Genomic DNA, 230,686 nt, shown 5'->3' with positions numbered 1-230,686 from the left:
CAGACCCACCCCGTGCGCGTCTCGTTCAAGATCACGGCGTGGTCGGTCGCGACGAAGACCGGCCGTCGCTGGTCGGGCATGGTCGCCCCGCCGTAGTCGAGGTCGGTCTCACCCTGGTCGGAGCGCCACAGCGTGCCGCGGGCATCCCCCGGCAGGAGCCACGCGGCGTACGCGACGCCCTGGTGCGACAAGGGGCGGGCCGGCTGGCCGAGGACATTGCCGCCGCCGCCGACCTCGCGCCGGGGCTCGGAGCCGTCTGCCGGGATGCTCCACAGCGACTGGTCGTCCGCGACGTACACCGCGCGTGCGTCGGCGTCCGCATCGGCGACCACGAGCTGATCGGCCGCATCGATGGTGACGGGGTCCGCGCCGCGCACCCACACCCGCCCGGCGTCCGCGTCGACGAGGACCCAGGTGTCCCCGGCCGCCGAGAGGACGGGAGCCGCGACCTCGGCCTTAAGCGCGTCGCGGCCGCGCAGCTCGTCGGCGTCGATGTCGTACCGGATGACCGAGCCGTCGGCGGACGAGTAGGCGAAGAGCATGCCGCGGGCGTCGAGGGCGATGGCATCCGCGGTGTAGGACGGCGCGTTCTCGTCCTGTGAGGTGTCGAAGGGGTCGAGCTCGGTGGGCTTCTGCCCCGCCTGGCTCAAGCGGCTCGCGAAGAGCGTGCCGGTGTCGGTGCGATACACCGCGTAGTCGCCCGCCGTGACCACCGATGTCGTACCGGGCGGGGTGTCGGGGGCGGCCTCGAGCTGATCGTCGGACAGGTCGACGGGCTGGGCCTCGTTGATCCGGGTGAGCTTGCTGAAGCTGTCGGTGAAGAGGTAGGCACCGTCACCGCTCTGCACCACCTGGCTGGGGTTGCCTGCCGTGCGCACGGTGTCGAGTTCGCCGACGGTGGTGTTCACGCGCGCGTAGCGCTGGCCGTCACCGGTCTGCAGCGCCCACACCGACGTGTCGACCTCGGGGGTCTGCTGGGCGTCCAGACCGGGCCACACGATGCTCGCCGTGATGACGAGGGCGGCGGCGGCGAGGGTCGAGGCCAACCCTGCGATCGTCGAGCGCTTCACCGGAGGACTCCCGTGGCGAACAAGGCGGCGACGACAACGGCCCCCGCGGTCACGAGCGTCGCCGAGGCGAGGATCCACGGCAGCGCCTTGGAGCCGGTCGAGGCCGGCGCGGCGATGTCGGTGTCTTCGTCGCGGACGTAGCCCGCCATACCGGAGGTGCCGCGGAGCTTGCGCCCGCCCTCGCGCTCGATGCGCGACCGCGCCGGGCCGCGCAACGTCCCGTCGGCGAAATCGACCGCCCGCGCGGCGGGCGCCCACTCGGCGGCGGGGACCTCGAGCGGCGTCGAGGGCAGGCCGCTCTCGACCTGGACGGCCTGGATCGCCTCGCCGAACTCACGCGCGCTGGCGTACCGGTCGGCGGGGTTGCGGGACATCGACTTCGCGAGCACCGCCTGCAGCGAGGCGGGGACGTCGCTGCGGGTGATGTCGGTGTAGGTCGCTCGAGCGATGCGGCGTCGCAACTGCTCGCGGGAGTTCTGCCCCTTCTCGCGTCGTTCGAACGGGCTCTGTCCCGCCAGCAGCGAGTAGATCGTGGCGCCGAGGCTCCACACCTCGCTCGACACGGTTCCGGCCGTCTGCTCGGCGACGACCTCGGGAGCGCTCCACGGCACCGACATCGCCAGCATCTCGTCCGCCCCCTGGCGCACGAGGGACGAGGAGATACCGAAGTCGGCGAGGACGGGGGCTCCGAACGTCGTCACGAGGATGTTGCTCGGCTTCACGTCGCGGTGGATGAGTCCCGCATGGTGCGCCGATTCGAGGGCCCCCGACATGCGGACGCCGATCGAGAGGACCTCGGGCACGGGCATGCGCTCGACGCGGTAACGCTGAGCGAGCGAGCCCGGGCAGAACTCCATGACGATGTACGGCCGGCCGTCGGCCGAGATCCCCGCCTGGTAGACCGTGACGATCGAGGGGTGGGCCGAGAGATGGGCGAGGACGTCGGCCTCGGCATTAAACATGCGCAGCAGATCGGTGTCGCGCACATCGCTCGGAAGCACCTTGACCGCGACGTCGCGGCGCGGCATGTCCTGTCCGTAGAGGAAGACGTCGGCGAATCCTCCGGACCCCAGCGGTCGGATGTACGCGAGCCCGGGCAAGATGGGCGGCGAAGACGGCAGGCGCTGCGGCATCGAGCCCCCTCCCCCTGAGACGCGTCCGCGACTCGATAAGCGGACAACCCGTTGATGCTAACAAAAGCGCGGCCTCCCGCCGTGCCCTTGTGAACAGAGCTTCAGGATGCCGGAGGCTCCACGTCGCGCGGATCGAACGGCGCATCGAGCGAGCGGGTGAGGTCGTCCAGCAGCGCGGCGATCTGCGGCTCGACGAATTCCGCCACCGCCGCCTGGATCCGGAGGCGGTGATGGAGCAGGATCGTGCACACTTCGCGGCCGATCATGTTGGCGTAATCGTCGGCGAGGCCCACCTCTTGTCGCAGCGCCGCCTTCGCGGCATCCGACAGCGGGGGAAGAGCGGGGATGGCCGCATCCTCTTCGGCCGCGAGGCCCGACAGGGTGAAGAGGAAGGGCGATCCGGGCTCGGGGTCGGGGTCGAGCGGCATCCCGTCGAACTCGGGTTCGAGTCCCTCGGCCGGGCGGTAGGAACGTCGTCGGTTGCGTTCGGCCTGCTGGTCGAGCTCGGCCTGCAGCATCGGGAGGTTGCGGGACGTGTACTCGGCGACCGCATGATCGACGATCGCCTTCACCCGCGTCGACAGGCCATGCTGTACCCCGTGCGGGACATCGGACCCGAGGCCTGCGGCCGACAGGACCGGCGAGCCGAAGCACCGACGGCACGGAGCGACACGTCCGCGGTGGTTCGCGGGCTCCCACCGGGGCAGCCAACGGAGCCAGGCGTCCACCGCCTGACCGACCTGGCTCTCGAGCGACCGCTCCACGCCCCTACGCTAGCCCGACACGCCCGGGAACACGCGGATGCGGGCGGACCCGCGCGTCACGGGTCGCATCACGGGCTCTCGTCCTCGTCTTCCCAGCGCCAGCGCGGGCCCGTCGTGCGAGCCCGCACGAGCAGGATGCCGAAGAGTCCCGCGAGCACAGCCGCACCGGCCACCACCGGACCGGGGAATCCCAGCGCGACGCTTTGCGCCGCGGCGACGCCGCGAACCGGATCGGCCCCGCTGACGAGAGCGCCGAGCACGACCCCGAGCACTTCGCCCAGATAGGCCGCGATCGCGCACGGGACGGCGGTCAACCAGCCGGGCGGATCGGCCCGAAGGCCCCACCACAGCGTCGCCGCGAATCCCGCGAGGGCCAGCACCTGACCGATGATGCCGGGGATCGCGCCGAGACCGCGGACGGGGATGACATCGGCATCGACGACGAGGCTCGTCACCCCGAGGCCGCCGATCGAGAGGGCGATGAAGACGACGGACGCGAAGACGACAGCGACCGGCGGGGAAACCCCCGCCGGTCGCTGTTCGTTGGTCATCGGCTCCGGCTCAGCGCTGCGAGAGCTGCGGACCGGCCTCGAGGGTGCGCTCGTACTCGCGCTGGGCTTCGGCGTTGATCTCGGTCACGCGGCGACCGCGTGCCGACACCCACGAGCCGAACCAGATGGTGAGTTCGCGACCGAGGACGAAGGCGACGATCGCGAGCGGGGCGAGGACGTTGTTCTGGAGCAGTTCGACCGACTGGCGGGGGGTGATCTCCCAGAACGGCGCGGCGAAGAGGGCGCCGAGCAGGTGCCCGGCCCAGGCCACGACACCGACGACGAGACCCCAGACCACCCAGTGACCCCAGCGCCCGCGGTTGATCAGGGCGCCGAGGAACCAGAACCCGAAGTAGAACGCCACGGTGGGCACCCACAGGTCCCACGTGGTCAGGGCCGAGAGGGCCGCCTGACCGAGGTCGGCGGTGGCGGTGCGGCCGGTCAGCAGCCCCAGGCCGAGAGTCGCGGCGAGATACAGCACCGCGAAGACCAGAGCGGCGAGAAGGCCGATGGCACCGGCCGCACCCCGGTTGTTGCGGGGACGAGGGGCTTCGGGCGCCTGCACGAAGATCGGCTGCGCCCCGCCCACCGTGCGGGTGGGCTCTTCGGCGACGGGAGCGGCGGCGGCGGCACCGGCGGCGGGGTACGCCGTCGTGCTCACGTCGTCGTAGCGCGACGTCGCGGTCGTGTCGTCGTGACGGACGTCGTCGCGGCGGACGTCGTCGCGCGCCGGCTCCGCGGAGGCGGCGTAAGCGGCCCAGCGAGCGTCTTCGTCCTCGAGGTCGACCGACCCGGAGGACGCCGTGGACCCCTGCGGGGCCACCGGCGACGCATCGTGCACGACGGGAGCCGCGTGCTCGCTGCGGGGCGTCGTCGGAGCGGAGGCGGCGTGCTCGTGCGCCTCACGATCGTCCCACGCGGCTTCGGCCGCCGCGGGGTCGACCGCGTCGCGGCGGGCGGCCTCGGCATCGGCGAGACCCTCGTGGGCTCGGCCGACGACATCCTGCGCTTCGTCCTTCGGCTCGACGACGGGGTCGCCGTACGAAGCCTTCGGTTCAGCGACGGGGTCGCCGCCCGACGTGTTGTCGCTCATGGGGTCTCCTCACGCGGTGCTTGCGGCGCAAGGCTAACCCGGGTATCCCGCGGCGCCGTGCAGGCGTGCCGTGGGATGTCCTTCTCGACCGTGTCGGTAGGGCGGCTTAGGGTGTTCCCATGTCCCGTCGCCTGCTCCGTCCGGCCGTCGCAGCGGCTCTCGCCGGCGCCACCCTCCTCGCGCTGAGCGCGTGCGCCCCCGCCGCAGACGACGCCGCGCCTACCCCCGCGGCACCGGTCGTGTCGTCCAGCCCGACCCCCATCCCGACGATCACCCAGACGGCATCGGCCGTCCGCATCCCGGCCGACTGCCGCTCGATGCTCTCGGCCGACGTCCTGGCTCAGCTCGGCCAAACTCCGTTGAACGACCCCGCGCTCGGGCCCTCGGGCGTGCAGTCCGACGGCTCGCTGATCTGCATCTGGCGCGATCCGGCGGCGGACACCACAGGCCTCGTCACGCACATCTCGCGCATGGACCGCGGCCCCGCGCTCGACATGCTGAACGGTCTCGTCGACACCCAGGGCTTCAGCTGCTACACCCCCGACGCGGGGACGCGCTGCGAGAAGACCTGGATCAACCCGACCTACCCCGTCAACGACGGTCGTACGCTCTACTGGCGCGACGGCGTGTTGATCGACACGCAGTACTCGAACCTCGCCCCCACGGGATACACCGGCAGCATCATCGCCTCCGTCTTCGCCGGCTGACCCCGCGAGGGGGCTGCACCGTCACTCGCCGAAGAAGGCGTGGGATGCCACGATCGCGGCGTACCCGTCGGGCACCCACCCGGAGAGCGTCGACGACACCCACCGGTCGGCACGCAGATCGTGGACCTCGAGGAGCTCGCCCGAGGCGCGTTCGCAGTGGGTGGTGTCGGCCGCGACCGAGCACGCGAAACCCTGTGCGGCGAGCGTGGTCGAGACGGTTGCGGCCCCCTCGGGCGTCACCGTCGAGACGGTCGTCTCGATCGAACGCCCGGCTTCGCCCCGCCAGTGGCAGGTGATCACGACCGTCGGAGCGGCGGCGGCGACCGCCTCGGGCGTCGACGCCGGCGCGGTACGCCGCTGGGAGAGCAACGCCTGCGGAGACCACACGAGGGAGGACCACAGCGGTTGCGAGTACAGGTGCCGGCAGTCCGAAGCCGGCGCGGGAGGGGCGGCCTCGACCGCCGCGTGCCGCCCCGTGGCGGCCCTCAGCGTGTCGCCCACGAATCCCACGGCCATCGGCACGCCGGGGGTGGCGATGACCACCAGAGCGGCGACGGCGGCCGCGCACAGCAGACCCGCCGGCCATGCCAGCCACAAGCTGCGTCCCCCGATGCGGGCCATGCGTTCCTCCACCACAACGGTAGGCGCACCGAGGTGCCTCCCCCGCGCCTCGACACGCCGCGAGCACGACGAAGGCCCCCGGCGTGAGCCGGGGGCCTTCGGGGATCAGGATGCCGCGCCGGGGCGTGGCATCCCTCCCGTCGAGTTCGGGAGGACGGGCGACCCGCCCTCCCGAGCCTCGATCAGTTGTATGTGCCGGGCGTGAAGTCGTCCGTCGAGAAGCTGTCGAAGTCGACGTAGCTCAGGTCGGCGTCGCTGTACGCCCCGTCCGAAGCGAAGATGCGGTTGGGGTACCGCTCGCTCTTCGCCTCTTCCGTCGCCTCGACCGTGACGTTGCGGTACTTCGCAAGTCCGGTTCCGGCGGGGATGAGCTTTCCGATGATGACGTTCTCCTTGAGGCCGACGAGCGGGTCGCTCTTGCCCTCCATGGCCGCCTGCGTCAGGACGCGGGTGGTCTCCTGGAACGATGCCGCCGACAGCCACGACTCGGTCGCGAGCGACGCCTTCGTGATACCCATCAGCTCGGGACGACCCGACGCGGGACGCTTGCCCTCGCCGACCGCCTCGCGGTTGATGGTCTGGTAGCGCTTGAAGTCCACCAGCTCACCGGGCAGCAGATCGGTGTCGGCGTGATCGACGACGGTGACCTTGCGGAGCATCTGTCGGACGATGACCTCGATGTGCTTGTCGTGGATCGGCACACCCTGCGAGCGGTACACGCCCTGGACGCCGTTGACGAGGTACTTCTGCACCTCGCGGGCACCCTGCACGCGCATGACCTCCTTGGGGTCGAGCGTTCCGACCTGGAGGGGCTCGCCGACCGAGACGTGCTGGCCGTCCTCGACCAAGAGCGTCGCGCGCTTCAGGACGGGGTAGACCACCGGCTCGTCGCCGTTGTCGGGCGTCAGGATGACCTTCTTGGCCTTGTCGGTCTCGTCGATCGTGATGCGGCCGTCGGCCTCGGCGATCGGCGACGCACCCTTGGGGGTACGGGCCTCGAAGAGCTCCTGCACACGGGGAAGACCCTGCGTGATGTCGTCCGCCGAGGCGGAACCACCGGTGTGGAAGGTACGCATCGTCAGCTGGGTACCGGGCTCACCGATCGACTGGGCCGCGATGATGCCGACGGCCTCGCCGATGTCGACGATCTTGCCGGTGGCGAGCGAACGGCCGTAGCACTTCGCGCAGACACCGACCGCCGAGTCGCAGGTCAGGACGGAGCGGACCTTGATGGTCTCGACACCACCCGCAACCAGCTTGTCGATGAGCACGTCGCCCACGTCGTCGCCGGCCTCGGCCAGCACGGTGCCCTGCGCGTCGACGACCGCCGTGGCGAGCGTACGAGCGAACACCGAGTTCTCGACGTTGGCATCCTTGACCAGCGAACCGGTCGAGTCGGCCGCGGCGATCGGGAGCTCGAGGCCCTTCGACGTGCCGCAGTCCTCCTCGCGGATGATGACATCCTGCGAGACGTCGACCAGACGACGGGTGAGGTACCCCGAGTCGGCCGTACGGAGGGCCGTGTCGGCCAGACCCTTACGGGCACCGTGCGTCGCGATGAAGTACTCGGCGACCGACAGACCCTCGCGGTACGAGGAGATGATCGGACGCGGGATGATCTCACCCTTGGGGTTGTTCACCAGGCCTCGCATACCCGCGATGTTGCGGATCTGCAGCCAGTTACCACGGGCGCCCGACGAGACCATGCGGTTGATGGTGTTGTCGGCGGGGAAGTTGTCCCGCATCGCCTTCTGGACCTCGTCGGTGGCCTCGGTCCAGATCTTGATGAGCTCCTGACGACGCTCGGCGTCGGTGGTGAGACCCTTCTCGTACTGGCCCTGGACCTTCGCGGCCTGCTTCTCGTAGCCCGCGACGATCTCGGCCTTGTTCGGCGGGGTGAGGATGTCGCTCAGCGCCACCGTGACACCCGAACGGGTGGCCCAGTAGAAGCCGGCGTCCTTGATCCGGTCGAGCGATGCTGCGACCTCGACCTTGGGGTACTCCTCCGCCAGCTTGTTGACGATCTGCGACAGCTTGCCCTTGTCGGCCTGCTCGCGAACGAACGGGTAGCCCTTGGGGAGCGTGTCGTTGAAGATCGCCTGTCCGAGCGAGGCGTCGACGAGACCGTGCACGTCGTAACCCTCGGGCGCCTGGCCCTCGAGGAACGTCAGGCCGGGGATGCGGATGCGCGCCTTGGCCTGCAGGTCGAGGGTGCCCTCGTCCTTGGCCAGGATCGCCTCGCCCACGGAACCGAACGCGCGGCCTTCGCCCTTCGCACCCTCCTTGAGGGTGGTGAGGTGGTGCAGACCGATGATCATGTCCTGCGAGGGCAGGGTCACCGGGCGACCGTCCGACGGCTTCAGGATGTTGTTCGAGGCGAGCATCAGCACGCGCGCCTCGGCCTGGGCCTCGACCGACAGGGGCAGGTGGACGGCCATCTGGTCACCGTCGAAGTCGGCGTTGAACGCCGCGCACACGAGCGGGTGCAGCTGGATCGCCTTGCCCTCGACGAGCTGGGGCTCGAACGCCTGGATGCCGAGACGGTGCAGGGTGGGTGCACGGTTCAGCAGCACGGGGCGCTCGCGGATGATCTCCTCGAGCACGTCCCAGACCTCGGGACGGTAGCGCTCGACGGCGCGCTTGGCGGCCTTGATGTTCTGCGAGTGACCGAGGTCGATCAGGCGCTTGATGACGAACGGCTTGAACAGCTCGAGCGCCATCTGCTTGGGCAGACCGCACTGGTGGAGCTTGAGCTGGGGTCCGACGATGATGACGGAACGGCCCGAGTAGTCCACGCGCTTTCCGAGCAGGTTCTGGCGGAAGCGACCCTGCTTTCCCTTGAGCATGTCGCTCAGGGACTTCAGGGCGCGGTTGCCGGTACCGGTGACGGGGCGACCACGGCGGCCGTTGTCGAACAGCGCGTCAACGGCCTCCTGCAGCATGCGCTTCTCGTTGTTGACGATGATCTCGGGGGCACCGAGGTCGATCAGGCGACGGAGGCGGTTGTTGCGGTTGATCACGCGACGGTAGAGGTCGTTCAGGTCGGAGGTCGCGAAGCGGCCACCGTCGAGCTGGACCATGGGACGAAGCTCCGGCGGGATCACCGGGACGACATCCAGCACCATCGAGGCCGGGCTCATGCCGGTCTGCAGGAACGAGTTGACGACCTTGAGGCGCTTGATCGCGCGGATTTTGCGCTGGCCCTTGCCCTCGGAGATCTGCAGGTGGAGGCTGTCGGCCTCGGCCTGCAGGTCGAAGGCCTCGAGGCGACGCTTGATCGACTCCGCGCCCATGTGGGCCTCGAAGTACTGACCGAAGCGGTCCTGCAGCTCGTGGAACACGTCGTCCTCGGGCTTCAGGGCGCCCACCTCGAGCGTGCGGAAGTCCTCCCACACGCGCTCGAGCTTGGCGATCTGCTCGTCGGCGTTCTTGCGGGCCGCCGTCATGTCCTTCTCGGCGGCGTCCTTGACCTTCTTCTTCTGGTCGGCCTTGGCGCCCTCCGCCTCGAGGGCGGCGAGCTCCTCCTCGAGCTTGGCGAGGCGGGCCGCGACGCGGGCGTCGCGACGGTCGCCGAGCGTCTTCAGCTCGAGGCGGATGTTGTTCTCCTGCGTGGCCAGGTCACGGTGACGAGCATCCTCGTCGACCGAGATCACCATGTAGGCGGCGAAGTAGATGACCTTCTCGAGGTCCTTCGGCGCCATGTCGAGCAGGTAGCCGAGGCGCGAGGGCACGCCCTTGAAGTACCAGATGTGCGTGACGGGCGCGGCGAGCTCGATGTGGCCCATGCGCTCGCGACGGACCGAGGACTTGGTGACCTCGACGCCGCAGCGTTCGCAGACGATGCCCTTGAAGCGCACGCGCTTGTACTTGCCGCAGGCGCACTCCCAGTCGCGGGAGGGTCCGAAGATCTGCTCGCCGAAGAGTCCGTCCTTCTCGGGCTTCAGCGTGCGGTAGTTGATCGTCTCGGGCTTCTTGACCTCACCGAAGGACCAACGACGGATGTCGTCGGCGGTGGCCAGACCGATACGGATCTGATCGAAAGTGGTTGATTCGAGCACTGGTTCTCCTGTGTCGGAATTCTCTGAAATCTGAGCTGGGTCGCTGAGCTGGAAGCTCAGATCTCGTCGATCGACGAGGACTCGAAGCGGCTGGAGATGTTGATGCCGAGTTCTTCCGCAGCGCGGAAGGCGTCGTCATCCGTGTCGCGCAGGTTCACCGCGGTGCCGTCGGCCGAGAGAACCTCGACGTTCAGGCAGAGCGACTGCATCTCCTTCATGAGCACCTTGAAGGACTCGGGGATGCCGGGCTCCTGGATGTTCTCGCCCTTGACGATGGCCTCGTACACCTTGACGCGGCCGAGGATGTCGTCGGACTTGATCGTGAGGAGCTCCTGCAGCGCGTAAGCGGCACCGTAGGCCTCGAGCGCCCACACTTCCATCTCACCGAAGCGCTGACCACCGAACTGCGCCTTACCACCGAGCGGCTGCTGGGTGATCATCGAGTACGGGCCCGTCGAACGCGCGTGGATCTTGTCGTCGACGAGGTGGTGCAGCTTCAGGATGTACATGTAGCCGACCGAGATGGGCGCCGGGAACGGCTCGCCGGAGCGACCGTCGAACAGCAGCGTCTTACCCGTGGAGTCGACCATGCGGTCGCCGTCGCGGTTGGGGATCGTCGAGTCGAGCAGACCCGCGATCTCGGCCTCGAAGGCGCCGTCGAACACCGGGGTGGCGACCTTCGTGCCGGGGGCGGCCTCGCGAGCCGACTCGGGCAGCTGGGCGGCCCACTCGGGGGTGCCCTCGACCTTCCAACCCTGCTGGGCGATCCAGCCGAGGTGGAGCTCGAGGACCTGACCGAAGTTCATTCGACCGGGGATGCCGAGCGGGTTGAGGATGATGTCGACCGGCGTGCCGTCGGGCAGGAAGGGCATGTCCTCGATCGGGAGGATCTTGGCGATGACGCCCTTGTTGCCGTGGCGACCGGCGAGCTTGTCGCCCTCGGTGATCTTGCGCTTCTGGGCGATGTAGACCACGACGCGGCGGTTGACGCCCGAGCCGAGCTCGTCGTCTCCGTCTTCGGCGTTGAACTCCTTGACGGCGATGATCGTGCCCTGCTCGCCGTGGGGCACCTTCAGCGAGGTGTCACGGACTTCGCGGCTCTTCTCGTTGAAGATCGCGCGGAGCAGACGCTCCTCGGCGCTCAGCTCGGTCTCGCCCTTGGGCGTGACCTTGCCGACGAGGATGTCACCGGGGCGGACCTCGGCGCCGATGCGGATGATGCCGCGGTCGTCGAGGTCCTTCAGCAGATCGGGGCTGACGTTGGGGAGGTCACGGGTGATCTCCTCCTTGCCGAGCTTCGTGTCGCGCGCGTCGACCTCGTACTCCTCGATGTGGATCGACGACAGCGTGTCGTCCTTCACGAGGTCCTGGCTGAGGATGATCGCGTCCTCGAAGTTGTGACCTTCCCAGGTCATGAACGCCACGAGGAGGTTCTTGCCGAGCGCGAGCTCGCCGTTCTCGGTCGCGGGACCGTCGGCGATGACCTCGCCGGCCTCGATGCGCTCGCCGGCCGAGACGACCACGCGCTGGTTGTAGGACGTGCCCTGGTTGGAGCGGTCGAACTTGCGCAGGAAGTAGTCCTGCGTGCCGCCCTCGTCGAGCTGGATGGTCACGACGTCGGCCGAGACCTCCAGGACGACGCCCGACTTCTCAGCCGTCACGACGTCACCGGCGTCGATGGCCGCGAAGCCCTCCATACCGGTACCGACGACGGGCGACTCGCTGCGCACGAGCGGCACGGCCTGGCGCTGCATGTTCGCACCCATGAGGGCGCGGTTGGCGTCGTCGTGCTCGAGGAACGGGATGAGCGAGGTCGCCACCGACACCATCTGGCGCGGCGAGACGTCCATGTAGCCGATCTCGTCGTTCGGGAAGAGGTCGACCTCGCCACCCTGGCCACGACGGGCGAGGATGCGATCCTCGACGAAGTGTCCGTCTGCCTGGAGGGCGACACCGGCCTGAGCGACGATGTGGTCGCTCTCTTCGCTGGCGGTGAGGTAGTCGATCTGGTCGGTCACCCGGCCGTCGACGACGCGACGGTACGGGGTCTCGATGAAACCGAAGGCGTTGATACGGGCGAACGAGGCCAGCGAGCCGATCAGACCGATGTTGGGGCCTTCAGGCGTCTCGATGGGGCACATGCGGCCGTAGTGCGAGGGGTGGACGTCGCGGACCTCGACGCCGGCACGCTCACGCGAGAGACCGCCGGGACCCAGAGCCGACAGGCGGCGCTTGTGGGTCAGACCCGCGAGCGGGTTGTTCTGGTCCATGAACTGCGACAGCTGCGAGGTTCCGAAGAACTCCTTGATCGCCGCGACGACGGGGCGCACGTTGATCAGGGTCTGCGGCGTGATCGCCTCGATGTCCTGGGTGGTCATGCGCTCGCGGACGACGCGCTCCATGCGCGACAGACCGGTGCGGACCTGGTTCTGGATGAGCTCGCCGACGGCGCGGATACGACGGTTGCCGAAGTTGTCGATGTCGTCGGTGTCGAGGCGGATCTCGGCGGGCTGGCCACCACGGACGCCGTCGAACGTGACGTCACCGCGGTGCAGGCGGACGAGGTACTTGATCGTGGCGACGATGTCGTCGACGGTCAGGACCGAGTCGCTCAGCGGCTTGTCGAGACCGAGCTTCTGGTTGATCTTGTAGCGACCCACCTTCGCGAGGTCGTAGCGCTTCGAGTTGAAGTAGAAGTTGTCCAGCAGCGCGCGCGCAGCCTCGGCGGCGACCTGCTCGCCCGGACGGAGCTTGCGGTAGATGTCGCGGAGGGCGTCTTCCTTCGTGAGGATCGTGTCCTTGGACAGCGTCTCTTCGATGGAGTCGAACCCGGAGAACTCGGCGAGGATGTCCTCGCTGGTCAGGCCGAGGGCCTTGAGGAAGACAGTGACCGACTGCTTGCGCTTGCGGTCGATGCGCACGCCGACCTGGTCGCGCTTGTCGATCTCGAACTCGAGCCAGGCACCACGCGAGGGAATGACGCGCGCCGACACGATGTCCTTGTCGGAGGTCTTGTCGGGCGTCTTGTCGAAGTAGACACCGGGCGAACGCACGAGCTGCGACACGACGACACGCTCGGTGCCGTTGATGATGAACGTGCCCTTGTTGGTCTGGAGCGGGAAGTCGCCCATGAAGACCGTCTGGGTCTTGATCTCACCGGTCTGGTGGTTCATGAACTCGGCCTCGACGTACAGCGGGGCGGCGTAGGTCTTGCCGCGCTCCTTGCATTCCTCGATCGAGTACTTCTCCGGCTCGAGGTAGGGGTTCGTGAACGAGAGCTGCATGGTCTCGCTCAGGTCCTCGATCGGCGAGATCTCCTCGAAGATCTCCTCGAAGATCTCCTCGAGTCCGCTGATCTCGGGGACGTCGGTGCGACCGGCGGCCTGAGCCTCGGCGACGCGCGCCTTCCATGCTTCGTTACCGACGAGCCAGTCGAACGACTCGGTCTGCAGCGCGAGCAGATCGGGAACGGTCAGCTTGTCGGAGATCTTCGCGAACGAGAGGCGAGATGCGCCGCGTCCGCTCTTCGGGGTGGTGGTGGTGGATGCGTTGCTCGCAGCAGCCAAGGGAATAACCTCCAGAAGCCCGGGCGAGGGGCTCGTGATTCCTTGTCGTCAGGTGGAGTGCGTTCCTGCCCCGATAACCTGCACGTCGCACACCGCGGTGAAGCGGGGACGGGCAGGCTCAGCCGACCACCATATGAGGGCAGGGGGAATCGAGGAGCGCAAAGTCCAAGCATACGCGGGAGGACTCGCCGTGTCCAGTCCAATTCTTGACGCGTTCTCGGACCTGCGGTATAACCGCGTGCGCTCGCCCGGCATTCCTCGCTCCCGCCCCGTCAGGCCCGGCGAAACCGCACCCGGTCACCCGGCCGCACCTGTGCGAGAGCGTCGAGGGCGGCATCCGGGATCACCCCTATCACGGGATAGCCCCCGGTCACAGGACCGTCGGCGAGCAGGATCACCGGGCGCCCGTGCGGAGGAACCTGCAGCGCTCCCGGACGCATGCCCTCGCTGGGGAGCTCGTCGTGCCGGGTGCGCTCGAGGACCGGACCGTCGAGACGGACGCCGATGCGGTCGATGTCGGTCGACACGGTCCAGGACGCATCGGTCAGCGCATCGACGGAGGCGGGGGTGAACCAGTCCGCCCGCGGCCCCGGCCGGAGCCCCACCTCGAGCACGGCTGTGGGAATCGACCAGGGGAACCCGTCCACCGCGGGCACCTCCCCGGTCGCGAATCCCGCGTGCACGAGGTCGCCGGCACGGAGGGGTGGAGGGCCGAGTCGCGCGAGAACGTCGGTGGAGCGGGAGCCGAGCACGGACTCGGCGGCCACTCCCCCGCGGACGGCGAGGATCAGCCGCAGGCCCGCGCGTGCGGGGTCGATCGTCAGCTCCGCGCCCCTCGCGAGCCGGACCGGCGCGTAAGCGGGGACACCGCGCCCGTCGACGCGCACGTCGGCGAGGGCACCGGTCACCGCAATCCAGCAGTCGCTTTCGGCCCGCGCCGAGAAGGCGCCGAGCGTGATCTCGAGGGCCGCCGCGCTCTCGTCGTTTCCGACCAGACGGTTCGCGATGCGCAGGGCGCCGCGATCCAGGGCGCCCGAGCGGGCCACCCCCAGCGCCGCTCGGCCGGGTCGGCCGAGGTCCTGCACCGTGACCAGCGGACCGGGGGCGAGGATGCGGAGCACCGGGCCGGGCGCCGCCCCGGCGGTCGAGGAACGCGCCCCGCCGGGCGAGGAACCGGCGGGAAACGGCGGGGCCGCGGCATCCGGTCGTCCGCTCGTCGGCGTCGTGCTGTCGGGCTCCGGCGGCCCGACGATGTGCGCGCGCTCGCGAATCGGGACGAACCGCACGCGGCTGCCAGGCGCCAAGAGGACGGGGTCGACGGCCTCGGGGTCGAAGAGGACCGCATCCGTCGACCCGATGAGCCGCCAGCCGCCCGGGGTGTCACGGGGGTAGGCCCCGCTGAACGCCCCCGCGAGACCCACGGCTCCGGCGGGGACGCGAAGGCGGGGTCGGTCGAGTCGAGGGACGTCGAACGGCCAGTCCGCACTCACGAGATAGGCGAAACCCGGCGCGAAGCCGGTGAAGGCCACCATCCACTCCGCGGCGCGGTGGCGCGCGATGAGTTCGTCCGCTCGGATGCCGAGCAGCTCGGCCGTGTCGTCCAGGTCGGCGCCGTCGTACCGCGTCGCGATCTCGACGAGGGGGCCGGGTCGGGCGGCATCCGGATCCCCGGTCGCGGCCGCCCGGACCCACGCGGCGACCGCGGACGCCGAGGTGCGCAGCGGATCGAAGGCGATGAGCACGGTGCGCGCGGCGGGCACGAGATCGTCGACGCCGTCGAGCGGATCCGCGGCGAGCGCGGCGTGCAACCGCACGACCGCGGACAGATCGGCGACCTCGGCCAGCACGGCCCTCTCGCCCATCGCCCGCAGCGTCACCACGGAGCGCGCACCTCGACACCCGCGTCGTCCAGGGCCGCGCGCACGGCCCGCGCCATCGCCACGGCGGCGGGAGTGTCCCCGTGCAGGCACAGCGAAGCGGCCTCGACGGCGAGCCGCGTCCCGTCGACGGCCTCGACCTTTCGGTCGCGTACGAGGAGCACCGCCCGCTCGGCCACGAGGGCCGGGTCGTCGACGAGCGCGCCGGGAGACCCCCGGGGCACGAGCGTCGCCGTCGCCGTGTACCCGCGGTCGAGGAAGGCCTCGGGCACGAAGGGAAGACCCGCGGATGCCGCGGCCTGGGCGATCGCGCCGGGAAGGCCGAGGATCGGGAGCGCGCGTCCGAGCCGCGCGGAGTGGTCGGCCACCGCCGCGACGACCGCGTCGGCCTGCCGTCGGTCGACGGTGACCGCGTGATAGAGCGCGCCGTGCGGCTTGACGTACCGCAGGTCGGCACCGGCCGCGGCGAGCGCGGCGATCTGCCCGATCACACTCGCGCGGAGATCGGCGGAGCCGGGCGAGCGGGGCACGCGGCCGAAATTCTCGCGGTCCTCGTACGAGGGGTGTGCGCCGACGGCGACCCCGAAGCGCCCCGCCCTCTCGACGGAGGCGCGCATGGCGCCGGCATCCCCCGCGTGCCCGCCGCAGGCGATGCTGGCGCTGGAGATCACCGCGAACATGGCGTCGTCGTCGGCCGTCGGCACTCCGTCGACGGTCTCGCCCAGGTCGGCGTTGAGATCCACCCGCATGCGGCCACGGTACCGCCGCCCCGAGGGCCTAGCGTGGGTTCATGGCCCGCATGCGCATCGAACCCGACGACGCCCCGACCGCGCGGCTGTCCGACGGCGCCCTCGCCCGCGTCTCGCCCTCGGGGTTCGTGTCGGGATGGGAGCTCGTCGTCGACGGGACGCCCCAGTCGCACGTCGACCTCGACGACCCCACGCACCTGCACTTCGAGTACGTGGCGCGCATGGGCGCCGTGATCGATCGACTCCGGATGCCGGGACAGCCCCTCACCGCGGTCCACCTCGGCGCGGGCGCCCTCACGCTGCCGCGCTACGTGGAGGCGACCCGACCCGGCTCGCGCCAGCAGGTCATCGAGCTCGAGCCGGCGCTCTGGGACCTCGTGCGCGAGAACCTGCCCCTCCCCCGCGGCGCGTCGGTGCGCGTGCGCATCGGTGACGCGCGTGCCGGGCTGTCGAGACTGCCGGCGGGGCTCTCGGGTGCCGTCGACCTCCTCATCAGCGACGTGTACTCCGGCGCGCAGACCCCCGCCCACCTCACCACCGTGGAGTTCTACCGCGAGGCGGCGGCCCTGCTCGCCCCCGAGGGGGTGCTCCTGGTGAACGTGTCCGACGGACCCGGACTGGCCTTCGCCCGCCGCCAGGTCGCCACGATCCGCGAGGCCCTGCCCGAGGTCATCGTGCTCGCCGAGGTGCAGGTGCTCAAGGGACGCCGGTTCGGCAACCTCGTCGTCGCCGCCTCGGCAGCGCCCCTGCCGGTCGAGTGGCTCCCGCGGCTGATGGCGGCCGGCCCCCACCCCGCCAAGGTCGCTCAGGGCGCGGAGATCGACGAGTTCATGCGCGGGTCGCGACCGGCCACGGACGCCGATGCGACCGCGTCTCCGAAGCCCTCGGCATCCCTGTTCGAGAGATGATCCCGGCGTCTTCGCCGCCCGACCGCGTGGCGAGGCACCCCCGACGCCCGTGCGGCGCACACTGGAAGTCCTGCCGGAACGAGAGGAGCGATGGTGAGCTACATCCACGGGTACGACCCCGACACTTTGCGCGAGGTCACCGACTCCCGTGAGTGCGCGGAACGTCTCGAGGAGATCGGTTCCCAGCGCAGCCTCCACGCCCTCCTCGAGCGGGTGTGGCTGCTCAAGGTGCTCGACCGATTCGACGAGGCGCTCGCGATCTCGGAGCAGTCGGTCCGGGTCGCCCGCATGGCCGGCACCCGTCGCGACCTGCTGCGCGCGCGCATCCTCCACGCGACGATCATGCAGTGCCGGGGGGCGTACGCCGCCGCCGAGCAGGAACTCACCATGTGCGCCGAAGAGGCCGAGGGGCAGGGCTGGGCGAGCATCGCCGCCTTCGCGCTCCAGCACCGCGGCAAGGTGCACTACGACGAGGGTGATTTCGACGCCGCCCGCCGCGATTTCAAGCAGGCGCTGTTCCTGCGGCAGAACGCCGGCGCCACCGACGCGCAGCTCGAATCGACCCTGCTCGCGATCGACGCCGCGGAGCGTCGCCGCACGCGCGAGGTCGTCGCGAGCTGAGTGTCGTAGGTCCCTTCTAGGCTTCCGCTCATGTCCGATCTGCAGCGCGTCCGCATCTGGGCCGAGGCGTTGATCGCCCTCCACCTCGATCCGTCGTGGACGTTCGCCTTCGACAACGCCAAGCGGCGCGCGGGCCTGTGCGACTACGGCCGTCAGCGCATCAGCGTCTCGCGCTACCTCTCCGCGCGCTACGACGACGACACGAACCACCAGACCCTGCTGCACGAGGTCGCGCATGCCGTGGCGGGACCGGCCGCGGGGCACGGTCCGGTGTGGAAGCGGACGGCACGCGAGCTGGGTTACGTGGGCGGGACGACCCACGCCGGCGAGACCGCCAACGAACTCGCCCCGTGGGTCGGCACGTGCCCGGCGGGCCACGTCGCCTATCGGCACCGGCGCGCGACCCGGCCCACCTCGTGCGCGAAGTGCGCCCCGTCGTTCGACCCGCGGTTCGCTCTGTCGTGGGTGCACCGCGACATCAGCCGCGCGACGCGGCTCGCGGCCTCGACACCCCGCTAGGGCGAGGGCTCAGGCCGAGACGATCACCCCGTCGCGCAGGATCGGAACGACGGATGCCGCATCGCGCGCGGCCGAGGCGAGCACCGCCTCGCGTTGACCGTCGGCGGCGAGCGCGCGGCCGGTGCCGCTGGCCGTCAGCAGGTGCCGGACCGCTCCGCCGAGGGCGCGGAATCCTTCTCCCGCGACGGCGGCGTCGGGAGAGGCGTGGTCGATGCCGAGATCTCCGAGAGCGGCGATGACGGCGCCCGCGCCGAGCAGGTCGTCGACGGCGAAGCGGAGGCCGTCGTCGTCGGGGTAACCGGCGGCGACCACCGAGATGCTGGTGCGCTCACCCCGCGACCGCTGCACCTCGAGCACGTGGGCGGCGACGGCGGCCGCGTTGCGCAGTCCACCGACGACGACATGGGCGCCGTCACCCTCGGCTGCGAGAGCGAGTACCGCGGCCTCATCGCCCTCGAGGGGGAACGCCTCGCCGCCCTCGATCGCGTCCAGCGCGCGCATCGACAGCCCCAACGTCTGCACGACGATGACGACGTGAGCGGGGGCGAGACGCTTCAGCCCCGAGCGGCCCCAGTCCAGACGCACCTGGTAGTCGGACTGGGCGAGGGCGGGAGAAGACGGCATCCCTCGATCGTAAAACGCCCGGAGTGCACCCCTCGCGTCAAGCCGTGCCCACCGACGGCCGGGATCGGGCACGATCGAGGTCATGCGCATCCTGCTGAAGTTCGTCATCGACTGCGACCCGGACGCCGCGTGGCGCGCACTGCACTCACCCCGCGCCGTCGCGGAGCTGTACGGTCCGCTCCTCGACGTGGAGGCTCTGGGCGACATGCCGACCTCGTTCTCATCGGGCGACGACGTTCCCGTGCAGATGAGCGTCGCAGGGCTCATTCCGGTCGGTCGCCAGCTCATCTCGGTCGCCGACCGCGAGACGAGCGACGGACACGGGCGCGTCCGCGTCTTCCGCGACTGGGGCGTCCCCCTGACCGGGCCGCTGTCGGTGCTCGACGTATGGGATCACCAGATGGCGGTGTCGGCCGCCCCCGGAGAGCCCGGGCGCACCCTCTGGCGAGAGAGACTGACCATCGGCGGCGCCGCAGCTCCCGCCCTGTGGCCGGCGCTCTGGGCGACGTGGCAGTGGCGCGCGACGCGCATCAAGGCCCTGGCCCCCACGTGGGCGCACGACCCGGAGAACGACGACGCCTGAGGCGCCCGCCGCTCAGGCGAGGCCGTGTCTATAGGCGAAGACCACGAGCTGCACGCGATCGCGCAGGGCGAGCTTGGTGAGGATGCGGCTGATGTGCGTCTTCACCGTCGCCTCGGACAGGAACTCGCGCTCCGCGATCTCGGCGTTGCTGAGCCCCGCCGCGGCGAGGGCGAAGATCTCGCGCTCGCGATCGGTCAGCGCGCCGTAGGCCGCCGGAACCGGCTCGCCTCCCCCGCCGTCGGCGATGTGGGCGAAGAGCTCGCGCGTCGCTTCGGCGGCGATCACCGCCGAACCGGCGTGCACGGTGCGCACCGCCGACAGCAGGAACTCCGGCTCGGAATCCTTCAGCAGGAACCCGCTGGCCCCGCCCTGGATCGCGCGGGCGGCGGCCTCGTCGAGGTCGAACGTCGTCAGCACCACGACGCGCGGCGCGTCGGGCTCGCGAAGGATCTCGGCCGTCGCCGCCAGACCGTCCATGACCGGCATCCGCACGTCCATGAGCACGAGATCGGGACGCGTGGAACGCACGACCTCGATGCCCTCGCGGCCATCCGATGCCTCCCCCACCACCTCGAGGTCGGGCTGCGAGTCGATCACCATGCGGATTCCGGCGCGGAACAGAGCTTGATCGTCGACGAGGACGATGCGGACGGGGGCGGTCATGACGACGGCTCCTCTCGCGGGTCGGGGGTGGCTCGGCATCCACTCTGCCCTCTCGCTCGGGCGTTCACAGCGGGGAACCGATCGGGAGGGTGGCGCGCACGACGAACTCGCCGTACTCGGGCCCCGCGGTCAGGTGACCTCCGACGAGCTGCGCACGCTCGCGCATGCCGATCAGCCCGTGCCCGCCCGACGGAGGGCTAGCCGGAGCGGGGACGGATGCCGTGGCCCGGGCATTGCGCACCGAGGCGACGACCCGGTCGGGCCACCATCCCAGGTGCACGCGCACGCGCGGGTCGACTCCGTGCCGCAGGGCGTTGGTGAGCGCCTCCTGCATGATGCGGTAGACCGCGAGCTGGATGGCCGCGGGGGGCTCGCCCGGGGGCAACGGGTCGACCTCGACCTCGAGGGCCACGCCCGCCGCCCGCATCCGCTCGAAGAGGGTCTCGAGGTCGGCGAGAGTCGGCTGGGGCCCCTCGGCCTGCGAGTGCCGCAACTGGGTGAGGAGCAACCTCACGTCGGCGAGCGCGGCGCGCGCGGTCGACGAGATCGTCGTCAGCGCCTCGGCGCTCGCCCGCGGATCGGATGCCGCGGCGTACCGGGCACCGTCGGCCTGGGCGATGACCACCGCCAGGGAGTGCGCGACGACGTCGTGCATGTCGCGGGCGATGCGGACACGCTCCTGCTCGGCGATCGTCTCGGCCTCGGCCGCCCGCTGAGCACGGCTGTTCGCCGCGGCCCTCATCGCCGTGCGGACAAGTGCGCCCGAGACCCAGGCCAGCATGAGCGCGAAACCCGCCGCGAGGAAGAGTGCGATGACGGCGAACCAGTCGTTCCCGTTCGGCGGGGCCTGCAGCCCGCGACCCACGAGGTACAGCGGGACCACGGCCGCTCCGACGATCGCCGAGACGAACCCGAACCAGAACACGCGACGACTGCCGTACGCCGACGTCGTGTAGAGGACGGCGAAGATCGCGAGGTCGGACGGCGACGGCTGCCGGCCGAACCCCATCTGCGCGAGGGCGGCCGCCCACGCCACGCAGAGAGCGAGGCCCGGATGAAGCCGTCGCAGAGCCACCGCCCCCGCGAAGGCGAGCGCGATGAAGAATCCCGCGACGTTGTCGATCGGGGTGGCGCTTGCGACGAGCTCGATCGCGATGGCCACCAGGAAGAACACCACGGCGATACCGAGGTCGGTGACCAGCTGGTAGCGGGTGAGCGGGCGCAGAGCGAACATCATGGCCACGCTACGCGGGCCGGCGGGGGCGGGGCATCCGTCGCGGGATGTATCCCGCCGTCGGCCGTCGTGCGGATCGCCTCGGGACCGGGCCCCGTGGCCGGGGGGTCACGCCGGATAGTCGGCGGGCTCGATCGGTCGCGCCTCGAAGAACGTCTGGAGCACCACGGTCGTGCGCGTGTTCACCTGGGCCGCGGCGCGGATGTCGCGGATCAGCTCTTCGAGATCGCGGGGCGTCGGCACGCGGACGAACAGCATGTAGGCCGCCTCGCCCGCGATGGAGTGGCACGCCTCGATCGGGGTCAGGTGGGCCAGGAGCTCGGGGGCGTTGTCGGGCTGGGCGGGGTCGAGGGGGGTGATCTCGACGAACGCGGCGAGGGGTCGCCCGAGGGCCTCGGCATCGAGGATCGGACGGTAGCCCTTCACGATGCCGCGTGCCTCGAGCCGGCGCAGACGGGATTGCACCGCGGACACCGAGAGCCCCACGCGTTCCGACAAGTGCGAGAGCGTCGCCCGCGCGTCGAGGGAGATCTCTCGCACGATGGCCGCATCGACGGAGTCCTCGAGGCGAGGGGCGCGGGAAGAGGCCTCGGTCATGCGGTCGACAGTACCAGCGGCGCCACGGGCCACTCTGGCGAGGTCCGTAAGTTTTCCGTTAGTATCCACGTTCAGCAGGAATATTTACAGCACAGAATGGAGGATGCCATGACCATCGCCACGCCCACCCGTGCCGCCGACGATCTGATCGCCGACCACGGCGTCGACACGGTCGAGCAGACCCCCGCCTGGACCCAGCTGAAGAGCGCGGCCACCGCCCTGCAGGCGCTGCAGGCCACAGACGGCTCCATCGAGGACACCGCCGCGGCCGCACCCCTGCTCGACGACCTCATCATCGCCATCGAGGCACTCGCCCCCCTCTTCCCCCACGACCGGTCCTACCTCGCGGCCTCCGTCGCCGACTTCCGCCGGTGGCGCGACGACGGCCTCGACGTGCCCGACTTCCTCGATTCCCTGGTCGCCTTCCAGCCCCAGGAGCACCGAGTCGACGGCATCCGCCACCTCGTCGTGTTCCCGATGTACACGCAGAACGGCTCCAACGAACGGCACGTCGAGGCGGTGCTCGTCGAGGCGATCTGGCCCGAGTTCATCGCGCGACTCGAGACCGAGTACACCAACCGCCTGTTCGTCTCGCTGCGTCTGATCGACTTCACCTCGGGCTACGACACGAACTCGGCCGTGCTCTTCCCCGAGACCGTCGCCATGCGCGAGATCCCGACCTTCACCTGGGGCGCGATCTTCCAGGACCGCGAAGCGGCGCGGTACCGCCGCGTGACCCGCGCCGCTGCCGAGATCACCAAGCTCGACCTCCCCGAGGCCGCCGCCCGCATGCTCGACGACCAGGCGCTCACCGAGCAGACGTTCGTGATGTGGGATCTCATCCACGATCGCACGCACATGCGCGGCGACCTGCCGTTCGACCCGTTCATGATCAAGCAGCGGATGCCGTTCTTCCTCTACTCGCTCGAAGAGCTGCGCTGCGACCTCACCGCCTTCCGCGAGTGCGTCTCGCTGCAGGCCCGGCTGTCGGCGCGAGACGACCTGGACACCGCCGAGAAGGCGATGCTCGAGCACGCCGAGCTCGCGCAGTACGCCGTGATCTTCGATCGCATCTTCCGCTTCGCCATCACCGGCTCCCGGGTACGCAACTACGACGGCCTCGGCGGACAGCTGCTGTTCGCGTGGCTGCACCAGCACCGCGTGCTGCACTGGACCGACACCTCGCTCGCGTTCGATTGGGACGAGGTGCCCGCCGCGGTCATCGCCCTCGCCGACGCGATCGACGAGCTGTACTGGCGATCCATCGATCGCCCGAAGGTCGCCCATTGGCTCGCCGCCTATGACCTCGTGCGCGGCGTCGTCACGCCCCATCCCGCCTCGGTATGGGCGCGCGGGCTGCCCGACGAGGTGCTCGCGGGGCTGCCGAAGGGGTACACCGACGCGGTGCTCGACGACGAGTTCCCCCTGTCGATGTTCTTCGAAGCGCTCGAGAAGAAGATGCGCCCGGTCATCGCGTCGACCGCGGGCATCCGCGGGACGGACTGACGAAAGGGCCGACATGACCGATCGCGCCGACGAAGGAGTGAACGGGCGGCTCGTGCTGCTCGCCGGCGGAACGAGCGCCGTGGGCCGCGCGAGCGCCCGCGCGCTCGTCGACGCCGGGGCGCGGGTCGTCATCGTCGGCTCGGACGCCGAACGCGTGGCCGCCGCGGCGGCCGAGGCGCCGGGGGCGTTCGCCGAGGTGTGCGATCTGATGGATCCGGATGCCGTGGCCTCGCTGCGCGATCGCGTGCACTCCGCTCACGGCAGCGTCGACGGCCTGCTGCCTCTCGTCGGGGGGTGGCGAGGCGGGGGTGGACTGGCTCGGCAGAGCGACGACGACCTCGCCTTCTTGATGCGCTCGTTCACGACGCTGCGGAACGTCAGTCGCGCCTTCGATGCCGACCTGCGCTCGTCCACCGCCGGTCGCCTGGCGATCGTCTCGTCGACGGCGGTCGCGCGGCCCCTCGCCGGTGGCGCGAACTACGCGGCGGTCAAGGCGGCGAGCGAAGCGTGGGTGCGTGCTGTCGCACAGGGATACGCCAAGGCGGCGCGGGACGAGGCGCGCGAGGTGTCGTCGGCCGCGGTGATCATGCGGGTGCGGAGCCTCGACGGGCTCGAGGCCGCCGTCGCTTCGGCCGTCGTGGCGTTGTGGGACGACGCCGCCGACGCGTGGAACGACGTCGTGATCGAGATCGGCGCGGGCGGCTAGGACGCCGACCGGCCGGGTCTGAGTTGCTCGGCTGCGGCGGGTCGCTCGGGGTCGGCGGCATCCGTCCCGTCCGTTTCGGCCACGTCGGCATTGACCATCGCCTCGCTGTACTGTCGCGAGAGGATCCGGTACGAGCGGGTCAGGAACGCGAGCGCACCGACCACCACCATGACGAGGCCCGCGACGAGGAACACCAGGGCGATTCCCCGCGATTGCCCGTCGCCGAGCAGCCAGCCCCACGTCGCGCTTCCGTCGTCTGCGTCCATGTACGGGATGATCAGGAATTGCGCGATCGGCGCGATGAGGAACGACGTCACGGGCGCCGCAGCCGACTCGAACGCCGCGGCGAAACCGAAGGCGCGCCCCTGGGTCTCGAAGGGGACGACCTTCTGGATGACCGTCTGCTCCGCCGCCTCGACCGGCGGGATGAGGGCCATGTAGACCCAAATACCTATCGCGTACAGCCACCACCATTCGCGCAGGGTGAAGAGCGCCCCGAGGGCCCCCATCGCGATGACGATCCAGAGCATCGTGCGGATGGGGTTCTTTCCGAGGCCGAACTTCGCGACGAGACCACCGCCGACGATGAATCCGGTCGCGGTCACCCCGAGGACGATGCCCCAGATCTGCACGTCGAACATCTCGAGGCCGTACGGATCCATGAGCGCCATGTAGACGCCGCCGATGAGGTTGTTGAACGTCGAGAAGACGATGAGGGCGAACAGGCCCGGGGCGCGGCGCACGGCCCGGACCGCCCCGCGGAGATCGACGATGGGACCGGGAGCCGTGCCGGCGGCGGGGCGCTCCTCGGGGATGCGGATCGTCAACAGGTGGGCGAGCGCGAGGACGGTCAGCGCCAGCGCGATGGCGAGCGTCCATCCCATGCCGAGGAACCCGACCGACAGCCCGCTGAACACGCTCGTCACGACGAACGCGAGCCCCTGCACGGTGCCGACCAGGCCGTTCGCGTTGGCGTGACGCTCGACGGGGATGAGGAGCGTCACGGTCGTCGACAGAGCGATGTTGCGAAGGTTCTCGATCACGGCCCCGGCGAGGATGACGCCCGAGAAGAGCCAGAACCACGGTCCGCCCAGGTCGAGGAGCGCGGCCTCGGGAAACGCCAGCCAGAGCGCCCCTGCCAGAAGGAACGCCACGAGCGTCACGAACCCCGAGACCACCATGACCCGGTGCTTGCGATGGCGATCGACGAGCGATCCGAACACCATCGCGAACACCGCGAGGAGCAACATGTACGCACCGCCGACGATGCCGGTGGCGAGGACGGAGCGGGTCTCGAGATAGACCCAGAACGTGAGGGCGAACCAGAGGAAGCTCGTGGTCACGTTGGCGGCGGCGGTGTTGACGAGCACCGCGAGAAAGGTGCGGCGCCCGGACGACGCGACCGCGTCGACCGGGGCGACGGGGGCCGGACTCTCGGACATAGCGCCACGGTAGACCGGGGGTCCGACATTGACCAGGGCCCGGTCGAACGGCGGATCCGCGGGCTCAGTCGATGAGGCTGCGGATGTCCGCCGCCGTCAGGCGGGTGCCGCCACCGAACGTCTCGCCCTCACCGCCGTCGAGCACGCGGGAGAAGAGTTCGGCCTTCGTCTCGCGCAGGGTCACCACCTTCTGCTCGATGGTGTCGGCGGCCACGAGCCGGTACACGATCACGGGGCGGGTCTGCCCGATACGATGCGCGCGATCGATGGCCTGGTCTTCGACCGCGGGGTTCCACCACGGGTCGAGGAGTACCACGTAGTCCGCCTCCACGAGATTGAGGCCCACTCCGCCGGCTTTGAGGGAGATGAAGAACGCCGGGTCGTCGCCCTCGCGGAAGCGGTCGATCTCGACCTGTCGGTGCGTGGTGGCACCGTCGAGGTAGCCGGACGGAAGACCCGCCTCGGTGCATCTGTCTCGAGCTGCGCGAAGGAAGCGCGTGAACTGGCTGAGGACGAGGACACGGTGTCCCTCGGCAGCGGCCTCGGTCACGAGTTCGACCAGGGCGTCGAGTTTGGCGGACGGGGCCTCTCCCTCGTCGACCAACGCCGGATCGAGAGCGAGCTGGCGCAGCATCGTCAGCGAGCGGAAGATCGCGAAGCGATTGCCCTCGGCATCGTCGAGCAGGCCCAGGAGGCGTTGACGCTCGCGATGGAAGCGCCGGTCGTACAGCTTGCGATGCGTCGGGTGCAGGGTCACCTCGACCACGGTCTCCTGCTTGGAGGGGAGCTCGGACGCGACGAGTTCTTTCGTCCGTCGCAACAGGAACGGGCGGATCCGTCGACGGAGCAGGTCGAGGCGCGCGGAATCGGAGTGCTTCTCGATGGGCGTGCGGTACATCGCGGTGAAGGACTCGCGAGTGCCCAGAAGCCCCGGCGCCACGAGAGACATGAGGGCCCAGAGTTCGAGGAGGTTGTTCTCCATCGGCGTGCCCGTGATGACGAGCGTGAAAGGCGCCGAGAGAGAGCGCGCCGCGCGGTAGCCCCGCGAGGAGGGGTTCTTGATCTGCTGTGCCTCGTCGAGCACGAGTCCCGACCACTCGACCTCGGCGTACTGCTCCTGCTCGAGACGGAAGAGCGCATAACTCGTGACCACCACGTGCGCACCGGCGGCGACCTCGGAGATGGGGGTGGAGCGTCGCGCCTGCGTCGAGGCGATGGTCGCCACTCGCAGTCCCGGAGCGAATGCGGCGCACTCGCGAGCCCAGTTGCCCACGACACTGGTCGGCGCCACGATCAGGAACGGGGCCATCTCGGAGTCGGACTCGCGGGCGACCTCCATCATCGCGATCGCCTGCACGGTCTTGCCGAGGCCCATGTCGTCGGCGAGGACGCCCCCGAGCCCCTGCGTGCGGAGGAAGTGCAGCCAGTCCAGGCCCGAGCGTTGGTAGTCGCGCAGCGTGGCGCGCAGACCCGCGGGGGATGCGACAGGGGCGAGGGCGGCTTCGTCGGTGAGACCACGCACGCGCAGCCACCACTCCGCCTCTTGCGCCGCGAGGAGGCCCAGCTCGGACAGGTCGTCCCAGAGACCGACGTTGTAGCGGTTGAGCTTCAACCCGCCCTCCGGGCGATCGGCGAGTGTCCGCGCCTCGTCGATGACCGCGCGGAGGCGGTCGAAGGCGGGGGTGTCCAGTCGCACGTAGGACCCGTCGTCCAGGAAGAGAGCCCGGTCGCCCACGACCAGTGCGGTGTAGAGCGCGGAGAAGTCGACCTCGGTCTCGCCCACCGTGACGCGCGCGTGCAGGTCGAACCAGTCGCTGCCGTCGTCGTCACCGGTACGAAGCTCCACGGCAGCCGGCTCGGCCGCCGCGCGAGAGGGCGCGGCGCCGTCGGCGACGTTCACTCGGACGTGAGCCAGAGCCCGCAGTCGCGGCACGCCCTCGGCGACGAAGATCGCCGCGTCGGCGGGAGTCCACGCCCGAGGCGGGGTGGTACCCGAGGGGAAAGGTTGCGGAACGCCGACGCCGAGCTCGGTCGCGATGGCCGCCACGGCGTCCCACACCGCGGCCTCGTGCGCCTCGTCGCGACGACCGTTGGTTGACGACCGGTCCCACCGGACGGTGATGGACGCACGACCGCCTCGGTGGTCGAGGTCGAGCTCGAGGACCGGACGTGGCGGAGGCGGCAGGTCGACCGTGCCCCTCGGGGACACCACGGGGGCCTCGAGCTGCAAGCGCGGAAGGTAGTCGCGCAGGAAGACCTCGGAACCCCCGTCGACGGCGAGGGCGCCCGGTCGCGCCAACAGCCCGCGGACGGCACCGGTCACCGGCGTCGCCAGGCGCGCGAGGGTGAACCTCTCGTCGTCGCCGTCGCGATCCGCCACGAAAGCGACGGCGACGGCAGGGTCGCCCACCACCCACGACGGCAGCGACGCGACGTCGTCGTCGACGCCCTCGAGGATCCCCCTCACGTGCAGGGCCGAGCCGCGTCGGTCGACGGCGACCGCAGCCGTCACCTCGGGCTCGAGGATCCGCACCGGGTGATGCGCGCCCGAGGCCGCCACGAGTGGCACCCCGGCCGCGACGACGGCTTCGAGCTGCATCCAGAGGGAATGCGGGGGGACGGCGGAGAGCGGCATCCATTCGTCGGAGAGGAACGCGCCGTTCCCGGAGCGGCCGAGGCGGCCCAGGCTGTCGAGGGCGGCGCGCGCCCGCGGGTCGGCGGAGAGGAGCGGCAGCCCCGACCATCCGGCGCGCCCCTTGATCCAGGTACCGCGCGTCCCCCGCATGCCGGGGCGGGCGGTGAGCGTCAGCGCAGTGCTGCGTCCGTGGCCTCCACCGCGCCGGATGGCGAAAAAGAGACACAGGTCGACGGCCTGCTCGTCGTCGACCCGGGCGCCGACCGTGAGCAATTCGTCGAGGGTGCGCTGCCACTCGGGGCGCGGCGGCCGGCCGGCCGAGATCATCCGGTCGAAGAGCACCACCGCTGCGGCGCACGAATGCTCGCACTCGGGACCGCGGCCGCACGAGCACCAGCCGGACACGCGCGTGAAATCCGTGGGCACGCGCAGTTCGAGGTGTTCGTACCCGGCTGCCCCGAAGGACTGCGCGGAGACGACGAGAACGCCGTCGAATGCCTTCACGTCGCCGACTTCGACCGAGCCGTAGATGAGGAGCCGGTCGGCGCGCGACATCGCCGCCGGGGAGAAGATCTCGCCGGCGATGCTGAGCGCCTCGGGGTCCATGTGCACTCCGCCATTCTTCCGGGCCCCACCGACATCCCGGCGCCGCCGGGGACGCGAAAGGGGAGAACGCTCCGAGACGCATCCCTGGGGAGGAGGGGCTTGTCCCCCGGTCGTTACGCTGGAGGAGTGACCACCCTCCACGATTCCTCGGTGCGCGGTTTCGCCTCCGACAACTACTCCGGCATCCACCCCGATGTCCTCGCCGCGATCTCCGCCGCCAACGAAGGCCACCAGGTCGCCTACGGCGAAGACGTCTACACCTCCCGCCTCCAGGAGCTGTTCGTCTCGCTGCTCGGCGACGGCGTCGAGGCCTATCCGGTCTTCAACGGCACCGGCGCCAACGTGGTCGGCCTGCAGTCGATGCTCCCCCGCTGGGGCGCCGTGATCTCGGCATCCACCGCGCACATCAACGTGGACGAGGGCGGCGCTCCCGAGCGAGTCGGCGGCATCAAGCTGCTGACCGTCCCGACCGACGACGGCAAGCTGACCCCCGAGCTCGTCGACCGCGAGGCCTGGGGATGGGGAGACGAGCACCGCGCGCAGCCGCTGGTCGTCTCGATCACGCAGTCGACCGAACTCGGCACCCTCTACACGGTCGACGAGATCCGCGAGCTCGCCGCCCACGCCCACGGCCACGGCATGCGCCTGCACATGGACGGCGCGCGCATCTCAAACGCCGCCGCGGCCCTCGACGTTCCCTTGCGGTCCTTCACGCGCGACGCCGGCGTCGACGTGCTGAGCTTCGGGGGGACGAAGAACGGCGCGATGATCGGCGAGGCCATCGTCGTGCTCGACCCCGAGGCCTCGACCGGACTCACGTACCTGCGCAAGCTCGACATGCAGCTGTCGAGCAAGATGCGGTTCGTCTCGGCGCAGCTGGTCGCCCTGCTCGAGAACGACCTGTGGCTGAAGAACGCGCGTCACTCCAACGCGATGGCGCAGCGCCTGCGCGAGGGCATCGAGGCGGGTCTCGCCGACGGCTCGATCCAGGGCGTCGAGTTCACCCAGCCGACGCAGGCCAACGGCGTGTTCGCGATCCTGCCGGCCGGCGTCGCCGACCGCCTGCGTCAGAGCTTCCGCTTCTACGACTGGGACGAACTGCGCCGCGAGGTGCGGTGGATGTGCTCGTTCGACACGACCGAGGCCGACATCGACGCCTTCATCGCGGCGATCGCGCGCGAGACGACGGCCTGAGCTCGCGCCACCGCGAACTCACGTCGCACCCAGGGCCGCGGCATCCGGAAAGGGATGCCGCGGCCCTCGACGTTCACGCGCCGGCGAGCCAGTCCCGGTAGGCGTCGAAAGTGGACTCACGACCGAGGAACGCCTTCACGAGGTCGCGGGCGTCACGGGTGCCGCCCGGCTCGAGGATCTCGCGCCGGTAGCGCGTGGCGGTGTCGACGTCGAACAGGTCGTCGCCGAAAGCCGACAACAGGTCGCGGGCGATCACGAGGCTCCACTGGTACGTGTAGTAGCAGGCGCCGTAGCCGGTCAGGTGTCCGAACCCGGCGTACGAGTGCGAGCCGTCGAGCGGGGTGACGGGGCTCGCGGCGCGGTAGTAGCCGTCGACGGCTTCGGCGAGATCGGCGGGCCGGTCGACGTGCAGGCGGTACGAGGTCGTGGCGTGGCCGAGCTGACGCGTGACCTCCAGGGCCCGACCGAAGGCGTCGGCCGTGCGCATGCGCGCGACGAGGTCGGCCGGGATCGGCTCGCCCTCGTCGTTCACGGCGAAGGCGGCGAGCGCTTCGGCATCCCACGCCCACTCCTCGAGCAACTGGCTGGGCGCCTCGACGAAGTCCCACTCCGTCGCCACGCCCGTCCACCGCGCCCACTTCTGGTGGCCGCCGAGAATGTCGTGCACGAGGTGACCGAACTCGTGGAAGAACGTCACCACCTCGTCGTGCTCGAGCAGGCCGCACGAGAAGTTGCACAGCAGCACCGACTCGGGCAGCGACCGACCGGTGATGCCCGGGGCCAGACCGAAGCACGCGGCGTGGTTGTACTTGCCGTCGCGCGGGTGCAGGTCGAGGTGGATGCGCCCGAGGCGCTCCTCGCCGCGCACGACGTCGTAGGTGCGCACGTCGTCGTGCCAGGACGGCGCGTCGACGGGGACGTACTCCACATCGAGCAGGCGCGCGGTGGTCGCGAGGACCCCCTCGAGCACGCGGTCGAAGCGGAAGTACGAGCGCACGAGCTGCGAGTCGACGTCGTACTCCTCGCGCTTGAGGGCGCTGAGGACGTACCAGAAGTCGGCGATCGTGACGGCGTCGGCGGTGGGCTCGTCTCGGCGGAGACGCTCGAGCACGCGGTCGTACTCGACGGCGGCGGCGGGAGCCACGGCATCCGCCACCTTCTCGAGGAAGGTCTTCACCGCGGCCGACGAACCGATCATGCGGGTCTCGGTCTCGTAGTCGGCCCAGTCGCCGTACCCGAGCAGCGCCGCGCGCTCGGCACGGACGGCGAGCATCTCTGCGAGCACGGGCTCGTTCACGGGCCACGCGAGGTCGTTGTACGCGCCCATGAGCTCGTGGCGCACCGCGCGGTCTCGCGCGTACTCGCGCACCGGCATGAGGTCGGTGTATTCGGTGGTGAGCGTCACCATCCCGTCGGCATCGGCCGGGTGTTCTGCGAGGAAGTCGTCGGGGAGACCGTCGAGCGACGACGCGGGCACTCGGATCTCTCGGCGGCCCTCACGGATGTTGCGCGAGAAGGTCAGCGAGAGCTCGGTGTCGCGGTCGGTCAGCTCGCGCACGCGCTCGCGGTCGGCCTCGTCGAGGTCGACGCCGCCGCGACGGAAGTCGCGCTGGATCTGGGCGAGCAGGCGCTGCTCGTCGGCGTCGAGTCCGTCGGCGGTGGCGTCGGCGAAGACGGCCCACAGCGCGCGGTCCAGCAGCCGGCGCGACTGCACGGCGTCGACCGCCTGCGCCTGCTTCTCTGCGGCGTCCCGCACCTCGCCATCGGGATGCGATTCGCTCACCAGGTGGGAGGGCGCGGCGGCCTCGCTCAGGGCGATCTCGGCCTCGTTCCACAGCGCGAGACGCTCCGGCAGCGGGAGATCGGACTCGGCGGTGAGCCGGGCGTCGATCTCGGCCACGCGCGTGAGGCGCTCGGTCGGACGGTCTTCGGCGAATGCTCGCCACCCGTCGAGGTCGCGCGGAAGGGTCAGAGGTTCCAGGGGAGGATGCGGCATGCCTCGACCCTAGGCAGGGCCTCCGACACAGGCAATCATCCGAGCGCCGGAACCCCGTCCTCCCGGGTCAGCGCAGGGCGCCGACCGATGCGAGCGCCTGACGGATGAGGGTGCCGCGGCCGCCCTCCATCTCATCGGACAGGGCGTCGGATGCCGCCTCTTCGGGCGACAGCCACGTGACCTCGAGCGCGTCCTGGCGCGGTTCGCACGTACCCGTGACGGGGACGACGAAGGCGAGGGCCACAGCGTGCTGGCGGTCGTCGTGGAACGCGCTGACCCCGGGCAGGGGAAAGTACTCGGCGACCGTGAACGGCGTGGGCGAGGGCGGAAGCAGCGGGAAGGCCATCGGTCCGAGGTCGTTCTCGAGGTGCCGGAAGAGCGCGTCGCGCACCGTCTCGCCGTAGCGGACGCGGCCCGAGACGAGGGTGCGGGTCATCTCGCCGAGCGGGGTGGCACGCAGCAGGATGCCGACCTGGGTGACGGCGCCCATGCCATCGGTGCGCACCGGCAGGGCCTCGACGTAGAGCATCGGCAGGCGTCGCCGCGCCTCGGCGAGTTCGACCTCGCTCAGCCAGCCCGGGTTGGGGTTGGGACCCCCCTGAGCTCCTGAGAAGGACGCCGAGAGCGGCTCGCGCTCATCGCCGTTGTCGCCGGGTTCGGGATCGGGAGTGCGCACGGGCATGCTCCCTGTATATCAACGCTCCGCTCCGGATGCCGCGTGTCCGACCCCGCGGGGCGATGTCGGAGGCCTTTGCGACAATGGCCGCATGAGCACCACGCCCTCCCTCGATCCGTCCGTCGTGCGGTGGTCGGTGCCGCCCGCGGAACGCGGCGACCGACCGGTTCTCGTGCTGCTGCACGGCTACGGTTCCGACGAGAACGACCTGTTCGGTCTCGTGCCGTATCTCCCCGACGCCTTCGTCGTCGCGAGCGTTCGCGCTCCCCTTGCCCCGCCGTGGCCCATGCCCGGGGCCTCGTGGTACCCCATCGAGGGCCTCGACGGTCGAGACCCGGCCGCGGTCACCCGCGCGGCCGACGCGGTGCTGGCCTGGGTCCGCTCCGCCGTGGGCGAGACCCCTGTGGGACTGCTCGGGTTCTCGCAGGGTGGGGCGGTCGCTCTGCAGACCCTGCGGGTGAACCCGGATGCCGTGTCTTTCGCCGTCGTTCTGGCCGGGTACGCCGCGGGTGGCGAGCTGCCCGGCGACGCCGTTCTCGCGGAGCGGCGCCCTCCGGTGTTCTGGGGGCGCGGCGCGGCAGACGACGTGATCCCCCCGCTGCTGATCGACGCGACCTCGCAATGGCTGCCCCGCCACAGCGAGCTCCGAGGCCGGGTGTATCCGGGCCTCACCCACTCCGTCTCTCCGGACGAGCTCGACGACGTGCGGGCATTCCTCGACGAGCGCCTCGTCGAGCGGGCCGGCACCGGATCGCGGTGACCACCGGGGGCCTTATCTGCCACTAGCGGTCTCTCTCAGCGGTCGGATTCGCGACCGCTCAGGCTCGCGAAGAACCACTCATGGCGCCATCGTCAGCAGGCGCTTCCGCGGCGGGCGAACGTCAACCCCGACCCGATGTCGGAGGTCCGGGAGAGGATGTCGGCATGGCCGACGTGTTGGAGAGATTCGGTCCTGCGACGCAGGACTGGTTCCGTGGAGCGTTCTCGGCACCGACCAATGCGCAGAAGGGCGCGTGGGAATCCGTGTCGTCGGGCCGCAACGCGCTCGTGGTCGCGCCCACCGGTTCGGGAAAGACGCTGTCGGCCTTCCTCTTCGCGATCGACCGGGTGTTCCGCGAGAAGGGCCCCGAGGTTCCGGATGCCGTTCCCGCGCGCCGCGGCAAGAAGACCGCCCCGAAAGCACCGCCGACCACAACGCGCATCCTCTACATCTCGCCGCTGAAGGCCCTCGGCGTCGACGTCGAGCGCAACCTCCGCTCGCCGCTCGTCGGGATCGGGCAGTCCGCGCGCCGCCTCGGGATCGAGGTGCCCTCGGTGACCGTGGGCGTCCGCTCGGGCGACACGAGTTCGAGCGACCGTCGCAAGCTCGTGACCGCACCTCCCGACATCCTCATCACCACGCCCGAGTCGCTCTACCTCATGCTCACGAGCCAGGCGGCCGAGACGCTGCGCGGCGTGCACACGGTGATCATCGACGAGGTGCACGCGGTCGCGGCCACCAAGCGCGGCGCGCACCTGGCCGTGAGCCTCGAGCGGCTCGATGCCCTGCTCGACAAGCCGGCGCAGCGTATCGGGCTCTCGGCGACCGTGCGTCCCATCGACGAGGTCGCTCGCTTCCTCGGCGGGGCGCAGCCCGTCGACATCGTCGCCCCCAAGGCGACCAAAGCCTTCGACCTCTCGGTCGTGGTACCGATCGACGACATGCTCAACCCGCCGCCGCCCCCGGGGTCGCCAGCTCCCGACGAAGCCGGTGACGGCGAGTGGTTCTCCGAGCGTCCCGAGAGCACCGAGATGGCCGGCTCGGTCTGGCCGCACGTCGAAGAGGCCATCGTCGACCGCATCCTCCAGCGCCGCTCGACGATCGTGTTCGCGAACTCCCGGCGCCTCGCCGAACGACTGACCGGTCGGCTCAACGAGATCTACGCCGAGCGGCAGGGCATCGACGTGCCCGACCCGACGGTTCCGGCGGCCACGATGGCGCAGGCGGGCTCGTCCGCCGGGGTCGCCGCGATCCTCGCCAAGGCCCACCACGGTTCGGTGTCGAAAGAACAGCGCGCCCAGGTCGAAGACGAGCTCAAGTCGGGAGTGCTGCGCTGCGTCGTCGCGACCAGCAGCCTCGAGCTCGGTATCGACATGGGCTCGGTCGACCTCGTCATCCAGGTCGAATCACCGCCGAGCGCGGCATCCGGCCTCCAGCGTGTGGGACGCGCCGGCCACCAGGTCGGCGAGGTCAGCCGGGCGGCGCTCTTCCCCAAGCACCGCAGCGACGTGCTGCACACCGCCGTGGTCACCGAGCGCATGCTCGCCGGGCGCATCGAGGCGATCTCGGTCCCCCAGAACCCGCTCGACATCCTCGCGCAGCAGACGGTCGCGGCCTCGGCCCTGGGCGCGATCGACGTCGAGGAGTGGTTCGAGACGGTCAAGCGCAGCGCGCCGTTCCGCTCGCTCCCCCGCTCCGCGTACGAGGCCACCCTCGACCTCCTGGCCGGCCGCTACCCCTCCGACGAGTTCGCCGAGCTGCGTCCCCGCCTGGTCTGGGACCGCGACGCCGGCACTCTCACGGGCCGGCCCGGAGCGCAACGCGTCGCGGTCACCAGCGGCGGCACCATCCCCGACCGGGGCCTCTTCGGCGTCTTCGTCGCGGGCGAGTCGCAGAACGCCCGCGTCGGAGAGCTCGACGAAGAGATGGTCTACGAGTCGCGCGTCAACGACGTCTTCACCCTCGGCACCACGAGCTGGCGCATCGTCGAGATCACCCACGACCGCGTCAATGTGCTGCCCGCCTTCGGCCAGCCCGGCAAGCTCCCGTTCTGGCACGGGGACGGCATCGGTCGCCCGGCCGAACTCGGTGAGGCGCTGGGCAAGTTCTCACGCGACATCGCCGGGGCCGACCGGGCTAAGGCCGAGGAGCGCCTGCGCGAATCGGGCCTCGACGACAACGCCATCACCAACCTGCTGGCGTACTTGGCCGAGCAGCGCGAGGCCACCGGCAGCCTCCCCACCGACAAGACGCTGACCGTCGAACGCAGCCGCGACGAGGTCGGGGACTGGCGCATCATCCTGCATTCCCCGTACGGCATGCAGGTCCATTCCCCCTGGGCCCTCGCGGTGAACGCCCGCATCCGAGAGCGCCTCGGCGTCGAAGGCGCCGCCGTGGCGAGCGACGACGGCATCATCGCCCGGGTCCCGGATGCCGCGGCCGAGCCGCCCGGGGCCGACCTGTTCGTCTTCGAGGCCGACGAACTCGAGCAGATCGTCACCGACGAGGTGGGCGGATCCGCGCTGTTCGCCTCGCGCTTCCGGGAGTGCGCGGCCCGTGCGCTGCTCCTGCCGCGCTTGAACCCGAACCGCCGGTCACCGCTGTGGCAGCAGCGGCAGCGCTCCGCGCAGCTGCTCGAGGTGGCCAAGCGTCATCCGGCATTCCCGATCATCCTCGAGACGCTCCGCGAGGTGCTGCAGGACGTCTACGACTTGCCCGCCCTTCTGCGCCTGACCCGGCAGATCGGCGAGCGCAAGGTCCGCCTCGTCGAGATCACCACCTCGCAGCCGTCGCCCTATGCCCGAGATCTGCTCTTCGGCTACGTCGGCGCCTTCATGTACGAGGGCGACTCCCCGCTCGCCGAGCGTCGTGCCGCGGCCCTGTCGGTCGATCCGGCACTGCTGAGCGAGCTGCTCGGCAAGGTCGAGATGCGCGAGCTGCTCGACCCCGACGTCATCGCGCAGTTCGAGCGCGAGGCCCAGCGCCTCGATCCCGACCGTCGCGCCCGCGGCGTCGAAGGCGTGGCAGATCTGCTGCGCATCCTCGGTCCGCTCGATGTCACCGAAGTGGCCGCGAGGCTCGACACCGAGGGCGACGCGGTCGCCGAGGCCGAGCAGCACCTCGCCAGCCTCGTCGACGACCGGCGCGCCATCCGCGTGACGATCGCGGGCGTCTCCCGCACGGCCGGGATCGAAGACGCCGGGCGGCTCCGCGACGCTCTCGGCGCGGCGCTTCCGGTCGGCATCCCGAACGCGTTCCTCGAGCCGTTCCCCGACCCGCTCGGCGACCTCGTCGCGCGTTTCGCCCGCACGCACGCGCCGTTCACGACCGACGCCGTCGCCGAACGCCTCGGCGTCGGCGTGGCGGTCGCACGGCTGACCCTGCAGCGCCTCGAGTCGCAAGGGCGCCTGTCCAGCGGCTTCTTCCTGCCCGAAGCCTCGGGCGGAAACCGGGGCGACGAGACCGAGTGGTGCGACGTCGAGGTCCTCCGGCGACTGCGCATGCGCTCCCTCGCGGCCATCCGCGGCAGCGTCGAGCCCGTTCCCCCGGCCGCGTACGCGCGCTTCCTCCCCGTCTGGCAGCACCTCGGGCGCCCCCTCGAGGGCATCGACGGGGTGCTGGCGGTGATCGAGCAGCTCGCGGGTGTCCCGATCCCGGCCAGCGCTTGGGAATCCCTCATCCTGCCCTCGCGCGTCGCCGACTACTCCCCCGCCCTGCTCGACGAGCTCACCGCCACCGGTGAAGTGGTCTGGTCAGGCCACGGCACCCTTCCCGGTCGCGACGGGTGGATCGCCTTGCACCCGGCTGAGGCAGCACCGTTCACGCTGCAAGATCCCGAGGACGCCGACGACCCCGCACCCGATTCGCTCGAGGCGCGCATCCTCTCCGCACTCGAAGGCGGGGGCGCATACTTCGCCACCCAGCTGACGCAGCTCGCCGGAGCCCCGAACGAGCAATCCGTCAACGACGCCCTGTGGGCCCTCACGTGGGCCGGACGGGTGACGAACGACACGTTCGCCCCGGTCCGCACCCTCCTGAGCGGCGGGGGTCAGACGCACCGCGTCGCACGGCGTGCCCCCCGCGCGCGCATGTACCGGGGCGCCACCATGCCGCGCGCGACCTCCGCGCCGCGACCTCCGTCCCTCGGCGGTCGATGGTCCCTGCTGCCCGAACGCGAAGCCGATCCGGCGGCCCGAGCCACAGCGACCGCGAGCCTCCTCCTCGATCGCTACGGGGTGGTGACGCGCGGGGCGGTGCAGTCCGAGGGGGTTCCCGGCGGCTTCGCGCAGGTGTACCGCATCCTCGCCGGCTTCGAAGAGGCGGGCCACTGCCGACGCGGATACGTGATCGAGAAGCTCGGCGCGGCGCAGTTCGCCGCCTCCGCCACCGTCGATCGCCTGCGCGAGTTCGCAGCGGTCGCGGACCCGCCACCGCTGCGAACGGTGACGCTCGCCGCCACCGACCCCGCCAACCCGTACGGCGCCGCCCTCGGATGGCCCGCGATCGAAGGGGTCACCCACCGACCGGGCCGCAAGGCCGGAGGTCTCGTCGTGCTCGTCGACGGCGAGCTGACCCTCTACCTCGAGCGTGGGGGGCGCAGCGCCCTCGCCTTCACCGACGCGGAGCCCGTGCTGCAGGCGGCAGCACGTCACCTCGCCGAGACGGCGAAGAAGAGACGGCTCGAGACGCTCACCGTCGAGCAGGTGAACGGCGAGTTCGTCTACGGCACCGCGGTCGGCCGAGCGCTGCGCGAGGCGGGATTCGTCGAGTCCCCGAAGGGGCTGACCCTGCGCAAGCTCACCGCGGGCGACACCCTGCGCGAGGCGGCTCGTGCCTGAGGGCGACACCGTGTACCGCGCCGCGGCGAAGCTCTCCGCGGCGCTCACGGGCAAGGTGGTCACGCGGTTCGACATCCGCGTGCCCGGGAGCGCCACCGCGGATCTCCGCGGCGAGACGGTGCATGAGGTGGCGGCGCGGGGCAAGCATCTCCTCCACCGCATCGGCGGGTACACGCTGCACTCGCATCTGAAGATGGAGGGCCGGTGGGACGTCTATCGGCCGGGAGAGCGCTGGCGACGCCCCGCTTTCAAGGCTCGGGCGATCGTCGGTGTGACGGGCGCCGACGCCGTCGGCTTCGACCTGGCCATGGTCGAGGTTCTGCGCACGGCCGACGAGCAGACCGTGATCGGGCACCTCGGTCCCGATCTGCTCGCCGACGACTGGGACGAAGCCGAGGCCGTGCGACGCGTGTCCGCCGACGAGAGGGCCGCCCACGTCGCTCTCCTCGACCAACGGAACGTGGCGGGGTTCGGCAACGTCTATGCGAACGAGCTGCTGTTCGTCCGCGGTATCGCGCCGACCACCCCGGCCACCGAGATCGATGCCCAGGCGACCATCGCCCTCGGCGAGCGCATGATCCGCGCCAATCTTCCCCGTCCCGAGCGCACCTTCACCGGCGACAGCCGTCCCGGGCGCCGCTTCTGGGTGTACGGGCGCGAGGGGGCACCGTGCCGCCGCTGCGGCACTCCCATTCGGGCCACCTCACTCGGCGCCACCGCGACGAGCGAACGGAACGTGTACTGGTGCCCGACGTGCCAGCCAGGCTGAACGGGCGAGGGCGGGCGTGAGCAACTGATTCGACGGCGCATGTCAACCCGCCCGGCTCGCCTCGTCGAGCATGCGAAAACAGGGGGACAACTCCACGCCGCACCCCGACGTTTCCCTTTCCTCGACATCGAGGAAACCGATCACGGTACCGGCGACGAAGAAGCATTCGAGGGAATGAACGCCATTCCCGACCCGTTGTGATACATGTCGGCTCAACCCGATGGCCGACCGGAGGGGATCGTGGGAAAGAACTACATCGACATCGAAAACGACCACGGCGAGACGCTGCGTTACCGCAAGCACGTCAATGGTCGCGGACTCGTCGCGCACGGCGCGAAGGTCCACCCGTCGGCGCTGGTCGAGAACGGCGCGTACGTCGAACCCGGCGTGCAGATCGCCGCGGGTGTTCGTGTCGGCCGCGGTGCCTGGATCGAGTCAGACGCCGTGATCGGCCCGGAGGCCCACATCGAGCCGCACGCGCACATCTGCGCCGGAGCGGTGATCGGCGCGGGCGCCCACATCGGCGTCCGCACACAGGTCGGCCACAACGCTCGGATCGCGGTGGGCTCGCTCATCGGCGACGACGAGATCATCAACGACGGTGAGGCGGTCGCCACCGACCGGCGGGGCCTGCGCCTGGCCGCCTGACCATCGCCCGAAGGGCGCAACGACCCGCACGACTCCTCGGAGCGTGCGGGTTTTCGTTTGCGCCGGCGGTTCGTCCGCCTCAGGCGAAGATCGCCAGGATCAGACCGATGAGCGGCAGCGTCCCCTGGATGCTCGCGGGGCGGAGGTACTTCTTGCCCGAGGTGACGAGGACGAGCGCTGCGGCGAGCATCGACCCGAGCGAGAAGATGAGTAGCGTGCGTCCGGCGACGTCGCCGATGCCGTTGACCACCCAGAACACGATGCCGACCGCCGCGCCGACCGCGAGGAACAGGTTGTAGAAGCCCTGGTTGTACGCCATGGGCTTGGTGACGTCGGCGGCCTGCTGGTCGGCGATGCCGAAGACCTTCCACGTCTTCGGCTGCGTCCACCGGACGCTCTCGAGCACGAAGATGTAGACGTGGAGCAGGGCTGCGAGTCCCGCGAAGACGAGCGCCAGGATGCCGATCATGCATCCCACGTTAGTCCCGCGGCTAGCCTGGAGCCATGGCGAAAGGCAGCGGGTCCCGCGGACGAGGTGGCGCGCCTCGACGCACCGCCGGCGCGAAGTCTTCGGCGGCGGGACGGTCGCCCTCACCGAAACCGAAGCAGAAGGTCGAACGACCCGCTCCGCCGCCCCGCGAGGAGCCACGCGAATTCGTGCTGGGCGCGATCCCCGGCGCGACGCCCGGCAAGTGGATCGGGCTGTGGCGCGAGCGGATGCCGCACGTCTCCCTCGAACTCCGAGAGATCTCCGTCTCCACTCAACTCGAGGCGCTCACCGAGGTCGATGCGGCGCTCGTCCGCCTCCCCGTCGAGGAGTCCGACGATCTTCACGTCATCCCCCTCTACGAAGAGGAGCCCGTCGTCGTCATGTCGACCGACTCCGATCTGACCGCCGCCGACGAGCTCGACATCGCCGACCTGCGTGGTGAGGTCGTCATCGCGGCGGCGGACGACGTCTTGCACTTGTCGGTTCCGGATGCCGTCGCCCCGGCGTTCGCGCCCCCGAGCGACACCGCTGAGGCGATCGCGACGGTCGCCGCGGGGGTGGGGGTGGTGGTCGTGCCGATGTCGCTCGCTCGTGCGCACCAGCGACGTGACGTCGAGTACCGCGTGCTGCGCGATGGTCCGCGCTCCACCGTCGCCCTTGCGTGGCTTCGCGACCGCACGACCCCGGATGTGGAGACGTTCGTGGGCGTCGTGCGTGGTCGCACGGCGCGATCGTCCCGCTGACCCTGCGTCCGTGGGGGCCGCGCACCCACGTTTCGCCGCATGTCACCCCCCGATCCGACGCGAGAGCGCGCGCGTAGAATTCCGGGATGACCGGTTCTCTTCTCTATGTCTGCGTCCGCCCGCAGCGTGAGGCGGCCGTGGCCGAGTGGGCGTCTTTCCGCGACGGTCTCGGCGCGCGCGATGAGGACCTCGTACACCACGATCTCGTCCGCGCTCCGCTCCCCGAAGACCTGGACCGATACGCTGCGGTGGTTGTCGGGGGCAGCCCTTTCAACGTCACCGACCCCGACAAGACCGACGACCAGCGTCGTCTCGAGCGCGATCTGGAACGCCTCGCCGCGGTGGCGATCGAGGGCCGCACGAACGCACTGTTCACCTGCTTCGGCATCGGCGTCGTGACGCGCCTCCTCGGCGGTCGGGTGAGTCTCCTGCACCCCGAGGGAACGGGTCCCACCGACATCGCGCTCACCGCGGCCGGCCGAGACGACGAGCTGTTCGGCATCCTGGAACCTCGCTTCGAGGCGCTGACCGCGCACAAAGAGGGCACGGCGACCGTGCCGCCGAGCGCCGTCCTGCTCGCCGAGAACGACGCCTGCCCGGTGCAGGCGTATCGCGCGGGGGCCGGGCTGTGGGCCACGCAGTTCCATCCCGAGCCGACCACCGATGCCTTCGTGGAGCGGATGGTCGTCTACCGCGATGCGGGCTACTTCGATGCCGACGCGTTCGACGAGGTGTCCGCTCACGTGCGTACCGCCTCGGTCGAGCAGCCTACGCGCCTGCTGCGCTCGTTCGCCGCGCGTTCCGTCGCGGCCTGATGCGGCGCAGCCCCCGGTGGGGGCTCGAAACGAGGGGGATCGAGGGGCGGCGGCGCCGTCCGGGCCGATGTCAACCCCGAGAGCCACATTTACCTAGCTTTTCTAGTGTTCTAGGTATGAACGCAACAGCTCAGTGGCGGGGCTCGGACCTCGCTCGTCAGATCGTCGTCCTCTCCGCGGTGTCGTTTATGCTGATCGCGGCCGTGATCGGCGCGGGCGCCTTCGGCAACACCGCCGTGCAGGACCAGCAGGGCGGCGCGCTCAATACCGACGGTTCGTACCTCGCGCCCGCTGGCCCCGCGTTCTCGATCTGGTCGGTCATCTACCTCGGCCTGATCGTCTACTCGATCTGGCAGGCACTTCCCCGCCAGCGTACGAACCCGCGACAGCGCGCCCTCGGTTGGCTGATCGCCCTGACGATGACCCTGAACGGACTGTGGCTCGTGGCGGCGCGCTTCGGCACGCTCCTCCTCACCGTCGTCGTGATCGTGCTCCTGCTGGCCGCTCTCGGCTGGACCTTCCGAGTCGCCGTCGCCACGCGCGAGCCGCGCGGCGGTGTCGTCGACTCCGTGGTCATCGACGGCGTCACGGGCCTGCACCTCGGCTGGGTCACCCTGGCGACCGTCGCCAACACCGCCGCGTGGTTGACGACCATCGTGCCCGCCGAGTGGGAGAGCGCAGCGGATGCCATCGGCATCGCGGTCCTGATCGTGGTGGCCCTCATCGGGCTGGCGATCGCGTGGCGCAGCTCGTGGCGCGTGACGCCCGCCATCGCCCTCGCGTGGGGACTGAGCTGGCTCGCCGTGGAACGCTTCACCGGCGAGCCGCAGAGCGGCCCGATCGGTGCGACCGCGATCGTCGTGGCCGCGGTCGTGCTGCTGCCGCCGGCGATCGTCAGCGTGCTGCGTCTGATCCGGCCGAGCGTCGACTGACCCGGATCCGCCCGGCGGCGTCGCCGTCGACGGTTCTGCGCGCGATCGCAGCCCTCAGATGCCTCGACCGAGGTCGATCTGACGCTGGATCTCCTCACGGGCTCGGCCGAGCTCACTGTCGGGACGATGGCGTGACGCGCCTCGCGCTCCCCCCGATCGGTTGACCGCGGCGAGGATCACCACGGTCACGGCGATCACCACGAGACCACTTGTCGACAGGGCTGCGACGAGTCCGGCATCCATGTTCCGCTCCTTCGTGAGGTGACGGCCCACGCTTCCACCGCGGGCCGGAGAGGTCAACCCCGTGGGCCGTCCACGGTCGGCACCGGTGGGCTCCTCACCACCGCCGGCGACGGGGCTCAGCCGGCCGTCAGCTCCACCACCACCGCCTGCTGCGGATTCTGCACGGGCGGGCGGATGCCGGCCACGGCCAGCTGGCGGCCGGTGAGAACGGTGTCGTGGTGGGCCCAGGGCAGGGGCGACTGCGCGGGCTCCTGCACCAGGCCGCCCGGCGTCACGAGCCGTACGCGATACGACCGGTCGGGGTCGAGACCCGGCAGGCGCACGCGCCCCGCGGGAGAGGCGATGAGGGTCTGCGTCTGCGCGATCGTGAAGAAGGCGTGATCGCGATCGGCTGCGACCACCCCGCGCACGTCGAGCCCGGGGTCGGCGACGTCGACGTTCACCAGACGCCCCGTCGCCACGAGCGGGCGCACCCTCCGCGCGAGGGCGACCCACTCCCCCACGACGGCGCGGTCGCGCTCGTCGAGCGTGGTGAGGTCCCACTCGATGCCGAAGTGCCCGAACAGCGCGACGGCTCCGCTGAAAGCGAGCGAGACCGTGCGGCCGGTCGAGTGCACGTGCGGGGTTGTCAGGTGCATGCCCATCATCTCGGGCGGCACGACCAGCGCCGTGTAGCGCTGCGTCTCGAGCCGCTCGACCGGATCGAGGCAGTCACTCGTCCAGATCCGGTCGGTGCGGTCCAGGATGCCGAGGTCGACACGCGCCCCACCCGATGCGCAGCTCTCGATCTCCAGACCCGGGAAGGTCGCCTTGAGCTCGTCGATGAGCCGGTACACGGCGAGGGTGTGGGCGTGCACGGCCGAGCCGCCGCCGGGGCCGGTCGCGGCATCCACGAGATCCCGGTTGTGGTCCCACTTCACGTACGCGATCGGGGAGGCCCGCAGCACCTCGGTCATCCGCTCGAGGATGTAGGCGTAGGCGCCAGGGTGGGCGAGGTTCAGCACCTGCTGCTGGCGTGCCGACGGCGGGAGCTCGTCGCGTCCGCGCAGGATCCACTCGGGGTGCGCGCGGGCGACGTCGCTGTCGGGATTGAGCATCTCGGGCTCGAACCACAGCCCGAATTCCATGCCCAGGCCCGTGACGTGGTCGGCGAGCGGGCTCAGCCCCTCGGGCCAGACGCCCTCGTCGACGAACCAGTCGCCGAGACCCGCGGTGTCGTCGCGACGGCCGCGGAACCAGCCGTCGTCGAGCACGAACCGCTCCACGCCGACCTCGGCCGCCACATCTGCCAGCTGCAGCAGTTTCGGCAGGCGGTGGTCGAAGTACACCGCCTCCCACGTGTTGAGCGTGATCGGACGCGGGCGCTCGGGGTGCTGCGGCCGGGCGCGCCACGTGTCGTGGAAGCGCGCGGCGAGCTGGTCGAGGCCGTCGCCCCACGACCCGTAGACGAGCGGCGACGAGACCTCGGCGCCCGGTGCGAGCACGATCTCACCCCACGCGGCCATCTCGCCGCCCGCGAGCAGCGCCTCACCGAGCGGAAGCCGCTCGGCGGACACGCGCTGATTGCCACTCCAGGCGACGTGGATGCCGTGCACCAACCCCGCCTCGAACCCGAAGCCCGGGCGCCCGGCGGCGAGCAGCAGCGTCGCGTCCGCGCCGGGTCGACCGCGTCGGCTCTCGCGCAGGTGCGTGCCGAAGGTGAAGGCGTGGCGCTGCGACGAGCGCTCGCGCAGGTGGCGTCCGGTGGTGTCGAGGATCTCGGTGGCCTCCCACGGCAGCGGAAAGCTCGGCTGCAGCGTCGAGACGACGAGATCGTCGGCCCCGTCGTTGACCACGGTGAGCTTCTGCGAGAACAGGCCCGCGGCATCCACTCGCAGCTCCGCGCGCAGACGCAGACCGCGCTGCTCGTCGACGAGGTGCAGCGTCAGGGCATCGACGGCGGAGTGGATGGATGCCAGCGAGAACACCGTTCCCTGCACGACCCCGCCGCGCCCTCCTTCGTACCCGGGCGCGCCGGGCCAGCCGGCCGCGGCCGTCGGCACGATCGTGAGTCGGGGCGTCTGGTCGATGCCCCCCGAGACGCGTTGCGGACGCGCCGCAACGGCCATCGACGAAAGCGTCTCGTCATCGAGGGCGCCGAGGTCGGGCCCCCAGTGGATGATGGCGGGCGCGGGCTGCGCGGTGAGGTCGACGACGACGCTGGTGCCTCCGGCGCGGAGGTGCGCCGCCGAAGCGGTCTCGAGGGCGACGACGGTGTGCGACATGGCATTATTTCTACCACGGAACAAATGCCCGCCTGCCGCGGGAGAGCGGGAGGGGCGAGATGCTCACCGAGAGCGAGGCCGCCGTCGCCCGTGCCGTACTGATCCACGGCCCCGTCTCGCGCCGCGCCCTCGCCGCGCGCCTGCACCTGTCGCCGCCGAGCCTCACCCGCTTGACCCGCCCCCTGGTGGACGCCGGCATCCTGATCGAACTCGACGACGAGGTGGACGGCTCGGTCGGTCGCCCCTCGCGACCCCTCGACATCTCGCCCACCGCGGGCACGTTCGTCGGCGTCAAACTCACGGGCGACCACCTCTACCTCGCCGCCACCGACATCCGTGCCGAGGTGTGCGAGCGCGCGGACCGTCGCCTCACGGGCTCGACGCCCGAGCACGTGATCGACGACATCGTCGCCGTGGTCGGCGCCCTGGGGCTACGCGATGTCCGCGGGGTCGGCGTGAGCCTGGGCGGTGCCGTGCGCGACGGGATCGCCGTCGACGCCCCCTTCCTCGGCTGGCGCGACGTCGCCTTCGCCGACGCGCTCGCGGCGCGCCTCGACGTGCCGGTCGCCCTCGAGAACGACGTGGTCGCCCTCGCCGAGGCCGAGCGCTGGTTCGGGGTGGGCCGCGCCCTGCCGGGCTTCGCGATCGTGACCGTCGGCGCGGGGGTGGGCTTCGGCCTCGTCATCGACGGGCGCACCGTGCGCACGCCCGATGCCGGGGTCGGCACCGTCGGCCACCTCCCGCTCGTCGCGGACGGACCCCCCTGCCCCGAGGGGCACCGTGGCTGCGCCGCCGCCCTGCTGACGACCACCGCGATCAGTTCGCAGGTGTCCCAGGCACTCCGCCGTTCCGTCTCGTACGACGACTCCCTCTCGCTCGCCCGCGCCGACGACCCCGCCGCACGCACCGTCATGGATGCCGCGGGCGACGCCCTCGGAACCCTGTGCGCCCTCGCCGCCAACCTGTCGCTGCAGTCCGACATCGTCCTCGCGGGCGAGGGCGTCGAGGCGTTCGATCTGGTGCGCGACCGGGTCGAGGCGTCTCTCGCGCGCGGCCGCGAGGGCTCGGCATCCGCCGTCTCGATCCACGTGGACCGCTCGGGATTCTCCGCCTGGGCGCGAGGAGCCGCGGCGGTGGCGATCCAGGCCGCGATGGGCCGCATCTCGCTCACCGACTGACCCGCTCACGCCGACGGCCCCGCCCCTCGAAGGGACGGGGCCGTCGAACGGGGGTCAGAGAGCCGGCGCCACGATCGCGCTCGCGCCGGCGGGCACCGTCAGCGTGGTGCCGTCGAGCACGACGCCCTCGGCGGTGGCCAGCAGCACACGAGCACCGGATGCCGCGGAGGCGGACGCCTCGGCATCCGACAGGTTCACGACGACGACGAGGTCGCCGCGACGTAGCTCGTACACGCGCCCGCCCTCGGCCTCACGGGCTACCGCAGACAGACCCTCGCGCGAGGGGTCGGTGAGCTCGGGGCGCTCGCGACGGATCTTCGCGAGCTCGCGGTAGAGGCCCAGCAGCTGCGCGTGGTCGCCCTCTCCGACCTCGTCCCAGTCGAGCTTCGAGTTCTCGAAGGTCGAGGGGTCCTGCGGGTCGGGCACGGTCGACTCGTCCCAGCCCATCTTCTCGAACTCGGCGATGCGCCCCTCGGCGGTGGCCTTGCCGAGCTCGGGCTCGGGGTGCGAGGTGAAGAACTGCCACGGCGTGGTGGCGCCCCACTCCTCGCCCATGAACAGCATCGGCGTGCCGGGGGCCGTCAGCGTGAGCACGGCGGCCGCGGCGAGACGGTCGTAACCGAGCGTCTGCGAGAGGCGGTCGCCGGCGGCGCGGTTGCCGATCTGGTCGTGGTCCTGCGCGAAGGTCACCAGACGCCAGTTCGGCACGTCCTCCGGGATCGGTTTGCCGTGCTTCTCCTCGCGGAAGCTCGAGTAGGTGCCGTCGTGGAAAAAGCCGCCCTCGCTGACCTTGCGGAACGCGTCGAGGTCGGCGAAGTCCTCGTAGTACCCGATCGTCTCTCCGGTCAGGGCGACGTGGGCGGTGTGGTGCCAGTCATCCGACCACTGCGCGGTGAGTCCGTAGCCGCCGGCCTCACGCGGGAGGATCAGCTTCGGGTCGTTCATGTCGCTCTCGGCGATGGTCGTGAGCGGCACGCCGCGGTGCGCCGACAGGGCGTCGGTGCGCTCGGCGATCTCCTGCAGCACGTGCGGGTCGCGGTGGTCGAGCAGCGCGTGCACCGCATCGAGGCGCAGACCGTCGACGTGGTAGTCGCTCATCCACATCAGCGCGTTCTCGACGATGTAGGCGCGCACCGCGTCTTCGTCAAGGTTGACCGAGTCGCCCCAGGTGTTGCGGCTGCCCTCGCGGAGGTACTCGCCGAAGAGGGGCAGGTAGTTGCCCGAGGGGCCGAGGTGGTTGTAGACGACGTCCTGGATCACGGCCAGACCCGCGGCGTGCGCCGCGTCGACGAAGCGCTGGTAGGCCTCGGGCCCGCCGTAGGCCTCGTGCACGGTGTACCAGAGCACCCCGTCGTAGCCCCAGTTCCAGGTGCCGTTGAAGCCGTTCACCGGGAGCAGCTCGACGTGGGTCACGCCCAGGTCGACGAGGTGGTCGAGGCGGCCGATCGCGGCATCCAGCGTCCCTTCGGGGGTGAAGGTGCCGAGGTGCAGCTCGTAGATCAGCCCGCCCGCGAGCTGCTTGCCCGTCCAGGCGGCGTCGTTCCACGCGTAGACCGAGGGGTCGAACCACGCCGACGCCTCGTGCACGCCGCCGGGCTGGCGCCGCGACCGCGGGTCGGGACGAAGGTCGTCTCCGTCGCCGAGCACGAAGCCGTAGCGATCCCCGTCGGAGAGATCGACCGGAGCGGTCCACCACCCGCCGGCATCCGCCGACATCTCCACGTCTTCGACGACGGTGTCGCCGCTGTCGTCGAGTCGGCGCAGTCGCACTCGGTCGGCCTTGGGTGCCCAGACGTCGATGCTCATGTGGGTTCTTCCTTCGCGTGAGGTGCCAAGAATTGTCGCTTCGGAGGCGCGTGAGGCGACAAATCCTGGCGACTCACGCGAGGGACGGGTCAGGAGATCAGCAGGGCGACCGGGTAGGTCGCGAGCAGGTCGGCGAGGCGGGTCGGACCGCCCTGGTACTGCTTGCCCGTGAGCACGTCGATGACCAGCTTGTCGGGCAGCAGCAGCACCGTGTCGCGCCAGCCGCCCGCGGTACGCAGCCCGTGGGGCAGACGCGTCGCGACCGCGAACACCCCACCGCGATCGAACGCGACGACGTGATCGGATGCCACGCCGGCGGCCTCGAGCGGACGGTAGACGTCGAGCGGCACGTCGTTCCGCACCCGGAGCGCGCGAGAGGTCACGAGCAGCTTCGCGGCCCCGGTCCCGTCGATGGGCGGGCGCACGGCATCCGTCCCGTCGATCGAGGCGAGCAGACGTCGACGCTCGGCGAAGTCGACCGGGCGACGGTTGTCGGGGTCGACCAGCGACTGCTCCCACAGCTCCGAGCCCTGGTAGACGTCGGGGACGCCCGGGCCCATGATCTGCAGCAGCTTGGCCGAGAGGCCGTTCGACCAGCCGTCGGCCGAGATCTCGTCGACGAACGCGCGCACGCGCTCGGCGGCGGGACCGGTGGCCGCATCGACCAGCGCGTGCATGCGCTCTTCGAAGGCCTCGTCCTGCTCCCACCAGCCGGTGACCTCCGACGCCTCGCGCGCGGCCTTCTCGGCGTAGGCGTGCAGGCGTTCGCGGTAGTCCTTGAGACCTTCGGGGGTGGATGCCGATGCCGGCCACGCCCCGACGATGGCCTGCCACAGCAGGGCGTCGAAGGGACCGTGCCCGGTCGAGGCGATGCCGCGGAACTCCTCGAGCCGCGCGGCCCACTTCTCGGGGATCTCGGCGAGCACGGCGATGCGCGCACGCGTGTCCTCGCCGCGCTTGGTGTCGTGCGTCGAGAGGGTCGTCATCGCGGTCGGCCACGACGCGTGGCGCAGCGCCTGCGCGGTGTGGAAGCCGTGCACGTGGAGCGCGAACTGACCCGGATCGCCGCCCACCTCGGTGAGCGAACCGAGGCGCGTGTAGCGGTAGAACGCCGTGTCTTCGACGCCCTTCGCCATCACCGGTCCGGTCGTCTGCTGGAAGCGCCACGCGATCTCGAGGTCGGTGTCGGCGAGCGCCGGCACGAGCTTCTCGATCACGTCGTCGAGCTCGGGGCGGCGGATCTCGGCCTCGCCCGCGGCGGCGTCGAGGTGCGCGCGACCCGCGGGGAGGTACGACCGGTAGACGGGGAAGCACGCGAGGATCTCGGCGAGGGCGTCCTGCAGCACCTCGGCCTCGAACTCCGTGCGCAACGCCTCGGGAAGGCCGCGCACGATGCGACGGATCTCCGACACCTGGATGGAATCGGCGATCTTGCGCTTGGTGTCGTGGATGAGGTCGTGCCAGCCGGTCAGGGCGGGCAGGTCGCTCTCGGTGCGCAGTCGCGCATCCAGGGCGTCGAGCGGCACCTCGCCCGCGGGATCGGTGAGCACGCGGTCGATCTCGGCGAGCGCGTCGTACCCGGTCGTGCCGGCGGTCTTCCACCACGAGGGCAGGGCTTCGCCGTGTTCGAGGATCTTCTCGCCGAGCACGTAGCCGACCTCGTCGTCACTCGCGTCCCTCAGGGCGGCCGAGAGACGGTCGAGGTACCCGCCGGGGTCGACGAGCCCGTCGGGGTGATCCACGCGCAGGCCGTCCGCGAGCCCCTCGCGCACCCAACGCAGGATCTCGGCGTGGGTCGCCTCGAACACCTCGGGCAGCTCGACGCGCACGCCCGCGAGCGTCGTCACGGCGAAGAAGCGACGGTAGTTGAGGTCGGCCGCTTCGTCCTGCCAGAAGCGCAGCTCGAAATTCTGCGCATCGAGCAGAGCCCGGATGCCGATGTGCGACGACCCCGTTCCCGGGGCGACCGGAAACTCGTGGTCGTAGTAGCGGATCAGCCCGTCGGGGGCGTCGTCGGCCGGCGTCGGGTCGTACGAGATCTCGTCGATCACCGCGTCGAGGTGATCGCCGAGCACGGGGACGCGCACCTTACCGCCGCCGAACTCCCAGTCGATGTCGAACGCGTGGGCGTGCGCCGAGGCGCGCCCCTGGCGCAGAACGTCCCACCACCACGCGTTCGCGCGCGGCTCGGAGACGCCCATGTGGTTGGGCACGATGTCGATCAGGATGCCGAGATCCTTCGCGCGCGCCGCCTCGACGAAGCGCGAGAGACCCTCGGCACCGCCGCGGGCAGGGTCGACGCGGGTGACGTCGACGACGTCGTAGCCGTGGTCGGAGCCCGGGGTGGCCTCGAGGATCGGCGAGAGGTACGCCCACGAGACCCCGAGGTCACGGAGATAGTCCGTGACCTCGGCGGCATCGTCGAGGGTGAACGATTCGCGGATCTGCAGGCGGTAGGTCGAAAGCGGATGCCGCATCTCGGTCACAGCTCCGGCTTAGGCGCCTGGCCGGGCAGGTCGTCGGTGCCGATGGTCTGGATCTGCGCCGTGAGCGAGGCCGCGACCGAGTGGTCGATCTCGGGCTCGGGCAGGTGGTGCTCGCGCAGGACGATCAGCGACTTCGGCTCGAGCGGCAGCGTCTCGCCGGGGTTGAGCGGCTCGGTGTTGGCGCGCTCCCCCGCGGTGTCGACGTAGGCGTCCCACTTGGGGGCGTACTCGAAGTCGGGCAGCTGGAAGTCGACCTTGTCGTCGCCCGCGTTGAACAGCACGAGGAAGTGGTCGTCGCTGATCGACTCGCCGCGGCGGTCGCGCTCGCGGATGCCCTGGCCGTTGAGGAAGATCCCCACCGCCAGGCCGAAGCCGTTATCCCAGTCCTCGGGCTGCATGAGCGAGCCGTCGGGACGCAGCCACACCACGTCGGGGATGGGCGCACCCTCCTCCATCTTCACGGGGCGACCGTCGAAGAACCGGCTGCGACGGAAGGTGGGGTGCTGCTTGCGCAGACGCGCGAGGGCCGCGGTGAACTCGATGAGCGGGGTGTCGATGTTCGACCAGTCCACCCAGGTGATCTCGTTGTCCTGGGCGTAGCCGTTGTTGTTGCCGCCCTGCGTGCGACCGAGCTCGTCGCCGTGCAGCAGCATCGGCACACCCTGGCTGAGCAGCAGCGTCGCGATGAAGTTGCGCTGCTGCTGCGCACGGCGCTTGAGCACCTCGGGGTCGTCGGTGGGACCTTCGACGCCCATGTTGCTCGAGCGGTTGTGCGATTCGCCGTCGTTGTTGTCTTCGCCGTTGGCCTCGTTGTGCTTCTCGTTGTACGACACGAGGTCGCGCAGCGTGAAGCCGTCGTGGGCGGTGACGAAGTTGATGGATGCCACGGGGAAGCGACCGGAGTGCTCGTACAGGTCGGCGGAGCCGGTGAGGCGCGAGGCGAACTCGCCCAGGGCCTGCGGCTCGCCGCGCCAGAAGTCGCGGACGGTGTCGCGGTACTTGCCGTTCCACTCGGTCCACTGGGGCGGGAAGTTGCCGACCTGGTAGCCGCCGGGGCCCACGTCCCACGGCTCGGCGATGAGCTTGACCTGCGAGACGATCGGGTCCTGCTGCACGAGCTCGAAGAAGGCCGCGAGGCGGTCGACCTCATAGAACTCACGCGCGAGGGTCGAGGCGAGGTCGAAGCGGAAGCCGTCGACGTGCATCTCGAGCACCCAGTAGCGCAGCGAGTCCATGATCAGCTGCAGCGTGTGGGGATTGCCCACGTTCATGCTGTTACCGGTGCCGGTGTAGTCGGTGTAGTACCGCTTGTCGTCGTCTTCGAGGCGGTAATACGCCTCGTTGTCGATGCCGCGCATCGACAGGGTCGGGCCCATGTGGTTGCCCTCGGCGGTGTGGTTGTAGACCACGTCGAGGATGACCTCGATGCCGGCGGCGTGCAGAGCCTTGACCATGGCCTTGAACTCCTGCACCTGCTGACCGTGGTCGCCGGTCGAGGAGTAGGTGTTCTGCGGGGCGAGGAACGCGATGGTGTTGTAGCCCCAGTAGTTCGACAGCCCCTTCTCTTCGAGGGTGGAGTCGTTGACGAACTGGTGCACCGGCATGAGCTCGATCGCGGTGATGCCGAGCTTCTTGAGGTGCTCGATGACGGCGGGGTGGGCGATGCCGGCGTAGGTGCCGCGCAGCTCCTCGGGCACGTCGGGGTGCAGCTGGGTGAGGCCGCGCACGTGGGCCTCGTAGATGAACGACTCGGCGTAGGGGATCTTCGGCTGGCGGTCGCCCGACCAGTCGAAGAACGGGTTGATGACGACGCCCTTCATCATGTGGGCGGCGGAGTCCTCGTCGTTGAACGAGTCGGGGTCGCCGAACTCGTAGCTGAAGACCGACTGCCCCCAGTCGACCTGGCCCTCGACGGCCTTCGCGTACGGGTCGAGGAGCAGCTTCGCGGGGTTGAAGCGCTTGCCGTTCGCGGGGTCGTACTCCCCGTGCACGCGGTAGCCGTAGCGCTGCCCCGGCTGGATGTTGGGGAGGTAGGCGTGCCAGACGAACGCGTCGACGTCGATCAGCTCGAAGCACGTCTCCGTTCCGTCTTCCTCGAAGAGGCAGAGCTCTACCTTCTCCGCTCCTTCACTGAACAGGGCGAAGTTCGTCCCGTTACCGTCGTAAGTGGCCCCGAGGGGATAACTGGATCCTGGCCATACCTGCTGCACGTCGCTCACGATAGACCAGCGTCGTTTCCGCGAACCTCCGTGGTCACGGCAGTTGACACCCACCCCACCCCCGACTATGCGCGCAGGCCTCTATGCGCGTTCGGGCGGATGCCGCAGCAGCTCGATGCGTTCCGCGAGATACCGGTCGAGGGACATGAACCCCCCGGCGGCGCTCCACCGCACGAGGGGCTCGCCTCCGCGGATCGCCACGGGGGTGGACGACTCCCCCACCGCGTCCGGATCGATGGTGCGCCACCCGATGTGGATCGTCTCACCCTCGGGGACTCCGCCCCGTGCGGCCGCGGCGGCGAGTTCGGCGCGACGGCGTTGCGATTCGGCGGCGAATCCGCGACGCACCTCCGCACGCGAGCGCACGATGTCGCCGGTCGCCAGCAGAGCGTCGTCGGTCAGCAGCAGGACACCGAGATGCCAGGCCGTGCCGCGCGGCGCGATACGGGCCGAACGAGGGATGCCGAGCAGCCGGCGCCCCTCCTGCAGCTCGCCGAGACGTTCTCGCGACGCCCCGGACAGACGCGCGCGCGCCTCGTCGAGTACCGCGGACAAGCGTGAGGTGCTCATCGATCCGTTCCTTCGTCACGAGCGGCTTCGGCGCGCTCGACGGCTTCCGACGCCGCACGCACGGACTCGCGAGCACGGGTCTGCTCATCCTGGCGCTGCGCCAGCACCTCGTCGGCCGCGGCCGCCTCTTTCTCGGCGCGCGCGAGATCGGCTCGCAGGCCGTCCACGCGCTCTCGAGCGCGGGCGGCCCGTTCCGCCGCCGTTTCCGCACGCCGCCCGGCGGCGGCGCTCTCGCGCTCGGCATCGACTCTGGCCCGCTCCGCCTCACGGACGGCTCGTTCCGCGGCCTTCCGCGCGCGACGCGCGGCGAGGTCGTCGCGCGGGGCGGCAGCCTGCGGGACGGCCGCGGGAACGGAGCCGGCCACCGCCTCCGCGAGCGTTCCGTCGCCCATCTCCGCGAGGTCGACCGCCGAGGTCAAGCGCCCGGTCAGCACGGCCGCCGCGACCGTCTCGTCGACCACCGCAGCGTTCACGGTCTTCTCGACGGCATCCGACATCGCCGCGCTCAGGGGGGTCCCGGCCTCGGCGGCGAGCTCGCCCGCGCGGCGGGCGAGGGCGGCGACCAGCTGTCGACGCTGCCGCCCCAGTCGCCCGAGCTCCGCGGCATCCAGGTCGTCCTGAGCTTCGTGCAGAGCGCGGGACAGCTCCACGGCCTCGCCGAGCTGACCGTCGCGTACGAGCAGGTTGACCGCCCACGCGGCGACCGTGGGCTTGCGCAGCTTGGCGATCCTCCGCCCCAGCACCCCGCCCTCGGCGGCGCGGTCATTGCGGGCGGCAGTGAACCTCGCGGGCGGAAGAGCGAGAAGTTCGGCGGCGACCTCGTCGAGGCGGGCGTCGTCGTCGCTCATCGGTCCATTGTGTCGCCCTCGTCAGAGCGAGACCACCCCGGGGTGCGCGCCGCGGATCTCGCGGTGCAGGCGCTCCATCCTCGTGTCGAGCTCGGCCGCGGTATCGGCGGCGTTCTTCAGCTCGGCGAGAAGGTCGTCGGGAACCAGCCGGTCGTACTTGTAATAGATCTTGTGCTCGAGACTCGCCCAGAAGTCCATGGCGATCGTCCGGAACTGCACCTCGACGGGAACGTCCACGCGGCCGGTCGAGAGGAAGACGGGCACCTCCACGATCACGTGCAAACTCTTGTACCCGTTGGGCTTGGGGTTCGCGATGTAGTCCTTGACGTCGCGGACGGTGATGTCGTCCTGCCGCGTGAGCAGCTTCGAGAGCCGATACGCGTCGTCGATGAAGCTGCAGGTCACGCGGATGCCGGCGATGTCGGTGATCGACGCGCGAATGGAGTCGAAGTCGGTCTCGATGCCCTTGCGCCGCACCTTGTCGACCAGACTGTCCGGCGACTTCACGCGACTCGAGACGTGCTCGATGGGGTTGTACGCGTGCATCTCCTGGAACTCTTCGCGCAGGATCGAGATCTTCGTCTCGACCTCGGCGAGCCCGAAGCGGTACTCCATCAGGAACCGCTGGAACTCGTCGCGCATCGCCCGCAGGTCCGCACTCGAGACGGTGATCTGCTGTTCGTCCAGCGGGTCCGACATGCGGTCGACGCTAGCGAACACGACTACGAGGTCGCTGGGAGCGTCAGCTCCGGCGGGGTTCGATGCCGCCGGCACGCGGCAGCAACTCGCCGTCGACGACGTCGATGCCGATCAAGCCGTGGAACACCTCGGGTAGATCGTCCGGGTCGTTCCCCGATTCGGGGTTCCGAGGCATAGGGGGATTTGTCACGGCGCCCTCCTTCCGTGCAACACCCCCTACTGTGCCAGGAGCCGCCGCCACGCCCGGCCGTCTTGACACCTGGCATCCCGCCGCGTACCTGCGACGCCCCCTGGCGTATCGTGGGCCGCATGGGGACCATTCACTACGGCGGCAGCGGCACGACGGTGCACATCGAAGACCGCGCCCTGGCTCACCTGAAAGTCGTCATCTCGACCAAGCTGCGCCGCGGCGAGAGCTTCACGCTGTCGTGGCGGCACCGCGACGACGAGGAACGCGGTCGCAGCACGCTCTGGCTGCACCCCGCCATCCCGCTGCGCTTCGTCTTCGACGACAGCGAGCCGACGACGCTGAGCCGCGAGTGGATCGAGCGGCTGGCCGATTCGGCGAACTCCTCGGGCGGCATCATGCTCGTGCCCGAGGACATCACCCCGGCGGAGCAGACGGAGAAGAGCTAGCGCTCAGCCCTCTTCGACGAGGGCGTCTTCGCTGGGCTCGGGCGTGATCGCCAGGCCGTTGGGGCCCGAGGCCGCGAGCATCAGGTCTTCGACCCAGACGCGGTTGATGCGGGGCTGGCGGCTGCCGTAGAAGTGGAACTGGATCGGCACCGAGGGGTGCATCCAGAAGCTGCGGCGACCGCTGCCGTCGCCGACCTCGACGTCGAACATGAACGACTCGGAGCGCCGAAGCTTGTTCATCACGACGATGCGCAAGTGCGCAAGCGTGCGGTCATCGATGTCGACCGCATTGGCAACGGTGTCGTAGATGAATCTGCCCATGCGACCGAGCCTATCCGAGGAACGCACCGTCAGCCGCTTTCCGGGATGCCACGTCGCGTCGCGCGAATCAACCCCGCCGGGGGGCCTCTCGGGGCCCGACTAACGTACCCGTGTGGGAACGCTCTACTACGGCGACGTCGCCGCGCCGATCGAGATCGAAGATCGCGCTCTGGCTCACGTCAAGGTCGTCATCGCAACCAAGCTCCGCCGCGGCGAGAGCTTCACCTTGTCGTGGACGCACGGACCCGCCCAGGAGGTGGGGCGCAGCACCGTGTGGCTGCACCCCTCGATTCCGCTGCGGTTCGTCTTCGACGAGCCCGAACCCGCGCTGCTCAGTCGCGCGTGGATCGAAGCGCTGGCCACCTCGGCGAACTCGTCGGGCGGCCTGCTGTTGGTGGACGAGCCGGAGCCCCGCGGCTCCTGAATCAGTCCCGCGGGAGGCCCAGGATCTCGCGAGCCCCCTCTTCGACGGCGGTGGGCACGACCAGGGGTCGCCCCGCCGAGAAGGCCTCCCATTCGCGCAGCACGACGGCTTCGATCCGCGACGGATCCTCGAGCGGATAGTCGGACCTCAGCCGGGCGATGACGGCGCGGAAAGAGGCGACCTCGATTCCGTCCACCTGATGGACGAGGTCGGCGCCGGTAGCGGGGGAAACCGCGTCGCTTGCGCTCTCGTCCATGGCCCCCATGCTCTCACGCCCGACCTGCGTGCTCGGCCGTCCCGACGGAGAGCGCGGGCGAGCTCGGCGCGTGCTCAGTGCGCGGCTTCGGCGTCGACCGGGTGCGGGTCGACCTGGTCGACGGCATCCTGGAGCCGACCGAGGCACGCGATCACCGCAGCGCTCTCTTCGGGGGTCATATCGACGACCGCCGCCATCATGCGCGTGTGCATCGACCCGAGAGTCGCGCGCACTTCTTCGTCGCTCGCAGCCGTGGCCACGATGTAGATGCTCCGACGATCGGTCGGGTGCGGCACGCGGGTGACGTGACCGGTCTTCTCGAGGCGGTCCACGATTGCGGTCGTGGATGCCGTGGACACCCCGAGGTAACGGGTGAGCTCGCTCGGCGAGACCTGACGCTGCTGCCCCGCCGCTTTGATGAGGTAGCGCAGCACCAGCAGCTCGTTCTCGCCCATGGACATCGACTCGCGCGTGCGACGCCGCATCGCGACCTCGGCGGCGCGGTACACGCGGAAGGCTTGGAGGACTTCGACCGCTCGACGGCGGCGATCCTCTTCGCTCGCGCCGTACCAGTAGCGCGACTCGGACCCTGTTTCCACCAGGGCATCCTATGTCAGGCTCCGCGTCCAGCCCCCTGCCGGTGCACGGGAAGGACAGGTAGCATCTAACTAGAACGGCTATCTACTTGATTGGCGTGAAAGACAGTAGCTCACCGAGGAACGCGAGGAGGAGAGATGAAAGACGCGGCTTCCGCCGACGACGTCGTCAAGGCTCTCAACGACCTCACCGATTCCGGTGTCGCCTCCGAGCGCGCCGCGCTGCACTCCCTGGGCATCGGCCCGAACGACGCGAAGGTGCTGCGCTTCCTCCTCCAGCGCTCCGCCGACGACGAGCCTGTCACCCCCCGCATCCTCGCCTCGATGCTGAGCATCTCGTCGGCGGCCACGACGGCGCTGATCGACCGCCTCGCCGACGCGGGGTGGGTGGAACGAGAGCCGTACCCGGGTGATCGGCGCTCCATCGTCGTCCGCGAGACGATTCCCGCCGACTCCCCCGCCCGCCGCGTGCTGTCGGTGCGCAGCGCGTCGGCCGCCGCGGCCGCCGGGCGGCTCGGTCCCGCCGAACGGCGGATCGTCGCCGACTTCCTCGACGACATCGCCCGCGGTGAGAAGCAGGACATCGACGACATGTCGGCAGACGAAGAGGCGCCCCGCGCGTCCTGATGAGCAGGAGACGGGACGCCTCGAGGGTCACTCGGTGGAGCGACCGGTCTCGTTCTGCAGGCGATCGATCTGCTCCGACGCCTCCGCCTTCGTCAGGTCGGCGGGGATCTCCTCGCCGGCTTCACGGGCGAGGGTGTCGAGGTAGCTGCGCTGCGGGGCGGTCATGGGCTCGTCGCCGGTCACCCAGTCGGACGGGTCCTTCTCGGCGGGGTTGTCGCCCTCGCGGACGGCACCCAGGGTCTCTTCTTCGCGGGAGGTATCGCTCATGCAGGAAGGCTAAGCGGGGCCGACGACACCGGAGCCGGGATTGACAGGACGCTCAGCCGGGTAGGGCATTCTGGTCGGATGCCCGAGGACTCGCGACCCGCCGACGTCGACGTCGACACGCTCCGCCGGGGGCCCTCACAGACCCGGGTGACGCGTGTCTCGACGGGCTCGGGGACCGGGCGCCCATTCGTCCTCATAGCCGGTATCGGCGTCGCGTCGACCTACTTCGAATTCCTCGCACCGCTGCTCGCCGAGAAGGGCGAGGTCTACGCCCTCGATCTCCCGGGTTTCGGCGGGGTCCCGGCATCCGGGGAATCCCCCACCGCCGCGTATTTCGCCGACCAGGTCGAGGGAGTGCTCGACCATTACGGTCTCGAGAATCCGGTACTCATTGGACACTCGATGGGGACGCAGGTGGTCACCGAGGTTCTGGCGCGGCGTCCCGACCTCTCGCACGCGGTGCTGGTGAGCCCCGTCGTCGACGAAGCGGAGTCCACTGCGATCACCCAGGGCGTGCGATTCGTCCAGTCGACGGTGCGGGAGTCGCTGCACATCGCGCTCCTGGCGGTCTCGGCGTATCTCCTGTGCGGTTTCCTCTACTTCTTCGAAGCCCTGCCCCACATGTTGCGCTACCGCATCTCCGACCGCATCGGCGAGGGCCGGGCGACTCTGCTGCTCATCCGCGGCGAGTTCGACCGCCCGTCGCCGCGCCGCCTGCATTCCCGCCTCGTCGCCCGCGCGCATCGCGCCCGACGGTGGGAGATCGAGGGGGCCGCGCACTGCGTCGTGAACAGCCACGCCGTCGGGGTGGCGCGTCTCGCCCTCCGGCACGCCGACGACGAGCTTCCCCCGAAAGGACGGATGCCGGCGGCCGAGGCCGCCGTGCCGCCCGCCGCGCACTCCGACCTGCGAATGGTGCTCGGCGCCATGCTGAGTCGCCTGGCGGAGTGGATCAGCGCGGCACGCCACGACGAGGACGGCGTCGAGCGGGCGAAAGCGCGTCATGCCCGCGTGCTGTGGGACGCCTACCGCCCGAGCCGCTGAGGCGGCGCTAACCCGGGGAGCCCCCCGGGGCAACCCCCGCGACGGCCCCGAAGCCGACGCGGAGCATGGAAGGGTGTCGACTCGCCCGTGCACCGCCCGCTCATGACCGTTCCCGCCTCCCTCGACCCGCGCCGATGGTGGTCCGACGCGGTCACCGCCGATCGCCTGCTGCTCGCCGCCAAGACGGCCGCGGCCGCCGCTCTCGCCTGGTACCTCGCCCCTCTCGTGCCCTTCGCGCAGAGCGAGTACTCGTACTACGCCCCGCTCGGGGTGCTCGTGAGCATGTATCCGACGGTCGCGCGTTCCGCGTCGAGCGGCGCGCAGGCCGTGATCGGTCTCGCACTCGGCATCGGGTTAGGACTGGGCAGCCTCGCCGTCGTGGGCACGGGTCTGCCCCGTATCGTCGCCGTCGCCCTCGTCATCTTGATCGGAGTCTTGCTCGCGGGCGTGCGGGCCCTCGGCGTCGGGCGGGACTGGGTGGCGATCGCCGGTCTCTTCGTCCTACTGCTCGGCGGCGCCGATCCCGACGGATACTCGGTGTCGTACCTGGTGACGATGGCTTTCGGTGTCGTGGTCGGCGTCGTGGTCAACCTCGTCGTGGTCCCGCCGCTGCGCGTCAAGAAGGCCGACGACCGGCTGAGCCGGCTTCGGGACGCGCTCGGCGACGTCCTCCGTGCCATGTCGTCGTCGCTCGCGGGACGCTCCTTCGACCCCGAGGCCGCGGACCGGGCCGCCGCCGACCTGGAGGGGACCCTCGTCGAGGTGCGGGAGGAGGTCGATCTCGCCGACGAGAGTCGCCGCTACAACCCGCGCGGGCGACGGTTGAAGACGCCGCGCGACCTGGGTCGGCGACGACTCGACGCCTTGACGGGCACGGCCGACGCGACCCGCGAGCTCGCCGGCGCTCTGGCGCGGCTCACCGCGGGCCCCGACGTCGACACCCGCCTGCCGGGCGACGCGCGACGCCTCCTCGCCGATGCGATCGAGAGGGTGTCCCGCCTGGCCACCACGCCGCCCGAGCCGCAGGCCACGGCCGGCGAATTGCGCGCCGCGGAGACCGCCCTGACCCGCTACACCGAGAGCCTGCGCTCCCTCGACGCGCAGGACGAACCTCTCGACGCGTGGGAGGCCGCCGTGAGTCTGCGCCGCGTCATCGCGGCGTGCGGACCGTTCTCGGATCCGGATGCCGACACCGCGGCGCGGTGACGGGAATCTGCGTCTGGATCAACCCACGCGCCCGGTCACCGCATCCAGCGCGCGGTCGAGGGCGACGGCTGTCGCACGGCGCACAGCCGCGGGCACCGCGGCGAGGAAGCCGCCGACGAAGGTGTCTCCGAGACCGATCGTGGTGGGCTGCGCGGTGTCGACGACGTAGGCCGCGACCCCGACCGCTCCGCTGCGCTGCCGCGCGGCTTCGACGACCGCCGCACCGCCCGCGTGACGGGGCGACCGGGCGGTGACCTCGAGATCGGCGGCGGTACAGGAGTCGCCGAGGCGGTAGCGCGTCGCGGCGGTGCGCACGGCGCTCTCGAGTCCCGCCGCGTGCCGGGCCGCCGAGGGGCCGACCGCGATCGCCCAGAAGGTCGTGTGCACGACCAGCGTCCGCGCCGGGATGAGCTCGTGCACCTCGGCGAGGGCGGCGACGACGTCGTCGGGCGAGAGCAGGTCGACGGGTCGCCCCAGGTACTCCTGCAGCTCGTCCTCGTTCATGCCGTACACGTCGATGCGCTCGAGGAGCCGCGCGCGCACCCGGGCGGCGAGCTCGCGGTGGTAGAAGCCCGCGTCCTCGTAGTAGATGAGAGCCTCGGCGGGCAGGCGTCTCATCGCCGAGACGAGATCGTCGAGCCGGGCCTCGAGCAGGTCGGCATCCTGCATCGTGTTGAACCCCGAGACGAGGAACGCCGCAGCCCCCTCGAGGGCGTCGCCCAGATCGGGGGCAATAGCCATCTCGCGGTTGGGGGCGTCGTTGGCGAAGATCAGGCGGTTCGACGCCGGCGCCGTCACCGCCCCGTCGACGAGGCGCACCGTGGCGCCCGCGGGATACTGCACGATGAGGTGCGGATCGAGGGTGTCTCGCGTGGCCGACGAGACGATGCTCATCGAGGCCGGAAGCAGGCGCCGCACGTTGTCGTCGATGCTCACGAGGTGCTGCACGGTGGGCACGCCGATGCGATCGAGGGCGATGCCCGCCCGCACCCCGGTTCCGCCGAGCGTGATCGTCTTGTCGAAGTGCGCCGCGAAGGTCTCGACGATCTCCGATGACAGCACGAAGCGCTCGCCTCCCCCGCCCGTGGCGAGGAAGGCGAGCACCGTGACGACGAGCGCGCGCTCGTCGATGATCGGCGTCGTGGTGGTCAACTCGTCGAGACGGATGCCGTGCTGCGCAGCCAGGGCCGTGAGCACCTCGGCATCCCACCGGATCTCGTAGTCGACGGTGCCGCCGAGTCCGAGGACGAGGTCTTCCGCCATGACGTCGATCACCGTCCGATCAGTAGAGGTCGACCGTGCCGGCAGCGCCGAACAGGTCGATCTTCTCAGCGGCCGTGACCTTCATCGCCGCGATGCACTCGGGCTGGATGGCGTTGGGCTCGCGCAGACGGCGATCGGTGCCGAGTACCTCGCGCATGCGGTCGTGGTACGCCACCTTGATGTCGCTCGAGATGTTGATCTTGTTGATGCCGAGCGACACCGCGCGGGCGAGCTCGGCGTCGGGGTTGCTCGAGCCGCCGTGCAGCACGAGCGGGATGCCGACGGCCGCCTTGATCTGCTCGAGCAGGTCGTGGCGCAGCTCGGGGTTCTTCTCGGCCGGGTAGAGCCCGTGCGAGGTGCCGATGGCGATGGCGAGGCTGTCGACCCCGGTCTGCTCGACGAAGCGCACCGCATCGTCGACGTTGGTGTAGATGATCTCGGCCGCGCCCGACTCTCCGTAGCTGTCGTTCGCGCCGATGGTTCCGAGCTCCCCCTCGACCTGCACGCCGACGGCGTGGGCGGCCTCGACGACCTTGCGGGTGAGCGCCACGTTCTGCTCGAACGGCTCGAGCGAGGCGTCGATCATGACCGAGGTGAAGCCGGCCTTGATCGCGGTGATGATCTGCTCGTACGTTCCGCCGTGGTCCCAGTGGATGGCCACGGGCACGCTCGAGCGGTGCGCGCGGGCGTGCATCGCCGGGATCAGGTCGGTGGTGATGTGCGAGACCTCGTCGGGGTGGATGGCGATGATGACCGGAGCGTTCTTCTCCTCGCTGATGTCCATGATCCCGGTGAACATCGCCCAGTCGCTGATGTTGAAGGCCGGGATGGCGAAGCTGTGGGCGTTGGCGACGTCGAGGATGGACTTGCCGGTGTAAAGCACGGATGACTCCTTGTTCGGGGTTGGGTAGGCGGCGGTCAGCTCTTCACCGAGCCGGCCGTGAGGCCGCTGATGAAGAAGCGTTGGAAGAAGAGGAAGAGCACCAGCACCGGGATCGAGCCGAGGATGCTCATCGCCATGATCTGGTTCCACTCGTAGGAGTGCTGGCCCATGAGCAACTGGATGCCGATGGGCACCGTGCGCATGTCGATGGTGCGCGTGAGGGTCAGGGCGAAGAGGAACTCGTTCCACGCGATCATGAACGTGTAGATGCCCACCGAGACGATGCCCGGGATCGAGATCGGCACGAGCACGCGCCACAGGGCCGTGAAGGAGCCGGCGCCGTCGACGCGGACCGCCTCGTCGAGCTCCTTCGGGAGGGTGTTGAAGTACCCGGTCATCATGATGATCGCGTAGGGCAGCGTGAACACCATGTACGTGAAGATCAGGCCCGGATAGGTGTTGTAGAGGCCGAGCCCGACCATCAGGCCGAAGTACGGGATGAGCAGCGTGATGGGTGGGACCGCCTGGACGCTGACGATGATGACGTTGACGATCCGCTTGCCGCGGAACTCGAAGCGGCTGAACGCGTAGGCGGCCTGGATCGCGACCAGGAGCGTCAGGATCGTCACCGCTCCCGCCACGACGTAGCTGTTGATGAAGAACCGCACCGTCTCGGGGTTGGTGAAGATCGAGATGTAGGCGTCGAACGAGAACGTGTCGGTGATCAGCCGCGGCGGCAGCTCGAAGATCTGCGTGTTCGACTTGAACGAACTCGACAGCATCCACAGCACGGGACCTGCGGCGAACACCGCGCCGATGAGCAGGCCGACGAGCACGCCGGCTTGGGCGAAGCGACGGCGCGTGGCCGTACGGGTGGCGCGCGGGCGCGCGGGGGTGGTCAGGGCCATGGTCAGTCCCTCGCCTTCTGGTGGCGGACGTAGAGCACCGCGACGATCATCGACATCGCCAGGACCAGCACCGCCGAGGTGGAGGCCATCGAGAAGTCGTACTTCGCGAACGCGAGCTTGTAGGTGAACGTGCTGAGCATCTCGGTGACGTCGATCGGACCGCCGCCCGTGGTCAGCCAGATGAGCGCGAACTGCTGGGACGTCCAGATCAGGTCGAGCAGCACGAGGCTGACGATGATCGGGCGCAGCTGCGGGACGGTGACGTTCCAGAACCGTTGGACGGGGCTGGCGCCGTCGACGGTGGCGGCCTCGTACAGATCGCTTGGAATGCCTTGGAGACCCGCGAGCAGGCTCACCATGAAGAAGGGGTAGCCGGCCCAGATGTTGATGAAGGTGACGGTGCCGAGAGCGAGCTGCGGCGAGGCGAGCCACTCGATGTTCGTGTTCAGCAGGAAGTTGACGATGCCGTTGGGGGCGAGCAGCATGCGCCACAGCACCGCGATCACGGCCACCGTGAACAGCCACGGCAAGACGTAGAGGCCGCGGAAGATCGCCCGGGGGACGGCGCCGATCAGTCGGCTGTTCAGCAGCAGGGCGAACGACAGTCCGAGCACGAGGTGCGCGGCGACGCTCGTGAGGGTGAAGAAGAGGGTGTTGCCGGTGGCCTTCCAGAAGCCCGGGTCGGTGAGGATCGCGACGTAGTTGTCGACCCCCACCAGGTCGGGGCTCTTGTTCAGGATCACGTTGTCCTGGAAGGAGTACCCGATCACCATGACGATCGGGACGATCATCAGGACGAAGAGAAGGATGAGGGTCGGCGAGAGGAAGACGTATGCCTCGCCGGCCTTGCGGAGCTGCCGGGTGCGGCGCGAGGCGGGCCGTCCGGTGACGATCAGCTCGGTATCGGGAGGCGTGAGGGTGCGCATGGTCATGAGGTGCGGCTTTCGCTGAGCGGGATGCCGCACCGCGAGCGGTGGCGATGCGGCATCCCGGTTCGGGGTCGGATCAGAACTCCGACGTCCATTCGTCCTGCGTCTTCTTGAGGGCGTCGCTCATCGACTCCTGGCCGTCGAGCGCCGACTGGAACTCCGTGCCGAACTGGCGCATCAGTTCCTCTGCGACGGGCAGACCGGTGAACTCGTTCGCCGGGTAGCCCTTCTTGTAGATGTCGAAGGCGGTCTTGAACAGCGCGTCGTCTTCGACGAAGGTCGGCACGCTCTCGGTGTTGCCCGGGAAGGCCTTGGCCATGGTCGACAGCTCGCTGTTGACGTCCTTGCCCATCAGGAACTGCACCAGCTTGAAGGCGGCGTCCTTGTGCTCGGAGTTCTCGGCGACGCCGATGCCCCACGAGGCGTAGGGGATCCCGCGCTCGCCGGTGAACCCGTCCTTCGCGGGGATCGCCGAGATCGAGAAGGTGAGATCCGGGTTGGACTGACGGATGAGGTTGATGTGCGCGAGCGAGTCGATCATCATGCCGACGCGACCGTTGGTGAACTCCTCGACCTTGTCCTGCTCCTTCATGGTGAAGGAACCCGGGGCGATGACCTTGTCATCCCACATCTGCTGGATGAAGTCGGTGGCCGAGGACACGTCACTGTTGGTCAGGTCGGGCTGGCCGTCCTTGAGCATCGAGCCGCCCGAGGCCCAGACCCACGACATGACGTCGTTCTGCACGCCGTTGGGGGCTTCGAGCGACAACGGGAGCACCCAGCCCGACACGTCGCCGCCGAGGGCCGTGATCTTCTTGGCCGCGTCGGCGAACTCGGTCCGCGTTGACGGCGGGGCCGACACTCCGGCCTGGGAGAGCAGGCCGTCGTTCGTGAACATGGGGTAGACGAAATTGACCACCGGGATCATGTACGTGCTGCCGTCGACCTTGATCTGGCTGGCGAGCTGGCTCTCGTCGTAGCCGGAGTCGCTCATGAGCTTCGAGAGGTCGGCGATGACGCCCTGCTTGGCGAAGTCGCTGACCCATGCGCCGTCGAGGCCGACGACGTCGGGCATCGTGCCCGATGCCGCCCCGGCGAACAGCTGCTCCTTGGTCGAGGCGTAGGGTCCGCTCACCAGGTCGACCTTGATGCCCGGGTTCTCTTTCTCGAACTCATCCATGAGCCCGCGGAACTGTCCGTCTCCCAGCTCGGGCTCCCACCACTGGGCGAACTCGATCGTGACGTTCCCGTCGGAGGACGTGCCCGAGCTGTTCGACGAGCACCCCGCCATCGCCAGGAGGGTCGTGGCCGCTGCTGCGACACCGACGAGCTTGATGGCGTTCCGACGCCGGCGCCCGCTGTTGTCCATCGTTTCTCCTCGTTGAGATCTGCCGCATTTCGCGCCGTTCTGCGCGTTCTTGCGTCTTTCAGCACGAGTATGCGCTTCGTTGCCGGGTCTCGCAAGAGTTCGATGCACATTCGTGATTATTCGAGCGCATAGCGGCGCTGATGGCAGCAAAAAGCGCGGAACCCGTGCCGTTCTTTGCGGCTTTTCCACAAAATCTGAGGACGAGCGAACGCCGCTGTGCTAGAGATGACGGCATGGACGCATCCACAGCCACGGTCAAGCGGCGCCTCCCGGCCGGGCGCAAGGCCGAGCTCGCGGCGTACGTCGCCGAATCAGGTCAGGTGACCGTCGTCGACCTCGCCTCGCACTTCGGCGTCTCGATCGACACCGTCCGCCGCGACCTCGACCAGCTCGATCGCGAGGGGATCGTCGTCCGCACCCACGGCGGCGCCGTGAGCGCCATGTCGGTACCCGGTCGCGATCGCGGACTCGACGTGCGGCTGCAGATGCAGATCTCCGAGAAGGAGCGCATCGCCGCCCTGGCCGCCGACCTCGTCGAAGACGGATCGGTGCTGATGCTCAACGCCGGGACCACGACGCTCGCGGTCGCCCGTGCCCTGCGCAACCACCGCAACCTGACGATCGCGACGAACAACCTGCGCATCCCCGCCGAGATCTCGCCCAGCGTCTTCCGCGATCTCTACATCTTCGGCGGAGCCGTCCGCACCATCACCCAGGCGACCACGGGGCCGGTGACCCTGGCGATGAACTCCCACACACCCGAAGTCGACATCCGCTGCGACTACGCGCTCATCGCCGTCGGCGCCGTCGACGGATCGGGTTTCTCGACGAGCAACCTCGGCGACGCCACCATGATGAGCGAGATGATCCAGCGTGCGGATCGCACCGCCATCCTCGCCGACTCCTCGAAGCTCGACCGCCGCCTCTTCGCGCAGGTCGCCCCGCTCGAGACAGCCGACTACCTCATCACCGACGCCGAGCCCTCACCCGAGCTGGCGGCCGCCCTCGCCGACGCCGGCGTGACCGTCCTGACCCCCTGATCAGGACGCGTGCAGGGGTTACGCGAAGGAGCTCGTCGGGCCCCGACGCGGTCTTCGCGGCGTTCACCTCGCAACAAGGGGCGAGGCCGCACCCGGCCTCGCCCCTTCCCGTCAGGCGACCACGCGCTCCGGCGCGGGTGCCTCGTCGTCGAACTCCACCTCGGGCGGGCGGCGGCGGAACCCACGGGTCAGCACCGCGAGCCACACGATGCCCACGCCGATCCACACGAGACCGACCGTGAGCGCCAGCGCCGACAGGCTGAACCACAGCCAGGCGGTGAGCGCGAAGCCGAGGGCGGGCAGCACGCCGAAGCGCAGCACGGCCGCTGCTCCCCGACCACGCTCGTCGACGAGGAAGTGCTTGATCACCGACAGGTTGACGAGCGAGAACGCGGCGAGGGCTCCGAAGCTGATGAGGGATGCCACCGTGTTCAGATCTGCGAAGAGCGCGGCCAGCGAGACCACGCCGACGAAGATCGCCGCACCGATCGGCGTCTGATAGCGCCGGCTCAGTCGGGCGAAGAAGCGCGGCAGCACGCCGTCGCGCCCCATGGCGAAGAGGATGCGCGAGACGCTCGCCTGCGAGGCGAGGGCCGCCGCGATGCACCCGGCGATGTACGCGACGAGGAAGAAGACCTCGAGCCAGCGCCCGGCGGCGACCTCCATGATCTGGTTGGCCGCGGCATCCGGATTCTCGATGTCGGCCACGTTCGGGATCACCAGAGTGGACACGTAGGCGATCACGGTGAAGATGAGTCCACCGATGATCGTGGTGAGGATGATCGCGCGGGGCACGGTGCGCTCGGCGTCGCGGGCCTCTTCGGAAAGGGTCGAGATCGCGTCGAAACCGAGGAACGACAGGGCGAGCATCGCGGCTCCCGCGAGCAGGCCCGGGAAGGTGAGGCCCGCGTCGTAGAGCGGCTGCAGCAGCGAGACGCCGGGGTTCTGCGCGACGTGCAGCAGGGCGCACACGACGAAGACGGCCGCGAACACCAGCTGCAGGCCGACCAGGACGAGGTTGGCGTTGCGCACGACCGTGATGCCGACGATGTTGAGACCCGTGATCAGCAGCACACCGGCGAGGGCGAATACCCACGGCGGGATGCCGGGGAACTGCGCGTTGAGGTAGATGCCCATCAGCACGTAGTTGATGAGCGGGAGCAGCAGGTAGTCGATCATGAGCGACCAGCCGGTGAGGAAGCCGACGGTGCCGCCGAACGCGCGCCGGGCGTAGGTGTAGGCGCTGCCCGCGCGCGGGAACGCCGTGACGAGGGCGGCGTAGCTGAACGCGGTGAACAGCATCGCCACGAGGGTGACGAGGTAGGCCGTCGGCACGTGACCGCCGGTCGTGACGGCGACGAGGCCGTAGGTGGTGAACACGGTGAGGGGCACCATGTACGCCAAGCCGAAGACGACGAGGGAGGGGACTCCCATGACTCGCCGCAGCGAGGTGTCGGATGAGGACATGCGGTTTCCTGTTCGGGGTCGGAAAGAGCGGTTCAGAAGGTGCGGATGCCGCGTCGCCAGGTGCCCCGGATTCGGGCATCGGCGATGCGGTCGGCGGGGCCGCGGCGCACGTCGCGGTCGAGCCAGACGAGGTCGGCGCGCATGCCGGGACGCAGGGTCCCGCGGATGGCGTGATCGCCGGCCTGGTGGGCCACGCCGCTCGTGGCGGCGTCGATGGCTTCGGAGAGGGTGAGACGTTCGTCGGGCTGCCAGCCCCCGGCCGGCTGACCGTCGGGGTCTTGACGGGTGACGGCGGTGCGCAGGCCGAGCAGCACGTCGGGTGAGGTGACGGGCCAGTCGCTGCCGAAACTGAGACGGGCTCCCGCGTCGCGGGCCGCGCGCATGCGGTACTGCCGCTCGCGGAGGGGGCCGAGGCGCGGCAGCGTCAACTCGGTCATGACCGCGTCGGCCATCGCCCACTGCGGTTGGAAGCAGAACGTCACGTCGAGGTCGGCGAGCCGCGGCAGGTCGACGGGGTCGATCACCTGCGCGTGCGCGATGGTGAACCGCCGACCGCGGCGCACGCTCTCGCGGATCCCCTCGGCGGCGTCGAGGGCGGCGCGCACGGCCGCGTCGCCGATCGCGTGCAGGTGCACATCGAAACCGGCGGCGTCGCACGCGGCGACCGCGTCGACGAGCTGATCGGGGTCCCAGTTGGGAAGTCCCCGTGTTCGAGCGTCGTGGTAGCACTCGAGCAGGTGGGCCGTACGGTTCTCGACGATGCCGTCGACGAAGAACTTCACCGTGCGGCAGGTGAGCCCGGGCTCGCCCCGGACGATCGCCGCGACCCGAACGAGCTCGTCGAGATGGCCGGGCCACCGTGCCGGATCGGCCCGCAGGGCCAGATCGACGTCGACCCGCAGGCGACCGGACCGCGCCGCGGCGATCCAGGCCGGCACGTCGTGCGTCTCGGTCCACGCTTCCTGCACCCAGGCGATTCCGTGCGCGGCGAGGACCTCGGTGGCCGCGGCGAGCGCCTCGACGTCGTCGCGCATCGAGGAGCGGGGGGCGCGGTTGAGGACCAGGTCGATCGCCGGACGCTCGACGAGGGTTCCCGACGGGGAGCCGTCGACTCGGCGCACGAGTCGTCCGAGCTCGGGGTCGGGGGTGTCGGCATCCAGTCCCGCTTCTCGCAGCGCCGCGGTGTTGACCCAGGCGGTGTGGTAATCCCACGCGTGCAGCACGACCGGGCGGTCGGGAACGGCCGCGTCGAGCCAGCGCGCGTCGAACATCCCGCCGGGGGCGACGGTGGCGTCGTAGCTTCCGCCGATGAGCCAGGGGGCGTCGCTCAGCGCAGCCCATGCGCGGACGCGCTCGAGGATCTCGTCGACGCTGCCGGCGTCGCGCAGGGCGGGGCCGGTGCGCTCTCGACCGGCGAGCAGCGGGTGCGCGTGACCATCGCCGAAAGCGGGCAGCAGCAGCCCGCCCTCGAGGTCGATGTGCTCGGCGTCGTCGGGCAGCGGATGCCGAGCCTCGGCCACCGCACCGTCGACGACGACGAGTCGATCGACGTCGGCTTCGTGCCCGTCGATTCGAATCGTTCCGCCCGTGAAGACGATCGCCATGGAGACTCCCTCGTGTCCTGCGCTGCGAGAAACATACAGCGTAGGTTTAAGGAACGCTACGGCTTCACCGTCATCGGCCGGATGAGTTTCGTCAGGTCGTCACCGAGGTCTTACACGCCCGAAACACGCACCATCGCGTAGCGTGGGCAGACCCGACCGAAAGGCTCCGCCGTGGCCCGGCCGTCCCAGCCCAAGCTCTCGCGCGAGGCGATCGCCCGCGCCGCCCTCGCCCTCGTCGACCGCGACGGGACCGACGGCGCGAGCATCCGCCGGGTCGCCGACCGCCTCAAGGTGCACCCGACCTCGCTCTACAACCACGTCCCCAACCTCGCCGCGCTCATCGAGGACGTGCGAGCGCTGGTCTCCTCGCGCATCGACTCGTCGTTCCTGCGGGAGCGCGAGTGGGAGGAGGGGCTGGCGCTGTGGGCCCGGTCGTACCGCGACGCCTTCCGCCGGCATCCGAAGACGATCCCCCTGCTCATGTCCCACAGCTCGTCGACGCCGCTGCTGATGTCGCAGTACGAGGACTTCGCCATCGCCGCGGAGCGTGTGGGGTGGACGAGCGACGACATCCTGCCCCTGCTCACGGCGTTCGAATCGTTCATCCTCGGCAGCGTGCTCGACATGAGCGGCCCGACGGTGATGTTCGACCCCACCGGACAGGAGGCGGACGTGCCGCGCTTCGCCGCGGCCTACGCCACTCTCGAGCGCCACGACCCGGCCGATCCGGTCGCCACGCGGGCATTCGAACTCGGCCTCTCGCTGCTGATCGCGGGAGCACGCCCCCGCCCTGCCGCGTGAGCCCGACTCACATGCGCGCGTAGCGCGCGCGAGCGAAACAGAACAGGCCGTACACGACGAGCCCGGCGCCCACGAGCCAGAGCACGATCTGACCGAAGGGCAGCCCCGCCAGCGAGCGCAGCGCCGCGTCGAGCCCGCCGGCCGCGTTCGGGTCGTGCGCGAACGCCGCGACCAGGAAGAGGATCCCCGCGACGCCCACCGCGATGCCCTTGGCGATGTAGCCCACCATGCCGAAGGTTCGGATGCCGCGTCCCGCCGTCCCGCCGGGGCTCGAGATGTTCTTCATGAACGCCTTGGTGACGCCGCGGACGACGAAGGCGACGCCGATGACGGCCACCGCCAAGCCGATGATCACGAGGAGCACGACTCCGGCGGGCGTCGCCATCAGCTGGGCGCTCATGGTGCGCGTCTGCTCCCCCGAGTCGGAGCGGCCGCCCGAGACGACGGTGAAAGCGGTGACGGCGATCGCCCCGTAGGCGACGGCGGTCCCCACGTCCTTGGCGCGGTGCGCCCAGCGCTTCTTGGCGTCCGGGTCGCGCTCGGCGACGGCTTCGGCGACCTGCCAGACGGCGAGGGCGGCGAGGCCGATCACGATGACCCACAGCAGCAGCATCCCCGCGGGAGCCTGCGCGACCTGCCCCAGCGCCCCGCTCTGGTCGGCGCTCTCACCGCCGCCGCCGGTGGCGATCGAGATCGCGATCACCCCGATGAGCAGGTGCAGCAGGCCCAGCACCACGTAGCCGATGCGCGCCGCCACGCGGAACGCGGTGGAGTCCTGCGCCTTGTCGGCGGCGGCGGAAGCGGAGGCGGAGGCGGAAGTCATCCGGGCACGATAGCGCTCACGCGGCCGCGTCGACCACCCGTTGCGCGCGACGCACTCGCCACACTTCGACGAGAGCCCACACCAACGTCGACACGGCCACCCCCTCCAGGAACCCCGCGGTCACATCGGAGAGCCAGTGCGCGTGGAGGTACGTGCGACTCCACATCATCAGCAGCACCCACACCGCCCCCGCCGCCCAGATCCACCCTCGGCGCAGGATGAGAGCCAGGGTGATGGCGATGGTGGTCGCCACGGCGGTGTGCCCCGAGGGGAACGAGGTCGCCTGGGTCTCGGCGAGAGAATCGGACGGTCGGGCGCGGGCGATCACGGACGCGAGTGGAGCGCCGATGAGCACGACGAGCGCGATCGCCCCCGCGACATTGAGGGCGTCCCACGGCCGCTTGACCAGGAGGAAGACGATCGTGGTCGAGATGCCGATCACGATCATGCCGATCGTGCCGCCGACGGTGGCCGGGATCCACGCGACGATCACCGCCACGGGATTCGCCTGCGCGGCCATCGCGTCATCCCACCACTGGTCGAAGGCCAACGGAGCGCCGCCGTCGAGGTCCACGGCCACGCGCAGCGCCACGAAGAGTACCGTCGCGACCACGCCCACGATCAGGGCGACGGGGCGACGCGCGTCGACCCTCGGCCGATCGGGCAGGATCGCTGATTCGTCGGTGGTGGCATCCATTCGGGAATCGTGTCAGGTCGGGACACTCGAACGGTAGCCATTGCCGACCGGGCCGAGAGCACTCCGCTGGACGCCCCGACCCGTCGACGGGTTCGCCCGTCAGGCCCCGCGTTCCTCGTTGATGGAGTTCGCCCCGTCGACGACGAGCAGCTGGCCCGTGATGTACGACGCCTCGCGGCTCGCGAGGAACGCCACGGCCGCGGCGACTTCGGTCGGGGTTCCCGATCGACCGACCGGAGTGGCGGCTCCCATCGCGATCTCGTGCGCGCTCGACGACGACGTCGCGATCCATCCGGGAGCCACCGCGTTGACGGTGATGCCCGCCGCCGCGACGTCGACGGCCGCGCCGCGGGTCAGCCCGAGCATGCCGGCTTTGGCCGCGTGGTACGCGACATCTCCGGTGTAGGCCATGACGGGACCCGAGATGGATGCCACGTTCACCACGCGACCGTATCCGGCGGCCCGCATGCCGGGCACGACCGCCCGGGTCATGCGCAGAGCCGTGGTGAGGTTGCGGTCCAGGGACATGGCCCACTGGTCGAGGGTGATGTCGTCGATCGCAGCCGGCGAATCGGCCGTCGACACCGAGGTCATGCCGGCGTTGTTGACGAGGACGGTCGGTTCGCCGAACGCCTGACGCGCCGCATCGAGGACCACCTCCACTCCGCGCGGATCCGTCAGGTCGGCCGCGACGCCGCGGGCGTCGACCCCGGCGCGGCGCAGCTCAGCCACGCGCTCCTGGATGCGGTCGGTGGTGGACGTCACGATCACCCGCATGCCGGCGCGCCCGAGGGCGAGCGCGGTCGCCGCGCCGATCCCCTCGGCGCTTCCGGCCCCGCTCACGATGGCGATGTCTGTCGGTGCGGGCATGGCGCTTCTCTCTCCGGGTGAGGGCGAGGCGGTCCGACGAGAGGGCGGCCTCGAGCGACATCTTGTCACGAATATAGTGAATGTGGTTCACTATCTCGCGTGCGGCTCAGCGGGGCCGCGCCGAGGCGATGAGCATGTCGAGCCCCCGCTCGAAGGCCCGGGTGGCCACGGGGTCGTCGGGGTCTTCGTCGGCCAGGGTCGCGAAGGCGGCGGAGAAGCGCGGGAACGCCTCCTCTTGCCCCGTGGGGTCGAAGACGACGGAGGGACCCGACATGTCGAGGACGCTGCCGAGGATGAACGACTCGAAGGCGGTCAGCAGCGGGATCACGTCTCGCGGCGCCCAGCCGGCGGCCTCTGCCGCGGCCGCGAAGTCCTCGTACTGCGAGAGGAGCACAGGCGCGGACGCGCGTTCCGTCATCAGCAGGGGCACCACGCGCGCGTGCCGCGCGAAGGCCCGCCGATACGAACGACCCCAGGCCCGCAGCGCCTCCTCCCAGGGGAGTTCCCGCAGCGGCTTCGAGTCGATGTGCGCCGAGACGAGCGCGCGGACGTCTTCGACCATGGCCGCACGGTTGGGGACGTGGTTGTACAGCGAGGCGGGATTGACACCGAGGCGAGCGGCGACACGGCGGACGCTGGCACCGTCGGGGCCGTGTCGGTCGACGAGCGCGAGGGCCGTCCGCGCGATGAGGTCACGGCTCAGCAGTGGCGTATGCGGTCTGGCGATGACGGCCTCCCCCTTCGGTGCGAGCCGTGGGTCCACGGTCTCACGAATTCACTCTCGCACACCTAAAACAAACGGTGTATGTTTACCGCCATGACCACCGAGGCCCTCACCGTCGTCGACGCCGACATCGACCGCCTGCGTGCAGCACTCGAGGCCGGCGAGCTCACCAGCGTCGAGCTCGTGGCCCGCTACCTCAACCGCATCGCGGCCTACGACCGCTCCGGCATCCGGCTCAACAGCGTGCCCGTGCTCGACCCCCGCGCGTTCGCCGCGGCCCGCGCCTCCGACCTGCGTCGCGCACAGGGGCGCACGCTGGGTCCCCTCGACGGCATCCCCTTCACCGCTAAGGACAGCTACCGCGTCGAGGGCCTGCCCGTGGCATCCGGGTCTCCGGCCTTCCGCGACCTGATCGCCGGCGACGACGCCTTCGCCGTCGAGCGCCTGCGCGCAGCCGGCGCCGTGTTCCTGGGGCTCACCAACATGCCGCCCATGGCCGCGGGCGGCATGCAGCGCGGCGTCTACGGCCGCGCCGAGTCGCCCTACAACGGCGAGTACCTGGCATCCGCCTTCGGTTCGGGCTCGTCCAACGGATCGGGCACGGCCACCGCGGCGAGCTTCTGCACCTTCGGCCTGGGTGAAGAGACGTGGTCGTCGGGCCGGGCTCCCGCCTCGCACAACGCCCTCGTGGCCTACACACCCTCGCGCGGAGTGATCTCGGTACGCGGCAACTGGCCCCTCGTTCCGACGATGGACGTCGTCGTGCCGCACACGCGGTCGGTCGGCGACCTGCAGCACGTCCTCGACGCGATCGTCGCCGACGACGCCGAGACCGAGGGCGACCTCTGGCGCACGCAGCCGTTCATCGACCTCCCGCGTCCGTCCGAGGTGCGTCCCGCATCGTTCGCCGCACTCGAGCCGCTGCCGCTCGCGGGGCTGCGCCTCGCCGTGCCGCGCATCTACGTCAACGGCGACCCCGACAACGCCTCGCCCATCGTCACGCGCGACAGCGTGATCGCGCTCTGGAACGACCTGCGTGCCGACCTCGAGGCCGCGGGCGCCGAGGTCGTCGAGACGGACTTCCCCGCGGTGGACCGCTACGAGAAGCTGCACGCGGGCGACGAGGACTTCCTCGATCGCGGATTCGTCACGCGCGCCTTCCTCGACGACGAGGTCGGCGACCTCGCGGTCTGGGCGATGGACACCTTCCTCCGCACCAACGGCGACGCGAACCTGCCCCGTCTCGCCGACGCCGAGGCGGCCCTGATCTTCCCCCACCCGCCGGGCGCCCTCCCCGACCGCTACGGCATCTGGCACTACGACATCTCGTACGACATCGGCGAGTACGTCGCCCGCGCGCAGGAGTGGGAGCCCGACTGGCGCGGCGTCGCCAGCCTCGAGCACGGCCTGCGCGGTCTCGAGCACACGCGCCGCGTCGACTTCGAGGAGTGGATGGATGCCGAGGGCCTCGACGCCGTGATCTTCCCCACGCAGTCCGACGTCGGTCCCGCCGACGCCGACGTGAACCCGGCCTCGGCCGACATCGCGTGGCGCAACGGCGTGTGGGTCTCCAACGGCAACCTGGTTCCCCGCCACCTCGGCATCCCCACCGTGACCGTGCCGATGGGGACGATGGCCGACACCCGGATGCCGGTGGGTCTGACCCTCGCCGGTCCCGCCTACAGCGACACCCGCCTCGTGCAACTGGCCCAGGCGATCACCGCCCTCGGCGAGCGCCGCACGACGCCTCCGCGCACCCCCGCCCTGCCGGATGAGGCGGCGTTCGCCGAGCCCCGCCCCGCGGCCGAGGGCGAGCTGTCGGTCACCGTCGACGAAGTCTCGCGCGACGGCGAGCGCGTGACCGTCTCGGCCACCGTCAGCGGAGGCGTCGCGGTCGATAACGCCGTCTTCGTCGACGGCGTACGCGTTCCCGCGCGACTCGAGAACGGCCGGGTCACCGCCGAGGCCGCCCCCGCGCCGTCCGGCGAGCCCGTGAGCGAGTGGATCGCCCCCTACGGCCCGCTGATCGTGGTCGTCGTGCGCGATGCCGGGGGTGCCGTCGCGGGCGACGTCGCCACGGCATCCGACTCTCCCCTGTGACACCCGAATCACCCGAGGAACACACCGTGACCGAGACCGCCCCGACCCCCGTCTTCGACTACTTCAGCCAGGTCGACCTGCCCACCCCGACGCTCTCCGACGACGAGGTGCAGCGCCTGTTCGCCGACACGTTCGGCGTCGAGATCGACGTGCAGGCGCTCGGCAGCCAGCAGGACCAGAACTTCCGCGTCTTCGCCCGGGGCTCGACCGAGCCCCTCGGAGTGCTCAAGCTCAGCAACCCCGTCTTCAGCGAGGCCGAGATCGAGATGCAGGATGCCGCGGCGGCTCTCGTCGCCGAGCGGAGCCCCCACGTGCGCATCCCGCGCATCGTCGAGGGGCCGCGCGGCGCGATGTCGACGTGGTGGGAGTCGAGCCAGGGCCGCATCCACGCACGCGTGATCGAGAACATCGCCGGGCGCACGCTCATGGGCTCGGGCTACCTCTCCCCCGCCGTCGTCGAGGAGATGGGCGCCCTGTCGGGGGCGGTGAGCCTGTCGCTCGCCGACTTCACCCACCCCGCGAGCGGCCGGGTGCTGCAGTGGGACCTCCGCCACGCCGGGCGCGTCATCGACACCCTGCTCCCCCTCGAACCGGATGCCGAGGTGCGAGACGTCGTGCAGCGCGCCGCCGACGCCGCCCGCGCGGCCCTCGCCCCCGTGCAGGACACGCTGCCCGTGCAGGCCGGACACTTCGACGTCACCGACGACAACGTGCTGCGCGCCCCCGGCGAGACGGTGCCCGACGCGGTCATCGACTTCGGCGACGTGTGCGCGTCGTGGCGCGTGGGCGAGATCGCCGTGACCGTGTCGTCGGTGCTGCACCACGACGGCGCGACCCCCGAGAGCGCCTTGCCCGCCATCCGCGCCTTCGACCGCCTGCGCGACCTGAGCGACGATGAGCTCACGGCGCTCTGGCCGCTCGTCATCCTCCGCGGCGCGGTGCTCGTGCTCAGCGGGCGCGCGCAGGTGCGCCTCGACGACGAGAACGAGTACGCCACCGTCGCGCTCGACCGCGAGTTCCGGATCCTGGTGCAGGCGGCATCCGTTCCGATCCCCGTGATCACCGCCGCGACCCGGGCGGCGCTCGGGCGTTCCCGCCTCGAAGAGCCCGCGTGGACCGGCGCCCCTGTGCTGTCGCTCGGCCGCCACGTCGAGCTCGACGCCTCGACGGAGTCACCGCTGAACGACGGGGGTGCCTGGCTCGATGCCACCACGCTCGACGACGCGGCTCTCGCCGCCCTCGACGCGGGCGCCGACGTCGTGACCGTGCCCGCGTGGCGCGCGCGGTTGACCGGAACGACGGACCCGCTTCCCTCGACGCCCGAGACCGTGCCGACCGACGTGCTCGTGTGGCTCGCGTCACCGGTCACCCTCGATCGGAGCGAGCGCAACGAGCACGGGTCGCAGATCGTGACGACGGATGCCGGGACCCTGGCGATCGGCGGAGTGCCCGCCGCCGCGGCATCCGGAACCCTTCCGGCGCGCACCCGTCTGTCGATGCGCCGCTCGCTCGACGGGCTCCTCCCCCCGACGCGCACCACGCCCGCCCTCGCCGCCGCCTGGCGCGAGGTGGCCGGCGACCCCGGCGCCGTGATCGGCGCGCCCGCCGCGGCCCCGGTCGACGACGACGTGCTCGAGCGACGCCACGAGGTGCTCGCCGAGGTGCAGGAGCACTACTACGCGGCCCCTCCCCGCATCGAGCGCGGGTGGCGCGAACACCTGATCGACGTGAACGGCCGGGTCTACCTCGACATGGTCAACAACGTCGCCTCGGTCGGCCACGCGCACCCCCGAGTGGTCGAAGCCGGCTCCCGCCAGATGCACCTGCTGAACACCAACTCGCGCTTCCATTACCGCGCGATCACCGACTTCGCCGACCGGATCGCGGCGACCCTCCCCGACGGCTTCGACACCGTGTTCTTCGTCAACTCCGGCTCCGAGGCCACCGACCTCGCGATCCGCCTCGCGATGGCGGCGACGGGCCGCCCCGACATCGTCGCGATGCGCGAGGCGTACCACGGGTGGACCTACGCGAGCGATGCCGTCTCCACCTCGATCGCCGACAACCCCTTCGCCCTCGAGACGCGTCCCGACTGGGTGCACACCGTCGACGCGGCGAACTCGTACCGGGGGAAGCACCGGGGGGCGGATGCCGGGAAGTACGCGCCCGAGGCCGTCGCGGTCATCGACGAGCTCGCGGCATCCGGTCGCCCTCCGGCGGGGATGATCGCCGAGACATACTTCGGCAACGCGGGCGGGGTCGCTCTTCCCGACGGCTACCTCACCGAGGTGTACGCCGCGATCCGCCGCCACGGCGGGCTCGCGATCGCCGACGAGGTGCAGGTCGGCTACGGCCGCCTCGGCGAGTGGTTCTGGGGCTTCCAGCAGCAGGGGGCCGTGCCCGACATCGTCGCGGTGGCGAAGTCCATCGGCGGCGGTCACCCGCTCGGTGCGGTGATCACGCGGCGTGAGATCGCCGACCGCTACCGCACGCAGGGGTACTTCTTCTCCTCCACCGGGGGCTCGCCCGTCTCGTCGGCGATCGGCATGGCCGTGCTCGACGTGATCGAACAGGAAGGCCTGCAAGAGAACGCGCGGGTCGTCGGCGGCCACCTCAAGCGGCGCCTCGAAGAGCTCGGCGAGAAGCACGACCTCATCGGCACCGTGCACGGCTCGGGGCTGTACCTCGGGGTGGAGTTCGTCCGCGACCGCGAGACCCTCGAACCGGCGACCGCCGAGACCGCGGCGATCTGCGACCGCCTGCTCGAGCTCGGTGTGATCATGCAGCCCACCGGCGATTTCCAGAACGTCCTCAAGATCAAACCGCCCCTGGTGGTCACGCGGGCCTCGGTCGACGTCTTCGTCGACGCGCTCGACCGCGTCCTCACCACCGGCTACTGACCCGACCCACCCGAGAAGGAGCACGCCATGTGGCGCATGCCCGCTGAATCCGCCCCGCACGAGCGCACCTGGATGGCGTTCCCGCGCGAGGGCATCACCCTCGGCGAGGGCGCGGAGTTCCGCGAACAGGGCTACCAGGCCTGGACCGACGTCGCACACGCCGTACGGGAGTTCGAGCCCGTCACGATGGTCGTCGACCCCACCGAGATGACCCGAGCCCGGCGCATGCTCTCGTCGGCCATCGAGATCGTCGAGGCCCCTCTCGACGAGTTCTGGATGCGCGACATGGGCCCCACCTTCGTCGTCGACCCCGACCGCCCGGGCGTCCTCGGCGCGGTCGACTGGATCTTCAACGGCTGGGGCGCCCCCGACTGGGCCGAGTGGCAGAAATCGGCGGGGATCGCCCGCATCGTCGCCGAACACCTGGGCGCCGAGCGCATCGATTCGCTGCTCGTCGCGGAGGGCGGCGGTCTGCACGTCGACGGCACCGGCACGGTGCTGCTCACCGAGACCGTGCAGCTCGACCCGCGCCGAAACCCCTTCGCCGACCGCGCCCGCGTCGAGACCGAGATGGCCCGCACGATCGGAGCGACGGATGCCATCTGGCTCTCCCGCGGCCTGACCCGCGATTACGACGACCTCGGCACCAACGGTCACGTCGACATCGTGGCCACGTTCGCCTCGCCCGAGCACGTCCTCATCCACGAGCAGACGGATGCCACCCACCCCGACTTCGAGGTGTCACGTCTGGTGCGCCGCGAGCTCTCGGACGCGTTCGCCGCCCGCGGCCGCGAGGTGCGCATCACCGGCATCCCCGCCCCGACAGCGCTGCGCGACGACGAGGGCTGGCTCGACTGGAGCTACATCAACCACCTCGTCACCAACGACGGTGTCGTGCTGTGCGGCTTCGGCGACGAGACCGCCGACGCGCGCGCTCGAGAGATCGTGGCCGATGCCTACCCGGGTCGCCGGGTGGTCACGGTCGACTCGCGCCCGATCTTCGACCGCGGCGGCGGCATCCACTGCATCACGCAGCAGCAGCCCGCCCTCGGCTGAGCCGGGGCGCCTTCGTCCTTCAGACGGCGGCCGCGACCGTGGCCAGGGCGTCGAGGTACATCTCGAGCTGCTTGGCGAACACCTCGCGGTAGTTCACCAGCGCCAGCTCCGCTTTCGCCGCCTCGGCGTGCGGATACTGCGAAGGGTCGGTGGGGGCGTAGACCTGGATCCACCCGTCCGCCACCTCTCGAGTGGCGCCGGCGGCCAGGCGCGCGCCGTACGCCGAGGCGGCGCCGAGCACGGTCTGCGCGTAGACCTGGTACTGCACGACCGCCTCGCGTCCGTGCAGACCCGCAACAGCCATCGCGCGCAGGATCCATTCGACGGCCCGCAGTTCGTTGATGCTGTTGGCCACCGTCAACAGGGTGAGGGCGGCGGCCGCGGGGTGCGCCTCGGCGGTGCGCCAGGCGCGCCACGCGAGATCCTCGAGGTCGGCGCGCCACTCGTCGGTGGGTTCGTAGCCCTCGAGCGAGATGCCGTCGAGATGGTCGGCCAGGGCTTCGAGCAGTTCGTCGCGACTGGCGAAATGCCGGTAGACCGCCGTCGGGGACGACTTGAGCTCGGCCCCCAGCCGCGAGAACGTGAGTGCCGACTCACCCTCGCCGTCCATCAGCCGAAGGGCCGCCTCGACGATCTCCACGCGACTGAGCGATCCGCGCTTGCGCCGGGTCCTCGCCTCTTCGGTCATGACGCCCCCGATCTCACCCCGGCGAGCGTCGATCGGCCCGACCGGGGTTAGTGAATGTTCATGATCATCTCATTCACTATGGAGTGAAGCAAGCGACGCGGCAGCGGAAAGCCTACCGATCGTCGTCATCCGGCGGAGGCGGAGGAGAAGGAAAGGGTCGCGCCGACGAGCCCGGTGTTACCGCCGTCGTCGGCGGACGTTACGAGTTAGTGAATGCTATTGACTAAAGCATACACTATGAGGATACTCGGGACACGCGCAACGAAGCGCCGCCCACCCGCCTCGGAGGCCCTGATGAATCCCGCTCCATCGCTCCGCCCCTGCTTCACCGTCGTAGCCCGCGTCGACCCCGCCATCCCCCTCGAGAAGAGGGGCGCCGACACCCTCACCTTCATCCCGATCACGGGAGGTCCGGTCTCCGGCGACATCGAGGGCGAGATCGTGCCCGGCGGCGGCGACTGGTGCCTCGAGCGCGCCGACGGGAGCTACGACGTCGAAGCGCGGTACCTCATCCGCACCACCTCCGGCGACGTCATCGACGTGGTCAACGTCGGCGTCGTCCGTCCCTCCGAGGCCGACGAAGAGGAGTACTTCCTGACCACGCCGCGCTTTCGCACGGTGGCCCCGAGCCTGCACTGGCTCACCCGCTCGATGTTCGTCGGCAAGGCCTACGCCCACGCCGGCGACACGACCATCGACATCTTCGAAGTCCTGAGCTGAACCCGACCCGCGCATCACCCGAGAGGCAGACCATGAGAAAGCGACACGGCGTCATCGCCGCATCCCTCGCCCTGACCGTCGCGATCGCGACGGCCGGTTGCACGACCACCGGCGACACCGGTGCCTCGGCGACGACCGACACCATCCGCACGACGATCGACATCCCCGCCACGTTCGACCCGACCCTCAGCACGTCGCTGCCCGACTTCCTGCTCGCGCGCAGTTCGTACGACACGCTGACCCGTCGCGACGCCGGGGGGCTCGTCCCGGGCCTGGCCACCTCGTGGACCTCGACGCCCACCGAGGCCACCTTCACGCTGCGTACCGACGCGACCTGCTCCGACGGCACGAAGATCACGCCCACGGTCGTGAAGAACTCCCTCGACTACTTCGCGCGTCCCGGCAGCGGGTCCACGCAGGTCGTCTACACCTTCGGCCCCGGCAACACCCCGACGATCACCGCGGACGACGCCGCGAACACGGTCACCGTCAGCCTCACCACCCCCTGGCCCTACCTCGTCGACGCCACCTCGGTCGCCAGCGCCGGAATCATCTGCCCGGCGGGTCTCGCCGATCCCGCCGGCCTCGCCGCGGGCACCGTGAAGGGCAGCGAGTCGGGGCCGTACGCCCTGACGTCCTTCGAGCCCGGGGTGAAGTACGACTACACGCTGCGCGACGACTACCGCTCGTGGCCCCAGTGGTCGACGGCGATCTCGGGCACGCCCGCGAAGAACCTCGAATACACGGTGTCGCCCGACTCCACCGCGACGGCCAACCTGATCCTCGGCGGCCAGCTCGACATCGGCAAGATCCAGGCCACCACCCGCGATCGCTTCCAGGGCCAGACGGGTTACGCCGTCACCGTCAACCACTTCTCCGACAGCTACCTGATCTTCAACGAACGAGAGGGCAGCCCCTTCACCGACGAGGCTCTCCGCAAGGGCGTCATCCAGGCGATCGACCGCTCGATGTTCGGCAACGTCACCTCGCAGGACACCGGCGCAGTGCTCACCTCGCTCGGCGCCCCCGACGTGAGCTGCGTCTCCGACTCGTCCATCGACATCCCGTCGCAGGACGTCGCCGCGGCCACCACGGCGCTGTCGGGCAAGACGATCCGCTTGGTCGCTCCGACGATCGTCGGCCCCGCGGGTGCGGGCAACGAATACATCGCCGAGGCGCTGCGCGCGGCGGGAGCGACGGTCGAGCTGACGAACACCGACGTCGGCAGCTGGATCACCACCGTCGTCGCCAAGCCCGGCGACTGGGACGTGACGGTCTTCGCCGACCTGAACTTCCTGGGTTCGCTCGCCAGCCCTTTGCTGAACCTCACGGGACCCACGATCGACCAGGGCGGCACCAACTACGGCGCCGTGTCCAACGCCGCGGCCGACGCGTCGTTCGCGACCGCCAACTCCGCGTCCGACGCGACCGCGCGCTGCGCCGCGCTCGACAAGACCGTGCAATCCCTGGTCGACCGATCGGACACCCTTCCGCTGCTCAACGACGCGTTCATCTACGCCTCGCGTCCCGGCTTCACCGTGCAGATGCTCGGCGGAGCGCTCGACGACCCGATCTTCCGCATCGCCAACTGACACGCCACAGGGGATGCCGGGCGTCGATGCCCGGCATCCCGAAAGGACCCCTCATGATCTCCTCCTCGATCTCCGCCACCGAGCTCGCCCGACAGATCCGCGCCGGCGAGATCTCGGCCGTCGAGACCGCCCAGCACTACCTCGACCGCCTCGACGCGGTGAACTCCGAGGTCAACGCCATCGTCTGGATCGACCGAGACGACGTGCTCCGGCGGGCCCGCGCGTCCGACGAGCGCATCCGCCGCGGCGACGACTCCCGCCCCTTCGAGGGCGTGCCGATGCCCATCAAGGATCTGGTCGCGGTCCGCGATCAGCCCTTGACCTACTCGTCCATGGCCGTCGAAGAACGACCGGCGGATGCCAACGAGATCACCGTCGACCTGATCGAAGACGCCGGCTTCGTGCTGTTCGGGCGCTCGAACAGCCCCGAGTTCGGCGCCTTGACCGCGACCGAGAACACCCGCCACGGTAAGACGCGCAACCCGTGGAACCTCGGCTACACCTCGGGCGGGTCATCAGGCGGGGCGTCGGCGGCGGTCGCGGCCGACATCGTGCCCATCGCCAACGCCTCCGACGGCGGCGGCTCGATCCGCGTCCCCTCGGCCGCCACCGGCCTCATCGGCCTCAAGCCCAGCCGCGGACGCATCCCCAACGACGTGCGCGCGTGGGAGCACTCCACGACCGAGGGGGCGATCACCCGCACGATCGAAGACGCCGCGGGCGTGCTCGACGCCCTCGGCCGACTCGACCCGCTCGGGTGGTACTCGGCCCCGGCTCCCGCGCGCCCGTACCTCGACGAGATCCGCGCGGCGGGTCCTCGCCTGCGCGTCGGCCTGCTGCTCGAGGCCCCCACGGGCGTCGACGTGCACCCCGAGAACCGCGAGGCCGCGCTCGTGGCCGCGCGTGCCCTCGAGGCGCTCGGACACCAGGTCACGCCGGTCTCTCCGTTCCTGTTCTCGGAGCGCGCGACCCGCGGCTTCGCCGACCTGATCATCAGCGCGTCCACGTGGGCGTCTCCGATCGAGGATGCCGACAAGCTCGAGACCTACATCCGGTACCGCTACGACCGGGCGGCGTCGTTCCACGCCGGCGAGTACGCCGAGATCGCCGCCCTCCTCCAGTGGGAGACGCGTCAGGTCAACGCGCAGTGGGGGCGCGACTTCGACGTCCTGCTGACCCCGACCACCGCGGTCCCGACCCCGCTGGTGGGATCGGTGTACGACGAGGCCAACAACGATCCCGCGGGCGAGAGGTTGACGGAGTTCTCGACGATCTCGTTCACCGCGTTCTGCAACATCGCGGGCCTGCCCGCGATCTCGCTCCCCGTGCACACGGGCGCGAACGGCATGCCCCTCGGCGCGCAGCTGGTGGGCGCTCCCTACGACGAGGCGACCCTGCTGCGCGTCGGCGCCGAGCTCGAGCCGGTCTTCGACTGGCAGCACCGCCAGGCGCCCCTCGCCCGCGGCGCCGCGCTGGCGGGCAACACGACCCGGGTCACCGGCGACTGATGTCCGGCGTCGATCTCTCGGTGATCGCCGAAGCCCCTGCTCCGCCGGTCCGCCGGCGGGGCGGGGGCAGCGGTTGGGGTTCGTTCGCGCTGCGACGTCTCGGCGGCCTCGTCCTCTCGCTCGGGCTCCTCGTGGTGCTGACGTTCCTCATCGTGCCGCTCATCCCGGGCGATCCCGCCGTGGCCATCCTGGGTGCCAACGCCTCCCCCGATGCGGTCGCAGCCCTGCGGGAACGCCTGCATCTCGACCAGCCCCTGCCCCTGCAGTTCCTGGACTACTTGCGAGGCCTCGCCACCTTCGACCTCGGCCAGAGCTTCCGCTACAACACGCCCGTGACGACCACGATCGCCACGAAGCTGCCGTACACCGCGACCACCGCGCTCGGAGCGATCCTGCTCGTCATCGTCATCGCCATCCCGGTGGGCATGACCATCGGCGTGCTGACGCGCAGTGGTCGTCGCCCCTGGCTCGCCGTCGGCTTCGGCGCGGTGGCCGGCTTCTTCGCCTCGGTTCCGGCGTACGTCGCCGGGACGCTGCTCGTGGTGGTCTTCGCGATCTGGTTGAAGGTGCTCCCCGCCGGGGGCGCCGCGACCCAATCCGCGTACGTCCTGCCCATCGTCGCGCTCGCGCTCGGTCCGACCTTCGCCGTGGCCCGCGTGGTGGTGCAGGAGACCTACGCGGTGCTGCACCAGGACTACATGCGCACCGCGCGCGGGCGCCGTCTCGATGCCGCCCGGCTGTACATCCGCCACGCACTGCCGAACCTCATGGCCAGCACCCTCACGCTCACCGGCCTGATCCTCGCGAGCATGCTGGGCGGCGCCATCGTCATCGAGACGGTCTTCAGCCTCCCCGGCCTCGGCCTCGAGGTGGTCCAGGCGATCATCTTCCGCGATTTCCCAGTGATCCAGGGGATCGTGCTGACGGTCGGGGCGCTCGCCATCCTCATCAACCTGCTCATCGACGTGATCCTGGGCCTCATCGACCCGCGCACCCTCGGAGGCTCGACGCATGTCTGATCGACGCACCCGCCGCATCCCGGCATCCCTCATCGCGGGTCTGATCATGCTGGGCCTGCTCGTGGTCATCGCCGTGATCGCCCCGATCCTCTGGGGGACGGCCGCCACCGCGGTCACCCCCGATACCCGTTCGGCCCCTTCGGCGGCGCACTGGCTCGGCACCGACGACCTCGGTCGCGACGTGTTCGCCCGCACTCTCGTCGCAACTCGCCTGACCCTGATCATGGCCGCGGCCGCCACCGCCGGATCCGTCATCCTGGGCGTTCTGATCGGCGGACTCGTGTGGGTCGGACCGCGATGGGTGCGCGAGTGGGTGCTGCGCATCATCGACTCCACCGTCGCCTTCCCCTCTCTGATCCTCGCTCTCGTCATCGCCGCGATCCTGGGGGCCGGCACCGCCTCGGCCGTCGTGGCGATCGCGGTCGCGGGCGTCCCGAGCTTCGCGCGCATCACCTCGAACATGACGGGGGCCGTGGCGAACCGCGACTACGTCGGTACCGCCCGCCTGCTCGGCGTCCCCCGCTTCCGTCTGTTCAGCCGGCACCTGCTGCCCAACATCTCGGGCCCGCTGCTCGTGCTCATCGCGTCGAGCTTCGCCCTCACGCTCCTCGACATCTCGAGCCTGTCGTTCGTGGGACTGGGAGTGCAGAGCCCCGCGTTCGACTGGGGGCGACTACTCAACGAGGGGCTTCCGGCCGTGTACTCCCAACCCCTCCAGGTGGTCGGGCCCTCGGTCATGCTCGTCTTCGCCGGCGTCGCCGCGATGCTCACGGGCGACGGTCTCGCCGTGTACCTCGACCCTCGGAGCTCCCGCGCGTCCCGGTCGACTCTCGCCCGTCGCGCCCCGCGCGGCCCCTCGACCCGCCCCGAGGCCCTCGTCGAGGTCCGCGGTCTCACCGTTCGCGCCCCCGGCGGCAAGACTCTCGTCGACGGCATCTCGTTCGAGATCGCGCCCGGTGAGATCCTCGGGCTGGTGGGCGAATCGGGCTCCGGCAAGTCGATGACCGCGATGTCGCTCGCTCGCCTGCAGGCGGATGGAGTGGCGGTGGATGCCGAGGTCCTCCGCCTCGACGACCTCGATCTCCTCGCCGGGGGCCACCGTTCCCGCCTCGCGAAAGAGATCGGGCTGGTCTACCAAGACCCGGGGTCGACCTTCAACCCGGCGCTGCGGATGGGCGCCCAGCTGACCGAGGTCGCGCGCGTCCACCTGGGGCTCTCTCGCCGCGCCGCGCGCGACACCCTCCGCGACGGCCTCGGCGAGATGCGCATCCGCGAGCCCGAGAAGGTCATGGGTCAGCACCCGTTCCAGCTGTCGGGCGGCATGCTGCAGCGCGCCGGCATCGCCAGCTCGCTCGTCACCGACCCGAAGCTGCTCATCGCCGACGAGCCGACCACGGCCCTCGACGTCACGGTGCAGGCCGACGTCCTGCGACAGCTGCGTCGGTTGAACCGCGACCACGGCACCGCGGTGCTGTTCATCTCGCACGACATCGGCGTGGTCGAGGCCCTGTGCGACCGCGTCCTCGTGATGCGTACCGGCGAGATCGTCGAGCGGCTCACGGCCGACCAGCTCCGCCGCCGCGAGGTCGAGCACCCGTACACGCGTGCTCTGCTGGCGGCCACTCCCACCCTGAAGACGACACCCCGCCCGATCGAGGAGCACGACCGTGTCTGACACCCCCCTTCTGCGCATCAGCGACCTCTCGGTCGACCTGGGTCATGGCATCCGGAGCACTCGTGTTCTGCACGGCGTGAGCCTCGACGTCGAGCGCGGGCGCACGATCGGGATCGTCGGCGAGTCGGGCTCGGGCAAGTCGACACTCGCCAAGACCATCGTGGGGCTTAACCGGATCGCGACGGGCTCCGTCGTCTTCGACGGCGTCGAGCTCGCCTCGGCCCCGCGCGCGAGCGTCGCGGCGGTCAGGCGTCGCGTGCAGTACATCCCGCAGGACCCGTTCTCGTCCCTCGACCCGCGACGCACGATCGGGCAGACCCTCGCCGAGGCGATCGATCCCGTCGGCGCACGCCAGCGGCGCCACCGTGCGCGGATCGTCGAGGCCCTGGCATCCGTCGCTCTGGGAGAGGATGCCGTCGACCGCTACCCGCACGAGTTCTCGGGCGGTCAGCGCCAGCGCATCGCGATCGCACGGGCTCTGGTCGTGGGCCCCGACGTCATCGTCGCCGACGAGATCACCTCGGCCCTCGACGTGTCGACGCAGGCCGAAATCCTGCAGCTGCTCGAGAGACTGCAGCGCGAACGGAACCTCACGATGCTCTTCATCTCGCACAACCTCGCCGTGGTGGAGGAGCTGTGCGACGAGGTGGTCGTGCTGTTGCACGGACGCATCGTCGAGCAGGGGGCGATCGCCGAGGTGTTCGCCGATCCGCGCGAGGCGTACACGCGGCGGCTGCTCGAGTCGGTGCCCGGCGGAGCGGCTTTCGATGTCACCGCCCCGGTCGTCACCGCGGCGGTGCGGACGGTGCCGGTCCGGGGACGCCGGCGGTTGTTCGGCTGAGGCTCGGGGCCCTCAGTTCTTCGTCACCCCTCCGTGCCGCGCACCCCGCAACGGCGAGAAGGCGACGACGAGGGCTGCGAGGACGAAGAACCCGGCGCCCGCGCCAAGCGTCGCGGGCAGACCGATCACGGTCATCAACAGCCCCGCCAGGAGCGCTCCGACGAAGAACACCGAGCGGTTCACGGTGCGGATGGTGGAGTTCATCCGCCCCTGGATGCCATCGGGTGCGACCGACTGACGGTAGGAGATGTCGTTGGTGTCCTCGATCCCCATCGCCAGTCCGTAGACGAACTGGGCGGCGGCGACGACGCCGAGGGTCACCCCGATACCGCTGTCGGGGCCGAGCGGCACGAGCGCGAGGGCGGCCCAGGGCAGCACGACCAGAACGCGGCCGAGCAGGATCGCGCGTCCCGCCCCGAGGCGGGCGCCGAGGCGCGGGGCGATGACCGCTCCCACGAAACCGCCCACTCCCCCGAGCGCGAGGGCGACCCCGTAGGCCCAGGGCGGCAGGGCGAGTTCTCGCAGCGCGAAGACGACGAATGCCGTCGCCACGATGCTGTTGCCGAGGAACCACACGTGGATCGACAGGGCGAGGGGCCGGAGCGTCGGATGCCGATAGGTGTAGCGCATGCCCTGGGCGATCTCGTGCCCGACGTGTCGACCGGCGGCCCGCGGCGCGGCCCTCTTCTCGGACACGACGATGCGCGACTGCAGAACAGCGGCGACGGCCGCGACGACGGCGTCGATCACGAAGAGGACCGGCGCTCCCACGATCGCGAGAAGCGCACCGCCGATCGCGGGTCCGGCCGTCTGTGCGACGGTCTGACTCTGGCCGAGTCGGGCGTTGGCCGCGGGGAGCGACGCCCGCGGCACGAGTCGTGGCAGGAGAGGTTGCGCCGCGGAATCCCCGAACAGGGTGAGAACGCCGAGCACCAGGGTGACCGCCGCGAGCGACCAGAAATCGAGCGCCCCCGTCAGCACAAGGACGGGGACGATCGCGAGCACCACCGCCCGGCCGATCGTGGTGACCACCAGAGCCCGCTGTCGTCGCCAGCGATCCATCCACGCGCCGACGACCAAACCGAGGAACAGGTACGGAACGACGCTGAGGGCATTCAGGATGCCGACCTGCCCGGGCGTCGCGCCGATCACCGTCACGATCAAGACCTGGAAGGCGACCCCGGCGATGGTGGAACCGAAGGCACGTAGCGTCGTCGCGGTCCAGAAGAAGGCGAACGCCGGGTGGCGCAGGATCTCGCCCGGCGCCGCTGCCGACGGTGAGTCCTCGTCCATGCGTCGAGCGTATCGACGCCGGCGGCGCGACCGCTCGGCGGCAGGGTCACCCCGCGGCGTCAGCGCCCGTGCGGATGCGGAACTCTTCGACTGTCCCGCGGTGGCCGCAGCCGCCCCGACCTTCGTGGCACTGGATGGGGTCGCCGTTGGAGAATCCGCTCCGCGGGTCGATGACGCGCGCGGGGAAGTGCTCCGCCGACGGCTGCCCCGCCGCGGCCGGATCCACGCCGTCGTCGAGCATGACGACGTTCAGGGTGACTTGAACGACGAAGGCCCGCTCGTGCGCGCACCGCGGGCAGCGGATCCCGGCGAGACGCCCGGTGTTGGAGGCTGCCTCCGCCGCCGCAGCGGGGACGACAGGAGCGGGCGCGGGGCGGCGATGGACCGCGAGTTCGTCCGCGCAGTCGTACGTGAAGTGGGTGATCTGCCCGTCCGGATGCCGCTCGGTGAGACGACGGGTCCACGGGCTCTCCGCATCGATCCCGATGATCTCGGAGTCGGTACCGACCACGACATCCCCCATCCGCAGATCGAACACGGGAAGGGTCAGCACCGGGTACGTCCGGTGCTCACGGGTGGCTGGGGCGGTCATGCGGCGGCTCCGATCGGAACGAGGGCGTGGACGTCGCGGGTCAGCGTCTTCACGCGCGCACCTCGTGGCAGGCCCGGAAGAGTCCAGCCCTACTATCGGGTCACTGACGCGGCTCCGTAACGAGCTGACGCGCCCGTTCCGAGGTGGGGTCCTCGGTGCGGCGGGGCGGGCGATATCGCGCCGTGGCGTCGACGCGGCGACCGGGCCCCGTGTCCCAGCCGGCCAGCAGCCCCGCTCAGCGCGCGGCGGCGAGCACGATCGGGTCGGAGCATCCTTTCGCGAAACCGCGGATGCGCCGATCCATGTCGCGCTGCAGCACGACGGCGCCGATCCGTTCGGCGAGCGGTGCCAGCCACCGGGGGCGGCAGGCGAAGTTGTACCGCCAGACGGCGAGAGTGCTGCCGGGGTCGTCGGCGACGGGGGTGAACTTCCACCCGCCGGCGAGGCGCTCGAAGAACCAGGATCCCTTCGTCATCCTCATGCCGACGTTCGACGGCGGGTTGTAGGAGACGTACTCGCTCTCCATCCGGAAGCCGAAACGCTGCACGGTGTACGTCCGCACGCCCTTCGCCGGAGCGGTCGCACCGTCGACGAAGTACTGGCGCCGGATGAACGGATCCCATCGCTTACGGGTCTCGCCGGTGGTCTGCGACACGGCGAACGCGACGCTCACGTCGACCGGGACGACGCAGCGGGACTCGATGACGGGCATGAAGTCATCGTGTCAGGGCGAGGCGCTCGACGCATCGAGGGGAGGCAAGACGAAGGCCCCGCATCCGTGAGGATCCGGGGCCTTCGTGGTGGCGGTGACGGTGGGATTTGAACCCACGGTAGGGGTGAACCTACACAACATTTCGAGTGTTGCACCTTCGGCCGCTCGGACACGTCACCGCCGAATAGCTTACGACAGACTTGCGGATGCCGCGAATCGGCGCCTCGCGCTGGCCCTCGGCATCCGTTCATCCACCGTCGAACGACCCCGCTGGATGCCGTCCTCACCCACTGCCAGGATCGAGCCATGAGCGTGATCGAGAACTCGAAGCTGACGGTCGTGGGAGCAGGCAGCGTGGGCGCGAGTGTCGCGTACGCCGCGCTCATCCGCGGGTCCGCGCGACACGTCGCGCTCTACGACATCGCCGCCGAGAAGGTCGAGGCCGAGGTGCTCGACCTCGCCCACGGGACCCAGTTCACCGGGTCGAGCGACATCACCGGCGGCAGCGACGTCGCGGTCGCCGAGGGCTCGCACGTGGTCGTGATCACCGCGGGCGCGAAGCAGAATCCCGGCCAGACGCGCACCGAGCTGGCCGCCACCAACGCCGCGATCATCCGCGACATGATGCCGAAACTCCTCGAGGTCGCCCCGAACGCGATCTACGTGATCGTCACGAACCCTTGCGACGTCCTCACGGTCCTCGCGCAAGAGGCGACGGGACTGCCCAGCCGCCGCATCTTCGCCTCGGGCACGGTGCTCGACACCTCGCGTCTGCGGTGGAAGCTCGCCCAGCGCGCGGGGGTCGCGACCTCGAGCGTGCACGCGTGGATCGTCGGAGAGCACGGCGACACGGAGTTCCCGCTGTGGTCGACGGCGACGATCGGCTCCGTTCCGATCACCGAGTTCGAGCTCCCCGACGGCACGCGCTTCGACCGTGAACAGCTCGATGCCATCGCCGTCGACGTCCGCGACGCCGCGTACAAGGTCATCAAGGGCAAGGGCGCGACCAACTACGCGATCGGCCTGTCGAGTGCCCGCATCGTCGAGGCGATCCTGCGCGACGAGCACGCGATCCTCCCGGTCAGCACGGTGCTCGACGACTTCCACGGCATCAGCGGAATGGCGCTTTCCGTGCCCTCGATCGTCTCGGCGCGCGGGGCTTCCCCTCTGGCGGCGACGCCGTTCTCTGCCGACGAGCTGACGCTGCTGCGCCGCTCCGCCGACGCTCTGACGACGGTCGCGGGGTCGCTGCGCGGCTGAGCCACGAGGCGCCGCCGCGATAAACGCTCACTACGATGAGAAACGCACTCCGACGGCGTTTCTCATCGCAGGGGGCGTTTATGGCAACGGGCGCGGCCACGTTGGTCGGATCGGGTCCGGATGCCGATGACCCCGGCGACCGACGATGTCGGAGGCCCCGCGTAGCCTGAGCACATGGCATCCCGACGTCCCGCTGCAGCCACCGCGCCCTACCGGTGCACCGAGTGCGGATGGACGACGCTGAAGTGGGTCGGCCGTTGCGGTGAGTGCCAATCCTGGGGAACCGTGGTCGAGGCGGCGGAGCAGACGGGCATCGTCCGCTCGATCACGCCGGTCGCTCCGGGGGCCGGGCGCGTGGCCCGCCGCATCACCGAGATCGACACGCAAGACGCCCCGCGACGCACGAGCGGGGTCGGCGAGTTCGACCGCGTGCTGGGCGGCGGTATCGTCCCCGGCGCCGCCATCCTGCTCAGCGGCGAGCCGGGCGTGGGCAAGTCGACGCTGCTGCTCGAGGTCGCCGCGCAGAGCGCCCGCGCCGGCCGACGCGTGCTCTACGCGAGCGGTGAAGAGTCCGCGGCACAGGTGCGACTGCGCGCCGAGCGCACCGGCGCCCTGCACGACGAGCTCTTCCTCGCGGCCGAGACCGATCTCGCCACGATCCTCGGGCACATCGATCAGGTCGAGCCGGGCCTGCTCATCGTCGACTCGGTGCAGACGGTGTCGTCGGCGCACAGCGACGGGGCGGCCGGTCAGCCCGCGCAGGTGCGCGAGGTGGCGTCCGCCCTCATCCGTGTCGCGAAAGAGCGGGGTCTGCCGATCATCATCGTCGGCCACGTCACGAAGGACGGCTCGATCGCCGGTCCCCGCATCCTCGAGCACCTCGTCGACGTCGTCTGCCACTTCGAGGGCGACCGTCAGACCTCGCTGCGCTTCGTCCGCGCGCTCAAGAACCGCTTCGGGCCGACCGACGAGGTCGGCTGCTTCGACATGACCGGCACGGGCATCGCCGAGGTTGCCGATCCGAGCGCGCTGTTCCTCGGTCACGGCGAACCCGAACCCGGCACGTGCGTCACCATCGCGATGGAGGGCCGGCGCGCTCTGCCCGTGGAAATTCAAGCCCTGGCCGTGCGCCAGACGGCTCCCAACCCGCGGCGCATCGTCAACGGCGTCGATTCCTCGCGCGTCGCGATGGTGCTCGCGGTGCTCGAGAGCCGCATGGGGCTCACGCTCTCCGACCGCGACGTCTACGTCTCGACCGTCGGCGGGGTGCGGTTGGTCGAACCCGCCGCCGACTTGGCGATCGCGATCGCCGTCGCCAACGCGGTGAAGAACCGCAAGGTCTCGAAGCGTCTCGCCGCGATCGGCGAACTCACCCTCACGGGCGAGATCCGTAACGTCACGCAGGCCGCCCAGCGCGCGTCCGAGGCCAAGCGCCTCGGTTACCACACGGTGCTCGACTCCTCGTCGCGCAAACTCGCGCAGGCGCTCAACGAGTTGCAGGTGCGCGGCATGCCGCGCGACGACAGCGAACCGGGGTTCTGACCCGGGGCTCGGGCACCGAGGGCTCGACGGGCGCCGCGCTCGACGGGAGCCGGGCTCCCGAGCCGCGCTCACCGGGCGCCGCGCTCACCGGGCGCCGCGACCAATGGGAGCCGCGCTCGACGGACCCGGCGCTCACCGGCGTCCGGCGGCGGGAGACATCGAGGACCCTTCGACCGAGGGCCGCGCCGATTCAGCGACCGGGAGGAGCCGACCGGCGACGACGGTGCGGGGAGGTCATTCCCAGCACGGCGGGGATGACAAGTCCGGCGGCGCACACGGCACCGGCGATCAGGTACTCCATGGCCCCGAGTCTTGCACGCGTGGCTCACCCGCGCGACTCGGGTTCTTCACCCGCGACGTATCAGAGCGCCGACGCTCCCCGCCGTCCGCCCGGGCACAACGGCGGGGCAGACCCGACGACCCGCCGCCCGCACACCGCCGCAACGGTGTGCCGATCAAACCGCCCGCCGCTCTGTGTCCACCCGCGGGTACGGCCCACCGTCGACACGACGGTCCGACCCTCCCGCTTCAGGCGTCGAGAGCGGCGATCAGATCGACGGGCGAAGCCTGGATCGGGTGCGGTCCCGCGATGTCGATGAACACCGTGGTGATGGCATCCTGATGCGTTCCGAGGAATGTGCGCAGCCACTGCGGTGACTGCAGGGCCACGTGCGGCGGCAGCGTCTCGGGCTTGTGCGCCGCGTCGCTGAAGAGCAGCAGCGCCAGCTGGCCGGTGTTCGGGTCGCGGTAGGTCCACACCTCGCCGACGCTGAGCGGGTTGTCGGCATCGCCGGGGGTCATCAGCGGCACGACTGTCGGCCCGTGCCGCAGTGCGAAGGCGATCGCGGCCATGTCCTGCGTCTGCAGGGCGTCTGTTAGCGCGGTGTTCTTGAAGTCCACGTCGAGCTTCTTCCCCTTGCGCTTCTTGCCTGCGGCCATCCTCCGAGCCTAATCGCGCGTGGCGCCGGGGCCGCATCGAGGGTTCGGGGCGGATCTTGTTATTCGGGGCGGACAATTCTCGCCCCAGGGCACAGAACTCGCCCCAAACCGCACCTGACGGTCGCCCGCAGCCGCGGCCCCCGCGCCGCAGGACCCATGGTCGGCGCCGCGGCCACATCGCGGGTTCGGGGCGCATTCCGTCGTTCGGGGCGGATAATTCCCGCCCCGACGTGCAGAACCCGCCCCAAACGCAGCCCGCGCCCCACGAGCCACAGCTCCGCGCAATACCCGCCCCGAACCGCTCCTCGCGCAACGCCGCGACCCGCGCGCTACAAACCCCTACGCCAGGAACCCCCGCAGCAACGCCTCGGATCCGGCGAGGTGGTCGCGCATCGCGGCATGCGCGGCATCCGGCCTCCCGGCGAGGATCGCCGACACGATCGCCGCGTGCTGCGAGGTCGAGTGTTCGATGTTGCGCGGCAGCAGCGGAAAGGTGTCGAGCCAGGCGTTCACCCGCGCGCGGTTGTCGGCCACGAGCGGAACAAGTGAGGGGATGCCGGCGAACTCCGCGATCGTGAGGTGCAGCAGGGTGTCGAGTCGGCGGTAGTCCTCCCCCTCGGCGAGCGCGGCCGCTTCGTGCCGCGCCCAGAGCACGTCGCGCTCCTCGGCCGACAGGGAGCGTCCCGCCGCAGCCCACGCCGCTCCGGGTTCGAGGACGCCGCGCAGGGCGATGACGTCCGAGAGTTCGGCGGGCGAGACGACCGCCGGTTCCGACGGCCGCGGCACGGGGTCGACGACGAAGGTGCCACCGTAGCGACCGCGCCGCGTCTCGAGCCACCCGGCATCCGACAGTTCCCGCAGAGCCTCGCGGACGGTGTCGCGGCTCACGCCGTACAGGGCGGCGAGTTCGCGTTCCGCGGGGAGCGACTCCCCCGGGGCGACGAGCCCGAGCCGGACGGTCTGCACGATGCGCGCGGTGGTGTCTTCGAGCGCGTTGCCGGTGCGCACGGGACGGTACACGGCCCGGCGCAGGTCGTCGAGCGGCGCGTCTGTCACCCTCTCAGCCTGTCACGTCACCGGTTCACAGGGGCGTGACGTACGCGTTGGTGATACCCCCGTCGACCACGAAGGCCGTCGCGGTGATGAAGGACGCATCGTCGGATGCCAAGAAGGCTACGGCCGCGGCCATCTCTTCCGGCTCCGCGAAACGGCCCATCGGCACGTGGACGAGGCGGCGCTGCGCGCGCTCGGGGTCTTTCGCGAAGAGTTCCTGCAGGAGCGGAGTGTTGACGGGTCCGGGGCACAGCGCGTTGACGCGGATGCCCTGTCGCGCGAACTGCACGCCGAGCTCGCGGGTCATCGCGAGCACGCCGCCCTTCGACGCGGTGTACGAGATCTGCGAGGTCGCCGAGCCGAGCAGCGCGACGAACGAGGCGGTGTTGATGATCGACCCGCGACCGGCCGGCACCATGTGGCGCAGCGCCGCGCGCGAGCAGAGGTAGACGCTCTTCAGGTTGACGTCCTGCACCTTGTCCCACGCGGGGAGCTCGGTGGTCTCGATCGAGTCGTCGTCGGCGGGCGAGATGCCGGCGTTGTTGAAGGCGATTTCAACGCTGCCGAGGTCGGCGGCCACGCCGTCGAAGAGGGCGTTCACGGAGTCCTCGTCGGCGACGTTCACCTGACGGAAGACACCGCCCACCGCTTCCGCAGCGGCGGTGCCGGTGGTCTCGTCGAGGTCGGCGATCACGACGCGCGCGCCCTCGGCGGCGAAGCGTCGGGCGGTGGCCAGGCCGATGCCGCTGGCTCCTCCGGTGACGATGGCGACGCGGTCGCGCAGACGCTGGGTGAGGTCGATGGTCATGGTGCGGTGGTTCCTTTCGAGCCGAACCTCGTCCCACTTATGGCTGCTTCAGAGCCTCTCGGGGAGCCACAAGTGGGACAAGGACCGTCATAAGTGGGACGAGGGGGTAGGGCGGTGGGCAGTCGGGAGAGGCGCGGTCACTCGGTGGCGTAGAAGACGTTCTTCGTCTCGGTGAAGTGCTCGGCGGCATCCGGACCCAGTTCGCGACCGAGACCCGAGGCCTTCATGCCGCCGAACGGGGTGGAGTACCGCACCGACGAGTGCGAGTTCACCGACAGCACCCCGCTGCGCACTCCGCGCGAGACCCGGATGCCGCGCCCGAGGTTCTCGGTCCAGATCGAGCCCGCGAGGCCGTAGGCGGTGTCGTTGGCGAGGCGGATGGCATCCGCTTCGTCGTCGAACGGCATGACCGCCAGCACGGGACCGAACACCTCATCGCGGGCGATGCGGTCGCCCGGCTGGGCGAGCACGACGGCGGGGGCGAACCAGAATCCGTCGCCCTCGGGTGCCGACCCGCGGAAGGCCACGTCCGCCCCGTCGAGGAATCCCTGGACGGTGGAGCGGTGGGATGCCGAGATCAGGGGCCCCATCTGGGTGTCCTCGTTCGTCGGGTCGCCGACCTTCCACGCCGCGACCGCCGGTTCGAGCATCTCGAGGAAGCGGTCGAAGACGCGGCGCTCCACGAGGAGGCGGCTGCGCGCGCAGCAGTCCTGACCGGCGTTGTCGAACACCGAGCCGGGGACGCCCGCGGCGGCCTTCTCGAGGTCGGCGTCGGCGAAGACGATGTTGGCGCTCTTACCGCCGAGCTCGAGGGTCACGGGCTTGAGCAGGCGCGCGCACCCGGCCGCCACCTCGGTGCCGACCTCGGTCGACCCGGTGAAGACGACCTTGTGCACATCGGGGTGCGAGACGAAGCGCTGACCCACGACCGATCCCGAGCCGACGACGACGGTGAACAGTCCCTCCGGGAGTCCGGCCTCGAGCGCGAGCTCGCCGAGGCGGATCGCCGTCAGCGGGGTGAGCTCGGCGGGCTTCAGCACGACGGCGTTGCCCGCGGCGAGCGCCGGGGCGAAGCCCCACGCGGCGATCGTCATGGGGAAGTTCCACGGCACGATGATGCCGACGACGCCGTAGGGCTCGTGGTAGGTCACATCCAGCCCGCCCGCGACCGGGATCTGCGACCCGATCAGGCGCTCGGGCGAACCGGCGTAATAGTTGAGCACCTGGGCGACGTGCTGGGCCTCCCACCGGGCGGAGCCGATCGGGTGCCCGGAGTTCTTCACCTCGAGCGCGGCGAGCTCGTCGACGTGCGCCTCGACGACGCGCGCGAACGCGCGGAGCGCGTCGGCGCGGGCGACCGGGGCGAGGGCGGCCCACGCGCGCTGCGCGCGGACGGCGCTCGCTACCGCCGCGTCCACGTGGTCGATCTCGGCGCGCTCGAGGGTCGTGATCGGCGATCCGGTCGAGGGGTCGATGACGGTGAAGGTGCTCATGCGGGAACTCCGTGGTGCTCGGGGGATTCGGGGACGCCGGTCCGGGACGCCCGGTATCGCGCCGCCGCGGCGACGAGTCCGAGGAAGAGCCGCCGGTCCTCGGCGTTCTCTTCCGGATGCCACTGCACGGCGACCAGGTAGTCGTCGCCGTCCATTTCGACGGCCTGCACGAGCCCGTCGTCGGTGCACGCGGTGACGTGGAGGCCGTCGGCGACCCGGTCGACGCCCTGGTGGTGGTAGCTGTGGACGCGGAGCGCCCCGGCGCCGACGAGGCCGGCGAGCCGGGTTCCGGCATCCACCTCGACGACGTTCTCGGCGAAGACGCCGCCGCCGATGCGATAGCGCTCGGTGCCGAGCGCCTCGGGCAGATGCTGGTGCAGCGTGCCGCCCATCGCGACGTTGATCAGCTGCAGGCCGCGACAGATGCCGAAGACCGGGATGCCGCGCTCCCGCGCCCCCGCGAGCAACGCGATCTCCCACGCGTCGCGGTCGGCGCGGGCGGGGTCGGTCAACGGGTGGCGCTCGGCGCCGTAGAGCTCGGGCTGCACGTCGAGGCCGCCGGTGAGGATGAGCCCGTCGATGCCGTCGAGCACCGCGGCCGCGGCCTGCTCGGGCCGCGGCTGCGGGGGCAGCAGCACCGCCGTTGCTCCCGAGGCGGTCACGGCGTCGAAATACTGCTGCGGAAGGAACGAGGCGCGCACGTCCCACACCCCCTGCTTCGCACGCTCGAGATAGGTGGTGAGTCCCACCACGGGGGTCCTGCTCGGATCAGAGGCGCTCGAAACCACGCACCCGCTCCCAATCGGTCACGGCGGCGTCGTAGGCCTCGACCTCGATGCGCGCCTGGTTGAGGTAGTGCTCGACGACCTCGTCGCCGAAGGCGGCGCGAGCGACCGTCGACTCCGAGAAGAGGCGCGCGGCCTCGCGCAGCGTCGTCGGCAGAGTGTCGACCCCGGCCGCGTAGGCGTTGCCGGTGAGGGGCGCCGGCAGCTCGAGCTCGTTCTCGATGCCGTGCAGGCCGCCCGCGATGATGGCCGAGATCGCGAGGTAGGGGTTCACGTCTCCCCCGGGCACGCGGTTCTCGACGCGCAGTGACGAACCGTGACCGACCACGCGCAGCGCGCAGGTGCGGTTGTCGACGCCCCACGCCACCCCCGTCGGGGCGAACGAGCCCTTCGCGTAGCGCTTGTACGAGTTGATCGTGGGGGCGTAGAGCAGCGTGAACTCGCGCAGAGTCGACAGGATGCCGGCGATCCAGTGCCCCATGAGCGGGCTGAACCCGTGCTCGCCGTCACCCGCCATGACCGCCGCGCCGCCGTCGCCGCGAACAGAGAGGTGGATGTGGCAGCTGTTGCCCTCGCGCTCGTTGAACTTCGCCATGAACGTCAGTGACTTGCCGTGCCGGTCGGCGATCTCTTTGGCGCCGTTCTTGTACAGGGTGTGATTGTCCGCGGTCTCGAGAGCCTCGGCGTAGCGGAAGGCGATCTCTTGCTGGCCGAAGTTGCACTCGCCCTTCACGCCCTCGCAGTACATGCCCGCTCCGTCCATGCCGAGACGGATGTCGCGCAGCAGCGGCTCGAGTCGGGTGGTGGCGAGCAGGTTGTAGTCGACGTTGTAGTCGGTCGAGGGGGTCAGGTGCGTGTATCCCTTCGCCCAGGCGTCGCGGAACGAGTCGTCGAAGACGATGAACTCGAGCTCCGTCCCGGCGTAGGCAGTGAGGCCGCGCTCCGCCAGGCGGGCACGCTGGGCGTTCAGGATGCCGCGGGGCGACTGGCTGACGTGCGCGCGGTCCTCCCACGCGAGGTCGGCGAAGACGAGAGCCGTACCGGGCTGCCAGGGGATACGGCGGAGCGTGTCGAGGTCGGGGACGAGCAGCATGTCGCCGTAGCCCTTCTCCCAGCTCGACATGGCGTACCCGTCGACGGTGTTGAGGTCGACGTCGACCGAGAGCAGGTAGTTGCAGGCCTCCGCGCCGTGGCCTCGGACCTCGTCGCGCCAGAATCGCGCGGCCACGCGCTTGCCGACGAGTCGACCCTGGGCGTCGGGGAAGGCCACGACGACGGTGTCGATCTCGCCCGCCTCGATCGCGGCATCCAATTCTTCGCTGCTGAGATTGCCCGCCATGGTCTCCCTCTCGCGGTGTCGACGCCCTCGCGTGCGGAGGACGTAACGAGGAACTTACACGGCAAAGGTAGACAGGTCGACCAATAGAAGGCCATGATTTCCCGCAAGGCGACCCCGAAGCCTGTCCGCATCCGTCTGGAGGTCCCATGTCCACCTCGAGCAACTCCCGTAAAAAGGTCGCCGGAGCCACCTATACGGCCACCGATGCCTCGTACTTCGAGAAACGCACCCTGAAACGCTCCGCCGGCGTCTGGGGCCTGTGGGGCCTCGCCGTCGCCGCGGTCATCTCGGGCGACTTCTCGGGCTGGAACTTCGGCATCGGCTTCGCCGGCTTCGGCGGCATGCTCATCGCCTTCGTCATCCTCGTGGTGATGTACTACGGGCTCACCTTCTCGATCGGCGAGATGGCGGCCGCCATGCCGCACACCGGCGGCGCCTACTCCTTCGCACGATCGGCCATGGGGCCGTGGGGCGGCCTCGCGACCGGCCTCGCCGAGACGATCGAGTACGTCGCCACCACCGCAGTGGTGGTCTACTTCTCGGGCCAGTACGCCGACTCGGCCCTCGAGCTGCTGACGGGGGTGAGCCTGCCCGCTTTCGTCTGGTGGATCATCCTCTACGCGCTGTTCATCGCTCTCAACGCCGCGGGCGCGAACATCTCCTTCGGCTTCGCCATCGTGGTCTCGATCATCTCGATCGGCATCATCGCGGTCTTCGGCGCGATGTCGCTCATGACGGGAGCCTTCGACTGGGGCTCGCTGTGGAACATCGCCCCCACCGACGGCAACACCGAGTTCCTCCCCTTCGGTGTGGGATCGATCCTGCTGGCACTCCCCTTCGCGATGTGGTTCTTCCTCGGCATCGAAGAGCTCCCGCTCGCCGCCGAGGAGTCGCACGATCCCGCCCGCGACATCCCCCGCGCGGGGCTCTGGGCCCGCGGCACGCTCATCGTCACGGGTCTCATCGTGCTGTTCCTCAACACCGGAGTGCTCGGCGCCGACGCCACCGGCAGCTCGCTCGAGCCCCTCCTCGACGGTTTCCGCGCGATGGTCGGCGACCAGGCCGCGGCCCTCCTGTCGCTCCTCGCCCTCGTCGGACTCCTGGCCTCGCTGATGGGCATCATGTTCGCCTACGGCCGCAACATGTACTCGCTCTCGCGCGCCGGGTACTACCCCCGCTGGCTCTCGCTCACCGGCACGCGCAAGACCCCGTGGGTCGCCCTCGTCTTCGGCGCGGTGCTCGGCTTCGTCGCCCTCGTGGTGGTGCAGGCCGCGGGCGGCGACGCGAGCCCGGCCGGAGCGATCGTGCTCAACATCGCCGTGTGGGGCGCGGTACTGGCGTACTTCCTGCAGATGGTGTCGTTCATCGTGCTCCGCCGGAAGTTCCCGAACGCGGTCCGACCGTACAAGAGCCCGTGGGGGCTGTTCGGGGCGTATTCGGCCGCCATCATCGCCGCCGTGGTGTTCTTCGGTCTGCTGCTGAACCCCGCCTACCTGCTCGCGATCGTCGCGATCATCGTGGTTTACGCGGTGATCTTCGTGGCCTTCGCCGTCTACGGTCGTCACCGCCTCGTCCTCTCGCCCGAAGAGGAGTACGCCCTGTCCGGCGGGCTGCACGGCGACCCGCAGCAGGAGGGCTACGACGCCATGGAGGGCGAGGTGTTCGGCACGAAGCCCGGCTCCTGAGTCCGGGAACGACGAGGGGCGGGTGCGACCGGCATCCGCCCCTCGTGATGCTCAGCGCAGGATGAACGACGCCGTCCCCGACGACGGGATGCCGCCGATCGAGACGCTCAGGTGATAGGTCGCTCCCCCGCCGGGGGCGTAGGGCCGCTCCCCGCCGCAGGAGTTCACCGAGGAACGCGTACGGTCCCAGGTGAGCGGCGCGGAGCTCGTGACGACCTGGCCGGCGGCCAGCGTCACCTCCATGTCGCTCGGCTCGGCCTGGCAGTCCGTCGATCGCCACCACACGTCGGAGCCGCTCGTCACGGTGAACGACTGCGCGCTCGTGCCGACGTTCATCGTGCACGGGTTCGCGCTGGTGTTGGTGAGCTTGATCGACAGCTGCGGATTCTCACCCTGCCCGTACTCGCTCTTGTCCGACAGCGCCGCCACGGTGATGTCGGACGCCGTGCACTCGACGGGCCCGGCGGGAGCGGTCGCCGTCGGCGACGCGGACGGCGCGGCGGAGGGGGTCTCGGATGCCGCCGGCGCGGACGCTGACGCAGCGGCGGGCGGAGTGCTCGCAGCGGGAGCGGGGGGCGCCTCGGCGGTGGGGGCAGCACGCCACGGAGGAGCCGCCACGAGCCACACGACGAGGCCGATCACCAGCAGGGCCAGAAGCCCTGCGGCGAGACGACGACGACGGTAGACCGCCGGGGACTGCCTCCGCCTACGGGGGGCATCGGTCATACATCCAGGGTAGGCGGCGCGGCTGTGCGCTCGCGCCACGGCACGCTCAGGAGCGCGGGCTCACAGCTGCTTCAGCATCCGGGTGTTGCCCAGCGTGTTCGGCTTCACGTGCGCGAGATCGAGGAACTCGGCGACGCCCTCATCGGGGCTGCGCACGAGCTGGGAGTACACGTCGGGATCGACGACCTGCTCACCGATCTCGGAGAAGCCCCGGCGCGTGAAGAAGTCCACTTCGAAGGTCAGGCAGAACAGGCGCGAGACCCCGACCTCCCGCGCGCGCTCCTCGAGGGTCTCGACGATGGCCCGTCCGACGCCGTGGTGCAGCCAGTCATCGTGGACGATCAGGGTGCGGATCTCGCCCAGGTCTTCCCACATGACGTGCAGGGCCCCGCACCCGATGACCACGCCATCGGCCTCGGCGACGACGAACTGCTGCACCGATCCGTACAGCACGACCAGGTCTTTGCCGAGCAGGATGCGCTTCTGCACGTACGGCTCGAGCAATTCGTGGATGCGGCGGACGTCGGCGGTTCCGGCGGGGCGGACGACGAACGGCGCGGATGAGGTCATCGTCCCAGCGTACGCCGGAGCCACCGTGAACCTCCGCCGAGATCACTGCCCGTTGCCGAGATCACCCCGCATCACGGCGAATTCCGGGTCCGTTCGGCAACGCCCGGTCATCTCGGCGTCTCGGGCTCCACCCGGACGCACGAAGGGCCCGGATGCCGTGGCATCCGGGCCCTTCGTTCGCTATGCGATCAGTTGCCCGCGAGCGTGTCGGGGGTGGCGGCGATCTCGCCGGCCGTTCCGACACCGATCGCGACCTTCTCGCCACGGGGGCTGGTCTCGAACGAGAACTGGCCGTTCTCGACGCCGACCTTGACGTGGTCGCCCGACTCGAGCTCGCCGTGCAGGATCTTCTCGCTGAGACGGTCCTCGACCTCGCGCTGCATGGCGCGGCGCAGGGGGCGCGCTCCGAGCGTCGGGTCGAACCCGATCTCGATGAGCTTGTCCTTCGCGTCGTCCGACAGTTCGACGGTCATGTCGCGATCCAGCAGGCGGTCGGCCAGACGCTTCACGAACAGGCCGACGATCTGACGGAGCTCGTCCTTGTTCAGCTGCGGGAAGACGATGACGTCGTCGACGCGGTTGAGGAACTCGGGCTTGAAGTGACGCTTCAGCTCTTCGTCGACCTTGCCCTTCATCCGCTCGTACGAGGTCTGGGCGCTGCCCTCGACCTGGAAGCCGACAGGACCACCGGCGATCGCCGACGAACCGAGGTTGGTCGTCATGATGATGACCGTGTTCTTGAAGTCGATGACGCGGCCCTGACCGTCGGTCAGGCGACCCTCTTCGAGGATCTGCAGCAGCGAGTTGAAGATGTCGGGGTGGGCCTTCTCGATCTCGTCGAAGAGCACGACCGAGAACGGCTTGCGGCGCACCTTCTCGGTGAGCTGGCCGCCCTCTTCGAACCCGACGAACCCGGGAGGGGCACCGAACAGACGCGAGACGGTGTGCTTCTCACCGAACTCCGACATGTCGAGCGAGATCAGCGCGCCCTCGTCGTCGAAGAGGAACTCGGCGAGCGCTTTGGCGAGCTCGGTCTTTCCGACGCCCGTGGGGCCGGCGAAGATGAACGAGCCCGAGGGGCGCTTGGGGTCCTTGAGGCCCGCGCGCTGACGACGGATCGTGCGCGAGAGGGCCGCGATCGCCTCTTCTTGGCCGATGACCCGCTGGTGCAGGGCCTTCTCCATGAACATGAGGCGGCTGGACTCCTCCTCGGTGAGCTTGAACACCGGGATGCCGGTCGCCTGGGCGAGCACCTCGGCGATCAGACCCTCGTCGACCACCGCGTGGGAGGCGACGTCGCCCGAGCGCCACTGCTTTTCGAGGCGCAGACGCTCGGCGAGGAGCGACTTCTCTTCGTCGCGCAGGGCGGCGGCCTTCTCGAAGTCCTGCTCTTCGGAGGCCTGCTCCTTCTGCTCGCGGACCTTGGCGATCTTCTCGTCGAACTCGCGCAGCTCCGGCGGCGACGACAGGATCGACAGGCGCAGGCGGGCGCCGGCCTCGTCGATCAGGTCGATGGCCTTGTCGGGCAGGAAGCGGTCGCTGATGTAGCGGTCGGCGAGGTTCGCCGCGGCCACGATCGCACCGTCGGTGATCTGCACCTTGTGGTGAGCCTCGTAGCGGTCGCGCAGGCCCTTCAGGATGTTGATCGCGTGGGGGAGGCTCGGCTCGGCCACCTGGATCGGCTGGAAGCGGCGCTCGAGAGCGGCGTCCTTCTCGAAGTGCTTGCGGTACTCGTCGAGCGTGGTGGCACCGATGGTCTGGAGCTCACCGCGGGCGAGGAGGGGCTTGAGGATCGACGCGGCGTCGATCGCCCCCTCGGCGGCACCCGCACCCACGAGGGTGTGGATCTCGTCGATGAAGACGATGATGTCGCCGCGCGTGCGGATCTCTTTCGTGACCTTCTTCAGACGCTCTTCGAAGTCACCGCGGTAGCGGGATCCGGCGATGAGCGAACCGAGGTCGAGCGAGTAGACCTGCTTGTCCTTCAGCGTCTCGGGCACATCGCCCTTGACGATGGCCTGGGCGAGGCCCTCGACGACAGCGGTCTTGCCGACGCCGGGCTCGCCGATGAGGACGGGGTTGTTCTTCGAGCGGCGCGAGAGGATCTGCATCACGCGCTCGATCTCTTTCTCGCGCCCGATGACGGGGTCGAGCTTGTTGTCTCGCGCGGCCTGCGTGAGGTTGCGCCCGAACTGGTCGAGCACGGCCGATCCACCCTGGGCAGCGCCCTGGGTCTGCTCACCGGCACCCGAGGCGACGCCCGCGGGCTCCTTGCCCTGGTAGCCCGAGAGCAACTGGATGACCTGCTGGCGGACCTTGTTGAGGTCGGCGCCGAGCTTGACGAGCACCTGGGCGGCAACGCCCTCACCCTCGCGGATGAGGCCGAGCAGGATGTGCTCGGTGCCGATGTAGTTGTGGCCGAGCTGCAGCGCCTCGCGCAGAGACAGCTCGAGGACCTTCTTCGCACGCGGCGTGAAGGGGATGTGGCCGGTCGGCTGCTGCTGCCCCTGGCCGATGATGTCCTGCACCTGCTCGCGGACGGCATCGAGCGAGATGCCCAGCGACTCCAGCGCCTTGGCAGCCACGCCCTCACCCTCGTGGATGAGGCCCAGAAGGATGTGCTCGGTGCCGATGTAGTTGTGGTTCAGCATCTTCGCCTCTTCTTGGGCGAGCACCACCACACGACGAGCACGATCGGTGAATCTTTCGAACATCCTCAGTCCCTCCAAAAATGGGCTGACAGGCACGCCTCCGCGCGCCGTACATCGAGAGTAACCAGCGGCCGGATGCCAGAGCCCCGTGTTCGCCGTGGGCATACCGCCTGCGCGCTCGACCTTGCGGAACACATCGATAGTCGTTACCTTATCGACAACCGATAACAACGATCATCGATAAGGAGCGATCATGGCTTCCCCCCGACCTCCCCGCGTCCTCTCCCGCGGCGACACTGCCTCCCTCTGGTTCTTCATCGTCGCCGGCGCCGCCATCGCGATCTGGGCGGTCGTCCGCAGCATCGCGAACATCATCGCCGCCGCGCCGAACCGCGACGTCCGCGTCGCGGTTCCCTTCCTCGATTCACCCGCCGAGGCGCCACTCGGTCCCAACGGTGCACCCGTCGCGATCGAGCTCACCGGAGGCGTGGTGACCGCCCCTTCCCTTCCGCCGGCCTCGCTGTGGTCGCTGTTCATCGCGGAGGGCCTCTTCGCTGCGGTCGTGATCACCGTCGTGACCCTGCTCCTCCTCCTCACCGCCGACATCCTGCGCGGGCGCATCTTCAGCCGTCGCAACACCGCCCTGGTATCGGCCGCAGGAATCGCGGCCCTGGTCGGGATCGCCGGAGTGCCGTTCTTCCAGAACATGGTGGCGAACGGAGCGATCGCCTGGCTGTCCGAGCGCACCTACGACCGCGGAGATGTACAGCTGATCGACCTGCCCTCCCTTGTCGGTGTCGCCTTCGTCGCGGCTCTCGCCGGGACCGCCTTCGCGGTCGGTGACCGCCTGCAGCGCGACACCGAGGGTCTCGTATGACCCCGGCGGCGACGGATGACGGGCCCACCGGCATCCACTGTCGTCTCGACGAGCTTCTGGAAGCGCGCGGCATGACGCTGACCCGCCTCAGCGAACTCGTCGGAGTCTCGGTGGTGAATCTGTCGGTGCTGAAGAACGACCGTGCCCGGGCGATCCGCTATTCGACGCTGTCCGCGATCTGCCGCGTGCTCGAGTGCGAGGTCGGCGAGCTTCTCGTCGCCCAGCGCTGAACACGTTCGCCCCGCCCACGAGCGGGGGCGCGGCCGTCAGCGGGAGCCGAGCACGGGGATGGGGTCGCCGGCGTCGACGTTCCCGCCGGTGAGGACGAGCGACACCGCGCCCGACCCGGCCTCTCGACCGATGTCGGCGAGAGTGACGCGGGGCGCGAGGTCCATCGTGCAGACCTGGTCGGACGGCGGCGTCGCGAACTGGATCTCGATGTTCGGGCCGGCCGCGGTGACCGCCTCGACCGAGGGCACGCAGGTCGAGCTCCCGTACGTGACGATGGCGACCAGGGAGTCGTTCACCCAGCCCGCCGACGGGGCGAATTCCGCGGGGGCGGCGGGAACGGAGCCCAGCCCGGCGAGCATCACCTTGCCCTGGGCGACACCCGTCACCGTGAGGGCGAGGCCCGCACTCGGGTCGACGCCCGCGGGCACGTTCATGAGCGTCGCGCGCGGAGCCAGGTCGCGCGTGCAGTCCTGCCGTGGCGACTCGGCGAGGTCGACCGTCACCGTGGATCCGCTGACGGTCGGCTCGCCGCTCAGCACCGGCGGGCACGAAGAGCTACCGGTGGTGACCAGGGCGATGGCACGGCCACCGCCGACCCACGCGGCGCCGAGCTCGCTCGCGGGCGCGGAGGCGGTGGCATCCGGAGTCGGAGCCATCCCCTCAGGAGCCGGGGCACCGGTGGCGCAGCCGGTGAGGGCTCCAGCGGCGATGAGGGACGCGCCGATCATTCCGATGACGGCGAGACGGTGACGTGACATGCGGACCTCCGGGGGCGAGTTGAGCCCATGATGTCGGAGATACCTGGATGCCGGCGGCGAGGGCCGCGGCGCGTCACTGCAACGCGGAGGTGAGGCGCGCCAGGTTGTCGAGGATCGTCGAGCGCAGGGGCTGCCGACGCCACTCCTCGATCGTGAGCTGGCGGCTCAGGGTGCGGTACGCGCCCTCGACTTCGCGCATGTCGCGGACGAACTCTTCGCCGCGGACCAAGAGCGACACCTCGAGGTTCAGACCGAAGGAGCGCATGTCCATGTTGCTCGAACCGATGACCGCGACCTCGTCGTCGATCGTGACGCTCTTGCTGTGCAGGATGTACGGCTTGCGGTACATCCAGATCGTGACGCCCGCGTGCAGGAGAGCCTCGTAATAGCTCCGCTGCGCGTGGTAGACCATCGCCTGGTCGCCCTCTTCCGAGACGAAGAGCTCGACGTGCACACCACGCTGGCAGGCGGTGGTGATCGCGAGCAGCAGAGCCTCATCGGGCACGAAGTAGGGGCTGACGATGATGATGCGCTCTTTGGCCGCGAAGAGCAGGCCGAGGAAGAGCTTGAGGTTGTTCTGGAAATCGAAGCCGGGGCCGGAGGGCACCACCTGGCAGTCGAGGTCTCCCGGACCCGACGTGACGCTGAACAGATCGATCTCGTCGCGCAGTGTCTCGTCGGTCTCGCTGTACCAGTCCGACAGGAAGACGGCGTTGATGCTCGCGACGACCGGGCCCTCGACGCGCACCATCAGATCGACCCAGTGCAGGCCGCGGCGGATGTTCTTGCGGAGGTTGTACGACGAGTCGGTGACGTTCTGCGATCCCATGTACGCCACGTCGCCGTCGATCACGAGCAGCTTGCGGTGGTTGCGAAGATCGGGTCGCTGGTAACGCCCTCGCAGCGGCTGCACGGGGAGCATGAGGTGCCAGTGCGCCCCCATCGCGTCGAGCCGGCGCAGCGTCTGCTTGTAGAAGGGCTTTCCGCGGTTCGCCCAGTGGTCGAGGAGCACACGGACCACGACGCCGCGCTGCGCGGCCTCTTCGAGGGCGCGGAAGAAGTTGTCCGTCGAGTCGTCGGACTGCAGGATGTAGAACTCGACGTGGATGTAGCGCTGAGCCCGACGGATCGCCTCGGCCATGGCATCCAGGCTCTGCTGGTAATCGGCGATGAGGGTCGCGGCGTTGTCTCCCGCGATCGGCATGGCACCGAGGTTGCGGTTGAGCTGCACGAGGGCGCGGAACCACTGCGGAGCGTTGGGCCGGAGTGTGCCGAACTCGAGCGAGGCGCTCGTGTCGTGGATGTACTCGTTGATCGCGGCCTGCTTGCGCCGGCGCTTGCGGGGCAGGCGCGGATTGCCGATGAGCAGGAACAGGAAGACCCCGACGAAGGGGATGAAGTAGATCGCGAGCAACCACGCCATCGCCGCGGTCGGGCGACGGTTTCGCGGAACGATGATGATCGCGGCGATGCGCACGACCAGGTCGACGATGAAGAGCGTGATGACGAGCCAGCTCGCGTCGAACGTGGCGTTGATCACGGGTCCTCCTGGGCGGGTTGTGGACCCAGCGTAGCGACGGCCTCCGACAGAGGCCGTGCGATCGTCAGTTCGCGGGACCGTCGCCGGTGCGGACGACCGGCGGGAGGCCGCGCTTGGCGCGCTCCTCGGCCTCGATACGGGCGTAGGCCTTGCGCTCGGTCCGGTCCATCCGGATGACGTTGCGGAGGATGAAGAAGAACACCACGGACACCACGAGGGTCGGCAGGATCGCCCACAGCATCGCGGTCCAGGTTTCGTCCATGCTCCGAGAATACCCGCGCTGCCTGGGCGCGCGGTTCGCGCAGGCTCCTCCACGGGCAGTGGATATGGGGATTCATCCACCGTCGAGCTATCCCGCCCGGCGCGAGCCCCGCCCGCCCGGCCACTCTCGAGGCATGACACCCACCGTCGTCTCCGCCACCTCGTCCTCCGCGTTCCTCGCTCTCGTCCCGCACCTGCTCGAATGCACCCCGCGCGAGAGTCTCGTGCTCGTCCCGTTCGCCGAGTCGCGTTCCCTCGGCGCCATGCGCGTCGACCTCCCGGCCGCCGACGACGCCTCCGCGAACGAGAGCGTCGCCTCGACCGTGATCGGTATGGCCTGCAAGGTCGCCCGGACCGATGCCGTGGCGATCGTCGTCTATGCCGACGAGGTCCTCGCCGACCTTCCGGCGGCGCCCCACCGCGCGCTCGTCGATGCGGCGATGGGGCGAGCGGAGATCTGCGGCCTCCGCGTCGTCGACGCCCTCGTCGTCGGTTCGGACGGATGGGACAGCTACGTGTCCCCCTCGTCGTCGATGCCGCACCCGTTGAGCGACATCGCGGCGCACACGCTCGCGGAGCCGACCGGCCCGGTCGTCGACGACCAGTTCGCCGCCGCCGAGCTGCCGCCGCTCGACGCCGCCGTCTCTCGGCGGGTGATGACCGACCTCCGCGCGATCGAGCGTGTGCTCGGAGGCCCGCAGGAACGCCGTAAGCTCCCCCTGCTGAAGCGTGCGGCGACCGGAGATCCGGCCACCGTGGCGCTCGCGGATCCGCCGGTCCTGATCGAGGACGCCCTGGCCACGCCGCCCGAAGAACTCGACCCCGCGCAGCTCGCCGCCCTGGCCTTCTGCCTCTCCCGACCGTCGCTGCGCGATGTCGCGTTGATGCAGTGGGTGGCGGATCTTGCCACGGGTGATGCGGTTCTGCAGGCGCAGACCGCCTTCCACCGCGGCAAGCCGTTCCCCGACGACCTCGCCCGGCCGATGTGGGGAGAAGGCGCCCTGCCCGACCCCGACCGCCTTCGACGAGCGCTCGAACTGTGCCGCCGAGTTGCGTCCGTCCTCCCCCGGGAGCGTCGCTCTGGCCCGCTGTCGGCGTGCGCGTGGCTCGCGTGGGCGACCGGTCGCTCCTCTCACGCCGTCCTGTACGCCGAGACGGCTCTCGAGATCGACCCTGACCACGGGCTCAGCGCCCTCATGCTCGACGTCATCGACGCCGGGCGCCTCCCGGAGTGGGTTTTCGAGCGGTCTACTTCACGAGCGGGAACAGGATCGTCTCGCGAATACCCAGGCCCGTGATGGCCATGAGCAGACGGTCGATTCCCATCCCCATGCCACCGGTGGGCGGCATCCCGTGCTCGAGCGCGCGCAGGAACTCCTCGTCGATCGGCATGGCCTCGACGTCTCCGCGCGCGGCGAGCTTCGCCTGCTCGGTGAAGCGGTGACGCTGGATCACGGGGTCGACCAGCTCGGAGTAGCCCGTGGCGAGCTCGAATCCGCGCACGTAGAGATCCCACTTCTCGACGACGCCCGGGATCGAGCGGTGCTCGCGCACGAGCGGGCTGGTGTCGACGGGGAAGTCCATGACGAAGGTGGGGCGGGTGAGACCGCCCTTCACGAAGTGCTCCCACAGCTCCTCGACCCACTTGCCGTGGGTCTCCTGGGGCGGGGCGTCGACTCCCTCTTCTGCTCCGAGCGCGCGGAGGTCCTCGACCGAGGTGTCGGGGGTGATGGACCGGCCGCAGGCGGCGGACAGAGAGTCGTACATCGAGATGCGGTCCCACTCGCCGCCGAGGTCGTACTCGGTGCCGTCGGCCCACGTGACCGTGGTCGACCCGGCCACCGCGACGGCGGCGTCCTGGATGAGGGTCTGCGTGAGGTCGGCGATGCCGTTGTAGTCGGTGTAGGCCTGGTAGGCCTCGAGCATCGCGAACTCGGGGCTGTGGGTGGTGTCGGCGCCCTCGTTGCGGAAGTTGCGGTTGATCTCGTAGACCCGGTCGATACCACCGACCACGGCGCGCTTCAGGTACAGCTCGGGCGCGATGCGCAGGAAGAGCTCGGTGTCGAAGGCGTTCGAGTGCGTGGTGAAGGGGCGGGCGCTCGCGCCGCCGTGCTGCACCTGCAGCATCGGCGTCTCGACCTCGACGAAGTCGCGCTCGGTGAAGGTGCGGCGCAGGCTCGCGTTGACCTTCGCGCGGGCCAGCACGGTCTCGCGCGCGCGATCGCGCACGATGAGGTCGAGGAAGCGGCTGCGGACGCGGCTCTCTTCGCTGAGCTCGGTGTGGAGGTTGGGGAGGGGCAGGACGGCCTTCGCCGCGATGGTCCACTCGGCGACCATGATCGACAGCTCGCCGCGGCGGCTCGAGATGACCTCACCCGAGACGAAGACGTGGTCGCCCAGGTCGACGAGCTCCTTCCACGCCTGGAGCGACTCCTCTCCGACGCTCGCGAGCGAGACCATGGCCTGGATGCGGCTTCCGTCGCCGGACTGCAGCGACGCGAAGCAGAGCTTGCCGGTGTTGCGGCTGAACACCACGCGCCCGGCGACCCCGGCCGTCTCACCGGTCTCGGCCCCGGCCTGGAGATCACCGAAGCGCGCACGCAGCTCGGGGATCGTCGTCGTGATGGGCACGGCCACCGGGTAGGGACCGCCGGCGGCGTCGGGGCGTTCCGCGAGCAGACGCTCGCGCTTGGCCAGGCGCACCGCCTTCTGTTCGAAGACCTCGTCTTCGGTCGGTTCGGCGGCGTCGTTCGCGGGCGCGTCGGTCATCAGGAAGGCTCCTCGGGGTCTCCCCCAGTCTATTCGTCGTCCTCGGCCGCCCCGGAGTCACCGACCGCCCGAGGGTCCTCAGCGCAGCGAGATCTCGGCGTTGTCGATGAAGCGATGACCGCCGACCGTGGCGGCGATGAGCGCGAACGCGCGCCCGCGGTGCCCGTCGTCGACGGGCAGGAACGTCTCGGGATCGACCACGCTCAGGTACTCCAGCGTGATGCGCTGCTCGCCCATCAACGCCGACTGCGCGGCGGCGATGCAGGCGTCGACCCCCAGATCGGCGTTCGATGCCGCCGCCTCGAGGGCTCGCGGAAGGGCTGCGGCGGCGCGGCGATCGGCATCGTCGAGCAGCGCGACGCGGCTCGACACGGGCAGCCCGTCGTCGGTGCGCACGGTCGGAACCGTCGCGACGTCGATGCCGAAGTCGAGGTCTCGCACCATGCGGCGCACGAGGAAGATGCGCTGCCGATCGCGCTCTCCGTAGACGGCCACGTCGGGTCGAACGAGGTGGAAGAGCTTCGCCTCGACGGTCAGCACCCCGTCGAAGTAGAAGGGGCGCACACGCCCCTCGTAGCGGAGACCCACATCGCCTGCCGAGACGCGGGTCGTCGCCGTTCCCGCCGGGAGGAACTCCGCCGCCGACGGCGCGAAGACGACGTCGACGCCCAGCTCACCGAGCACGCGCGCGTCGGACTCGGGCGACCGGGGATAGGCCGCGGTGTCGTCGGCGGAGCGGAAGCGCAGCGGGTTGACGAAGGTCGACACCACCACGACGTCCGCGCGTTCGCGCGCCTCGCGGATGAGGTCGACGTGGCCGTCGTGCAGGGCACCGAGGGTGGACACGAGGGCGACGCGCGGGCCGGTGTCCGATCGATCTGCGCCTCGGATCTCGCCGAGTCGGGTGCGCAGATCCTCGAGGGAGCGGATCATCCGTCGATCGTAGCGGTGCCGTCGAGGTCGTCACGGCGCCCGCCCTCGACGAGCGCCTGGTCGACACTCGAACGCACGAGAGCCGAGAGGTATGCGCCGGGGTTGTCGATACCGATGCGCTCGAGCAGCGCCGATGACTGCCGGACGATCGAGCGAGAGAACTCCGTGGCCGTCGCGATGGCTTCGGCGTACGTCGCCCGGTCGTCCTCGGCGACCACGAGGGGCTCGCACCCCAGCTCGACCGCGAGAGCCTGGGCGATGGGGAGGACAGGGGCCGGTGCGGTCACGGCGGCATACGACTGGGCCAATTGGCGCAGGTCGATCGACGACACCCCCGTGAAGGCCATGGCGGGGTGGATGGCGAGCGGGATGGCGCCGCTCCTCGCGGCGGGATCCAGGACGCGCGATCCGTACGCGGCGTCGGTGTGCAGCACCAGCTGGCCGGGCTGCCACGCTCCGACCTCGGCGAGGCCCGAGACGAGACCCGGGAGCTGGTCGTGCGGAACCGCGACGACCACGAGCTCGCTGCGTCGAGCGACCTCGTCGGCCGTCAGGACCGGCAGGCCCGGCAGGATCGCCTCCACGCGATCGTCGTCCGAGCCGGAGGTGATCCCGGTCAGGGCGTGGCCCGCACCGGCGAGCGCCGCCGCGACGACCGGGCCGACACGTCCCGCGCCGATCACCCCGACGCCGAGGCGCCCGTCGCGACCGGCGCTCATCCGGCCCACCGGTGCGTGCGGTCGATCGCCGCCGCATCGACGCCGGCTCGCGCGGTCCGCTCGAACAGCCCGAGGGCGTCGTCGCGGCCGAGGACGCCGATCGAGGTCTGGACGGTGCCCGCGATCACGTGGGCCACCAGGGTCGCCGTCCCCGTGGCGCGTGCCAACGGGCCCTGATGCAGGCCGATCGACTGCAAGCGGGCGAGCGGAACCACGCTCAAGGACCGCCACACCCACCCGCGGCGCAAAAGCAGGGCGTCCGAGGTCAGAAGCGCGCCATTCCGCCGCCACGACAGCGGGCGAAGCCACCGGGCGCTCTTCGGGGTCGTCACGTAGGGGTCGTTCTCCACCGGACCCAGGATGCCGTCGCGGAACACGAGTGTCCATTCGTCGCTCGACAGGTCGGGGACGAGGATCCGCAGGACGCGCTCGACATCGGCTCGTGTCCCGATCGGCAGCACCGCCGCCAACTGATCGTTACTCGTGTCGGTGGACGACCGCCCCGAAAGTCGGTTCACCGAGACGGTCCACCATCCGAACGGACGCCACATCAGGGGCTGGCGCACCTCGATCGCGTGCACGCGACCCGGCGGCACCACCTCCGACACCGTCGTGAACAAGCCGAAGGTCACGCGCACCCCGTCGGCCGTCGGGGCGATCGAGTACCGCAGTCCCTGGGCGATCGAGCGCACGTAGTACGCACCGAAGGCGAGGAACATCGGGACCACGGTGAACAGCAGCCACAGTGTCGACAGCGACGCTGCGACGACGATCCCCACGACCAGGGCGACGAGGACGAGGCTCGATCCGCTCAGGACACGGGATGCCACGAGCCGACCGATCGGGATGCGCACGATGCTCTCCGGCTCGGCGTCGGAGAAGTCCTCCCCGTCGACGATGCCCTGCAGCCCCGACCCCACGGCCTCGGCCGCCTGCCGGGCGAGCGAGGCGCGGGCGCCCGGTTCGATCCGCCCCTCGGCGAGACGCCGGCCCGAGGCGAGACGGAGGATGTCGCCGCGGATGGCCTCGGCGTCCTTCCCCGACAAGTACTCGAGTTTGACGTTGGCATCCAGTCCCGCTCCGACCACCTCGAGCTTCGCGAGCCCCAGCAGGCGGGCGATCATCGGACGAGTCAGGTTGACGCCCTGGACCCGGTCGAGGGGAGCACGACGATGAGTGCGGAACAGCACGCCCGAACGCACCTCGACGTCGTCATCGCTGATGCGCAGGGTGTGGAAACGCCACGACAGACGGAAGAGGACCAGCAGCACGATGAGGACGACCAGGGTCGCTCCCCCTGCCACGAGGATCAGGTTGTTCGCGAGGAGGAAGTCGACCGGGTCGGGCGGGAGCTCCCCCGGGGGGATCTCGGTGAAGACCGGGAAGATCCACTCGACGAGACGCTCCCGCAGATTCGCGACGATCACGCCGATGATCACGAGGAGGGTCAGTCCGCCGCGCAGGAGCGGTGTCAGGGGGTGCAGGCGATGCCACTCGCCGTCGCTGTAGGGCGAACGGACGACCGCTTGCTGCGGCCGGGGCTGCGGGTCGAGGGGCGGTCCCGCCGCGTGCGGGTCGGTCACAGCCCTGTCCGACGGGTCTCGGCGACGGCCACGAGCGTGTCGCGCAGGTGTTCGGCCGCCTCCTGCGTCAATCCGGGGATGGTCACTCCGGTGGATGCCGCGGCGGTCACGAGCTTGAGCTGGGCGATGCCGAAGCCCCGGTCGAGGGGGCCGTGCGTGATGTCCACGAGCTGCATGCGGCCGTAGGGAACCGCCACGACCCGCTGCCACAGGATGCCCCGGCGGAACACGAGGTCATCGCGACGCAACTGATACCCGAAGGACCGCGCTTGCCGCGGGGTGATGAAGAGGCCGACGGCGGTGATCAGCAGGATGATCCCGGCCGGAATCCACTGCCACTGCACGCCCGTGATGATCTGGGCGATCACGGCGGCCGCGAGCACGAGCACGAAGACCGCCCCCTGCGAGATCAGCTGCACGCGGACGTACGCGCGGGCGAGCTGATGCCAGGTGCCGTCGCCGAGGGGGAGCCGGCGGGACGAGCGCGGTTCGAGGATGCGGTCGTAGGTGGTGTCGTCGAGCACCGTCCGGTCGGCGTCGTCGACGCTGCGGGCCTCAGATTCCGACGGGTCCTGCGGGGGTGTTCCCTGGGGCGTCGTCATCGTCGTCCTTCCGGAGGGTGCAGAGCTGCTCGGCCACGAGTCCCGCGACGACGAGGATGACCGCGCAGACCACCGTCGCGATGATCGATCCCATCGAGCCTACCGAGGGCACCACCGGCCGGCTCAACAGGAAGGCGAGCAGTCCGCCCGCGAATCCCGCCGCAGCGGCCCCGAGGATCGACGACGCTCTCGCCAGCATCGCGATGCGCACAGCACGGAACGGATCGATCCGTCGCGGGCTCCGCCCGCGCGTCGCCCGGTGGATCGGGATGGCGAGTGCCACCACCACGACCCCCAGCAGAGCGAGGATCGTCGGCAGACTCGCCGCGGGGGCGAAGGTCGGTCGGCCCATCGCGGTGAGGACGGTGTCCAGGAGGAACCCGATCACCAGGCCCGCGACGACGGCGATCGTCAGGATGCCCGCGCCCGTGCGCCTCACGAGAGTCCTCCCCGCAGCGCGACGAGCAGGTCGGCCACACGGCCCACCTCGGGGATCACGGCATCCGGATCCACGTCGAGCCACGGCGCCAGGACGAACTCCCGCTCGTGCGCGCGGGGGTGCGGGACGACGAGGTCGTCGCGATCGATGCGCTCGTCGCCGTACGCGATCAGGTCGAGATCGAGGGTGCGGTCACCCCACCGTTCCCGGCGCACGCGCCCGTGTCGAGCTTCGATGCGGTGGAGCGAGGCGAGCAGCTCCCCCGGCGCCAGGCGCGTCTCGAGAACAGCGACGGCGTTCAGATAGCGCGGCGCTTCCTCGTCCTCACCCTGAAGCGTCACGGCCACCGTCTCGATCGGAGCGGACACCCGGACCCCGCTGGTGAGCGGGAGCCGCCGCAGTTCGTCGACCGCGGCGGCGAGGGTCTCGAAACGCTCGCCGAGGTTGGCTCCCAGGGCCACGACCGCGTGGACGGGCGTGGGGCGCGGAGCAGCGTCCATCCCGTGCGCCAGCCGCACGTTCATGGGCGCGACCTCGAGATGGTCACGGCGACATCGCCGAAGGGAACGGGGATGGGAGCCTGCGGCTTGTGCACGGTGATCGTCACCGCGTCCACGCGGCGGTCGGCGAGCACGGCGTCGGCCAGTCGCTGCGCGAGGGTCTCGAGCAGGTCGACCGCCTCGCCTTCGACGATCCGCACGAGGCGCTCGGCGAGTTCGCCGTAGTGCACGGTGTCGACCACGTCGTCGGTCTCGGCCGCGCGCCGCAGTGAGAGCGAGAGGGTCGCGTCGACCACGAATTCCTGCCCGTCGCGCTTCTCGTCGGGGTAGACCCCGTGGTGACCCACGGCACGCACCCCCGTCAGAGTGATCGTGTCGGCATCCATCAGGTCTCCCAAGCGCGGGCGACGGCGAGTGCGTCGCGGGTGGACGGTACGTCGTGCACGCGCACGGCCCACGCGCCTGCGCGGGCGGACAGGGCGCTCGTGACGGCCGTCGCCAGGTCGCGGCGAGCCAGATCGGCGTCTTCGCCGATCGCCTCCGCGAGGAACCTCTTGCGGCTCGTGCCCACGAGCACCCGCAGTCCGAGTGCCGAGATCTCGGGGAGCGCGCTCAACGTCTGCCAGTTCTGCGCTCCGCGCTTGCCGAACCCGATGCCCGGGTCGACGACGAGGCGCGACCGATCGATGCCCGCGGAGAGGGCGGACTCGACCCTTTCAGCAAGCTCGGCGGACACCTCGCGCCCCACGTCGACGTAGTCGGCGCGGGCGTACATCTCCGTCGACGGACCGCGCCAGTGCCCGAGGGCGATGTCGGCATCGGTCTCGGCGACGGCGGCGAGCATGTCGGGGTCGGCCAGCCCACCGGAGACGTCGTTCACGAGCCGTGCGCCCACGCGGACGGCGGCGACCGCCGTGGCGGCGTTCATGGTGTCGATGCTCACGAAGGAGCCTTCGGATGCCAGGGCCTCGACGACCGGCAGCACGCGCTGCTGCTCGACGCGGGGCGCTACACGCTGGGCCCCGGGCCGGGTGGACTCGCCGCCGACGTCGAGGATCTCCGCCCCCTGGGCGCGGAGGTGGCGAGCGTGGGCCAGTGCGACGTCCGGATCGAGGTACCGGCCGCCGTCGCTGAACGAATCGGGGGTGACGTTGACGATCCCCATGATGAGGGTCACGCGCGCGCTCCGATCAGGGCCACGAGCTCGGCACGAGCGACCGGGTCGCCGTAGACGCCGCGGGCGGCGATCGTCACGGTCGAGGCGTCGGGCTGTCGGCCCCCGCGCATGGTCACGCATTCGTGCACGGCGTCGAGGACGACGAGAACGCCCCGCGCGTCCAGGGCCGAGGCGATGGTGTCGGCCACCTGTTCGCCGAGACGCTCCTGCACCTGCGGGCGGGCGGCGAGGATGTCGATCACCCGCGGCAGGGCGCCGAGTCCGACGACCTCCTCACCCGGGAGGTACGCCACGTGCGCCCGGCCGCGGAAGGGCAGCAGGTGATGCTCGCACATCGACCGGAACGCGATGTCGCGCAGCATCACGGCACCCGAGGGGAGGGTGTCCGGCGCCGGGCCACGCGACACCGAGATGGTGTGCTGCAGCGGGGCGCCGGCATCCTGATTCACTCCGCCGAAGAACTCGGCCCAGGAGTCTGCCACGCGCGTCGGGGTCTGGCGGAGCCCGGGGCGATCGGGGTCTTCCCCGATCGCCTCCAGGAGCTCGCGCACCAGGACGGCGACGCGTTCACGATCGACGGCCACGGCGCCTCAGGCGGTGGCCGGGCGCGTCTGTCCGCTCGGACGGGGCTGCGCCTTGGCCGCGGCCTGCGACTCCGCTTCGGTGGACGCCGCGATGCCGGCGGGCTGCTGACGACGCGGGACCTCGACGGGCGGCTGGGTCGACACGGGGCGGTCTCCCGACGACAGCCACTGCGGGCGCGGCGTCAGACGCTTGACGTCGGTGAAGATCTCGGCCAGCTCGTTGTGGTCGAGGGTCTCTTTCTCGAGCAGCGCCAGCGCGAGGCGGTCGAGCACCTCGCGGTTGTCGTTGATGACCTGGTAGGCCTCGTTGTGCGCCTGCTCGATGAGCGCGCGCACCTGCGCGTCGACGCGCTCGGCGATGCGCTCCGAGAAGTCACGGCCGTGGCCCATGTCGCGGCCCATGAAGACCTCGCCCGACGATCCGCCAAGCTTGACCGGACCGACCTCGTTGGTCATGCCGTACTCGGTGACCATCTTGCGGGCGATGCTCGTGGCCTTCTCGATGTCGTTCGAGGCGCCGGTGGTGGGGTCGTGGAAGACGATCTCTTCGGCGACGCGTCCGCCCATCGCATAGGTCAGCTGGTCCTGCAGCTCGTTGCGGGTGACGGAGTACTTGTCGTCGAGCGGCAGCACCATCGTGTAGCCCAGCGCCTTGCCGCGCGGGAGGATCGTGACCTTGGTGACGGGGTCGGTGTGGTTCATCGCCGCGGCAGCCAGCGCGTGGCCGCCCTCGTGGTACGCGGTGATGAGCTTCTCTTTGTCCTTCATCACGCGGGTGCGGCGCTGGGGGCCAGCGATCACGCGGTCGATGGCCTCGTCGAGGGCGCGGTTGTCGATGAGCTGGGCGTTTGAGCGCGCGGTCAGCAGAGCGGCCTCGTTGAGCACGTTCGCCAGGTCGGCACCGGTGAAGCCGGGCGTCTTGCGCGCGACGACCTCGAGGTCGACCGAGTCCGACAGCGGCTTGCCGCGCCCGTGCACCTCGAGGATGCGCTGGCGCCCCTTGAGGTCGGGGGCGTCGACGCCGATCTGACGGTCGAAGCGGCCCGGGCGCAGCAGAGCGGGGTCGAGGATGTCGGGACGGTTGGTCGCCGCGATGACGATCACGTTGACCTTGGGGTCGAAGCCGTCCATCTCGACGAGCATCTGGTTCAGCGTCTGCTCGCGCTCGTCGTGACCGCCGCCCATGCCGGCGCCGCGGTGGCGTCCGACGGCGTCGATCTCGTCGATGAAGATGATGGCCGGGGAGCTCTCTTTGGCCTGGTTGAACAGGTCGCGCACGCGGCTCGCACCGACACCCACGAACATCTCGACGAAGTCCGAGCCCGAGATCGAGTAGAACGGCACCCCGGCCTCGCCGGCGACAGCGCGGGCGAGCAGGGTCTTACCTGTTCCCGGAGGGCCGTACAGCAGCACGCCCTTCGGGATGCGGGCGCCGACCTCTTCGAACTTCTTCGGGTCCTTGAGGAATTCCTTGATCTCGTCGAGCTCCTCGATGGCCTCGTCGGAGCCCGCGACGTCCTGGAACGTGACGGTGGGAGTCTCTTTGGTCACGAGCTTGGCGCGCGACTTGCCGAACTGCATGACCTTGCTGCCGCCGCCCTGGGCGCTCGAGAGCAGCCACCAGAAGAGCAGACCGAGCAGCACGAGCGGGAGCAGGAGTCCGAGAAGACCGTCGAACCAGCTGGGCTTGGGCACGACATCGTTGAAGCCGTCGGAGGGGTTCGCGGAGTCGATCGCGCTGGCCACCTCGTTCGCACGGGCCTGGCTGAAGTAGAACTGCACGTCGTTGGCGCCCTCGAAGGGCTGCGACAGCTTCAGGTCCACGCGCTGATCGGGGTCGTTGGTGACCACCTGCGTCACGGTGCCGCCCTTGAGCAGGTCGAGACCCTCTTTGGTGGAGACCTGACGGGCACCGCTCAGGTTCGTGATGAGGGAGAAACCGATGACGAGAAGCAGACCGACCAGCAGAACGTAGATGATCGGATTTCGCGTGATCTTCTTGAAATTCATGGTGGGCGAGCCCAGCCCTTTCGTGATCCTCCGCAGAAATGCGGTCGCATCAGGCTAACGCCCACGGACTATGCCGGGCCTGTGCGTTCGTCATGGGCGTACAAGGCTCCGGATGCCACCGGCCCGTCCGCCGTGGAGACGGTGTGTCGTCAGGAGTAGACGTGGGGTGCGAGCACCGCGACGTCGCGCAGGTTGCGGTAGCGCTCTGCGTAGTCGAGGCCGTATCCGATGACGAAGTCGTTGGGGATGTCGAAGCCCACGTAGCGGCAGTCGACCTCGACCTTCATCGCGTCGGGCTTGCGCAACAACGCCAGCACCTCGACCGACTCGGCTCCGCGCGAGGCGAAGTTCTCGAGCAGCCAGCTGAGGGTCAGGCCGGAGTCGATGATGTCCTCGACGATCAGCACGTGCTTTCCGGTGATGTCGGTGTCGAGGTCTTTGCGGATCTGCACGACGCCGCTCGAGCGGGTCGACGCGCCGTAGGACGACACGGCCATCCAGTCCATCGACACGTGCATCGGCAGGTGCCGGGCGAAATCGGCCATGACCATGACCGCGCCCTTCAGCACGCCCACGAGGACGACGTCGCGTCCCTCGTAGTCGGCGGCCACCCGCGTCGCCAGTTCGGCGAGCTTCTCGTGGATCTGCTCCTCGGTGAGGAGGACTTCGCTGATGTCGTCGGAGATGTCGGCCGCGCGCATTGGGAAAGTCTACGTCGGCGGATCAGGATGCCGTGCGCGCGACGACCTCGATCCGGGCACCGACGCGTCGAGCGAGGCACCCGGGCAGGTCGATGGGCCCCTGCCCCGTCCAGTCGGTCGCCAGACGGGCGACCTCGAGGGTCTGGGTGCGCGAGAGCGAGACGCCGAACTCGCTGTCGACGACGTAGCGGATGATCCGGTTGCGCAGAGCGGCGGGGTTCGCGGCGAGGGCGGCGACCGAGATCGAGATCCCCGCGTCAGCGTGCTCGACGATGTCTTCGATCGTCTCGTCGATCATGTCCTGGAAGGCGTCGGCGTCTTCGCGCAGTTGCTCGGCGGTGCGCGCGAGCGCCTCGGCGACGCCCGGTCCGAGCTCGGCCTCGAGCACCGGCAGCACGCGATCGCGTACCCGCACGCGCGCGAACCCCGGGTCGGCGTTGTGGGGGTCGGTCCAGGGGTCGAGCCCCGCGGCCGCGCACGCCGCGACCGTGGTGCGCCGGCGAACCGTCAGCAGGGGGCGCACCCACACCGGGCCCGTGGCATCCCTCCGCTGCGCGGGCATGCCCGCCAGGCTGAGCGCGCCGGAGCCGCGCGCGAGCCCGAGGAGGACGGTCTCGGCCTGGTCGTCGAGGGTGTGTCCGAGCAGGACGATCTCGGCGCCGAGGTCGGCCGCCGCTTCGGCCAAGCCGGCGTATCGAGCCGCACGCGCCGCGGCCTCGGGCCCGTCGACCGAGCCCACCTCGACCCGCACGACCCGCGCCTCGAGACCGAGACCACGCGCCGCGTTCGCGGCGGCCGCGGCGATGACATCCGATCCCTCCTGCAGGCCATGGTCGATCACGATCGCCACGGCACGGATGCCGGCACGCGACGCTTCGAAGGCGGTCGCCGCCGCAAGGGCCAGCGAATCCGGGCCGCCCGACAGGGCGATGACGACGGGACCACCGTCCTGGGGGAGCACGGCGCGGACGGCGCGGCGCACCTCGGCGACGGAGGGGTCGAGGCCGGGGCGATGATCCATGCCCCCACGCTATCGCCGGGGCGCGACGCCGCCGCCTGCGCGCCCCCGGACACGACGCAGGAGTTTCCCGCGGCGACGCCTCGCCGCTGCGCCTCGTCACCGCCCGCCGACCGCGAACTCCTGCGGCGTGGTTCCGCGTGGGCGTCACGCGCCCGCCGGACTAGGCTGGGCCGCGGAAATCCACAGATCTAAGGAGCACGAGTATGGGCGCTTTCGACGCCGTCATCGAGATCCCCCGCGGAAGCCGCGTGAAGTACGAAGTCGACCACGGCACCGGCCGTGTCTACCTCGACCGCATCCTCTACACGGTGTTCGGCTACCCCGCCAACTACGGCTTCTTCGAGAACACCCTCGGCGAAGACGGCGACCCGCTCGACGTGCTCGTGCTGCTCGACCGCGACCTGCACCCCGGCATCCTCGCCAAGGTACGCCCGGTCGGCGTGCTCAAGATGAGCGACGAGGCCGGCGGCGACGACAAGGTCGTGGCCGTGCTCGCGAAGGACCCGCGTTGGGACCACATCCAGGACGTCGGCGACATCGACGAGTGGACCAAGAAGGAGATCTCGCACTTCTTCGAGCACTACAAGGACCTCGAGCCCAATAAGTGGGTCAAGGTCGACGAGTGGGCGGATGCCGCTGAGGCCGAGCGTCTCGTGGCCGAGGCCTTCACGCGTTTCGACGAGCACGACGCGCAGACCAAGACGCAGGGATCCGGCGAGGCGCCGAACACCCTCTGATCTTCTGCAGACGAGAAAACCCCCGGTCGATCGACCGGGGGTTTTCTCGTGGGCTCGGTCAGACCGAGACGCCGCGGGCGCGCAACCAGGGCGCGGGGTCGGTGGTGCCGCCGCCGGGAGGGTAGACCTCGAAGTGCAGGTGGCAGCCGAAGGAGTTGCCGGTCTGACCGGTCGCGGCGATCTGCTGACCGGCCGAGACGCGCTGACCGTAGGAGACGTAGATACCGCCGTTGACGATGTGGCCGTAGCCCGTTCCCGAGCCGTCGTCGTGCTGGATGCGGATGTAGTTTCCGAAGCCGCCGTTGACACCGGCGTAGGTCACTCGACCCGAGGCCGCGGCGTAGATGGGCGACCAGCAGCTGGCGCCGAAGTCCAGTCCGAGGTGCCACGTGCTGGCGCAGTAGCTGGAGTTGCACTGGCCGGAGCGGGGGCCGTAGCCCGACGACGTGTAGGCCGACGAGGGACGAGCCCAGCCGGAGCCGCCGACGCTTCCGCCACCGCCACCGCCGCCTCCGCCACCGCCACCGCCGCCTCCGCCACCGCCGCCACCACCGCTGTTCTGGTTGTCGCGGGCTTCCTGCTCACGGCGGGCACGCTCGGCCGCATCACGGGCTGCGGCCTCTTCGCGGGCCTTGCGCTCGCGCTCTTCGCGTGCCTTGCGCTCGGCTTCGACGCCGGCCTGGTAATCAGCCACGGTCTTGGCGGTCGTGTCCTGGAGGGCGGCGAGCTGCGCCTCGAGCACAGCCTGGTTGGCCTGCTGTGCGGCGAGGGCCTCCTGGGCCGCCTGGGCCGCCTGCTGAGCAGCCGCCATCTTCTCTTCGGCGATCTTCTGCAGACGGTCGCGCTCGGCCCGGGCGTCGTTGGCCTGGTTGCTGAGGTTCTTCGCGTTGTCGCGCGCCGAGACGGCCGCGGCGTACACCGACTTGTTCCGCTCGAGCAGCTTGTCCATGGTGCCGAGCTTGGCGAGCAGGTCGTCCGCGGATGCGGCCGAGCCCGAGAAGAAGAGGTCGAGCGAGGTGTCGTCGCCGCCGGAGCGGTACAGCTGCGCCGCGACCTTCCCGGCCTTGCTGGCGGCATCCGTCGCCTTCGCCGCTTCGGCATCGGCCTGCTGCTGAATCAGCTGGGCCCGGTAGTCGGCATCCTGGAAGGCCTGCTGTGCGGCGTAGTACTCGTCGGAGCGGGCCTGGACCTCTGCCTGCGTGCGGGCGACCTCGGACTGCAAGCCCTGGATCAGCCCCTGGATGCGCGAGATCTCGCCGGCCTTGGCTGCTTCGTTGGCCTTGGCGGCCTGCACGTCGTCCCACGAGGGGTAGTCGGCCGCGACGGCGGGAGAGGAGAAGCCGGACGTCGCCGCGCCGAAGGCGCCCAGAGCGACAGCACCGAGGGCGCCGTACTTCAGCGCACTGCGCCGGTCGAAGGTGGGCCACAAACGCCGCTGCTCGCTCGCCGTGGGGGCGCAGCCGCAGTCGTCAGTCTTATCAGGGGGCACGAGCGTCACGGGACTACCTCATCTCACCGGGTCGCAACTCGGCTAACAGTAGCAACACGAGTCACACGCACAACAGGGCGAGTTCCCGCTGCCGCGGCCCATCCTGCGCCCTCGACACGCGCGGGAGCCGCACGCCACGCCCCGAATTGGCAATCTCCGAAGATGTGAAGTAGGCTCGGTCGTCGGCAAGCGAGGATGAAATCGCAAGGTTTCAGGCTCATCCGGCCCCATCGTTTAGCGGCCTAGGACGCCGCCCTTTCACGGCGGTAGCACGGGTTCGAATCCCGTTGGGGTCACTTTCCGGTGAAGTACAATTGAAAATGCATGGCCCTGTAGCGCAGTTGGTTAGCGTGCCGCCCTGTCACGGCGGAGGTCGCGGGTTCAAGTCCCGTCAGGGTCGCTCCACAGCGACGGGCCTTCTTTCGAGGAGGCCTTTCGTCTAGGAAGCGGCAGACATGCCGCTCGGCTCTGTAGCTCAGTTGGTAGAGCGCACGACTGAAAATCGTGAGGTCACGGGATCGACGCCCGTCGGAGCCACACGGATGATCATTACAGTCATCCCAGAAACCCTCGCCTAGCTTCTACATGGCGGGGGTTTTGCTTTTCCCGGATGCCGCTCTGCGTCGGCATCCCTCCCTCGCTTCCGCCTCGCGAGCCGGCGTCTCACGCCGCACCGAGAACAGGACACGCGTCAAGAACAGGCCGTTCTCCGCGATGACGCCCTGCTCTCGTGGCATCCCCTGTTCTCGTGACGGCCCCGCTCGCCGCAACCGGCCCCGGCGCCGCACCCGCGGCGTGCCGCGCGACACACGCCCGCATAGCGTCCCCACAGCCACGAGTGGTTCCGGACACCGTCAGACAGCGCTACTATTTGTTGACTTTTAGCAAACACCTGGCGCTCGACTGAGCTTTCCCGAGCCGTCCGCCAGGCCTTCTCACGAAGAGGCCCCGATGTCAGACATCACCACTCGAACCAGGCGTGCCCAGACTCCGCCCCCCGCCACGGGCGGCACGAACACCGTCATGACCCACCGCATGATCATGTTCGTGATCTTCGGCCTCATGGCCGGCATGTTCCTCTCCGCCCTCGATCAGACCGTGGTCGGCACCTCGATCCGTACGATCGGCGACGACCTGCAGGGCCTGAGCCTTCAGGCCTGGGTCACGACGGCCTACCTGATCGTGTCGACCATCTCGACGCCGATCTACGGCAAGCTCTCCGACATCTTCGGTCGGCGCCCGCTGTTCCTCATCGCCATCCTCATCTTCATCATCGGATCGGTGCTCGCCAGCTTCTCGACCTCGATGGTCGAGCTCGCCGCCTTCCGCGCCATCCAGGGCCTCGGCGCCGGTGGCCTCATGTCGATGCCGCTGGCGATCATGGGCGACATCCTCGCCCCGCGCGAACGCGCGAAGTACCAGGGCTACTTCCTCGCCGTCTTCGGCATCTCCAGCGTCATCGGCCCGCTCGTGGGCGGTCTATTCGCTGGAGCCAGCCAGATCTTCTTCATCACCGGATGGCGCTGGGTCTTCCTCATCAACGTGCCGATCGGCATCGTCGCGCTCGCGATCGTCTGGCGCTTCCTCCACATCCCCAAGCAGCCGCGGCACTCTGTGCGCATCGACTGGTGGGGCGCCACGACGGTCATCGTCGCGCTCGTCCCGCTGCTCCTCGTGGCCGAGCAGGGCCGCGAGTGGGGCTGGGGCTCGCCGATCGCGATCGCCTGCTACGTCATCGGCGCGCTCGGCATCCTGGCCTTCGTCATCGCCGAGACCGCGATGAAGGACGACGCGCTCATCCCGCTGAAGCTCTTCCGCTCGCCGACGTTCTCGATGGCGACCATCATCGGCGTGCTCGTCGGCTTCGGCATGTTCGGAGCGATGCTGACCCTGCCGCTGTACCTGCAGCTCGTGCTCGGCTCCTCCCCGACGCAGAGCGGGTTCGAGATGCTGCCGATGATCCTCGGCTTGATGATCGCGTCGATCGCGAGCGGACAGATCATCGCGCGCACCGGTCGCTACCGCATGTTCCCGATCCTGGGCACGGCGCTGATGTCGGTCGGCTTCTTCCTGCTGACGTTCCTGAAGTACGACAGCCCCTACTGGCATGTCGCGATCGCGATGCTCGTCATCGGCCTCGGCCTCGGCCAGCTGATGCAGACGCTGACCATCGCCAGCCAGAACTCGGTGGGCCTGCGCGACATGGGCGTGGCCACGAGCGGATCGACGTTCTTCCGCCAGATCGGTGGAACGCTCGGCACCGCGGTGCTGCTGTCGCTGCTGTTCACGCTCATGCCGACGAACATCATCGGTTCCTTCGCCGACCGCGCGACGCTCACCGATGCTCTCGACGCGGCCCTCGACCCCACCGTGGCCTCGGCCCCCGCGAACGAGAAGATCATGTCGGGCATCTACACCCCGATCGTGTCGAAGATCGTCGAGGGGACCACGACGCAGCTGCAGGCCGGGGTGAAGCAGGCTCAGGATGCCGCGACCCAAGCCGTCGCGGAGCAGGTCGCGGCAGGTCGCATCCCGGCGTCGGCGCAGGCCGCCGCCACGCAGACGGCCGTCGCCCAGGCCATCACCGCGGCCACGACGCAGATCCAGCAGCAGGTTCCGGTCGCGCGCGTCTCGTCGGACGGCACGGTCAGCCTGGACTTCTCGGATGCCGCCCAGCGCGCGGCCTTCGTGGACACCGCGGCCACGACGATCGAGGACCAGTTCACCGCGGGGGATGAGAACACCTCGATCGGCGGTTCGACGCTCGACGACACCTCGTTCCTCGTGGGAGCCGACGCGCGACTGACCAAACCGTTCCTCGTCGGCTTCAACTCCTCGGCGACGACGGTGTACTGGACCGCGATGGGCGTCGTGCTGCTGGCCTTCGTGCTGTCGCTGTTCTTCCGCACCCCGCCGCTGCGGTCGAAGTCGGCCCTGCAGGAGGCCGCCGACGAGCGCCGCGGCAAGGACAAGGAGGACGAGCGCGCCGAAGAGGCCGCCGCCCAGACCGGCGCGTTGATCGCTCCCTGAGCGGCGATCACTCCGAAGAGGAAGGGCGGGGTCGTCGTGAGACGCCCCCGCCCTTCTCGCATCCGCCACGGGACGAGATGACCTCACACGGTCTCGCGGGCCCGCAGGTCCTTGCGCAGGATCTTCCCCGAGGTCGACTTGGGGATGACGTCGATGAACTCGACGCGGCGCACCTTCTTGTGCGGGGCCACCTCGCCGGCGACGAAGGCCATCACGTCGTCGGCGCTCAGACCGGCCTCGGGGGCGGCCACCACGAACGCCTTCGGGATCTCCTCGCCGTCGTCACCGCGGACGCCGATGACGGCGGCATCCTGGATCTTCGGGTGCGACAGCAGCAGGGCCTCGAGCTCCGCCGGGGCGATCTGGTAACCGTGATATTTGATGAGCTCCTTGAGCCGGTCGACGATCGTGAAGTACCCGTCGACGTGGTGGACGCCGATGTCTCCGGTGTGCAGGAAGCCGTCGGCATCCAGTGTCTCGGCGGTCGCATCCGGACGGTTGAGGTAACCGAGCATGACGTTGGGGCCGCGCACCCAGATCTCTCCGGGTGCCGTGAGGCCGTCGTCGCCGTGCTCCTCGAGGTCGGCTCCGGTCTCGGGGTCGACGAGCCGCCCCTCGCAGTTCGGGATGAGCACGCCGACCGAGCTGACCGGCATGTCGGTGCCCGCCGGGATGGCATGCGAAACCGGGCTCAACTCGCTCATGCCATAGCCCTGATAGAAACGCGCGCCGATGCGCCGCCCGGCGGTCTCGGCGGTCTCGCCGTCGAGAGGCGCCGCCCCCGAGAAGACGCTGTGCACGCTTGAGAGGTCGAACTGGTCGACGGCGGGGTGTTTGGCCAGGGCGACGGCGATCGGCGGGGCGATGAAGAGGAACGTGCACCGGTGATCCTGCACGGTGCGCAGGAACTCCATCAGGTCGAACCTCGGCATGGTGACGAGCGTCGCGCGCTGGCGGAGCGCGAGGTTCAGCAGCACCGTCATCCCGTAGATGTGGAAGAAGGGCAGCACGGCGAGCACCCGATCGTCGCGGGCGATCTCGATGACGGCCCGGCACTGGTGCACGTTCGCGACGAGGTTGCGGTGCGAGAGCATGACGCCCTTGGGGACCCCGGTGGTACCGGACGAGTACGGCAGCACCGCGATGTGGGTCGCGGGGTCGAAGCTCACCTCGGGCGGGGTGCGCCCCTCGCTCAGCAGCGAGCGCAGATCGGGGTGCCCCTCCGCACCGTCGAGCACGATGACGCGCTCGTCCGGGATGCCGACGGCGCGCGCGGCCTGATGCGCCTGCGGCAGCAACGGCGACACGGTCACGAGCCACGTGGCCGCGGCATCCCTCAGCTGTTTCTCGATCTCGTTCGCCGTGTACAAGGAGTTGATCGTGGTGATGATCGACCCCGCACGCAGGATGCCGTGGAACACCGTCGCGAACGCGGGGACATTCGGGCACAGCATCGCGACGACGGTCTCGGTGCCGGCACCGCGGGCGGCCAGGGCGCCGGCGAACGCGTCGACCTGCGCGCGGAGGGCGCGGTAGGTCGTCTCGGCGCCCCCGGCGGGATCGATCAGCGCGACGCGATCGAGGTCGGGCTCCTCGAGCGATGCGAAGAGGTAGTCGTAGATGCTCTGGTCGGGGATCTCGATGCTCGGGTACGGGCTCTGGAACACGGTTCTCTCCCTCGAAAACTGCCGCGGCGACGGTGCCGTGCGCTCATCCTGGCATCCGTGGGACGCGGTGTCATCCCGGACGGGACCGGCTCTCGGCGCCCGCTCAGGTGAACGCGAGCAGCACGCCCCCGACGGCCCCGACGATCACGACCGCCCACGCCGGAACGCGGAACGCGGTGAGGAGCACGAATCCCACCACCGCGAGCAGGAACGATCCCGCACCGGTGACGGCGGTCGTGAAGACGGGAGCGTAGAGAGCGGCACCGAGGATGCCGACCACGGCGGCGTTGGCCCCGCGCATCGCGGCGCGCACGCGGGGCTGCGCTCGCACCGCATCCCAGAACGGCAGGACGCCGGTGAGCACGAGAAAGCCCGGCACGAAGACCGCGGCGAGCGCGATGGCCGCACCCGCGATCCCCCCGGGACCGACGGAGGACACCGCACCGAGATATGCGGAGAACGTGAAGAGCGGGCCGGGCACCGCCTGGGCGGCGCCGTACCCCGAGAGGAACGCCTCGGGCGAGACCCACCCGGTCTCAACCACCCCCGCCTGCAGCAGGGGCAGCACCACGTGGCCGCCGCCGAACACCAGGGCACCCGAACGGAAGAACGCGTCGATCAGGGCGGCCACCCCCGACCCGGTCGCCGCCGCGAGCACGGGAAGGCCCACCAGCCCGCCCACGAAGAGGACAAGACAGGTCGCGGCGACGACGCGGGGGACGCCGAACGACGGCAGCGCCGGCGCAGAGGGCTCGGCGACACCGCGCAGGAGCGCGAGCCCACCGAGCACCCCGACGGCGAGAGCTCCCAGCTGCCCCGGAGCACCCGGAAGGAGTAGCGCCAGGGCGAGGCCGACGACGGCGATACCCGCCCGCGGGGCGTCGGGCGCGAGCGTGCGTGTCATCCCCCACACAGCCTGGGCGACGATCGCCACCGCCACGACCTGCAGACCCGAGATCACGCCGGCGGCGACGGGGCCACCCAGAACGGCGGCTCCCCCGGCGAACGCGACGAGAAGGACGGCGGAGGGAACAGTGAAAGCGAGGAAGGCGGCGAGCGCGCCGAACACTCCGGCCCGCTGGAGCCCCATCGCGAAGCCCACCTGGCTCGAGGCCGGACCGGGGAGGAACTGGCAGAGCGCCACGAGATCGGCGTACGCCCGGTCGTCCATCCATTTCCGGCGCACGACGAGGTCGTCGCGGAAGTAGCCGAGGTGCGCGACGGGCCCACCGAACGAGGTGAGACCGAGACGAAGGAAGGCGAGGAACACCTCGCGGACGGAACCGGACCGCTGCACCGCCCCATCCTGGCGCAGCGGGGGAAACGACGGGTGAATCGTCACACCAGACGAGGACGCAGCAGCGCGTCCACCAGCGCCAGGGTGACGCCGGTCACGCGCTGATCATCGGCGATGTCGGCCCCCGCCACCGCGTCGCGGAAACGTTCGACCTCGCCGACCATCGGGTTGGCCGGAGCGTCCACCTCGATGACCTCGGCCGGCCCCGAGCGCGGAGTCAGTACCAACCGGCGGGGAGCGTCGATCGCGTCGATCGAGAGCGACGCGTCCTCCCCCTGGATCTCACTGGGCAGGGCGCTATCGGTGATCTTCGACCAGGCGACGTCGGCGACGAACCCGTCGTATGCGGCGATCGCGCTCCCGAGCCCGTCCGTCCCCGAGGCGATCCCGACGCGCACGCCGTCGATCGAGCGGGGCGCGCCGAAGAGCCGCACGAGCGCGTGGAGCGGGTACACCCCCAGGTCGCGCAGGGCGCTCCCACCCAGCGCCGGATCGAAGATGTTCGTCTGCTCGCCCGCGAGCACGTGGTCGTACCGCGCCGAGCGCTTCTCGTATCGCAGCGAGACGCGGCGCACCACGCCTAACCGCGGCAGCAGCCCGCGGACCGCGTCGAGTCCCGGGTCGTACCCCGAGCGCATCGCCTCGAACAGGACGACGCCGCGCTCGCGAGCGTGCGACACCGCGGCATCCCATTCCTCCGCCGACAGCACCGCGGGCTTCTCGACGAGCACCGGGATGCCGGCATCCACCGCCTCGCGCACCTGCTCCGCGTGCACCGCGTTGGGGCTGGCGAGATAGACGGCGTCGACGTCGGGAGCCGCGAGGAGGTCCGCGAGGCCAACCGCGGTGCGTGGCGCCCCGATCGCGTCGGCGAAGGCCCGGGCGCGCTCCGCGTCTCGAGACGCCACCCGCGAGACCTCGACGCCCGCGACGACGGCGACCGCGTCCGCGAAGCGTTCGGAGATGGAACTGGTCCCGACGATGCCGATGCGAATCATGCCCTCATCCTCCCGCGAACGCCGCGCCGCACGGTCCCCTCGTTCACGGGTGTGGCTTTTCACGTCGATAGGATCGCGCCGAATCACCCGTCCGAAGCCCGAGGCACCATGAACACCACCCGAGCCGAGCATCGTCGCCGCGCCGCCCGCCGTACCCGTCGGCGCCGCACGATCAGCGCCGTCATCGCCGTCGCCCTGATCGGCGCGGGCGTCGTCGCGATCGCCCTGACCCGCACCCCCGAGGCTCCCCTCGTCGCCGACGACACCTCCGTGAGCGCCGCACCCACAGAGACACCGACCCCGACGGCGACGCCCCTGACGCCCGCGCAAGCGCTGCTCGCCGGCTCGACCGACCCGCACGCCTGCGCCGTCTCGTTCGCGGGGGACGGCATCGCCCTCGACCCGCAGCTGCAGACGCAGGGCGTTCGCTACCAGAACCTGCCCATCCCGCGCGCCGACGGCCGCGTCTTCGCCGGGTGGTACGACGACGCGACCGCGGCCTCGGCGATGACGCAGACCGCGCGCCTGAACGGCGCCGACCTCGTCGCCTGCACCGACCGGCAGCGGACGCTCCACGCCGGGTGGACGACCCCCGAGGCGAACGCAGCCGAGGCCGCCGGCATCCCCATCCTCATGTACCACCAGTTCACGCGGAACCCGAACGGCGAAGACAACTGGCTGCGGCTGAACTACACCTACGTCGGCGACTTCGACGCGCAGATGGCCCACATCCAGCAGTCCGCCTTCTACCTGCCCACCTGGGACGAGCTGAGCGCGTTCATCGACGGCAAGCTCTTCCTGCCGAAGCACTCCGTGGTCATCACCGACGACGACGCCGACAGCACCTGGCTCGAGATGGCCGCCCCGATCGTCGGCGACCGGAAGCTCCTGACCACCTCGTTCGTCATCACCTCGGCACGTACGGAAGGCACACCCAACCCCTTCGTCCTGCAACGGTCGCACACCCACGACATGCACCGCGCCGGAGCGAACGGCAAGGGGCGCATGGTCAACGAGGACGCCGACACGATCGCCGCCGATCTGGAACGGTCGGCGCAGATCCTCGGAGCGAAAGAGGTCGTCGCCTACCCCTTCGGGCACTACAACGACACGACGAAGGAGGGACTGCGTCGCGCCGGCTTCGAGCTGGGCCGCACGATCGAACACGGATACGTGCGCATCGGAACCGATAAACTCGCCCTGCCCGTCATCCGCGTGAATTACGGAATGACGGTCGACGATCTCAAGAAGGAGATCGGCTGACCCTCCCCATGCCGGAGAGAATCGGCGGGAACACCCGCTCACGAGCAGTCGCTCATGGCCCACCGAGGTGGGCATCCGTGATCTCTCAGGTAAGTACGCCAGACTTTCAGATCGGGCACGCGCCGACCGCTCTGCGCTGTTCACTTCTGTCTTACCGAGAAAACGCGAGCTTCTATGGACCTTTCCGTCATCGTTCCGACCTTCAACGAAGGTCCGAACGTCGCCGAGCTCGTCCGACGGACGACACACGCGCTGCTCGGTCGTACGGTCGAAGTGATCTTCGTCGACGACTCCACCGACGACACCCCTGACATCATCCGGGCCGTCGCCGCGGCATCCGAGATCCCCGTCCGCCTCATCCACCGCGACAACCCGGTGGGCGGTCTCGGCGGCGCCGTGGTCGAGGGCATCCGCGCGGCGGAGTCCGACCGGTGCGTCGTCATGGACGGCGATCTGCAGCACCCGCCCGAGGTCATCGCCGACATGCTCGCGCGCGCCGAGGTCGGCGACGCCGACGTCGTCGTCGCCTCGCGTTACGTCGCCGGCGGCACCTCCGACGGTCTCGCCAACGCGGTGCGCACCACCGTGTCGCGCGCGTCGACGCTGCTGACCAAGGCGATGTTCCCCAAGAAGCTCAACAACTGCACCGACCCGATGACGGGCTTCTTCCTCGTCGACCGCCGCACGCTCGAGATCGAGACCCTGCAGCCGCGCGGCTTCAAGATCCTGCTCGAGATCCTCGCCCGCAAGCAGATGCGCGTGGCCGAGGTGCCGTTCTCGTTCGCCCCCCGCTTCGCCGGCGAGTCCAAGGCGACCTTCAGCCAGGGCATGCGCTTCCTCACCCAGCTGACCATGCTCCGCTTCGGACGCATGTCGGCGTTCGCCCTCGTCGGCGGGCTGGGAGCCGTGGCCAACCTCGCGATCATGTGGGCCCTGCAGGCCTTCGGCGTTCAGTACCTCGTCGCCGCGGTCATCGCCAGCATCGTCACGATCGTCGCGAACTTCATCGCGCTCGAGTACCTCGTGTTCGCCGACATGCGCGCCGAGTCCGGCCTCATGCGGCATCGCTTCATCAAGTCGTTCACGTTCAACGGCGTCGAGGCCATCGTGCGCATCCCGGTGATCTGGGTTCTCGTGAGCCAGGCCCACATGCCCAGCGTCATCGCCGCGGCCCTCACGCTCATCGCCGCCTTCGTGGTGCGCTTCGTCTTCCACGCCCTCGTGGTCTACGCGCCCAAGAAGAGCCGTGTCGGCAAGGCCGTCCGTGCGATCGAGCCCCTCGAGGACGAAGTCACCGCCTGACCTCCGGCGCTCACCGCCGCGCTGCGGCGTACGCTGGAGGCATGTCCTCCGACGCAACCATCCGTATGTTCGGCGCCGACTGGTGCCGCGATTGCATCCGTACCAAGAAGCAGCTCGACGAGCTCGGCATCGACTACGAGTACATCGACCTCGTGGCCGACCCCGCCGCGGCCGACGTCGCCAAAGAGATCTCCGGGCGCACCAGCATCCCTGTGGTCGTCTACCCCGACTCCAGCCACCACGTCGAGCCGTCGAACGCCGACGTCGAGAGCAAGCTCCGCGAGCTGTCGCTGATCTGATCGCCACGGCGTGATCCTCTCCGCCGCGTGGCCCGTGCGGCGCGCGCTCACCGCTGAAACGGGAAGCGCGCTGCCCGCGCTCGTCGATCACCACGTGCACCTGCACCTGATCGATCCCGCGGCCCTCGGGCGGCGAGGGATCGCCGCCGTGGTCGACCTCGGCGGCGATCCCTTCGCCCTGGCGCGGCGGCCGTCCGGCCTGCCTCGGACCGCGTTCGCCGGGGCTTTCCTCACCGTTCCCGGCGGGTACCCCGACGGTCGCTCGTGGGCTCCGCCGTCGATCGTCCGATTCGTCACCGATCCTTCGCGGCATCCGGGAGTCGAGGGCGGAGCCCGCACCGCGGTGGATGAGCAGGCGGATGCCGGAGCGTCACTCATCAAGGTCGCGCTCCACGCCGACGCCGGTCCGGTGCTGTCCGACGCCGCCCTCGCCGCCGTGGTCGCCTCAGCGTCCGAGCGGGGCCTCCCCGTCGTCGCCCACGCCCAAGGTCCCGGTCAGGTCGACCGGGCGATCGATGCGGGCGTCGCCGCCCTCGCTCACGCCCCCTTCGACGCCCCCGTCTCTCGACGCCAGGTGGCGCGCGCCGTCGCCGCGGGCCAAGCGTGGATCTCGACGCTCGACATCCACCGCGGGGCCGATCGCGAGCGCGCGATTTCGAATCTCCGCGCGTTCGCCGCGCGCGGCGGCCGCGTGCTCTACGGCACGGACCTCGGCAACGGCTCGTTGCCCGTGGGCGTCAATCGGCGCGAGCTGCTCGCCCTGACCGAGGCGGGCGTGCGCGGCGACGCTCTCGTGACCGCCCTCACCGCCCCCTGGCCCCGCGCCCGGCCCCTCGACGCCGTCTCGACCTTCGTCGCCGGCGCCGCCCCCACCGACGACGACGAGGTCGCGAGCTGGCTCAGCCGGGCGACCGTCGTTCCGACCGAGGAGCTCGCCCGTGTCGACTGACCCCTCCCCCGACTTCGGCTCCGTGGACCGGCTCGAGGTCCCGGCCCACTCCTTCGCCGCCGAGGCGCGGCGCCTCGACGAGGCCGATCCGCTCGCGCACCACCGCGACGCCTTCGTCGGCAGCGAGACGTCGCTGATCTACTTCGACGGCAATTCGCTCGGGCGCCCTCCCCGCGCCACCGCCGATCGGCTCGCACGCTTCGTCACCGACGAGTGGGGCGGGCGCCTCATCCGCGGGTGGGACGAAGCGTGGATGGAACTGCCCTTCGTGATCGGAGACCGGATCGGCGCCCTGGCGCTGGGCGCGGCATCCGGTCAGACGGTCATCGGCGACTCGACCACGGTCCTGCTCTACAAGATGCTGCGCGCCGCCCTCGACGCCCAGACGGCACGAGATCCCGAACGCGTCGAGATCGTCGTCGGGCGCGACGACTTCCCCACCGACCGTTACCTCGTCGAGGGGATCGCGGCAGAACGGGGAGCGCGCGTGGTCTGGGTCGAGGTCGACACCGCACGCGGAGTGGATGCCGACTCCCTCCGCGCCGCGGTGGGACCGCGCACCGCGGTGGTGCTGTTGAGCCACGTCTCGTACCGGTCGGGCTTCCTCGCCGACGGACCCGAGCTGACCGCGATCGCGCACCGGGCCGGAGCGCTCGTGCTGTGGGACCTCTGTCACTCGGCCGGGTCCGTGCCGGTCGAGCTCGACGCGTGGAACGCCGACCTCGCGGTCGGCTGCACCTACAAGTACCTCAACGGCGGGCCGGGCTCCCCCGCGTTCGCGTACGTCGCGTCTCGTCATCACGCGACCCTGACCCAGCCGGTCCAGGGATGGATGGGGGCCGCCGACGTCTTCTCGATGGGGCCGCAGTACCGCCCCGCCGAGGGCATGCGCCGCTTCCTCTCCGGCACACCCCCGGTGCTGGCCATGGTCGCCATGCAGGACACCCTCGACCTTCTCGACGTTGCCGGCATCGAGGCGGTGCGGGCGAAATCGATCGCTCTCACCGAATTCGCGGTGCGGGTGGCCGACGGCATCCTGAGTCCGCTCGGCGTGCGGCTCGCCTCTCCGCGCGACCCGGCGGAACGCGGCGGACACGTGACGCTCTCGCACCCCGCGATGAGGGCGGTGACGGCCCGCCTGTGGAGCGACGACGTCATCCCCGACTACCGCGACCCGCACGGGCTGCGCATCGGACTCTCGCCCCTGTCGACGAGCTTCGCCGAGACCCTGGCGGGAGTGCAGGCCGTGGCCGCCGCCGTGCGCGCGGAGAGCTGAGGGCCCGGCGGCATCAAGGACCCCACTCGTCTCGTCGGCCCGGTGCCGCTCCGCCGAGCGAAGCCCGAGGGATAGCCTCGAAGGGTGATCGATCCCCTCCTCCTCGTCCTCGCCGGAGTGGTGGTCGTCGCCCTCGCCACGGTGATCGGGCCGCGCTTCAACGTCGCCGGCCCGCTCGTCCTTCTGGCGGTGGGCGCGGGGGTGAGCCTGCTCCCCTTCGTCGAACCGTTCTCGGTGAACCCCGAGGTCATCCTCGTGGGGGTTCTGCCCCCGCTGCTCTATTCGGCGGCCGTGCAGCTTCCGGCCATCGAGTTCCGTCGCGACTTCGCCCCCATCGCGGGGCTCTCCGTGCTTCTCGTCGTCTTCAGCTCGCTCGTCCTCGGTCTGTTCTTCTGGGCCGTCATCCCCGGCCTCGGCCTCGCTCTCGCCATCGCCCTGGGCGCGATCCTCAGCCCCACGGATGCCGTGGCCACCTCGATCGCCAAACGCCTGGGGATCTCGCCGCGCGTGGTGACGATGCTCGAGGGCGAGAGCCTGCTCAACGACGCCACCGCTCTCGTGCTCCTGCGCACGGCCGTGGCGGCCGTGGCTTCGGGATTCGCGTTCGGCGACGCCCTCGCCGACTTCGCGTGGGCCGTCGCGATCGCCCTCGTGTTCGGCGCGGTCGTCGGCTGGGCCAACCTGCGCGTGCGCGAGCGCGTCTCGAACTCCGCCGCGAACACCGCGCTGAGTTTCACCATCCCCTTCCTCGCCTACCTCCCGACCGAGCACCTCGGCGGATCCGGTCTGGTCGCCGCGGTGGTCGCGGGCATCGTCACCGGCCAGGGCGCGGCGCGGCGCTTCACCCCGGAGCAGCGCATCAGCGACCGGCTCAACTGGCGCACGGTCGAGCTGATCCTCGAGGGCGGGGTCTTCCTCGTCTTCGGCCTCGAGCTGAAGGACATCGTCGTGGCCAACCTCAGGGAGCACGAGGGGCTCTGGCACGGAACGTGGCTCGCCCTCTCCGCGCTCGGGATCGTGCTGCTCGTGCGCGCGCTGTACGTGACCGGGCTGATCGCGGTGCAGGCTCGGCGCAGCCGACGGCACGTTCGCCACCAGGACCGGATCGAGGGCGCCCAGCAGCGTCTCGACCGCTTCGAAGAGGCGTACCGGGAAGCACCCGAGCAGTTCGGCGAGGGGCGTGCCGACCCCGCCCGCACCGAGCGCCGCATCGGGTGGATGCGCGCGAGGATCTCGCGCACGATGGCCGATCTCGACTACTACCGCGACTCGCCCTTGACCGCGCGTCACGGGACCGTGATCGTCTGGGCGGGGATGCGCGGGGTCGTGACCCTCGCGGCGGCTCAGACGCTCCCGGTGCTCACGCCGCAACGACCGCTTCTGATCTTCGTCGCCTTCCTCGTCGCGCTGTTCAGCCTGGTCCTGCAGGGGCTGACGCTGTCGCCGGTCGTGCGGGGCGTGGGCCTGAGCGGCGACGGCGGCGAAGGACCTACGCGCGACGAGCAGCGAGCCCTGAGTTCGGAGCTTCGGGATGCCGCGATCACGGCCGTTCAGTCGGGCTCGCTCGCGCGGCGTGACGGCGAGCCCTTCCCCGCCGACCTGGTCGAGCGCGCCGGCGCCCGGCTCGTGCAGCCGCCGGACGACGACGATGAAGCGAACGCACGGGTGCGAGACCTGCTGGAGCTGCGTCTGGCCTCGATCGAAGCGATGCGCAAGCGCCTGGGCGAGCTGAGCCGCGACGGGCGTTTCAGCACGGCGGCGCTGCGCCACGCCCTCGCCGAGCTGGACGCCGACCAGCTGAGTCTCGAGCTGCGCATCGACGACGGCGCGGACGACTGACGCGGAATACCGCAACCGGGGTTTCGGTTTCCATTCACGCGCATGCGGTCACCGCGAGAGTCGGGGTGACTCGACGGCGGGAGAGAAGTACCCCATGAGCAGGTTCGCCCGGAAAGTCGCCCTCGTCACCGGCGGAGGAAGCGGAATCGGCGCCGCCATCGCGCGGCAGCTCGGCAGAGAAGGCGCCTCGGTGATCGTCACCGACATCAACCTCGAGGCCGCCGAACGCGTCGCCCAGGAGATCACCGTCGTCGGCGGCACCGCCACCGCGTTCGCGCAGAACACCGCGAAGTGGCAGGACTCCGAGTCGGCCGTCGAATTCGCGAAGAAGACCTACGGCGGACTCCACCTGGCGGTGAACAACGCCGGCATCGGCGGTCAAGCCGCGACCATCGGCGACTACGACATCGAGTCGTGGGACCGCGTGCGCGCGATCAACCTCGACGGCGTCTTCTACGGGCTGAAGTTCCAGCTCCCCGCGATCGTCGCCTCCGGTGGCGGAGCGATCGTGAATATGGCATCCGTCCTCGGCTCGGTGGGCATCGCTCAGAGCTCCGCCTATGTGGCGGCCAAGCACGCCCTCGTCGGGCTCACCAAGGTCGCCGCGCTGGAGTACACCGCCCAGGGCGTGCGCACCAACGCCGTCGGCCCCGGATTCATCGACACTCCCCTGGTGCGCGCGAGCCTGTCGCCCGAGGCGCTGACCCACCTCGAGAACGAGCACGCCGCCGGCCGCCTCGGCACGGACGACGAAGTCGCCGCCCTCACGCTGTTCCTGCTGAGCGACGACGCGTCGTTCATCTCGGGGAGCTACCACCTCGTCGACGGCGGATACTCCGCCCACTGATCCGACCCCACCGGGCCCGCCGCGGCGGGCCCGGTGCTGCCTGCCGGGGCCGCGCGGGTGTGGCCAGGGCCCGCTTGGGCGGTGCGGGGCGATAGACCGCACTTCGTGGGACATGCCTCGACACTTTCCGGGACACGGATTGACGCGAGGGGAGATGCGGGTCGCTCACCCCCCAGACCATGTCCCACTTTTGGCTGCCTGGGGCCACGGCGAACAGCACTTTCTGGGACATGCCCCGACACTTTCTGGGACACGGATCGATGCGAGGGGGCCGTGGGTCGCTCGCCCCCAGACCATGTCCCACTTCTGGCGGCCTAGGGCGCGCCAAGACAGCACTTTCTGGGACATGCGCGACCCAGGGGGGACGCCAGGCCGCGGGCGGAACGGGGCGTTTCGCAGGGTCGTGCGGCAGAATGGTCCCGGAGGTTTCCATGAGCGATCCGATCCCGACGATGCCGTCATCTGCGGATGCCGCCGGGACCAGCCCCGTGCCACTCGTGCACGCGGCGGCCGAGTGCCCGAAGTGCTTCACCGAACTGCAGAGCGATCGCGACTGGTGGCGTGCGCGCCCCGCCGGTTCGCGGCTGGTCGGCCTCGTGGTCTCACGCCCCGACATGGAGACCGTCAAGCAACAGCGCGACGATCTCACGCGCTTCGGCGTGCCGATCGAGGGCTTCCGTCACCCGGCGCCCGAGACCCTCGAGGGATGGTCCAACAGACTCGACCGGTTCTTCGGAACGCTGACGCGCGGTGACGTGCTCGTCGTCGCGAGCGTGCACGCTCTCGGGCTGACGCGCGAGGACGAGACCCGCGCCGTCGCGGACCTTCGTCGACGCGGCGTGATGGTCAAAGTCCTCTCTCACGGCGATCGCCACCTGCACGACGCGACCCTTCCAACACGCGGCTGAGGCACTCCTGCCGACAGTCGGTGAGCGGCGCCGACGGGCGCGGTGACCGCGCTCGCGACGCGTTGAACCACGGCCCGGCGCGAGGGCGGCGACCCGACCGGGCCCGGGGGCGACAACTGCCCTCGTGCCGCGCGACGGCCTCGGCCCCATGACGGGACCGCGCCCGTGCGCCTGACCGCCGAGTCGCCGGTCAGACCCCGACGTATCGGGCGAGGTGCTCGCCGGTGAGCGTCTCCCGCTTCGCGACGAGATCGGCCGGCGTCCCCTCGAAGACGATCGCGCCGCCGTCGCGGCCCGCACCCGGCCCCAGATCGATGATCCAATCGGCGTGCGCCATCACCGCCTGGTGGTGCTCGATCACGACGACCGTGTTGCCGGCATCCACCAACTGATCCAGCAGTCGCAAGAGGGTGTCGACGTCCGCCAAATGCAGCCCCGTCGTGGGCTCGTCGAGGACGTACACGGCCCCCGTCTTGGCCATCGAGATCGCGAGCTTGAGCCGTTGGCGTTCTCCACCCGACAGGGTGTTGAGGGACTGGCCGAGCGTCAGATACCCGAGTCCGACATCGCGGAGGCGCCCCAGGACGGCCGCCGCCGGGCCTTTGACCAGGAACTCCGCCGCCTCATCGACCGACATGGCGAGAACCTCGGCGATGTTCTTTCCGTCGAGCGTGTACTCGAGCACGTCGTCCGAGAAGCCGGTGCCACCGCAGAGCTCGCACACCGTCTCGACCGTCGACTGGAAACCCAGCTGGGTGACGATGACACCGAGCCCCTTGCAGGCCGGACACGCCCCCTCACTGTTGGCGCTGAACAGCGCCGGCTTCACTCCGTTCGCCTTGGCGAAGGCGGCGCGCACCGCGTCGAGGATGCCGGTATAGGTCGCCGGGCTGCTGCGCCGCGACCCCTTGATGGCGGTCTGGTCGACGACCACCACGTCGTCGAACGCGGGCAGATTGCCGTGGATGAGCGACGACTTTCCCGATCCCGCGACGCCCGTCACGACGGTGAGGACCCCCGTGGGCACGTCGACGTCGACGTCACGCAGGTTGTGTTGAGAGGCCCCGCGGATCGAGAGGACCCCGGTCGCCGTCCGGACGGCGTCCTTCAGCCGAGCTCGGTGGTCGAGGAAGCGTCCCGTCAACGTCGCGGAGGCCCGAAGTCCGGCGACGTCGCCCTCGAACTGGATGGTCCCGCCGCCGCGCCCCGCGCGCGGACCGAGGTCGACGACGTGGTCGGCGATCTCGATCACCTCGGGTTTGTGTTCCACGACGAGCACCGTGTTGCCCTTGTCGCGCAGCTGCAGCAGGGTCTCGTTCATGCGCTGGATGTCGTGCGGGTGCAGCCCTGCCGTGGGCTCGTCGAACACGTAGGTGATGTCGCTCAGGCTCGATCCGAGGTGGCGGATCATCTTCGTCCGTTGCGCCTCGCCACCCGACAGCGTGCCGCTCGCGCGATCCAATGACAGATACCCGAGCCCGATATGCACGAAGGCGTCGAGGGTCTCGCGCAGGCCCTGGATGAGGGGAGCGACCGTCGGGTCGTCGATTGTGCGCACCCAGGCAGCGAGGTCGGTGATCTGCATGGCCGCGGCATCCGCGATGTTGACCTCGCCGATGCGCGATGAGCGAGCACCCTCGTTGAGGCGGGTACCCCCGCACGCCGGGCACGCCACGAAGGTGACGGCTCGATCGACGAAAGCGCGGATGTGGGGCTGCAGGGCGTCGCGATCCTTCTGCAGCATGCTCTTGGTGACCTTGGGCACGAGGCCTTCGTAGGTCATGTTCGTGTTGGCGATGCGGACCTTGGTCTGCTCTTTGTAGAGGAAGTCCCGACGTTCCTGCTCGCTGAACTCGCCCACCGGCTTGTCGGCGTCGACGAAGCCCGACTCGCTGTAGACGCGCACCATCCACCCGTCGGCGGTGTAACCCGGCACCAGGATCGCCCCGGCGTTCAGCGAGAGTGTCGGATCGACGAGCTGGTCGAGGTCGATGTCGCTGATCTGGCCGAGCCCCTCGCAGTCGGGACACATCCCGCCCGTGATCTCGAACGATCGGCGCTCTTTCTGCCCCTTCTTGGCACCGGTCGCAATGGTCACGGCACCCGCGCCCGACACGGAAGGGACGTTGAACGAGAAGGCTTGAGACGACCCGACGTGCGGCTGACCGAGCCTGCTGAAGAGCACTCGCAGCATGGCGTGCACGTCGGTCGCCGTGCCGACGGTGGAGCGCGCGTTGGCGGCCATCCGTTCCTGATCGACCCGGATGGTGGCGCTGAGGTTCTCGAGCGCGTCGACGTCGGGACGGGACAGCTCACCCATGAACTGCTGCACGAACGTGGGGTACGTCTCGTTGATGAGCCGCTGCGACTCCGCGGCGATCGTCCCGAAGACGAGCGATGACTTGCCCGACCCGCTGACTCCCGTGAAAACGGTCAGCCGACGTTTGGGCACGTCGAGGTCGACGTTCTTGAGGTTGTTCTCGCGGGCACCGCGAACGCGGATGACGTCGTGGGTGTCGGGACCGTTCATGCGCTGCTCCTCGGGTCGCCCCCTAGTGTGGCGGAGACCTCCGACATCCGCGAGACGTGCCCGCGCGAGGACGCTGGATCCCCGGCCTGCCCGCGTCGACGGTGACGACTCCGTGAAACGACGAGGCCCCCGCAGACGGATCTGCGGGGGCCTCGTCACGTGGATCAGCCCTGGGCGCGACGGTTCGTGCGGGGGCTGCGAGCGCCGACGACCATCCCGGTCGTGGGGGTTCCGGATGCCGAGCGGCCCGCGCCCTGCGAACGCGAGGCGCCCGCTCCGGCGCGCTGTCCGCCACCGGCGCCCTGGCCGCGACCGGCACCGGAGCGCTGGCCCTGGCTGCGTCCGCCCTGGGGCGCGTGGCCCGCGGCGGCGGGGGCATCGGCCGAGGGACCGCCGGCGCCACGGCCACGGCGACGACGTCCGCCGCCGGCGGATGCGGCGTCCGCACCCTGGGCGCGCTCGGCGCGCTTGCGCTGGGCGTTCGCGCCCTGCGAGCGTCCGCCGCCCTGGGACTGCGCGACGATCGGCTCGGGCTTGACGTACGGAGCGACCTCGCCGACCAGGGCGACGACCTCGGGAGAGGTCGGCGTGACGGCCGTGGGCGTGGCCGAGATCTTGGCCTTGCGAAGGATGTCGAGGGTGTCGCGACGCTGCTCGGGGAGCATGATCGTGACGACGTCACCGGCGGTGCCGGCACGGGCGGTACGGCCCGAGCGGTGCAGGTACGCCTTGTGCTCGACGGGCGGGTCGACGTGGACGACGAGCTCGACACCGTCGACGTGCACGCCGCGGGCGGCGACGTCGGTCGCGACGAGCACCTTGGCGCGGCCATCGCCGAAGGCGGCGAGGTTGCGGTCGCGCTGCGGCTGCGACAGGTTTCCGTGCAGGTCGACCGAGGGGATGCCCGCGGCCGTCAGGGCCTTCGCCAGCTTCTTGGCCTGGTGCTTGGTGCGCATGAACAGGATGCGGCGCGCGGTGCCCGAGGCGAGGGTCTGCACGAGCTCCTTCTTGGCGTCGGCGTCGGCGGGGGCGAAGACGTGGTGGGTCATCGCGGCGACGTGCGAGTGCGCCTCGTCGACCGAGTGCAGCACCTCGTTGCGCAGGAAGCGCTTGACGAGCTTGTCCACACCGTTGTCGAGGGTGGCCGAGAACAGCATGCGCTGGCCGTTGGCGGGCGTGCGCGACAGCAGACGCGTGACACCGGGGAGGAAGCCGAGGTCGGCCATGTGGTCGGCCTCGTCGAGCACGGTGATCTCGACGTCGTCGAGACTCGCGTGGCCCTGACCGATGAGGTCTTCGAGGCGACCGGGGCACGCGACGAGGATGTCGACGCCGCCGTTGAACGCGTCGACCTGGCGCTTCTGGTTCACGCCGCCGTACACGGTGGTGGTGACCAGGCCGTAGGCCGCGGCGAGGGGCTTGATGACCTCGTCGATCTGGTTGGCGAGCTCGCGGGTGGGAGCGAGCACGAGGGCGCGCGGCTTGCGGCCACGACGGCGGTCGTTCTTGCCGGCGAGGCGCGCGACGAGGGGAAGAGAGAAGGCGAGGGTCTTGCCCGAGCCGGTCTTGCCGCGGCCGAGCACGTCACGGCCGGCGAGGGTGTCGGGCAGGGTGTCTGCCTGGATGGGGAACGCGTCGTTCTTGCCCTGCGAGGCGAGAACGTCGACGAGGGGGGCGGGCACGCCGAGGTCGGCGAAAGTCTGGGACGTCATGAATACTCCAGCCGCGGCGCAGGCGCGCACGGCGGTTCGGGATGCCGCGATGCTGCGGCTGCAGGGGGCGAAGGCGCCGGGTGGCGCATCCGTTCGCCGTGAAGGTCAAAGGCCCAACGAAAGGGGGCCGGTGCGTTCGACGACGCAGGGAGCGAATGCTCCCGATGAGTCCAGTCTAGCGGTGCGTCACGCGGCCGCGCGCCAGCAGCCCGCCACGTGGTCGTCGACCATGCCCGATGACTGCATGAGCGCGTACATCGTGGTCGGGCCGACGAAGCGGAAACCGCGGCGGCGGAGCTCCTTGCTGAGAGCTGTCGATTCGGGGGTGACGGCGGGGACGTCGGCGAACAGGCGAGGCGGGGTGTGCGTGGCCGGCGCGAACGACCACATGAGCGTGTCGAGCTCACCCTCGGCCATCTCTGCGACGATGCCGGCGTTCCCGATCACGGCCTCGATCTTCGCGCGGTTGCGGACGATGCCGGCATCCTGCATCAATCGCTCGACGTCGTCGGGGCCGAACGCCGCCACCGCGGCGGGGTCGAACCCGTCGAACACCTCGCGGAAGCGCGGACGCTTGCGCAGGATCGTGATCCACGACAGCCCCGCTTGGAAGCCCTCGAGGCTCATCTTCTCGAACAGCGGACGGTCGCCGTGCAGGGCGGTACCCCACTCTTCGTCGTGATACCGCTGGTACTCGGCGTCGGCGCCGGCCCACGCGCAGCGGGCGGTGCCGTCGAGACCGATCAGGACGTCGCTCATCACCTCAGGCTAGAGCCGACCACCGACACGGCGCGGCAGCGCGAAGAGACGCGAAGAGACGCGAAGCGGACGGCGGCGCCCCCCTTCCGACCGCCGTCCGCTTCGCGCGTCACTTGGCGGGCTTCTTCTCCGGGATCGGAGCGGTGCCCGCGGCCTTCTGCGCCGCGTAGTACGACGCGGCTTCGTTCTGACGGTCGTCTTCGACGCCCGACGCGATCGAGGCACGGATGTGCTCGGGGCCGTAGCCGAAAGCGTCGACGAGGTCCTGCGCGTGCGGACGGAGCCGCGTGCAGAGGCGGTCGATGTAGCTCGATACGGCCGCGCCGCGCTGCGTCGACAGGCGTCCGTTGATCAGGTACCAGGCGAGGTGCTTCTCGATGAGCTGCAGGCCGAACACGTCGCGCAGCCAGGTGAGCACCGTCAGGGTGTCGCGGTCCGTGATGCGGTTGATCGCATCGGTGAACGCCTCCCACTGAAGCAGCTCGCCGTGAGCTCGCGCGGCCTCGATCAGCTGCGCCTGGTTCTCGTTGAAGAGCGCGGCGGCATCTTCACGGGAGAGCTTGGATGCCGGACGGAGACGCCCGGCGATGTCGGCGATCATCTGCTGGACGCGTCCCGCCAGCAGCTCGTGCTGCTGCTCGGCGCGGAGCCCCTTCTCGACGGAGCGCGCCGTCGACCCGAAGTCGCTGACCGCCTGCCCGAGCTGACGCATCCCGGCACCGTGGAATAGCTTGCCGGCGGTCTGACCGACGGCGAAGGCGGCGAGCTGCTTGGCATCCTTGCCCTTGAACTGCTTGGCGTAGTCGGCGAGAAGTCGCTTGCCGACCAGCTGCAGCAGGATGTTGTTGTCGCCCTCGAAGGTGACGTAGATGTCGAGGTCGGCGCGCAGGCCCACGAGGCGGTTCTCGAACAGGAAGCCCTGTCCGCCGCATGCCTCGCGCGACTCCTGCAGGGTGTCGAGGGCGTGCCAGGTCGACAGCGGCTTGAGCGCGGCGGCGAGGGTCTCGAGGTCTTCGCGGTCGGCATCCGTATCGAGGCGGCCGCTGAAGACGCCGTCGAACTTCTGCAGGAACTCGTCGTGCGCGAAGATCTGCGCGTACGTGGTCGCCAAACGCGGGAGCAGGCGACGCTGATGCTTGCCGTAGTCGAGCAGGGTCACCTCGGGGGTGCCGTTGCCCGAGTCGAACTGGCGCCGCTGATTGCCGTACGTGATCGCGATGATGAGGCCGATGGCCGAGGCCCACGCGGCGGCGCCGTCGAGCGAGACGCGACCCTGCACGAGCGTGCCGAGCATGGTGAAGAACCGGCGACCCGGGCTCGCGATGTCGCTCGAGTAGGTGCCGTCGGCGGCGACGTCGCCGTAGCGGTTGAGCAGGTTCGTGCGGGGCACGCGCACCTGGTCGAAATGCAGGCGTCCGTTGTCGATGCCGTTCAGGCCGCCCTTGAGGCCGTCGTCTTCGCCGCCGATACCGGGAAGGAAGTTGCCGTCGTCGTCGCGGAGGGGCACGTAGAAGCAGTGCACTCCATGGTTCACGCCCTGGGTGATGAGCTGGGCGAACACCGTCGCCGCCTTGCCGTGAACGGCGGCGTTACCGAGGTAGTCCTTCCAGGCGCCGCGGAACGGCGTGTGGATGACGAACTCCTCGGTCTCGGGGTCGTAGGTCGCCGTCGTGCCGATCGCCGAGACGTCGGATCCGTGGCCGGTCTCGGTCATCGCAAAGGCGCCGGGAATCTCGAGGCTCATGATGCCCGGCAGCCACTTGTCGTGGTGCTCCCGGGTTCCGAGCTGGAGGACCGCCGAGCCGAACAGGCCCCACTGCACCCCCGACTTGATCTGGAGGCTCGGGTCGGCGGCGACGAGCTCCTCGAAGCCGGCGATGTTGGCACCGTTGTTCTCTTCACCGCCCAGACGCTTGGGGAACGCGCGGTGCACGGCCTTGTTCTGGACGAGCAGGTGCAGCTGGCTGAGGGTGCGCTCGCGGTGCGCGTCCATCCCGAGACTGTCGTCGCGCCACAGGGCGGGATCCTTGATCATCTCGCGCGCCTGGCGACGGGTGTCGCCCCAGGTGCCGAGAAGCAGGTCGGTGACACGCTCGGTGTCGATGCGGGCTTCGGAGGCCTCCGCGGCACTGTGCGGTGCGGTCGGGGCACCCCCGACGGGCGTACGCGTGCTCGTGGCGGGCGTGGTGGGACGGACGGCGGCGTCGGTCATTTCGGCACCTTTCGACGTTGCAAAGGACTCTCACCACGGTAGGTGTCCCACAACGCCAGCCCAAACACCCTGTGCGATACCGACAACAACGCCGCGTCTCGTCTCGACGGGTCGTTGTGGGTGGTCAACATTCCCGAGTGTGCGCTGAGCGCCGAGTGGATGCCGCGGGCACGGGCGCGCGAGAGCGCAGTGCGGCCTGCCTTCTGGCGCGCGGCGGGTCTCGTCAGTTCGCGGCGACGACGGTCAGGATCCCGTCGCCGTACGCTTCCCGCTTCTTCGCGCCGATGCCGGTGATCCCGTCGAGGTCGCCGACCGAGCTCGGGCGCGCGGCCGCGATCGCTCGCAGAGTCGCGTCGCCGAACACGATGTAGGCCGGTACGCCCTGCTCGCGAGCCTTCTCGGCGCGCCACGCGCGGAGCGCCTCGAACAGGTCGCGGTCACCGGCGGCGACGTCGTCGGCGCTTGACTTGCGCTGACGGCTGCCACCCCCGCCTCCCCCGGTGCGTCCGAGAGCGTCGCGGCGCAACGGCACGGGCGTCTCGCCGCGCAGGACGCCGGCCGAGGCCTCGCTGAGGGCGAGCGTGCCGTAGTCGCCTTGCGCGACGATGATGCCGCGCGCGAGCAGCTGACGGATCACGCTGCGCCAGTCCTGGTCGGACAGATCGGCGCCGAGGCCGTAGGTGCTGAGCCGGTCGTGGCCCTGCTGCGCGATGCGTTCGGTCTTCGCTCCGCGCAGGATGTCGATGAGATGACCCGCGCCGAAGGCCTGGCCGCGCTCGCGCTGCAGGCGCACGATCGTGGAGAGAAGCTTCTGCGCCGCGACGAGGCCGTCCCAGGTGTCGGGCGGCGTCAGACACGTGTCGCAGTTGCCGCACGGCTCGGATCGCTGCCCGAAGTAGTCGAGGAGGTTCTGCCGACGGCATCCGACCGTCTCGCAGAGGGCGAGCATCGCGTCGAGGTGCTGGCCGAGACGCATCTTGTACGACCGATCGCCCGGCGACTGGTCGATCATTCGACGCTGCTGGACCACGTCGCCCAGACCGTACGCCATCCATACGGTCGAGGGATCGCCGTCGCGCCCGGCGCGGCCGGTCTCTTGGTAGTACCCCTCGACAGATTTGGGCAGGTCGATGTGCGCGACGAAACGCACGTCGGGCTTGTCGATCCCCATGCCGAAGGCGATCGTGGCGACCATGATCACGCCGTCGTCGCGGAGGAAACGCGACTGATTGGCTGCGCGCACGGAAGCGTCGAGACCCGCGTGGTACGGCAGAGCGTCGAGGCCCTGGGCGCTGAGATAGGCCGCCGTCTGCTCCACACTCTTGCGACTCAACGCGTAGACGATGCCGGCGGAGCCCTCGGGCTGCGAGCGGATGAACTGCACCAGCTGCCGCCGCGGGTCGACCTTGGCGTCGATGCGGTACTGGATGTTGGGGCGGTCGAAGCTCGCGACGAACCCGCGCGCGTCGCGCAGGCGCAGCCGCTCGACGATCTCTTGCGCGGTCGCGGGGGTGGCCGTGGCAGTGAGGGCCATGCGCGGGACATCGGGGAACCGGTCGGCGAGGTCGCCGAGGGCGAGGTAATCGGGCCGGAAGTCGTGGCCCCATTGCGACACGCAGTGCGCCTCGTCGATGGCGATGACGCTGAGCCGACCGCGCGCGAGGAAGGCCAGGGTCTGCGCGCCGTTGAGCCGCTCGGGCGCGACGTAGAGAAGGTCGAGCTCACCCGCGAGATACGCCTGCTCGACGGCCTGCCGCTCGGCGGGCGCCTGCGTGGAGTTGAGATAGCCCGCGCGCACGCCGTTGGCGATGAGGGCCTCGACCTGATCGTGCATCAGGGCGATCAGGGGGCTGACGACGAGACCCGTGCCCGGGCGTACGAGCGCGGGCACCTGGTAGGTGACGCTCTTTCCGCCACCGGTGGGCATGAGCACGACGGCGTCTCCGCCGTTCACGACGTGCTGCACGATCTCGGCTTGATCGCCGCGGAAGGCGTCGTACCCGTACACCTCGTGCAGGACCTCGCGCGGGTCCCGGCCCGTGAAGTCGCGAACGGCCGGGAGCTCTCGCGCGGTGCCGGTGACGGCCACCGCGCGCGCGAACGGGGACGACGGGTCGACCGGCGGCGGCGGCGCGTCGAAATCCTCGGGCGGAGCGAACTGGTCGGGGTCCCAGTCGGCGCCGGCGTAGGGGTCGTCGGGGAGGTCGTACGGCTCGGGCGGTGCGTCGGCGTACGACTCGGATGCGGCGCCGGGATAAGTCACCCCCCAACGGTAACCCGGGCCACCGACACGCACACCGCCCCGGCATCCATCGGGGGATGCCGGGGCGGAAGACGCTCCTGTGGAGGATCGTCGGATCAGTGCGTGGGCGGCGCGAACACCAGCTGCGAGGCGAGGAGGCCCTGCTCGCGGCTGACGATCTGCGCACGGCCAGGGGCCGCTCGCTCCGGCTTCACTCGACCGATGAGCGCCCCCTCCTCGGGGTTTCCACCGAGCAGGATGCCGGTGACGCCCAGGTCGGTGAAGCGCTGGATGATCGGGTCGTACGCGGCACGGCTGGCACCGCCCGAACGGCGGGTCAGGATGACGTGCAGACCGAGGTCGCCGGCCTGGGCCAGCAGGGGCTGCAGCACCGCGATCGGGTTGCCCTGGCTCGTGGCGACCAGGTCGTAGTCGTCGATGAGGATGAACCCCTCGGCGCCCTTCCACCAGCTGCGTTCCCGCAGCTGAGTCGGTGTGACGTCGGGCCCGGGGATACGCGTCGAGAAATACTGCGACAGGTCGTTCATCCCGCCCGTGGCCAGATCGTGCGAGGTGAGATACGCGCCGAGGTACTCGTCGGGGATCTCACCGAGCAGCGCACGGCGATAGTCGACGACGAAGATCTTCGCCTCGGCGGGCGTGTACAGCCGCTGGATCTCTTTGGCCACGCCGCGCAGGAATGACGACTTGCCCATCCCCGAGTCGCCATAGACGAACAGGTGCGGTTCTACGCGGGGGTCGATGCCGAAGGGCGACAGCTGCGCCTCTTCGATGCCCAGCAGCATCCGGCGATCGCCCGGCTCGGCGAGGGCGCGCACCTCGTCGAGGGAGATGTTCTCGGGCAGAAGGCGGAGCTTCGGCCCCGGCTCCCCGTGCCAGGCATTCGTGATCCTGCCGATCATGTCGGCGACACCGTCGGCGATCGTCGACGGGTCGTCCGAACCGTCGATGCGCGGGACGGACGTGAGCATCTGCAACTTCGACACGGCCAGACCGCGGCCGGGCTGGCCGACCGGGACGTTGGCCGCCTGCTTGCGGTCGACGTCCGAGTCGGTGGGGTCGCCCAAGCGCAGCTCGAGGCGCGTCTGAATCAGGTCCTTGAGGTTCGCGCGGATCTCGAGCCACCGATTCGCGGTGACGACGACGTGCACGCCGAAGCTGAGGCCGCGAGCGGCGATCGTCTGCACTCGTGCCTCGAGCGGCTCGAACTCCGACCGGAGCGTCGACCAGCCGTCGATGATGAGGAACACGTCGCCGAACCCGTCGTCGAGACGCCCGTCGCGCCGCCGCGAGCGATAGGTCTCGATCGAGTCGACGGCGTTGCGGCGGAAGTACTGCTCGCGCGCGTCGAGCACGGCCTCGACCTCGGCGATCGCACGGCGGACGGCCTCGGGCTCGGTGCGGGTGGCCACGCCCGAGATGTGCGGGTGCTTCTGCATCGCGGTGAAGCCACCGCCGCCGAAGTCGAGCACGAAGAACTGGAACTCCTGCGGGGTTCCGGTCAGCGCCAAGGCTGAGACGAGGGTGCGCGCGAGGGTCGACTTTCCGCTCAGCGGGGAGCCGACGATCGCCACGTGACCGGCGGCGCCGCCGAGCGACACCGTGAGGTGATCGCGACGCTGTTCGAGGGGGATGTCGACGACGCCGATCGGCACGGTGAGCGCTCCCGCTTCGCGCCAACGACGCGAGACGAGTCCGAGGGCCGGGTCCTCCGCGAGGTCGGGCATGAGCTCGTCGAGCGGGGCGGGATCGGCCAGCGGCGGCAGCCACACCTGGTGCGCCTCGGGTCCGCGGTCCTTCATGCGGTCGACGGCGATCTGAAAGGTCGAGCGCTTGTCGGCGGCCGGGGTGGTGAGCGCCGCGGGCGTGGCATCCGTGTTCTCTTCGACCGGCTCGTCGTCGGGCTGGGCGAGGGCGGTGAACACCTCGACGCGGGCCGGGCCCGTCGACCCGGACTCCAGGTCGTCCACGTTCAGACGGGCGTTGCCCTTCGGGCGGCCCGAGACGTACGCCGCGCGGAACTGCACGAGATTCTCGGTGTCGCTCTTCAGGAATCCGACTCCGGGCTCCTGCGGCAACGTGTATGCGTCGGGGGTTCCGATGATCGTGCGCGATTCGGCGGCCGAGAAGGTGCGCAGACCGATCCGGTACGACAGATACGTGTCGAGACCGCGCAGCTTTCCCTCTTCGAGCCGCTGGGATGCCAGCAGCAGGTGCACGTGCAGGGATCGACCGACGCGACCGATGTTGAGGAAGCTGTCGACGAACTCGGGCTTGGCCGTCAGCAGCTCCGAGAACTCATCGACGACGACGAGCAGAGCCGGCAACGGGGCCAGATCGGACCGACCGCCGAGGCGCGCGGTCTCGTACTCGCCGACGTTCGCGAAGTTGCCCGCGGCGCGCAGCAGCTCCTGGCGCCGCACGACCTCTCCCTGCAGGGCGTCCTGGAAGCGGTCGACGAGCGCGAGCTCGCTGCCGAGGTTGGTGATGACCGCCGACACGTGCGGCATCTCGGCCATGCCGGCGAACGTCGCGCCACCCTTGAAGTCGACGAGCACGAAGTTCAGCTGCTCGGGCGAGTGCGTCATCGCCAGCGCGAGCACGAGCGTGCGCAACACCTCGGACTTGCCCGAACCGGTCGCGCCGACCATGACGCCGTGCGGGCCCATGCCCTGCGACGCGGACTCCTTGAGGTCGAGGATGAGCGGGGTACCCGAGGGCTCCTGACCGATCGGCACGCGCAGGCGGTCGCGCTCGAGGCGGCGCGTCCACGCCTGATCGAAGTTCACCGTGCGAACGTCCGGCAGTCCGAGCAGCTCCGTGAGCTCCAGCTGCCCCTGCGTGGTCGGCGCGTCGACGACGACCATGGGCGCCGGCCGCAGCGGCATGAGCCGACGGGCGGTCGCCTCCGCCTCGGCGATGGTCATGGCATCTGGAATGAAGGTCTGGGCCCGACCCGCTCCGTCGATGAACTCGGCGGGGGCGACGACCGGCTTCGACTCGGCGCGACGGCCCCGCGTGACGACGGGCGCCTCTGCGAGCGCGACGCGCGCGACGTGGGGGTCGTCGAGTTCGTCCCAGCGCGGGGGCAGGTCGATCACGGTCACGCCCTGCGCACCCTCGAGGCCGACGAGCGGGCTGTTCGTGGGGGTCTCGACACCGTCCACGATGAGCACCACGTGCGGGGTCACTCCCCCGCCCGGAGTGAAGCGCGGACGCGTGGAGAGCTGCGGGGGCAGCATGTCGACGAGCTCGTCGAGCGATGCCGAGATCATGCGCGCGGGGCCGAGCCGGTCCTGCACACGCGACGACATCGCGTGCGGGAGCCACTTGGCCCAGTCCCACGCGGGCATCTGCGCGGGACCGGCGAGGATCGCGATGATGACGTCCTCGGGGTCGTGCAGGGTCGCGGCGGAGGCCACCAGCGAGCGCGCGAGACTGCGGACGGCGTCCTCGTCGGAGCCCACGAGCTCGATGCGCGAGTAGTCGCCGAGGGGGAATCCCAGCGGCAGATCGCGCTGCATCTCGTGGGTCAGCATGAAGCGGTGCGCGGCCGACGCGGCCACCGGGTCGAGCTGGGCCAGGGGCGGGAGCTCGGGCGCCTCGAGCGTGAGGCTGAGCGGCTGGTCGGTGACGCCGATGCGGGCGAGGAGGAACGTCTCGTCGCCGGGCTGGCGCTCCCACACGCGCGAGCGCTCCTCGGCGATGAACGGCAGAGCGGCCGGGGCCGGCATGATCCACCCGCCGTGGCGGCGCTGCTTGCGAGCCGCGACGCGCACGGTGTCGCGCAGGTCGGACAGGTAGGCGAGGTACTCGCGGCGATTGCCGAGCACCTGCGCATTGCGCTGGGCGCGCTGACGCCACCCGTTGACCGCCACGAACCCGAGGGACGACAGCAGGAACATGCCACCGATGAGGAAGCCCGTCGGCCCGCTGTTCGAGATGGTCACCATCACGATGGCGCCCACGCTGCCGAGCATCGGCAGGAGGGAGGTCAGGATGCCGCTGCCCCCCTCGTTCGGCACGAGTTCGGGGGGCGGCTGGAGCACGATCCGCCCGTTGGGCAAGGACGGCGGGGCGATGCGCGGACCCGTGCTCACACCGGACCTCCGATCAGACGACTCAGGGTGAAGACGCGTTCGCTGAGGCGCACGCGGGTGCCCTCCTCGAGCAGGGTGCGGGAACCGGGGCGCAGGACGTGGACGGTGCCGTCGTCGTCGATCAGCTCCGATCCGTTCGTGGACCCGGCGTCGGTGACCCACGCGGTCTCGCCGTCGTGCTCGAGACGCAGGTGGGTCTTCGAGATGAGGCGGTCGGGGTCGTCGACCGAGATGAGCACGTCGTTCGGCTGATCCGCGACGGGAGCGCGACCGAAGTTGACCGCGGCGGGAAGGTCGAACTGTTCGCGCTGACCGGTGTCGAAGACGACGAGCAGTTGCGCGCGGCCGACGCCCGGGGTGCGCGCGGGAGCCGCCGGCGACGGGGCGACGGGCTCGGGGGCGATGGTCGCGGGCCGCTCACCGGCGATGCTCGGCGCTTCGATCGCGATGATGGGGGCGTCCCACGCCGGCGCGAGCGGAAGGGCCGCCGCCGACGAATCCATGCGCAGCGGCTCGCGGGCAGCACCGGTGCGCTGGACGGTGGGCTCCGACAGACTGCGGGGCTCGTCGGCATCCGGAGTCTGCTTTCCGCGGGGCACGGACAGCAGAACCGTTCCCGCGGCGCGATCGGCCCAGGAGCGCCGACGGCCCGACTTGTCGAACGCCGCCGAGGCGACGACGACCCACGCGCCCACGAGGAGGACGACGCCACCCAGCACCACGAGAAGGCCCCGGACGAAGGCGCGGCCGGCACCTGGCACGACGGGCTCCTCGGCGCGAGCGGTGCGCAGCCCGAACAGCAGGGCCCCCGGCGTGACGCCACGTCGCGCTTGGAGGATCCACAGGCCGAGCAGGGCCTCGGCGGCGACCGCCGCTCCCAGCACGGGAGAAGCGAGAAGGGATGCCACTCCCGAGGCGATGACAACGAGGGCCGCGTCGACACTGAAGGCTCCTACGCGCACCCCCACCGTCGCGGGCGCGCCGAACGGCGTCAGCTGCGTCATGTCGCCATCATCGCACGCGCGATCTCCACTGCTCCGGCGGCGAGCATGCCCGCCGGAAGAGACAGTGCCGTGGCCAGCGCCTCGAAGATGTCGCCGGTTCGCGACCAGCCCAGAGAACGCAATCCGCGACCCACGGGGACGACCAGAAGGGCCGACCCCAGACCGACCACCAGCAGGATGCCGGCGAAGACGACCAGCATGTCGGGAGAGACCCTCGGCAGCAACGCCATCAGGACGGCGACCACCACGGCGGCCGCCCCCAGGCGCTCCACCCACCGCAGGAACGGCACCGTGCTGCGGCGGGAGCTGAGCAGGAGGGCGAGGACGACGGTCGCTGCCAGAGCGATGCGCCCGCCCAGGACGACCGGGTTGTCCGTGTCGAAGGTCGGCAGCGCCGTGAACGCGCTGGCCGCCCCGGCCGAGATCAACAAGACGACCCCGATCGTGAGGCGGGCGGTGGAGCGTTCGACCAGCGCGTCGGCGTCATCGGCTTCGATGGTGCGGACCTCGTCGGGGAGGTTCTGGCGCACCGTCCACCGCGTGCTCTGGAAGCGGCCGTAGTCGATGAAGGTACCGGGAGCCACGTCGACGAGGCTCGACTGCAGCACGCGCTGCGCCACCGGGACCAGACCGAGGGTCACGGCGGCCGGCGCCGACGGGTCGAGGTGCATCAGCAGCGAGAGGCCCCAGACGGCGGCCAGGACGGCGAGCACGATCGTCGCCGTGCGACTCTGCGCCCGCAAGGTCTCGGTGGCTCCGAGCACCCCGATGACGCCGGCGACGACGGCGCCTGCGAGAAGACCCGTGAAGATCGCGACCAACGGGGCGGAGGCGGGGAGGCCGGGGACCACCGCGACACCGCCGCCGAAAGCGAGACCGACCACGCCCACCACGGGGGCGAGGATCGGCGTCCGTGAACGGGCACGAAGCGCGAACACCGCGCCCGCGGACAGAGCGGCGAGGAGCGCCAGCACCGCGACGGGCCCGCGCACCGAGGCCGGCAGGCCGTCACCTCCGACAAGACGGAGGAGGGCCAGGATGCCACCGCCCGCGGCGAGCACCCACCACGCGGCCGAGACGCGCATCGCGCTCGGCGCCGCAGCGGCGCGGGCGACCGCGTCGGGAAGAGAGGCGCCGGGATCGACCAGCACGAGCACGACTCCGTCTTCGAGAGAGGTCATCGCCGTCGACCGGTCGATCTCTCGGCCCGAGATCCCCACGACGCGGGTTCCGCGGGCGGTGTCGGAACCGGCCGCTCGCAGAACGTCGTCGACGCGGGCACGAAGAGGAACGACCAGGTCGAACCGGGATTCGCCATCGATGAGCGCCACTCGGCGCCCCTGCATCACCTCTGCGCTCAACGGTCCCCCTCGTTCTCGCGCTCTCCGGCCCACGGGCCGCAACCGCACCAGCGTATCCGTCCCGCGCGGAGCCGTGTTCGCCTTTCCACGGTTCACCGGGGATAAAGATGAGAGTTTTGTCATCTTTTAAATTGCGCAAGAGGCTTGAACCGGGGGGATGCTTTACGTAAGTTCGAAGTCCGGTGGGGGGCTCCGGTTCCTCCATCGACGCCGTGCGCGGGTCATCTATCCCCGTGCGCGTATTCGATCCGCAACGCCCGGGCGCGCCCGGAGGAACATCGAGGAGACACAGTGGCAGATCTCATCGCAGCCCAGGAGGGTGCGCTTCGTCGAGGGGCCGAAGCGGTCAACACCGCGAAGTCGGGCATCGACGAGCAGGTGCGCAAGGTTCGCACCGAGCTCGACCAGGTCGCCGGTTTCTGGACCGGCGCCGCAGCCGGCTCGTACACGCAGCTCATGCAGCGTTGGAACGAAGAGACCACCAAGCTCAACAACGTCCTCGTCACGCTCGAGGACGCCCTCCGCGGCACCGAGCGCGACCAGGCCGCGTCGGAAGAGTCGCACCAGCAGACCATCGGCAACCTGGGCTCCCTGCTCGGCTGACCCCGCTCGACACGAAAGAAGGAACTCTCATGCAGTCCATGTCCGTTCGTCCCGAGCAGGTCATCGCGCTCTCGGGTCAGATCCGCAACGGTGCCTCCGGCATCCGCACCCGCCTCGACGAGCTCGAGTCGCAGGTCAACGCCCTCCGCTCCTCGTGGGATGGTGAGGCGCAGACCGCTTACGACCAGGCTCAGGCCCAGTGGACCCAGTCCATCACCCGCCTGAACGAGCTCCTGCAGCAGATCGCCGGCAAGACCGACGAGATCGCCCAGGGCTACACCTCGACCGACAAGTCCGCCGCCGGCCGCTTCGTCTGAGTCGCCTCGAGCCGGCGGTCGCTGAGGCGGCCGCCGGCTCTTGCGGCCCGTTCGGGCCGCCATTCATGTTCGTGCTGACGCACCGCCCAATGACCCACGTCGAGGAAATGAGTGACTGATGGCCCTGGATATCGGAGTCGACAGCGAGTACGTCCGGTCTCACGTCAGCAACATCACCCACCACAACGACGCGCTCCCGACGGAGAGAGTCGTCGCGAACATCGACGGCAATTCCACCGAACCGGCTGCTTCTGAGTTCACGGATCACCTCCGCCAGCGCGCCGAGGCTCTGGGCGCTCGAATCGAATTGGTCCGCCAGTACGTAGCCGCGAACGCAGCGGCTCTCGCTCAGGCCGTCGTCGCGCTGGAGGAACAGGATCAGATGAGCGCGACCGACGCACGGCAGGCCGCGTCACTCATCGACTCCGCATCCGTCGCTCCGCAGCCGGGGACCGCCGCGGGTGGCTTCGCCGGCGGTCAGGCCGGCGCGCGCGGTGTCTTGGGGCTCCAATGAGCCGACGATCACGCCTAGCGCTCGGGGCGGCTGTGCTCGTGGCGGCATTCGTTCTGCCCGGAGCTGCCTCGCCTGCTGCGGCGACGACAGTCGCTGCCGAGGCCAACTTGGATTTCTGGTGGAGCAAGTACGGCGTAGACGAGACGCACGCCGCCGGCATCACGGGAAAAGGCGTGAAGATGGCGGTGCTCGAGGAGCACATCAATCCGGATCTTCCGGTCTTCGCCGGACGCAACCTGCACATCTCCGACAAACCGCTCTGCAAGGATCGTCCGACCATCGCCTGGACGACTCCCGACGAAGGCACCCGGCACGGGACGACCATGACCGCGATGGTCATCGGCAACGGAACCGGTCCCGGGAAAATCCGGGGTATCGCCCCAGACGCAGACGTCACCTTCTACGGCTACGGTCCGGACACGCGCCCGTGCGAGCCCGATACCGATACGGGACTCACGGCTTGGGGATACGGGGTGAAGCTGGCGGTCGATGATGGCGCGAAGATCATCTTCACGGCGATCAGCGGACCTGGACGAGAGGGAGATGCCCCCGCAATCGCGTACGCCATCGCGAAGGGGGCGGTTTTGGTCACAGCGTCCGCGAACCCCATCAACACGATCATGTACAAGACGAACGATCACGGGTCCATGAACGGGGTCATCTCCACTGCAGCAATCGACGCCGAAGGAGCGTTGCAGAAGCAGCCCGATGGCTCGCCGTGGGTGATTCCTCAGACCACGGTGGTTGCCGGAGGGATGCTTCTTCCGTCGATCGGTGACGACAACGGATGGGACGCCTCGCAAACTGCCTCGGGTTCATCCTTCGCGTCGCCGATCGTGGCTGGGATGCTCGCGCTGGCCGCCCAGAAATATCCCGAGAGCACGGGCAATCAACTCGTACAGGCGCTCATCTCGACAACGAATGGTTCCGAGCACGCTCCCGTGCGAACGGACGACGGCTATGGCTACGGAGTGGCCTGGCTTCCCTCGCTCCTCGCGGTGGATCCCACGTCGTTCCCCGACGAGACTCCCCTCATGGGCAAGAGCGGGGGGTTTCCCACCGCTGACCAGATCCAAGCAGCGAAGGAGCAGGGGTTCATTCCGCCCGCCGATCGAGGGCGGAGTTTCGACAAGTACGACGACGAGCAGAAGCCCGCTGGCTTCGACTTCTCCGGCCTGATCGTGTGGGGCGTGGTCGGCCTGGTGGTCATCGTGCTTCTGGCCGCTGCAGCCACGATTCTCATCGTCGTCGCCCAACGTCGCAAGAGCGGAAAGGCTCCCCGATCATGACCGGCACCTGGGAACAGCGTCTTACGAACTTCGCCGAAGGGGGGCAGCCGTGGGACGTCCCCAGTCGAGCGTCCCTGGCGGAGGGGCTCGGCTCATTGCGCGACGTCCTGAATCGAGTTGCGAGCGACCCCGGGCTGACAGGCGCAGCCGGGACGAAAGCACAGAAGACGTTCGACAGCGCTGCCAGGCAGATCGCACAGCAGATCATTTACATTCAAGACGAGTTGAACAGGCGTCTGGACGACGCGAACGACATTCGCTCTCGCGCTCGAGACGCGCTCGGAAGCCTTCCGTCAGGGTCGCTGTCTGGTGGACAAGAAGCTGCCGTGCGGGGAGCGGCGGCCGGCGTAACGCTCATGCTCGGACCGATTTCGTTCTTGGCCGGCGAAGGTGCTGTCGGCCTCATCAACAACTATCTGTCCAACCAGCGTGAAGCTGCCGCCCGCGAAGCAATGGAACACTTCTCCGACGAGATGGACGCCGTGACCGTCGGCGACCCACCGGAGTTCACGGTGGATACGTCTGATCAAATCGTCGAACCGCCTCTGCCTCCCGGAGGCGGAGGCGGGGGCGGGGGCGGAGGCGGAGGCGGTCGATCCGGAGGCCGCAGCTTCGAGCAGTATCCCGACTGGGATATGTCCCCTGCGACTCCCACCCCAGACGCGGGCGGGCACGTCGATTCATCGCAGCCCGAGTACCACGCGCTGCCGCAGCCGACCGTGATCGGGCCGCGACCCGACGGCCCCATTCGTGGCGACGTGCCCATCATCGACCTCGACAACATCAAGCCCGAGCCCACTCCGGACGGCTCGATCATCGGCACTCCGACCCTGCCCGGGGCCATCCCCTCGGCGCCCGGCAATGGCCTTCTCGGGGGTTCCGGCGGCGCGGGAGCGGGCATCGGCTCGGGTCTCGGCGCGGGTCTGATCGCCGGCGGTGGCGGTGCGGCCGCACTCGGCAGCATTGCGCGCGGCGCAGGTGCTCCGGGTGGCAGCCTGTTCAGCGGCGCCGGCGGAACGGCTGCGTCCGGTGCCGCCGGTCGCTCGGGTGGACTGCTCGGTAAGACCGCCGCTGCCGGATCAGGTCTCGGTACTCGTGGCGTCGGCGGAATGGGCGGTGCTGCCGGAGGCGGCGCGCCCGCACAATCGACGGCGAAGGGTGCCGGCATGCGAGCCGGTGGCGTCGGCGGCGGAGGCTCGGCGGGCGGCGCAGCCGCTGGCGGCGGAGTTCGCGGCGCCGGTGCCGGCAGCCGTGGCGTCGGCGGAATGGGCGGGCCCGGCTCTCGCTCCGACCGTCGCGACGAAGCATCCCGCGGACTCGGTGGTCCCATCGCTCCTCGCATGGAGGACGATGAAGAGATCGGCCCCCGCTCCGAGAACGCCCAAGCCGGCGGACGCGACGAATGATCCGCTCTTGCGGCCCGTTCGGGCCGCCCCACGTTATTTCGACAGCGTCAGCCGTCTGACAGCACCCTCTCGATCGCGAAGAAACGAGTGATCCTCATGGCCAACGTGATCCGTCTCGACGGCGACCTTGCCAACTACAACGCGCAGTTGGTTACCTCGGTTTCCAATGAACTTCCGTCGCAGGCTGTCCTGAGCCAGGTCGAAGGACCATCGCAAGGAGCAGCTGCCGCAGAGTTCATCGGGCATCTCCGGATGCGTGCGGAAGAGCTCGCGACGCGTGTCGGCCTGGTGCAGGAGTACGTCCGTCTCAATGCTCAAGCTCTCAACGCGGCGGTTACGACCCTCCGCGAACGTGACGAGCTGAGCGCAGCCGCTGCGGACCAGACGGCATCCTTGATCGAGACCGCCGTTGCACCCGCGGCCGATACCCCGCCGAGCGGGGGCGCGGCTGGTGTGCGCTCCGCACTGGGGGTACCTCAGTGATGAAAACCGCCGCGGTTCGCATCCTCGCTGCTTCTACCCTGCTCCTCTGCGTTGTCGCCGGTTCAGCGGCACCTGCGGTCGCCGCCTCCGCCGGCCAGACGACGGGTCAGCAGAACCTCGACTATTGGTGGGGGCAGTACGGGATCGATCAGGCGCACACCGCGGGGCTGACGGGCAAAGGTGTGAAGGTCGCTGTATTGGAGAAGCAAATCAATCCCGATCTGCCCGTCTTCCAGGGATCCAACCTCCGCGTGTCGACTAGCCCGGTGTGTGTGAACAATCCGACTGTGACAACGACAGACGCCAACGATTCGTCCATTCACGGGACGACGATGGCTGCGTATGTGGTGGGAAACGGCACCGGCGCGGGGGCCGTGCGAGGCATTGCTCCCGAGGCAGACCTGACCTTCTACGGCTACGGTCCGGATGATGGGCCCCAGTGCGAGACCGCAGACGGAAACAAGCTGTCGGGCTTCGGCGCCGGAGTGAAGATGGCCGTAGACGACGGCGCGAAGATCATTTACACGGCCATCGGCGGCTCGGCGGGACAAGACGATGCCCCTGCGGTCGCCTACGCCCTTGCGCGCGGGGCCGTCATCATCTCCGCCTCCATCAATCCGCGCCAGCTTGGTGCTCGAGAAGGTGACCAGGGGGCATACAACGGCGTGGTGTCCACGGCCGCCATCGACCGCGACGGCAACCTGCAACAACTCGAAGGCGCCCCGTTCGTCGTTCCCCAAACCACCGTGGTGGCGGCGGGCTTCCGCCTGCCGACTGTCGGAAAGACGGGGGATTGGCAGACAGGAAGCACCGGAACGGGCTCGTCATTCGCGGCACCGATCGTCGCGGGGATGCTGGCGCTCGCAGCACAGAAGACCCCGGATGCCTCAGCGAATCAGCTCCTTCAGGCACTGATCTCCACGACGAATGCCGGGCAGCACACTCCCTCCCGGACGGATGATGGCTACGGCTATGGGGCCGCGTGGTTGTCGACTCTTCTGGCCGTGGATCCGCTCACTCTCCCGGACTCGAACCCCCTCATGGACAAGGCGTTCGGGTTCGGAGCACCCACCGCGGATCAGATCGCAGAGGCGCAGGCCAACGGTTACAGCCCCGAGAAGCGCCCGAGCTCCGCGGACCCACTTCGCGAGCAGAACGATGCCGCCGCGCCCGGAACGCCCCTGCTCGACGTGTCGTCGATTGTCCTATGGGTGGTCCTCGGTTTGGCGATCATTGTTGTCGCCGCGATCGTCGTCACTGTTCTCATCATCACCAGTCAGCGCCGGAAGGCGCGGAGGGAGCAAGCGGCATGACCGGCCCCTGGGAAGAGAGTCTCCGCGAGTTGGTCGAACCCACCATCCCGTGGGGTCTCAGCTCGTATGGCGAATTGAACAGCGCACTGTCGACGCTCAGAAATGTCGTCGGACGAGTCGCTCAAGAACCCGGCATCGCCGGGCTTGCGGCCGACGCCGCTTCAGGTGCGTTCACCCACAACGCTGGCGAAATCCAAAAGCAGATCGACTACATCAATGGTCCGCTGATCGCCGGCATCGAGGAAGCGAATCGCATTCGGGATATTGCCCGAGAGGCTCTGGCATCGCTCCCCGCGGGGAGCATGAACGGCCAGCAGGAGATGGTCGTTCGCGGGGCTGCGATGGGGACGACGTTCGTGCTGGGGCCAATCTCCTTCTTGGCCGGGGAAGGTGCTGTCGGACTCGCGAACTCTTACTTGGCACAGCGCCGAGAAGATGCGGCGAAGGCGGCCATGACGACGGCCGCAGACGACCTGGACAAGGTCGAGATCCTCACTCCCCCGAATTTCAACGCACAATCATTTGAGGACGACGATGCAGGCGGCGCGGGTGGCGGCGGCCAGACCGGCGGGGGCGGCGGTGGTCGCTCCGGGGGCCGCAGCATCGAGCAGTACCCCCAGTGGAACCAAAACCCCACCGTGACGAACCCCGGTGGCACCGACGGCGGAGACTCGCAGCCCGAGTATCACGCGCTGCCGCAGCCGACCGTGATCGGGCCGCGACCCGACGGCCCCATTCGTGGCGACGTGCCCATCATCGACCTCGACAACATCAAGCCCGAGCCCACTCCGGACGGCTCGATCATCGGCACTCCGACCCTGCCCGGGGCCATCCCCTCGGCGCCCGGCAATGGCCTTCTCGGGGGTTCCGGCGGCGCGGGAGCGGGCATCGGCTCGGGTCTCGGCGCGGGTCTGATCGCCGGCGGTGGCGGTGCGGCCGCACTCGGCAGCATTGCGCGCGGCGCAGGTGCTCCGGGTGGCAGCCTGTTCAGCGGCGCCGGCGGAACGGCTGCGTCCGGTGCCGCCGGTCGCTCGGGTGGACTGCTCGGTAAGACCGCCGCTGCCGGATCAGGTCTCGGTACTCGTGGCGTCGGCGGAATGGGCGGTGCTGCCGGAGGCGGCGCGCCCGCACAATCGACGGCGAAGGGTGCCGGCATGCGAGCCGGTGGCGTCGGCGGCGGAGGCTCGGCGGGCGGCGCAGCCGCTGGCGGCGGAGTTCGCGGCGCCGGTGCCGGCAGCCGTGGCGTCGGCGGAATGGGCGGGCCCGGCTCTCGCTCCGACCGTCGCGACGAAGCATCCCGCGGGCTCGGTGGTCCCATCGCTCCTCGCATGGAGGACGATGAAGAGATCGGCCCCCGCTCCGAGAACGCCCAAGCTGGCGGACGCGACGAGTGATCCCAGCTCACGTCACGGCCCGCGGCAAAGACACGCGGACAGAAGGTGACAGAAGACGGCGTCTCCGGGTCGGGCTCTTAGTAGCGGTGGCGATCGTCACCGCGCTGCCTGCTGCCGCCGTGCCCTCCACGGCCCAAGCTGCGGGCGAGGACACTTTGGGGCGTTGGTGGGCGCAATACGGAGTCGACACTGCCCACGCGGCCGGCATCACGGGGGCCGGGGTGAAGGTCGCGGTCATCGACGAGCAGATAAACCCGGATCTCCCTGTCTTCGCTGGTCGCGATCTCAAGGTTTCCACCACGCAGCTCTGCAAAGTTCCGACGAACCCCGTGTCGAACGACGCCACGAAGAGTTCTCTCCACGGGACCGCCATGGCCGCGCTCATCATCGGCAACGGTACGGGTGGCGGGTCGGTCCGAGGTATTGCCCCCGACGCAGATGTAACCTTCTACGGCTATGGTCCCGACGACGGGGGCCCGATATGCGATCCGAACACCACGGACGACATTTCGGTCTTCGGATACGCAGTCAAGACAGCGGTCGATGACGGTGCCAAAATCATCACGACATCCGTAGGCGCGACTGCGTATGCGAACGACGGCCCGGTCATCGCCTACGCCTTGGCTCGCGGAGTCGCCATCGTCGCTGCGACGCCCAATCCGAGCCAAGGGCTCGTCGATTACAAAAAGGGCTACGACGCGATGAATGGGGTCGTCGGTGCCACCGCCATCGACGAGAAGGGCAATCTCCAGTCCGACGAGGGACAGCCGCTCGCGTTGCCGCAGACCACAGTGGTCGCCGCGGGATTCGACCTTCCATCAGTAGGCGTCCTCGGCGACTGGAACGGCACGGCCGCCCGCACGGGGTCGTCGAACTCGGCGCCGATCGTCGCCGCCATGCTCGCACTGGCCGCACAGAAGTACCCCGAGGCCACGGGCAATCAGCTCGTGCACTCCCTGATCGCAACGACCAACGGTGAAGTAAAGGAGCGTGTGCAGTCGAGCGACGGCTACGGTTACGGCGCGGCCTGGTTGCCCACTCTTCTCGAAAATGACCCATCGTCCTACCCCGATGAGACGCCGCTGATGGAAAAAGCCGCCGGCTTCCCCACGGCCGAGCAGATCTCGACGGCGCGGACGGACGGCTTCGTCCCCGCCACGCGAGGGAGGAGTTTCGACAAGACCCTGGATGACGTGCCGCAGCAGGGATTCGACATCTCTTCGGTGGTCCCCTGGATCGTCGTCGGAATCGTCGCCCTTGTTTTGTTCGCCGCCGCTGTCACCATCGCAGTCATCGTCCTTCAGCGGCGCAAGGACAAGAAGGGGGTCGTGTCGTGACCAGATCACGAGCACGCCGCTTCGTCGGTCGCTCACGGGTTCGGCCTGGCCCGCACGCGCGAACGACTCCGCTCCCTGCCAGGGAAGACGTGAACTGTTGACAAAATCCACCTTGAATTCGACGACCGAACATAGAACGGTTTAGATGTCACCCTCAGCTACGTCCCGTGCAGCGAAATGCTGTCCGGCGCCCACACCAAACTGTTCCAACAGGAGAAGACGACATGTCTGACCGCATTTCCGCGCAAGAGGGAGCCCTTGCCCGGGGTTCCGAGGTGGTGAACGGCGCTCACGCCGACATCGCCGACAGCACCAGGCGGGTGCTCGCGGAACTCGACGAGTTGCGCGGCAACTGGTCGGGCGACGCAGCAAGCTCCTATGGCATCCTCGTCGAGGAGTGGACGGCGGGAGCGCGGAAGCTGAACGACGTGCTCATCACTCTCAGCGCCGCGCTCCAGGCCACGGCCCGCGACCAAGAAGCCGTCGAAGAAGAACACCGCACGACCATCCACGGTCTCGGAACGATGCTGGGAGGCCAGTCATGAGCGACTTCCGCGTCACCCCTGAATCGCTGCACGCTGCGGCTGCTCGACTCCGCTCCGAGAGTGCGCGAATCGACTCCACCCTGAGCGGTCTCGACAGCGAGGTCACTCGTCTGCGGGGACAGTGGGAGGGCGCGGCGCAGGCGGCGTACAACAATGCCCAGCAACAGTGGAGCGCCACACTCGAGCAGATGCGCGACGTGCTCCAGCGCATCTCGAACGCCACCGACTCGATCGCGGACGACTACGTTTCCGCCGATCGCGCGTCGGCGGCGCGTTTCCGCTGACATCCGACCCCTGAACCGCCAATAGGGCTTCGGGGTCTGACCGCAGGGGCTTCGGTCCGGAAAGAGGGGGGCGCAGATGGCTGACGTCACGAACGCGACACCGCATTTCTCAGCGTGCCGCCTGCGACTTGGGGCTCCAGCGAGCTGCCAGGCAAGGCGAACATGAGCCAGGTTGAGCGCGCGTCTTTCGGGGCGACTAGGACGGGTTCTGTACGCGTCATCAGACTTCTCGCAGCCTCAGCCGCCGCAATCGCCATGGCGATGGGCGCGGTGTCGCCAACGGCGACCGCTGCGACTGCCGAGCCCACCCCAGAGGAAAACCTTGATTACTGGTGGAATGCTTACGGCGTCGACGCCGCGCACCAGGAGGGTTTCACCGGGAGCGGTGTGAAGGTCGCAGTGCTGGAGAAGCAGATCAATCCGGAACTCCCCGTGTTCCAAGGCCGCAGCCTGAGAGTCTTCGATCAGCCTCTATGCGTCAACAAGACGACCGTCGCGACTACGGAACCGACCAGCGCCGCCGTCCACGGGACGACGATGACTGCGTACGTTATCGGCAATGGGACGGGGGCCGGAAACATCCGAGGGATCGCACCCGACGCCGATGTGACGTTCTACGGGTACGGCGAAGAAGGTGGAGCATCATGCAGCACGGCCGATGGGGCACAGATCACGGAGTTCGCTGCAGGCGTCAAGCAAGCGACCGATGACGGCGCGAAGATCATCTTCACGAGCATCGGCGGAACAGCGCGCGTGGACGATGCACCTGCGGTGGCCTATGCGATCTCCCACGGTGCAGTGGTTATCGCAGCCTCGATCAATCCAGGCGTCCTGGGCGCGAGATACGACGATCTGGGGTCTTTCAATGGCGTTGTGTCGGCGGCCGGAATCGACCGTGACGGCAGCCTGCAGACGGAAAATGGCGAACCGTTCGTCATCCCCCAGACGACCATCGTCGCCGCCGGTGTTGACCTGCCGGCGGCAGGAAGTACGGGCGACTGGAACACGTCCGTCGGCGCCACAGGCTCGTCGTTCGCTCCCCCGATCGTCGCGGGCATGCTCGCCCTGGCAGCGCAGAAGTCGCCGCAATCCAGCGGTGATCAGCTCGTCCAGGCACTCATTGCAACGACGAACGGCGCGCAGCACACGCCGACCCGCACGGAAGACGGGTACGGATACGGCGCAGCGTGGCTTCCGTCGCTCCTCACCGTCGACGCCGCAACGATGCCGGACCAGACCCCCCTCATGGGGAAGCCCGCGGGCTTCCCCACAGAAGAACAGATCGCGCAGGCCAAAACGAACGGGTACACGCCCGAGGCGAGATCGCGTTCGATTGACAGGTACCGTGAGCAGAACAAGACTTCCGGATCAGATGCGGCCCCCACCGCGCTGTGGGTAGCCGTTGGACTCGGCCTTCTCGTCATCGCGGCCATCATCATCACTGTCATCGTCGTCCTCACACAGCGCCGCAAAGCGAGCAAGGAGCGGGCAGAATGACCGGCCCTGACAAGGAAAGTCTTCGAGGCTTGGTCGAGCTCACGACTACGTTTCCGCCGATCGTGCGTCGGCGGCGCGTTTCCACTGACATCCGACCCCTGACCCACCGATAGGATTTCGGGGTCTGACCGCAGGGGGCTTCGGTCCGGAAAGAGGGGGCCGCAGATGGCTGACGTCATGAATGCGACACGAGCGTTGCTGCGGTTGTCGGTGCAGAGCGAGGGACGCCGACTCGACATCGCGATTCCCGCGCAGGTGCCGGTCATCGAGTTCCTTCCGGGCTTCGCACGATCGCTCGGAGTGCTCGACCCGTCGATGACCTCGGCGGGTTACGCGCTCCAGCGCTCCGACGGAACCAGCGTCGACCCCTCGCGCGGGGCCGCCGCGCAGGGCATCGTCGACGGCGAAGTCCTCACCCTCGTCCGCGGCGGGCTCGTCGCGCAACCGCGCGTCTACGACGACATCGTCGAGGCCGTGATCGACGCCACCACCCAGCAGAATCGCCCGTGGACCACGCGCGACAACGCGCGCACGGCCCTCGCGGTCAGCCTGGCGCTCCTGGGCGTCTGCGCGGTCCTCCTCCTCGCGGCCGGCCGTGCCCTCCCCTTCGGCGCCCTCGTCGCGGGCGGCGGAGCCGTCGTCCTGCTCGTCGTCTCGGCCGTCGTGTCGCGGCTCGGCCAGCGTGAAGCCGGTCAGGGGCTGGGGATGGCGGCATCCATCTTCGCTGCCGTCGCGGGCTTCATCGCCGTCCCGGCCTCGCTCACCATGTGGGGATGGCCGATGGCCGCGGCAGGCGGCGGCGCATTCCTCATCGCGGGCGTCTCGCTCGCCCTCACCCGCGACCGCGCCGAACTTCAGCTCGCGCCCCTCGTCGCTGGAGGCGCGATCGGGGTCACCGGAACCCTCGCCGCGTTCTTCCCGGCGGCCGCCGTCTGGACGCTCATGGTCGGCGTCATCGCCACCCTCGGCGGCGCGCTGCCATGGCTCGCTCTCGGAACGACGCGACTGCGGGTCGTCTCCCCCCAGAGCGATGCCGAGATGTTCGCCGACCCCCAGCCGATCGACGCCGACGACATCGCCGCCCGCGTCGCCCAGGGCAAGCGCATCCTGATCGGCCTGCGCCTCGCCCTCGCGGCGGCGGTCCTCGTGGCGACGCCTCTCGTCGCAGCGCAGAACGCGACCGGCGCCCTCGTGTGCGCTCTCGCCTTCGCGGGCATGATGTTCCCCTCGCGCCAGACCTTCGCTCGTTCCGGAGTACTGACCGTCATGGCGACCGGCATCATCGGGCTCGTCGTCGCCGGGGTCGTGGCCTCGCTCGCGCAGCCGGGCCTGCGCGTCGGCATCCTGGTCGTGCTCGCGGTGGCCACCGTCTGCGTCGTCACCGTCACGTTGCTCGCCCCCAAGACGCGGCTGCGGCTGATCCGTCTCGCCGACACGGCCGAGCTCCTCGTGCTGGCCGCTCTCCTGCCCCTCGCGGTCATCTCGTCCGGTCTGGCCTGACGCATGGCCACCAAAGGCGATCTGATCGAGGCGCAGAACTTCTCGCGCCGACGCCTCCTCACCGCATTCGTCAGCGGCGCCCCGGGAGGCAAAGAGCTCCAGCCGAGTTCGCCCCTTCGCGCGGTCATCGCCGCGATCGCGCTCACGGTCATCGTGGTGCTCGTCGGCGTCTTCTACGGCCTCATCCGCCCCGGCCTGCCCACCGGCTGGGAGAACGGCAAGCTCGTCCTCGTCTCCGATACGGGCGCCCGCTTCGTCACGGTCGACGGCGTGCTCCACCCCGTGATCAACACCGCCAGCGCCCGGCTGTTGCTTCCGGCGAACGAGTACGGCGTGATCTCGACCGACTCGTCCACCCTCGGCGGAACCCCCGTCGGCGACACCCTCGGTATTACCGGGGCGCCCGACGAGCTGCCCCCGGTGTCGGGCCTCATCAACACCGGCTGGAGCGCCTGCGTGTCCGACGACGCCGGTCTCGATGTGCGCATCTCGTCCGCCGCGGGCCCGACGCCCGCCACCGACCGCGCCGTCGTCGTCTCGGTGGACGGCATCCTCCACGTCGTGCAGGGCGGCCGCAGCTTCGCCGTGTCGAGCGAGGTCGCCGACGCGGTGCTGCGCGCAGCCGGGATCTCTTCGCTGTCGCCCGTGACCGTCCCGGCATCCTGGCTCGATCTCTTCACCGCCGGCACGGCGCTCACCCCGATCACCCTGAAGAACTACGGCCAGCCCGTGGCGAACACGTCCCTGCGCGTCGGTCAGGTCATCCGTCAGGCGGGTGCCCCCGAAGACGAGCGCTTCCTCGTCCAGACCGGCGGAGTGCTCGAATCGCTCTCGCCCCTCGCGTGGCAGCTCTACCAGCTCGGCAGCGGCGAAGCGCTGAAGGGCAAGGTCACCGAGGTGACGGCCGACGAGATCCGCGGGCTCGCCACAGCCAAGCAGGGTCTCGGCGACGAGTGGCCCCCCGTCGGCTTCGAAACCGTCGCCGCCGGCCAGCGCCCCTGTGCCGTGCTCACCGGCGGCGAGGGCCAGGCCACGACGACCCTCGCCACGCAACCGTCGTCCACGGCCGTCACCGCGGGCGTGCGCGTCGACCCCAGTCACGGGGCACTCGTCCGAGCGGGAGGCCGCGGTGACGACAACACGAGCATCCTGATGCTGGTGGATGCCACGGGCACGGCCTTCCCGCTCCCGGGAGCGACCGACGACACCATCGCCCGCCTCGGCTACTCGACGAACGACGTCGGCTCGATCCCCGACGGGTGGACCGCGCTCCTGCGTACCGGTCCCTCACTCAGTGAGAGCGCCGCGCAGCAGACGCCGGAGACGAAGTGACCCTGCGCTCACGCGCCGCGCGAGTGGCCGCCGTCGCGGCTGCCGCGGGGATCCTGCTGATCGGAATCCCCTCCCCCGCGTCCGCCGCCGGACCCTCGAAAACCGTCGTGGCGGCGACCACGCAGAGCCAGTGCACGGCCTCCACGCGGGTCCCCGAGACCCCCGCGGCTCTCTCCTCGCTGCAGAGCTCGTCGGCCTGGCCGCTCACCCGGGGGGCGGGCGTCACCGTCGCCGTCGTCGACTCGGGTGTCGCCGCGAATCCCCACCTCGACGGGATCGTGCTTCCGGGCGTCAACCTCGTGCCCGACGGCACCGACGGGGCGGGCCGCACCGACAACTACGCGCACGGCACGGTGATCGCCGGCCAGATCGCAGCCCAGCTGATTTCCGGCTCCGGCGTAGAAGGCCTGGCCCCCGACGCGAAGATCCTGCCCGTTCGTGTCTACGCCGGTATCGAGAAGCAGCTCGTCGAGGCGGGCTTCGGACCGAACACCGCACGGTTGGCCGAGGGAATCCGGTACGCCGCCGACCAGGGCGCGCAAATCATCAACGTCTCGATCAGCACGAGCGAGAAGAACGCCACCCTCGCGGATGCCGTGGCCTACGCGCAGCAACGCGGCAGTCTGGTGGTCGCCAGCGCGGGCAACCGGTCGAACAACGACTCCCCCGAGCAGGATGACAAGGACGGAGCGCGCTACCCGGCGGGCTTCTCCGGAGTCATCGGCGTCGCCGCGGTCGGGTCGGAGGGAGTCGTCACCACGGCGAGCATCCACGGCCCCCACGTGAGCCTGTCCGCGCCCGGCCAGGCCATCGCCTCGTCGTGGCCGCTCGGAGGCGACTGCGTCGTCGGCGCTGACGAGCCGGCGACCAGTTGGGCGACGGCGTACGTCTCTGCGGCCGCGGCCCTCGTGGCATCCGCCCATCCCTCCGAAACCCCCGCGCAGTGGGCGTACCGGCTCGAGGCGACCGCCGTCCGCGCGCAGCCCGACATCCGCTCCAACATCTCGGGGTGGGGCGTCGTGCAGCCCTACGACGCGATTGTGATGGTTCCGGGTACCGGCCTGCGCGGTCCGAAGAGCCCCTTCGTCGCCGCGAGCCCCTCCGCCTCGCCGAGCGCCACGCCGGAGGCCGTCGCCGTGGTCATCGGACCTGGACCGGATGCCGCGGCCATCACGACCGCGACCGGGATCGGTGTCGCCGGGTTGATCGCCCTGGGTGCGATCGGGGCTCTGGCGATCTACGTCAGCCGTCGCCGCGAAGAGACAGCTCCCCGGCGCGCAGCACCCACGGGCCGTGGCCTCTACGGGCCAGAAGAGCAGGAGTAGCCAGCGCCCGCGCCGCGCCGGCAGCCCGTCAGCGTGGAGATCCGGCGCTGGCCGTCAGCGCGAACAGTGCAACGGTTCAGCGAACTGCAACACCACCGCGGACCGAGCGCTCAGGCCACCGATGCCGGCCGCAGCTCGATGTTCGCGTCACCGAGGCGGAAGCGCGAGGTCGCGATCGCGGTCGCCCCGCCGCCGACCCGTTCGGTGCGCCCGTCGTCGTGGATGAGTGTCACGCCGTTCGTCGAGTCGAGGTCGGTGATGCTCCAGCCGGTGACGCTCCACTCGAGGCGCGCATGCTGCTTCGACATGGTGCGCGTGTCGTCGGCGACCGCGACGTACTGCACCGCGTCTTCTCCGCTGCCGGGCTTGCGTCCGAGGATCACGGTGCGGCTGGTCAACGCGACCTGGTTGCCGTCGGGGAGGGCCAGGGTCCATTCCCCCCGTCGCCGCGAGCGCGGGCGCGCTGTCTGCGTCAGCTCGTCGATGGGGCCAGCGGGGGCGGAGTCACCGTCTGTTCGGGGAGCGGCCGTGGCATCCGTCGTCTCGCCCACCCGATCGACGCCGGTGTCGTCGACGGCGGGGGTCGTATCCGGAGCCGAGGAAGCCCGCTGTCCGGCCTCGGCGGGCGGCACGGCGGCGGCGGGGGACGGCGAAGCCGCCGCCGTCGACGCGGGGGCCGCGTCCGGCTCGGGAGCAGGGGTCTCCGCCGGAGCGCCCTGCGCTACCTCCGCCGACGCGCTCACGGGCGCCGAGGCCCGCGAGGCGGCGGGAGGAACCACCCCGGCAGCGCCGGTGTCGAGGGCCGCGGCTGCGATCGGCGTCGCGGGGGCGCGCGTCAGCGGCGGCTCGCCGCCCGGAGCAGCCGCGGGCACCTGAGGCCCCGCGGGGACGGCACCCGACTCCGCGGCGTCCACGGCGGCCGCCTCCGCAGCGGCACGCCGCGACGGGTGAAGGGACGTGTGCTCGAGGTCGTCATCGATGTCGACCGGACCGGGTAGCACCGGCACCGCGACCGACTCAGCCGCGACGGCGGTCGAACGTCGCCGTCCCGCGGTCGCGACCTCGGCCGCGCTCGTACCGGGGATGGTGGTGATCGGACCGGATGCCGTCTCGCTCAGGACAATCGGGCTCTCCTCGGCGACGTCGACGGCAGGCGCGGCATCCGTCCGCGGGCGTGCCGAGAGGATCGTCGCCCACACGGGCGGGAAGATCACCGCGAGGGCGGTCGTACCGGCGCCGCGCCCCGCGGTCTGGCCGAGGCGGTGAGCGGCGGTGGCCTTGAGCACGAGACCGTAGATGTTGACGCCGGGAACCACGAGCAGGACGGCGCGGACCGGGTCCAGCCGCCCCAAGCGGAACAGCTCGGCCTCGTTGACCAGCGGGATCCAGGCGCGCCAGGGTTCTCCCCCGTGCGTGGCGAAGACACGCGACAACCCGATGGCGTACCAGACGTGCAGCGCGATCACCGGCACGAGGATCGCACCCGCGATCGCCGCGATCAGGCTCAGAACAAGCATGCGTCCCCCGTCAGCAGTCTGCTTCGACGCTACCGTGCGGCGCGGTGTGCCGTCAGCCGATTTCACGCGTCAGTGCGGTCGGGGGAACGACCGCGGCCGCGTCGACGTCGACGCGTCGCACGGAACACCCGGCACACAGCACGTACCGCACGCGCCCGTCGCTGGTGAGGTGGATCGACTCCGTGACCCACGCGTGTTCGTGGACGGATGCCGAGGGGGCCAGGGGGATCGTGTACGGGGCGGTCATGGATCCAGCGTGATGTAATGCCGTTATGCATCTCAACCCTTACGGGGAGTACGCCGTCCTGCTCGCGGCATCGCTGGCGAACGACTGGCCCGCCGACCGCGCGGGCATCGAAGCGCGCACGATCGAGATGGGGATGACGATGACGTTCCCCGCGGCATCCGACGATCATCCGCGCACCCGCGCCGTCATCGACGAGTGGCTCCGCGTGGTCGACGAGACCGACCCCGACGCCCGCGCGGCTCTCCTCAACGCGCAGATGGCGGCCGTGACGGCATACCCCCGCCTCACCGACCACGACGGGGAGGGGTGGCACCTGCATTACCGCGACAGCGACGAGGCGCTCCCCCGCGTGCTCGCCGCCGTCATCTCGGTGGGCACCTCTCTGCACCTCGTCACGCGCGGGATGACCCGGCTCGGCCGGTGCGCCGCCGAACCGTGCACGAAGGTCGTCGTCGACGTCACGCGCAACGGCCGGCAGCGGTACTGCTCGGTGCGCTGCGCCAACCGCGCCGCCGTGCGCCGCCATCGAGCGCGCGAGGCGTCCTAGCAAACGACGGCCGAGGCACCGCGGGGATGGCGGAACATCCGCCCTCACACGTACGTTGCTGTCGTTACCGACGACAGGAGACCCCATGGCCGACGAACTGACCGTGACCCGCAACGACGACGCCCGCCGCTACGAGATCCACGTGGGCGACGAGCTCGGCGGCTTCCTCGAGTTCCGCGCGATCGACGACGACCGCACCGTGCTCCCCCACACCGAGATCGACCCCTCCTACAAGGGGCGCGGGCTCGGCTCCGCTCTGGCGAGCGAGGCGCTCTCCGACCTGGCTCGTCGTGGCGGCAGCGTCATTCCCTCCTGCCCCTTCGTCGCGCACTACCTGCGCGAGCACGATGTGCCCGGCCTGGTCGTGGAGTGGCCGAACGACGACGACGCCGCCGACTCGGCGGGCCCCGGCGAACCCTCGTGACGCGACTCGACGTCGAGCCTCCCGAGGCCGAGGGTCCGGTCGCGTGCGACGGTCCGCGCGCGCTCATCGTGGCAGCGCGCGAGGTGCCGTTGGGAGGCGTCCGCGGAATGGAGGTCCACCGCACCCTCCCTCACCGTGCCCTGCCGATGGTCGGCGCGTGGTGCTTCCTCGACCGCTTCGGCCCACAGGACACGCTCATGCGCGTCGAACCGCACCCGCACATCGGGCTGCAGACGGTGACGTGGCCGATCATCGGTGAGGTCAGACACCGGGATGCCGTGGGCAGCGACGTCATCGTGCGTCCCGGCGCCCTGAACCTCATGACGAGTGGCGTGGGCATCGCGCACTCCGAGTACTCGGTCGGCGAGGGGCCCATCCCCCTCGACGCCCTGCAGCTCTGGGTGGCACTGCCCGAGACCCGGCGGCACGGAGCTCCGGCGTTCGAGCGCCACGAGGACCTCCCCGTCCTCGATCTGGGCCACGGGGCCGACGCGATCGTGGTGATGGGCGAGCTCGACGGAGTCGCCTCGCCCGCGACCGTCCACACGCCCATCGTCGGGGCCGAGCTGCGCCTGCCGCCGGGTGTCGCCGTGCGCATCCCCCTGCACCCCGACTGGGAGTACGCGGTCTCCGGCATGACGGGTACCGCCGAGGCGGTGACGGGGATGGATGCCACCGATGCCGACGCCGCGCGACGCCCGGGTTCCACGCCCGAAGCCGGGCCCACGGCATCCCTGGACCCTTCGCGGCTGGTCTATCTCGGCAAGGGACGCGACCACCTGGAGCTGCGGAGTGCAGAGGGCGCCCGCGTGTTCTTGCTGGGCGGGGAGCCGTTCGAGGCCGACATCGTCATGTGGTGGAACTTCGTGGGGCGGTCTCACGACGAGATCGTCGAGGCACGCGAGGCGTGGGAAGCCCAGGCGCCGCGCTTCGGGGCCGTGATCGACCACGGCCCCGAGCGGATTCCCGCCCCTCCCCTCCCGGCGGTGCGGCTCACGCCGCGGAAGCGGCGGGGCTGACAAGACCACTCGCGGCGCCCGGGCCGAAGCCCGAGCGCCGCGATGGTTCGGCGACGACTACCGCAACACGATGAACGCGCTGCTGGCGCGCGAGGCCTCCACCGTCGCGCTGCCGCCGTAGACGGCCTTGACCAGCTTCACGCCGCGCGTCTGCGGGTCGAGGGCGATGGTGGCCTTCCCGTCCTGCAGGGTGGCGACGTACTCCTTGCCCGCCACCGTGACGGTCACGTCCCCCTGGGGCGCGGGTCCGCTCAGCGGCCGCACCTTGACGGTGAGCGTGTACGCGTCACCGGTGCGACCGACCCACGGGTCGACGCTCACCGTCGTGAACGAGCCCACGACGACCGGCACGCCGGCGCTGTCGGCGGTGCCCGTCAGACCGTTGGCGGGTGCCGTCGCCGTCACGCGCACGCTGAGCACCCGGCCGAGGTCGGCGCGCTGCACACGATACGTCGCCGAGGTGGCGCCGTTCACGGGCTCACCGTCCCGCAGCCACTGGTACGCGGTGGTCACATCGGCCGGGTTCCACGTGCCGGGAGTCGCGGTCAGGGTGCGACCGAGCTTGGCCGTGCCCGACACCGTCGGAGCCTCGACCACGGCCGGAGCAGCCTCGCCCGAGTCGACGGTCAGCACCGTCTGCACGTCCGAGTCGCCGTACCGCACGACACCGAGGTAACGCGTCTGAGGCGCGAGCCCCTGCCACGACAGGTCGAACGAGACGGCGGCGCCCTGCTGCACGGGGATCGGGTTCGGCGTCGCCGTCAGCTGCCCCTCGCCGCCGGGGGTGACGTTCGCGTAGGTCATGTCCCACGTGAACGGTCCGGTCGAGGAGTAGAGGTTCGCCTCGATCAGGTACGTGCCGGCGGTGGGGTTCGTCAGTGTCACCCGCTCGTCGGCCGAGGCCGTCGCGGAGGTGAACCGCTCGTAGTACCGCAGGTCGTCGGGGCTGACCACGCGCGACACGAACAGGTCGAGGTCGCTGCCGGTGTCGTCCGACGAGTCCAGGTCGAAGCGCGAGAGGGTCGTCCCCTCGGGCACCTGGACGGTCCACCGCACGTATCCGTCGGCGTCGCCCGAGTCCTGGTTACCGCTGTGACCGGCGACCGGGTTGTCCGGATCGGCCAGCAGCGTCTGGGCCGCGAGACCCGACACGCTCAGCGGCAGCTCGCCGCCCACGCCCGGAAGGATCTCGACCGACGTGGATCCCGACAGACCGGTGCCCGAGACCTCGGCCGGAGCCTCGGCGGTGGCCGGACGGATCGCGATCGGCGAGCGCACCTGCGTACCGTCGCCGGTCCAGGTGAGGAACCCGCTCGTCCACTGCTCCGCAGCCGCGTCCGTCCGCGAGAAGGTCACGGTGAACGTCTTCTGCTCACCCGCCGCGGCGAACTCGAGCGTGGCCGGCTCGACCGTGGCATCCACTCCGGGGACGTCGATGGATGCCGAGAACGATCCGGCCCTCGTCGAGGTGACCGTGCGCGTGATGGTCTGCGGCTTCGCGAGCGAGCCGATCGAGATCGACGCGAGGTTCAGATCGCTGCCGTCGATCGGGGCGACACCGAAGTCCTCGAGGCCCTTGCCCTGGAGGAACGCCGCCCAGTCCGCCGGACCGTTCAGGTACAGCAGACCCGGATCGAAGTACTTCGTCGGATCGACGTGGCCCGCGCCCTGCGCGAACGGGTCCTGAGCCGGAGCGCCCTCGACGTCGACGGTGTCGTACGCGGTGGTCATCATCGCGGACTTCACCTCGGCAGGAGTGGCCAGCGGGCGCTCGCCCAGGTACAGCGCACCGAGGCCTGCCACGTGCGGCGACGACATCGACGTGCCCGAGAGGAACTCGAACGTCGGGGTGGCGCCGGGCGCGTTGGCCGCCGCCGCGAGGATCGCGACACCCGGAGCCGAGACGTCGGGCTTCAGGATGTCGCTGCCGTCGGCGAGCATCGGTCCGCGGCTCGAGAAGCCCGCGACCTGGGGAGTCGGCGTCGTCTCGCCCGTGACGTTTTCGCCGACGAGGGTCGCGGTGGCGTCCGCCGTGCCGCGCACGTAGGCGAGCAGAGCGTCGCGGTAGCGCGCGTCGATGTGCACGGTGGGCACCGAGTGGAAGTCGTTGTCAACCGAGGCCGGCGTGACGTTGACGAGGATCATGCCCACGCCACCGGCATCCTTCACCGCCTGCGACTTCTCGATGCGCGCGTTCTGACCGCGATCGCACACGACGATCTTGCCGGCAGCCTTCGCGGGATCGAGCGACCCGATCAGGCACAGTGCGGCGTTCGCGGGATCGGCTCCGGATGCCGCGATGTCGCCGGCGTAGACGACGGGTGCCGTCACGTCGTGACCCTCGCGCACCGACACCGATGCTCCCGCGGCCTGGAACCCGTCGGCCAGCTTCACGGTTCCCTCGTAGGTCGGGATCGTGGATGCCGCGACGGTGGTGTACCAGGGCGAGGCGTGGTCGGCGGTCGAAGCGCCGGGGCCGGAGTTGCCGGCCGAGACCGAGACGAAGACGCCGGCCGCGGCGGCGTTGAAGAACGCCTGGTCCTCGAGGGAGAGCGTGGTGGTGGCAGCTCCCCCACCGATCGAGTAGTTGATGACGTCGACGCCGTCGGACACCGCGGCGTTGATCGCGCCGAGCAGGTCGCTCAGAGCGCAGACGTCGTCGGTGGTGACGAGCGGGTCGGGACCCGCCCAGCACGCCTTGTAGGCGGCGACCTTGGCCGCCGGGGCGACGCCCGAGATCGCACCGAAATCGATGCCCTCGACGCTCGCGTCGACTCCGTTGTTGCCGGCCGCGGTGCTGGCGGTGTGGGAGCCGTGCGCGTCGCCGTCGCGTGGCGAGCGGTAGTCCGCCTCGAAGGTGAAGCCCGTGGCGGCGGCACCCTGGTCGAAGTACCGGGCGCCGACGAGCTTGGTCGAGTAGTCCGACAGCGACCACCCGTTGCCCTCGGCCACGCGCGGGGAGCGGAAGTCGGTGCCGTCGCCCTTGCGGAAGACGACGTCGTTGCCGTCGAGGTACGGCTCTGAACCGGCGGTGGTGCCCAGCGGCTCGCCCGCGAAGGCGGGGTTCTCGGGCGCGATGCCGGTGTCGACGACACCGACGACGACGCCCTCGCCGGCCGAACCGATGCCGCCGATCTTCTGCCAGACGCCGTTGTCGCCCTCGAGGCCGAGGAACTCGGTCGAGGGGACCGCGACCGGGTGGCGGATCTCGTCGGGGACGACCTTCTGCACGCCCTTGGTCGCGGCGAGCTTGGCGGCCTGGTTCGGGTCCATGCTCGCGCTGAAGCCGTTGACGGCGATCGTGTAGGTGGCGTCGGGGCGGACGCCCGCCTCGTCGGCGACGTTCTGCTGACGCTCCTCGAGGAAGGCGGAGTACTTCCGCGCCTGCGGGGAGTCGGCATCGAGCCGCGCCTCGTCGGACTTCGTGGCGTCGAGGCCCGGCTCGCCGCCCTGGTACGTGGCGACGGGGGCCTCGTCGAGGACCACGATGTACCGGCCCGTCGCGGATTCGATGGGTGTGGGAGGCGTCACCTCCTCGCCCACGTCGGCAGCCTGAACGGCTGTGGCTCCGGCAACGGTGAACAGTCCGGCCAGGGAAATGGCCGCGACCGAACGCAGGGTTCGACCCATCGTGCGCTCCAAACGGGGGGATGAATTGAGCGATCTGCGCGACATCGGTGGCGCGCGTTGCACAAACATAACTCAGAGAGGTTTCATCACCAACGTTCAGTTTGGACGGGGTCCGAAAACGGCGACCCTCGCTTCGCCCCCCCCCTGTCGTCGCGCCGGGGTCCCGGCATCCGGTCCCCCTAGACTCGACGAAACCCGAGGAGGAGCCATGCCCCGGCGCCGTCGCACCGTCGCGCAGCACGCCCGCTTGCCTTCGCCGAACCCGTTCGGCCAGCTCGCGAAGCTCCTCGCCGTCGCCGCGGTGGTCGGCACCGTCGCGGTGATCGGAGTCGTGTCGTACACGGCGTACGACCTCACCGCCGACTTCGTCGAAGAAGCCGTGGTCGTCGAGAATCAGCCGGCCGTCCCGCCCGACCTCGGGGCGCTCTCGGGCGGCGTGAACATGATGCTCGTCGGCATCGACGAGTGCGAAGAAGAGCTCATCGCCCTCCTGGGTGACCGCTGCGAGGGTGCGGACGCGGGCGGACGCCTGAACGACGTGAACATCCTCGTGCACATCTCGGAGGAACCCCGGAAGGTCACGGTCGTCTCGTTCCCGCGCGACCTCATCTTCGACGCCCCCGCGTGCGACACCGCCGACGGGGGCCGCTTCGGCGGCGGCACCCTGCAGATCAACGAGCTCTACACGTACGGCGGACTCTCGTGCGTGATCACCGCCATCGCCGACATGAGCGGCCAGCAGATCCAATTCGGCGCCATGGTCACCTTCGGCGGCGTCATCGAGATCACCAACGCGATCGGCGGCGTCGAGATCTGCCTCGCGAGCGACATGCGCGATGCGAACACGGGCATCGACTGGCAAGCGGGACCGCGGAGCATCCAGGGCCTCGAGGCGCTGCAGTTCCTGCGCACCCGATACGGAGTGGGCGGCAGCGACCTGGCCCGCGTGAGCAACCAGCAGCAGTACATGTCCCGCCTGGCACGCAAGCTCGTCAGCGAGGAGGTGCTGTCGAACCCCTCGACGGTGCTGCGCTTGGCTTCGACGGGCCTTCGGAACGTCACGCCGACGCAGAGCCTCACGAACCCCCTGACCCTCGTCCAGGTCGCCTCCGCGGTGAAGGACGTGCCCTTCGAAGACATCGTCTTCGTGCAGTACCCGACCGTCGAGGCCCGCTCGGATGCCAACCGCGTGGCGCCCGACTACACCGCGGCCGAGGTGCTCTGGGACGCGCTGCGCGAGAACCGGTCGATCGAGGTGACCGGAGGCGTGGCGGTCAACGACGGCACGGTGATCGCCGAGCCGGCCCCCGGAGAACAGCCGACGCCGACGGAGGGCCCCGCGCCGGAGCCCGGCGAGGTCGATCCGAACACGGGAGCCGTCGCCCTCCCGCCCGCCATCACCGGATCGAGCGCCGCGCAGCAGACCTGCAGCGGCGGCGTCGTGAACTGAGTCAGTAGGTCGGCGCCGCAGGCAGCCCGAAGAACTCCTCGAGGGTCGTGAAACCGCCCTCGTGGTAGGCCCGGGCGAGCTCGGGACCGATGTAGCGCAGGTGCCACGCCTCGGGCTCGTACCCGCTGACGCTCTCGCGCCCCTCGGCGTACCGCGTGATGAAGCCGAACTCCCACGCGTGATCGCGCACCCACGCGCCCTGGGGAGACGCCGCCACGTCGTCGAGCGTCTTGCACGAACCGTTGCAGGGGACGATGTCGACGGCCATCCCCGACTGGTGCTCGCTGAAGCCGGGCCGCGCGCTCTCGCGATCGGCCTCGGCGACACCCCCGACCGCCACGCGCCCGGCGTAGGTCGACTTCTGCGTCGTGTACGAGCGGTAGGCGCTGAGGTAGCCGATCTCGCCGACGCCGGCGGCGGATGCGGCCTTCACGAGCGAGGTGAGCGCGTGCGCGGCGGGGGCGCGCAGAGCGGAATCCTCGAGGGCGCGGACGCCTGCGGGCATGACGAGGTCGCCGGGCTGGTAGTCGACCGGGTCGTACGGACGCTGCTTGTTGACCACGAGCCACTCGCGGTTCGGGTCGGAGAGCGAGACGCAGGGGGCGATCCCGGATGCCACCGCTGCGCGGAACGCCTGCCCGCCCCCCGCCGCGTCGATGACGGCGGCGTCGTCTCCCGCGGCCAGCGCGGAGGTGAAGGCGGGGTCGTCGCACGGGGTCGCCGTGGCGGCGACGGCCGCGAGCTGCGGCACGGGGATTCCGTCGTCGGCGACCGCCGGGGGGCCGGCGATCTGCGCGACGGCGTCGGTGGAGCCGTCGGGCCCGCCTCCGAGGCGGCGGCCCCGATCGCCACCACGCAACCGGCGACCACGACGGCGGCCGCGGCGACCACCGCCAGGCGGCGGCGCAGGAGGACGGGGGCGAGTCGACGGATGCCGCGGGGCTCGGACTCCCCCGCCTCGGGGGCGTCGTCGTCTCGCCGCAGAGCGCGACGGGTCGGAGGCGCTGCGGCGGAGTCGTCGCCGCCGGGAACGACGGGAAGGGTGAGGGCCGCGGTCGCGAGTCGCTCGGCCTCCGCGCGCGCGGCGCGGCGGGGCGAGGTCTCGGGGTCGTGGCTGGTCACGCTTCCATTCTCGCGGGTGCATCCTGAACGGTCGACCCGGGTGGAGGCGGGGGCGAGGGCGCTCGGCCCTCTCCGCGAATGACTCGGGCGCAGTGTTGCCGATTCGTCGAACATGTGTTCGACTGTTGGCATGAGATGGCAGGGACAGCAGCTGGGCGTGGAGGACACCGCAGCACTCCCGGGCATGGAGCGCATGGACGGCCTCGTGCGGTCGGTGACCACGCCGGAATTCGCCGGAATGACATTCCACGAGGTGCTGTGCAGGAGCGCGTTGAACCGCGTTCCCGGCGTCTCGGCCATGCCGTTCGACTGGACGGTGAATCCTTACCGGGGATGCACCCATGCTTGTTCGTACTGTTTTGCTCGGAAAACGCACGAGTACCTCGACCTGGATTACGGGGCCGACTTCGACTCGCAGATCGTGGTGAAGGTGAATGTCGCCGAGGTGCTCCGCACCGAGCTGCGCCGGGGGTCATGGGCGCGCGAACCCGTGATGCTCGGGACGAACACCGACCCCTACCAGCGCGCCGAGGGACGGTACCGCCTCATGCCCGACATCGTCGGGGCTCTCACCGACAACGGCACACCGTTCTCGATCCTCACCAAAGGAACCCTGCTGCGGCGCGACCTTCCGCTGCTGACCGAGGCGGCACAACAGGTCACGGTGTCGTTGGCCATGTCGATCGCGGTCTTCGACGACGCGCTCCAGCGTTCGATCGAGCCCGGGACCCCGAGTGCCGAGGCGCGGCTCGAGACCGTTCGCGCGGCTACCGCCGCGGGCTTCCGCGTGACGGTGTTCCTCATGCCCGTCATGCCGCACCTCACCGACTCGGTCGCGACGCTCGACGACGCTCTGGCCCGCATTCGAGCCGCCGGCGCGGCGCGCGTCGTCTACGGAGCGCTCCACCTGCGGCCCGGGGCGAAGCAGTGGTTCTTCGAGTGGCTCGAGCGCGAGCATCCGCACCTGGTCTCGTCGTACCGCGGGCTGTACCCGGGTGTCTCGACCTCGGCGCCGAAGGCGTACCGCACGTGGCTCGGCAAACGCATGCGCCCCCTCCTGCGCATGCACCGGCTGGACGGGTGGGATGAGGACGACCACCCGCGCGGACGACCCCAGCCCGGCCTCGCGGCACGCACCGCGCCGGCGAGCAGCCTCGGACCCGTGCGAACGGTCGGGGTATCGGCATCCACTCGCCCGCGCGTCCCGCCCGCGAGCGAGCCGACGCTGTTCTGAGGGCCTCGCTCCCCGACATGTCACCCAGGAACAGCCCGCTCAGCATCGTGCCCGCTCGGCTCGCGCGAGCGTCGCGTCACCGCGCCCGGGATGCACGAAACCCCCGCCGCGCTCGCGACGGGGGTTTCGAGGGGGGAGTTACGCGTCGACGTTCGACAGCTGACGGCCCGAGAGCTCTTCCAGCACGTCGTCGCCGAGCGCGGTCTCTTCGAAGGGAGCCTGGATCTCGGCGCGGTCGAGCAGCTCGGTCATGCGACGGCGACGCTGGCGCGTGATCAGGGTGACCACGGTGCCGGCGCGACCGGCGCGGCCGGTGCGGCCCGAGCGGTGCAGGTACGTCTTGTACTCGTCGGGGGCATCGGCCTGAATGACCAGGTCGATGTCGTCGACGTGGATGCCGCGGGCGGCGACGTCGGTGGCGACGAGCACGTTGACGCGACCCGAGGTCAGCTTCTCGAGGTTGCGCGTGCGCTTCTGCTGGTTCAGGTCGCCGTGCAGCGCCACCGCCGCGATACCGGCGTCGTCGAACTGCTCGGCGAGCATCTCGGCGTACGCGCGGGTGCGGGCGAAGACGAGGGTCTTGCCTTCGCGGTCGACGAGCGAGTCGAGGATCTGCGCCTTGTCACGGTGCTCGATGACGAGAACGCGGTGCTCGATGGTGCTCGAGTCCTGATCTTCACCGGCGACCTCGTAGACGGCCGGCTCGACGAGGAACTCATCGACGAGGGCCGCGACCTCGCGGTCGAGCGTGGCCGAGAAGAGGAGCTTCTGGCTGTCCTTCTTGGTCGCGCGGAGGATGCGCTGCACGGGCTCGAGGAAGCCGAGCTCGCACATGTGGTCGGCCTCATCGAGGACGGCGACCTGCACCTGCGAGAGGTCGAGCTTGCCCTGGTTCAGCAGGTCTTCGATGCGTCCGGGGGTGCCGATGACGATGTCGACGCCCTTCTTGAGCGCACCGACCTGGCGCGCCTGGGGCACGCCGCCGTAGACCTGGGTGGTGAACAGGCCGACGCTGCGCGCGAGCACCTGTACCGTGCGGTCGATCTGCAGGGCGAGCTCGCGCGTGGGGGCGAGGATGATCGCCTTGGGGGCGCGACCGAACTCGCGGCGCTGACCCGCCTGCGAGCGCAGGATGCTCTCGACCAGCGGCGCACCGAAGGCGATGGTCTTGCCCGAGCCGGTGCGTCCGCGAGCGAGGACGTCGCGTCCCTCGAGGATCGGGGCGACCGTGGCCGCCTGGATGGGGAACGGGCTCGCCGCGCCCAGACCGGCCAGCGCGCGGACGAGGTTGTCGCCCAGACCCAGCTCGGCGAAACCGGCACCGGTCACGGTCGCGGCGTCCACGGCCTCGGCCTGCAGGCGCTCGTGCACGACGTCGACGCGCTGCTCGTGCTCGGCGGAGCGCTGCGGGGTGTTGGTCCAATCGCTACGGCTCGGGCCGTCGTTGCGGCGCGGGCGGTCGTCGAAGGAACGAGCCGGACGGTCGCTGCGGTCGAAGGACCGGGCAGGACGATCACCGGCGTCACGACGGGGACGCTCGTCACGATCGAACGAACGCGCGGGACGGTCGTTACGGTCGAACGAACGAGCCGGACGGTCGCTGCGGTCGAAGGACCGGGCAGGACGATCACCGGCATCGCGACGGGGACGCTCGTCACGATCGAACGAACGCGCGGGACGGTCGTTACGGTCGAACGAACGAGCCGGACGGTCGCTGCGGTCGAACGATCGAGCCGGACGGTCGTTCCGGTCGAACGAACGCGCGGGGCGGTCGTCGAAAGAACGCGCCGGGCGCTCGTTGCGGTCGAACGAACGAGCAGGACGGTCGCTGCGGTCGAACGAACGCGCGGGACGCTCACCGGCATCGCGACGGGGACGCTCGTCACGGTCGAACGAACGAGCGGGGCGCTCGTTGCGGTCGAGGGAGCGGGCGGGACGGTCGCTGCGCTCGAACGATCGAGCCGGACGCTCGGTGCGGTCGAACGAACGCGCGGGGCGGTCGTCGAAAGAACGCGCCGGGCGCTCATTGCGGTCGAACGAACGAGCCGGACGCTCGGTGCGGTCGAACGAACGCGCGGAACGCTCACCGGCATCGCGACGGGGACGCTCATCACGATCGAACGAACGAGCCGGGCGCTCGGTGCGGTCGAACGAACGCGCGGGACGGTCGTCGAACGAACGGGCCGGACGGTCGTCACGGGCGGAGGTGCGGATGTTGCGGGCTTCGGTACGGCCGGCGCGGTCGGCGGCGTTCCAGCGACCCTTGTCGGCGGTGGCCTCGGCCTCGGGGCGGTAACCGCGGTGGCTGGGGCTCTTGCTGCCGGGCTTGGCGGGCGCCTCGGTGCCGGGGCGACGCTTGCGGTCCTGGAACGAGGTCTTGGCGCCGTAGCGGGGCTCGAAGTTCTTGGCGGCGCGGCCGCCGGCGGGCTTCTTGTTCTTGGGCATGGAGAAACTTCCTGGGTTCTGTTCGCGCGAAACAGCGACACCGCTCGTGGCGGTGCGATACCCGGACTCTCGTCGGCCGGGGGCCAATTCACTAGTGATGGTCGAGGCCGCGATCGCGTCCTGTCCATCGGCCCCTTGGACTCACAAACCCATCCGCGCATCACGCACGGTGTCCAGAGCCGACCGCACCACGTTACAGGTCGCGCCTGGGAATGGCATCCATGCCCCTCGGATGACCCGTGTCCCACTTATGGCGCTTTCGCGGCGCATCAGACAGCCATACCTGGGACGACACCCCGCCGAAAGGGGGACGAGGTTCGTCGAGAGAGCGACAGAGGCGGTCGAGAGCGGGACGGGCTCCACGGAGAAGGACCCAGGGTCGCCGTGACGGAAGATAGACGCATGGCAGACACCGACGCCCACCCCATCACGGTGGCGATCGAGCGGCGCATCGACCCGACGCGCACCGCCGAAGCGACCTCCTGGATGCAGGCCGGCACCGACCTCGCGACCGCCTTTCCGGGCTTCCTCGGCTCGGGGTGGGTGCGCGCGGGCGAAGACAGCGACCTCTGGTACATGCTGTACCGCTTCCGCGACATCACAACTCTCGAGGAGTGGGAGAGCTCCACGCAGCGCCAGTGGTGGCTCGACTCCGGCCGCCCCTTCGCGCGCGAGGAGCGCAGCGAGCGCCGCACCGGGATCGAGGGCTGGTTCGACGCCCCGCACGGCTCGATCCTCGAAGCGGCGACGGTGACGGAGGCCGGCACCCAGCCGATCCAACAGCCGGTCCCGGCAGCTCCCCCGCGGTGGAAGCAGGCCGTGACGATCTGGGTCGGGTTCTTCCCGACGAACCTCGCGGCGTCGTGGCTGCTGGGCTTCGTCCCCGGTTTCGCCGAGATCCCCCTCGTGCTGCGCGTGCTCGCCACCACCCTCATGCTCACCCCCGTCATGACCTACGCGGTCCTCCCGTGGGTCACCCGCATGCTGCAGCCGTGGCTGCAGCGCCCGCGCCGATCGCGAAAGGCCACGTCATGACCGCCGACCCCACCGGATCACGCTTCCACCTCCGCGGCGAGCACTCCTCGGCCGAGATCGCCCAGGTGGGTGCCGCCCTTCGCGCGCTGACGGTCGACGGCGTCGACCTCGTACCGCGCTACCCCGACGACCTGCCCACGCCCGCGGCATCCGGAGTCGTCCTCGTCCCCTGGCCGAACCGCATCCGCGACGGCAAATACTCCTTCGACGGCGAGCATCTGCAGCTCGCGATCAGCGAGCCGAAGTTCGGCAACGCCAGCCACGGCCTGCTGCGCTTCGGGACCTACCAGGCCATCGAGCACACCGACGATCGCCTCGTGCTCGGCGCCGACGTGGTGCCGCAGACCGGCTACCCCTTCCACCTGCGCACGCGGGTCACGTACGCCCTCCGCGCCGACGGTCTGCACGTGACCCACGCCATCGTGAACATCGGGGCGAAGGCCGCCCCCGTCGCCCTGGGCGTGCACCCCTATCTCCAGATCGGCGGGGTGCCGACCGAGGATCTGGTGGTGCACTCGACCGGCACGACCACGCTCGTCCTCGACGACCGCAACATCCCCGTCGACGAGGTGCCGGTCGACGCCGCCACCGACCTGCGCGAGGGTCGCCGTCTCGGCGATGCCTCGCTCGACAACGGCTACCGCGGATGGGAGCGGGATGCCGACGGCCGAGCGCACCACACCCTCACCGCTCCCGACGGTCGGCGTGTGCAGCTGTGGCAGGACGACGGGTTCCGCTGGGCGCAGGTGTTCACGACCGACCGCTACCCCGGGCAGTCCCTCGCGGTGGCGATCGAGCCGATGACGGCGCCGGCGAACGCTTTCGCCACCGGGACGGACCTGGAGCGACTCGAACCCGGCGCGGAAATGACCAGGGAATGGGGCATTTCCTACCGCGCGTGAGACGCCCTTGTCCCCCAAATGGGGGACAAGGAATTGGCGATATGACCTGGGAATTTCCCAGACAAGCCCTTTCCTGAAAAGGCGGCGCGAACGATACCATGTGCCCTGACGGTTTCCGTCAAGGCCGGGGGAGGCAAAGGACCAAGGTTTCTCCTGGCTCATTGCCCGAATGAGCCGACGGGGGCCGAGGGTCCCGCGGTGTGGGGGGATCCTCGTTCCGTCCTGAGGAAAGATCCCCCACATGAGCACCGCGCTCCGCTCCGCTGTCCCCTTTTCGCTCCCGGTGCCGCGTCTGGGCGCCCTCGCGCGCCGCCTGAACACCGTCCCGACGATGCACGTCGGCGCGGCGGCCCTGATCGTCCTGGTCAGCGGGCTGCTGCTGTCGATCGCGACCACGAGCGACCCGCTGTGGTGGCAGCTGCACTTCAGCCAGCTGGGGATCTTCGGCGACCTCTCGAGCGCGTTCTTCAACACCACGCTCAAGATCAGCGGGATGATCGTCGTGGTCTTCGCCTTCCGCGTCCGGCGCGATGTGCGACGCGTGGGTCGCGGTCCCGTCCGTCGCGGCGCCGCGACGGTGGCCTTCATCTGCCTGAACGTCGTGGGCGTGAATCTCGCTCTGGTGGGCTGCATTCCCCTGAACACCGACAAGGACCTTCACGACAAGGTCGCCGGCTCGATGGTCCTGGGGTTCCTCGCCCTGCTGCTGAGCGCGCCGTTCCTCTTCCACCGCCTCGGCAAGCGGATGGCGATCGGCACGGGAATCGCGACCGTCTGGCTGATCGTCTCGATCACGCTCTTCGTTTCGGCGACCATCAACCTGGCACTGTTCGAGACCATCTCGTGCGCGGCGATGTTCGCGTGGTCGGGGATGTTCACGCAGATCCTCGCGTCGGCGGCGACGGCGGCCACCTCGCACCCGACCGCACAGACTCCCGCCGCGGCGCACCACGCCCCCCGTCGACGCCCCCGCCTCCCGTTCGCCCGGCCGACGGCCACCCGTCGACCCGCGCGCTCGGCGGCGCAGCGCGCCCCGCGCGTCGCACCCGGTCACCCCGTCGAGGGCTCGTCGCCTCACCCCGATCGCGCATCGACGCTCACCCCGACCGGTGACCGCCGACACTTCGGGATGAGCACCGCGAGAGGGACGGGACGCCGGGTGTCGGCATCCCGCCCGGTCCGCGTCAGTGCTTCTCGCGCAGTTCTCGGCGGCTCAGGGGGTGCCCGTCGTCGGCCGTCGGCTCGACGTGCCCTGCCTCTCGCGCCGCCCGCCGCTCACGGCGCCTCTCGCTCGCTCCTTCGATGAGGTTGTAGAGCGTCGGCAGCACCAGCAGTGTCAGGAACGTCGACGACACGAGCCCGCCGATCACGACGACCGCCAGCGGCTGCGAGATGAATCCGCCGTGGCCGGTGATCCCCAGGGCCATCGGCACGAGGGCGAAGATCGCCGCGAGGGCCGTCATCAGGATGGGACGCAGGCGTCGCGCGCCTCCGACGACCGTCGCTTCGAAGACGCTCAGACCGCGGGCGCGGTACTGGTTCACGAGGTCGATGAGCACGATCGCGTTGGTCACCACGATGCCGACGAGCATCAGCGCACCGATCATGCCCGCGACACCGAGCGGCACACCGGTGATCAGCAGCATGAGGATCGCTCCGGTCGCCGCGAACGGCACCGACACGAGCAGCTCGAGCGGCTGGCGCAGCGACTTGAAGGTCGCGACCATCACGACGTAGACGATGAGGATCGCCGCGAGCAACGCGAGGCCGAGCTGGCTGAACGCGTCGCGCTGGTCGGTCACCGAACCGCCCACCTTCGCGGTGGCCCCCTGCGGCAGCGAGGTGTCGGCGAGGGCCGAGGTGACGCTGGCCGACGAACTGCCCAGGTCGTCGGTCGTCGGCGTCACCGTGATCGTGGCCGTGCGCAGCCCGCGCGAGGTCGAGATCGACGGCGGGGTCTCGCTCTGCTCGACCGTGGCGATCTGGTCGAGGCGGACGTTGCCGCGCGCGCTCGGGATCTCGAGGGCGCGCAGGTCGTCGATGGTCTTCGGCGGGTTGGCGGTGGCGACGTACACGGTCACCCCGCGTCCGTCGAGTTCCACCGTGCCCGCCTGCCGCGGCTGCTGCGTCGCCGAGACGAGCGCACCCACGGCACGTTCGGACAGTCCGCGCTCGGAGGCCGCATCGCGATCGACGCGCACGGAGATGAAGGGGAGGGATGCCGAGAGGCTGCTGGTGACCTGACCGATGCCGTCGCGCCCCTGCAGGCCCGCGACCACGGCGTCGCTCGCCTGCTGCAGCGACTGTCCGTCGGCGGCGGTGACGTCGACGGTGATGCCGGCCGAGCCGAGTCCGCCGCCGGAGGCCGCGACCTCGATCTCGCCCGCGTCGGGGAGCGCCTCGAGCTCGGTGCGGACGCGGTCGCGGAGCTCGACCTGGTCGACGCCGGAGGCGGAGGTGATCGAGTACGTGATGCCCGAGCCGCCGCCCGAGAAGGCGTCGCGCAGCGCCGACCCGCTCGAGCCGATGGAGGTCTGCACCGTCTGCACGCCGTCGGTGTCGAGCAGCACGGCCTCGACCTTCTGGGCCGCCGCGTCCTCGGCATCCAGGCTCGGGGCGGAGCCGATCTTCTGAGTGACGGTGAAGGTGTTCTGACCGGAGTCGCCGAGGAAGTCCGTCTTGAGCAGGGGGACGGACGCGAGCGTCCCGCCGAGCACGAGCACGGCCAGGGTGAGGGTGACCCACGAGTGCTTCAGCGTCCAGCGAAGGACCGGGACGTAGGCCTTCTGCAGGCGCGAGGGCGGCGCGGTCGGCGACTCGGGGTCGATCGGATTCCCCTCGGCATCGCGGATGACCTTCCCGGGCTTCAGGAACCACGACGCCAGCACGGGCACGATCGTGAGCGACACGAGCAGCGAGGCCGCCATGGCGATCGTCACGGTCAGTGAGAACGGTCGGAAGAGTTCTCCCGTCACGTCACCCACGAAGGCGATCGGGAGGAACACCGCGACGGAGGTGATGGTGGATGCCGTGATGGCGGCCGCCACCTCGCGCACCGCGCGCACGATCGTGGGGATCTTGTCGGCGTCACCGACGTAGTGGCGCTTGATGTTCTCGATCACCACGATCGAGTCGTCGACGACGCGGCCGATTGCGATCGTCAGCGCGCCGAGGGTCAGGATGTTCAGCGAGTACCCGAAGGCCTGAAGCCCCACGAAGGTGATGAGGACGCTGGTGGGGATCGAGATCGCCGTCACGAGCGTCGAGCGCACCGACATGAGGAAGACGAGGATCACCACGACCGCGAAGACCAGACCGAGGAGCCCCTCCTGCGCGAGGGCCTCGATCGACTGCTGGACGAACGGCGCCTGGTCGAAGACGACGGTGAATTTGGCGCCCTGACCGAGCTGCGATTCGAGCCCCGGGAGCGCATCGAGGACGCCGCGCGAGACGTCGACGGTATTGGCGGCCGGGAGCTTGGTGACCGCGATGGTCAGGGCCGGCTGCCCGTCGACACGCGACAGCGTGGTCACGGGGTCGGGCTCGAGGGCGACCGTGGCGACATCGCTGATTCTCGTCTGCCCCGCCTGGAACTGGGCGGCGTCGGTGGGCACGAGCGGGAGGGCCGAGATCTCGTCGACGCTGGTCAGCTTCGACCCGGTCTGCACGGTGAGGGTCTGGTCGCCCTCGGTCAGGGAGCCACCCGGGAAGAGCACGCCGTTGGCGTCGAGGGCGTCGGTGATCGCCTGCTGGCTGAAGCCGCGCTCGGCGAGCTTGGCGGTGTCGGGGGTGATCGTCACACGCTGGGCCGTGCCGCCCACGATCTGCGCGCCGTTGACCCCCGCGACGTCCTCGAGGTCGGGGACCACGCTCGTCTGAAGGATCGACTGCGTCGCCTCGGCGTCGGTGAATCCCGTGACGGCGAGCTGGATGACGGGGAAGTCGTCGATGCTCGCCGACGCGACGGTGGTGTCGGCGGAGTCGGGGAGCTGATCCTTGATGCGCGCGATCGCGGCGAGGATCTTCTGCTGCGCCCCCGCCAGGTCGGTGCCGTAGGTGAACTCCGCCGAGACGATCGAGGAGTTCGTCGTGCTCGTCGCGGTCGTGGACTCGAGTCCCTCGACACCGCGGATGGCGTTCTCGATCGGGGTCGAGACATCGGTCTCGACAACCTCGGGCGAGGCGCCCGGGTAGGTCGTGACAACGGCGAGCTGGGGGAACTCGATCGAGGGGATGAGCTCCTGCTTGAGGCTGGTGAGCGCGAGCCCGCCGAAGACCGCCGCGACGATCGTGACGAGGGCGATGAGGGCGCGGTTCTTCAGGCTCAGGACGGCCAGGTACGACACGGGGGGACCCTCCGGGTAAGTCCGATACAGGAATGTATCGAAGCTCAGTATCCCATGCGCGCCCGCCCCTCGGACCGCCCGGCGGGCGGCTGCCTCAGAGCGCCGATCCGAGCGACAGACCCAGTGCCGCCGCGACGACGGACCCGACGAACGACACCACCGCGTACGACACCGCCGCGCGCGAGCGCCCCTCTTCGGCGAGCAGCGCCGTGGTCACAGCCACCGTGCTGAATGTCGTGTATCCGCCGAGCAGACCCGTCCCGAGGACCCACCGCCACGACTCGTCGGCGGGAAGGGGGGTCAGGATGCCGAGCACCAGCGCCCCGGTGAGATTCACGACCAGGATGCCCCACGGGAACCGCTCCCCCGTGCGGCGCCGCACAGCCACATCGAGCAGATAGCGCAGCGCCGCCCCCACGCCGCCGGCGAGGGCCACGGCGAGGAAGACGAGCGGCATCACGCCGCCAATCTACCCCTCGCCGCGCGAGCCCCTCACGCCTCGAGCGCCTCGACGCGACGACGCAGTTCGGATGCCTTCTCGGCGCCGATCTGCGCTTCGGCGAGCTTGAGGGCGGCGCTCGCGGTGAGGGTGCGCGCCACGAGGTAGGTGGGGCTCGCCTTGAGGTCGGGGATGACGTCGAGGATGATGCCCTCGGCATCGGGGTCGGTCATGAGCTTGCCGAGCTTGATCTTTGCCAGGTCGTAGCGAGCGGTCATCGGTCCTCCTTGAACGGGGCGCACCGTCACGCCCTCGGCAGATTGTTGCACATATGTCCCGTTATGTCATCGATCGCTCGGGATCGCGCGAGAAAGCCCCCACGAGCGCGTAGGCCGCGCGCGCCTCGGGCGTCCAGAACGCCCCGACGTAGACGTGGAACCCCGCCCGAGCGGTCACCAGACGCACCGACGCCCGCTCGGCGCGCGCCCGTCGAGCGAAGGCGACGGCGTCGTCGAAGAAGATGTCGCGACCCCCCTGGAACACGAGGGTCGGCGGCAGCCCGGCGAGCTCCATCCGCGCGGGATTGAGCTCCGGGTCGTCGAGCCCCCGATCGCCCACCCACGCCTGCGCGCCCGCTCGAAGGCCGGGGACGCGCAGCGAGGGATCCCGCGGCATCCGACGCGCGATCCCCGGGTCGACGAGAGCGAGGTCGAGCCACGGCGAGAACAGCACGAGACCGTCCGGTCGACGCGCGGCGCGCAGGGCGAGCCCCACCGCCACGGCCCCTCCGGCCGAGTCGCCCGCCATGAGGAGGCGGGAGGTCCCCGCCCGCGCGGCGAGACGTTCGTACTGGGCGTCGATCACGGCGAGCGTGTCGTCGGCCCGATGCTCGGGCGCCAGGGGGTAGCAGACCACCGTGATCGCCGCCCCGGTCGCCCGGGCGAGACGCTCGACGATCCACCAGTGCTCGGCGACGAGGGGATTCACCAGTCCCCCACCGGGCAGGTACATCAGCTCGAGGCCCGCGGTGCGCGCCGCCGGCTCGTAGCGGTAGACGGGCAGCCCGCCCTCACGCGAGACGACGACACGGCCCGAGCGTCGCAGGCGCGCCGGCGGATCGGCCGGACGGCGGCCCGGGTCGAGCGTCTCGAGGTAGTCGTCACGAGCCAGCGCGAGGCGGATCGGCCGCGCGCTCACCCACATCGCCGCGGTCGTGAGCGTCATCGACAGCGACACCGACTACTCCCCGCGCGCGTCGGCGGCCATATCGGCGAGCGCATTCGTCGTCACCAAGCGGACGACAGCCGGCAGGCCCGCGGCGATCTTGCGCCCCACGAGGGGGCCGAACACCAGCGCGAGAGGACCGGAGATCTCGACGGCGTGCGTCACCGACAGCCCGTTCGGCGTCTGGCGCATGCGGTGTGGGAACGACAGCACCGCCCCCGGCAAGCCGATCCGGAAGTTCATCGCGACCCCCGGCTGCAGCTCGGTGAAGGTGAAGCGCTGCGCGGGGGTTCCGTGGTTGACCACGCGGCCCGATGCACCGACGCGCGGGGGCACGGGGAAGGTGGCCTCGCGCAGATCGGGATCGTCGACGGCCCAGTCCTCGGGCGTGGTCCACCTCTTCCACACCGCGTCGGCGGTGGCGGTGGTGAGGTGCGTGTACTCGCGGCGCCAGGTCATCGGACGACTCCCGTCTGTTCGTGGTCGGTCGAGGAGGAGCTCAGGATGCCGCGGGCCTGGAGCGCCGCGCGCTCACCGGCGCGGACGGCGCCGTCCATGAATCCCGTCCAGCGATCGGCCGTCTCGGTCCCTGCCCAGAGGATCGACCCGACGGGGGCGGCCAGGGCACCGGCGTAGGGCACGACCGCTCCCGGCCCCGGGGCGGCCGTGGGGCCGCCGCCGACCCAGGGCTCGGCGCCCCAGCGCTGGTCGATGTAGCCGATGGCATCCAGTGCCCGGGGGCCGAACAGGTCGGCGAAGGACGACAGCGCCCGCGTTGCGCGCTCGGCGGGTGCCAGCTCGTCCCACTCGCGGGCGTAGACCCCGCCGATGAAGCCGAGGAGCACGCCGGGGGCGCCGGCGTGAGCGGGACCGGCGTCGAAGGTGATGAAGACCGGGCCGGTGTCGGAGAGCCCCTGCCCCGACAGGTCGTGGTCGCGCCAGAACGGCCGCTCGTACACGGCGTAGGCCTTCGACAGCACCCCCGCCGGCCAGCGCTGGGCCATCTGGGCGTGAGAGGGGGGAAGGGCCGGCGCGAAGTCGATCCTGCCGCGCAGCGCCGGTGGCACGGCGACGACGACGGCGCGAGCGGTCACCGTCTCGTCGGCCGTCGACACGCGCACCCCCTGGGCGGCGGTCTCGATGCGTCGCACCGGAGCGCTCAGCCGCAGAGCAGCCCCGAGCGCGTCGGCGAGACGCACGGCGATCGCGTGCGAGCCCTCGACGAAGTGCTCCTCTTGCGCGCCGCCCTCGGTGTCGAGCATCGAGGACAGTCCACCCGCCTGGTGGATGTAGTGCAGAGCGTGCAGGAACGAGATCTCGTCGGGCTCGCACCCCCACGTCGTCCGGCCGGCGATCGCGATGAGCTCTCGCGCCGCGGGAGAAGCGTGCGAGCGACGCAGCCACGAGCCGAGGCTCTCGGCATCCAGGTTCGCGGCCTGCGGGGCGGCGGCGGGGTTCCCCCGGGGGACGGTGCGCGCCAGGCGGTCGAGAGTGAGCTGGATCCGTCCCACGTCGAGCAGGCTCGCGCCGACCGGAGGCACCGTGCCCCGGTAGCGCCGATGCTCGCCGCGCCACCGGATGACGTTGCGACCCGCGGCGTAGGTCCGATAGCGCGAGACGCCCACTTCGTCGGCGAGCGCCAGGATGCGATCCTGGCCGGGGCCGACGAACGTCCCGCCGAGGTCGACGTGCACCCCCGCCACCTCCGCCGACGACACGCGTCCGCCCACGCGGGGCGCCGCTTCGAACACCGCCACCGTCGCGCCGAACTGGCGAAGCCGGTGAGCGGCGGTCAGGCCCGAGAGACCTGCGCCGACCACGACCACGTCGACGTCGGGGGCCGGGGCCCGGTCCGCAGAGGGCGGGGAGGCGGTCATAGGCTTACTCCGTTCCGAAGGCGACACCGACCACCCCGGTCGGCGAGGAGGACAGCGTGAGCGAGACGACGAGCCGGCCGATGCGGGCGCGCGGTCGCGCGCGTCGCGAGCTGCTGTTGGACGCCACGATCGCGATCATCGCCGAGGGGGGCATCGCGGCCGTCACGCACAGGTCGGTGGCCGCCGCGGCGGGGGTGCCGCACTCGTCGACGACGTACTTCTTCGACTCGCTCGACGACATGATCGGCGAGGCCGTCGCGCACGCGATGGCGGCCGAGCTCGAGCGGCTCGAGCAGTTCCGCTCCGTCCTCGTCTCGGGCGCGAACAGCCCCGGGGCGGCGATCGACGAGTTCGTCGAGATCGTGCGCAGCCAATCGCAGGACCACACGGTCGCGCAGTTCGAGATCTACCTCTTCGCCTCGCGTCATCCGGCCCTGCGTGTTCACGTCGAGAAGATCCTCGACGAGACGCGGGCGCTCGCGGCGGCCGTGCTGCAGACGAACGGCGTGACCGATCCGCACGCCGCCGCTGCGGTCGTCGCCTTGATCGACGGTTTCGCCCTGCATCGCATCGCCCGTTCCGAGGAGGTCCAGTTCCAGTCGCTGGCGCACGCCCTGCGTGCCGCCATCGTGGGGTTCGTGACCCTCGCCGCGACCTCTTCGCTGGGCGAGGGGGATCACTCCCCCGCTTAGTTGGCACAAACGTACAGGTTTCTTGCGCCCGTCGCCTCCTCGCAGAGTCGAATTCACATCTTTGTCACACAAAACGGTACGTGTGTGCAATAAAGTGACCCGATAGTCGATCCCATTGCCGTGATCGACAGAAGGGTTCCGCGATGCTCCGTCTCCGTCCCCAGGACCACCTGCTCCGCTGGGGCGCGCGCGCCCTCGGGTCGCTTCCGCCCGCGGCCCTCCGCGCGGTGAACGGCCGCCCCGTCGTGATCGACGGCAACACCCTGCACCCCGCCGTGCAGACGTCTCTGCGCGTGATGAATGACGCGCCCGGCGCACACTTCGAGCGGCTCCCCCTCGACGAGGCCCGCGCGCACATCGAACTCGAGGCGTGGACGTTCGCCGGGAACACGAAGCTCGCGCAGAGGGACGACATCGAGATCCCCACGCGCGCCGGGCGGGTTCCGGGACGCGTGTACCGCGCGGACCTCGACCGTGCGGCATCCGGGATCATCGTCTCCTTCCACGGCGGCGGCTGGGTACTCGGATCGGTCGACAGCGCGGATGCCATGTGCCGCACCCTCGCGAAGACCTCGGGCATGACGGTGGTGTCGGTCGGCTACCGGCTGGCCCCCGAAGCGCCGTTCCCGGCGGGGCTCCACGACAGCGTCGACGCCTTCCGGTGGGTCCGCGACAACGCCTCGCGGTTCGGCGGGACCGCTGACGCGGTCGGTGTCGGCGGCGAGAGCGCGGGCGGCAACCTCTCGGCGGTCGTGGCCTCGGTCACGCGCGACGATGCCGAGGGCGCACCGGCGTTCCAGATCCTGTTCTGTCCCGTCACCGACCTCTCGCGCAAGCACCGCTCGTACGAGCTGTTCGCCGACGGCTTCTTCCTCACGGAGGCGCAGATGGACTGGTACGCCGCGCACTACCTGAGCGGCGGCGGAAGCGCCGATGATCCGCTGGTATCGCCCCTGCGGGCCGAGGACCTCTCGGGCCTGGCCCCGGCGTACGTCGCGGTGTCGGGTTTCGACGTGCTCCGCGACGAGGGGGTCGCCTACGCCGAGCGTCTCGAGGCCGCCGGCGTCGCCACGCACCTCGTGACGCACACCGGCCAGATCCACGGATTCTTCAACGCCTGCGGAGCGCTGCGCGACGCGCGCGACGCCGTGGCGGATGCCGGCCGGTGGGCCGTGACGACGCTCGCGGCGACGCGGACGGGCGGCATCCGGTGACCGCTGACGCGACGCCCGCCACCCTCACCGCCTACGCCGAACCCACCCGCCCCGTTCGTGCGGGCTGGATCGCGGCCTTCGCCGGGGTGTGGCTCGGACTGTGGATGGCGCAGCTCGTCCCGGTGCAGGTGCTGCTGCCCCTGCAGATCGCCGCGCAGCACGCCTCGGACGACTGGCTCGTCTCGCTCCTCACCTACGGCCTGGTCAGCGCCGTGGCGGGGACGTTCGTGGTCATCGCCTACCCGATCGTCGGTGCGCTGAGCGACCGGACCCGGTCTCGGTTCGGACGCCGTCGCCCCTGGATCCTCGGCGGTGTCGTGCTCGCGGCCGTCGGTCTCGCGCTGCTCGGCGTCCAGACCGAGTCGCTCGGCACGGTGACGATGTGGACCGCGGTGATGATGGGCTTCTGCATGGCCTCCGCCGCCCTCACCGCCGTCATGGCCGACCGCGTGCCCGCGGGGCAGCGGGGGCTCGTGTCGGGCTGGATCTCGGCACCGAACGCGATCGGCATCCTGCTGGGGATCGTGCTGGTCACCGCGGTGTTCACCACGACGGCTTTGGGCTACCTCGCGCTGGCCGTGTGCTGCGTAGGCCTGGCCGTGCCGTTCCTGCTCGTTCTGCGCGACGTTCCGCTGACGACGTCCGAGGCGGCGCTGCTGGGTCCGCTCACCGTCCGCACGATCCTCTCGTCGATCTGGGTCGACCCCCGGCGTCACCCCGACTTCGCGTGGACCGTCGCGAGCCGTGTGCTCATCAACCTCGGCAACGCGATCGCCACGACGATGCTGCTGTACTTCTTCACCTTCGCGCTGAGGGTGGCCGATCCGACCGGCTTCCTCGTCTTCACGACGGTGATCTACATGGTCGTGACGATCGTGGCATCCGTCGCCCTCGGCAAACTCAGCGACGTGGTTCAGCGCCGTCGCGTGTTCGTCCTCGCCTCGGGGGTCGCTCAAGCCGTCTCGGCCCTGCTCCTCGCCGTCGCCCCGGCCGAGTCGACCGCGGTGATCGGCGCCGTGCTGCTCGGGCTCGGCCAGGGGTGCTTCTTCGCCGTCGACCAGGCCCTGGCCACGCAGGTGCTGCCCTCGGCCGAGACGCGCGGCAAGGACGTCGGGATCATGAATATCGCCCTCGCCGGCCCGCAGGCGTTCGGTCCCCTGCTCGGGGCGGGGGCCGTGGTGCTGTTCGGCGGGTTCTCGGGGCTGTTCCTCGCGAGCGGGCTGGCGGGCCTGCTCGGCTCGGTCATCATCATGCGGGTGCGCTCGGTGCGGTGATCGTCGACGGATGCCGGGAGCCCGCGGCATCCGCGCCGTTCCGGCTCAGCCGTAGAGCAGCCGGATGATGCGCTCGACGAGACGGTCGACCTTCGCGGTGCGCCGCATCGTGGTCAACGTCAGCAGCGGGAAGCGCTGACGGGTCAGCGCCTTCGGGTACGCGAACTCACGCAGACCGTCCGCCCCGTGGATGCGCCCGAACCCGGAATCGCCCACCCCGCCGAAGGGGAGGGCGGGGACCGCGGCGAACGAGATGACCGAGTTGATCGCGATCATGCCTCCGCGCAGGCGCAGGGCGAGCTCGCTCCCCCGCCTCCGGGAGAACACCGAGCCCGACAGTCCGTACCGCACGGCGTTGGCCTTCTCGACGGCCTCGTCCATGGAGGCCACGCGGTTGACGACCAGGGTCGGGCCGAAGGTCTCTTCGCGCACGGCGTCCGCCTCCTCGTCGACGTCGGTGAGGAGGACGGGTTGCAGGGTGACCCCGGGCGCCGGGGTCGATCCGACGCGCGCCGTCGCGCCCCGCGCGAGCGCGTCGGCGACGTGCGCCCGGACCACGTCGGCCTGGCGCGGCATGGTGAGCGGACCGAGCGTCGCGGCGTCGTCGGCGCCAGCGCGGAGCTCGCGCGTGCGCTCGGCGACGGCCTCGACGAAGCGGTCGTAGATCTTCGCGTGCGCGTAGACGCGCTCGATGCCGATGCAGGTCTGACCCGCGTTCGAGTACGCGCCCCAGACGGCCGCCTCGGCCGCGGCCGCGAGATCGGCGTCCTCGTCGACGAGGAGGGCGTCTTTGCCGCCCGCCTCGATCACGACCGGGGTGAGGCTCTCGGCGCACGCGGCCATGACGGCCTTGCCCGTCGCGGTCGATCCGGTGAAGGCCACCTTGTCGACACCCGCGCGACAGAGGGCGGCGCCGGTGGGCCCGAGACCGGTCACCACGGCGAAGACATCGGCCGACCCGCCCGCGCGCACGAAGGAGCGCTGCAGCCACACGCCCACGCCGGGGGTGTACTCGCTGGGCTTGAACACCACGGCGTTGCCCGCGGCGAGCGCGTACGCGATCGAGCCCATGGGCGTGAAGACCGGGTAGTTCCACGGGCCGATGACCCCGACCACGCCGTACGGGGTGTAGCCGACGCTCGCCGACTGGTTGAGCATCAGCACCCCCGCGCCCACGCGACGCCGACGCAGGACCGGGCGCGCGTGGGTCGCCGCCCAGGCCAGGTGGTCGAGGGCGAGCATGATCTCGAGCCGGGCGTCGCCACGGGGCTTGCCGGTCTCGGCGCGCACCACGGCGATGAGGTCGTCGAGGTGCGCCACGATGTCGCGCCGCCAGGCCTGGAGCGCGCGCCGCCGCCCCTCGAAACCGAGGGACCGCCACTCGCGCGCCGCGCGCCGCGCGCGGTCCACCGCCGACACCACCTCGGCGGGGCCCCGCACCGGGAAGGTGTCGACGACGCGCCCATCGAGAGGGCTCAGCGAGTCGAAGGTGTCGGTGGTCACGGCATCCATGTCACGCTCCGTGCTTCTGTCCGTACCCGGTCGAGACCGCGGCGGTGAGCACCGCGGCCTGCTGCTCGGGGCTGAGTTCGGCGGGCACCGCCACCGCTCGCGCGCGCAGGTAGATGTCGCACGCCCACTCGAGCAGGGCGGTGTTCGTCACCGCGTCGGCGAGGTCTCGGCCCGTGGTGACGGCGCCGTGGTGGGCGAGGATCGCGGCATTGGCTGCGGCGAGGGCGTCGCCCGTGGCCGCGGCGAGCTCGGCCGAGCCGAAGACCGAGAAGGGCACCACCTCGATCTCGCCCCCGAGGGCGAGCTGTTGGTAGTGCACGCAGGGCAGTCGGTCCGAGACGAGTGAGAGGGCGATCGCCGCGGGGGCGTGCGTGTGCACGACGGCCCCGACGGCCTCGTCGGCGTAGGCCGCGCGGTGCAGGTCGAGCTCGGAGCTCGGGGCGAGCGCCCCCTCGACGACCCTCTTCTCGCCGTCGACGATCACGACGTCGTCGGCGACCGCCTCGGCGAACACCACTCCGGTCGCCGTGATCGCGATGCCCCCGTCCACGCGCACGCTGACGTTGCCCGCTGTCCCCTTGACCAGGCCCTGCGCGGCGAGAGCACGGCAGGCGTCCGCCACGGCTTCTCGCACACCGCTCGCGATCACAGCACTCCCGCCGAGAGCAGAGCATCGATGGATGCCGCGTCGTACGCGCCGTGATCGGTACCCACGCCGGCGACGACCTGTGCGGCGGTGGCCGATCCGAAGCGCGCGGCGTCGCGCGAGGACCACCCGCGGAGTTTGGCGAAGACGAAGCCGGCCGAGAAGGCGTCTCCGCCGCCGCTGGTGTCGACCGGTTCCGCGGGCACGATGGGGACGAACGCGAGGTCGCCGCCGTCGACCACCACGATGTCGTCGCCGCCGTTGGTGCACGCGACGACCGCTGCTCCCGCCGCGTGCAGGGCGCGGGCGGCGGCGGGCAGGTCGTCGGCGCCGGTCCAGCCGATGGCCTGCTCGGCGTTGGGGAGCACGTAGTCGGTGTGCGCGAGCAGGGGCTCGATGAGCGCGTAGAACGCGGGGTCGCCGCCGATGAGGAAGTCGAGCGACGTCGTCGCTCCGTGCCGACGGGCGTACTCCAGGATCTCGATGACGTTCTCGGGACCGAGCAGCTCGGGCGCTCCGACGTGGACGTGGTCGGCGGCGGCGAGCGCGTCCCAGGGCACGACGTCGGCGGCGAGCGCGTTGGCCCCGACCACGTGGAGCGCCGGTCGCGACCCGTCGGAGCGGATGGGGAGGACGGATGCCGAGGTCGGCAGTTCGTCGGTGCGCAGATTCGACACGTCGATGCCGGCGTCACCGAGCAGGCCGACCAGCACGCGTCCGGCAACGTCGTCGCCCACGGCCCCGCTCGTGACCACGCGCGCGCCGAGCTTGTTGAGCACGAGCGCGGTGCCGCCGGCGGGTCCCGCTGCGGACATCACGATCTCGTCGACGAGGAGCGAGCCCTGCCCCTCGGGGATCTCATCGACGGGCTGGACGATCGTGTCGAGCACGTGGGCTCCGAGCGTGACGATCGAGGGGGCGGCGTTCATCGTCGAACCTCCGGGTCGGGTGACCGGCGCGGCGAACCCACGACGGTAAGTGGCACATTTGTACCACTTTCTCGCCGGGTTCGACAAGCGTCAGCGCGAAGCCCGCCCACCACGGCCGAGGAGTACACCGCCCCAGGCCGCCGCCGTCCCGACGACGACCGTCGCCACCCCCCACCAGAGCAGGCCGAGGTCGGCCGACTCGACGGCGAGCGAGCTGTAGGTGGTGAATCCGCCCAGGATGCCGGTCCCGATGAACAGCTGCACGCGCTGCGCACGCGAGGACTCCGGCATCCGTGCTCTCCAGCCGTACAGGATGCCGATCGCGAACGCCCCGACGACGTTGATCAGCGGCACGAGGGCCGGGCCCAGGTCTTCGCCGAGCGCCAGGGTGAGACCGGCGCGTACGGCCGTACCGATCGCGCCGCCGACGGCGACGAGGCCCACATCCCGCCACATGCTCACCGCGCCACCTTACGCCCGCGGCCCTCGCGACTCGGCGAGGTCACGCGCGGTCGACCCACCCCTGCGGGACCCTCGCCTCGAGCCAGGCGACGAGATCGGGGAAGTCGTCGTAAACGCTCATCACCGTGAACAGCGTGCGGCCCCGCGCGTCCGCGCCCCGGAGCCGTCCGCCCGACAACCACGAGAGCGACACGATCTCGGATGCCGCGACCACCCGCGACCGACGGAGCCCCGGGCGGACGACCAGGTGATCGTCGAAGCCGACGATGCGCGCGCGCCCGACCGAAAGCGCCCAGACGAAGATGACCGCACCGAGAACGCCGAGGGTGCTCAGCCACACGGTGACCCCGACGAGGGCGAGGCGGCCGCCCTGGACGATCTCGATCACGGCGAGGATGACCGCGACCGCCACGATGACGAGACCCGTTCCGCGGGCGATCAGATGCTGCGAGGGAGCGCGCTCGACGACGAAGAGAGGCTGGTCGACCCCGCCCTCCGCCGGCGGAATGCTGTCACCTTCGGACGAGGGGTGGGGCGCGGGGTCGGACCGGTCGTCGAGGTGCGGACGCCGCTTGAGGTACCCCACCGTCGCGAAGATTCCTGCCACCCCGGCGAGCGCGAACCAGGGGATGCCGGTGAGCAGAGACAGGGCGACGGCGGCGAAGCAGTACGTGAGGATGGCGAGCATCGCCGTCTCGCGCTGCCGACGTCTCTTCCACGTCGCTTTCCAGCCGTTCGGAGCCGCGCTCTTCGACATCGTCCGGGCGGTCGCGAGCAGCTGCGGGTCCGCGGCCGCTCGGGCGACCTCTTCGTCGGACCACTCGTCGCGGCGCCATCCGCGTGGACGAGCGGATTCATCCATCGCCGCGCGGAGCAGGTTGCGGAAGGCGTCGTCCTGCCGGAACCCCCGCCGGAGTGCCCCCCGCGATGCGACCGTCGGGCGGAACAGCTCCTGCGCGCCGGGGACCAGCTCGTACAGCGCGCGAGCTTCGGGCGAGAGAAGCCCGTACAGACGCGTGGGGGATTCGCCAGGGTCACCGACGCCGGTCTTCCGGAGGGATCCGCGGGACGCGTCCGAGGGCGAGAGGTCGTCCGTCACGCGTCGATCCTCTCAGTCCGTCGTCGCGATCGCCCGCGCTTCCGGCCGCCTTGACAGACCGGGAGCGCGGGCGGAAAGCTCCCGGCTCAGCCCGCCGCCGTGTTGTAGGCGGCGATCTGCGACGCGGCCTTCGTCTCGGCATCCGACATGGTCGAGGTCACGTCGGCACCCTCGGCCACCTGGGTGAACGCCCCGATGACGGTCGATCGCAGCGAGGGGAAAGCGCCCGTGCGGCAGCCCGCCGCGGCGTTCGACGCCGGAGTGTTCGCGAGCTGGTCGGCCATGGCCTTGACGTTCGGGTCGGCGAGCGAGGCCGCGCCGGTCGCGGTGGAGGCCGCCCCCGTGTTCGACGCGAGGTACCCGGTGGCATTCGCCCACGCCGACTGCACCTCGGCCGAGTGCAGGAAGCTCACGAAGGCGTAGGCCGCGCGCTGCTGCGCGTCGGAGTGGCCGTCACCCGAGATCCAGAGCGCGTTGCCGCCGATGACCACGCCCGCGTCGTCGGACTCGGCGGTGGAGGGGAAGGCAGCGACCGTCGACGCGGCCTTCTTCGGATCGGCCGTCGTGTAGGCGCCGGTCGAGGTGAGCATGATGCCCACCTTGCCGCTCGCGAAGGCCGAGACCATCGCGCTGTTGTCGGTGCCGGGGTTGAGCATCGAGCCGTCCTGGAACAGCTTCTGCAGTCGCTCCATGAAGCCCACCTGCGTCGGCGAGGTGAGCTGCAGTCCGGTGACGCGGTCGGAGCCGCGACCGTTGTCGGGGGTGCAGAAGTCCACCCCGCCCGCGGCCGACATCTGCTCGATCATCCACGAGTCCGACATGTTCATCGTCAGGCCCGAGGCACCGGTCGCCGCGTGGATCTTCTCGGCCCACGAGGCCACCTCGGCGAGCGTGCGCGGCGGGGAGTCGGGATCCAGCCCCGAGCGCGTCACGAGATCGCGATCGAGATACATGACCGGCTGCGACACCGCGAACGGCATGGCGGCGAGCCCGCCCGCGCCATCGCCGTAGTAGGCACTGACCGCCGGGGGGAAGCTGTCGGGCGAGAACGAGGTGTCGCTCGCGGTGAAGGTCGAGAGGGGGACGGTCTTCTTGGAGTCGACCATGAAACCCGTCGAGATGTCGTTCATCATCAGCACGTCGGGTGTCGTGCCCGACTGCACGGCGGCGGTGTATTTCGTCTGGGCGTCGGCGTACGACCCCTGGAACGAGGACTCGACGGCGATCTCGCCGTCGTGTTCGCTGTTGAACCGCGACACGAGGGCGTCGAGCTCGGTCGCCGCGGGTCCGCTCATCTCGTGCCAGAACTGCAGGGTCACGGGGCCGGAGTCGGTTCCGGAGGAGGATCCGGATGCCGTGCACCCGGCGAGGGCGAGGAGGAGGGCGACTCCCGCGGCGGTCGCCGCGATCGTGGTGCGGGGGCGCAGAGACATGGGCTCGGGTTTCTTTCTGTCGGGTCTTATTTCAGGGCGCCGGCGGTGATCCCACCGGCGAGGAAGCGCTGCGCGAGCAGCACGAGGACGAGAACGGGGAGGGTGACCATGGCCGCGCCGGCGAGGACGACGCCGACGTCGGCGGCCTCGGCGCTGGACAGCTGGGCGATGCCGACCTGCACCGTGCGGTTCTCGGGCGAGTTGGTCACGAGCAACGGCCAGAAGAACCCGTTCCACGCGGCGGTCGCACTCACGAGGGTCACCGAAATGAGGGTCGGCTGCACGACCGGCAGCAGCATCGACCGGATGAAGCGGACATGCCCGGCACCGTCCAGGAGGGCGGCGTCGCGCAGCTCTCCCGGGAAGCTGAGGAACGCCTGCCGGAACAGGAAGATGCTCAGCGCCGATGCCAGGAACGGCAGGAAAACCGCCGGCAGGGTGTCGATCAGTCGCCACGACGAGATCGTCAGATAGTTCGCGATGAGGATCGTCTCACCCGGCACCATCATGCTCGACAGGATCAGCAGGAAGAGGGCACGCGTGCCCCGCAGCCCGCAGAAGACGAGAGCGTAGGCGGTGGCGACGCCGATGGCGACCTGGAAGAAGGTCTGCACCAGCGTCACCACGACGCTGTTGAGGAACTGGTGGCCGAGCGGGATGACCTGAGTGGCGCGGATCACGTTGTCGAGCGTCAGGTGGATGGGCAGGAGACCTTCGAGACCCTCGTCGAGCCAGGCGGTCGGCGTGAGCGCGCCCTCGAAGATGTAATAGAGCGGGAAGCACACGACGATCACCGCGATGACGAGCCAGAGGTAGAGCAGGGCGCTTCGCACGCGAGTCCGGGCGGACAGGGACCGCGCCATCAGTAGTTCACCCGCTTCTCGAGCACGCCGAACTGCACGAGCGAGAGGCCGAGCACGAGCAGGAACAGCACGACTCCCACCGCCGCGGCGATGCCGAAGTTGGCGCTCCCCGCACCGAACGCCGCTTGATAGATCGTGTAGACCAGAGTCGTCGTCGAGTTCGCCGGGCCTCCGCCGGTGAGGATCTGGATCTGCCCGAACGTCGTGAGCGCCTCGACGGCACCGGTCACCACGATGAAGAACAGGGTCGGCGTGATCAACGGCAGCGAGATCGACCACAGCGTGCGCAACGGCCCCGCCCCGTCGAGGTGCGCCGCCTCGATCACGTCGGGATCGATGGCGCCGAACGCCCCGAGCAGCAGCAGCACCGTGAAGCCGAGCGAGCCCCACACCGTGACGGCGATCACGCTCGGCATGGCCCACTGGGTGCTGGTCAACCACGGCACGGGAGTCCCCCCGAAGCGCGCGATGACGGAGTTCACCAGTCCGCCGGCCGGAGCGAGCATCGCGGCGAACGCGACCGAGGCCACCGAGACCGAGGCCACGAGGGGTGAGGTCAGCAGGGCACGGAAGATGCGGATGCCGCGGAGCTGCGCGGTCAGCGGGATGACGATGAGCAGCCCGACGACGATCCGACCGACGACGACCGCGACGCAGAAGACGGCCGTGCGCCACAGCGTGTCGGCGAACTGCGGGTCGGTGAAGATCGTCGCGAAGTTCTTCGTTCCCACGAACCCGGCGGCCTGGCCGAAGATGTCGGTCCCCTGCGTGCTGAGCCAGACGACCTTGCCGAGGGGGTAGAAGACGAAGACGGCGAAGACCGCGAGCGCGGGGACCATCAGGGCGGCGCCCACGCGTCGGTCGGCGCGCCGCCAGGCCAGGGTCGAGGCCTGCCGACGGCGGTCGGCGAGCGTCGGCCGGCGGTCGAGTGTCGAGAGCGACATCGGCTACCTTTCCGTCATAGGGAACGTTCCCTTTTCTGATGACGGACTCACTCTGCGACACCACGAGAGACGGGGTCAAGGCGACCGGCGAGCGGTCGCCGAGCGTTCACGCGGCGTTCACGAGCACCTGAATCAATCCCCCTGACCCCGAGGAGAACCATGACCACGCACCCCTCCCCCGACGACCTTCGCTCCCTGGCCGAGACGGCCGCGCGAACCGCCGCGCCGGCCCTGCTCGCCGCTTTCCGCTCCGACATGAGCGTGTCGTTCAAGCGCGACGTGCACGACGTCGTGACGATCCACGACCGAGCAGCCGAGGCCACCATCGCCGGGATCCTCCAGAAGGGCGCACCCGGCTCGGTCATCCTGGGCGAAGAGACCGGCAGCTCGGGCGAGGCCCCCCTGCGCTGGATCATCGACCCGATCGACGGCACCGCCAACTTCGCACGCGGTCTCGCCTACTGGTGCATCTCGATCGCCGCCGAGCTCGACGGAGAAGTCGTCGCGGGCGTCGTGTTCGACCCCGTCGCCGACAACATGTTCTCGGCGGGCGCCGAGCTCGCCCGCCTGAACGGAGCACCGATTCGATCGGCGTCCGGCCCCGCCGAGCTCTCGACCCTGCTCACGAGCTTCCCCGGGCAACACGACGTCGACCTGCTCGGCGAGGGCGCCTTCGACCTGCTCGCCGAGATCACGCGCACGTACCAGCACCACCACAGCACGGGCAGCGGAGCCCTGAACCTCGCTCATGTCGCAGCCGGATGGGCGGATGCCACGATGGGCTTCGACACCCACCCCTGGGACGTGGCCGCCGGAGCCCACATCCTCCAGCGGGCCGGCGGCACGTACACGGGATTCCGCTCCGGCGTCGAGGTCGCCCGCGCCCACGAGAGCCTCGACTACGTCGCCGAGGGAGCGGGCGGAGAGCACGGAGTGCTCATCCGGCACCTGCGCGCCCTCTCCCGGCAGTGGATGCCGGCCGGGCAGTGAGAGAGTCCGGATGCCGCGACCGTGCGGCATCCGGACTCTTCGGATCGGGCTACGCGCCGGCGAGATTCCAGGTGCGCACGTGCTCCCACGTCATCGTCTGCCACCAGCGTCCCGACCAGTCGGGGCTCGAGGTGCGGTACATCACCACCGTGCGTCCCGAGAAGGCGCCGGGCACGGGGACGGCGAGCTCTCGGATGAACTCCCCCACCTCCTCGTGCAGGTCGGGGCGCACGTACAGGTCGTGCGAGGCGAGCGAGAGGTGCCCGCGGTAGAGCTCGGGGACGAAGTCGTTGGGCAGGGGATTGTTCATCGGGGAGCGGAACGGGGCGACCGTCGCCTCGATGTCACGGGCCAGGCCCACCAGGTCGTCGTTGACCGAGCCGTCGGGATTCTCGCTCACGTCGTAGACGTAGCCCCGACCCTGCGCCCGGACGCCGGCATTGTGCACGGGAAAGGCCGGGCGGCCGTCGAGCAGGTCGGTCAGCGCGCCGATGACCGCGGGCTCCGAGAACCCGAACGGCTGGCTGCCCACGAGGGTGGCGTGCGGCGGGAACGCGCCCGCGGAGAGCAAACCGTACTGCGCGCGCAGCTGGTCGGTCACCGTGGTCACCGCGCGGCAGGTCTTCGCGTCGGGACGCAGGTAGATGCCGTAGCGGAAGGGATCGCTGTCGTCTCGGGGTAGCTTGTGGGCGATGTGGTCGTTCATGCGGTCTCTCCGTGATGCCGATAGGGAACGTTCCCTATTCTGCGCGGAACGGGCGCGACGCGATCGACTCCGCGGCATCCGGCGGGTGAACGGACGGTGACGACGTCAGCGGACGACGGCCGTGCGCCCGGGGACCAGTTCGCCGTCGATCGCGTGGTGCGTCACCGTGGTGGCGAGTCCATCGATCTGATCGACGACCGCGTCGACCGACAACCGGCCGATCGTCCGCAGCGGCTGACGCCACGACGTCAGGCCCAGCAACGACGTCATGAACGGCGTGACACCGTCGTAACCCGTCACCGACATCTCGGAGGGAACGGCGACCCCGCGCACGCGCAGCGCCACGAGGGCCGCCACCGCCCAGGCGTCGCTCGGCGCCATGAAGGCGGTCACCCCGCCGGCCGCGAGCACCGCCGCGACGATCGCGTCGGCCCCGTCGAAGCCCGGCCCGGCATCGTCGCCGCTGAAGGTGACGACGTCGACGCCCCGCTCGCGCAGGCGCTCAGCCATCGCGTGCGTCCGCCTCGACTGAGTGATCGACGAAACCGGGGTGAACGTCATCACCGCGACCCGGCGATGCCCGAGGTCGGCCACGTGGTCGGCGAGGGCACGACCACCCCCCACCTCGTCGCAGTACACGCTGCTGATCGTCGGGTCCTCTTCCGGGCGCCCCGCGACGACGGCGGGGATGCGCCGCGCGAAGGGGGTGATGTCCTCGACGGGGAGGGCGCCGCTGCAGACGATGAGCCCCTCCACCCGCAGCGCCACGAGGGTCTCGAGAGCGCGGCGCTCGTCGTCGACCGAAAAGGATCCAGCCCCGGTCGCGGTGACGACCCGGTACCCGCGAGCCGCCGCCTGCTCCTGGAACGCGGTCAGCAGATGACCGTAGAACGGTGTCGACGCGTCGCGGACGAAGACGCCGAGCGTGTGACTGCGGTGGGCCGACATCCCCCGCGCGTGCGCGTTGGCGACGTACCCGAGCTCGGCTGCCGCCTGCCGAACGCGATCGATGGTGTGCGCGGCGACCCCGGACGCCCCCGAGAGCGCCCGCGAGACCACCGACTTCGACACCCCCGCGGCCGCGGCCACGTCGTGGATGGTGGGGGCAGCCCCGGTCGAGCGGGGCGTGGCACCACGGACCGATCGGCGACCGTCGTCGGGGGTCTCGTCTCGCACGCCTTCACGCTATCGGGCGACCAGCCGGATCGACCCGCCGCGATGCCGCGAGCCGGAGTCACTCGCCCAGGATCAGCCGCCTGATGGCGGCATCCTTCGAGCCGCCCAGCTCCATCGTGCGGCCCTTGCGGTACAGCGAGAACACGCGCGGGTCGATGTAGCTCGCCTTCGCCACGGCAGGCGTGTTGCCGAGCGCTTCGGCTGTGGCGCGCACCGCGGCGACCTCGGCCTTCTTGCGCTCGTTCTTCCCGCCCGTCGTGCCCGCGTTCGCGAGCGACTCCGCCGCGAGAATCGTGCCGCGCAGGGTGCGGAAGTCCTTCGCGCTGAACGGGCCGCCCGTCAAGGAGCGGACGTACGCGTTCACGTCGCCCGGGGTCAGGGGAACGCGTCGTCGCCCGCGCTTGTAGCTCAACAGCGCCGCCCGCGAGCGTCCGAGGGCGAGCTCTTCGACGATGGATGCCAGCTCCGCATCGCGCAGCGAGAGCTCGGCGCGCTTGCCGCTCTTGGCGGGGAACGACAGACGGATCAGGTCGCCGTCGACCGTAGCATCGCGTCTCTGCAGAGTCGTGAGCCCCCTGCTCCCGTTCGTGACGAAGTATCGGGCGTTGCCCACGCGCGGGGCGACCAGGTCGAGGAAGCGGAACGACACCGCCAGCACCCGCTCGCGGTCGACCTCGGCGCGGCGAAGCGACTGCGTGACGCGGGCGCGCGCTCGGGGCAGGGTCTCGGCGAGCTGCAGGGCACGGGCGAACTTGCCCTTGTCCTGACGCTTCGACCAGTCCGCGTGGTACGTGTACTGCCGCCGCCCGGCCTCGTCGGTGCCGACGGCCTGGATGTGCGCGTTGGGCTCGCGGGCGATCCACACCTCGCGCCAGGCGGGAGGGATGACCAGCCCGCGCGCGCGTTCGGCCTCGCGTTCGGGCACGGAGGCCCCGGTGTGATCGACGAATCGGAAACCCGAGCCGGAGCGTACCCGGCGGTACCCGGGGTCTTCGTAGGGGCGGACCCGGACGAGACGGGCCATCGCGTCAGTGCGTGCGGAGCATGTCGATGAGCTCCGCCTTCTTCTTGCCCGAGTACCCGGTCAGCCCGAGCTCCTTCGCGCGCTTCTTCAGCTCGGCGACAGTGCGGTCCTCGTAGTTCTCGGCGTGCCCGCCCTTCTCGCCGACCGCCTCGCGGCCTCGAGCGGCTGCGGCGTTGGAGATGCGCGCGGCCTTCTCTTTCGAGTCGCCCTGCTTCCGCAGCTCCTCGTACAGTTCGGGGTCCTTCAGGCTGTTCGATCCTCGCCCTTGCGGCATGGCCGTCTCCTTCCGTCGGGAATCCCGACGCTAGGGGGGAGCGGCTTCCGTCGCACTCGGCTTGACAACCCGTTCGCAGCCTCTCGTCGAGCGGGGGTTGACCAACTCGCGATATATCGCGATACTCGAACCAACGCGATATATCGCGAGTGAGGAGAAACAGCCATGGAGAAATGGATCGTCCACCCCGGCGAGACCCGCGTCATCGACGTCGACGCCCTGCGCGAGCTGAAGATCGGACTCGTCGGCGGCCAGGTCGACGTGATCGCCCACGACGAACCCGACGCCCGCATCGAGGTGCACGGCGTCACCGTGAAGGACCTGCGCATCGAGATGGTCGACGGCCGCCTCGAGATCAACCACCCCCAGCTGCGGTGGGACAACTTCCTCGAGGTGTTCCGCAACTTCGGCGCGGGTGGCCCGAAGGCCGAGGTCAGCGTCGCGGTGCCGCGCACCGTCGCCCTCACCCTCGGCGTGGTCAGCGCCAGCGCGCTCGTCTCGGGGCTTCACACCGATGTGCGCTTGAACACCGTCTCGGGCGACATCATCGTCGACGGCCTCACGGGCGACGTGGACCTCAACGCCGTCTCGGGCGACGTACAGGTGCGCGAGCTCGATGGCGCCCTGAGCGCCAACAGCGTCTCGGGCGACGTCGCCGCGACCGGCCGCATCACGAAGGCCTCGATCGACACCGTCTCGGGCGCCATGCTCGTCGACTCGACGGGACCGACGCAGTCCGTCTCGCTCAACTCGGTCAGCGGCACCGCCACCATCCGCCTCGACCGCTCGCTGCCCGCCAACTACGTGTCGCGGTCGGTCAGCGGCCGCGTGCAGATCGACGGCCAGGTGCGCTCCGGCAAGGGCCCGACCAACTTCACCGGATCGACCGGCGCGCTCGCGGGCCAGTTCGTCGACGTGCGCGCCAACACCGTCTCGGGCGAGATCACGGTGCTGCGCCGTGGCATCTCGGGCCTGCGTCCCGAGGAACTCGCCGGAGAGGAGGAGTGGTGATGAGCCCCGTCTTCTCGCACGGCGATCTGCGCCTGTACATCCTGAGCCTGCTCGACGAGGCCCCGCGCCACGGCTACGACCTCATGCAGGCCCTCTCCGAGCGCACGGGCGGCACCTACTCGCCCTCCGCCGGCACGATCTACCCCCGACTCTCGAAGCTCGAAGAGGAGGGCCTGGTCACCAAGACCGTCGACGGCCGCAAGACCGTCTACGAGATCACGGATGCCGGCCGAGCCGAGGTCGCCGCGCGCACGGGCGACCTCGAGGGGATCCAGGCCGGCCTCGCCGACAGCGTGCGTCTCATCGCGGACGAGGTGCGGGGCAGCGTCCGGGATGCGATGCGCAGCCTCCGCGCCGATCTGGCCGCCGCCTCGCGCGAGGAGCGCGAGCAGTCGCAACCGACCCCGGCCGATGACCCGCGCTCCCGCAGTCGGGAACAGCTGTCTCGGGCCGATGCCGCCATCAACGAGTTCCGCGGCCGGGTGCGCTCCGAACTGCGGGCGCACGTGGCGCGCGGCGGAGAGCTCGCGGCATCCGGAGTCGACGACATCGAGGCGGCACTGCGCCAGGCGTCCGAGGCCGTCACGCGAGCGATGCGCGGCTAGGACGTCACTCCCACGGCAGATCATCCTCGGCGCCGACCGGTTCTCCCTGCGGGACGATGAGGACCGGTCGGCGTTGCCGATGGCTCAACCGTGCCGCCACCGAACCGGTGAGGAACTCGCGCAGCGATTCGCCGAGGCCGCGTTTGCGCGTTCCGACCACGATGAGCGACGCGTCGATCTCGTCGGCGAGTTGGATCAGTGCCAGGGCGGGGTCTCCGATGATCTGGCGCACGCTCCAGGTGACGGCGCTCTCGCCGAGAGCTTCGGCCGTCGCGCGGCGCACCTCGTCGAGGGCGGCCTTCGCCGCCGCCCCGGCCACGTCCACCGTGGAGGAGTGCACGTATCCGTCGGGGTCTTCGAAGGCCACGAATCGCGTGGTGTCGACGTGGGCGACGATCAACTCGGCGTGCGAGAGGGCCGCGTAGTGGGCCGCCTCGCGCACGATCCGGCTCGACTGCCCGGGGACGACGGCGGCGATCACCTTTCCGGCACCGACGCTCGCGCGGGGCTGATCGGTCATGGAGTCTCCTCTCGACGACGGCCGCGGCCCGGTCGCCGCCCCTCGACGGCTCGGCCGGAATGCGCCGTGATATCCTGGCTGTTACTCTTACCGGCTCGGTCCGGAACCGCAATACGCAGGGCCCACAGTCGGCCCTCGACGTCGATCGTGAGGGGGTCTCGCATGGGGCGTGGCCGTCAGAAGGCGAAGAACACCAAGATCGCCCGTGAGCTGAAGTACGACACCTATTCGGTGAACTACTCGGCTCTCGAGCGCGAACTGGGTGCACCCGCTCCGGGTGAAGACGCGTACGTCGACAAGTGGGCCGACCAGTACAGCGACGAATACGACAACGAGAAGGCCTGACGCCTTCCCGCTCGTTCTCGTACCGCTCGTACCTCGGTGCCGCGGTCGTCTGATCGTCGTACCCGCAGAAGCCAGAACGCCGAAGGGCGGCGACGTTTCCGTCGCCGCCCTTCGGCCTCGTTCGCGTTGCGTCGTCACCAGGTGAGGCCCGTGCGACGTTCCCACGCCTCTTCGACGCTCTCGCGGCGCACCATGACGATCGCGGCGGGAACGACGAGCAGCAGAGCGACGCCGAGAAGAGAGAGACCCGCGATCCAGCCCCCGGTCACCTCGTGCGTCAGTCCGATGGCCAGCGGCATCAGGGCGGCGAAGGCGTACCCCACGCTCTGCACGAACCCGCTCAGGGCGACCGTCGTCTCGTGCGAGCGCGTGCGCAGCCCGAAAAGCACCAGTGCGAGGGGGAACATCAGGGGCGGGATGCCGATGAGCACGACCCACAGCACGGTCGCGGTCGCCGGAGCCACGATCAGCCCCAGCACCCCCGTCACCCCGCACCCCACCGCCACCACGTAGAACGGGGTGGTGCGGCCGAGCCGGGCCACCAGCAGGGGCACGAGGAGCGACACCGGCAGGCCCATGAAGGAGAAGAGCGCGAGCAGTCCGCCGGCCTCCGCGGCATCCACTCCGGCGACGTCGATGAGCAGGGGCGGCATCCACGCGAACATCCCGTAGGCGACCGAGGAGTTCACGCCGAACGTGATCACGAGGGCCCACGTCTGCGGCACAGCCACGAGCCGCGACAGCACGGCCGTGCGCGGCTCGTCGAGCGCATCGCGTCGCGACGCCCGCGCACGCAGGTTCAGAGCGACCCAGGGGGCGACCGCGGCCAGTGCCACGACGGCCCACGTCACGAACGAGCCGCGCCACCCCACGGCATCGGCGAGGGGCACGGCGACGAGCGGGGGCGTGAACGTCGCCACCGCCATCGCGGTGCTGTAGACGGTCGTCATGAGCCCGATGCGCTCGGGGAAGTACTTCTTCACCACGGTCGGGAGGAGCACGTTCGCGACGCCCACCGCCGCGAACACCCCGGCCGTCGCCCCGAGGAGCGACCACGCGTCCACCGCCGCCGCACGAAGCCCCAGCATGACCGCGGCCGTGATCGCGGCGATCAGCACCGAGCGCTCGAGACCCAGGCGCCGCTCGATGGCCGGCGTCACCATTCCGGCGAGCGCGAACGCCACCGGAGGAGCCATGCCGATCAGGCCCACCACCACCGCCGGGAGCGGGAACTCCTCGCCGATGCGCGTCAGCAGCGGCGACAGCGAGGCCACCGCGATGCGCAGGGTCAACGCCAGCAGCACGATCGCCGCGGCGGCGAGGGCGATGGTTCCCGCGCTGCGGCGGGTCAAGACTCCTGGCTGCCCTCGACCCAGGCGAGGTACTCCTCCGACACGGTTCCCGTGACGTAGCGGCCGTCGAAGCAGCTCATGTCGAGATCGACCAGGTCGGTCCCCTCCATGATCGCCGCCTTGAGGTCGTCGACCTCCTGGTACACGAGGTAGTCGCAGCCGAGCTCTTCGGCGATCTCGGGGATCGTGCGGCCGTGGGCGACGAGCTCGTGGCGCGAGGGCATGTTGATGCCGTACACGTGGGGGTAGCGCACCGGCGGGGCCGCCGAAGCGAACGTCACGCTCTTGGCCCCGGCATCCCGTGCCATCTGGATGATCTCGCGGCTCGTCGTGCCGCGGACGATCGAGTCGTCGACGAGCAGGACGTTCTTGCCCTGGAACTCGGTCGACATGGCGTTGAGCTTCTGGCGCACGCTCTTCTTGCGCACCGCCTGCCCCGGCATGATGAAGGTGCGGCCGACGTAGCGGTTCTTGTAGAAGCCCTCGCGGTACTCGATGCCGAGCTTGCGGGCCACCTGCATCGCGGCCGGACGAGCGGAGTCGGGGATCGGCATGACCACGTCGATCGTCCCCGCGGGGGTGTATTTCGCCACCGTGTCGGCCAGGCGCTCGCCCATGCGCAGGCGCGTCTCGTACACCGAGACGCCGTTCATGACCGAGTCGGGGCGCGCGAGGTAGACGTACTCGAACGAGCACGGCGCGAGCGTCGAGTTCTCGGCGCACTGCTGGGAGTGCAGCGTCCCGTCGAGGGTGATGAACACCGCTTCGCCGGGGAGCACGTCGCGCACGACCTCGAAGCCGGCGTTCTCGAGCACCAGCGACTCGGACGCCACGATGTACTCGTCGCGCGGCTCGCCGCCCGGCACGTGAGCTGCGGGCCGCTTGCCGAGGATGAGGGGACGGATGCCGAAGGGGTCGCGGAACGCGAGCAGACCGTAACCGGCGATGAGGGCGATCGAGGCGTACGAGCCCTCGACGCGCTCGTGCACGCGGGCGACCGCGCGGAACACCTGGGCGGGGTCGAGGTCGGGCCCGGTGATCTCGGACTGCAGCTCGGAGCCGAGGATGTTCACGAGCAGCTCGGTGTCGCTGCTGGTGTTCAGGTGCCGACGGTCCTTGTGGAAGAGCTCGGTGGTCAGCTCTCGCGTGTTCGTGAGGTTGCCGTTGTGCACGAGCACGATGCCGTAGGGCGCGTTGACGTAGAAGGGCTGGGCCTCTTCTTCGTTCGACGCGGTGCCCTTGGTGGCGTAGCGCACGTGACCGAGACCGATGTCGCCGAGCAGGGCGCGCATGTCGCGCGTGCGGAAGGCCTCGCGCACCTGACCGCGGGCCTTGTGGATGTGGAAGACGCCGCTGGACTCGGCCGTGGCCATGCCCGTCGAGTCCTGGCCTCGGTGCTGGAGGAGGAGGAGCGCGTCGTAGATCTCCTGGTTGACCGGGCCCTGCCCGGCCATGCCGACGATGCCGCACATGAGGAGTTAGCTCGCTCCGTTCGCCGGCGTGCCGGCATCCGCGTAGGTTCCGACCAGGCGCACGGCGCCGCCGTCGACGCCCTTGGCGCCCTGTTCGTACTCGCCTTCGGGGCGGGCTCCGTCGCGCACGACGCCGACCTGCCACGTGGCGATGCCCTCGGCCTGCAGCGCCGCGATCGCAGCGTCGGCGACCTCGGGGGCGACGACCGCGAGGAAGCCGATGCCGAGGTTCCAGGTGCCCTCGGTCGCCGTGAGCTCGAGACCGCCCATGTCGGCGAGCACGCGGAACACCGGAGACGGGCTCCAGGTCGAGCGGTCCACGTCGACCCACGTGTTCTGGGGCAGGACGCGCGCGAGGTTCGCCGCGATGCCGCCGCCCGTGACGTGGCTGAGCGAGTGGATGCCGGTTCCCACGGCCCCGTCGTCGAGCAGGCGCAGCAACGGCGAGGTGTACAGGCGCGTGGGCTCGAGCAGCGCCTCGCCCCACGTGCCGCCGAGCTCGGCCGAGGCGGAGCCGTAGGCGATGCCCGCGCCGGTGATGATGTGACGCACGAGCGAGTAGCCGTTGGAGTGCAGGCCGCTCGAGGCCAGCGCCAGCACGACGTCGCCGCTGCGCACGCGATCGGCGCCGAGGATGCGATCGGCCTCGACCACGCCGGTCGCCGCGCCCGCGACGTCGTAGTCGTCGATTCCCAGCAGGCCGGGGTGTTCGGCGGTCTCGCCGCCGACCAGCGCCGTGCCGGTCATCGCGCAGCCGCGCGCGATGCCCGCGACGATGTCGGCGATGCGCTGGGGCACGACCTTGCCGCACGCGATGTAGTCGGTCATGAACAGCGGACGCGCACCGACCACGACGATGTCGTCGACGACCATGCCGACGAGGTCTTCGCCGATCGTGTCGTGCTTGTCGATCGCCTGCGCGATCGCGACCTTCGTGCCGACGCCGTCGGTGCTGGTCGCGAGCAGGGGGCGCGCGTAGTCGCGGAGCGCGGAGGCGTCGAAGAGACCGGCGAAGCCGCCGACCCCGCCGAGCACCTCGGGCCCGTGCGTGCGACGCACGGCCGACTTCATCAGTTCGACGGCGAGATCTCCGGCGGCGGTATCGACGCCTGCGGCGGAGTACGGGTTTTCGTGGGGAGCGGAAGCCACCGCAACAGACTACCCGGGGCGAACACGCGCGGGCACCGCGCCCGCGACGCAAGGCCCACCCCGAGGCCTCTCCCCGTCCCTACAATGACGCCATGACGGGCGGTCAGCCGGAGTGGGTGATCCGCGAAGACGCGGCGCAAACGGTGCTCGTCGCGCTCTATCTGCGCCAGGTCCTCGGCATCCGGTCTCCCGACGAGCTCCCCGCCCTGCGTCGCGTGCCGCCCCCGTGGGTGGACGAGCGGACGGATGCCCGGCACGCCCAGCTCGAACGCGAGTGGCGCGAGTACTGGGCGATGACGGTGGAGCCGCAGGCGCACCCCTCGCCCGTTCCCCTCGAGTTGATCGACGGTTTCGACACGCTCGTCACCCTGCCGGTCGAAGGATCCGACGCCCTGCGTGCGGCCATCGGGGCGCACGCCGACGACGCGGTGGACTTCGCCCGGCTCGCGCACGACCGCTACGCCCGCGAGGCCGCCGCCCGACCCGGGGTCTCGTACCGCGCTTACGCGAGCGCGATCGCCGCGCACGAGCGGGCCGTGGGGCGACGCGCGCACTCGTTCGAGCTGAACGTGCAGGTGCTCCCGCTGGCTCAGCGGGGCGTGTGGTGGATCGGCTCGCTGACCGTGGCCGTGACGGACGGTCTGCGCGGCGACGTGGCCGCCTTCGACACCGCGATCCACCCGATCATCGCCGAACTGGCGTGAGGGGCGCTGTGCCGGTCAGATGCCGTGCTGCTCGTGCTCGACCGTGACCTGGCGGGTCCGGCCGCCGACGGTGCGCTCGAAGATCAGGGCGACGATCGCCCCCACCGCGACGCCCAGCACGACGAAGATCAGGGCGGTGAAGCCGAAGACCTGCATCTGCGAATAGACGACCTGCGTGTACGGGCTGATGTCGGAACCGTCGATGAAGACGGTGAGCAGGAGAGCGACGAGGATGCCGAGGAACGCCCCGGCCGCCAGGAACACGCCGTACTTCGGGGCGCGACGGACCGTCAGCGTCTGACGCTCATCGCGCGCGGCGGACGGTCGTTCGGGGGCGGGCTGCTCGGCCATACGCCCATTGTCCCACCGCCGCACCGTTTCGGGGTCGCTCTGTCTCGGCGTCGAGAGGGCGGGGCGGCGGGCGGGCGGGCCGGGCGGGGGGCGGGGCCGGGGCGGGGCCCTGATGGCGATACACGCTCACTGCACCGGGAAACGCCCTCCGCGCGATGGTGCACGGCTCGTTCGTGTGATCTCGTGCGGATCGCGCGCCCTCGATGGAAAGCCGCGGATGCCGCGACCCGGGCTACGGCCGCAGCGGCAGCAACGCGCTGAGGTCGGCGCGCACGCCCGAGGCGACGATGCGGCCGGCGGTCACGGCATCCGCCCACTTCTCTCGACCGGTCGCGACGGCGATCCAGGTTGCGGCATCGGTCTCGACCACGTTGGGCGGAGTGCCGCGCGTGTGCCGGGGGCCCTCGATCACCTGCACCGCGCCGAAGGGCGGCACGCGCATCTCGACCGAGTTGCCCGGGGCCTTCTCGACGAGCAGCTGCAGCAGGTAGCGCACGGCCGTGGCGGTCGCCGGGCGCGGCGCGTCTCCGGCAGCGACCGCGGCGAGCGCGGCACGGCCGTCTCCGGTCTCGATGCGGCGGGGAGGCATGGCATCCACGCTACCCGCGGGCCAGTGGCGGGGGCGCCGCGCGGAGCGTGGCGGCACGACGCAGGAGATCGGCGCGCGAACACGGGAGAACCGCCGGCCGGGGCGCGCTCTGTCGCCGGGTCTCCTGCATTGTGTCGGGGCGCCTCCCTCGGGGCCCACCGCGACACAACGCAGGAGAACGTGCGCCTGCGAAGCCAAGCGTGCCCGCCCGATGCGGCCAGACGGCCGCGCGTCCTGCGTAGCGCCCGCGGCGCGAAGGGGCGAACCCGCGCTCGGTAGGCTGTCCGCGTGAGAATCCTGGTCCTCGGTTCGGGCGCGCGCGAGCACGCCATCATCCTCGCGCTGCGCTCCGAAGAGGAGTCGCACGCGATCTTCGCCGCCCCCGGCAACGCCGGAATCGCCCGCGAAGCGCACCTCGTCGACGTCGACCCGATGGATCCCACCGCCGTCCTGACCTTCGCGAAGAACGAGGCGATCGACCTCGTCGTCGTCGGCCCCGAGGCTCCCCTGGTCGCCGGCGTCGCCGATCCGCTGCGCGCACACGGCATCCCCGTGTTCGGCCCGGGCAAGGCCGCGGCCCAGCTCGAGGGATCCAAGACCTACGCGAAGCGGATCATGGATGCCGCGGGCGTCCCCACCGGCGGATCGGTCCGCGCGCACGACACCGCCGCCGTCGAAGCCGCCCTCGACCGGTTCGGCGCCCCCTACGTCGTCAAGGCCGATGGCCTGGCCGCGGGCAAGGGCGTCATCGTGACCTCCGACCGTGCGGCGGCGCTGGCTCACGCCGAAAGCTACCTTCCGAGCGGGGCCGTGCTGATCGAGGAGTTCCTCTCGGGCCCCGAGGTCTCGCTCTTCTTCCTCAGCGACGGCGACCACGTCGCTCCCCTCAGCCCCGCTCAGGACTTCAAGCGCCTGCGCAACGGCGACGAGGGCCCCAACACCGGCGGCATGGGGGCGTACTCGCCCCTCCCCTGGCTGACCGAGCGCTTCGGCGGCGAGGACGAGTTCGTGGCACAGGTCACGCGCGACATCGCCGAGCCCGTGATCCGCCAGATGGATGCCGAGGGCACCCCCTTCATCGGACTCCTCTACGCGGGGCTCATCCTGACCGAGCAGGGTGTGAAGGTCATCGAGTTCAACGCCCGTTTCGGCGACCCCGAGACGCAGGTCGTCCTGCCGCGTCTGATCGACCCCCTATCCCGCCTCCTGCTGGCGGCGGCTTCAGGCACGCTCGAGGATCAGCCGCGTCCCGCTTTCGCCGAGGCGACCGCGGTCACGGTCGTGCTCGCGAGCGAGGGGTACCCCGAGGCGCCCCTCACCGGTCGCGTGCTGACCGGGATCGACGAAGCCGAAGAGGTCGACGGCGTCCACGTCGCCCACGCCGCGACGGCACTGCGCGACGGCGAGCTCGTCGCGACGGGTGGGCGCGTGCTGAGCGTCGTCGCCACCGGCACGACGTTCGGCGAAGCGCGCGAGGCGGCCTACGCCGGGCTCGAGCGCATCGGGCTCGAGGGCGGGCAGTACCGCACCGACATCGCCGCGCGCGTGGCCCAGGGCTGACGGGCCCGACCCGTTCCGCCGACCCGCGGTCGCCCCCTCGGCGAACCGCTTCGTGCTCGACCCGGGCCGCGCGCGGCGCTAGCGTGTGGGCCATGGTCGACAGGGATGCCATGGCGCGGGGCCATGAGATCTTCGACCCGATCGCCGAACGCCAGTGCGACCTGCCGGGCGTCGACATCGGGCGGATCTTCGGCACCGAGGGGCTGCGCATCCGCGAGAAGGTCTTCGCGTTCGTCGTCCACAGCGGCTCGCTCGTCGTGAAACTGCCCGAGGAGCGGGTCGGCGAGATCGTCGACGAGGGGATCGCCGGCCCCCTGGTCATGCGCGGGCGGCCGTTGCGTGAATGGGCCGAGGTTCCGATCGAGACCGGGGCCGACCGCTGGGGTCAGCTCATCGACGAAGCGCGGTCCTTCGTCGACGCGATCACGCCGTAGCCTCTACCGATGAGTTCGACCGCCTACGACGCCCGGGCCGACGAGTACATCGACGCCCTCGGAACGATGGATGCCGTTCACCCGGTCGACCGGAGCATCGTCGAGGCCTGGGCTGCCACCGTCACCGGCTCCGTGCTCGACGCCGGCTGCGGCCCCGGCCACTGGACCGGGCACCTGGCGGGCCTCGGCCTCGACGTGCGGGGCGTCGATCTGGCGCCGCGGTTCATCTCGCACGCGCGAGCGGCTCATTCCGGCATCCGGTTCGATCTCGGCTCGATCGACGAGCTCGAGGTGGAGGACGGTGGGCTCGGCGGCATCCTGTCGTGGTTCTCGACGATCCATCACGAGCCCGCTCGCGTCGACGTCCCGCTGCGGGAGTTCGCTCGAACGCTCCGCCCGGGCGGGCGACTGCTGCTCGGGTTCTTCGTCGGAGAAAGAATCGAGACGTTCGACCACGCCGTCATCCGCGGCTATCGCTGGCCCGCCGCCGAGCTGGGGCGGAGAGCGGATGCCGCGGGGTTCGACATCGTCGAGACCCAGACGCGCGAGACGCGCGGAGCCCGGCCGGTGGGGGCGCTGCTCTGCGAGCGGCGGGCGTGATGCGGGCGCGGAGTGTTGTCGCGCTCGGGCTGAGCGCCGTGGTCCTGGGGCTCGCGGGGTGCTCCTCGGAGAGGGGGCGCCAGGACGTCGACGCGGTGCTCTGGCGGCAGACGATGGCGCACGAGAAGGTGGGGGCGCTCCTCGATGTCTCGCAGCGCGAGACCGGGACCGTGCTCACGGGGCTCCGGAATGCCGCGTGGGATCGCATGGGACAGACACCACCCGATGTCCGCGAAGGCGCGATGGTCGTCTACGACCTGCACATCGTCGGGCCCACCGCTACCTTCTCCGTCTTCCTTTCGTCGGGTCCCCGGCCGGACCTCCCCCGCGATGGCGGCGGGCTCTACAACGGTCCGAGTGAGGTCTACAGCTGCTGGGACGTGACCGCGACGTTCGGCCGGACGCCCGCGACGACGACCCGCGAACTGGGCACCGAGTGCCCGCCGGATCTCGTCGAGCAACTGCCCGACGACGCGGCCTTCGTCCGGCGCGACGCGTTCGACGGCTGAGCCCACGGCGACAACGGCGACCACAGATGCGCTTCTCGGCCGGCGGACCCGTCTCGCGGGCTTCGGCAAAGTCGAACGCGGACTCCCACCGCGTCTCGATCACATGGCAGGACACGTCGCGGTCAAGCTGGATCACCCCGGCGTCCCGCTGAGGACGGCGGGAGATGCGTGATGGACGTCCTCTCACCCTGCACAAAAGGCTCGAGGCCGGTAACCCCTCAGGGTCACCGGCCTCGCGTTCGTGGGGAATCGATCAGGAGCGGCGCGCGCGGCGGCGGGCGATGACGACGACCGCGAGCCCTGCGGCGAGCAACCCGCCGGCGAGCGTCATCGCCATCGTCGGATCGCTACCCGTGACGGCGAGTCCGCCGGGAGTGTTCGCACGGGTGCCCGGGGGCGGAGTCGCGTTTCCAGCCGCCGGAGTGGATGCCGACGGTGCCGGACTCGCGCCGGGCGAAGACGGTGAAGGGCTGGGCGCGGGGGCAGGCTGACCGACGACGAGGGTGACGGTCTGCGTCGCGTCGGACGAGGTGCCGTTCGACGCGGTGATGACCACGACGTAGTCGCCGGGGGTCGTGGGCGTGCCCGAGATGACGCCGGTGCTGCCGTCGAAGACGAGGCCATCAGGCAGCCCGGTCACGGTGACGGTCGGTGTGGGATTTCCCGCGGCGGTGATGGTCGCGGTGTAGCCCTCACCGACGGTCGCGTCGCCCGGCGGGGGCGAGGTGATGGTCGGTGCGGTCGTCTCGGACACCGTGCCGGGAGGAGGACAACCGGTGGACGCGCTGATGGTGTTGGTGTCGAGGGTCACCGCACCGTTCTGAGCGATGAGGCGGCCCTGGACGGTTGCGCCGGTGGTCGCGGTGACGGACTGCTGTGCCAGCACCGTTCCCTGGAAGTCCGCGGCGGTACCGAGGGTGGCCGAACTGCCCACCTGCCAGAACACGTTGCACGAGCTCGCTCCGCCGGTGATCGTGATCCGGCTGCCGGATCCGATCGTGAGAGTGGATGCCGCCTGGAAGACCCACACCGAGTTCGCGTCTCCGGCGAGGGTCAGAGCGCCCGTGTCGGCGAGGGCGAGAGTGCCACCGGAGTAGACGCCCGGCGACAGCGAGAGCCCGTTGAGCTCATCGAGTCCCGTGCGGGTCGGCGTCAGCGAGGCCGCGGTGCCGTACGCCGTCAGAGCGTCCCGCTGCGCCTGCGCGGCCGCGGCATCGGTCTGGTGGACGGTGCCGTTGACCACGCCCTCCGTGGGGCCGCCGAAGCCGGTGACGGACGTCCCGGGGGACAGTCCCAGGTCGCCGTTGACGAGGGTGGGACCGGTGTTCGTGACGGCGCTGGCACCGAGCACTCCGTAGGTGCTGGCGGTACCGAGATCGACCGGGCCATCGATGACGGTCGCGGCCGAGGCGGGGGAGATCAACGCGACCCCCATGGCTGCTGCGAGGCCGACACCGGTGGCGGCGAGAGTGAGGGGGCGGAGAAAACGGGACGTGGCCATGAGAGGCCCCTGTCTGATGACGGAAAGGCACTTGGCGAACATCGACGACGTGCGCATGATCTCCGGTCTTCGAAGTATGGGCCTCCCAGCTTCTTCATAGGCGGATGCGCCGACATTGGCGACCAACTGCCAGCTTCGTCCCCGTTCGAAGTCTCCAGGGCGTACCTGACGCGGGGTCCCGACGGCGCAGACGCCGGATCACCGAGAAATTTCCCACCGCGGCGTGACGAAACGCCCCGTCGCCTCGTCTCCGCAGTGTTCCGCGATGCGGACCTCGAGACCGCCCGGCCGGTGCGCCCCCCAACTCCGCACCGGTCGGGTGCCGTGGTTGCCGGGGAAGCAATGTCGGCGATGATCCGTCGCGGTGCCTCGCGCACACCGCCCGGTGCGGTTCGCTCAGTCCGGCGAAGGTCGCCAGGCGCGCACCTGATCGATCGCGGCGCGCCACCCCCAGACAGTGAGGCGGGCACCGATGACGCCGCTGTCGGTGAAGTTGTTCGGCAGCGATGTCGGAACGACGGGAGTGTTCGCCACGATCTCGAGCAGACCGTCGGCGAACAGCTCCTTCCCCAGGAGGGCCTGCGCGACGACGGGAAGCCCCTCCACGTCGCTCGCACGCGGCGGAGCCTCCCCGCGCCACGGCAGTACACCGGCGACGAACGCCGACCGACTCACCGGACCCGAGCGCCGAAGCGACACGACGTGCAGCGCGCCCCACGCGGAGTCGTCGAGCGAAACCGCGATGACATCGCCCTCGTGCATCGTCACGGTCGTGCGCGGACGGTGAGGAAGGACGCGCTGCCGAGCCATCCCCCCATCCTGCCGCGCATCCTCGCATCGCGAGCAGAAGCCCCTTCCCGTGCGCAGGATCGAGTCCGCGGCATCTACGATGCATCCCTCCCGATGAAACGCCGAACGCCGCCGCCCCGCGGAGGGACGACGGCGTTCGATCGCGCGGGTTACTCCCCCGCCGCGGCGGGAGCCGCCTGTGCCGCCTGGGACGGGGCCGCGTCGCGCGGAGCGCCGTGCGGCCGGATCATCGACGGCCGACGCATGAACAGCACCGCGACCAGGCCCAGGGCGATCACGATGATCGGCAGGGTGAGCGACTCGCCCATGGCCTGCGAGAAGCCGGTGACGACCTGCGGCGGCAGTTCCCCGCCACCGAAGCTCGCGGACGCGTCCGCGGCTCCCGGCAGGTTCGCCTCGAGGCGCGCCTGCATGAACGCGGCGATGGATGCCGAGCCGATGACCGATCCGACGGTGCGGGTCGTGTTGTAGATGCCGGCGCCCGCGCCCGCCTGACGCGGCGGCAGGTTGCGCGTCGCAGTGGTGGCGAGCGGCCCCCACATGCCGGCGTTTCCGATACCCATGAAGACGGAGGGGATAAGGAACATCCAGATCGGGGCGTCGTTCAGGATGAGCGCCACGTACAGCCCCAGCGAGCCGCCGACCAGCAGGAGTCCCGGCACGAGCAGGAAGCGCGGGTCGGTGCGGTCGAGCAGCTTGCCCGCGAAGGGGGCGAGCACGCCCGACAGGATCGCGAGCGGCACGAGCAGCAGCGCCGACTCGGTCGGGGTGAGACCGCGGGCGAGCTGCAGGTAGAACATCTGCGGCAGCGCCATGCTCGTCACGGTGAAGCCGACCGCGGCGATCGCGAGGTTGGCGATCGAGAAATTGCGGTCGCGGAACAGCGCGAGCGGAACGAGCGGCTCGCCCTTGCTGCGCGCCTGCGTCCAGACGAACAGCGCCATGACGACGACACCCGCAGCGACCATCGCCCAGATCCACGCGGCCCACGAGTAGTGCTCGCCCTCTTGCAGGCCGAACACGATGAGGAAGAGTCCGACGGCGCTGAGGACGACGCCGAGGATGTCGAACTTGTGCGCGGTGCGCGGCAACTGCGGCACGAGGATGACGGCGGCGATGAAGCCGATGATGCCGACGGGGATGTTGATGAAGAAGATCCACTCCCACCCGAGGCCGTCCACGAGCAGGCCGCCCGCGAGGGGGCCGACGAGGGTGGCGACACCGGCGGTCGCACCCCACAGGCCCATGGCCGCGCCGCGGTTCTGCGGCGGGAAGGTGCGGGTGATGACGGCCATGGTCTGCGGCGTCATCAGCGCGGCACCGAGGCCCTGCACGGCGCGGGCGACGATCAGCACCTCGAGGGAGGGCGCCAGACCGCACGCGAGCGAGGCGAGCGTGAAGAGCGCGAGGCCCGTGAGGTAGATGTTCTTCGGGCCGAAGCGGTCGCCGAGACGGCCGGTGATCAGCAGCGGGACCGCGTACGTCAGCAGGTAGGCGCTGGTGACCCACACGACGTTGTCGAGGTTGTTCGTGTTCGGGTCGAGGGCCGCCTTGATCGCGGGGTTCGCGACCGAGACGATCGTGGTGTCGACCAGGATCATGAAGAAGCCGATGACCAAGGCCCAGAGGGCCGGCCAAGGGCTGCGTTCGTGGGTCTTGTGGGATCCGGTAGTGGATGCCGCGGAGGCGGCGCGGGAGTCGGTCATGGGGTGGTCTCCTTTGAGACGCGGTGCTTCTTCTTGATGTGTTCGGGGATTTCGGCGATGCCCCAGGCGAGGGAGCGATCGGCGAGGCGCGCACGCAGGGAGTCCTGCCACGCGAGTTCGGCGGCGAGCAGGGCGGATTGGCGCCGCAGCTCGATGAGGAATTGTTCGGGGGTCTCGCGCTCGGCCGCGGCGGTCAGCCCGTCGTGATGCTCCTCGACGGAGGCGACCAGCTGCGCGCGTCGCTGGTCGAGCAGGTCGATGACCTCGGCGCGCTCGAGGTTGTGGGCTTCGGAGAGGGCGACGCGGAACTCGCTCGGCCTGTCGATGCGGGGTAGTTCGGCGCGCACCCATTCCTCGAGGGCCCGATGGCCGGCATCCAGGATCGTGTAGGTGGTGCGTTCCGGACGATTGCCGTCGCGATCAATGCCGGCTTCGGCCAGGAGCCCGTCACGTTCGAGGCGGGCGACCGTGTGGTAGATCGTGCCCTTCTGCAACGGAACGAGCCGGTCGTCTCGGCGTTCCTTCAGCAAGCGCACGAGCTCGTAGGTGTGCATGTCGGCCTCGCGGAGCGTGGCCAGGATCATGACGGCGACGGGGGTGAGGCGGCTGGTCTCCGGCATCCGCCCTCCTCATGGTCCGTGTCGACTAGTCCACGTGGACTATACGCGGTCTCGCCACGCTTCGCGAACCCGTACGGATGAACATCGGGTGTCCGACGGACCTCCGCCTCGCCGCGAGGGGTCGGTCACCCCGCGGACGCCCGACGGCGGGGAGGGCGTGCGCCCGACGCAGAGCACGCCGCACCCGGTCAGGGCGCGGCGTGCTCGGGACAGGTTCCGGATGCCGGGACTCAGGCCGACGAGGAGTCGTTCGCGACCTCAGCAGGCTCGTCCGCTTCGGTCCGGCTCTCTGCCGACGCCGTCACCGCTCGACGCTGACGCCAGCGCACCGGGATGCCGAAGATTCCACGCTGGTTGGGCTCTTCGACCTCGAGGCCGTAGTGCTCGCCGATCGAGTCGCGCAGCTGCGCCCGTTCGGCCTTGTCGTACGCCTTCATCTCGCGGCGGAACGCCACGACCGTGGCCCAGCAGATCGCGAGCAGCACGACGCTGAAGGGCAGGGCGATGCTGATCGCCGCGGTCTGCAGGGCGTTCAGACCACCCGCGATGAGCAGGGCGAACGCGATCACCGCGGTGGCGAGGGCGAAGAACACGCGCACCCAGTTCTTGGGCTCCTCTTCGCCGCCGGTGGCGATCATGCTCATCACCAGGGCACCGGAGTCGGCGGACGTCACGAAGAACACCGCGATGAGGATGAGGAAGCCGACGATCAAGATCCCGGATGCCGGGACGTTCTCGAGCATCTGGAAGAGAGCTGTCGACACATCGACCGACCCGTCGGGCCCGGTGTAGGTCGCTGTGCCCGTGAGCTCGCCGTAGATCGCGGTGCCACCGAGCACCGTGAACCACAGGATGCCGACGAGGGTCGGAACGAGGATGACGCCGACCACGAACTCGCGCACGGTACGACCCCGCGAGATGCGCGCGATGAAGATGCCGACGAAGGGCGCCCACGAGATCCACCAGCCCCAGTAGAACGCCGTCCACGCGCCCTGCCAGGCGACACCGTCATCGCCCGCGTAGGCGCTGACGGTGAAAGAGAGCCCGACGAAGCTCTGGATGTAGTTGCCGATCGACTGCACCACGTCGCGCAGCAGGAACTCCGTCGGACCGGAGAACAGCAGGAACAGCATGAGGAGACCCGCGAGCACGAGGTTGATGTTCGAGAGCCACTTCATGCCCTTGCCGACGCCGGACAAGAGTGAGAAGAGGACGAACCCGGTGATGATGCCGATGATGATCGCCTGGCTGATGATGCTGGGCGGGACGACGCCGAGGAAGTCGAGGCCCGCGCTGATCTGGATGACGCCCAGGCCGAGCGAGGTGGCGACACCGAACAGCGTGCCGACGAGGGCGGCGACATCGATCGCGTTGCCCCACCCGCCCTGGACCAGACGCGCACCCAGGATCGGCTCGAGAGCCCAGCGGATCGTGCGCGGCCGACGACGGCGGTGGAAGGCGTAGGCGAGCGCGAGACCGAGCACGACGTAGATCGACCACGCGTGCACGCCCCAGTGCAGGAAGGTCTGCGACATCGCCTGCTGCGCGAGCTCGGCGGGAGTGCCCTCGACACCGGGGCGGGGCGAGACGAAGTGGCTCAGCGGCTCACTCACCCCGTAGAAGACCAGGCCGATACCCATGCCGGCGGCGAACAAGAGAGAGAACCACGAGATCGTCGAGAACTCCGGCTCGTCGTCGTCCTGCCCGAGCTTGATATTGCCGAAGCGGCTGAAGCCCATCGCGAGCGCGAAGGCGACGAAGAACGCCGCGATCAGCACGTAGTACCAGTTGAAGGTCGACACGATGAAGGTCTGCACCGAGGCGAAGGTGGCTTCGGCGGCCGCGGGGAAGAACAACGCGAAGGCGATGAACGCGAGGGCGATGCCCGCGGCAGGCCAGAAGACCCAGCCGCGAATCGTCTTGTGGCTGCTGCCCGCGTGGGGGTCGATGGCGACCGCGGGTCCGGGGGTGTCATCGGTCATTCCCCCGAGGGTAGTCAGGTGGGTCGTCGCGACCGGGGGGGCAGGCGCTCGCGAAAGCGGTATGACAGAATCCGCGTCGATGCGGGGCGCGCGCACCCGCGATAATGAGCGGGTGACCTCCGCTCCCCCGCTCGAGCTTCCCGGCTGGCGCCACGTCTACTCCGGCAAGGTGCGCGACCTCTACGTACCCTCGGACACCGTCGAGGGCGAGGCCCCCGCGCACCTCCTCGTCGTCGCCAGCGACCGCGTGAGCGCCTTCGACCAGGTCCTCTCCCCCGGCATCCCGGACAAGGGCGAACTGCTGACCACCCTCAGCCTGTGGTGGTTCGACCAGCTCGCCGGCGCCGATGGCGGCCGTTCCCTCCCCAACCACCTGGCGGCCGACCACGCACTGCGGGGCGACGACCCGGTGTCCTTGATCCCGGATGCCGTGCAGGGGCGCTCGATGCTCGTCCGGTCCATCGACATGCAGCCGATCGAGTGCGTCGTGCGCGGCTACCTCACCGGCTCGGGCTGGGCCGAGTATCAGGCGGAGGGCACGGTCTGCGGCATCCCTCTGCCCGAGGGCCTGACCGACGGCGATCGCCTGCCGGAACCGCTCTACACCCCCGCCTTCAAGGCGCCGATGGGCGAGCACGACGAGAACATCACCTTCGAGCGCTCGGTCGAGCTCGTCGGGGTCGAGACGGCCACCGCCCTGCGCGACCTGTCGCTCGAGATCTACCGTCGTGCGTCCGCGACGGCGGAGGCCCGTGGGCTGATCCTCGCCGACACGAAGTTCGAGTTCGGCTACGACTCCGACGGCCTGCTGACGCTCGCCGACGAGGTGCTCACGTCGGATTCCTCGCGATACTGGGACGCCGAGGCCTGGCGCACCGGATCCACGCCCGCCGAGCGCATGGCGAGCTTCGACAAGCAGATCGTGCGCAACTGGCTCGCCGCGAACTGGGACAAGCAGGGCGAGCCGCCCGTCCTTCCCGACGAGATTGTCGAGCGCACGCGCGAGCGCTACGCGACGCTGCTGCGTCTGCTGACCGGCGTCTGACCCGCCCTCTCTCGAAACCGCATCCGTTCGCCGAAACCGCACCGCATCCTCGACGAAACGGTGCGTTCTCGCCGAGCGCGTACGGTCTCGGCCATACCCCCACCTGAGGAGACACATGTTCCGCTGGAAGCTGCACGGCAACGGCCGCACGGTCGAGCCCGGGGCCGTCGTCGCCCCCGGCGAGCGCTTGAACTGGGGCGCGACGATCGCGATCGGCCTCCAGCACGTCATCGCGATGTTCGGCGCGACGTTCCTCGTGCCGGTGCTCACCGGCTTCCCGGTGTCGACGACGCTGCTGTTCTCGGGTGTGGGCACCCTGCTGTTCCTGCTCATCACGAAGAACCGCCTCCCCAGCTACCTCGGCTCGTCGTTCGCGTTCATCGCGCCGATCTCGGCCGCCACGGCGATCGACGCGACCGGCGGCTCGGCGCTCGCCGGCATCGTGTCCGTGGGCGTGCTGCTCGCCGTGATCGGCTTCGTCGTGCAGTTCGTCGGACTGGGTTGGGTCGACCGGGTCATGCCCCCCGTCGTGGCGGGCGCGATCGTCGCCCTGATCGGCTTCAACCTGGCCCCCGTCGCGTGGCAGAGCTTCGAGAAGCAGCCCCTGCCCGGGACCATCACCCTCGCCGCGGTCATTCTCTTCAGCGTGCTGTTCCGCGGCTTCCTCGGGCGTATCTCGATCTTCCTCGGCGTGATCGTCGGCTACCTCGCCACGGTGCTGATCCAGGCCGCGACGGGCGAGACGCTCATCGACTTCGCCGCCGTCGAGGCCGCTCCGTGGGTGGGTCTGCCCGAGTTCCGCTTCGCCGACTTCACCACTCCCGCGACCTGGTCGGTCATCGCGATGTTCCTTCCCGTCGTGCTGGTGCTGGTGGCCGAGAACGTCGGTCACGTGCGGGGGGTGGCGGCGATGACGGATGCCACGGCCAACCGCTCCACCGGTCGCGCCCTCATCGCCGACGGCGTCGCCACGACCCTCGCGGGAACCTTCGGCGGTTCGGGAACCACCACCTACGGCGAGAACATCGGCGTCATGGCCGCGACCCGCGTCTACTCGACCGCGGTGTACTGGGTCGCCGGTCTCGCCGCGATCGTGCTGAGCCTCTCGCCCAAGGTCGGCGCGGTGTTCAACACCATCCCGCCGGGCGTGCTCGGCGGAGTGACGACCGCGCTGTACGGCCTGATCGGCATCATCGGCATCAAGATCTGGGTCGACAACCGCGTCGACTTCTCGCGGCCGGTCAACCAGTACACCGGCGCCGTCGCGCTCGTGCTCGCGATCGCCGGGTTCACGATGGACATCGGCCAGTTCCAGCTCGGCGCGATCGTGCTGGGTTCGGTCGCGGCCCTGGTGATCTACCACCTCGGCAACGCGATCGCCCGCGCCCGCAAGACCGGCGCCGACGACGGCGGCCCGATCCCCGCGGTCGGCCCGTTGGGCGGCGACCCGAGCTGAGTCGCCGGGGTCCCGGCATCCCCTCCCCTCGTCGCCCGCCGCGGCGCCGAGCTCACACGGGTTCCGCGAGGTGACCCGCCATTGCGGGTGATCTCGACGATCGCCGGTGATCTCGCCACACGGCAGCGACAGCGGCGGCACGGTAAACTGGCTCCTGGTGCGTCGGGAAGTCTGGTCGACATTTCGTCGATCGAACCCTCAGGAGGCCTCATGAGCCACGACACCACCCGCGCGCCGAGCTGGCCCGGCTACGCCGAAGTCCACCGCGTCACGACGCTGCTCCGCCGCGAATCCGTCGGCGGCATGCTGCTGGTCGTCGCCGCGATCGTCGCGATCGTCTGGGCGAACTCCCCGGCCTCCGACGCCTATTTCGCGCTGCGCGACTTCCGCTTCGGGTACGAGCCGTGGCACCTCGACCTGAGCCTCGGAACGTGGGCGGCCGACGGCCTGCTCGCGGTGTTCTTCTTCATGGTCGGCCTCGAGCTCAAGCGCGAGATCGTCAGCGGCAGCCTGCGTCGCTTCGGCACGGCGATCGTTCCGGTCACGGCGGCGTTCGCGGGCGTCGCCGTTCCGGCCCTGATCTACGTCGCGATCGTGCACACGCAGCCGAGTCTGCTGGCCGGATGGGCGATCCCGACCGCGACCGACATCGCGTTCGCGGTCGCCGTGCTCGC

Annotated in this window: 202 protein-coding genes, 4 tRNA genes and 2 pseudogenes (2 of these 208 only partly in view); 89 read left to right on the top strand and 119 right to left on the bottom strand. The window is 70.2% G+C overall.

The window, feature by feature from the left end; all coding sequences use genetic code 11:
* From OVA26_RS04760 to OVA26_RS04740, 5 genes are all read right to left on the bottom strand, one after another.
* Positions 1–1,070 carry the 5' portion of an Ig-like domain-containing protein gene (locus tag OVA26_RS04760; RefSeq protein ID WP_268103246.1) on the bottom strand. It extends 4,882 nt beyond the left edge of the window, so the window shows 1,070 of its 5,952 coding nt (coding positions 1–1,070); it begins with the start codon at positions 1,068–1,070; its stop codon lies beyond the left edge, outside the window.
* On the bottom strand, positions 1,067–2,203 hold the full coding sequence (locus tag OVA26_RS04755) for a serine/threonine-protein kinase (RefSeq protein ID WP_074696421.1): 1,137 nt from the start codon (positions 2,201–2,203) through the stop codon (positions 1,067–1,069). Before OVA26_RS04755 ends, OVA26_RS04760 begins: the two co-directional genes overlap by 4 nt.
* 101 nt (positions 2,204–2,304) lie before the next feature.
* A complete protein-coding gene (locus OVA26_RS04750; protein WP_056226214.1) occupies positions 2,305–2,967 on the bottom strand; it encodes a hypothetical protein in 663 nt (220 codons plus the stop codon).
* A 68-nt stretch (positions 2,968–3,035) separates the two neighbouring features.
* Entirely contained in the window at positions 3,036–3,518 is a 483-nt protein-coding gene (locus OVA26_RS04745; RefSeq protein WP_268103245.1) for a hypothetical protein, read from the bottom strand.
* A 10-nt stretch (positions 3,519–3,528) separates the two neighbouring features.
* On the bottom strand, positions 3,529–4,611 hold the full coding sequence (locus tag OVA26_RS04740) for an ABC transporter (RefSeq protein WP_268103244.1): 1,083 nt from the start codon (positions 4,609–4,611) through the stop codon (positions 3,529–3,531).
* Positions 4,612–4,730: 119 nt separating this feature from the next.
* Between OVA26_RS04740 and OVA26_RS04735 the strand changes: the two genes are divergently transcribed.
* Positions 4,731–5,318, top strand: a complete 588-nt coding sequence (locus OVA26_RS04735; RefSeq protein ID WP_268103243.1) for a hypothetical protein — start codon at positions 4,731–4,733, stop codon at positions 5,316–5,318.
* A 21-nt stretch (positions 5,319–5,339) separates the two neighbouring features.
* Here OVA26_RS04735 and OVA26_RS04730 read toward each other — a convergent pair whose 3' ends face one another.
* The 5 genes from OVA26_RS04730 to pxpA form a co-directional block, all read right to left on the bottom strand.
* Positions 5,340–5,939, bottom strand: coding sequence for a hypothetical protein (locus OVA26_RS04730; protein WP_268103242.1), 600 nt, complete (start codon positions 5,937–5,939; stop codon positions 5,340–5,342).
* A gap of 182 nt (positions 5,940–6,121) precedes the next feature.
* Positions 6,122–9,997, bottom strand: a complete 3,876-nt coding sequence (rpoC, locus tag OVA26_RS04725) for a DNA-directed RNA polymerase subunit beta' (RefSeq protein ID WP_056226200.1) — start codon at positions 9,995–9,997, stop codon at positions 6,122–6,124.
* Between the two features lie 56 nt (positions 9,998–10,053).
* Positions 10,054–13,563 (bottom strand): DNA-directed RNA polymerase subunit beta, encoded by a 3,510-nt coding sequence (rpoB, locus tag OVA26_RS04720; protein WP_268103241.1) that lies wholly within the window; start codon positions 13,561–13,563, stop codon positions 10,054–10,056.
* A 272-nt stretch (positions 13,564–13,835) separates the two neighbouring features.
* The gene (locus OVA26_RS04715; protein ID WP_268103240.1) at positions 13,836–15,443 is read right to left on the bottom strand and encodes an urea amidolyase family protein; all 1,608 of its coding nucleotides are present in this window, start codon (positions 15,441–15,443) and stop codon (positions 13,836–13,838) included.
* Complete coding sequence (gene pxpA, locus OVA26_RS04710) at positions 15,437–16,189, bottom strand: 5-oxoprolinase subunit PxpA (protein ID WP_268103239.1); 753 nt, start codon at positions 16,187–16,189, stop codon at positions 15,437–15,439. The genes OVA26_RS04715 and pxpA overlap by 7 nt, the downstream gene beginning before the upstream one ends.
* A gap of 41 nt (positions 16,190–16,230) precedes the next feature.
* On the opposite strand from pxpA, the gene OVA26_RS04705 reads away from it, so the two are divergent.
* The 3 genes from OVA26_RS04705 to OVA26_RS04695 all read left to right on the top strand — a co-directional run bounded on the left by OVA26_RS04705 (position 16,231) and on the right by OVA26_RS04695 (position 18,237).
* On the top strand, positions 16,231–17,097 hold the full coding sequence (locus OVA26_RS04705) for a spermidine synthase (protein ID WP_268103238.1): 867 nt from the start codon (positions 16,231–16,233) through the stop codon (positions 17,095–17,097).
* A 93-nt stretch (positions 17,098–17,190) separates the two neighbouring features.
* Positions 17,191–17,718, top strand: a complete 528-nt coding sequence (locus OVA26_RS04700) for a hypothetical protein (protein ID WP_056228266.1) — start codon at positions 17,191–17,193, stop codon at positions 17,716–17,718.
* Positions 17,719–17,748: 30 nt separating this feature from the next.
* Positions 17,749–18,237, top strand: a complete 489-nt coding sequence (locus tag OVA26_RS04695; RefSeq protein ID WP_144782864.1) for a SprT-like domain-containing protein — start codon at positions 17,749–17,751, stop codon at positions 18,235–18,237.
* 9 nt (positions 18,238–18,246) lie between these two features.
* Here OVA26_RS04695 and OVA26_RS04690 read toward each other — a convergent pair whose 3' ends face one another.
* Positions 18,247–18,861 (bottom strand): 2-phosphosulfolactate phosphatase, encoded by a 615-nt coding sequence (locus OVA26_RS04690; RefSeq protein ID WP_268103237.1) that lies wholly within the window; start codon positions 18,859–18,861, stop codon positions 18,247–18,249.
* Between the two features lie 82 nt (positions 18,862–18,943).
* Here OVA26_RS04690 and OVA26_RS04685 point away from each other — a divergent pair, with 82 nt between their 5' ends.
* Positions 18,944–19,444 carry a hypothetical protein gene (locus tag OVA26_RS04685; RefSeq protein WP_268103235.1) on the top strand — a complete coding sequence of 167 codons (501 nt, stop codon included), beginning with the start codon at positions 18,944–18,946 and terminating at the stop codon, positions 19,442–19,444.
* A 12-nt stretch (positions 19,445–19,456) separates the two neighbouring features.
* On the opposite strand, the gene OVA26_RS04680 is transcribed toward OVA26_RS04685, so the two are convergent.
* From OVA26_RS04680 to OVA26_RS04670, 3 genes are all read right to left on the bottom strand, one after another.
* Positions 19,457–20,107 (bottom strand): response regulator, encoded by a 651-nt coding sequence (locus OVA26_RS04680; RefSeq protein WP_268103234.1) that lies wholly within the window; start codon positions 20,105–20,107, stop codon positions 19,457–19,459.
* Positions 20,108–20,171: 64 nt separating this feature from the next.
* Positions 20,172–21,341 carry a sensor histidine kinase gene (locus OVA26_RS04675; RefSeq protein WP_268103233.1) on the bottom strand — a complete coding sequence of 390 codons (1,170 nt, stop codon included), beginning with the start codon at positions 21,339–21,341 and terminating at the stop codon, positions 20,172–20,174.
* A 108-nt stretch (positions 21,342–21,449) separates the two neighbouring features.
* A complete protein-coding gene (locus tag OVA26_RS04670; RefSeq protein WP_056226175.1) occupies positions 21,450–21,938 on the bottom strand; it encodes an Lrp/AsnC family transcriptional regulator in 489 nt (162 codons plus the stop codon).
* A gap of 108 nt (positions 21,939–22,046) precedes the next feature.
* Between OVA26_RS04670 and OVA26_RS04665 the strand changes: the two genes are divergently transcribed.
* Together OVA26_RS04665 and OVA26_RS04660 are read left to right on the top strand one after the other, a co-directional pair.
* Positions 22,047–23,444, top strand: coding sequence for a DUF6421 family protein (locus OVA26_RS04665; RefSeq protein ID WP_268103231.1), 1,398 nt, complete (start codon positions 22,047–22,049; stop codon positions 23,442–23,444).
* A gap of 13 nt (positions 23,445–23,457) precedes the next feature.
* The gene (locus OVA26_RS04660) at positions 23,458–24,150 is read left to right on the top strand and encodes an SDR family NAD(P)-dependent oxidoreductase (protein ID WP_268103229.1); all 693 of its coding nucleotides are present in this window, start codon (positions 23,458–23,460) and stop codon (positions 24,148–24,150) included.
* Here OVA26_RS04660 and OVA26_RS04655 read toward each other — a convergent pair.
* Both OVA26_RS04655 and OVA26_RS04650 read right to left on the bottom strand, forming a co-directional pair.
* Positions 24,147–25,592 carry an MFS transporter gene (locus tag OVA26_RS04655; RefSeq protein WP_268103228.1) on the bottom strand — a complete coding sequence of 482 codons (1,446 nt, stop codon included), beginning with the start codon at positions 25,590–25,592 and terminating at the stop codon, positions 24,147–24,149. The genes OVA26_RS04660 and OVA26_RS04655 overlap by 4 nt on opposite strands.
* A 64-nt stretch (positions 25,593–25,656) precedes the next feature.
* Positions 25,657–28,833 carry a DEAD/DEAH box helicase gene (locus OVA26_RS04650; protein ID WP_268104867.1) on the bottom strand — a complete coding sequence of 1,059 codons (3,177 nt, stop codon included), beginning with the start codon at positions 28,831–28,833 and terminating at the stop codon, positions 25,657–25,659.
* A gap of 126 nt (positions 28,834–28,959) precedes the next feature.
* Here OVA26_RS04650 and OVA26_RS04645 point away from each other — a divergent pair, with 126 nt between their 5' ends.
* A complete protein-coding gene (locus OVA26_RS04645) occupies positions 28,960–30,027 on the top strand; it encodes a threonine aldolase family protein (RefSeq protein ID WP_268103226.1) in 1,068 nt (355 codons plus the stop codon).
* Between the two features lie 73 nt (positions 30,028–30,100).
* Here OVA26_RS04645 and OVA26_RS04640 read toward each other — a convergent pair whose 3' ends face one another.
* Both OVA26_RS04640 and OVA26_RS04635 read right to left on the bottom strand, forming a co-directional pair.
* Complete coding sequence (locus OVA26_RS04640) at positions 30,101–32,023, bottom strand: M3 family metallopeptidase (RefSeq protein WP_268103225.1); 1,923 nt, start codon at positions 32,021–32,023, stop codon at positions 30,101–30,103.
* 67 nt (positions 32,024–32,090) lie between these two features.
* The gene (locus OVA26_RS04635; RefSeq protein WP_056226157.1) at positions 32,091–32,705 is read right to left on the bottom strand and encodes an NUDIX hydrolase family protein; all 615 of its coding nucleotides are present in this window, start codon (positions 32,703–32,705) and stop codon (positions 32,091–32,093) included.
* A gap of 85 nt (positions 32,706–32,790) precedes the next feature.
* Between OVA26_RS04635 and OVA26_RS04630 the strand changes: the two genes are divergently transcribed.
* From OVA26_RS04630 to OVA26_RS04615, 4 genes are all read left to right on the top strand, one after another.
* Positions 32,791–33,459, top strand: coding sequence for an alpha/beta hydrolase (locus tag OVA26_RS04630; RefSeq protein ID WP_268103223.1), 669 nt, complete (start codon positions 32,791–32,793; stop codon positions 33,457–33,459).
* A gap of 164 nt (positions 33,460–33,623) precedes the next feature.
* Positions 33,624–38,297, top strand: coding sequence for an ATP-dependent helicase (locus tag OVA26_RS04625; RefSeq protein WP_268103222.1), 4,674 nt, complete (start codon positions 33,624–33,626; stop codon positions 38,295–38,297).
* Complete coding sequence (locus OVA26_RS04620) at positions 38,290–39,066, top strand: DNA-formamidopyrimidine glycosylase family protein (RefSeq protein ID WP_268103220.1); 777 nt, start codon at positions 38,290–38,292, stop codon at positions 39,064–39,066. The genes OVA26_RS04625 and OVA26_RS04620 overlap by 8 nt, the downstream gene beginning before the upstream one ends.
* A gap of 240 nt (positions 39,067–39,306) precedes the next feature.
* Positions 39,307–39,714, top strand: a complete 408-nt coding sequence (locus tag OVA26_RS04615) for a transferase (RefSeq protein WP_056226142.1) — start codon at positions 39,307–39,309, stop codon at positions 39,712–39,714.
* Between the two features lie 79 nt (positions 39,715–39,793).
* On the opposite strand, the gene OVA26_RS04610 is transcribed toward OVA26_RS04615, so the two are convergent.
* Positions 39,794–40,183 (bottom strand): DUF1304 domain-containing protein, encoded by a 390-nt coding sequence (locus OVA26_RS04610; RefSeq protein WP_074696400.1) that lies wholly within the window; start codon positions 40,181–40,183, stop codon positions 39,794–39,796.
* Between the two features lie 35 nt (positions 40,184–40,218).
* On the opposite strand from OVA26_RS04610, the gene OVA26_RS04605 reads away from it, so the two are divergent.
* From OVA26_RS04605 to OVA26_RS04595, 3 genes are all read left to right on the top strand, one after another.
* Positions 40,219–40,947: a LysR substrate-binding domain-containing protein gene (locus tag OVA26_RS04605; RefSeq protein WP_074696398.1), complete on the top strand. Its 729-nt coding sequence runs from the start codon at positions 40,219–40,221 to the stop codon at positions 40,945–40,947.
* An 86-nt stretch (positions 40,948–41,033) separates the two neighbouring features.
* Entirely contained in the window at positions 41,034–41,762 is a 729-nt protein-coding gene (locus OVA26_RS04600; RefSeq protein WP_074696396.1) for a GMP synthase, read from the top strand.
* 116 nt (positions 41,763–41,878) lie between these two features.
* Positions 41,879–42,694: a tryptophan-rich sensory protein gene (locus tag OVA26_RS04595; protein ID WP_268103214.1), complete on the top strand. Its 816-nt coding sequence runs from the start codon at positions 41,879–41,881 to the stop codon at positions 42,692–42,694.
* A gap of 54 nt (positions 42,695–42,748) precedes the next feature.
* Here the strand turns inward: OVA26_RS04595 and OVA26_RS04590 are convergent, their stop codons facing one another.
* Both OVA26_RS04590 and OVA26_RS04585 read right to left on the bottom strand, forming a co-directional pair.
* The gene (locus OVA26_RS04590) at positions 42,749–42,937 is read right to left on the bottom strand and encodes a hypothetical protein (protein WP_268103213.1); all 189 of its coding nucleotides are present in this window, start codon (positions 42,935–42,937) and stop codon (positions 42,749–42,751) included.
* 116 nt (positions 42,938–43,053) lie between these two features.
* Positions 43,054–45,201: an alpha-galactosidase gene (locus OVA26_RS04585; RefSeq protein ID WP_268103212.1), complete on the bottom strand. Its 2,148-nt coding sequence runs from the start codon at positions 45,199–45,201 to the stop codon at positions 43,054–43,056.
* Between the two features lie 59 nt (positions 45,202–45,260).
* On the opposite strand from OVA26_RS04585, the gene OVA26_RS04580 reads away from it, so the two are divergent.
* Complete coding sequence (locus OVA26_RS04580; RefSeq protein ID WP_268103211.1) at positions 45,261–46,379, top strand: ROK family transcriptional regulator; 1,119 nt, start codon at positions 45,261–45,263, stop codon at positions 46,377–46,379.
* A 54-nt stretch (positions 46,380–46,433) separates the two neighbouring features.
* Here the strand turns inward: OVA26_RS04580 and treZ are convergent, their stop codons facing one another.
* From treZ to OVA26_RS04545, 7 genes are all read right to left on the bottom strand, one after another.
* A complete protein-coding gene (treZ, locus tag OVA26_RS04575; protein ID WP_268104865.1) occupies positions 46,434–48,218 on the bottom strand; it encodes a malto-oligosyltrehalose trehalohydrolase in 1,785 nt (594 codons plus the stop codon).
* 56 nt (positions 48,219–48,274) lie between these two features.
* Complete coding sequence (treY, locus tag OVA26_RS04570) at positions 48,275–50,662, bottom strand: malto-oligosyltrehalose synthase (protein ID WP_268104863.1); 2,388 nt, start codon at positions 50,660–50,662, stop codon at positions 48,275–48,277.
* 5 nt (positions 50,663–50,667) lie between these two features.
* Positions 50,668–52,890: a glycogen debranching protein GlgX gene (gene glgX / locus OVA26_RS04565; RefSeq protein ID WP_268103210.1), complete on the bottom strand. Its 2,223-nt coding sequence runs from the start codon at positions 52,888–52,890 to the stop codon at positions 50,668–50,670.
* 81 nt (positions 52,891–52,971) lie between these two features.
* The gene (locus OVA26_RS04560) at positions 52,972–53,460 is read right to left on the bottom strand and encodes a glutaminase (protein WP_268103209.1); all 489 of its coding nucleotides are present in this window, start codon (positions 53,458–53,460) and stop codon (positions 52,972–52,974) included.
* Entirely contained in the window at positions 53,457–54,308 is an 852-nt protein-coding gene (locus tag OVA26_RS04555; RefSeq protein WP_268103208.1) for a transposase, read from the bottom strand. The genes OVA26_RS04560 and OVA26_RS04555 overlap by 4 nt, the downstream gene beginning before the upstream one ends.
* Positions 54,309–54,329: 21 nt before the next feature.
* On the bottom strand, positions 54,330–55,007 hold the full coding sequence (locus tag OVA26_RS04550; RefSeq protein ID WP_268103207.1) for a GTP pyrophosphokinase: 678 nt from the start codon (positions 55,005–55,007) through the stop codon (positions 54,330–54,332).
* A 43-nt stretch (positions 55,008–55,050) separates the two neighbouring features.
* Positions 55,051–55,197, bottom strand: a complete 147-nt coding sequence (locus tag OVA26_RS04545; RefSeq protein ID WP_268103206.1) for a hypothetical protein — start codon at positions 55,195–55,197, stop codon at positions 55,051–55,053.
* A 119-nt stretch (positions 55,198–55,316) separates the two neighbouring features.
* On the opposite strand from OVA26_RS04545, the gene OVA26_RS04540 reads away from it, so the two are divergent.
* Complete coding sequence (locus tag OVA26_RS04540) at positions 55,317–55,643, top strand: DUF7882 family protein (protein WP_056226107.1); 327 nt, start codon at positions 55,317–55,319, stop codon at positions 55,641–55,643.
* 3 nt (positions 55,644–55,646) lie between these two features.
* Here OVA26_RS04540 and OVA26_RS04535 read toward each other — a convergent pair whose 3' ends face one another.
* Positions 55,647–55,964 (bottom strand): DUF7882 family protein, encoded by a 318-nt coding sequence (locus OVA26_RS04535; protein ID WP_056226105.1) that lies wholly within the window; start codon positions 55,962–55,964, stop codon positions 55,647–55,649.
* A 112-nt stretch (positions 55,965–56,076) separates the two neighbouring features.
* Here OVA26_RS04535 and OVA26_RS04530 point away from each other — a divergent pair, with 112 nt between their 5' ends.
* Positions 56,077–56,388, top strand: a complete 312-nt coding sequence (locus tag OVA26_RS04530) for a DUF7882 family protein (RefSeq protein ID WP_268103204.1) — start codon at positions 56,077–56,079, stop codon at positions 56,386–56,388.
* 1 nt (position 56,389) lies between these two features.
* Here the strand turns inward: OVA26_RS04530 and OVA26_RS04525 are convergent, their stop codons facing one another.
* Positions 56,390–56,644 carry a hypothetical protein gene (locus OVA26_RS04525; RefSeq protein WP_268103203.1) on the bottom strand — a complete coding sequence of 85 codons (255 nt, stop codon included), beginning with the start codon at positions 56,642–56,644 and terminating at the stop codon, positions 56,390–56,392.
* 74 nt (positions 56,645–56,718) lie between these two features.
* Entirely contained in the window at positions 56,719–57,243 is a 525-nt protein-coding gene (locus OVA26_RS04520; RefSeq protein ID WP_268103202.1) for a MarR family winged helix-turn-helix transcriptional regulator, read from the bottom strand.
* Between the two features lie 135 nt (positions 57,244–57,378).
* Here OVA26_RS04520 and OVA26_RS04515 point away from each other — a divergent pair, with 135 nt between their 5' ends.
* Entirely contained in the window at positions 57,379–57,867 is a 489-nt protein-coding gene (locus tag OVA26_RS04515; RefSeq protein ID WP_074696379.1) for a MarR family winged helix-turn-helix transcriptional regulator, read from the top strand.
* A 27-nt stretch (positions 57,868–57,894) separates the two neighbouring features.
* On the opposite strand, the gene OVA26_RS04510 is transcribed toward OVA26_RS04515, so the two are convergent.
* Positions 57,895–58,134 (bottom strand): DUF3072 domain-containing protein, encoded by a 240-nt coding sequence (locus OVA26_RS04510; RefSeq protein ID WP_056226090.1) that lies wholly within the window; start codon positions 58,132–58,134, stop codon positions 57,895–57,897.
* A gap of 78 nt (positions 58,135–58,212) precedes the next feature.
* On the opposite strand from OVA26_RS04510, the gene OVA26_RS04505 reads away from it, so the two are divergent.
* Together OVA26_RS04505 and OVA26_RS04500 are read left to right on the top strand one after the other, a co-directional pair.
* The gene (locus OVA26_RS04505) at positions 58,213–59,178 is read left to right on the top strand and encodes an alpha/beta fold hydrolase (protein WP_268103201.1); all 966 of its coding nucleotides are present in this window, start codon (positions 58,213–58,215) and stop codon (positions 59,176–59,178) included.
* 102 nt (positions 59,179–59,280) lie between these two features.
* Complete coding sequence (locus OVA26_RS04500) at positions 59,281–60,384, top strand: FUSC family protein (protein ID WP_268103200.1); 1,104 nt, start codon at positions 59,281–59,283, stop codon at positions 60,382–60,384.
* An 18-nt stretch (positions 60,385–60,402) separates the two neighbouring features.
* Here the strand turns inward: OVA26_RS04500 and OVA26_RS04495 are convergent, their stop codons facing one another.
* From OVA26_RS04495 to OVA26_RS04475, 5 genes are all read right to left on the bottom strand, one after another.
* Positions 60,403–61,659 (bottom strand): ADP-dependent glucokinase/phosphofructokinase, encoded by a 1,257-nt coding sequence (locus OVA26_RS04495; protein WP_268103199.1) that lies wholly within the window; start codon positions 61,657–61,659, stop codon positions 60,403–60,405.
* Positions 61,660–61,666: 7 nt separating this feature from the next.
* On the bottom strand, positions 61,667–62,530 hold the full coding sequence (locus OVA26_RS04490; protein WP_268103197.1) for a ketose-bisphosphate aldolase: 864 nt from the start codon (positions 62,528–62,530) through the stop codon (positions 61,667–61,669).
* A gap of 35 nt (positions 62,531–62,565) precedes the next feature.
* Positions 62,566–63,438, bottom strand: coding sequence for a carbohydrate ABC transporter permease (locus OVA26_RS04485; RefSeq protein ID WP_056226079.1), 873 nt, complete (start codon positions 63,436–63,438; stop codon positions 62,566–62,568).
* A gap of 2 nt (positions 63,439–63,440) precedes the next feature.
* Positions 63,441–64,370, bottom strand: a complete 930-nt coding sequence (locus OVA26_RS04480; RefSeq protein WP_056226076.1) for a carbohydrate ABC transporter permease — start codon at positions 64,368–64,370, stop codon at positions 63,441–63,443.
* A 73-nt stretch (positions 64,371–64,443) separates the two neighbouring features.
* Entirely contained in the window at positions 64,444–65,736 is a 1,293-nt protein-coding gene (locus OVA26_RS04475) for an ABC transporter substrate-binding protein (protein ID WP_268103196.1), read from the bottom strand.
* Between the two features lie 233 nt (positions 65,737–65,969).
* On the opposite strand from OVA26_RS04475, the gene OVA26_RS04470 reads away from it, so the two are divergent.
* Positions 65,970–66,776 (top strand): DeoR/GlpR family DNA-binding transcription regulator, encoded by an 807-nt coding sequence (locus tag OVA26_RS04470; protein WP_268103195.1) that lies wholly within the window; start codon positions 65,970–65,972, stop codon positions 66,774–66,776.
* A gap of 111 nt (positions 66,777–66,887) precedes the next feature.
* Here the strand turns inward: OVA26_RS04470 and OVA26_RS04465 are convergent, their stop codons facing one another.
* Entirely contained in the window at positions 66,888–68,243 is a 1,356-nt protein-coding gene (locus OVA26_RS04465; protein ID WP_268103194.1) for an APC family permease, read from the bottom strand.
* Between the two features lie 32 nt (positions 68,244–68,275).
* Positions 68,276–69,847: an amidohydrolase gene (locus OVA26_RS04460; RefSeq protein WP_268103193.1), complete on the bottom strand. Its 1,572-nt coding sequence runs from the start codon at positions 69,845–69,847 to the stop codon at positions 68,276–68,278.
* A 171-nt stretch (positions 69,848–70,018) separates the two neighbouring features.
* Here OVA26_RS04460 and OVA26_RS04455 point away from each other — a divergent pair, with 171 nt between their 5' ends.
* A complete protein-coding gene (locus tag OVA26_RS04455) occupies positions 70,019–70,648 on the top strand; it encodes a TetR/AcrR family transcriptional regulator (RefSeq protein WP_268103191.1) in 630 nt (209 codons plus the stop codon).
* A 7-nt stretch (positions 70,649–70,655) separates the two neighbouring features.
* Here OVA26_RS04455 and OVA26_RS04450 read toward each other — a convergent pair whose 3' ends face one another.
* From OVA26_RS04450 to OVA26_RS04435, 4 genes are all read right to left on the bottom strand, one after another.
* Positions 70,656–71,471, bottom strand: a complete 816-nt coding sequence (locus OVA26_RS04450) for a DUF1206 domain-containing protein (RefSeq protein ID WP_268103189.1) — start codon at positions 71,469–71,471, stop codon at positions 70,656–70,658.
* 16 nt (positions 71,472–71,487) lie between these two features.
* Positions 71,488–72,168, bottom strand: a complete 681-nt coding sequence (locus tag OVA26_RS04445) for a phosphatase PAP2 family protein (RefSeq protein ID WP_268103187.1) — start codon at positions 72,166–72,168, stop codon at positions 71,488–71,490.
* A 99-nt stretch (positions 72,169–72,267) separates the two neighbouring features.
* The gene (locus tag OVA26_RS04440; protein ID WP_268103185.1) at positions 72,268–73,038 is read right to left on the bottom strand and encodes an SDR family NAD(P)-dependent oxidoreductase; all 771 of its coding nucleotides are present in this window, start codon (positions 73,036–73,038) and stop codon (positions 72,268–72,270) included.
* Positions 73,039–73,144: 106 nt separating this feature from the next.
* A complete protein-coding gene (locus OVA26_RS04435; protein WP_268103183.1) occupies positions 73,145–73,801 on the bottom strand; it encodes a TetR/AcrR family transcriptional regulator in 657 nt (218 codons plus the stop codon).
* Positions 73,802–73,855: 54 nt separating this feature from the next.
* Here OVA26_RS04435 and OVA26_RS04430 point away from each other — a divergent pair.
* The 3 genes and pseudogenes from OVA26_RS04430 to OVA26_RS04420 all read left to right on the top strand — a co-directional run.
* A pseudogene (locus OVA26_RS04430) lies at positions 73,856–75,529 on the top strand (amidase); the annotation flags it as partial.
* 359 nt (positions 75,530–75,888) lie between these two features.
* Positions 75,889–78,762, top strand: a complete 2,874-nt coding sequence (locus OVA26_RS04425) for an aminotransferase (protein ID WP_268103182.1) — start codon at positions 75,889–75,891, stop codon at positions 78,760–78,762.
* Between the two features lie 27 nt (positions 78,763–78,789).
* Positions 78,790–79,818 carry an agmatine deiminase family protein gene (locus tag OVA26_RS04420; RefSeq protein ID WP_268103181.1) on the top strand — a complete coding sequence of 343 codons (1,029 nt, stop codon included), beginning with the start codon at positions 78,790–78,792 and terminating at the stop codon, positions 79,816–79,818.
* A gap of 19 nt (positions 79,819–79,837) precedes the next feature.
* Here OVA26_RS04420 and OVA26_RS04415 read toward each other — a convergent pair whose 3' ends face one another.
* Positions 79,838–80,506, bottom strand: coding sequence for a TetR/AcrR family transcriptional regulator (locus OVA26_RS04415; RefSeq protein ID WP_144782948.1), 669 nt, complete (start codon positions 80,504–80,506; stop codon positions 79,838–79,840).
* Between the two features lie 294 nt (positions 80,507–80,800).
* Between OVA26_RS04415 and OVA26_RS04410 the strand changes: the two genes are divergently transcribed.
* From OVA26_RS04410 to OVA26_RS04385, 6 genes are read left to right on the top strand one after another with little or no spacing between them, the layout of a single operon-like run.
* Positions 80,801–81,226, top strand: coding sequence for a DUF3237 domain-containing protein (locus tag OVA26_RS04410; protein WP_268103179.1), 426 nt, complete (start codon positions 80,801–80,803; stop codon positions 81,224–81,226).
* Between the two features lie 32 nt (positions 81,227–81,258).
* A complete protein-coding gene (locus OVA26_RS04405) occupies positions 81,259–82,818 on the top strand; it encodes an ABC transporter substrate-binding protein (RefSeq protein ID WP_268103177.1) in 1,560 nt (519 codons plus the stop codon).
* A 53-nt stretch (positions 82,819–82,871) separates the two neighbouring features.
* Positions 82,872–84,326 carry an amidase gene (locus tag OVA26_RS04400; protein WP_268103175.1) on the top strand — a complete coding sequence of 485 codons (1,455 nt, stop codon included), beginning with the start codon at positions 82,872–82,874 and terminating at the stop codon, positions 84,324–84,326.
* Positions 84,326–85,345 (top strand): ABC transporter permease, encoded by a 1,020-nt coding sequence (locus OVA26_RS04395; protein WP_268103173.1) that lies wholly within the window; start codon positions 84,326–84,328, stop codon positions 85,343–85,345. The genes OVA26_RS04400 and OVA26_RS04395 overlap by 1 nt, the downstream gene beginning before the upstream one ends.
* Positions 85,338–87,020, top strand: coding sequence for a dipeptide/oligopeptide/nickel ABC transporter permease/ATP-binding protein (locus tag OVA26_RS04390; protein WP_268103172.1), 1,683 nt, complete (start codon positions 85,338–85,340; stop codon positions 87,018–87,020). Before OVA26_RS04395 ends, OVA26_RS04390 begins: the two co-directional genes overlap by 8 nt.
* Complete coding sequence (locus OVA26_RS04385) at positions 87,013–87,861, top strand: ABC transporter ATP-binding protein (RefSeq protein WP_268103170.1); 849 nt, start codon at positions 87,013–87,015, stop codon at positions 87,859–87,861. The genes OVA26_RS04390 and OVA26_RS04385 overlap by 8 nt, the downstream gene beginning before the upstream one ends.
* Positions 87,862–87,873: 12 nt before the next feature.
* Here OVA26_RS04385 and OVA26_RS04380 read toward each other — a convergent pair whose 3' ends face one another.
* The 4 genes from OVA26_RS04380 to OVA26_RS04365 all read right to left on the bottom strand — a co-directional run bounded on the left by OVA26_RS04380 (position 87,874) and on the right by OVA26_RS04365 (position 90,637).
* Positions 87,874–89,154 (bottom strand): MFS transporter, encoded by a 1,281-nt coding sequence (locus OVA26_RS04380; protein WP_268103169.1) that lies wholly within the window; start codon positions 89,152–89,154, stop codon positions 87,874–87,876.
* Between the two features lie 46 nt (positions 89,155–89,200).
* Positions 89,201–89,746: a hypothetical protein gene (locus tag OVA26_RS04375; protein WP_268103167.1), complete on the bottom strand. Its 546-nt coding sequence runs from the start codon at positions 89,744–89,746 to the stop codon at positions 89,201–89,203.
* A 235-nt stretch (positions 89,747–89,981) separates the two neighbouring features.
* The gene (locus OVA26_RS04370) at positions 89,982–90,458 is read right to left on the bottom strand and encodes an SRPBCC family protein (RefSeq protein ID WP_268103165.1); all 477 of its coding nucleotides are present in this window, start codon (positions 90,456–90,458) and stop codon (positions 89,982–89,984) included.
* A gap of 89 nt (positions 90,459–90,547) precedes the next feature.
* Positions 90,548–90,637 (bottom strand) — tRNA-Ser (locus OVA26_RS04365).
* Positions 90,638–90,764: 127 nt separating this feature from the next.
* Between OVA26_RS04365 and OVA26_RS04360 the strand changes: the two genes are divergently transcribed.
* Positions 90,765–91,718: an L-lactate dehydrogenase gene (locus OVA26_RS04360; RefSeq protein ID WP_268103164.1), complete on the top strand. Its 954-nt coding sequence runs from the start codon at positions 90,765–90,767 to the stop codon at positions 91,716–91,718.
* A 174-nt stretch (positions 91,719–91,892) separates the two neighbouring features.
* Positions 91,893–93,260, top strand: coding sequence for a DNA repair protein RadA (radA, locus tag OVA26_RS04355; protein WP_268103162.1), 1,368 nt, complete (start codon positions 91,893–91,895; stop codon positions 93,258–93,260).
* Between the two features lie 528 nt (positions 93,261–93,788).
* Here radA and OVA26_RS04350 read toward each other — a convergent pair.
* The 6 genes from OVA26_RS04350 to OVA26_RS04325 all read right to left on the bottom strand — a co-directional run bounded on the left by OVA26_RS04350 (position 93,789) and on the right by OVA26_RS04325 (position 99,677).
* Positions 93,789–94,199, bottom strand: coding sequence for a dehydrogenase (locus tag OVA26_RS04350; protein WP_268103160.1), 411 nt, complete (start codon positions 94,197–94,199; stop codon positions 93,789–93,791).
* Positions 94,200–94,538: 339 nt separating this feature from the next.
* A complete protein-coding gene (locus OVA26_RS04345) occupies positions 94,539–95,255 on the bottom strand; it encodes a FadR/GntR family transcriptional regulator (RefSeq protein ID WP_056226024.1) in 717 nt (238 codons plus the stop codon).
* Positions 95,256–95,280: 25 nt separating this feature from the next.
* Complete coding sequence (locus tag OVA26_RS04340; RefSeq protein ID WP_268103158.1) at positions 95,281–96,060, bottom strand: 3-oxoacyl-ACP reductase; 780 nt, start codon at positions 96,058–96,060, stop codon at positions 95,281–95,283.
* 137 nt (positions 96,061–96,197) lie between these two features.
* Positions 96,198–97,553 carry an aldehyde dehydrogenase family protein gene (locus OVA26_RS04335; protein WP_268103157.1) on the bottom strand — a complete coding sequence of 452 codons (1,356 nt, stop codon included), beginning with the start codon at positions 97,551–97,553 and terminating at the stop codon, positions 96,198–96,200.
* Positions 97,550–98,341, bottom strand: coding sequence for a gamma-glutamyl-gamma-aminobutyrate hydrolase family protein (locus OVA26_RS04330; RefSeq protein WP_268103156.1), 792 nt, complete (start codon positions 98,339–98,341; stop codon positions 97,550–97,552). The genes OVA26_RS04335 and OVA26_RS04330 overlap by 4 nt, the downstream gene beginning before the upstream one ends.
* On the bottom strand, positions 98,322–99,677 hold the full coding sequence (locus OVA26_RS04325) for a glutamine synthetase family protein (RefSeq protein ID WP_268103155.1): 1,356 nt from the start codon (positions 99,675–99,677) through the stop codon (positions 98,322–98,324). Before OVA26_RS04325 ends, OVA26_RS04330 begins: the two co-directional genes overlap by 20 nt.
* A gap of 146 nt (positions 99,678–99,823) precedes the next feature.
* On the opposite strand from OVA26_RS04325, the gene OVA26_RS04320 reads away from it, so the two are divergent.
* The gene (locus OVA26_RS04320; RefSeq protein ID WP_268103154.1) at positions 99,824–101,362 is read left to right on the top strand and encodes an amino acid permease; all 1,539 of its coding nucleotides are present in this window, start codon (positions 99,824–99,826) and stop codon (positions 101,360–101,362) included.
* Between the two features lie 51 nt (positions 101,363–101,413).
* On the opposite strand, the gene OVA26_RS04315 is transcribed toward OVA26_RS04320, so the two are convergent.
* The 3 genes from OVA26_RS04315 to OVA26_RS04305 all read right to left on the bottom strand — a co-directional run bounded on the left by OVA26_RS04315 (position 101,414) and on the right by OVA26_RS04305 (position 105,372).
* Positions 101,414–102,088 carry a hypothetical protein gene (locus OVA26_RS04315; protein ID WP_268103152.1) on the bottom strand — a complete coding sequence of 225 codons (675 nt, stop codon included), beginning with the start codon at positions 102,086–102,088 and terminating at the stop codon, positions 101,414–101,416.
* Positions 102,089–102,148: 60 nt separating this feature from the next.
* On the bottom strand, positions 102,149–102,658 hold the full coding sequence (locus OVA26_RS04310) for an amino-acid N-acetyltransferase (RefSeq protein WP_056226007.1): 510 nt from the start codon (positions 102,656–102,658) through the stop codon (positions 102,149–102,151).
* A 188-nt stretch (positions 102,659–102,846) separates the two neighbouring features.
* Complete coding sequence (locus OVA26_RS04305; protein ID WP_074695936.1) at positions 102,847–105,372, bottom strand: ATP-dependent Clp protease ATP-binding subunit; 2,526 nt, start codon at positions 105,370–105,372, stop codon at positions 102,847–102,849.
* A gap of 190 nt (positions 105,373–105,562) precedes the next feature.
* Here OVA26_RS04305 and OVA26_RS04300 point away from each other — a divergent pair, with 190 nt between their 5' ends.
* A complete protein-coding gene (locus OVA26_RS04300) occupies positions 105,563–106,186 on the top strand; it encodes a hypothetical protein (protein WP_268103150.1) in 624 nt (207 codons plus the stop codon).
* Positions 106,183–106,416 (top strand): helix-turn-helix domain-containing protein, encoded by a 234-nt coding sequence (locus OVA26_RS04295; protein ID WP_268103148.1) that lies wholly within the window; start codon positions 106,183–106,185, stop codon positions 106,414–106,416. Before OVA26_RS04300 ends, OVA26_RS04295 begins: the two co-directional genes overlap by 4 nt.
* A 36-nt stretch (positions 106,417–106,452) precedes the next feature.
* Here OVA26_RS04295 and OVA26_RS04290 read toward each other — a convergent pair whose 3' ends face one another.
* The 3 genes from OVA26_RS04290 to OVA26_RS04280 form a co-directional block, all read right to left on the bottom strand.
* Positions 106,453–107,175, bottom strand: coding sequence for a hypothetical protein (locus OVA26_RS04290; protein WP_268103146.1), 723 nt, complete (start codon positions 107,173–107,175; stop codon positions 106,453–106,455).
* Between the two features lie 73 nt (positions 107,176–107,248).
* On the bottom strand, positions 107,249–108,715 hold the full coding sequence (cls, locus tag OVA26_RS04285) for a cardiolipin synthase (protein ID WP_268103145.1): 1,467 nt from the start codon (positions 108,713–108,715) through the stop codon (positions 107,249–107,251).
* A 64-nt stretch (positions 108,716–108,779) separates the two neighbouring features.
* A complete protein-coding gene (locus OVA26_RS04280) occupies positions 108,780–108,977 on the bottom strand; it encodes a hypothetical protein (protein ID WP_056225986.1) in 198 nt (65 codons plus the stop codon).
* Positions 108,978–109,110: 133 nt separating this feature from the next.
* Between OVA26_RS04280 and OVA26_RS04275 the strand changes: the two genes are divergently transcribed.
* Positions 109,111–110,274, top strand: a complete 1,164-nt coding sequence (locus OVA26_RS04275) for a DUF4192 family protein (RefSeq protein WP_268103144.1) — start codon at positions 109,111–109,113, stop codon at positions 110,272–110,274.
* Here OVA26_RS04275 and lysS read toward each other — a convergent pair.
* The 13 genes from lysS to tilS form a co-directional block, all read right to left on the bottom strand.
* A complete protein-coding gene (gene lysS / locus OVA26_RS04270) occupies positions 110,225–111,745 on the bottom strand; it encodes a lysine--tRNA ligase (RefSeq protein ID WP_268103143.1) in 1,521 nt (506 codons plus the stop codon). The two genes, OVA26_RS04275 and lysS, sit on opposite strands and share 50 nt — an antisense overlap.
* Before the next feature lie 78 nt (positions 111,746–111,823).
* Positions 111,824–112,678, bottom strand: coding sequence for a pantoate--beta-alanine ligase (panC, locus tag OVA26_RS04265; protein ID WP_268103142.1), 855 nt, complete (start codon positions 112,676–112,678; stop codon positions 111,824–111,826).
* Positions 112,675–113,397 (bottom strand): DUF2520 domain-containing protein, encoded by a 723-nt coding sequence (locus OVA26_RS04260; RefSeq protein WP_056225974.1) that lies wholly within the window; start codon positions 113,395–113,397, stop codon positions 112,675–112,677. Before OVA26_RS04260 ends, panC begins: the two co-directional genes overlap by 4 nt.
* Positions 113,394–114,980 (bottom strand): PH domain-containing protein, encoded by a 1,587-nt coding sequence (locus OVA26_RS04255; protein ID WP_268103141.1) that lies wholly within the window; start codon positions 114,978–114,980, stop codon positions 113,394–113,396. The genes OVA26_RS04260 and OVA26_RS04255 overlap by 4 nt, the downstream gene beginning before the upstream one ends.
* Positions 114,977–115,582, bottom strand: coding sequence for a PH domain-containing protein (locus OVA26_RS04250; protein ID WP_268103140.1), 606 nt, complete (start codon positions 115,580–115,582; stop codon positions 114,977–114,979). Before OVA26_RS04250 ends, OVA26_RS04255 begins: the two co-directional genes overlap by 4 nt.
* Complete coding sequence (locus OVA26_RS04245) at positions 115,536–116,021, bottom strand: DUF3180 domain-containing protein (RefSeq protein WP_268103139.1); 486 nt, start codon at positions 116,019–116,021, stop codon at positions 115,536–115,538. Before OVA26_RS04245 ends, OVA26_RS04250 begins: the two co-directional genes overlap by 47 nt.
* On the bottom strand, positions 116,018–116,545 hold the full coding sequence (gene folK, locus OVA26_RS04240) for a 2-amino-4-hydroxy-6-hydroxymethyldihydropteridine diphosphokinase (protein WP_268103137.1): 528 nt from the start codon (positions 116,543–116,545) through the stop codon (positions 116,018–116,020). Before folK ends, OVA26_RS04245 begins: the two co-directional genes overlap by 4 nt.
* Positions 116,542–116,907: a dihydroneopterin aldolase gene (gene folB / locus OVA26_RS04235; RefSeq protein ID WP_268103136.1), complete on the bottom strand. Its 366-nt coding sequence runs from the start codon at positions 116,905–116,907 to the stop codon at positions 116,542–116,544. Before folB ends, folK begins: the two co-directional genes overlap by 4 nt.
* The gene (gene folP / locus OVA26_RS04230; RefSeq protein ID WP_268103135.1) at positions 116,907–117,698 is read right to left on the bottom strand and encodes a dihydropteroate synthase; all 792 of its coding nucleotides are present in this window, start codon (positions 117,696–117,698) and stop codon (positions 116,907–116,909) included. The genes folB and folP overlap by 1 nt, the downstream gene beginning before the upstream one ends.
* A complete protein-coding gene (gene folE, locus OVA26_RS04225) occupies positions 117,695–118,282 on the bottom strand; it encodes a GTP cyclohydrolase I (protein WP_056225954.1) in 588 nt (195 codons plus the stop codon). Before folE ends, folP begins: the two co-directional genes overlap by 4 nt.
* A gap of 6 nt (positions 118,283–118,288) precedes the next feature.
* Positions 118,289–120,292: an ATP-dependent zinc metalloprotease FtsH gene (ftsH, locus tag OVA26_RS04220; protein WP_268103134.1), complete on the bottom strand. Its 2,004-nt coding sequence runs from the start codon at positions 120,290–120,292 to the stop codon at positions 118,289–118,291.
* Between the two features lie 149 nt (positions 120,293–120,441).
* Complete coding sequence (gene hpt / locus OVA26_RS04215) at positions 120,442–120,993, bottom strand: hypoxanthine phosphoribosyltransferase (RefSeq protein WP_056225947.1); 552 nt, start codon at positions 120,991–120,993, stop codon at positions 120,442–120,444.
* Between the two features lie 22 nt (positions 120,994–121,015).
* Positions 121,016–122,014: a tRNA lysidine(34) synthetase TilS gene (tilS, locus tag OVA26_RS04210; protein WP_268103133.1), complete on the bottom strand. Its 999-nt coding sequence runs from the start codon at positions 122,012–122,014 to the stop codon at positions 121,016–121,018.
* A gap of 203 nt (positions 122,015–122,217) precedes the next feature.
* On the opposite strand from tilS, the gene OVA26_RS04205 reads away from it, so the two are divergent.
* Entirely contained in the window at positions 122,218–122,751 is a 534-nt protein-coding gene (locus tag OVA26_RS04205) for an inorganic diphosphatase (RefSeq protein WP_056225941.1), read from the top strand.
* Between the two features lie 58 nt (positions 122,752–122,809).
* Here OVA26_RS04205 and OVA26_RS04200 read toward each other — a convergent pair whose 3' ends face one another.
* Positions 122,810–124,249, bottom strand: coding sequence for a M23 family metallopeptidase (locus OVA26_RS04200; protein ID WP_268103131.1), 1,440 nt, complete (start codon positions 124,247–124,249; stop codon positions 122,810–122,812).
* A 214-nt stretch (positions 124,250–124,463) separates the two neighbouring features.
* Here OVA26_RS04200 and OVA26_RS04195 point away from each other — a divergent pair.
* The 4 genes from OVA26_RS04195 (at position 124,464) to OVA26_RS04180 (ending at position 127,270) form a co-directional block, all read left to right on the top strand.
* Positions 124,464–124,536, top strand: a tRNA-Glu gene (locus OVA26_RS04195).
* 30 nt (positions 124,537–124,566) lie between these two features.
* Positions 124,567–124,640: transfer RNA gene (locus OVA26_RS04190), tRNA-Asp, on the top strand.
* 64 nt (positions 124,641–124,704) lie between these two features.
* Positions 124,705–124,777 (top strand) — tRNA-Phe (locus OVA26_RS04185).
* Between the two features lie 486 nt (positions 124,778–125,263).
* On the top strand, positions 125,264–127,270 hold the full coding sequence (locus OVA26_RS04180; RefSeq protein WP_268103129.1) for an MDR family MFS transporter: 2,007 nt from the start codon (positions 125,264–125,266) through the stop codon (positions 127,268–127,270).
* A gap of 83 nt (positions 127,271–127,353) precedes the next feature.
* On the opposite strand, the gene OVA26_RS04175 is transcribed toward OVA26_RS04180, so the two are convergent.
* From OVA26_RS04175 to OVA26_RS04165, 3 genes are all read right to left on the bottom strand, one after another.
* Positions 127,354–128,937, bottom strand: coding sequence for an AMP-binding protein (locus OVA26_RS04175; protein ID WP_268103127.1), 1,584 nt, complete (start codon positions 128,935–128,937; stop codon positions 127,354–127,356).
* A gap of 103 nt (positions 128,938–129,040) precedes the next feature.
* Positions 129,041–130,234: a chromate efflux transporter gene (gene chrA, locus OVA26_RS04170; protein WP_268103126.1), complete on the bottom strand. Its 1,194-nt coding sequence runs from the start codon at positions 130,232–130,234 to the stop codon at positions 129,041–129,043.
* Positions 130,235–130,275: 41 nt separating this feature from the next.
* Positions 130,276–131,232, bottom strand: coding sequence for a Gfo/Idh/MocA family protein (locus OVA26_RS04165; protein ID WP_268103125.1), 957 nt, complete (start codon positions 131,230–131,232; stop codon positions 130,276–130,278).
* A gap of 108 nt (positions 131,233–131,340) precedes the next feature.
* Between OVA26_RS04165 and OVA26_RS04160 the strand changes: the two genes are divergently transcribed.
* The 8 genes from OVA26_RS04160 to OVA26_RS04125 all read left to right on the top strand — a co-directional run bounded on the left by OVA26_RS04160 (position 131,341) and on the right by OVA26_RS04125 (position 139,915).
* Positions 131,341–132,495, top strand: a complete 1,155-nt coding sequence (locus OVA26_RS04160) for a polysaccharide deacetylase family protein (RefSeq protein ID WP_268103123.1) — start codon at positions 131,341–131,343, stop codon at positions 132,493–132,495.
* 174 nt (positions 132,496–132,669) lie between these two features.
* Positions 132,670–133,797: a glycosyltransferase gene (locus tag OVA26_RS04155; protein WP_056225925.1), complete on the top strand. Its 1,128-nt coding sequence runs from the start codon at positions 132,670–132,672 to the stop codon at positions 133,795–133,797.
* 41 nt (positions 133,798–133,838) lie between these two features.
* Complete coding sequence (locus OVA26_RS04150) at positions 133,839–134,096, top strand: glutaredoxin family protein (protein ID WP_056225922.1); 258 nt, start codon at positions 133,839–133,841, stop codon at positions 134,094–134,096.
* A gap of 10 nt (positions 134,097–134,106) precedes the next feature.
* Positions 134,107–135,045: a hypothetical protein gene (locus OVA26_RS04145; RefSeq protein WP_268103121.1), complete on the top strand. Its 939-nt coding sequence runs from the start codon at positions 134,107–134,109 to the stop codon at positions 135,043–135,045.
* Between the two features lie 22 nt (positions 135,046–135,067).
* The gene (locus OVA26_RS04140) at positions 135,068–136,321 is read left to right on the top strand and encodes a kynureninase (RefSeq protein WP_268104861.1); all 1,254 of its coding nucleotides are present in this window, start codon (positions 135,068–135,070) and stop codon (positions 136,319–136,321) included.
* An 84-nt stretch (positions 136,322–136,405) separates the two neighbouring features.
* On the top strand, positions 136,406–138,160 hold the full coding sequence (locus OVA26_RS04135) for a cation:proton antiporter (RefSeq protein ID WP_268103120.1): 1,755 nt from the start codon (positions 136,406–136,408) through the stop codon (positions 138,158–138,160).
* Between the two features lie 94 nt (positions 138,161–138,254).
* Positions 138,255–139,007, top strand: coding sequence for an SDR family NAD(P)-dependent oxidoreductase (locus OVA26_RS04130; protein ID WP_268103119.1), 753 nt, complete (start codon positions 138,255–138,257; stop codon positions 139,005–139,007).
* Between the two features lie 431 nt (positions 139,008–139,438).
* Positions 139,439–139,915: a dehydrogenase gene (locus tag OVA26_RS04125; RefSeq protein WP_074695974.1), complete on the top strand. Its 477-nt coding sequence runs from the start codon at positions 139,439–139,441 to the stop codon at positions 139,913–139,915.
* 190 nt (positions 139,916–140,105) lie between these two features.
* On the opposite strand, the gene OVA26_RS04120 is transcribed toward OVA26_RS04125, so the two are convergent.
* The 8 genes from OVA26_RS04120 to OVA26_RS04085 form a co-directional block, all read right to left on the bottom strand.
* Positions 140,106–142,445: an excinuclease ABC subunit UvrA gene (locus tag OVA26_RS04120; RefSeq protein ID WP_268103117.1), complete on the bottom strand. Its 2,340-nt coding sequence runs from the start codon at positions 142,443–142,445 to the stop codon at positions 140,106–140,108.
* A gap of 164 nt (positions 142,446–142,609) precedes the next feature.
* Positions 142,610–144,157 (bottom strand): DEAD/DEAH box helicase, encoded by a 1,548-nt coding sequence (locus OVA26_RS04115; protein WP_268103115.1) that lies wholly within the window; start codon positions 144,155–144,157, stop codon positions 142,610–142,612.
* 186 nt (positions 144,158–144,343) lie between these two features.
* Positions 144,344–144,916, bottom strand: a complete 573-nt coding sequence (locus tag OVA26_RS04110; protein WP_074695981.1) for a DNA-3-methyladenine glycosylase I — start codon at positions 144,914–144,916, stop codon at positions 144,344–144,346.
* A 109-nt stretch (positions 144,917–145,025) separates the two neighbouring features.
* Positions 145,026–147,128, bottom strand: a complete 2,103-nt coding sequence (locus tag OVA26_RS04105) for an acyl-CoA dehydrogenase family protein (protein ID WP_268103114.1) — start codon at positions 147,126–147,128, stop codon at positions 145,026–145,028.
* A gap of 223 nt (positions 147,129–147,351) precedes the next feature.
* Positions 147,352–149,391, bottom strand: coding sequence for a DNA helicase RecQ (gene recQ / locus OVA26_RS04100; protein WP_268103113.1), 2,040 nt, complete (start codon positions 149,389–149,391; stop codon positions 147,352–147,354).
* Positions 149,392–149,486: 95 nt separating this feature from the next.
* Positions 149,487–153,440: a type VII secretion protein EccCa gene (gene eccCa, locus OVA26_RS04095; protein ID WP_268103112.1), complete on the bottom strand. Its 3,954-nt coding sequence runs from the start codon at positions 153,438–153,440 to the stop codon at positions 149,487–149,489.
* 47 nt (positions 153,441–153,487) lie between these two features.
* A complete protein-coding gene (locus tag OVA26_RS04090) occupies positions 153,488–154,495 on the bottom strand; it encodes an RDD family protein (protein ID WP_268103110.1) in 1,008 nt (335 codons plus the stop codon).
* Positions 154,492–155,826 (bottom strand): hypothetical protein, encoded by a 1,335-nt coding sequence (locus OVA26_RS04085; RefSeq protein ID WP_268103109.1) that lies wholly within the window; start codon positions 155,824–155,826, stop codon positions 154,492–154,494. Before OVA26_RS04085 ends, OVA26_RS04090 begins: the two co-directional genes overlap by 4 nt.
* A gap of 321 nt (positions 155,827–156,147) precedes the next feature.
* Here OVA26_RS04085 and OVA26_RS04080 point away from each other — a divergent pair, with 321 nt between their 5' ends.
* From OVA26_RS04080 to OVA26_RS04010, 15 genes are all read left to right on the top strand, one after another.
* A complete protein-coding gene (locus OVA26_RS04080) occupies positions 156,148–156,459 on the top strand; it encodes a WXG100 family type VII secretion target (RefSeq protein ID WP_055831852.1) in 312 nt (103 codons plus the stop codon).
* A gap of 29 nt (positions 156,460–156,488) precedes the next feature.
* A complete protein-coding gene (locus OVA26_RS04075; protein ID WP_225310219.1) occupies positions 156,489–156,776 on the top strand; it encodes a WXG100 family type VII secretion target in 288 nt (95 codons plus the stop codon).
* A 118-nt stretch (positions 156,777–156,894) separates the two neighbouring features.
* Complete coding sequence (locus OVA26_RS04070; protein WP_268103108.1) at positions 156,895–157,290, top strand: hypothetical protein; 396 nt, start codon at positions 156,895–156,897, stop codon at positions 157,288–157,290.
* Between the two features lie 38 nt (positions 157,291–157,328).
* Positions 157,329–158,579, top strand: a complete 1,251-nt coding sequence (locus OVA26_RS04065) for a S8 family peptidase (RefSeq protein WP_268103107.1) — start codon at positions 157,329–157,331, stop codon at positions 158,577–158,579.
* Between the two features lie 356 nt (positions 158,580–158,935).
* The gene (locus tag OVA26_RS04060; RefSeq protein WP_268103106.1) at positions 158,936–159,985 is read left to right on the top strand and encodes a hypothetical protein; all 1,050 of its coding nucleotides are present in this window, start codon (positions 158,936–158,938) and stop codon (positions 159,983–159,985) included.
* A gap of 96 nt (positions 159,986–160,081) precedes the next feature.
* Entirely contained in the window at positions 160,082–160,468 is a 387-nt protein-coding gene (locus OVA26_RS04055; protein ID WP_268103105.1) for a hypothetical protein, read from the top strand.
* Positions 160,468–161,781: a S8 family peptidase gene (locus OVA26_RS04050; RefSeq protein ID WP_268104860.1), complete on the top strand. Its 1,314-nt coding sequence runs from the start codon at positions 160,468–160,470 to the stop codon at positions 161,779–161,781. The genes OVA26_RS04055 and OVA26_RS04050 overlap by 1 nt, the downstream gene beginning before the upstream one ends.
* Positions 161,782–162,233: 452 nt before the next feature.
* Positions 162,234–163,175 carry a hypothetical protein gene (locus OVA26_RS04045; RefSeq protein ID WP_268103104.1) on the top strand — a complete coding sequence of 314 codons (942 nt, stop codon included), beginning with the start codon at positions 162,234–162,236 and terminating at the stop codon, positions 163,173–163,175.
* A gap of 86 nt (positions 163,176–163,261) precedes the next feature.
* The gene (locus OVA26_RS04040; protein WP_268103103.1) at positions 163,262–164,512 is read left to right on the top strand and encodes a S8 family serine peptidase; all 1,251 of its coding nucleotides are present in this window, start codon (positions 163,262–163,264) and stop codon (positions 164,510–164,512) included.
* Positions 164,513–164,736: 224 nt separating this feature from the next.
* Positions 164,737–165,057 (top strand): WXG100 family type VII secretion target, encoded by a 321-nt coding sequence (locus tag OVA26_RS04035; protein WP_268103101.1) that lies wholly within the window; start codon positions 164,737–164,739, stop codon positions 165,055–165,057.
* Positions 165,054–165,341 (top strand): WXG100 family type VII secretion target, encoded by a 288-nt coding sequence (locus OVA26_RS04030; protein WP_268103100.1) that lies wholly within the window; start codon positions 165,054–165,056, stop codon positions 165,339–165,341. The genes OVA26_RS04035 and OVA26_RS04030 overlap by 4 nt, the downstream gene beginning before the upstream one ends.
* Before the next feature lie 162 nt (positions 165,342–165,503).
* Complete coding sequence (locus tag OVA26_RS04025; RefSeq protein ID WP_268103099.1) at positions 165,504–166,838, top strand: S8 family peptidase; 1,335 nt, start codon at positions 165,504–165,506, stop codon at positions 166,836–166,838.
* Between the two features lie 165 nt (positions 166,839–167,003).
* Positions 167,004–168,338, top strand: a complete 1,335-nt coding sequence (gene eccD / locus OVA26_RS04020) for a type VII secretion integral membrane protein EccD (protein ID WP_056225862.1) — start codon at positions 167,004–167,006, stop codon at positions 168,336–168,338.
* Positions 168,339–168,341: 3 nt separating this feature from the next.
* On the top strand, positions 168,342–169,670 hold the full coding sequence (gene eccB, locus OVA26_RS04015; RefSeq protein ID WP_268103098.1) for a type VII secretion protein EccB: 1,329 nt from the start codon (positions 168,342–168,344) through the stop codon (positions 169,668–169,670).
* On the top strand, positions 169,667–170,995 hold the full coding sequence (locus OVA26_RS04010; RefSeq protein WP_268103097.1) for a S8 family serine peptidase: 1,329 nt from the start codon (positions 169,667–169,669) through the stop codon (positions 170,993–170,995). The genes eccB and OVA26_RS04010 overlap by 4 nt, the downstream gene beginning before the upstream one ends.
* 110 nt (positions 170,996–171,105) lie before the next feature.
* Here OVA26_RS04010 and OVA26_RS04005 read toward each other — a convergent pair whose 3' ends face one another.
* Both OVA26_RS04005 and OVA26_RS04000 read right to left on the bottom strand, forming a co-directional pair.
* The gene (locus OVA26_RS04005) at positions 171,106–172,512 is read right to left on the bottom strand and encodes a DUF5684 domain-containing protein (protein ID WP_268103096.1); all 1,407 of its coding nucleotides are present in this window, start codon (positions 172,510–172,512) and stop codon (positions 171,106–171,108) included.
* Between the two features lie 52 nt (positions 172,513–172,564).
* Positions 172,565–172,759, bottom strand: a complete 195-nt coding sequence (locus tag OVA26_RS04000; RefSeq protein ID WP_268103095.1) for a hypothetical protein — start codon at positions 172,757–172,759, stop codon at positions 172,565–172,567.
* Between the two features lie 25 nt (positions 172,760–172,784).
* Between OVA26_RS04000 and OVA26_RS03995 the strand changes: the two genes are divergently transcribed.
* The 3 genes from OVA26_RS03995 (at position 172,785) to OVA26_RS03985 (ending at position 174,749) form a co-directional block, all read left to right on the top strand.
* Positions 172,785–173,306: a CGNR zinc finger domain-containing protein gene (locus OVA26_RS03995; protein ID WP_268103094.1), complete on the top strand. Its 522-nt coding sequence runs from the start codon at positions 172,785–172,787 to the stop codon at positions 173,304–173,306.
* Between the two features lie 85 nt (positions 173,307–173,391).
* Positions 173,392–173,730 carry a GNAT family N-acetyltransferase gene (locus tag OVA26_RS03990; RefSeq protein WP_268103093.1) on the top strand — a complete coding sequence of 113 codons (339 nt, stop codon included), beginning with the start codon at positions 173,392–173,394 and terminating at the stop codon, positions 173,728–173,730.
* Positions 173,727–174,749, top strand: a complete 1,023-nt coding sequence (locus tag OVA26_RS03985) for a pirin family protein (RefSeq protein WP_268103092.1) — start codon at positions 173,727–173,729, stop codon at positions 174,747–174,749. Before OVA26_RS03990 ends, OVA26_RS03985 begins: the two co-directional genes overlap by 4 nt.
* Before the next feature lie 57 nt (positions 174,750–174,806).
* On the opposite strand, the gene OVA26_RS03980 is transcribed toward OVA26_RS03985, so the two are convergent.
* Positions 174,807–178,379: a S8 family serine peptidase gene (locus tag OVA26_RS03980; RefSeq protein WP_268103091.1), complete on the bottom strand. Its 3,573-nt coding sequence runs from the start codon at positions 178,377–178,379 to the stop codon at positions 174,807–174,809.
* A gap of 208 nt (positions 178,380–178,587) precedes the next feature.
* Between OVA26_RS03980 and OVA26_RS03975 the strand changes: the two genes are divergently transcribed.
* A complete protein-coding gene (locus tag OVA26_RS03975) occupies positions 178,588–179,829 on the top strand; it encodes an LCP family protein (protein WP_268103090.1) in 1,242 nt (413 codons plus the stop codon).
* Position 179,830: 1 nt separating this feature from the next.
* Here OVA26_RS03975 and OVA26_RS03970 read toward each other — a convergent pair whose 3' ends face one another.
* A complete protein-coding gene (locus OVA26_RS03970; protein WP_268103089.1) occupies positions 179,831–180,688 on the bottom strand; it encodes a M15 family metallopeptidase in 858 nt (285 codons plus the stop codon).
* Between the two features lie 393 nt (positions 180,689–181,081).
* On the opposite strand from OVA26_RS03970, the gene OVA26_RS03965 reads away from it, so the two are divergent.
* Entirely contained in the window at positions 181,082–182,185 is a 1,104-nt protein-coding gene (locus OVA26_RS03965; protein ID WP_268103088.1) for an Rv2578c family radical SAM protein, read from the top strand.
* A gap of 138 nt (positions 182,186–182,323) precedes the next feature.
* On the opposite strand, the gene OVA26_RS03960 is transcribed toward OVA26_RS03965, so the two are convergent.
* Complete coding sequence (locus OVA26_RS03960) at positions 182,324–184,630, bottom strand: DEAD/DEAH box helicase (RefSeq protein WP_268103087.1); 2,307 nt, start codon at positions 184,628–184,630, stop codon at positions 182,324–182,326.
* A gap of 402 nt (positions 184,631–185,032) precedes the next feature.
* Between OVA26_RS03960 and OVA26_RS03955 the strand changes: the two genes are divergently transcribed.
* The 3 genes and pseudogenes from OVA26_RS03955 to OVA26_RS03945 form a co-directional block, all read left to right on the top strand.
* Complete coding sequence (locus tag OVA26_RS03955; protein ID WP_056225826.1) at positions 185,033–185,665, top strand: antibiotic biosynthesis monooxygenase; 633 nt, start codon at positions 185,033–185,035, stop codon at positions 185,663–185,665.
* Entirely contained in the window at positions 185,662–186,567 is a 906-nt protein-coding gene (locus OVA26_RS03950; protein ID WP_268103086.1) for an aldose 1-epimerase family protein, read from the top strand. Before OVA26_RS03955 ends, OVA26_RS03950 begins: the two co-directional genes overlap by 4 nt.
* A gap of 241 nt (positions 186,568–186,808) precedes the next feature.
* A pseudogene (locus OVA26_RS03945) lies at positions 186,809–187,432 on the top strand (DUF998 domain-containing protein); the annotation flags it as partial.
* A gap of 319 nt (positions 187,433–187,751) precedes the next feature.
* Here the strand turns inward: OVA26_RS03945 and OVA26_RS03940 are convergent.
* The 6 genes from OVA26_RS03940 to OVA26_RS03915 form a co-directional block, all read right to left on the bottom strand.
* Positions 187,752–190,913 carry an efflux RND transporter permease subunit gene (locus tag OVA26_RS03940; RefSeq protein WP_268103085.1) on the bottom strand — a complete coding sequence of 1,054 codons (3,162 nt, stop codon included), beginning with the start codon at positions 190,911–190,913 and terminating at the stop codon, positions 187,752–187,754.
* A gap of 94 nt (positions 190,914–191,007) precedes the next feature.
* A complete protein-coding gene (gene crcB, locus OVA26_RS03935) occupies positions 191,008–191,370 on the bottom strand; it encodes a fluoride efflux transporter CrcB (RefSeq protein ID WP_268104859.1) in 363 nt (120 codons plus the stop codon).
* 35 nt (positions 191,371–191,405) lie between these two features.
* Positions 191,406–191,630 (bottom strand): hypothetical protein, encoded by a 225-nt coding sequence (locus OVA26_RS03930; protein ID WP_074696036.1) that lies wholly within the window; start codon positions 191,628–191,630, stop codon positions 191,406–191,408.
* Between the two features lie 61 nt (positions 191,631–191,691).
* Positions 191,692–192,588 (bottom strand): alpha/beta hydrolase fold domain-containing protein, encoded by an 897-nt coding sequence (locus tag OVA26_RS03925; RefSeq protein ID WP_268103084.1) that lies wholly within the window; start codon positions 192,586–192,588, stop codon positions 191,692–191,694.
* Between the two features lie 3 nt (positions 192,589–192,591).
* Positions 192,592–193,035, bottom strand: coding sequence for a hypothetical protein (locus OVA26_RS03920; RefSeq protein ID WP_103206916.1), 444 nt, complete (start codon positions 193,033–193,035; stop codon positions 192,592–192,594).
* On the bottom strand, positions 193,032–194,453 hold the full coding sequence (locus OVA26_RS03915; protein ID WP_268103083.1) for a flavin monoamine oxidase family protein: 1,422 nt from the start codon (positions 194,451–194,453) through the stop codon (positions 193,032–193,034). The genes OVA26_RS03920 and OVA26_RS03915 overlap by 4 nt, the downstream gene beginning before the upstream one ends.
* Positions 194,454–194,509: 56 nt before the next feature.
* Here OVA26_RS03915 and OVA26_RS03910 point away from each other — a divergent pair, with 56 nt between their 5' ends.
* The 3 genes from OVA26_RS03910 to OVA26_RS03900 all read left to right on the top strand — a co-directional run bounded on the left by OVA26_RS03910 (position 194,510) and on the right by OVA26_RS03900 (position 197,633).
* Positions 194,510–195,145, top strand: coding sequence for a TetR/AcrR family transcriptional regulator (locus tag OVA26_RS03910; protein WP_218026333.1), 636 nt, complete (start codon positions 194,510–194,512; stop codon positions 195,143–195,145).
* 143 nt (positions 195,146–195,288) lie between these two features.
* Positions 195,289–196,359 (top strand): alpha/beta hydrolase, encoded by a 1,071-nt coding sequence (locus OVA26_RS03905; RefSeq protein ID WP_268103082.1) that lies wholly within the window; start codon positions 195,289–195,291, stop codon positions 196,357–196,359.
* Positions 196,311–197,633, top strand: a complete 1,323-nt coding sequence (locus OVA26_RS03900; RefSeq protein ID WP_268103081.1) for an MFS transporter — start codon at positions 196,311–196,313, stop codon at positions 197,631–197,633. The genes OVA26_RS03905 and OVA26_RS03900 overlap by 49 nt, the downstream gene beginning before the upstream one ends.
* Before the next feature lie 45 nt (positions 197,634–197,678).
* Here the strand turns inward: OVA26_RS03900 and OVA26_RS03895 are convergent, their stop codons facing one another.
* From OVA26_RS03895 to OVA26_RS03860, 8 genes are all read right to left on the bottom strand, one after another.
* Positions 197,679–199,145 carry an aldehyde dehydrogenase family protein gene (locus OVA26_RS03895; RefSeq protein ID WP_103206920.1) on the bottom strand — a complete coding sequence of 489 codons (1,467 nt, stop codon included), beginning with the start codon at positions 199,143–199,145 and terminating at the stop codon, positions 197,679–197,681.
* Between the two features lies 1 nt (position 199,146).
* Positions 199,147–199,767, bottom strand: coding sequence for a class II aldolase/adducin family protein (locus OVA26_RS03890; RefSeq protein ID WP_268103080.1), 621 nt, complete (start codon positions 199,765–199,767; stop codon positions 199,147–199,149).
* Between the two features lie 23 nt (positions 199,768–199,790).
* Positions 199,791–200,720 (bottom strand): carbohydrate kinase family protein, encoded by a 930-nt coding sequence (locus OVA26_RS03885; protein WP_268103079.1) that lies wholly within the window; start codon positions 200,718–200,720, stop codon positions 199,791–199,793.
* 90 nt (positions 200,721–200,810) lie between these two features.
* Positions 200,811–201,176, bottom strand: coding sequence for a fluoride efflux transporter FluC (locus OVA26_RS03880; protein ID WP_074696312.1), 366 nt, complete (start codon positions 201,174–201,176; stop codon positions 200,811–200,813).
* 46 nt (positions 201,177–201,222) lie between these two features.
* Positions 201,223–202,281 (bottom strand): hypothetical protein, encoded by a 1,059-nt coding sequence (locus OVA26_RS03875; RefSeq protein WP_268103078.1) that lies wholly within the window; start codon positions 202,279–202,281, stop codon positions 201,223–201,225.
* Between the two features lie 86 nt (positions 202,282–202,367).
* Positions 202,368–203,714, bottom strand: a complete 1,347-nt coding sequence (locus OVA26_RS03870) for an extracellular solute-binding protein (protein ID WP_268103077.1) — start codon at positions 203,712–203,714, stop codon at positions 202,368–202,370.
* A 26-nt stretch (positions 203,715–203,740) separates the two neighbouring features.
* Positions 203,741–204,577 (bottom strand): carbohydrate ABC transporter permease, encoded by an 837-nt coding sequence (locus tag OVA26_RS03865; RefSeq protein WP_268103076.1) that lies wholly within the window; start codon positions 204,575–204,577, stop codon positions 203,741–203,743.
* On the bottom strand, positions 204,577–205,521 hold the full coding sequence (locus OVA26_RS03860; protein ID WP_268103075.1) for a carbohydrate ABC transporter permease: 945 nt from the start codon (positions 205,519–205,521) through the stop codon (positions 204,577–204,579). Before OVA26_RS03860 ends, OVA26_RS03865 begins: the two co-directional genes overlap by 1 nt.
* Positions 205,522–205,680: 159 nt before the next feature.
* Here OVA26_RS03860 and OVA26_RS03855 point away from each other — a divergent pair, with 159 nt between their 5' ends.
* Positions 205,681–206,511: an inositol monophosphatase family protein gene (locus OVA26_RS03855; protein WP_268103074.1), complete on the top strand. Its 831-nt coding sequence runs from the start codon at positions 205,681–205,683 to the stop codon at positions 206,509–206,511.
* A 49-nt stretch (positions 206,512–206,560) separates the two neighbouring features.
* Here OVA26_RS03855 and OVA26_RS03850 read toward each other — a convergent pair whose 3' ends face one another.
* The 4 genes from OVA26_RS03850 to OVA26_RS03835 form a co-directional block, all read right to left on the bottom strand.
* Complete coding sequence (locus OVA26_RS03850; protein ID WP_268103073.1) at positions 206,561–207,217, bottom strand: heme utilization protein; 657 nt, start codon at positions 207,215–207,217, stop codon at positions 206,561–206,563.
* 105 nt (positions 207,218–207,322) lie between these two features.
* A complete protein-coding gene (locus OVA26_RS03845) occupies positions 207,323–208,393 on the bottom strand; it encodes a LacI family DNA-binding transcriptional regulator (protein WP_268103072.1) in 1,071 nt (356 codons plus the stop codon).
* Positions 208,394–208,451: 58 nt separating this feature from the next.
* A complete protein-coding gene (locus OVA26_RS03840; RefSeq protein WP_056225803.1) occupies positions 208,452–209,417 on the bottom strand; it encodes a DNA topoisomerase IB in 966 nt (321 codons plus the stop codon).
* Positions 209,418–209,421: 4 nt separating this feature from the next.
* Entirely contained in the window at positions 209,422–209,691 is a 270-nt protein-coding gene (locus tag OVA26_RS03835) for a DUF7218 family protein (protein WP_268103071.1), read from the bottom strand.
* Positions 209,692–209,856: 165 nt separating this feature from the next.
* On the opposite strand from OVA26_RS03835, the gene OVA26_RS03830 reads away from it, so the two are divergent.
* A complete protein-coding gene (locus OVA26_RS03830; protein WP_056225796.1) occupies positions 209,857–210,702 on the top strand; it encodes a DUF4097 family beta strand repeat-containing protein in 846 nt (281 codons plus the stop codon).
* Positions 210,702–211,307: a PadR family transcriptional regulator gene (locus OVA26_RS03825; protein ID WP_268103070.1), complete on the top strand. Its 606-nt coding sequence runs from the start codon at positions 210,702–210,704 to the stop codon at positions 211,305–211,307. The genes OVA26_RS03830 and OVA26_RS03825 overlap by 1 nt, the downstream gene beginning before the upstream one ends.
* Before the next feature lie 4 nt (positions 211,308–211,311).
* Here OVA26_RS03825 and OVA26_RS03820 read toward each other — a convergent pair whose 3' ends face one another.
* Positions 211,312–211,827, bottom strand: coding sequence for a universal stress protein (locus OVA26_RS03820; protein WP_268103069.1), 516 nt, complete (start codon positions 211,825–211,827; stop codon positions 211,312–211,314).
* Positions 211,828–211,989: 162 nt separating this feature from the next.
* Between OVA26_RS03820 and OVA26_RS03815 the strand changes: the two genes are divergently transcribed.
* Positions 211,990–212,172: a DUF3073 domain-containing protein gene (locus OVA26_RS03815; protein WP_056225789.1), complete on the top strand. Its 183-nt coding sequence runs from the start codon at positions 211,990–211,992 to the stop codon at positions 212,170–212,172.
* Between the two features lie 134 nt (positions 212,173–212,306).
* On the opposite strand, the gene OVA26_RS03810 is transcribed toward OVA26_RS03815, so the two are convergent.
* Genes OVA26_RS03810 through purM form a run of 3 tightly spaced genes read right to left on the bottom strand, consistent with a single transcriptional unit; the run spans position 212,307 to position 216,145 of the window.
* A complete protein-coding gene (locus OVA26_RS03810) occupies positions 212,307–213,524 on the bottom strand; it encodes an MFS transporter (RefSeq protein WP_268103068.1) in 1,218 nt (405 codons plus the stop codon).
* Positions 213,521–214,996, bottom strand: a complete 1,476-nt coding sequence (gene purF / locus OVA26_RS03805) for an amidophosphoribosyltransferase (protein WP_268103067.1) — start codon at positions 214,994–214,996, stop codon at positions 213,521–213,523. Before purF ends, OVA26_RS03810 begins: the two co-directional genes overlap by 4 nt.
* 6 nt (positions 214,997–215,002) lie before the next feature.
* A complete protein-coding gene (gene purM, locus OVA26_RS03800; RefSeq protein WP_268103065.1) occupies positions 215,003–216,145 on the bottom strand; it encodes a phosphoribosylformylglycinamidine cyclo-ligase in 1,143 nt (380 codons plus the stop codon).
* A 92-nt stretch (positions 216,146–216,237) separates the two neighbouring features.
* Here purM and OVA26_RS03795 point away from each other — a divergent pair, with 92 nt between their 5' ends.
* Positions 216,238–216,849, top strand: coding sequence for a zinc-binding alcohol dehydrogenase (locus OVA26_RS03795; protein WP_268103064.1), 612 nt, complete (start codon positions 216,238–216,240; stop codon positions 216,847–216,849).
* Between the two features lie 15 nt (positions 216,850–216,864).
* On the opposite strand, the gene OVA26_RS03790 is transcribed toward OVA26_RS03795, so the two are convergent.
* Both OVA26_RS03790 and OVA26_RS03785 read right to left on the bottom strand, forming a co-directional pair.
* Positions 216,865–217,200 carry a potassium transporter Trk gene (locus tag OVA26_RS03790; protein WP_268103063.1) on the bottom strand — a complete coding sequence of 112 codons (336 nt, stop codon included), beginning with the start codon at positions 217,198–217,200 and terminating at the stop codon, positions 216,865–216,867.
* Between the two features lie 232 nt (positions 217,201–217,432).
* On the bottom strand, positions 217,433–217,789 hold the full coding sequence (locus tag OVA26_RS03785) for a sterol carrier family protein (protein WP_268103062.1): 357 nt from the start codon (positions 217,787–217,789) through the stop codon (positions 217,433–217,435).
* A gap of 288 nt (positions 217,790–218,077) precedes the next feature.
* Between OVA26_RS03785 and purD the strand changes: the two genes are divergently transcribed.
* The 4 genes from purD to OVA26_RS03765 all read left to right on the top strand — a co-directional run bounded on the left by purD (position 218,078) and on the right by OVA26_RS03765 (position 220,892).
* Positions 218,078–219,349, top strand: a complete 1,272-nt coding sequence (gene purD / locus OVA26_RS03780) for a phosphoribosylamine--glycine ligase (protein ID WP_268103061.1) — start codon at positions 218,078–218,080, stop codon at positions 219,347–219,349.
* Between the two features lie 92 nt (positions 219,350–219,441).
* Complete coding sequence (locus OVA26_RS03775) at positions 219,442–219,783, top strand: hypothetical protein (protein WP_268103060.1); 342 nt, start codon at positions 219,442–219,444, stop codon at positions 219,781–219,783.
* A 9-nt stretch (positions 219,784–219,792) separates the two neighbouring features.
* Entirely contained in the window at positions 219,793–220,383 is a 591-nt protein-coding gene (locus OVA26_RS03770; protein ID WP_268103059.1) for a class I SAM-dependent methyltransferase, read from the top strand.
* On the top strand, positions 220,383–220,892 hold the full coding sequence (locus OVA26_RS03765) for a hypothetical protein (protein ID WP_268103057.1): 510 nt from the start codon (positions 220,383–220,385) through the stop codon (positions 220,890–220,892). The genes OVA26_RS03770 and OVA26_RS03765 overlap by 1 nt, the downstream gene beginning before the upstream one ends.
* A 253-nt stretch (positions 220,893–221,145) precedes the next feature.
* On the opposite strand, the gene OVA26_RS03760 is transcribed toward OVA26_RS03765, so the two are convergent.
* From OVA26_RS03760 to OVA26_RS03740, 5 genes are all read right to left on the bottom strand, one after another.
* On the bottom strand, positions 221,146–222,393 hold the full coding sequence (locus OVA26_RS03760) for an ice-binding family protein (protein ID WP_268103056.1): 1,248 nt from the start codon (positions 222,391–222,393) through the stop codon (positions 221,146–221,148).
* Positions 222,394–222,789: 396 nt separating this feature from the next.
* Positions 222,790–223,203, bottom strand: a complete 414-nt coding sequence (locus OVA26_RS03755) for a hypothetical protein (protein WP_268103055.1) — start codon at positions 223,201–223,203, stop codon at positions 222,790–222,792.
* A gap of 149 nt (positions 223,204–223,352) precedes the next feature.
* Positions 223,353–224,909 carry a DHA2 family efflux MFS transporter permease subunit gene (locus OVA26_RS03750; RefSeq protein ID WP_268103054.1) on the bottom strand — a complete coding sequence of 519 codons (1,557 nt, stop codon included), beginning with the start codon at positions 224,907–224,909 and terminating at the stop codon, positions 223,353–223,355.
* Positions 224,906–225,529, bottom strand: coding sequence for a PadR family transcriptional regulator (locus tag OVA26_RS03745; protein ID WP_268103053.1), 624 nt, complete (start codon positions 225,527–225,529; stop codon positions 224,906–224,908). The genes OVA26_RS03750 and OVA26_RS03745 overlap by 4 nt, the downstream gene beginning before the upstream one ends.
* 230 nt (positions 225,530–225,759) lie before the next feature.
* The gene (locus OVA26_RS03740) at positions 225,760–227,511 is read right to left on the bottom strand and encodes a BCCT family transporter (RefSeq protein WP_268103052.1); all 1,752 of its coding nucleotides are present in this window, start codon (positions 227,509–227,511) and stop codon (positions 225,760–225,762) included.
* Between the two features lie 79 nt (positions 227,512–227,590).
* On the opposite strand from OVA26_RS03740, the gene OVA26_RS03735 reads away from it, so the two are divergent.
* From OVA26_RS03735 to nhaA, 3 genes are all read left to right on the top strand, one after another.
* Positions 227,591–228,556 (top strand): phosphoribosylaminoimidazolesuccinocarboxamide synthase, encoded by a 966-nt coding sequence (locus OVA26_RS03735; protein WP_268104858.1) that lies wholly within the window; start codon positions 227,591–227,593, stop codon positions 228,554–228,556.
* A gap of 115 nt (positions 228,557–228,671) precedes the next feature.
* The gene (locus OVA26_RS03730) at positions 228,672–230,012 is read left to right on the top strand and encodes a uracil-xanthine permease family protein (RefSeq protein ID WP_268103051.1); all 1,341 of its coding nucleotides are present in this window, start codon (positions 228,672–228,674) and stop codon (positions 230,010–230,012) included.
* A gap of 210 nt (positions 230,013–230,222) precedes the next feature.
* A protein-coding gene (nhaA, locus tag OVA26_RS03725) for a Na+/H+ antiporter NhaA (RefSeq protein WP_268103050.1) crosses the window boundary here: on the top strand, positions 230,223–230,686 show its 5' end (the start). Its footprint extends 868 nt past the window's final position; only the first 464 of its 1,332 coding nucleotides appear in the window; it begins with the start codon at positions 230,223–230,225; the stop codon falls past the right edge of the window.

Origin of the sequence: Microbacterium sp. SL62 (assembly GCF_026672635.1) — a bacterium.
In the GTDB taxonomy this organism is placed as follows: Bacteria; Actinomycetota; Actinomycetes; order Actinomycetales; family Microbacteriaceae; genus Microbacterium; species Microbacterium testaceum_A.
The sequence above is the reverse complement of the archived record's forward strand: the minus strand, read 5'-3'. Positions and strand labels throughout refer to the sequence as shown.

Excerpts from the sequence above, each read along its gene's own strand:
- OVA26_RS04755 (WP_074696421.1), bottom strand. The coding sequence starts at position 2,203 with ATGCCGCAGCGCCTGCCGTCTTCGCCGCCCATCTTGCCCGGGCTCGCG.
- OVA26_RS04745 (WP_268103245.1), bottom strand. The coding sequence starts at position 3,518 with ATGACCAACGAACAGCGACCGGCGGGGGTTTCCCCGCCGGTCGCTGTC.
- OVA26_RS04740 (WP_268103244.1), bottom strand. The coding sequence starts at position 4,611 with ATGAGCGACAACACGTCGGGCGGCGACCCCGTCGCTGAACCGAAGGCT.
- OVA26_RS04735 (WP_268103243.1), top strand. The coding sequence starts at position 4,731 with ATGTCCCGTCGCCTGCTCCGTCCGGCCGTCGCAGCGGCTCTCGCCGGC.
- OVA26_RS04730 (WP_268103242.1), bottom strand. The coding sequence starts at position 5,939 with ATGGCCCGCATCGGGGGACGCAGCTTGTGGCTGGCATGGCCGGCGGGT.
- pxpA (WP_268103239.1), bottom strand. The coding sequence starts at position 16,189 with ATGCGGGTGGATCTCAACGCCGACCTGGGCGAGACCGTCGACGGAGTG.
- OVA26_RS04705 (WP_268103238.1), top strand. The coding sequence starts at position 16,231 with ATGGCCCGCATGCGCATCGAACCCGACGACGCCCCGACCGCGCGGCTG.
- OVA26_RS04695 (WP_144782864.1), top strand. The coding sequence starts at position 17,749 with ATGTCCGATCTGCAGCGCGTCCGCATCTGGGCCGAGGCGTTGATCGCC.
- OVA26_RS04690 (WP_268103237.1), bottom strand. The coding sequence starts at position 18,861 with ATGCCGTCTTCTCCCGCCCTCGCCCAGTCCGACTACCAGGTGCGTCTG.
- OVA26_RS04685 (WP_268103235.1), top strand. The coding sequence starts at position 18,944 with ATGCGCATCCTGCTGAAGTTCGTCATCGACTGCGACCCGGACGCCGCG.
- OVA26_RS04680 (WP_268103234.1), bottom strand. The coding sequence starts at position 20,107 with ATGACCGCCCCCGTCCGCATCGTCCTCGTCGACGATCAAGCTCTGTTC.
- OVA26_RS04675 (WP_268103233.1), bottom strand. The coding sequence starts at position 21,341 with ATGTTCGCTCTGCGCCCGCTCACCCGCTACCAGCTGGTCACCGACCTC.
- OVA26_RS04670 (WP_056226175.1), bottom strand. The coding sequence starts at position 21,938 with ATGACCGAGGCCTCTTCCCGCGCCCCTCGCCTCGAGGACTCCGTCGAT.
- OVA26_RS04665 (WP_268103231.1), top strand. The coding sequence starts at position 22,047 with ATGACCATCGCCACGCCCACCCGTGCCGCCGACGATCTGATCGCCGAC.
- OVA26_RS04660 (WP_268103229.1), top strand. The coding sequence starts at position 23,458 with ATGACCGATCGCGCCGACGAAGGAGTGAACGGGCGGCTCGTGCTGCTC.
- OVA26_RS04655 (WP_268103228.1), bottom strand. The coding sequence starts at position 25,592 with ATGTCCGAGAGTCCGGCCCCCGTCGCCCCGGTCGACGCGGTCGCGTCG.
- OVA26_RS04650 (WP_268104867.1), bottom strand. The coding sequence starts at position 28,833 with ATGGACCCCGAGGCGCTCAGCATCGCCGGCGAGATCTTCTCCCCGGCG.
- OVA26_RS04640 (WP_268103225.1), bottom strand. The coding sequence starts at position 32,023 with ATGCCGCATCCTCCCCTGGAACCTCTGACCCTTCCGCGCGACCTCGAC.
- OVA26_RS04635 (WP_056226157.1), bottom strand. The coding sequence starts at position 32,705 with ATGCCCGTGCGCACTCCCGATCCCGAACCCGGCGACAACGGCGATGAG.
- OVA26_RS04630 (WP_268103223.1), top strand. The coding sequence starts at position 32,791 with ATGAGCACCACGCCCTCCCTCGATCCGTCCGTCGTGCGGTGGTCGGTG.
- OVA26_RS04625 (WP_268103222.1), top strand. The coding sequence starts at position 33,624 with ATGGCCGACGTGTTGGAGAGATTCGGTCCTGCGACGCAGGACTGGTTC.
- OVA26_RS04610 (WP_074696400.1), bottom strand. The coding sequence starts at position 40,183 with ATGATCGGCATCCTGGCGCTCGTCTTCGCGGGACTCGCAGCCCTGCTC.
- OVA26_RS04605 (WP_074696398.1), top strand. The coding sequence starts at position 40,219 with ATGGCGAAAGGCAGCGGGTCCCGCGGACGAGGTGGCGCGCCTCGACGC.
- OVA26_RS04600 (WP_074696396.1), top strand. The coding sequence starts at position 41,034 with ATGACCGGTTCTCTTCTCTATGTCTGCGTCCGCCCGCAGCGTGAGGCG.
- OVA26_RS04595 (WP_268103214.1), top strand. The coding sequence starts at position 41,879 with ATGAACGCAACAGCTCAGTGGCGGGGCTCGGACCTCGCTCGTCAGATC.
- OVA26_RS04590 (WP_268103213.1), bottom strand. The coding sequence starts at position 42,937 with ATGGATGCCGGACTCGTCGCAGCCCTGTCGACAAGTGGTCTCGTGGTG.
- OVA26_RS04585 (WP_268103212.1), bottom strand. The coding sequence starts at position 45,201 with ATGTCGCACACCGTCGTCGCCCTCGAGACCGCTTCGGCGGCGCACCTC.
- OVA26_RS04580 (WP_268103211.1), top strand. The coding sequence starts at position 45,261 with ATGCTCACCGAGAGCGAGGCCGCCGTCGCCCGTGCCGTACTGATCCAC.
- treY (WP_268104863.1), bottom strand. The coding sequence starts at position 50,662 with ATGCGGCATCCGCTTTCGACCTACCGCCTGCAGATCCGCGAATCGTTC.
- OVA26_RS04560 (WP_268103209.1), bottom strand. The coding sequence starts at position 53,460 with ATGAGCACCTCACGCTTGTCCGCGGTACTCGACGAGGCGCGCGCGCGT.
- OVA26_RS04555 (WP_268103208.1), bottom strand. The coding sequence starts at position 54,308 with ATGAGCGACGACGACGCCCGCCTCGACGAGGTCGCCGCCGAACTTCTC.
- OVA26_RS04550 (WP_268103207.1), bottom strand. The coding sequence starts at position 55,007 with ATGTCGGACCCGCTGGACGAACAGCAGATCACCGTCTCGAGTGCGGAC.
- OVA26_RS04540 (WP_056226107.1), top strand. The coding sequence starts at position 55,317 with ATGGGGACCATTCACTACGGCGGCAGCGGCACGACGGTGCACATCGAA.
- OVA26_RS04535 (WP_056226105.1), bottom strand. The coding sequence starts at position 55,964 with ATGGGCAGATTCATCTACGACACCGTTGCCAATGCGGTCGACATCGAT.
- OVA26_RS04525 (WP_268103203.1), bottom strand. The coding sequence starts at position 56,644 with ATGGACGAGAGCGCAAGCGACGCGGTTTCCCCCGCTACCGGCGCCGAC.
- OVA26_RS04515 (WP_074696379.1), top strand. The coding sequence starts at position 57,379 with ATGAAAGACGCGGCTTCCGCCGACGACGTCGTCAAGGCTCTCAACGAC.
- OVA26_RS04510 (WP_056226090.1), bottom strand. The coding sequence starts at position 58,134 with ATGAGCGATACCTCCCGCGAAGAAGAGACCCTGGGTGCCGTCCGCGAG.
- OVA26_RS04505 (WP_268103201.1), top strand. The coding sequence starts at position 58,213 with ATGCCCGAGGACTCGCGACCCGCCGACGTCGACGTCGACACGCTCCGC.
- OVA26_RS04500 (WP_268103200.1), top strand. The coding sequence starts at position 59,281 with ATGACCGTTCCCGCCTCCCTCGACCCGCGCCGATGGTGGTCCGACGCG.
- OVA26_RS04485 (WP_056226079.1), bottom strand. The coding sequence starts at position 63,438 with ATGGCCCTGACCACCCCCGCGCGCCCGCGCGCCACCCGTACGGCCACG.
- OVA26_RS04480 (WP_056226076.1), bottom strand. The coding sequence starts at position 64,370 with ATGACCATGCGCACCCTCACGCCTCCCGATACCGAGCTGATCGTCACC.
- OVA26_RS04475 (WP_268103196.1), bottom strand. The coding sequence starts at position 65,736 with ATGGACAACAGCGGGCGCCGGCGTCGGAACGCCATCAAGCTCGTCGGT.
- OVA26_RS04470 (WP_268103195.1), top strand. The coding sequence starts at position 65,970 with ATGGACGCATCCACAGCCACGGTCAAGCGGCGCCTCCCGGCCGGGCGC.
- OVA26_RS04465 (WP_268103194.1), bottom strand. The coding sequence starts at position 68,243 with ATGTCCTCATCCGACACCTCGCTGCGGCGAGTCATGGGAGTCCCCTCC.
- OVA26_RS04460 (WP_268103193.1), bottom strand. The coding sequence starts at position 69,847 with ATGGCGATCGTCTTCACGGGCGGAACGATTCGAATCGACGGGCACGAA.
- OVA26_RS04450 (WP_268103189.1), bottom strand. The coding sequence starts at position 71,471 with ATGACTTCCGCCTCCGCCTCCGCTTCCGCCGCCGCCGACAAGGCGCAG.
- OVA26_RS04445 (WP_268103187.1), bottom strand. The coding sequence starts at position 72,168 with ATGGATGCCACCACCGACGAATCAGCGATCCTGCCCGATCGGCCGAGG.
- OVA26_RS04440 (WP_268103185.1), bottom strand. The coding sequence starts at position 73,038 with ATGCCCGCACCGACAGACATCGCCATCGTGAGCGGGGCCGGAAGCGCC.
- OVA26_RS04420 (WP_268103181.1), top strand. The coding sequence starts at position 78,790 with ATGTGGCGCATGCCCGCTGAATCCGCCCCGCACGAGCGCACCTGGATG.
- OVA26_RS04415 (WP_144782948.1), bottom strand. The coding sequence starts at position 80,506 with ATGACCGAAGAGGCGAGGACCCGGCGCAAGCGCGGATCGCTCAGTCGC.
- OVA26_RS04410 (WP_268103179.1), top strand. The coding sequence starts at position 80,801 with ATGAATCCCGCTCCATCGCTCCGCCCCTGCTTCACCGTCGTAGCCCGC.
- OVA26_RS04405 (WP_268103177.1), top strand. The coding sequence starts at position 81,259 with ATGAGAAAGCGACACGGCGTCATCGCCGCATCCCTCGCCCTGACCGTC.
- OVA26_RS04400 (WP_268103175.1), top strand. The coding sequence starts at position 82,872 with ATGATCTCCTCCTCGATCTCCGCCACCGAGCTCGCCCGACAGATCCGC.
- OVA26_RS04395 (WP_268103173.1), top strand. The coding sequence starts at position 84,326 with ATGTCCGGCGTCGATCTCTCGGTGATCGCCGAAGCCCCTGCTCCGCCG.
- OVA26_RS04390 (WP_268103172.1), top strand. The coding sequence starts at position 85,338 with ATGTCTGATCGACGCACCCGCCGCATCCCGGCATCCCTCATCGCGGGT.
- OVA26_RS04380 (WP_268103169.1), bottom strand. The coding sequence starts at position 89,154 with ATGGACGAGGACTCACCGTCGGCAGCGGCGCCGGGCGAGATCCTGCGC.
- OVA26_RS04375 (WP_268103167.1), bottom strand. The coding sequence starts at position 89,746 with ATGACCGCCCCAGCCACCCGTGAGCACCGGACGTACCCGGTGCTGACC.
- OVA26_RS04370 (WP_268103165.1), bottom strand. The coding sequence starts at position 90,458 with ATGCCCGTCATCGAGTCCCGCTGCGTCGTCCCGGTCGACGTGAGCGTC.
- OVA26_RS04360 (WP_268103164.1), top strand. The coding sequence starts at position 90,765 with ATGAGCGTGATCGAGAACTCGAAGCTGACGGTCGTGGGAGCAGGCAGC.
- radA (WP_268103162.1), top strand. The coding sequence starts at position 91,893 with ATGGCATCCCGACGTCCCGCTGCAGCCACCGCGCCCTACCGGTGCACC.
- OVA26_RS04350 (WP_268103160.1), bottom strand. The coding sequence starts at position 94,199 with ATGGCCGCAGGCAAGAAGCGCAAGGGGAAGAAGCTCGACGTGGACTTC.
- OVA26_RS04340 (WP_268103158.1), bottom strand. The coding sequence starts at position 96,060 with ATGACCATCGACCTCACCCAGCGTCTGCGCGACCGCGTCGCCATCGTC.
- OVA26_RS04335 (WP_268103157.1), bottom strand. The coding sequence starts at position 97,553 with ATGAGCACCTTCACCGTCATCGACCCCTCGACCGGATCGCCGATCACG.
- OVA26_RS04325 (WP_268103155.1), bottom strand. The coding sequence starts at position 99,677 with ATGGCGGGCAATCTCAGCAGCGAAGAATTGGATGCCGCGATCGAGGCG.
- OVA26_RS04320 (WP_268103154.1), top strand. The coding sequence starts at position 99,824 with ATGTCCACCTCGAGCAACTCCCGTAAAAAGGTCGCCGGAGCCACCTAT.
- OVA26_RS04315 (WP_268103152.1), bottom strand. The coding sequence starts at position 102,088 with ATGACCGATGCCCCCCGTAGGCGGAGGCAGTCCCCGGCGGTCTACCGT.
- OVA26_RS04310 (WP_056226007.1), bottom strand. The coding sequence starts at position 102,658 with ATGACCTCATCCGCGCCGTTCGTCGTCCGCCCCGCCGGAACCGCCGAC.
- OVA26_RS04305 (WP_074695936.1), bottom strand. The coding sequence starts at position 105,372 with ATGTTCGAAAGATTCACCGATCGTGCTCGTCGTGTGGTGGTGCTCGCC.
- OVA26_RS04300 (WP_268103150.1), top strand. The coding sequence starts at position 105,563 with ATGGCTTCCCCCCGACCTCCCCGCGTCCTCTCCCGCGGCGACACTGCC.
- OVA26_RS04295 (WP_268103148.1), top strand. The coding sequence starts at position 106,183 with ATGACCCCGGCGGCGACGGATGACGGGCCCACCGGCATCCACTGTCGT.
- OVA26_RS04290 (WP_268103146.1), bottom strand. The coding sequence starts at position 107,175 with ATGTCACGTCACCGTCTCGCCGTCATCGGAATGATCGGCGCGTCCCTC.
- OVA26_RS04280 (WP_056225986.1), bottom strand. The coding sequence starts at position 108,977 with ATGGACGAAACCTGGACCGCGATGCTGTGGGCGATCCTGCCGACCCTC.
- OVA26_RS04275 (WP_268103144.1), top strand. The coding sequence starts at position 109,111 with ATGACACCCACCGTCGTCTCCGCCACCTCGTCCTCCGCGTTCCTCGCT.
- lysS (WP_268103143.1), bottom strand. The coding sequence starts at position 111,745 with ATGACCGACGCGCCCGCGAACGACGCCGCCGAACCGACCGAAGACGAG.
- panC (WP_268103142.1), bottom strand. The coding sequence starts at position 112,678 with ATGATCCGCTCCCTCGAGGATCTGCGCACCCGACTCGGCGAGATCCGA.
- OVA26_RS04260 (WP_056225974.1), bottom strand. The coding sequence starts at position 113,397 with ATGAGCGCCGGTCGCGACGGGCGCCTCGGCGTCGGGGTGATCGGCGCG.
- OVA26_RS04250 (WP_268103140.1), bottom strand. The coding sequence starts at position 115,582 with ATGACGACGCCCCAGGGAACACCCCCGCAGGACCCGTCGGAATCTGAG.
- folK (WP_268103137.1), bottom strand. The coding sequence starts at position 116,545 with ATGAACGTGCGGCTGGCGCACGGGATGGACGCTGCTCCGCGCCCCACG.
- folB (WP_268103136.1), bottom strand. The coding sequence starts at position 116,907 with ATGGATGCCGACACGATCACTCTGACGGGGGTGCGTGCCGTGGGTCAC.
- ftsH (WP_268103134.1), bottom strand. The coding sequence starts at position 120,292 with ATGAATTTCAAGAAGATCACGCGAAATCCGATCATCTACGTTCTGCTG.
- hpt (WP_056225947.1), bottom strand. The coding sequence starts at position 120,993 with ATGCGCGCGGCCGACATCTCCGACGACATCAGCGAAGTCCTCCTCACC.
- tilS (WP_268103133.1), bottom strand. The coding sequence starts at position 122,014 with ATGGATCATCGCCCCGGCCTCGACCCCTCCGTCGCCGAGGTGCGCCGC.
- OVA26_RS04205 (WP_056225941.1), top strand. The coding sequence starts at position 122,218 with ATGGGCGCTTTCGACGCCGTCATCGAGATCCCCCGCGGAAGCCGCGTG.
- OVA26_RS04180 (WP_268103129.1), top strand. The coding sequence starts at position 125,264 with ATGACCCACCGCATGATCATGTTCGTGATCTTCGGCCTCATGGCCGGC.
- OVA26_RS04165 (WP_268103125.1), bottom strand. The coding sequence starts at position 131,232 with ATGATTCGCATCGGCATCGTCGGGACCAGTTCCATCTCCGAACGCTTC.
- OVA26_RS04160 (WP_268103123.1), top strand. The coding sequence starts at position 131,341 with ATGAACACCACCCGAGCCGAGCATCGTCGCCGCGCCGCCCGCCGTACC.
- OVA26_RS04155 (WP_056225925.1), top strand. The coding sequence starts at position 132,670 with ATGGACCTTTCCGTCATCGTTCCGACCTTCAACGAAGGTCCGAACGTC.
- OVA26_RS04150 (WP_056225922.1), top strand. The coding sequence starts at position 133,839 with ATGTCCTCCGACGCAACCATCCGTATGTTCGGCGCCGACTGGTGCCGC.
- OVA26_RS04130 (WP_268103119.1), top strand. The coding sequence starts at position 138,255 with ATGAGCAGGTTCGCCCGGAAAGTCGCCCTCGTCACCGGCGGAGGAAGC.
- OVA26_RS04125 (WP_074695974.1), top strand. The coding sequence starts at position 139,439 with ATGAGCGATCCGATCCCGACGATGCCGTCATCTGCGGATGCCGCCGGG.
- OVA26_RS04120 (WP_268103117.1), bottom strand. The coding sequence starts at position 142,445 with ATGAACGGTCCCGACACCCACGACGTCATCCGCGTTCGCGGTGCCCGC.
- OVA26_RS04115 (WP_268103115.1), bottom strand. The coding sequence starts at position 144,157 with ATGACGTCCCAGACTTTCGCCGACCTCGGCGTGCCCGCCCCCCTCGTC.
- OVA26_RS04110 (WP_074695981.1), bottom strand. The coding sequence starts at position 144,916 with ATGAGCGACGTCCTGATCGGTCTCGACGGCACCGCCCGCTGCGCGTGG.
- OVA26_RS04105 (WP_268103114.1), bottom strand. The coding sequence starts at position 147,128 with ATGACCGACGCCGCCGTCCGTCCCACCACGCCCGCCACGAGCACGCGT.
- OVA26_RS04090 (WP_268103110.1), bottom strand. The coding sequence starts at position 154,495 with ATGACGCAGCTGACGCCGTTCGGCGCGCCCGCGACGGTGGGGGTGCGC.
- OVA26_RS04075 (WP_225310219.1), top strand. The coding sequence starts at position 156,489 with ATGCAGTCCATGTCCGTTCGTCCCGAGCAGGTCATCGCGCTCTCGGGT.
- OVA26_RS04070 (WP_268103108.1), top strand. The coding sequence starts at position 156,895 with ATGGCCCTGGATATCGGAGTCGACAGCGAGTACGTCCGGTCTCACGTC.
- OVA26_RS04060 (WP_268103106.1), top strand. The coding sequence starts at position 158,936 with ATGCTCGGACCGATTTCGTTCTTGGCCGGCGAAGGTGCTGTCGGCCTC.
- OVA26_RS04055 (WP_268103105.1), top strand. The coding sequence starts at position 160,082 with ATGGCCAACGTGATCCGTCTCGACGGCGACCTTGCCAACTACAACGCG.
- OVA26_RS04050 (WP_268104860.1), top strand. The coding sequence starts at position 160,468 with ATGAAAACCGCCGCGGTTCGCATCCTCGCTGCTTCTACCCTGCTCCTC.
- OVA26_RS04045 (WP_268103104.1), top strand. The coding sequence starts at position 162,234 with ATGACGACGGCCGCAGACGACCTGGACAAGGTCGAGATCCTCACTCCC.
- OVA26_RS04035 (WP_268103101.1), top strand. The coding sequence starts at position 164,737 with ATGTCTGACCGCATTTCCGCGCAAGAGGGAGCCCTTGCCCGGGGTTCC.
- OVA26_RS04030 (WP_268103100.1), top strand. The coding sequence starts at position 165,054 with ATGAGCGACTTCCGCGTCACCCCTGAATCGCTGCACGCTGCGGCTGCT.
- OVA26_RS04025 (WP_268103099.1), top strand. The coding sequence starts at position 165,504 with ATGAGCCAGGTTGAGCGCGCGTCTTTCGGGGCGACTAGGACGGGTTCT.
- eccD (WP_056225862.1), top strand. The coding sequence starts at position 167,004 with ATGGCTGACGTCATGAATGCGACACGAGCGTTGCTGCGGTTGTCGGTG.
- eccB (WP_268103098.1), top strand. The coding sequence starts at position 168,342 with ATGGCCACCAAAGGCGATCTGATCGAGGCGCAGAACTTCTCGCGCCGA.
- OVA26_RS04005 (WP_268103096.1), bottom strand. The coding sequence starts at position 172,512 with ATGCTTGTTCTGAGCCTGATCGCGGCGATCGCGGGTGCGATCCTCGTG.
- OVA26_RS04000 (WP_268103095.1), bottom strand. The coding sequence starts at position 172,759 with ATGACCGCCCCGTACACGATCCCCCTGGCCCCCTCGGCATCCGTCCAC.
- OVA26_RS03995 (WP_268103094.1), top strand. The coding sequence starts at position 172,785 with ATGCATCTCAACCCTTACGGGGAGTACGCCGTCCTGCTCGCGGCATCG.
- OVA26_RS03990 (WP_268103093.1), top strand. The coding sequence starts at position 173,392 with ATGGCCGACGAACTGACCGTGACCCGCAACGACGACGCCCGCCGCTAC.
- OVA26_RS03980 (WP_268103091.1), bottom strand. The coding sequence starts at position 178,379 with ATGGGTCGAACCCTGCGTTCGGTCGCGGCCATTTCCCTGGCCGGACTG.
- OVA26_RS03975 (WP_268103090.1), top strand. The coding sequence starts at position 178,588 with ATGCCCCGGCGCCGTCGCACCGTCGCGCAGCACGCCCGCTTGCCTTCG.
- OVA26_RS03965 (WP_268103088.1), top strand. The coding sequence starts at position 181,082 with ATGAGATGGCAGGGACAGCAGCTGGGCGTGGAGGACACCGCAGCACTC.
- OVA26_RS03960 (WP_268103087.1), bottom strand. The coding sequence starts at position 184,630 with ATGCCCAAGAACAAGAAGCCCGCCGGCGGCCGCGCCGCCAAGAACTTC.
- OVA26_RS03955 (WP_056225826.1), top strand. The coding sequence starts at position 185,033 with ATGGCAGACACCGACGCCCACCCCATCACGGTGGCGATCGAGCGGCGC.
- OVA26_RS03950 (WP_268103086.1), top strand. The coding sequence starts at position 185,662 with ATGACCGCCGACCCCACCGGATCACGCTTCCACCTCCGCGGCGAGCAC.
- crcB (WP_268104859.1), bottom strand. The coding sequence starts at position 191,370 with ATGCCGCTCGTCTTCCTCGCCGTGGCCCTCGCCGGCGGCGTGGGGGCG.
- OVA26_RS03930 (WP_074696036.1), bottom strand. The coding sequence starts at position 191,630 with ATGACCGCTCGCTACGACCTGGCAAAGATCAAGCTCGGCAAGCTCATG.
- OVA26_RS03920 (WP_103206916.1), bottom strand. The coding sequence starts at position 193,035 with ATGACCTGGCGCCGCGAGTACACGCACCTCACCACCGCCACCGCCGAC.
- OVA26_RS03915 (WP_268103083.1), bottom strand. The coding sequence starts at position 194,453 with ATGACCGCCTCCCCGCCCTCTGCGGACCGGGCCCCGGCCCCCGACGTC.
- OVA26_RS03905 (WP_268103082.1), top strand. The coding sequence starts at position 195,289 with ATGCTCCGTCTCCGTCCCCAGGACCACCTGCTCCGCTGGGGCGCGCGC.
- OVA26_RS03895 (WP_103206920.1), bottom strand. The coding sequence starts at position 199,145 with ATGGATGCCGTGACCACCGACACCTTCGACTCGCTGAGCCCTCTCGAT.
- OVA26_RS03885 (WP_268103079.1), bottom strand. The coding sequence starts at position 200,720 with ATGAACGCCGCCCCCTCGATCGTCACGCTCGGAGCCCACGTGCTCGAC.
- OVA26_RS03880 (WP_074696312.1), bottom strand. The coding sequence starts at position 201,176 with ATGTGGCGGGATGTGGGCCTCGTCGCCGTCGGCGGCGCGATCGGTACG.
- OVA26_RS03870 (WP_268103077.1), bottom strand. The coding sequence starts at position 203,714 with ATGTCTCTGCGCCCCCGCACCACGATCGCGGCGACCGCCGCGGGAGTC.
- OVA26_RS03865 (WP_268103076.1), bottom strand. The coding sequence starts at position 204,577 with ATGGCGCGGTCCCTGTCCGCCCGGACTCGCGTGCGAAGCGCCCTGCTC.
- OVA26_RS03860 (WP_268103075.1), bottom strand. The coding sequence starts at position 205,521 with ATGTCGCTCTCGACACTCGACCGCCGGCCGACGCTCGCCGACCGCCGT.
- OVA26_RS03855 (WP_268103074.1), top strand. The coding sequence starts at position 205,681 with ATGACCACGCACCCCTCCCCCGACGACCTTCGCTCCCTGGCCGAGACG.
- OVA26_RS03850 (WP_268103073.1), bottom strand. The coding sequence starts at position 207,217 with ATGAACGACCACATCGCCCACAAGCTACCCCGAGACGACAGCGATCCC.
- OVA26_RS03840 (WP_056225803.1), bottom strand. The coding sequence starts at position 209,417 with ATGGCCCGTCTCGTCCGGGTCCGCCCCTACGAAGACCCCGGGTACCGC.
- OVA26_RS03835 (WP_268103071.1), bottom strand. The coding sequence starts at position 209,691 with ATGCCGCAAGGGCGAGGATCGAACAGCCTGAAGGACCCCGAACTGTAC.
- OVA26_RS03830 (WP_056225796.1), top strand. The coding sequence starts at position 209,857 with ATGGAGAAATGGATCGTCCACCCCGGCGAGACCCGCGTCATCGACGTC.
- OVA26_RS03825 (WP_268103070.1), top strand. The coding sequence starts at position 210,702 with ATGAGCCCCGTCTTCTCGCACGGCGATCTGCGCCTGTACATCCTGAGC.
- OVA26_RS03820 (WP_268103069.1), bottom strand. The coding sequence starts at position 211,827 with ATGACCGATCAGCCCCGCGCGAGCGTCGGTGCCGGAAAGGTGATCGCC.
- OVA26_RS03815 (WP_056225789.1), top strand. The coding sequence starts at position 211,990 with ATGGGGCGTGGCCGTCAGAAGGCGAAGAACACCAAGATCGCCCGTGAG.
- purF (WP_268103067.1), bottom strand. The coding sequence starts at position 214,996 with ATGTGCGGCATCGTCGGCATGGCCGGGCAGGGCCCGGTCAACCAGGAG.
- OVA26_RS03795 (WP_268103064.1), top strand. The coding sequence starts at position 216,238 with ATGACGGGCGGTCAGCCGGAGTGGGTGATCCGCGAAGACGCGGCGCAA.
- OVA26_RS03790 (WP_268103063.1), bottom strand. The coding sequence starts at position 217,200 with ATGGCCGAGCAGCCCGCCCCCGAACGACCGTCCGCCGCGCGCGATGAG.
- OVA26_RS03785 (WP_268103062.1), bottom strand. The coding sequence starts at position 217,789 with ATGCCTCCCCGCCGCATCGAGACCGGAGACGGCCGTGCCGCGCTCGCC.
- OVA26_RS03775 (WP_268103060.1), top strand. The coding sequence starts at position 219,442 with ATGGTCGACAGGGATGCCATGGCGCGGGGCCATGAGATCTTCGACCCG.
- OVA26_RS03770 (WP_268103059.1), top strand. The coding sequence starts at position 219,793 with ATGAGTTCGACCGCCTACGACGCCCGGGCCGACGAGTACATCGACGCC.
- OVA26_RS03765 (WP_268103057.1), top strand. The coding sequence starts at position 220,383 with ATGCGGGCGCGGAGTGTTGTCGCGCTCGGGCTGAGCGCCGTGGTCCTG.
- OVA26_RS03760 (WP_268103056.1), bottom strand. The coding sequence starts at position 222,393 with ATGGCCACGTCCCGTTTTCTCCGCCCCCTCACTCTCGCCGCCACCGGT.
- OVA26_RS03755 (WP_268103055.1), bottom strand. The coding sequence starts at position 223,203 with ATGGCTCGGCAGCGCGTCCTTCCTCACCGTCCGCGCACGACCGTGACG.
- OVA26_RS03750 (WP_268103054.1), bottom strand. The coding sequence starts at position 224,909 with ATGACCGACTCCCGCGCCGCCTCCGCGGCATCCACTACCGGATCCCAC.
- OVA26_RS03745 (WP_268103053.1), bottom strand. The coding sequence starts at position 225,529 with ATGCCGGAGACCAGCCGCCTCACCCCCGTCGCCGTCATGATCCTGGCC.
- OVA26_RS03740 (WP_268103052.1), bottom strand. The coding sequence starts at position 227,511 with ATGACCGATGACACCCCCGGACCCGCGGTCGCCATCGACCCCCACGCG.
- OVA26_RS03735 (WP_268104858.1), top strand. The coding sequence starts at position 227,591 with ATGCGGGGCGCGCGCACCCGCGATAATGAGCGGGTGACCTCCGCTCCC.
- OVA26_RS03730 (WP_268103051.1), top strand. The coding sequence starts at position 228,672 with ATGTTCCGCTGGAAGCTGCACGGCAACGGCCGCACGGTCGAGCCCGGG.